This window comes from Paenibacillus sp. MER 180 (genome assembly GCF_023713665.1).
Taxonomy (GTDB): domain Bacteria; phylum Bacillota; class Bacilli; order Paenibacillales; family Paenibacillaceae; genus Paenibacillus_B; species Paenibacillus_B suaedae.
The window spans coordinates 115344-346029 of sequence record NZ_JAMAVT010000004.1 but is presented as its reverse complement, the minus strand read 5'-3'; the positions used below and the strand labels follow the sequence as shown (position 1 = coordinate 346029).

Sequence of the window (230686 nt, the reverse complement as noted above, 5' to 3'; positions counted from 1 at the left end):
GCTTATTGCGCTTCTTCGCATCCCAGAACAAGGCCTCCAACACTTGAAGCACCCGTTCACGGTCTTCATCCTCGATGGGAACGCCATCGAACATAATTTCTGAATCTTCCTCCAGCAACTGGCGGAAATCCTTCTTATCTCTCCATGTGGCCCATTCAGGAATAGAATCAGATGAAGTTAAGGCCAGCGGCATCGAATTATCGATACGGCCTAGCAAGTAATCGCTCGATGTATGCAGCAGATCGGCAAGTCTGCCGATGATATCGCTCGGCGGCGTCGTGCGTCCTGCTTCGTAGTTGGCTACATTGGCGCGTTTCATACCGAGCGCGTGGGCAACATCGTCTTGCGATAAGCCTTGCTTGAGCCGCAGCTCCTTAATACGGGAACCTACAAGTTCTTTGTTCGTTACGGACATGGCTACCACCCTTATTTTACATATGTTCATAAATTCAAGATTGACGTTCATTTTATGAGCATGGTATGCTTGCAGTGTACCACACAGGAACAGGTGTTCGCAATAATTATCGGTGAGTTGTTTAGAATGAACAGCATCATTCTATAATGTTGTTTTACACAACACAAGGCCAAGTTCAGTAGAACAATTCTTTTTTTATTACACGTTATTTTAAATAACTTTATTTCATAATTGTGTTACTACTAATAACTTTCATATGGGGAGCGATGAGGATGTTGGCAACGGTGAATCGGTCGGCTACGCGAAAAATGGTGGAGCAGTATTTATCTATGGCTCGTTTGTACAAAAGAACAGGCATCGTACGAAGAGAGATGAAAATGACGACTTCCTATGAACCGAGATTCCATGGTGCGACGAATCAGGTAGGCAAGCCAGTAGAAGAGATTGCCCTGCACAATGTGGACAAGGAAGCATACATGAAAACGGTACACGACAATGTCATGAAGGCGGTCGTACATCTAGGCGACATGGAGCGCGAACTAATAGAGAACTGTTATCTCAATCCACATGTACAGAAGCCAGATTATCTGCTTTGCTTTGACTTGAATGTAAGTGAGCGCACATTTCGCAGAATCAAAGCACGGGCAATTACCGAGCTGGCCTTTATGCTTGGAATCGAAGTATTCGAAGATTGATGCATGATGTCATTCCAGGATAGCTGAGCATCTCAGAAACAGAATGTCGTGTCTTGCAAGGACGAGGACTATGATGTATTGCATATGAGATCGCAGTGACCTCCCGCTGGCCGGATGCTGGCACACTGGTGGACGGGACAAGGTGCTAAGATGATAGTGTGAGGTTGTGGGCATGGGGGCAGGACAACCTTGCAGGGAGGAAGGGAGAACCGTTTGCGGCGAAGCTGTATAACGGTTTTTTTGTACCGCAGGACAGGAGGTGAAGGCTTGCGAAGCAGCGAGATTCGGCAGGGGGTGATGAGTCGGGTGCGGGAACGTTACCCAGACATCCCGGTGTTGGAGTCAGAAGAACGAACGAATGAGTTAGCGCCCTGCTTGGTCGTGAAACTCGTTCAAGGGGAACGGACTCGTGCAGGCGAAGGCCGTTATCAAGCGCGAGCAGCCATCGAGGTCGAGTATTATCCCGATGCAAAGGCTGCTTCCGTTCATGATGTTGCGGATGCGCTGTATGATGCGCTGGAACTGATTGAAGCAGGCGGCGGCTTATGCAGGGGGACAGGCTGGAAGCATGAGATCGTGGAACGCAAGCTACGGTTCCAAGTGCAGTATGAGTACATGCTGACACGTTCCCGAGAGGAAATGAGCAAGATGAATGCCATGAAGCAGGAGGGACGCATTCGAGATGTCTAATGTAAACAAGCAGGACAAGCGCAATGTGGAACATGCCGAGGCTGCGGGCGAATTCGCTTTTGCGAAGGAGCAGTGGCTCCAAGCAGCATGCTGGAGTGCAGGCGAGCGAGACATGCTGCATGCGCTTCTGGCGAGCAATGAGCAGTACACGAAGGAGCAGATTGATACTCTGCTACACCAATTTCGAATTCAGGAGGTAATGTAATGGCTGGAGGAACATGGTCGACGCAGAACAAGGTAAGACCAGGCGTATATGTGAATGTAGTAAGTGAAGGGAAATCGGTTGGAACCCTGGGTGAGCGTGGGATTGTTACTTTTCCCTTGGCTATGAGCTGGGGCCCATCTAAAAAAGTAATTGAGATTTCTGCTGGTGATAATGTTCGAGATTTACTTGGTTATGATATTACAGCACCAGAACTTCAGCTTGTTAAAGAGGCAATGAAACGAGCCCACAAAATACTTCTCTATCGCTTAAATACTGGTGTTGCCTCGAAGGCTACGGTGGGATCATTAACGGCAACAGCAAGATATAATGGTAGCCGTGGTAACGACATTAAGGTTGTTATCCAAAAAAACATTGATGATGATAAGAAGTTCGATGTCATTACCGTGTTTGCTGGCACACCCGTTTATACGGAAACAGTTCATAAAATCGAAGAGCTCGTAGGCAACGCGTATGTCGGTTTTAGTGGGAATGGAGAGTTGGAAGCGACAGCGGGTCTTCCTCTTACCGGAGGAAGTAATGGGACAGTAACCAATCAAGATCATATGGATTATTTGGAAGCAATTGAGGTTTACGATTTTAATGCCATGGCACTGCCTAATGATGAACAGTCGCTTAAATCTGTTTATACTTCCTTCGTAAAACGGCTTCGAGAAAAGGAAGGTAAAAAAGTACAAATTGTAATGCCTAATTATCCAGCAGCTAATTCCGAAGGCGTGATCAGCGTGAAAAACGGTGTTGTTTTATCGGATGGCACTGTTCTAGATGAAGTAAAAGCAACTGCATGGGTAGCAGCAGCAACCGCGGCAGCTGGTGTGAATGAATCTCTCACCTACACCGCTTATGACGATGCGGTGGATGTAGATAAAAAATATACGAACTCCAAAATAGAAGAAGCACTAAAAAATGGTGAATTGTTGTTCGTTCAAAATAATGGACGAGCTGTAGTGGAACAAGATATCAATACTTTTATTGCATATACACCGGAAAAAGGGCGTCAGTTCGCCAAAAATAGAGTCATTCGAGTGCTAGACGCCATTGGAAATGATATAAAATCGATCTTCGAGAAATCATACATTGGCAAAGTTAACAATAACGATGACGGTAGAAATCTATTTAAAAATGAATGTATTTCCTACTTGAATAGCTTGCAGGGAGCTTCGGCAATCCAAAACTTCGATAGTCAAACGGATGTCGTCATCTTAGTTGGAGACGAAGTAGACGCTATCTATTGTGAACTGCATATCCAGCCAGTGGACTCTGTAGAAAAAATTTATCTAAAAGCAACATTACAATAGGAGGGATTGTTCATGGGTTATTTAAAAGCAAGAGATACAATATCGGGACAAGAGGGTCGTGCATTTGCGACTATTAATGGACGAAACGTAGAAATGTTTTATGTTAAAACACTAGAAGCAAAGATCGAAAAAAATAAAGTTGAAGTAAACTCGCTGGGAAGACGCGGAACACAGCATAAAGCTGCAGGTTGGAAAGGGACTGGCAGCATGACAATATACTACGTAACAACAGAGTTCCGACAATTGATGTATAACTATGTAGCGAACGGAAGAGACACCTATTTTGACATTATGATTACGAATGAAGATCCTACCTCTTCAATTGGCAAACAGACTGTAACTTTAAAAGACGTGAACCTGAACAGTGTCGTCATTGCAAAACTGGATACAGGTAGTCAGGTATTGGAAGAAGAAGTCGAATTTACGTTTGAAGATGTAGTTTTGCAGGATTCATTTAAAGCACCGATTCTTGGTTAGTTGAGGAGGAGAAAAAATGAGTTTCAAAGCTTTTTTACGCGAAAATGTGGCAGTTAGGAAAGAAAAAGAAGTTATTATTTCTGAACGATTCAAAGATGATGCTGGAAAGGCAGTCCCGTGGAAGATTCGAACAATTACAGCAGAAGAGAATGCGGAGTTGCAGCAGCAAGCAACAGTACGAAAAAAAGGGGAAACCGAATTCGATGGAACCCTTTATATTGCAAAGCTTACTGCGGCAAGTGTAGTATTTCCTGATTTAAAATCGGCGGAGCTTCAAAAAAGTTACGGCGTAATGGGAGACGATGTTCTTCTAAAATCAATGCTTACGGCCGGGGAATATTCTAAACTGTCTTCGGTAGTACAAGCACTGAATGGCATGGATGAAGATATTAGTGAATTGATTGAGCAAGTAAAAAACTAATCGATGGCGGCGACCCCATGGCGAATTATTCTTATTATGCACTCCACGAACTAGGAGTAATGCCGTGGGATTTCATGGGGTGGTCTCCACGTAAACAGGCAACGGTAATCGCCATGATCGATATTCGGATTAAAGCGGAAAAGAAGATACGGAAGAATACTTGATAAATCTCCCTGATGTTATGGTACAATTTAACTATAACAATCAGGGGGAGAAAGATGAGAAAATATTTTGTCTTTTCTATAGTTATTCTAGTGCTTATACTTACCGGATGTACAACGAGCATTTATGATGAGCCTTATACAAATGAAATTATCGATAGGATATCTGGCCCTCAATCAGAGGTAACTAGTTCAGATCTCCTGAGCCTCTCAATGGCAGAGGTTTATGAAAGAGAAGGAAGAATGACGATTGCAGGTAAGACAGTAGGGCAGATCATAAAAGAATCAACTCGCATTACCATGGAAAAAATAGAAGAAGGTAAACAAGCTAATGAAGAGAGAGAAAAGCAAGTTGCTCTCAGCAAGGAACGAACAAAAAGAATTAAAATAGAGCTGGTTAAAAAAGAGAATTACCCTTTTAGTGTCCAAAAGGGAATCTATAATGATGTTATTCGAATTGACTATCGAATGACGAATAACTCAGGTAAGCCTATTTCGGCGTTTAAAGCTAGCTTCACTCTTCTTGATGCGTTCGGTGAGTCCATATTTACTTCAGGCATAACCTATGACGAGGGGCTCCAAAAAGGTGAAAAGGTAACCCAAGCATATCAAGTCGAGGTGTCGCCTTTTACTGAGGGGTCAAAGGATTTATGGAGAGCAAGTAAAGTTAAGTTGGTCTATACGATAAAAGAAATCATTTATGCCGATGGCACGAAAGAATAAATGAACCACCCTCATTCGAGGGTGGTTTTTCATTTCATGAAAGAAGGGAGGATGCAAATGAATGGAATAGCAGAAATGAATCAGGTCATTATGGTGGCTGAGCGAGTTTATAAGCAGCTCAATGTGCGCGCGAAAGTAGTAAATACATTGTCATCTGCGCAAGAAAGGTTAATAACGCTTGAGGCTGAAGCGGTAACCACAAGACAAAAATTTTATATGCAACAGAGCAAGGTGAATGCGGAAATTCGCCAGGGGACAAAGAATCAGACCAATTTCAATAATGCGATTAAGCAAGGAGCCGAAGAACAAAAACAATTAATTGATGAAATAAGGAAGCTCAATAAGAATGATTATTGGAAAGTCGGATTAAAAGCGGGGAAGAGGATTTATAGTTCAGCGGTTGGAGATGCGATGTCGTTGAATAAAATGGAGCAGCTCGTTATGGCGAGAGCTGGTTCTCCAGAGTTAGGCAAGTATTATATTCAAGACTGGAAAAAGACTGCGCGAAAAACGGGAACTAATTTCAATGATCAAATGAAGTTAGGAATGTCTTTTATACCGCAGGTTAAAAATCCCCGGCAGGTAAATGATCTAATGAAATTATCCCAGCAGATTGCCGCATTCGACGTAAGTGGAAAAGGCTCTGCTGGAGCAGCAGAGGCAATAAAAAGTCTTATGGGCGGGGATTCATCACCATTATCAAAACAAATGGATATTCCTAAAAGTGTAATTGAGAAAAAATTTGGAATTGTGGATGCTGCGAAATCAGGAGATTTAGACAATTTTATCCAGAAATCTAAAGAAATGCTAGAATACATGTCCATGGGTGAAAAGCAATACAAATTGTTAATGGATACCCCTGCGATGAAAGCGGAAGCGGCTATGAATGGATTCAAGAATTCATTAGCTGAAGCTGGTATGACGGCTATGCAATTGTTGGCTCCCCAGCTAGAAAGACTTAATCAATGGCTTCAATCGACTCAAGGGCAAACCTTTTTTATGAGCTTGGGTTCCACGATTGCGACTGTAACAACTAAATTTATTGAGTTTATTCAATGGCTGAATGAGGGGGGGAGAGCGGTTAATTTCCTCACCCAGCTTATATCGCCTCGATTATTAAGTATTGCATCCATTTTAGGGCTAGTAGCTTTATCAAGTAAAATAATTGTTCCGGTTCTTGGAGCAGCCAGCCAAGGATTGGCGATTCTAAGTGGTTGGATTAATCGAACTTCTGCCAGCACAACTGCTTTAACAGTGAGTCAATCTACTCAAATTATCCAATCCCAAATGTGTGTGGGGAGTGCGATGCAACAAGCCACAGCTACAGGGGTGATGGCCACTGCTACTAATATAGCAAATAGAGCAGTAAATGGATTATCGTGGGCGGTTCGAGGTTTGAGCATAGCGCTTAAGGCTGCTAGTGTAGTTGGTTTAGTAATGGTATTAGCCGACATAGCCGGTATAGCTTTGTCTTCAGGAAATGCATCTATAGATGCTGCCAATATGTGGAATGGGAGCATGCTGGCGATGGATGCAACGACAGTTATGGCCTGTCAAAATATTGAGAAAAATCTTCGTAACATGGCTAAAAGTGCAATAGAGAAAGCGAGAACAGTGAATGCTGCTACGGGAACTGCAAAAATCCCTAATGAAGTGACACTTAACCCTGAAGGCGGCGGAACCGTCGTATATGATGATGTAAAATATATCAAAGATAAAACAGGGAAGTTATGGGAAGAAAGCATTGTTGAAAGGGATGTTCCGCTTACCAGAGATGAAATTGTTTCAAATAATCTTATTCCAAGTTCTGCACCAAAGCTTGAGAATTTTGCAACGGCTTTAAAAGGGCTAAAGTGGAGCTATCTTTGGGACAGCCCTGTAAAAGGAGAAGATTTATTACCATCTACGACAAAAAAGGAAAAAACACTAGTTCGTCATACAAATATAAATCCTGCTGATAAGATGTCTGCTTTAAATCATTTAAATACCAAGTTTGAGGAGGAAAAGAGACAAAAGAAGCTTGATGAACTCTCAAAGAACATTGATAAGATAAATTATGAACCAATAACTCCTACAAAAATGGATAATATAGGAAAAGTTGATTCTGTCGGCAAAATAGAAGAACCAGTTGAAATTGGCAGCGAAGATATTAAAGTCATGCGTGAGCTTGCTGAAATGCGGCATGTTCAAAATTTTGTGACTCTAACGCCAACTGTTCAGGTCACGACGGGAGATATTAACCATTCTACGGATATCAATACGATCATCAATCAAATTGAGAATAAGCTGGAGGAGCAATTTATTGGAGCAGCGCAAGGGGTGTATGGATATTGAAAAAGCTTTATCATGTACTTTCCTATTTTTCCAAACAACAAAAGAAGGATGCGCTGGGATATGGAATTTGGCTTGGATTCAATAATCAGAAAGAGGGATTTCAAATTCCTGTGAATCCACCAAGAATTGAAGTGAATAGTGGGAACGAGAACAAGACTTATGAGATTGCGAAATTTGGAGAAATTGCTGTAATCAAATCACCAAGATTAAGAAAATATAGTTTTGAGAGTGAGTTTCCAACTTCACTTTCTAACCCAAATCATTGGGTGAGCAACTTGATGCTTGAACCAGAGTATTATATCGATACTATTACGAAATGGATGAAAACGCAGCACCCAATTCGATTTGTTTATACTGGAGAGTTTGATATTAATGTAGCCGCCACGGTAGAATCATTTGACTATTGGGAAGAAGTAACGGGGTGTGTCCAGTACAAGCTAAGTTTGAAAGAATATCGCTTTTACTCGGCTAAGAAAGCAACGATTGTTAAAGATCCTAAAAAGCCTGAAACCAATAAAATAGTAAAAAAAGAAAAGCAGCGGCCTGACCAAAAAAAAGCTCCCAAAACGTATAAGTTGAAGAAAGGCGATACTCTATCCTCAGTGGCGAAGTCTCAATTAGGAAATGCTAATCGTTGGCGTGAAATTAAAGAACTTAACCATATTTCTGATGCACAAGTAAAGAAGTTGCAGATTGGTCAAGTATTGAAGCTGCCAGCAAAGTAATGAAGGAGGATAGGTCATGTTACAAATTCTCCTTGAGAACAAGGACGGGTCTATTTGGGATATTTCTGAAATTGTTACGAGTGTAAACTGGAGAACAGTCCGCGTAGGTAAGGCAGGTACATTGACTTTTACAGTGATCCGCGATGGACTTTATCAAGCAAAAGAATTCAAGATAGAGCCTGGATCAGTCGTATCAGTCAAATACAAATCTTCTCCTATGTTTTACGGGTATGTGTTTGAACTGAGGTACGATATGGATGATGCCGTTCAGATTACGGCATATGATCAAATTCGATATCTTGATGCTTCTGATTCTCGGGTTTTTAAGGGCGTTACGGCAGGTCATATCATTAAGCAGATCGCAGCAGATTTCGGACTCAAATCGGGCATGATCGCGGATACAAAGTACAAGCTGCCCAAAACGCTTCATGAATCCAAAAAATTACTCGATATGATTTATGATGTGCTGGAGCAAACGACGATGGCCGGGTACGGTGTATATGTATTTTATGATGATTTTGGTTCATTAACGCTCAAACACATAAAGGACATGACCGTAATGAAAGCAATCGGCGACGAGAGCCTGATGACGGATTTCTCATACGGAATATCGATCGATAAGGATACCTTTAATCAGGTTGTTCTCGTACAAGATAAGAAAGAGCTGAAAAAGAGTGAAGCATACGTTGCTCAAGATTCCAGCAATATTAGTAAATGGGGCTTGCTTAAGTACTATAAGAAGGTTGATGAAGGCTTAAACCCGGCGCAAATTAATCAGATTCTGGATGCTACCATTAAGGCGAAGAATCGCCCGACTCGAACGCTAAGAATTGATGCGATTGGGGATCTAAATGTCCGCTCTGGGTGCTATATTCATATTGAAATACAAGCGGTCGGATTACGGCAATTGATGCTTGTAGATGAATGCACTCACAAATTTGATGGCTCTGACCATACGATGACGCTTGAGTTGAAGGTGATATGATGCGAATGCTAAATATGATTAAGCGTGCAGCAATGGATGCTAACGAAGCTTCTGTTCCCGTAGGGATAACATTTGGGACAGTAGTAAATGACAATCCTCTCGAGGTAACTGTGGATCAACGGTTCATACTCGACGAGGATTTTTTAATTATTCCAGAGAGCTTGACTAAGTATGAGATTGATTTGAAGCATAGTCACACCATAATTGGAGTAGGAGGTACAGCAACCGCATTGGGCGATAAAGTTATCATAAGAACGGGGTTGGAAAAAGGGGATAAGGTGATACTTCTTCGCGTCCAAGGCGGTCAGCAATATCTAGTTTTGGACAAGGTGGTGGGGGCATGATACCGACAGGTTCTAGCTTGCAGGCGGATACATCAGATTTAATTGATAGTGAGATGTCTTCTTTAACGTATCGGATCGATTTCGAGAATGGCCGTATCATTGGGAAAGTAGATGGAACTGAGGCTATACGTCAAGCAATTCAAAAAATACTGTCGACCGAACGATATGAGCATCTCATTTACAGTTTTAATTATGGTTTTGAACAAGAGGGATTAGTAGGCAGTGATGCTTCCTTTGTTCGCTCCGAGTTAAAACGTCGTATTCAGGAGGCTTTGCTCCAAGATGATCGCATAATGTCTTTAGAAAATTTTGACATAACGACAGATGGAGAAGCAGCCACGGTAAGTTTTGTTGTAGTAAGTACTTTTGGTGAAATCTCTATGGAAAGTGAGGTGAGCAGGGATGGGGGATCATTCGTTTGAGACTATATTGGACCGCATGCTATCGCGTGTCTCGGATGAGGTAGATAAACGTGAAGGCAGCATCATATACGATGCGCTTGCTCCTGCAGCTTGGGAAATGGCACAAATGTACATCGACATGGAGATCGAACGGAATTTGCTATTTGCTGATACAGCAACTGGAGAATATTTGACTCGTCGAGCTGCTGAATTCGGAGTGAGTAGAAAACCGTCAACAGCAGCTAAACGAAAAGCAGTGTTCTTTGACGAAGCGACCGTACCATTGGATGTGCCTATAGGTTCACGTTATAGCGGCGGTTCCGTAAATTACATTGTTACTAAAAGACTGGGAGCAGGCATATTTGAAATTAAAGCTGAAACGAATGGAAACATTGGAAATGAGTATTACGGACAGTTGTTGCCAATCGATTATGTAAGCAAACTCGCTCGAGCACAAATCTCAGATATTATTACACCAGGTGAAGATGTAGAGGATGACGAGACCCTTAGAAAACGGTATTTTGCTGCAATGAATGAACAGCCCTTCGGAGGAAATCTATCAGATTATCGTCATAAAATAACCTCTCTTTCAGGCGTTGGCGGCGTGAAAATATTCCCGGTATGGAAAGGCGGGGGCACGGTAAAGTGCACCATCATTTCGAGCAGCTTCGAATCTCCATCTGCTGAACTGGTGAAGGATGTGCAGACGATCATCGACCCAGAGGTGAATCAAGGGAAGGGGATGGGCTTCGCGCCGATCGGCCATACCGTCACCATTAAGGGCGCAGTGTCCGTAAGCATTCATGTATCGACGACGCTTACACTTGAAGCGGGAATATCCGTGTCACAGGTGAAGGCGGATGTTGAAAAAGTGATCGCCGATTACCTGCGGACGCTGCGTATGAGCTGGAAAGAGGAAGACCGAACCGTCGTGCGTGTAAGTCAGCTGGAAGCCCGTATCCTGAATGTAAAGGGTATTGCGGATATTGCAGACACGAAGCTAAACGGCAAGGGAGCCAATGTGGAGCTGGACACGGAAGAGCTGCCGGTCATGGGGGCGGTGACCTTAAATGGCTGAACCGTTACTCAAGCGTTTGCCTGACTTTTACCATGACGTGAAGGAAATGGTTCTGCTTATGGAAACGCAGGATGGAGAGAAGGAGAAACTGCTGGCCGCCATGCAGAGGCTGTTCGACGATCAATTCGTCATGACAGCAAGCGAGGATGCGATTGCTAGGCGCGAGCGGATGCTGAATATTCTCCCGGATCGCGATGCGGAATCGATCGATTTCCGGCGCAGACGGATTATCAACCGCTACACGACGAAGCCGCCGTTTACAATCCGGTATTTGCAGGAGAAGCTGGATTTTTTGCTCGGCAAGGACAAGGCGCGGGCTGTTATAGATGCGGACGCCTTCCTGCTGCGCATCGTTGCCAACATTACGGATGCCGCCGTATTCAAGGAGGTTGGGCACACGGTATACGCAGTGAAGCCTGCCAACTTGGTCTATCAACAGGAGACGGCACTGCTATCCAATGTAGAAGTGAATGAGAACATATATCGCTCGGATTTGAAGCGGACGACAAGGCTTTCGACGACGTGGAAGCTGGGGCGTTCGCCATTTGCCGAGCGTGGGCCGGAGGTGCAGATCAAATGATCGAATCAACGTTGCTGGCAGAACTGGCGACCCATGTCAACACGCGAATTGCCAAGGTTGTGCTGAATAAAAAGTATGAGATTACTGAGTTTACGGTGAAGCAAGTATCGAAGAGTGTCGTCAATCTGGAATATATGATTCCGCTGGGATCTGTGGACAGCGTATCGCTGATTGAGCTTCGGGCTGCTGACGGCACGGTACTGACGTCGAATGACGTCTACATACCGCTCACGTCCGATACGATCATCAAGCAGCCGATTACAGTGAAGGAGGTGGCCTAATGCCATACGAGGCGAAGACTAACTGGAAGTACGACGACACCGTCACGGAAAAGGATCTGAACCGCATCGAGCAAGGCCTGAAGGACGCCCATGTAGCGGAGTATAAGGACATTACGTTGAAGCCAGGTGTGCAAATCGTGGATGTCCCTGAGGATACCCCTTTCCGCATGGGGGAGATTCGCGGGCGGACGTTGATAAATTTGTTAGGTTATGCGGGAGCTTGTGAGAGTGATTCTAACGGTGATGGCTTTCCTGATGGTTGGTATATCGTGAATGGACTTGCCAGTGATATGGCGTTAGTAGAAGGAAATACAGGTAAGGGATTCTTTGCAAAATCAGCCCATGCGAAAGATCGTCGTATATCGGGATTTCCATTCAGAGACTACGGTGCAGAAGGTCATACTCATCTATTGCTAGTGGCAGTAATGAAGCCAGCCAATGGCGGCATATCACTGCAAGTTGTAGAAAAAGACGATACTGAAGAGAAAATAATCACTAACGCTCCGATGTTAACAGATACTACAAAATTTAATCTCGTGCATATGCGCTTTCCAGTAAAGAGTGGCAACTCATACCGAATTGACTTGACGGGTAATGGCCAATGGAATGGCGGTATTATCGACGACGTGCGTCTATACTCAATTACAGAAGCTGAGTATAACGCTATCGGATCGATGACAATCGAACAAGTTGCAGCACGTTATCCATACGTTGATTCGATGACCAACGTAGCGAATCCTTATGCTATCGGTACATCTGGTAATCTACTTCCACCATTTACGCAGTGGAGTCATATTAACACAAAGGGAAAGATCGCTGGTAGGTATGAGTATCACTCTGAAATGGAGCCTGTGGGAATATGGACGCATGTAGATATTGATGTTCTACCAAATACGGACTACACTCTCAGCTTTGAAGGAACTGATGGTATACGTATGAGGATTACAGACGTTGGAGAAGCCGTTACTGTTTTACCTTTAACTGCAAATGGTGGAGGATTTTACAGTGGTAACCTTCAAAAAGTTCGTGTGTTTATCGTTGCTGAAGTTGGAGTAGTTAAAAATCCTATTGTTCTACAGGGAAATCACTCACTTCCTATTCCATTCACACCACAATCACGTTCCATATGGGCAGCCGAATGCCAGCTTGCTGCTAATCCGGTAGACGGGACGAATGCGGACGTCTTGTTCAAGGGTGATGATGGATTGCCATATGTGCAAGAGTCGTGGAAGAAGTCTATCATAACAGGGCTTGAGGCGTGGGAACTCAGCACAAAGTCCTCCGAAATAAAACAAGTGCGTGTTCCAAACTATTTCCCTATTGACGCGGTAAGTAAATCTATAGCTCAAATGTTCGGGGTTAAGTATGACGGTACTCGATTAATCCCTGACTATCACGTAATAACTTCAGATACATTTATTCTCCAACCAGGAACGGGTTATCTTTACGTAGGAATATCCAACAAAGACAGTGGATGGGGTGACAAGTACAATCCGTCAGCAGACGAAATCAAGGCATATTTTATGGGTTGGCGTATGTACGATAAGTCTTTGGGAGCTACTAGCGTTTATAATCGCGCAGACGGATTAAATAAGAGTTGGGCATATAGACATCCTCTCGGAGCAGACGGACTCACCGGAGGAACAGAAACGTTACCAACGACACAAGCACCGATTACAACGACATGGCAGCCATACCGTCTCCAGTATCTTAAAGCGAAGCCAACCGCTGAACCCGCTAGTAAATACGAAACTGGCCTGACGCTCTCAAAAGGCTGGAATATGGTCGAAGTCGGTGGCGGTGTAGTGTTGCGGGAGAAGGCTAATCCTACGTACTATTCGCCCAATGGAAATTACTATATCAACAATACAGCAGTAAGTGGAAGCCTACTAAAGAATAAGGTATTACTCATATCGAGGGTTTACCGTAACAACCAAATTGATAATACTGCAAAGGTCGAAAATGATACTAATGCATATGGCAAGCAGCACGTTAGATTTTTACCGTCAGACTTCGACCCAACCGCAGTCTACCACGTTACATATACGATGCTAGACCCAACGCTAACAGCGACAATCAGCGGTAGCATAGCGGCGAATCTAAGCGGCACGGTAACGGATATGGTCGCGTGGGCAAGCGATGCAGAGCGGCGGTTGAGTGTGGTTGAAACGCAGAAGGCAGAGAAGGACAATGCTGTCGCTTGGATTACCCCAACACTGCTGAACGATTGGAAACCATACAACGATGGTTATGTGAATCCACGTTATTATAAAGATGAGAACGGGGTTGTACATTTAGAGGGGCTAATAAAGGATGGGCTAATAGCACAATCGACAAGTCTGTTTTTGCTTCCTACCGGATATCGTCCAAAGGGAACACTGATTTTTTATGTAATAGGTGTTGAACCTGGAGGTGTACCTCGAGGAGTTCGAATAGATGTGACAGCAGGTGGAAGGGTCATTATTACACAAAACGATAATAATTATACGAATGCCTATCTATCAATTAATAATATTTCGTTTCTAGCAGAACAATAAGAAGGAGGCCATACATTGAAAGAAGCAATTATAACTGACCTGAACGGTCGATACATTGAACCGACGCTCGTTGTGGACTCCGTGACGGGCGTTTTTGATAGAATGGAGCCGGTTCAGAGTGGAGCCAATGATGATGCAGAATCATTAGCTTCACAGCAGAATGACTCTAATTTACCAACAGAACCAAAAACGAAACTAGTTGGCTACACAGTAGCCATTCCACTGCCTGACGGACTCTATGAACCGACCTTTGATGTACATGGCTATCGCAAAGCAAAAGTCGATTACGATCTCGCATACGTCGAATATCTCGGGGCTCTTGCGAAGCATGATCCGGCGAGCGGAAAGCCTGCACCGAAACGTCCTACACCAGTAGACGCATCTTCCTATTGGAGCAACGGTCTGACAAAGGAAGAAATTGAAGCCTTGCAGCCGAAGCCAGTTCCTACTGAACTGGATCAGCTCCGGATTGAAAATGCGAAGCTGCTGCTTCATGTAGCTGAATTGGAAGCGAAGAGTGATAAGCACACAGAAGCTACGAATGAGCTGCAATCTCATAACACAGCGCTTACGCAGGACCATGCAACACTACTATTACAATTAGCCGAAAAAGGAGTGATCTAAGATGGATTGGTATACTACGGTAAAGCGTTACTACGATATGGGGATATATAAGAAAGATTCAAATGATCCGTTATACGTGGGTAAGTTTTGTGAGTTCGGCAAAATTACGCCTGAACAGTTTAAAGAGATTACAGGAGAGGTATATTCCACGTAATATCTACTGCGCAGCCTATTCCTCGCACTCAAATGAAAAGGGCCGACATTTTGTCGACCCTTTCATACTCCTCTTGTAATTCCTATTTCATCGTAAAGGATAACGGGATAACTATTTACAGAGTTATTATTCTGCTCCGACTAACTTCAAAGGTTGCAGGATGTCGAGTAATCCTTCAACTCCCCTTAGTTACCTTATTAACTCTACAACGCCTGCAGCACAAAGTGCAGAACGAACAGCAGTGAAATTCCATAGAACAGCGGTTTCACTTCGCGTCCCTTGCCAACGGCAAGATGGAACAACGCGTAACTAATGAACCCGACTGCAATCCCGTCGACGATGCTGTGCATGAGCGGGATGAACGCGATAATGAAGAACGCGGGAAGACCCTTGTGCATTGCATCGAATTCGATCTTCTTCACGCTTGGCATCATCAAGCCGCCGATAAAGATCAATATCGGAGCTACGGCCTGATCAGGAACCAATGTTAGTACCGGTAATGCAACCAATGTACATGCAAACAGGATTCCTGTCACAATAGATGTGAGTCCCGTGCGACCACCAGCAGAAATGCCCGCAGCCGTTTCAACCGTCGCGACATTCGGGCTTGTGCCGAACAATCCGCATGTAATTACGGAGATCGCATTGGCCTGCAAGGATCGATTGAATCGTTCCGGATTCCCGCTCATTTGCAGGTGTGCATTTACAAGTCCTACATTTTCGAACACAATGACGAGCGTCAGCGAGAAGGTTGCTACAGCAAGCGTGACAGCTGACACGCCTTGAAACGTGAACTGACCGAATACATCACCATATGCAGCCCATGAAAAGGCCCCTCCTGTTGCCGCGCCAGCGTTAGGCACTGCGCCAACTAGATAAGCGAGAGCCGTTCCTGCAATAATGGCGATAAGCAAGTTGCCAGGTACGTTGCGCATGAACAGAATGCATGTAAGCGCCAATGTAGCCAGCGTAACAAGCACTCCAGGATCGGCAAACGACTGCAGTGCAATCATCGTAGATTGATCGGGGACGATTACGCCGCCCTTTTGCAGGCCGATCAGGACGAGCATAAGCCCGATCCCTACAGAAATGGCTTCCTGCAATGATTCTGGAATTGCTGCCCGCAGCTGCCCCGCGAGTGACGTGAAGCTAATTACCGTAAAGCAAACTCCGGACAATACAACGACGCCCAGCGCTTGCTGCCATGTCATGCCCATGCCGTGAACGAGCGTGTAGGTAAACATCGCATTGATGCCCATGCCGGGCACAAGAATAATGGGGGACTTGCCCCATATCCCCATTAACAAGCAGCCAACAGACGAAGCAAGCACAGTTGCGATAATGCCAGCTTCTTGAGGTATGCCTGCATCTGCGAGTATCGAAGAATTGACAATTACAATATAGACGATAGCGAAGAAGGACACGACTCCGGCCAGCAGTTCCTGCCGCCACTGAATTCGTGCAGTTGCAGAAGCGTCATGTAAGGATGGTGCTTCTGTCTTCGATTGTATATGTTTCTTTTGGCGGACCAATCGTATACCTGCTTTCCATCGTAGCCCCTCACCCAACCCTTTGCATAAATAGAGGAAATTCAAAAAGTCTGTATTCGATCACGAAGACCGACACAAAGTAGGTTGTGCTGAAAACCGATCTTTTTGAATATGCACTCATAAAACCTATGTCCCGAATTCATATCCGAGCATAAGTAGCAGTTATTATATCACAGGATCTCTCTAAATAATCAAACGATGTTCACCCATCCTGTATTTTGTACCCTGATCCACCTTGCATCAACCCGCGAAATTACATATAATAAATAACTAATTGATTGTTCATAACTATGATTAACACATGCTTAGATGGAGACAAGTACACAGTACCACTTGCCAGGGAGGCGGCGCCGTAGATTGAGAGCGCTGCTGAAGAAGGGGCTGTCGAAATTCACTCCGGAGCAGGTACCTTGAACAAGCACTTCACACACAGTGAGGCTGCTACAGTAGAGGTTCCCGGATTTGCGGCACGTTATCGCTGCAACAAGTGAGATACGGCTTGGTTTGCAACCTCTAGCAGGAGAGCGTTCCAATCGGATCTAATTAGGGTGGTACCACGGTCTTCTCGTCCCTTGTGACGAGAGGGCCTTTTTTTATTTCGAGTGGAAATGAAGGGGGCTTACACAATGAAGGAGCGTTTACAGGCACTGCGCGCCGAAGCGCTGGAGAAGCTGCAGCAAGTAAAGGATGCAGGTCATCTAAATGATCTGCGTGTTAAATTCCTCGGTAAAAAAGGTGAGCTGACAGAGGTGCTGCGCGGCATGGGCGGCTTGTCGGCAGAGGAGCGTCCGCTCATTGGTCAAGTGGCGAATGAAGTACGCGGAGCCATTGAGACATTCATCGAGGAGAAGCAGGCGGCATTTCTCCGTGAAGAGACGGAGCGTCGTCTTCAGGAAGAGACAATTGACGTAACACTTCCAGGCCGTCCGATGACGGTAGGTGCGGTTCACCCGCTGAACAAGGTTATTGAACAAATCGAAGATATTTTCATCGGCATGGGATATACGGTAGCGGAAGGTCCAGAAGTAGAGCAGGACTACTATAACTTCGAAGCGCTGAACCTGCCGAAGGATCACCCTGCGCGTGATATGCAGGATTCGTTCTACATTACAGAAGATATTCTGATGCGCACGCAAACATCGCCAGTACAAGTACGTACCATGGAAGCGATGAAAGGGAAAGGCCCTGTTAAGGTAATCTGCCCAGGTCGCGTATATCGCCGCGATGATGATGACGCAACACATTCCTTCATGTTCCATCAGATTGAAGGACTTGTCATCGATAAGAACATCCGCATGAGTGACTTGAAGGGAACGCTTCTTCAATTCGCCCAAGAAATGTTCGGTTCGAAAACACAAATTCGCTTGCGTCCAAGCTTCTTCCCATTCACAGAGCCAAGCGTTGAGGTTGACCTGACTTGCATGAAATGCGGCGGCAGCGGCTGCCGTATCTGCAAGCAAACAGGCTGGATTGAGATTCTTGGTGCAGGTATGGTTCATCCGCGCGTACTTGAAATGGGCGGCTACGATCCGAAGGAGTACTCTGGATTCGCATTCGGTATGGGTGTAGAGCGTATTGCGATGTTGAAATATGGCGTAGACGACATTCGCCATTTCTATACGAACGATATGAAATTCGTGCAGCAGTTTGCACGGATGTAATGCAATAAATGAATGCTTAAAAAGTCTCTTTTCAGCACCGAGAAGATTGTAAGAAGCTGAAACGTATGCTTCCGATGCGAGTTTTGCTTCGCAAAACTTGTAAGGAGTAGCGGAGTGTAGGCGGGACTACATGAGCACTTGAAATGTTTCCAAAGGAAACATACATCGAAAGCATACGCTCTTCAAGAGTGAGTGCAAGATTCGATGTCGAGTTACTTCCTGAGTTGCTTCGTGATCAAAAGCGGACTTTTTGAACCACCTTTAAAAGAAGAAAGGAAGAGAGCGAGAAATGAACGTATCCTACCAATGGCTATCGCAATATATCGACTTGACCGGCGTATCCGCTGAAGAAATCGCGGAACGCATGACGCGTGCCGGTATCGAGATCGACTCGGTGGAGAACCGCAATCAAGGACTTGACCACATCGTAGTGGGCTATGTCGTATCGAAGGAGAAGCATCCGGATGCGGATAAGCTGAATGTCTGCCAAGTAGACGTAGGCGCAGAAGAGAAGCTTCAAATCGTGTGCGGCGCGAAAAACGTGGATGCAGGACAAAAGGTTCCTGTCGCAACGATCGGAGCGGTTATGCCAGGCGGCATGAAGATCAAGCGTGCGAAGCTGCGCGGTGTAGAATCGCAAGGCATGATCTGCTCAGCGAAGGAGCTTGGCATGAATGACAAGCTGCTTCCGAAGGAAATGCAGGAAGGCATTCTTGTACTGCCAGCGGAGACAGAACTCGGAACTCCGATTGCAGACGTGCTCGGCCTGAACGATCACGTGCTGGAGCTGGATCTTACACCGAACCGCTCAGACTGCCTGAGCATGTTGGGCGTTGCACATGAAGTGAGTGCATTGCTGGAGCGTCCTGCACACTTGCCAGAGCAGGAAGTGAAGGAAAGTACGGAAGCGGCTTCAGGCAAAGTGAAGATTAGCATTAGCGCTGCAGAAGGCTGCACTCACTATGCAGCACGTTATATCGCGGGTGTAACGATTAAGCCATCTCCATTGTGGCTGCAAAATCGCTTGCTTGCAGCAGGCGTTCGCCCAATTAACAACATCGTGGACGTAACGAACTTCGTCATGTTGGAATACGGACAGCCGCTGCACGCGTTTGACGCGGATAAGCTGAATGGCGGCGGAACGATCGACGTTCGCTTTGCGAATGAAGGCGAAGAACTGGTTACGCTTGACGGCCAAGAACGCAAGCTGGAGCCGCATATGCTGCTCATTACAGACGGCGTGAAGCCAGTTGCACTTGCAGGGGTTATGGGCGGAGAGAATTCGGAAGTATCTTCGGATACGGTGAACATTCTTCTTGAATCCGCGCACTTTGCAGGCAGTGTCGTACGCAAGACATCCCGTCAATTGGGACTGCGTTCGGAAGCGTCTCTTCGCTTCGAGAAAGAAGTGAACCCAGAATCGGTCATCCCAGCATTGAACCGTGCGGCTGAATTGATCCGTACACTTGCGGATGGTGAAGTATATGCAGGTATCGTGGAACAACAAACTGCATCTGCGGAGCGCAAAGTTATCGAACTGACTTTAAATAGAACGAACCGTCTGCTCGGCACGTCGTTGACAGCTGAAGAAGTTTGCAAGATTATGAGCCGTCTTGGTTTCGAGCTTGTTGAGAAATCCGAAGGAATCTTCGACATCACCGTGCCTACTCGTCGTGGCGACATTACGCGCGATGTAGACTTGATCGAGGAAGTTGCACGTATTTTCGGATATGACAACATCCCAGTAACTGCTATTGAAGGAGCAACAACGCCAGGCCATCTGACGAAGGGGCAGCACATTCGCCGTGCGATTCGGCGTGTCCTGACAGACAACGGTGTGAATGAGGTTGTGACATATTCCTTTACGAATCCGGCCGACACTTCGGTGTTCCCTTCCTTCATGGAAGGTGCAGTACCTGTACGTCTGGCTATGCCAATGAGTGAAGAGCGCAGCGTGCTCCGTACGAACCTGGTTCCTGGTCTTATTGATGTAGCGGTGTACAATCGCAACCGCAAGCATGAAGATGTAAGCATCTTCGAACTGGGTACACTCCATCTGACGAAGGAAGAGCAGCTTTCAGCTCAGCCTGAAGAGGTTCTTGTTGCTTCTCTATTGATGACTGGCAAGCGCAGTGCTGCACAATGGAATGTGAAGTCAGAACCGGTTGATTTCTATGATTTGAAAGGGGTACTCGATAGCCTCGTAGCGCACTTCGGCTTGGATGGACGTGTACGCTATGCAGCAGATCGTCCGCAAGGCTTGCACCCGGGACGTTCCGCTTCGCTTTATTTAACAAGCGAGAACGGAGAGCAGTACATCGGCTTCATCGGTCAATTGCACCCTGAGGTACAGCATGCGAAGGATGTAGCTGACACGTATGTTGCTGAGTTCTTGGTGCAGCCGTTGATCGATGCAGCAGACTTCGATATTGAGTATCGCAGCCTTCCGCGCTACCCAGCTGTAGACCGCGATATTGCGGTTGTATTGGATCGCGGTACAGAAGTAGGGCAAGTGGTTGCTCTTGCTAAAGAAACGGCAGGCGAACTTCTTGAATCGGTAAATGTATTCGACGTATACACAGGAGATCATGTTGCGGCAGATAAGAAGAGCGTCGCGATCTCGCTCGTATACCGTCATCCAGAGCATACATTCACGGATGAAGAAATTACAGAGCTGCATGGCAAGGTTGTGACGGCAATCGAAACGAGCTTCAACGCAGAGCTGCGGAAGTAAGGTTGCTCCAGAGCAGACACTCTTATTACGGAGACTGCTTCTATAATAGAAGTTCATTGAAGTTGGGACGGATATTTCCGCTCCCAACTTTTTTTATGGGTTGGAACGAAGTGAACATCCTTTTATATAGAAATAAATGCGATAGATAGAGTTTTGGCAAGACCTATATTTGCAATTGCTTTACTACTACCCCTATAATAGGGAAACCCTGTAATAGAAGGGTATATCAGATCTTTTTCCCCTAAATATTCTATGAAATGAAACTTGACTTTCCTCTATGCGTAGGAGGAGAAGGGCACTAATATATCGAATTACTAATAGAGTTTGCGTATGACATACAAACATGGATTAATTTGTTGCTACATGTAGGCTGTAAGCCCTAGCATGCGGCACGTTAAGGTAAGGAGGACAAAAGAATGACTAGTCCGGATAACAAGCATCGTGTAGCGGTTGAAATATACGGAACACAATATAAATTGGTAGGATCAACAAGTAAAGATTATATGCGCAACGTAGCTGCAATGGTCGATGAGCATATGCGGAGTATTGCAACTGCGAACTCGCGACTGGATACAACGCGAATTGCAGTGTTGTCAGCTGTACATATTGCTGAGCAAGTGCAGAAGGTGAAGGATGAGCAGTTGCAATTAAGCTCATCGTTGAAGGAAATAGAAGCGACGAATCACAGCTTGTCGAGACAGCTTACTCAGGTACAGACGGAGTCGGAGCAGTCACTAGAGAAGCTGCGCAATGAGTCTGCACAGAAGCTGGAGCAGCTTCAGAAGGAACTCAGCAACGAGAAGTCGAAGGCCGAGAAGCAAGCGGCTGATCTTCGTGCTGAGACGGCTAAGTTGAAGGAAGCGAATCAGCAATTGGCCGATAAGCATAAGGCATCGGAAGAGCGTGTGCATAAGCTGACTGAGCAGGTGAAGGAGACAGAGCGACGGATTCAATCGTTGACAGCTCGTGAGAATGAACAGAAGAAGAAGCTGCAGCAAGTAGAAGAACGATTGAAGGCAGTTTTGGAAGAAAAGCAGAAGGCAGAGCAGCTTCATGCCCGCACCCTTAAGCAGAAGCTGGAGGAAACAGAGCGTCTGTGGAGCACGAAGCTGAATGAGCAGAATCAAACCTGGGAGGCGCAGCTACAAGAATCCGAGCAGAGCTGGCAAAAGCGTCTAACGGAATCCGAGCAAAGCTTGCAGGAGCAGTTGACGGAATCCGAGCAAGGGTGGCAGACGAAGTATTCGGAGAACGAACAATTGTGGCAGAGCAAGCTAAGTGATACAGAGCAAGGCTGGCAGAAGCAGTTCGATGAAGCAGAGCAGAGATGGTCCAGCAAGCTCGCGAACAAGGAACAGACCTGGGAAGAAGAGCGGGCTCTCCAGGAGCTGGAATGGACAGAGAAGCTGGACGCCAAGGAACAGCAGTGGCGAGAGCAGCTCGCTGCTGAGAAACAGAGGGCAGAGCAGTTATCTGCAGAATGGGAAGAACAACTTGCTGAACAGACGGCTGCATGGGAAGGGCAGTTGACAGCTCAGGCTACAGAATGGGAAGCGCGCTTGTCGAAGAGAGAAGCAGAGCTCGTTCAAGATCGAGACAAGCAGTTGACGCTGCTCAAGCAGCAGCATGAGGCGAATACCAAGCAGCTGCAGCAGAAGCATGAGCAGGCTGCCGAGCAGATGAAGTCTGCCCAGGACAATCAGCGCAAGCAGGCTGAAGAACGTCATGCTGCCAAAGTCAAAGAGCTGTCCGACCAGCATGCGAAGGAGATCGAGCAAGTTAAGGCGGAACACCGCTCGAATTTGGCGAAGTCGCAAGCGGAGCAGAAGCAGGCGCTGGATGAAGCACAGGCACTGCACCAGAAGGCATTGAATGATGTGAAAGCGAAGTGTGAGAGCGACATAGCTCAACTGCTAGCTGATCAGAAACAAGCGATGGACAACATGCAGGTGCTTCATCAAGAGGCCTTAAATGAAGCGAAGACGAAGTATGAAGAAGAACTCGCTCAACTGGTTGCGAATCAAGAGTTCGCGCTAGGTGAAGCGCAAGCGCAGAACCAGAAGGCATTGGACGAAGCTAAGACCAAATATGAGAGCGACCTTGCCCAATTGCGTACAGAGCTGGCAGATGCCAAGTCTCGACATGATCAAGAGCTGGATCAACTGATCATCGAGCATCTGGAGCAGTTGGAGCAAGCAGAAGCAGATAAGCAATCTTCGATGGCTGCACTTGAGGATAAATGGAAGCAGGAGTTAGCCCAAGCTGAATCTGAACGGAGCAAGGCTGTTCAACAGGTTGAGGCTGTCTACCAAGAGCAACTCCAGCAATCTGAGCAAGAGCGTGAACTTGCACTGAAGCAAGCGACGGAGCTGTATGAGGAGCAGCTGCTAGAACTGCTTACTCAGCATGAGCAACAGCAGCAGGAATTGATTGCTCGGTATGAGCGGCAGCTGGATGAGCTGCGTGCACAATCCGAGCAGCAGCAGCTAGAGCAGGGATCTCTGCATGAGGAGAAGTTGCAGGCAGAACGCTCTCTGTATGAAGAACAGTTGCAAGCGGAGCGTGCTCAGCGTGAAGAGCAGTTGAAAACAGAACGTACTAAGCATGAAGAGCGGCTGGAAGCTGAACGTGCTCAGTATGAAGAGCAATTGGAAGTAGAACGTGCACAGTATGAGGAGCAGCTAGAAGCAGAACGTGCTGAGCATGGGCAGCAGTTGGAGGCAGAACGTGCTCAACATGTAGAGCAGCTGCAAGATGAGCTTGCCCAGTATGAAGAGCAGCTGCAAGAAGAACGTGTTCAGCGCGAGAAGCAACTGCAAGAAGAACGCGCTCAGTATGAGAAGCGGCATGAAGAGCAGCAAGTCCAGCATGAACGGAAATTGCAGGAATTGCGCACCCAATATGAGGGGGATGTGGATGCTTGGAATGCACTGCACGAGGAAGCATCGGCTGTACATGCCAAGGAACTGACGGATCTTGAGCAGTCTCTGCGTGCAGAAGCTGAGCAGAACGTGCAGAAGAAGGATGCGCGCATTCATCAGCTCGAAGGACATTTGGGACGCGCAGAGGAGCTTGATCGAGCGCGTCAGGTGGAGATGGAGCGGCTCATACGCGTGCGAGATCATGTGCAGGCTGAGGCTGCTGAGCTGCAGCAGCAGCTTGAAGCGATCGAACAGAGCAAGGAAGAAGAGCTCGAAGCGCTTCGTGCTCAATTCGAGCGTCAGCTGAATGAGCGACTTGACCAAGAACGAGCGGCTTGGATTCGAGAAGCCGAACAAGCACGAAACGCACTGCAAGAACAATGGGAAGCAGAACGCCATGCTTGGAAAGAGCAGGGTGAACAAGAGCAGGATGCCTTGTACGATCAGCTCGCGGAATATGAAGATAAATGCCGTCAGCTTGAATCTGAGAAGGAAGAGCTGCAAGCAGCTTTCACAAGCATCCAGCAGGCGCAGCATGAAGCTGCTGCCACTATTGCAGAGGCGAGACAGCAGGTGGAGGAAGTTCAGTCCCGTTATGATCAGTTGGAGGAAGAACAGCAGCTATACATTACGGAGCTTGAACAATATGAAGAAGCTAAGTCTCTCTTGAAGCAGCGTGAGCAAGAATGGACACAGCAAGAGCAGCAATGGACAGAGACATCGGCTACGTGGAGTGAAGAGCGTGAGCAGCTGCGGCAACAGCTCGAGAGATTGAAGGCTGAAGTTGAGGAGACGAAGAAGCATACAGAAGAGCAGGCTCGCTCTCATGCTGAGATGGAGGTTATTCAGGAGCAATTCGAGGTTCTCTCCCATCAATTCCGCTTGTCCCAACTGGAGCGGGAGAAAGAACGCAGACAAGCGGATGAGACACAAGGGGCTTATTCGAAGCTTGCAGATGAATATACCAAGCTTACTGATGAGTTCACGAAGCTCAAGGATGAGTATGCGAAGCTGCAGAGCGAATTCAACGAATGGCTGGAAATGATCGAGTAGATATACATGAGGAGCGAACAAAGGAATAGCAAATAAATGATGCAAGATATAGGGAAGCTTATTAACAACGTATGGATGGAAATCGCGGCGGTATTTGCGTCATGGAACGGCTTGGATTATGCCATAGTGGGAGCAGCAATCGCATGCATTGTTCTGGGAGCAGTGCGGGGATTCAAGTCTATCGCGCTCTCCCTCTTCGGCTATATTGTCGCTTTTATCGTCGCGGCTCGGTTTTATGCAGATTTTGTACCATGGGTAAGGAAGAGAGTATTTACAACAGTTAGCAGCGGATCAGGGGCGAAAGATAGCGACGGTACGCTCTTAGCGGCAACATTTATGGATACCGTACACGCTGTGGTGGCCTTTTTGCTTCTGTTCACTTTTGTACTGGCAGGCCTTTGGCTAATCCGGTTCGCCTTGAAGAAATTCACGGATGTACCGCCGGTACGAACCGTCGATCGGGTAACAGGGGCAGTTCTCGGATTGGTGCAATTTGTCTTTTTATGGTGTATGATTTACGTACTATTGCGGGCATGGCCGGCTGGTGTATTTCGCGACTGGGTTGATGCTTCGATATGGGTAAATAGAACGGGGAAGTGGATGCCAGATGTTATGGTTGAAGCTGTAAAATGGGCTCAGTGGCTGTAATGGAATCACTGGTAATGCGTGGCATGCATGAATCATCATATACATGAATGAACAGACCGCCGTCCTCCCAAGCAATAGGCAGGGATCAACGGCGGCCGCTCATTTTTCGACAATAAATTTGGCTGTCATTTCATTGTGTCCCGGACCGCACAGAATTGTGCATGACATGTCATATGTACCGGGTTGTTCCGGAGTGATGACTTGTTTTGGATGAGTTGGATCAAGGGACAAATTCAATGCCTTGATAGCAACTCCGTGATTGCCGACAGCATCTAATACGATGCGGATGGGTTCACCGGATTTGACGCGGTATTCAGACTGATCGAATTTGAAATTCGTTGCCTTAATGATAAGCTCTTTGTCTGTTTTTACTTCGTCATCTTGCTTTTGTCCAGATTGTCCCCCGCATCCGGATACTATGACCGCTGCGAGCAATAGGCATGAGATGAGTGGCCTTAGGCTACCCCGAGTCAACATTCGTATTTCCTCCTCTCCTCGTCCATATAGTGTAACGGAAATTTTATCCTTTTTCCATTGCTTATATGGAGCGAAGAGAAGGAAGCTATACAAGGGGCTCACTCATGGGAATGAGCACAGCAGCCCTGGATGATGAACCGCCGTTATCTGGACTCGTGGCCAGCTTCGAACGGCGTTGCGACTGGAATGAACAAGTCGATCAAACCAATGACAAGCGCTGCAAGAATAGCGCCGAGCACAGTGACGGATACACCGCCAACAAAGAACTGGGCGATGTAGATGACAACCGCACTGGCGATGAAGCCGACGATCCCGCGTCCGAACGGCGTAACTCGTTTTCCAAATATGCCTTCGACAATCCAGCCGAATAAGGCTATGACTAAGGCGAGGATTAAGGCACTCCAGAAACCGCCTACGGTGAACATCGGCACAATCCAGCCCGTAACCATCAATACGATGGCTGCCACAATGAATCGAACCACATGACCGAGAAAACTCATGGACTTTTCCTCCTTACTCGTTTGAAGGGTATAGGTTTGTGCAACAATTATTGTAACCTTATCCGCGATATTCATGAGTGGCATGTTCAGACATTGGATAGCCATTATTTCGGTATACCGCTATAATGAACAGCGAGAGGAGTCGTGACTTGTTTTGGACTCGAAAATTTTAAAAACAATGGATTACCATAAAATACTGCAATCGCTTGCGCGACATGCGGCTACCCCGTTAGGGGAACATGCTTCCTTGTCTCTGCTGCCAAGCACGGATCTAGAGGAAGTGAAACGACGCCTGCAGGCGACGGATGAGGCGATGACGATAGATCGGTTGAAGGGGGGAGCTCCATTCTCCGGTGTTACCGATATACGTCCTGCCGTGAAGCGTGCACGTATTAATGCAATGCTGAGTGCCAATGAATTGTGGGATATTTCAGCGCTTATCTTCGCAGGTCGTCGCGTGAGACGCCATATTGAAAGTGTGCATGAAGATAATCCTGTACCGCTTCTGATGGCGCTGGCGGATTCGCTGAGCTGGCAGAAAGAATTGGAAGAAGAGATTAGACGCTGCATCGATGAGCAGGGTGAGGTGCTGGATCAGGCAAGTGCTGAATTGGCAACGGCACGCCGTGAACTGCGCATCGGGGAGACACGCATCCGTGAGAAGCTGGAGTCCATGATTCGTTCATCCAGCGCGTCCAAGATGCTGCAGGAGCAGCTGATCACAATTCGCAATGATCGATACGTAATCCCGGTGAAGGCAGAGTACCGCGGCCATTACGGCGGGATTGTTCATGATCAATCCAGTTCAGGGGCAACGCTCTTCATTGAGCCTGAGGCGATTGTGACACTTAATAATAAGCTGCGGGAAATTAAGCTCAAGGAAGAGCGTGAGATTGAGCGTATTTTGTCCCGCTTGACCGAGCACGTTGGCTTGCAAGTTGATCTGCTGTTAAGCGATACGGATTGCATTGAACAGTTGGACTTCATCTTCGCGAAGGCTCGTCTAGCGCATGAGATGAAGGCAACGCTGCCGCGCATGAATGATCGCGGGTATATGAAGCTCATTAAGGGCCGCCATCCGCTTATTGATCGGGAACAAGTGGTGCCGATCGATGTGGAGCTTGGCAATGATTATACGACTATTATCGTTACCGGTCCGAACACAGGCGGTAAGACGGTATCCTTGAAAACGATGGGGCTGCTAAGTCTCATGTCCATGTCCGGTTTGTTCATACCTGCACAGGATGGCAGCCAACTATGTGTATACGATGCCATTTACGCTGATATCGGCGATGAGCAGAGCATTGAACAGAGTTTGAGTACGTTCTCCAGCCATCTGACGAACATTATTCGCATATTGGGAGAAATGACTCCGAAGAGCCTCGTGCTGTTGGATGAGCTTGGGGCAGGAACGGATCCTGCAGAAGGATCTGCACTCGCGATCGCGATTCTGGAGCATATTCATCGTCTTGGCTGCAGACTCGTTGCGACGACGCACTATAGTGAACTGAAGGCATATGCATATGAACGCAAGGGCGTCATTAATGCAAGCATGGAATTTGACGTGCAGACATTGCGCCCAACGTATAGACTTCTTGTTGGTGTTCCTGGCCGAAGCAACGCATTTGCGATTGCAGAACGTCTTGGCCTTCCGACTTCCATCATTGAGCACGCTCGTGGCGAAGTGACAGAAGAAGACATGCGCATCGAGACGATGATCGCATCGCTCGAGGAGAACCGTCTTCGCGCAGAAGCAGAGCGTGTGGAAGCAGAGAAGATTCGCAAGGAAACAGAGCTCCTTCGTGCTTCGATTGTTGAAGAGGAAGCGAAGCTTCAGGCGGGGCGGGACAAGCGAATTGAGCGTGCTTCTGAGGAAGCGCGTGAAATTGTTCGGAAGGCGCGTCATGAAGCAGATGATATCATTACAGAACTGAAGCTGCTCGCTCAGGAAGGCGTGAGTGTGAAGGAGCATTTGTTGACCGAGGCTCGCAAGAAGCTCGATGAAGCTGCTCCGGCTAGCAAACTAGCCTCCAAGTCGAAGACTGTGAAGAAGCAAGCACGCAAGATTGAAGCTGGGGATGACGTTATGGTATACAGCTTGAATCAAAAGGGCAGCGTGGTTGAGCTGGCGGGCAACGAAGCTGTTGTTCAGCTGGGTATTATGAAGATGAAGGTTCGAATGGATGATTTGGAGCTTGTCACTTCATCCGCTTCGAAGCAGAGCAGTAAGTCCGTGAAGACAGGCACAAATGTGAAGCGGACACGAGCGGACAATGTACGTTCCGAGCTTGACTTGCGTGGAGCGAATTTAGAAGAGGCAATTATTGAGGTCGATCGCTTCCTTGATGAAGCTCTGCTCGCGAACTTGGGTCAAGTATATATCATTCACGGCAAAGGGACTGGGATTCTGAGAACGGGAATTCAGGAGTTCTTGCGAAGACACAGACATGTGAAGACGTTCCGTCTCGGCAACTACGGTGAAGGCGGTACAGGGATTACGGTTGCTGAACTTTCGTAACAGCGAACGAACCGGGGAGGATGAATGTGGAACGATTTATTGAGCAATGGCTTAGTAACCCATACGTATCCATGTGTGCTTACTTTTCTGTAACCGTACTGGCGCTTGTCGTGTTCTTGTCCATATTTGAATTAGTGACAAGATACAGATGCTGGGAGGAGATCCGCAAAGGCAATATTAGTGTCGCGATGGCTACCTCTGGCAAAATCTTCGGAATTTGCAACATATTCCGCTTCGGGATCGAAGCACGGGATACGTTGTATGCGTCATTGACATGGGCAGCACTCGGATATGTACTGCTATTAATGGCATATTTTTTGTTTGGATTTCTGATGCCGTATTTCAAATTGGACGATGAAATTCAGAAGGATAACCGTGCAGTTGGTTTGCTGTCTATGGTTATCTCCGTATCCATGTCCTACATTATCGGAGCTAGCATTAAGTAGTTTTACGTAGGAACAGCAGGTTCGTTACTATGGCAGCGGAGGTCTTGCATGAAGTATTTATGGGGAACACTGTTTGCATTGGCAGCGATATTTATTATTATTGGAATCGTGTATTGGGCGAATCTGTAATGGATGCTCTATAATAGAGATACCAGCACGAACAAGTGCAGATCATTATGAATTGACATCTAGATAGGGGAGAATGTGCTCTGTAATCGACTTGCAGAGCCTTCTGATAAGAAAGGCAGGTTGAACGGACATGAGTCAGATTTGTCCTTGGTGTGATACGGAAATTGTGTGGGATGAGGTGCTAGGTCCAGAAGAAGAGTGTCCGCATTGCCACAATGAGCTGAATGCTTATCGGACATTGAATGTGGATATTGAGCACGATCCTGATAAGCAGCATGGAGATCATGACGATCATGATCATGAGGAAGAATCCAAGGAGAAGGGCTGGTCCAACTTCGGCTGGACAGAAGATGCTGCCTTGTTCGGCGATGAGAGTTCATTGCAGTACCAAGAAGGCGTGGATAAGGTGCTTCATGGGCAATCTGAAGTGCCGGAATGTCCTCAGTGCAGAGAATATATGTTACTAGCTGGCACAGAGACGATTGGTTCCAATCACTTCGAGCCACATGTATCGGAAGCCTTGAAGGCGCCGGTTGTAACAGCGCCATTCCGCTTGGATGTATATGTGTGCACTTCTTGCTTCCAAGTATCCAAAGTATTGGCTGAGCCGCACCGCGAGCCGCTTATGGAAGTCGTCCGCCGTGCGCAGTCTGAATAAATTATCATAAGACGGCTGCTTTAGGGCAACTTATAAGCTGTAACGAAGAGGGCTATATGCCCGATTAAGCAGGGAGGGGTTCCCTTCGTGACAGCGCGTCTTGACGCTCAATCGCTATTGCTGTTGATCGTTTTTGGTCTCTTTTCGTTGGCGAATGCTCTTTCGGGAGCATTCGTCAATGTTTTTCTATGGAAGGCTGCATCAGATTACAGCTTGATTGGCTGGTTTGCCTTCAGTCAGCAAATATCCAGCGGGTTGACCTTCTACTGTGCAGGCAAGTGGGTGAAGGAAGGCAACAAGATGAATTGCTTGCGGCTTGGCATTGGATTGGCTGGGGCATTTTATGCAGCTGTGCTCTGGCTTGGCAAAGGTGCGGTTGATTACATATGGCTGCTTGGTTTTGTGCTAGGTGCGGCATTCGGTGCCTTTTGGCTGGCCTTCAATGTGGTGTACTTTGAAGTGACGGATCCGGACAACCGGGATTTATTTAATGGTTGGGTTGGGCTTATAGGCTCATGCTGTGGGATGGCCGCGCCGTGGGCATCCGGATATTTGATCTCTAAGCTCGGCGATGGTACGGGCTACCGCATCATTTTTACCCTTTCGTTTGGTGTGTTTATTGGGGCAATCGTATTCAGCTTTTGGCTGCGCAAGCGTCCCCCTGAGGGTCACTATAATTGGACATTGCCATTTACCGCATGGAAGAAGGCTGGCAGTCCTTGGCGGCATGCCTTGCCAGCGCTTGCTGCACAAGGCGCCAAGGATGGGGTCTTTACCTTCCTGATCGGACTTGTGGTCTACATTGCAACGACCAATGAGATGAAGCTGGGCAATTACACCCTGATCACATCTGCTGTAGCATTAGGCAGCTTCTATGTGATAGGCAGAATTATGCGTCCTTCCTTCCGGGTACCGGGCTTGTTCATTGGGACGATTGCAATGGCGCTTGCAGTCATTCCTCTGTTTTTCGGTGTTGCCTATGGAAGCCTGCTCCTATTCGGGATTATCACCTCGCTATTCTCGCCACTGTTTGTGATCCCGATGACAACCGCTACTTTTGACATTATGGGGGTAGATGAGCGTTCAGCAGCCCAACGCGTGGAGCTGACGGTTCTGCGCGAATTTGGTTTGTTGTTCGGGCGAATGGCAGGGGTTGCAGCGTATTTGCTAGTTGTGCAATGGAGAACGACAGAGCCGGTTGTCGTTGCTTTCTTGGCTGTTTTGGGGGCTCTTCCTATTATCAGTGCAGTAAGCATCCGGATATTAGTATCGAATCAGCGAATAGGAAAATAAGAAAGGCCCTGCTGCTCGCATGAGTCATCAGGGCCATTTATATTCCTGTCTTTTTCACGAATAGAGCGTATAGGTTCAACTAAAACGTCCGGGTTCACCGTTATCTCCTCGTGTAGCTGAACAGTTCAGCATCCGGATGGAAGCTGAATTCAATCAAATCTCCAACAATTTGAGACGCAATGGTGCTGTATACAGTGCCATTTCCCCCAAAGGCCTCAATGAAGAAGCATCCTGGACGGTGAGGAGCCTCGCCAAAATAAGGATATCCATCCTGCGTGACACCGAATGTACCCGCCCATGCATTTTCAGCTATGAGCGGAGCCAGCTGTGGGAATAGGGCCTCCACTTCCTTGATAAGCTGTGAGGTTTTGCTTGGGAGCAGCTTATTCCGCTCTTCAGTACTTATATCTCCTTCATCTAATCCGCCCGCCAAAATTCGATTATCTGCCGAGGTACGCAAATATAAATAAGGACGCCTTGTCTCCCAAATGAGGAAGCGTTCATGCCATACATCTAGCAGATTAGGGATAGTTTGCGTTTTTATCGCGAAGGAGCTAGTAATTCTTGTGTTTCGATTCGGCTTCATTTCATTCGTTTCATACCCGAGTGCGAATACGGCATGCTTGGCTGTGGCAACATATCCGCTATTCGTATGCAACTGAACGAGACCACCCTCGTGCCTTACTTGGGTGACCTTGGTCTCCTCATATACTCGCAGCTTATATTTGTTTTTCGCGGTATGTAATAGAGCATGTGTGAAACGGTAAGGATTCACATCAGCATCACCATGAGTGACAATCGCGGCCGGCTTATCGAATCCAAATCGATGACGAATTTGTTGACTGTTCCACCATTCTGTATGGAAGCCATAGCGATGTAAGGTATCGTATTCGACTCGCAGACTTCTTACGTCTTCTTCGCTGCTGGCATAATAGAGGCTGCTGCGAGGGAACATCTCAGAATCCTCATCGAGCTCGGAAGCGATCGTAAGCAGACGTTCTGCTGCCTGCTTGCACAGTGTATAGAAACGAAGTCCCTTTCTCTTACCAAATAAACCGATGCATGAGGTCAGCGAACGATCATTCATGTATTGGAGCAATCCTGTATTGGAGCTCGTACTACCGCCCCCTACCTGCCTCTTCTCCAGCACAACGACATCGAACCCGCGCTTGCACAGCTCATAGGCGCAAAGTGCACCACTAATGCCTGATCCGACTACTAGCACGTCGCAGCAAATCGATTCAGATAATGGGGGATGCACATGCCTAGATGGCAGCGTACTTTTCCATGGAAGCGACCCAAATTGTAGATCCACGCGACATCTCCTTTCGTCGAGATTTCCGGTTACATATTTCCCTAATGTTGGGTTCATAATACATAGAGAACGACAACTTCCAGACAGGATGAAAGGAGTATGCTCAGATGCAATATGCTCAGCATAACCAACAGTCACATCAAGGCAATATGAAGCCGTTATCGGCGAAGGAATTGGAGTACATCGTGGATTCGATCTCCAATGAGGATTTGCTTATTAAGCAGTGTGCGGCAACCGCAGCAATGGCGACAACTCCAGGCGTTCAGCAAGCGCTGACGCACATGATCGGTGTTCATCAGCAGCACATGAATGTATTGCTACATACTCTGCAGCAGCATACACATATGGCGCCAACTAGACCGCAACAATCTCAATAATCGAGGTAATGAAGGAGGAACGACAACATGAATGGTTCACAACAAAATCAATTCATGCAAGAGGAAGACTTGTTGTACACGATCTTGGCTGATTTGAAGCGAACTTCTCGCGAGTATACAACAGGTGTAACAGAAGCGGCTTGTCCGGTAGTTCGGCAGATGTTCACGGACTTGACCCACAGTACGTTAACGATGCAAGGACAGCTGTTCACGCTCATGGAGAAGAACAATATGTATTCCGTCGCATCACCAGCATTGCGCCAAGAGTTGGACAAGCAACTGAAGGACAATCAACAGCTTCAAATGAAATCCAACCAGTTCGTGCAGCAGAAGCTGGGCCAAGCGGGATATGGTCACTATCAGCAGCATGCGCATCAACAACAAGAGCATCATCAAGGCAACTACAATCAGTACATGTAATACACGGAAAGGCTGCTGAGTACTTCAGCGGCCTTTTTACTTGCGGCTGTAGTACGGAGATGACCTACCAACCAGCAAAGCTGCAATTTCGCATGGTCGTGGACCTTCAATTCCATTACGGCAACAGGTATCATAGCAGTAGGAAATGCACTAGGAAATCATGAAATGCGCAGTAAAGCCTGTTGATATTGGCGTGCGCATATGAAAAGGTGTATCATATGTAGCATATTTACACTAAGTCGGCTTGCCACTGCAGGTCGAGGGAGGATCGAATATGAAGGATTTGAGCGATTTTAATATTAGCATACTTAAATTGTTAAAAGAGGACGCGCGTCGTTCCCCGGCGCTCATCGCCACGATGCTTGGTGTTGACGAAGAGAAAGTTCGCACCGCGATTGCCGAGATGGAAGAAGAGCACGTCATTGTTAAATATGCAACGGTAGTGAATTGGAGCAAAGTTGATGATGAGACTGTAACCGCCCTTATTGAAGTGCAAATAACTCCAGAGCGTGGTCGTGGCTTTGAGGGTATTGCAGAGCGAATATACTTATTCCCACAGGTGAAGTCCGTATACTTGATGTCTGGCGCCTATGATTTGCTAGTTGAGGTAGAAGGAAAGAACTTGCGTGAAGTAGCTTCCTTCGTATCCGACAAGCTGTCTCCGATTGAATCGGTATTGTCGACGAAGACACACTTCATCCTGAAGAAGTATAAGCAGGACGGCATTATTTATGAAGAGCGCGAGGATGATCATCGTCTCGTAATTACCCCGTGAAAGGTGAAGTGCTATGATTAAGGAAGAAGAGAAGCAAGCTGGCGTACGCTCCATGAGCGACTATATTAACCCATTGGTACGTGACATTGCGCCATCCGGTATTCGTAAGTTCTTCGACTTGGCTAACGCCAGCAAGGACATCATCACACTCGGTGTCGGGGAACCGGATTTCTGCACGCCTTGGCATGTACGTGAAGCTTGTGTATATTCGTTAGAGCGTGGTCGTACGAAGTACACTTCCAATGCAGGGATGCTGGAGCTGCGTGAAGCGATTGCAGAATATTTGAACAATTCATTCCAAGTAAAATATGAACCGTCAGATGAGGTGCTTGTTACCGTTGGCGGATCGGAAGCCATTGATCTGGCACTGCGGACGCTGGTTGCCCCAGGCGATGAAATCCTTATCCCGGAACCGTGTTATATCTCATATTCGCCGATCGTGTCGATTGGTGGTGGGGTAGCAGTAGGAATTGAGACGGATGCTGCTAATCAGTTCAAGCTGACTGCGGAGGCATTGAAGGCTAAGCTTACACCGAAATCCAAGGTACTGATTTTATGCTATCCGAGTAATCCAACAGGCGGTATTATGACCTATGAGGATTGGCTCCCGATCGCGAAGATTGTTGAAGAACACGATTTAATCGTCATTTCAGACGAGATTTATGCTGAATTGACATATGATCAGAAGCATGTCAGCTTCGCATCCATTCCAGGCATGAAGGACAGAACGGTGCTTGTCAGCGGATTCTCCAAGGCATTTGCCATGACTGGCTGGCGGATGGGGTATGCATGCGGTCATCCAGAGATCATTGCTGCGATGATGAAGATTCATCAATATACGGTCATGTGTGCACCGATAATGGGACAGATTGCCGCCCTTGAAGCATTGCGCAATGGGATGAGCGAGAAGGATCATATGATGGAGTCGTACAATCAGCGCAGACGACTTGTTGTGAACGGATTCCGCGAAATTGGACTGGAATGCCATGAGCCGCAAGGGGCTTTTTATGCATTCCCATCCATTAAGTCAACTGGGCTTACTTCAGAGCAATTTGCCCATCGGTTGTTGTTCGAAGCGAAGGTTGCGGCTGTTCCGGGTGATGTGTTCGGCCTAGGAGGAGAAGGTCATATTCGCTGCTCTTATGCGACATCCGTTGCGCAATTGAATGAAGCTCTTGATCGAATGGGTCGATTCCTCGACAAGATGAAGCAAGAAATGTGATAATTATTCATAATCAACGAAAATGAACTAGTTTTCTTTCTCCCCCTCTGGTATAATATAACATGTCTCGCAGAACTGTCCCATGTTATGGAACAACTGGAGAACTCTAGGATATTCTAGAATCGCCATGAAGGGAGGAAAGGTCGATTGTTTTGTTCGAACTATACCTTGACGTCGTATCCGCATAGTTCAGTGAGAGAAGATAGATCTCATGTAAGATGGTCGGGCAGAACAAGAAACATTTCGTCCAAGCTATTGGCGCTTGAGTATGAAATCCTTGTCCTTCGCAAGCAAATGGAGCAGATGTTCCAAGAGGAGCAGTCCTTTACTGCAGAGACAGTAATCGAGATTAGCAGCATGTTGGACTTGAAGATTAATGAATATATGAAGTCACAATCGATGAAATAGATGGTGCGTGAGGAAGACTCCTATGAGGAGTCTTCTTTTTTTGCCTATGTTGTTTATGATATAGTGAAGGTTGGGATTTATTAAACGGATAATACATTTATATGGGGCAACGTGGAGAGGGGACAGGCTATCATGCGCAATTGGAGATGGATCGGTGTTCTAGCGGTATTGCTTGTGCTTATAAGTGGTTGTGGAGGGCCTAAAGCCGATGCTACGGTATTCATCATGACATCATCGTCATTACCTCCCGAAATGACAAGTGCACTGCAGGATGATCTGAATAAGACTTTTGAGAATAAATTCACAGTTCAAGTCGTCGCTTCACCGTTGTACAGCATCGAGAAGTTGTTTGTGGAATATGCGGCTGGAGAGAATAGTGTAATGGTCATTCCAGAGGAGGACGCGAAGAGAATGGCTCCTCAGGGTGGACACGTAGCTCTCGATAAGTATTTTGATGCCAAAAAATACAACGAAGGCGTGTATGACGGTGCTGTATATGAAGGCAAGGAAGAGCATAAAGGAACTTTCTTATTCTCGTTGTCTGCAGAGAAGCTGCCTGTCTTGAAGAAACATGGCGTTCAGGAAAAGGGGCTGTCTGTTACGATTCCTTCGCGCACACCTGATGAAGCCAGATCAGTTGAGATACTCAAGGCTCTTGCTGAAGAGAAGTAATGTGGCTTGATTCAGACAGACCGTATAGATAGATAAGCAATCATTGGACATCACGGTAAGACATCATAAGTGAAAGGGGGAGCGCTCGTGATCATTGGTGTAACAGGAAGCACCGGGAGCGGGAAAACATCATTTGCAATGCATTATGCTGCAACGTTCGGGCGTGAAGGGTTCTACATGACGACCCGTCTTACGCCGCTTCCGGATGAATTGCCTGCGCCACCCCATTTCACATGGCAGACGATTGATACGGAATGTGCATTGCCAGAAGTTCTGCATCGAATCAATGAGCAATCCAATATGTACCGGGCCGACCGGCGTGTACTTGTCATTGATAGCGTTACCTCGTATTTGCATGGCGCACACGAACGAATTATGGAGGAAATGGACAATAAGCAGGATCTTGCTGAATACGCTGCGCGATTGACAGCTGCGCGGATGGAACTGCAAGAGGCGCTGTTCATCTTTCAGGGCAAGCTGTTCATTATTACGAACGAGCCGCCAGGCTACACGCCGTTCACGAATCCGCTTGAAGTTGAGTATATTGTGCAGCACGCCGCTCTGAATCGCGAGCTTGTAAAGCGGAGTACACAATGGTTCCGGATGACTTCAGGAATTCCAGAGGACATTAGCGCGAAGCGGAAACGAAAGTAAACTAGCAATGTGCACGTGGAGAGGACATTAAGCCCAGGATAGAACGGTAATGAGGGGGCATAGCAAATGAAGTTATATACGCGTACGGGTGATGAAGGAACGACATCGTTGATAGGTGGCCGGGTACCGAAGGATCATTTGCGGGTAGCAGCTTATGGGGAGCTTGATGAGCTGAATTCATTCGTCGGCTGGGCGATTACTTGCTGCCATGGAGATGAAATGAAAGCACTTCGGGAGCAGTTATCCGTGATCCAGCATGAACTGTTCGATTGCGGAGCCGATACCGCTTATGCGGAGCAGAAGCAGGGGAAATTCATTTATAAAATTCGTCCAGAACAGGTGGAACAGCTCGAGAAATGGATGGACGAGCATGAGGCTGCGAATGAACCGATCACAAAGTTCATTTTGCCTGGAGGATCCGAGGCAGCAGCAGCCTTGCATATATGTCGAACTGTGTGTCGAAGAGCGGAGCGTCAGCTCGTTACGCTCTCGCATCAGGAGACCGTACATGTCGAAGTAATGAAATATGTGAATCGATTATCAGACTATTTCTTTGCAGTGGCACGCCGGGCAAATGGTCTTGTTGGCGTTCAGGATCAGGAATATGTGAGAAGTGCTGACGTGTTCAGGAAGAAGGAGCAGCATGATTGAAGAAGAAGAGAAGCAAGAAGCGGACGGCTTGTCTGGGGAGATTGCTGCCGAGCTATCCTATGTAGTGCCTGAGAGTGAAGAAGGGATTCAGCTCCGAACCGTTCTCCGTTCCAGATTGAATTTGTCGAGGCGTTTATTGAAGCGGCTGAAGACATTGGAACAAGCGATAACGGTGAATGGCGGTACAGAATACAATGGCAGAATTCTAACGGTGCGCGACAAGCTTCGTGCGGGTGATCTGATCCGGGTGGAGATTGCTGAGGATCATGTGGATACAATCGAACCAGAGCCAATCCCAATTCAGATTGTGTACGAGGATGAGGATATTCTCGTGCTCAATAAGCAGGCAGGCATAGTGGTCCATCCTACCAAGGGATACCCGAATGGGACACTGGCAAATGGAGTTGTCCATCATTGGCGGATGCGTGGCGAGCGAACCCGATTTCGACCAGCGAATCGACTCGACCAAGAGACCTCTGGGCTGCTTATTGTTGCGAAGCACGGCCACGCTCATCATCAATTATCGGATCAGATGCAGAAGAATGAGGTGTGGAAGCAGTATGAGGCATTTGTATTTGGAATTCCTCGTGAGCAGGAAGGGACGGTACATGCTCCGATCGATAGAGACAAGGAGCAGCCTCATCTTCGTGTCGTGACACCGGATGGATACGATTCCATCACGCATTATCGTGTGCTGGAGTCCTACCATGGACAAGCTGCAAGAGTAAGCTGTCGACTGGAGACGGGACGTACTCATCAAATCCGGGTGCATATGAAGCATATCGGAAGTCCGCTGCTGGGCGATAAGTTCTATGCTGATCCTGAACTGGTGAATACTCCGCTGCTTCAGGCTGCAGTGGAGCCATTAACGCGGCATGCACTTCATGCCTCTGAGCTGCGATTTACACACCCGATGAGTGGGGTTAAGCTTCACTTTAAGGCCGAGCTTCCTCAGGAACTAGTAGAACTGCGTGACCGGCTTGTTGGCTGGAGCGAGTAATAATGAAATGATGTTATGAGAGGAGTTACATGACATATGAACGTTACTGTATATCAATATGCCAAATGCGGCACTTGCCGTAAAGCAGTGCAGTGGCTCAAGGGACAAGGCTATGATGTTGCACTAATCCCGATCGTAGAGGAGCCGCCAAGCAGCGAGGAATTGCGTGCACTAGTTGCCCAAAGCGGATTGGAGTTGAAGAAATTCTTCAATACGTCTGGCGAAGTATACAAGGCGATGCAGCTTAAGGACAAGCTGCCAACGATGAGCGAGCAGGAACAGTTGAATCTGTTGGCATCGAATGGCAAGCTGATCAAGCGTCCTATTGTTACAGATGGATATCGAGCAACTGTCGGCTTCAAGGAAGAGATGTTTGCAGAAGCGTGGGGCACGGCCTCCAAGCATTAAGAAGGATTTGCAACTGTTGATCCTGATAAGCAGCACACAGGTACGATGCTGTTCAGGTCGACAGGTTAACAGGAACAGCGTTAATAGATGTATGCAAGACAAGGAAGATGATGGTTGACATCACGTGAACGAACAAGTAAGATTCCTCATGGAAGTATTTAACTTGCGATGAAAGGGGAGGGTAATGGTGGAAGGCAGTCCGAGTTATTTGCGACAACTGATGTACAATCGTAGAGAGGATGTGTCCTATACAAGCGGCCCTCCCATGTCTTGTTGTGCCCTGAATCGTCTTGCGCCCTGTATGCACGAGAAGGATCAGTAGGCTTATTTGACGTGTGAGGAATCGACTTGCTGGATGTAATCAGGCTCTCTCTTTGCGAGGGGGCTTTTTTTGCGTGTAGATGTTTTTGTAGTAGATGTTGAATTTGAGTAAGTTGAATTTGAGTAAGAAGGTGATCGACATGATATTTTTGACATTGGAAATGATGATGAAGCTCGGTTTGGCGCTATTATTCGGTTTGCTGATTGGGCTTGACAGACAAATTAAGCAAAAACAGCTTGGTTTGAGACCGAGTATGGTCATATGTATTGCCAGCTGCCTGGTTACGATTGTGTCAATTGAGGCATTCGGGAAGTTCGGCGGCACTAACCATCCGAATATGGATCCAATGCGCTTGGCAGCTCAGATCATAAGCGGGGTCGGTTTTATTGGAGCGGGTGTTATCTTGCGAAGAAGCAATGAGGTTATTTCCGGTCTCACTTCTGCAGCATTAATCTGGTCGGCGTCTGCTCTCGGTGTAGCGATTGGGGCTGGATTCTATTTGGAAGCAACTTGCGGTGCGGCGCTGCTGATTACGGCTGTCAACCTCATTCCGGGTTTAATTAAGATGATTGCCCCTGCAAAGTTGAACCGGCATGATGTGGCGTTGAAGATCGTCGTAGAATCGAACCACCGAATGACGGATCTTATTAAGAAGATTCAGCGCAAGGATCGAACGGATGCAGATGAGTTCCATATCCGCCACTTTAAACTCAAGGATCTGGATAAGGATCGCCAGCGAATTGACCTAGTACTATCTGTGCCAAGTAATCAATACTTGACGGAAATCTATTATTACATCAAGAAGATTGAGCATGTTGTGAGCGTAGAGATTGAGCAATTGTAAGTAGAGCTCAAGAAGATGGATTGCTGTCTTATCAAGAAGCGGATTTCTATCTTGATCATATGGAGAAGGAAGAGGCGGAGGACATTAAGCAATTGCTCGCTTACCCAGAAGGTACAGCAGGATCACTTATGACAACGGAGGTCATCCGAATCCGTACGACAGATACAATTGCTGAGATTCTTGATTGGATGCGCCGTTGCTTGACGAATGTGGAGACTATTTATTATTTGTATGTGACCGATGAGTAGGATACGCTGCTCGGCGTTGTGTCGCTACGTGATTTCCTTATCTCTTCGCCCGAACGGTCGGTGAATGAGATAATGAATCCGTATCTCGTTACGATCGAACCAGATGCACCGCAAGCGGATGTCTTGTACATTATTAAGAAGTATGGCCTTCTGGCTGTTCCGGTAGTAACGAAGGACAGTCGGTTAGTCGGGATCGTGACCTTTGATGATGTAATGTCTCATTTGTAGCATAAATAGAAAGAATGAGTATGGGTTCCTTGCTTGGCAGAATCCGTTATCTAGTGATTGTAGGAATTATGATATACTTGACGATAGGCATTGAAGCGAAAGGGGTAATCCATACCGATGGAAGTACAAATGAATGATAATAAGGAGCAGCGCTTACTGCTCGTTGATGGAATGGCGCTCTTATTTCGCGCCTATTTCGCTACTGCGTACGGCGGTTCTATTCGTCGAATGAAGGATGGAACACCAACGAATGCGGTGTATGGCTTTATGAGATATTTCTGGGATGCGGTAGAACGGTTCGAGCCGACGCATATTGCATGCTGCTGGGATCTCGGGAGCAAGACATTTCGCTCAGAACAGTTCACAGCGTACAAAGCAAATCGTCCCGATTGCCCAGAGGATCTGGTACCACAATTTCAACTCATTCGGGATGTAATGGATGGATTCGGCATCCCTAATATATCGGCTGAAGGATTCGAGGCAGATGACTGTATCGGAACCTTGTCGCGCTTATTCCGTGATGATATGCATGTCTATGTCCTGACAGGCGACCACGATATGCTGCAGCTTGTTCATGAACGGACGACTGTGATCATTATGAAGAAGGGGCATGGCAATTATGCAGTCTATTCGCCATTGTCACTCATGGAGGAGCGTCAGCTGACTCCAGAGCAGGTGGTTGATGTGAAGGGGCTTATGGGAGATACTGCGGACAACTATCCAGGCGTGAAAGGGATAGGTGAGAAAACAGCACATAAGCTGATCCAGCAATATCAGAGCATTGAGGGAATATTGGAGAATTTGCCGGAGCTTGCGAAGGGTGTACGGACGAAGATTGAGTCCGACCTTGAGATGCTTCATTTGTCACGACAGCTTGCGCGCATCAACTGCGATGTGCCGGTAGAATGCCAGATGGATGTCTGTGTATTTGCGCCAGAGCGCGAGTCCGTCAGTGCAATTTTTGAGCGTCTGGAAATGAAAAGTATGATATCGTACGTCGGAATGTAACGAACATGGGCGGTAGAATGAAGGGGAGGAGCAGAAGCTCCTCCCTTTTTTGATCATAAGTGCTGTATGAAGGTTGGGTTCGTGAATCCAAGTCATCAGCTTAATCGGTGAAATGCGCCTCGCCTATGACCATGTACAGGAAGCCGCGAAGCTCATCTCCCTCTTCCTCCGACAAGCGATAAAAGGATTCTAAATAGCCTTCTTCCTTGAGATCGTCCTGCCCGAGAATGGCGGTCAGCCCGCTCTGCAAGTCGGTAACGAGCTTCTTGCCGTAAAAACGGCCTGTAGATGTAATCGCCAAATCAAAGCGCCGATAGCTGTGCCCTACAAAGGTGACGAAGCGTGTTGTTGTTGTCTCTGTGCTGTCCGATAGAAAATCAAGATCATGATTGCTCATTGTTAGCCTCCCTTATCTGCTGCTCCAATAAGATGATATTATTATATAGTAGCGTCCAACATTTAGAAATAGAAATACAGGAATTGACACTGGAGAAGAGCATGTTATAATGGTAATAAATTCATAACTAGGACGAGGAAGCACCTCATTGCGATGCGTATATACGTACCGTGATGAGGTGCTTTCTTTTTTTGTCCGATAGAAGTGAATAGAAGGTCGCAGCAATCGGAGAGGTTGTATCATTATCAAGTCTATCGAATAGGGAGGGCATAGTTGATGCAAATTGTATGGATGGCCAGATTAGAGCGAATGGTGCTGGACGATGGGGAGATGGTATCTTCTCGTAAGCGGAAGAGGGGAGTAGATTCTTCTCGTGATACCGCATATGGATTAGTTACGGCTGGACTAGATGAGGGAAAGTGGATCCTACTCTGGGAACCAGATGGACAGCCTGCCGAAGTATGGTTCGAGGGGACGGTATGGGCCGAGATGCGGGCGGCTATGCGGCGTGGCATGGCGCGTTTGCTGCACGCTGGGTACCGTCTGACTATTGGGTTTGTGCCGGAGGCCGATATACACGAGCGCAGAATGAAGGAACGCAATGAATGGGTTGCCTGCTATGCGGATTTATATGCCCGATCCGAGGTATATGAACAGCTTGCGAAGTGGCGTAGGGAGACGGCGAGCAAGCTGCGCCGGGCCCCTTATTGGATAGCAACGAATCGTATGCTTCGTATGGTCAGTGCCTTGCTTCCGCACACCTTGGAAGAACTGAAGCAGCTTCCTGGATTCGGGGAAGCGAAGCTGGCATCCTATGGAGCAGACATCATTTCAATTGCGAAGGGGTTTGAGAGGACATCGACTTTCCCGCTGGATTGGATATCCTCCGTTGTATCCGAAGAGGAGTTCGCGAAGTGGGTCTATTCCGAATGGGAATCGAAGCAGAATCAAGAGCTCTCCAAGCTGACAGACCGCCGTGTATTGCTAGAAGGCTTGCAGCAGCAGTTATCGATTGCGCAATTGATAGAGCTTCTTCAGGTAGATCGGCGTGAACTCATTATGCGCATTGAGACGGTGGAACGTGAAGGCTATAATGTGTGCATGCTGGTTGAATCGGAGCTTCAATCTATGCCGGAAGAGCAGCGGGCAACGATAGAGCTGGCGTTCGATGAACTGGGCGATGAATACTTGAAGCCAATCTATGTGAAGGCATTTGGAGAATCGGCAGTGGACGAATCCTATGCCGAGGTACAAGCGAACTATGAGCGGATTCGATTGCTGCGGCTTCTGCATCGAAGCAGAGCGAGAAGCAGCAGCGTTGCACAAGCAGCAAGCTGACGAATGCCACATATTCGAAGGACGTATGCCCGAGCTCGTTAATGAATTTATTCTGCTGTTTAGGCTAGTTTAGGGGCGTCGTGCTATTTTGTTTGGAAAGCAGCGAAAAACAATTCGCAGTGGTTGGCTTCGTTTTTCGTCATCGGCGAACAAGGTGAGCAAATGGGGATAATCGGGAATACGGTAATGCAAAGAAAACAAAGCGGGGGTGTCCAAGGTCATTATCAAATGACTTTGAACACCCCCCGCTGATTATTAAATCCAGTCTTTCTTGCGGAATAAGTAGAACATAAAGATACCAAGCGCAAGCATGAATCCGATCATATACAAGGAGCCGTACTCCCAGTCCATAATTGGAATATATCCGAAGTTCATGCCGTAGATCCCTGTTATTAAGGTTAGCGGCATGAATATAGTTGTAATGGCTGTGAACACTCTCATAATATCGTTTGCGCGATTCGCGATGCTAAGCTGATAAGATTCACGTAAGTTGCCCATAAGGTCGCGGAACGTTTCGAATGTCTCCGATACTTTGACGGCATTCTCGTAAATATCCTGGAAGTACTTCTGCAGGTCATCGCCGATCAGCCGCAATTCCTTACGATAGAGGACAAGCAGTACCTCTTTTTGAGGGCCAAGACCCTTCTTGAGCCACAGAATCTCACTTCGCAAGCTGATGATTTCATTGAGATGTTCTTTCTTTGTGCTCATAATGAGCTCTTCCTCAAGCTTGTCGATTTTCGCTTCAATTCGATCTCCTACTGTGAAGTAGTTGTCGACAACCAAGTCAATAAGCAGGTAGAGCATAAGGTCAGGCGTGCTAGCTTGCTGCTCCCACAATACAGGCTTCACCATACGCAGCTCGTTAATCTTCTGCTTTGTTACGGTAATAATGAAATGTTTGCCGAGGAAAATGTTCAATGAGCGTAAAAAGATCTCTTCATCGTCAAAGCGAATGCTGTTGAACACGATAAAATAATGACCTTCATAAATTTCGATTTTGGGACGCTGCTCTTCTTCACTCATACAGTCCTCAACTGCCAAATCATGCATGCTGAATAATGGCTGCAGAACGACCAAATCCTCAATGTCAGCATCGATCCAGTAGAAGCCATTCTCTGGCGGTGTTAATGTGACATTGATATCTTCCTCAGTCGTGAAGACGCCCTCGTTGACCAGACGGATTTTCATTGCACTCACTCCTTGACGCTGTCGCCATTGCGACATGCGCATCGTCTAAATGTTACCAGACGACTCGAAACAAGGCTGGGCATGCGCAGTCCGTCGTTCGCGCACGTGATATAAGCCTAGGCACAATTAGTGAACTAGGTTCTCTGCAGAGGCACGAATCCCGACATTGGACTGCGAACTTGCCGCTGCCTGTCGAATCGTATTATTCGGTTGTACGTACGTACTACGGAACGACCTCGGGTCGCCATCCATCCGAACTCACCTCAGCTTGAATAATTGTAGTGACTTTATATATCATGCGCCCAGTGAAGGAATGATTATTGCCTTCATTGAAAAGTTAAGGCCTCGACGCACCTTGTTAAGTATAACGCTCGTACTTCAACCTTTCAAGACAAAATCCATTGGCGGAATTCGTCAATAATGTATCGTATGCGAAGGGGGTGGAATCGTGATTTTTTGTTGTGTTCCCCTCTTGACGAACAGCTTCTCTTTGCCGTACATTATTACCAAGGCCAAATCAAATGAATATTCATATAAGCAATCTTATCAAGAGTAGGTGGAGGGACAAGCCCGATGAAGCCCGGCAACCGGCGATGCGCAGTATGAAGCGCGACGCACGGTGCTAATTCTTGCAGGGACGATGGAAGTCGTTACTGACAGATGAGAGAGGCTCATGAGCATGTATAACATGACCTTTCTCGTAGTCGAGGAAGGTCTTTTTTGTATGTCTCTAGCCATTTGTGCCGTTTCAAGTCAGGCCTGTGAGCGGTTGTGGCCAATGTGATTTCATGTGCCGACACCATCCAATTACCATTTTCGAGGGGGAGAGCGTCAATGCCGATTAAAATTCCGGATCATTTGCCGGCCAAAGAAATTTTGACCCAGGAGAATATCTTCGTCATGGACGAAACGAGAGCCTATCATCAAGATATTCGTCCGCTGCGAATCATCATTCTCAACTTGATGCCGACGAAAGAGACTACGGAAACCCAACTCCTGCGTTTAGTGGGCAACACGCCGCTGCAAGTTGAGGTGACGCTCCTTCATCCAGCAAGCCATACATCCAAAAATACGTCCGCACAGCACTTATCTTCGTTCTACAAAACATTTGAAGATATTGAAGGAGAGCAGTTTGATGGTATGATCATTACGGGTGCTCCTGTCGAACAGATGAAGTTTGAAGATGTAGACTATTGGGATGAGTTGTGCCGCATTATGGAATGGTCTAAGGAGAATGTAACTTCCACGTTCCATATTTGCTGGGCATCACAAGCGGGCCTCTATCATCACTATGGAATTGCGAAATATGCACTGGATCAGAAAATTTTCGGTGTATACGAGCATGTACTAACTAAGGAAAATGTGAATCTGACACGCGGCTTCGACGAGATGTTTCTTGTACCGCAATCCCGTCATACGGAATTTCGGAGAGAGGATGTCGCGAAGATTGCCGAGTTAGAAATATTAGCGGAGTCGGAAGAAGCAGGAGTGTATTTGGTAGCGACACATGATGGGAAGCAAATTTTCGTGACCGGTCATTCGGAATACGATCCCTGTACACTGAAGTGGGAGTATGACCGCGATATTGCAAAGGGGATGGAGATGGACATTCCGATAAATTATTTCCCGAATAACGATCCTTCCCGCAAGCCTTACTCCACTTGGCGTGCGCATGCCAGCCTCCTCTTCTCAAATTGGCTAAACTACTACGTATATCAAGAAACACCTTACGAATTGGGCAAAGCCGTACCGCGCAAGGAAGGGGCTCATCAACTATGATCGAACGCAACGAAGAGAACTACCGCATCGAAAGTCGATTAGCTCAAATTGGATCGGTTCATGAACCAAAAACGGGAGCTATTAATTATCCGATTTACCAAGCAACTGCATTCAGGCATCCGAAGCTTGGACAGAGCACGGGGTTTGATTATATTCGGACGAAGAGCCCGACTCGTACTGTTCTAGAGGAAGCGGCGGCTGCTTTGGAATGTGGGGATGCCGGATTTGCCTGTAGTTCTGGGATGGCTGCATTACAGACATTGTTCGCGATGTTCAGTTCAGGCGATCATCTGATTGTTTCCCTCGATTTGTACGGTGGCACTTATCGTCTGCTGGAACGGATTATGTCTCGTTTCGGCGTGACGGCCTCTTATGTAGATACGAATGATTTTGATGCGCTTGAGTCTGTAAGAACACCGCAGACGAAGGCTGTCTTTATAGAGACGCCTACGAACCCCTTGATGATGATTACGGATATCGAGAAGGTAGCGGCGTGGGCGAAGGTTCATGGAATTCTCACTATCGTTGATAATACGCTGCTAACGCCATTTTTCCAACGCCCGATTGAACTTGGGGCAGATATGGTAGTCCACAGCGCAACGAAGTACTTGGGCGGACATAATGATGTGCTTGCTGGTCTGATCGTAACGAAAGGGAAGCAGTTGTCGGAAGAAATCGCCTTCCTGCATAATTCGATCGGGGCTGTCCTGAGCCCGACTGACTCCTATCAATTGATGCGCGGCATGAAGACACTTGCCCTTCGTATGGAGCGGCACCAGTCCAACGCAACCCGTATTGCCGAGTGGTTGTTAGAGCATCCTGCCATCGACAATGTGTATTATCCTGCACTCGAGCAGCATCCGGGATATGAGATTCAACAGCGCCAATCGTCGGGCAACACAGGCATCTTTTCCTTCCGCTTGAAGAATGCAGCTTATGTAGAGCCGATCCTGCGCCACTTGAAATTGATCGCCTTCGCGGAGAGCTTGGGTGGGGTAGAGTCGCTGATGACTTATCCGGCGGTTCAGACCCATGCGGATATTCCGCAGGAGATTCGGGATCAGATTGGTGTAGACGATCGCTTGCTCAGATTCTCGGTTGGAATTGAACATGTTGATGATTTAATTGCTGATTTGGAGCAAGCGATAGAAGCGGCTAGAGTAGAAGTGGAGGGATAACGGAGATGAGTGAGCAGAATTCGAATCAAGCATCAGACGGTCAGTTAGGCAAGCAATCACGCCGGTTTGCGACGAAGCTGATCCATTTTGGCGGTGAGATCGATGCCGGTACGGGAGCTTCCAGTGTCCCGATTTACCAAGCTACGACATTCCATCATGAGGACATTTACAATCCGCCTCAGTACGATTACTCTCGCTCTGGCAATCCAACACGTGAGGCATTGGAGCAATATATTGCACTGCTCGAGGGCGGAACGAATGGATTTGCCTTCGCATCAGGGATGGCAGCGATCTCTTCGACATTCTTGCTGTTATCGGCAGGAGATCATGTTATCGTAACGGAAGATGTGTATGGTGGAACGTACCGTCTCCTGACCTCCATTTTAAACCGGTTGAACATTGAGTCCACCTTAGTGGATATGACCGACATTGAGCAGGTGAAGGCTGCGCTTCGTCCAAATACGAAGGCTGTCTATATGGAGACACCGTCCAACCCGACGCTCAAAATTACGGATATTGCAGAAGTGACCTCATGGGCCAAGGAAAAGGGTCTGCTCACCATGCTGGATAATACGTTCATGACCCCTTATCATCAACGTCCAATTGAGCTTGGTGTTGATATAGTCTTACATAGTGCAACCAAGTTCTTGGGCGGACACAGTGATGTGCTCGCAGGTCTGGCAGTAACAGCCAACGAGAGTCTTGGACGCCGTGTGAAGCAATTGCAGAATGGCCTTGGCACTGTGCTTGGGGTTCAGGACAGCTGGCTGCTGATGAGAGGCATGAAAACATTGGAAGCTCGGATGAATCAGAGTGAGCAGAGCGCCCGCCGCCTTGCACTGTGGCTGAGTGAACGGTCGGACATTGCTGACGTCTATTACCCTGGTCTAGCTGATCATCCTGGCCGTGAGGTGCATGAGAAGCAATCACTGGGATACGGAGCAGTGGTATCATTCGATGTGGGTTCTGGCGAACGGGCGAAGCAAGTGCTGAACAACGTGACAATCCCGCTTGTGGCAGTCAGCCTTGGCGCTGTTGAGAGCATCTTGTCTTATCCTGCCATGATGTCTCACGCAGCAATGCCGCATGAAGTTCGTCTGCAGCGTGGAATTACGGATGGATTGCTCCGCTTCTCTGTTGGGCTTGAACATGTCGAGGATTTGATTGCAGATTTGGATCAGGCGTTATCCAAATAACCGATTCTATCCAGCACCCTTCTCATGGAAGGGTGCTGTTTTTTATGGGCGATGTATGTTACGATTATTTAGTGAAGCTGCTTCTTGAGCGATACAATGCACAACTAGATGATGAAGCAGCATGTGCAATAATCCGTACAATTTAACCCCGCCGTAAGCGGGGTCTACTTCGCTTTATATACGAGAGTGTAAGGCAACATATGAGAGGGGAAGTGACTGTGACGATGTCACCGATAGACCGCATTTTGGACAAAGCGCTTCGTGGTGAACGATTGAATACAGACGATTGCGTGACCTTGTTCGAATCTGATCAGATCGAGAAAATGGGGGCAGCTGCCGACCAAATTATGAAGAAATGGCATCCAGATCCGATTGCTACATTTGTAATTGGGCGCAATGTCAACTATACAAATATTTGTGATACGTACTGCAGATTCTGTGCCTTCTACCGTGCTCCGGGTTCGAAGGAAGGTTACGTGCTTCCTGATGAAGTCATCTTCCAGAAGATTCAGGAAACGATCGATGTAGACGGAACTGAGATTCTGATGCAGGGCGGAACAAACCCAGAGCTTCCATTCAGCTATTATACGAATCTGCTTCGCGAAATTAAGAAACGGTTCCCAAGTATTACAATGCACTCCTTCTCTCCTGCGGAGATTATGAAGATGAAGGAAGTCTCGAATGGATTATCTCTAGAAGAGGTAATCCGTCAAATTCATGAAGCGGGTCTTGACTCACTGCCGGGCGGCGGCGCTGAAATTTTGGACGACCGTACTCGTCGGAAGATCAGTCGCTTGAAGGGTTCATGGCGTGATTGGATGGACGTCATGCAAACTGCCCATAAGGTCGGCATGAATACAACGGGCACGATGGTTATCGGCTTCGGCGAGCTGCTGGAAGAGCGCGCACTGCACTTGGAGCGTATTCGTACAGCACAAGATGAATGCATGCAGAACGGCCATCCTTCCAAAGGCTTCCTTGCGTTCATTCCATGGACATTCCAACCGGACAACACGAACATGAAGGCAGAGCGCGTATCGCCTGAAGAGTATTTGAAGACACTCGCGATCAGCCGCTTGTTCCTGGATAATATTCCGAACTTCCAAGCTTCATGGGTAACGATGGGGCCGGAAATTGGCAAGAAGACGCTCAGCTTCGGCTGCAATGACTTTGGCAGTACGATGATTGAGGAGAATGTCGTATCGGCTGCTGGCGCTACACATAAAGTAAACATCGGAAGCACGCTGCAGCTTATCCGTGAAGCGGGCAAGATTCCTGCGCAGCGTGATACGAAGTATAATATTTTGCGTGTGTTTGATGATGAACATGCAACGGTTGCCAAAGATTTTGTTATGCAAAATTAGGCGTCAATTGAAAATGAAACAGTACACTTGCTGGACTTTCCGTTTGGAAAAGCCAGCAGGTGTTTTTTTATTTTTGGCGATAATGCCAGAAGGAATGCGAGTGTCCTCTGTTTTCCAGATTCGTCTTCGTATATCTCCATTCATGACCCCATATACTTAAGAAGGAACAGAAAGGAGTGGGCTCATGGAGTTGTTCACGATCTCGTTGCCGCTGCGATCCGAATATGACGCAGTAACGCTGACTGATTTGCTGCAGCAGGAGCTGAGCGATTTACATAAACAGCCGAATGGCGTGGAATTCCAGCAATGGTCTGAAGGGCAGACGGCTTGGATTACATGCCGGGGCATCTTGCCAGGTTTTCAACTGTCTACACAAGGACAAGATGTATGGAATAGAGCGGCCAAGGCAGTTGCTGAATTTATTCTGTCCCAAAAAGAAAGGCTGCTTCTTGCTTCCTTAATTGCAAAGGATTCGAAATACAGTGAAGAGGAACGCCGTAAAATTGAGGAATACTGCCAGCAGCTGCTCAACGGTGGAGATGAAACCGGTTCTAGTGAGTCCAGACGCAGACGCAAAGGGAAACTTACACGTGCACTGCGGCGATATTTAGAAGATCATACTGCCCTTAATGTTGAAGGGTTCATTCAGTTCCGTTTGCGGCACTATTTAACAGAGCTTCGTGAAGTGGTTGACTATGCGATTGATGAATATGTACTTGAACGGCAGTATCAGGAGTTCATTGGTCTATTGAAATACTTCGTGTTCATTCAGGAGACGAAGATCCCTCTTGCGCACTTAATGCACAAGGGCGGTCATGAATTTACGCTCCTGGATGAGGATCTTCAGCCGCTTGAGCCGAAGCATGTGATGAATGGCATGGTTGTGGAGATGATTGATTATGATATGGAGATGGAGGATATGATTGTGAGCACACTCATCAACGTATCCCCGCAAAATATTATCATTCACACGCGCGAGCCAGAATCTCAGGTGATTAAGACGATTCAGCAAATCTTCGAATCGAGGGTGCATGTATGTGTATTGTGCAGTTCTTGTCATGCTGTGCTTGGTGGAGATGGCTGGCCTCACGAGACTCTTGTACATAACAACGTGCAGGACGGTTCAATGCTGCGGCCATAGCATTTCATGATTCGGGAATCGGAGCTTGACCACCCTGCGAAGATCGCATATAATATGCGGTATTGAGTAATCAATAGCATACGATATGCGATGACAAAGACATGAATAACGGACGGAACCGTTCAGAGAGAGGGATCGAGGCTGCAAGTCCCTTCGGCAACGCTGTTTATTTACCACTTTAGAGCTTTGGATGGGAACAACGAGCTTACTCGGTCAGTATCATCCAACGAATCATTCCCGTTACCGAATGCTCAAGGACTGATCTGAGGAAAGCGTGCGACAGAGCATTGCGGCATATGATGCTGTAATTGTAATCGCGTAAGCATCATCAGCAGTTGAATGAGGGTGGAACCACGGGTTACTAATTGTCTATAACACTCGTCCCTTTACAGGGCGGGTGTTTTTTATTTTTTCAGACAAATTCAATAGGCTGTGTTGTGTACGGTGAAGATGGGAAGAACGTGTAATTGTTTGTTTCCTAGCCGGCATAAAGAAGATGGACAGCAGATTGAATGATGCCATATAAACTGGGAGGAATCGCAAATGTCTAACGTAAAAGTAACATTTCCAGACGGTGCTGTTCGTGAATATGAGCAAGGCACTACTATCGAAGATGTAGCGGGCTCGATTAGCAGTGGATTGAAGAAGGCTGCACTAGCGGGGAAGCTGGATGGCAAGGTTGTTGATCTGTATACGCCAATTCAACAAGATGCGAAGATTGAGATTGTAACTGCAGATTCAGAAGACGGGCTTGAAGTGCTTCGCCACAGTTCAGCCCACTTGACAGCGCAAGCAATCAAGCGCTTGTACAAGGACGCAAACGTGAAACTTGGTATCGGTCCCGTTATCGAAGATGGCTACTACTATGATATTGACCTGGATATCTCCTTGACGCCTGAGGATCTGCCGAAGATCGAGAAGGAAATGCAGCGTATCGTGAACGAGAACCTGCCAATTCAACGCCGTGAAGTATCTCGTGAAGAAGCTCTACGCATCTTCACAGAAATCGGTGATGAGTTGAAGCTGGAGCTTATCCGCGATTTGCCTGAAGATTCTGTGATCACTATCTATGACCAAGGTGAATTCTTCGACTTGTGCCGTGGACCTCACGTCCCATCTACAGGCAAGTTGAAGGTATTCAAGCTCTTGAACTTGGCGGGTGCTTACTGGCGCGGCAACTCGGACAACAAGATGCTGCAGCGTATTTATGGAACAGCATTCTCGAAGAAAGCACAGCTTGATGAATATTTGCACTTCTTGGAAGAAGCGAAGAAGCGCGATCACCGTAAATTAGGTAAAGAGCTGAAGATCTTCTCCTTCTCCCAAAAAGTTGGACAAGGCTTGCCGCTCTGGCTGCCAAATGGTGCGACATTGCGCCGTACGATGGAGCGCTACATCGTGGATATCGAAGAGCGCTTGGGATACAGCCACGTGTATACACCGGTACTTGCGAATGTGGAATTGTACAAAACATCCGGCCACTGGGAACACTACCAAGAAGATATGTTCCCAACAATGGTTATGGATAACGAAGAGCTTGTTCTGCGTCCAATGAACTGCCCGCACCATATGATGGTGTACAAGTCTGACATGCGCAGCTATCGTGAATTGCCAATTCGTATCGCCGAGTTGGGAACCATGCACCGCTATGAGATGTCCGGAGCGCTCACGGGCTTGCACCGTGTTCGTGCTATGACATTGAACGATGCGCATATCTTCTGCCGTCCGGATCAGATCAAGGAAGAATTCGCGCGTGTTATTAATTTGATTCGCCGCGTATATGACGATTTCGGAATTAAGGATTATCGCTTCCGCTTGTCTTATCGCGATCCGCAGGATACAGAGAAGTACTTCCCAGACGACCATATGTGGGAAATGTCTCAACGCATGCTGCGTGAGGTTGTTGAAGAATTGGGTCTTCCATTCTACGAAGCAGAAGGTGAAGCTGCATTCTACGGACCGAAGCTGGATGTGCAAATTAAAACAGCGCTTGGCAAGGAAGAGACACTGTCGACTGCACAGCTGGACTTCTTGCTTCCTGAACGCTTCGAGCTGGAATATGTCGGCGATGACGGACAGAAGCATCGTCCTGTCGTTATCCACCGTGGTATCATCAGTACGATGGAGCGCATGACTGCATTCTTGCTGGAGAACTTCGCAGGGGCGCTTCCGCTCTGGCTCTCTCCAGTACAAGCGAAGGTCATTCCAGTATCGCCGAACTACGAAGAGTATGCGAAGGAAGTAACAGAATCTCTGCGTGATGCAGGTATCCGTGCTGAAGCGGATGTGCGCAACGAGAAGCTTGGCTACAAGATTCGCGAGGCACAGCTGGAGAAAACACCATACATGCTCGTCGTCGGTGAGAATGAGAAGAACAATGGTGCTGTATCCGTGCGTAAGCGTGGAGAAGGCGATCTTGGCATGAAGCCGGTAGCAGAAGTGGTTGCGCTGCTGCAAGAGGAAATCCGTACGCGCCATATTGCGCAGGCTGCTCCACAAGAAGATTCACAGAAATAAAGGGCGAGCTAAGAGCACCCTTGTCATAGAGAAGCTCTCGTCTTAGACGGGGGCTTCTTTTTTTTTTTTTTTTGATTCGCGGCATTCATTAATAAAGTTCCTTAAAATCTTACGTGACAATATTGTAAGCTCCGCATAAGGTTAATCGCACGATATCATTTGTATCTTGCTCTATAATTGAATATATCATCATGAGATGAAACACAAACGGAAAGAAGTGATTGGACGAATGAAACTTACAGGAAGACAATTGCTACATACGACAATAGCATGTGCAATGGCATTTACCCTGCTTGCAGCTCCGCTAACATCTGGTGGCACAGCTTATGCACAGGAGGCCGTGGCGGATCAAATCAAGACGATTAGCACAGCAGGAATGCAATCTCAACAACAAGCAACTTCACATATCCAATACGATATCCAAGCGAAGCTGAATACGGACGATATGACCATTACAGGCAAGCAGACGGTGACATACCGCAATACGTCTAAGGATAAGCTTAATGATGTTGTATTCCGTCTGTTCGCAGATGCCAATCGTTCGAAGGATACACAATCGAGCATGTTCGTAAGAGCGAATGAGGAGATTGCGAAGGAATACCCAGATAAGAAATCAGAGGATTTCCTTGGCGGTATTGATATCCTTAGTGTAAAGGATGCTTCGACCGGTGCGACCCTAGCTACCACAAATGAGAAGCAGGCGCTTACGGTTCAATTGGCAAAAGCATTGGGCAAGGATGAGGAAGTGACGTTAGAGCTTGAATATAAAACGAAAATTCCGTTCGGTTCACAGCGCTTGTCCTATTATAAGGACATCATTAATGGGGCGCATTGGTTCCCGGTTATGTCTGTGTACGATGAAGCAGCACATAAGTGGAATAAGACCCCATATAGTAAGACATTCGAAACGGATTACTATGAGGTTGCCGACTATACGGTTGCAATGGATGTTCCAGACAAGCTGCAAATCGCGATGCCTGGACAAATGTCGGAGAAGTCTGGTGAAGCTGGCCGCAAAATCGTAACGACGAAATCGGACAAGACGCGCGAGCTCGTGTTCTTCTCCAGTGAGAAGTTCCATAAGGCCAGCAAAACCAAGAATGGCTTAACGATTGAATATGTATATTACAACGACAACAATGATCCTGCGAAGACGGCAGTTGTCAATAAATATATTGATGAGGCATTTAAAGCGATTGAATTTTTTGGCGATAAATTCGGCAAATACGAGTACCCCGATTTTCGGATCGTGGAATCCCATGTAGAAGGTGTTGCTGTTGAATTTGCACGCCTTATCCAAATGGGGCGGGTAAATCCAAATGCTGTTCCTGAAAAGGATTCTGTCTTTGTCCATGAGATTGCGCATCAGTGGTTCCATTCCATCATCGGCAACGATTCTGAAACCGAGTCGTTCTTGGATGAAGGGTTTGCTGACTTTTCCAAGGTGTATTATTATGATGCCCAGGGCGACAAGATGAATGGATTTGATAGTGCCCGTATTGAAACGTTCTCATTGGATCGGGCTATTAATTCCCCGAATGACAAGGCTGGAGATTCTCCGGATGCGCTGTTCTATAAAAAAGGTCGCCTTGCGATTTATGAATTGTACCGCACGGTTGGGCAAGCGAAGTTCGATGCCTTTATGAAGGAGTATTTCAATCGCTATGCGTATCGCAACGCAACCGTAGCGGGACTGCTCCAAACGATTGAGGATCAGTTTGGCAAGGCTGTGCGCGATCGAATGGATGATAACTTAAACAAGCCTAATTTTGAACTCAAGCCGGAATACCAGATGACAGAAGCTGAAATGGCGGAGTATATGCGGTTGTCGATTTTAGAAATGTATGATGGGATCGATCAGTCCTATCCTAAGTTGCCGAAAGAAACAATGTACAAGGTGCTTAACAAGGCGATGCATGGAGAACCGCTGGCGATCATATACAGCAGTCCTGTAAGCGCAGAAGCGAAAAAGCAGCAAGAGCAATTTTTCGAGAATATTTCCAATGTGTTGAACATGGGCGGCGTTAAGCCTGTGATCTTGAGTGAGAAGCAGGCTGTGAAAAAACAGTTGGAGACTTCTCTGGCAAAGAGCAATGTCATTGTAATCGGCAATCCGAAGTCCAATTCATTTATTCAAGCATTGAAGCCGGCTATTATTGCAAAAGCTGAACAAGCGGGCTTCCCTTGGAAGGAAGTAATGAACACAAAAGGACTGCTAGGTGGCTACGGAATTATGCATCCGTACAATAAGGATCGTCTAGTGGTGCATTATTTCTGGACAGATGATCATATGACGAAGAAATCAGCAGAGCAGTTGTTGACGGGAATTGGTTTTCAGAGCTTGTCGGTTACGAGCAATTTCCAACAGCATATTGTGAAAAAGGTCGACGGCTCTATTTATAAAGATAAGCATGTAGAAAATCCGATCGCCAAGTTTTTTGAATAAGCCGAGTAATCAACAGTAAGGAATAGCATATTGGATAATCAATCCAAGACAAATGAAGCAAGAATGTGAGACTTGGGCTGCAGAATAATTCTGCAGTCTTTTTTTTTTTTTTTTTTTTTATTTTTATTTTTATTTTTTTATTTTTTTTATTTTTATTTTATTTATTTTTTATTTATCACTATCTTCATGAATATTATGTTAGGTTATATTACATTCAATTTGTATAACTTGACGCATTTCATGCATTTTATAACATAACCCATTGATTTGCACAATTTACCTTTATATAATTCCTCTAACAACAAGATTTTGTGTAATAAAATCTAACATATAAATAGCGAGGAGTGTAGAGAAAATGAGGATGAACAGAGACAAGAGCCTTAATCGGAGTAGGAGCAGACGTTTTGCTTCGGCGACTGGTGTGCTTGGTGCTGGATTTGCATGTTTTAGCCTATTTCCGGATGCTGTCAGTGCCGCGGGGGAGGCTTCTGTGCAATCACTGGAATCTGGTCTGAACGCACTGTGGGTAATGCTGTCGGCTATACTGGTGCTGCTTATGCAAGCGGGATTCATCCTGCTGGAAGCAGGGTCTGCACGAATGAAGAACGCAGGTCATATTGCCGCAAAAACGGTCATTACGGTTGGGCTTGGCTCTCTTGTATTTTGGGCAGTCGGCTATGGCTTGATTTTTGGTATGAATGGCAATTCGTTTATTGGTTGGGGTGATTTCTTCTTTACTCCAGCTTCCTCTACAGGGTTACCACCTTCCGTATTTTTTACCTTCCAATTAGCCTTTGCTGCTGTGTCACTCTCGATCGTGTGGGGTGGATTTGCCGAGCGCGCGCGATTGTCCGCTTACATTTGGTTTGCGATTCTGTTCACGGCATTGATTTACCCAGTGGTTGCTCACTGGATATGGGGAGGTGGCTGGCTTGCGATGCATGGGAAGCAGGATTTTGCCGGTTCTACGGTTGTGCATTTAACAGGGGCTATGGCTGCGCTGGCTGCGACATTGCTTTTGAAGCCGCGCATGAACAAATACGATTCAGACGGTTCGTCCAAGAAAATAAAAGGTCATAACCAAGTATATATAACGCTCGGTGTGCTTCTGCTGTGGGTGGGGTGGTTCGGTTTTAATGCAGGAAGTACGTTGTCGATCGGTGATGGATTTTTTGGATATGTCGCCATGAACACACAGCTTGGAGCTGCAGCGGGGGCTGTTGCGGCGCTTGCTATTAGTTGGCTGCGCAGCGGCAAGGCAGATGTGCCTACCCTCTTGAATGGAATGCTGGCGGGCTTGGTTGCGATCACAGCTTCGTGTGCATTCGTGGAGCCTTGGGCGGCCATCGTAATTGGTTTGGCGGCTGGTATTCTAGTGTACTACAGTGCGCTCTGGTTCGATCGTCTGCGAGTTGATGACCCAGTCTCAGCCTTGTCGGTACATGGGGTAGCAGGGGTATGGGGCACGCTGTCCAATGGGATATTAGCCACTTCGGCATTGGCGGAGAAGGTTGGTGTAGGCCAAGGAGGCTGGCTGGATACAGGCAGTCTGCATCAGTTATGGGTGCAAGCCTATGGGATTCTAGCGGCGGGCGGATTTGCATTTGTCTCTTCTTACGTGCTGTTGTATGCAGGGAAACGGTTGTTTGGCTTGCGTGTCAATGCGGAGCAAGAGCGTATCGGCTTGGATTTAAGTGAACATGGCGAGTATGGCTATCCTGAACATTTTGAACATGTTGATCAAGATATGCAAGAATCGCTCAGAACGGAGTCAGATGAGGAAAGCGCTAAGCAGTATTCCGAAGGATTGAATGAAAGAATCTCTTGATCTAAAGGGGACTGAGTGCGAATAAAACTCTGTTGAACGTGGTGAGGAAGCTTAAAGAATCTCCCCTGAAGGGGGCTATCCTTACAACAGGTGTTTGCCCACAAAAAACAGCGACCAGGCTCATTTTGAGAACCCGGTCGCTAATCCTGCTGTGTTCAGCGTTCTTTCTGCTTCTATTTCGTTGCTTTTTCACCTTTGGAAGCATTATTGCGCAAATGTAGATAAACCGTATGTTTTGTGATTTTCAGCGCATTTGCCACAAGAGTGACCGCATCCCTTAGGTTGAATACGCCTCGTTCATGCAGCAGTCCGATAATATGCTTGTTTCGGTTCGCATAAGAGATGTCCGGAGAAGCATCAACCTCTTCAATCGTTCGTTCAATCGTTTCTTGAATCATATCCTCCACGGATGAAGCAAAATGCTCGGACTGCCCCCTTGCTTCCATATCCGGTTGCGGCAGGAAGGTTTGCAGTACATCAGCAAAAGATTCGTCAATATTCATGTTGATGCAAAGCAGGCCGATAATCTTGCCGCTATCACCCCGAATCGCGATCGTGCTGGACTTCATCTGGCGATTATTCTTGCTTCTCGTAAAATAGCTGAGCGACTGCTTTCCATTGGATTGTTCAATTTCTTGCAGCATTTGCAAAGCAATATTGGTGATAGGCGCTCCCAGTTCCCTGCCTGTATGATGCCCATTTGCGATTTTGACAACCGAATGCTGATAATCTTCCAAACTATGAAGAACAATTTCCGAAGCAGGCCCCAAATAATTGGCTAATCCCTCTACTACTGCATCGTAGGATTCCAAAATTAAATGATCTCGCTCTGTAAATCTTGTATTCATTGCATCAAGTCCTTCCCTAGACAACCCGAATTTGACCAGAAGATTTCTTTGTCATTCGAGAAATATTATATTGCTTGATACAACATAATAATGACGCTCTGGACAATCTTATAATCAAAAAAAGTTGATAAAATAAACTAGATTTGATTATATCAACTATTAGTAATGATAAATTACTATTATCATAACGCGAACTTCAACCTCAATCAATCCCTGATTCATTGTATTTTCCAAAATAATCCGTTAGACATTCGATATGAGTTGTATCTTTGTTACGATATTAAATAGGGGGACGTGCCGCGCTGACTAAGATAGTAAAGCGTTTTCCTTTTCCTTTTGTTTCCGTATTTCTTGAATTATTAGTCATAGCAAACTGCTTAATAAAGGTAAATTGCGGCAATTTCCGAAAATATGTATAAAAGAATTGTGTAAATAAAGAAAAGTTGATACAATCAAGTTAAAGTTAATGGACTCAAATATTTTTGAGTTCATTAACTATTAATCATTTATATAGAATGTATTTTCAATCAATCATGTAGCGGTATAAATGCACTTTTAATGTTTTGTAAGCGGTTACTACACTTTGTACCCATGAAGGAGGATCTTCACGTATGGACATCGTAATCGGTACAGCCCTACTATTGCTCGTATTGTCCCTGTTCTCCCTTTTCAGCTTCAAAGCGCCTAACGGCATGAAGGCAATGGGAGCGCTAGCAAATGCGGCAGTTGCCAGTTTTTTGGTAGAAGCATTTCAAAGTTATGTAGGTGGCGATTTGTTCGGCTTCAGTCTTGCCAAGGAGGTTGGGCTCGCATCCGGCAGTATGGGCGGTGTGGCCGCAGCTGCACTGGTAGCGCTTGCAATGGGCGTTTCCCCCGTCTATGCTCTGCTGCTGGGGGCAGCTTGTGCGGGAACAGGATTGCTGCCTGGCTTCATTGCCGGTTATCTCGTATCATTCCTCGTCAAGCTAATCGAGAAGAAAGTCCCGGATGGACTTGATCTCATCGTCTGCATCATCGTTGCTGCACCGCTCGTTAGATTTGTAGCTAACATAGCAACACCAGTAGTCAATGCGACACTGCTTAATATTGGCGGCATCATTACGACGGCAGCTAATGATAATCCAATCGTGATGGGTATCGTGCTTGGTGGAGTCATAACCGTCGTGGCAACCGCACCGCTCAGCTCGATGGCACTTACTGCCATGCTGGGACTTACGGGCTTGCCGATGGCCATCGGAGCCTTGTCCGTCATGGGTTCGTCCTTTATGAACTTTGTCTTTTTCCATCGTATGAAGTTTGGTGACCGCAAAGACACGATTGCGGTGGCGATTGAACCATTAACGCAAGCAGACATCATATCAGCCAATCCGATTCCGGTATATGTAACCAACTTTCTGGGAGGAGCGATGGCTGGGGTCGTCGTGGCTTTGTTCAATCTAACGAATAATGCGACAGGTACGGCAACCCCAATTGCGGGACTCATGGTCATGTACGGCTTCAACGATCCGCTTACGGTAACAATTGCGGCAGCCTTATGCGCCCTTTGCGGCATCACGGCAGGTTTAATCGGCTCACGGATTTTCAAAAACTATAAGATCCGCACGGTAGGTGAGATTCGCGGAACCGTGCCTGCTCCTAAGCCTACAGCCGCAGCGGGCACTGAAGTGGCGTAAACCAGAACAAGATATAACGAAGTTAGTGGCATCAATCATTCATCAATTCTGTGTAAGAGGAGGATTATTATGCCGTTCACATCTGTATTTGATATTATCGGCCCTATCATGATCGGCCCATCCAGCTCACATACGGCAGGAGCCAACCGAATTGGACGCGCAGCCCGCAATCTGTTCGGACGGCTGCCAGAATCCGTCACGGTTACCTTATACGGTTCATTTGCGAAAACGTACAAAGGGCATGGGACAGATATGGCAATCGTAAGCGGAATCCTGGATTTTGACACGTCAGACGAGCGAATTCCGAATGCCCTCAGCATCGCAGAAGAGCAGGGCGTTCGCATTACTTTCGTGACATCAGAGGAGGAGGGCGAACATCCGAATACGGCACGTCTTACGTTGCGGGACAAGCGCGGCGGGATCGAAGTTGTCGGCATTTCAATCGGTGGAGGCAGCATGGAAATCCGCGAAGTCAAACAATTGAATCCAAACCCAGCCGGCAAGACTCCCGCCATGCTGGTTCTGCATGAGGATAAGCAGGGTGCCGTGGCGAATGTAGCCTCGCTGCTTGCGCAGCATCATATTAATATCGGATATATGGAAGTGTCCCGTTCAGGTAAAGGCGAGAGCGCCTTGATGGCCATTGAACTTGACCAAGCGGTTGATGTGACTGTAATCAATCGCATGCATTCGCTCCCTCATATTAAAGAAATATGGCAAGTGCAAACCTACCAGCGCACGAGCGCGGAAGGAGGACAATCATGTTCCATAGCGTAGCCGAGCTTGTCCGGTTGGCCGAAGAAAAGCAATGTAAAATATCCCGCGTGATGCTGGAGAGAGAAGTAGCGCTTCGGCAGCAGACGGAAGAAGAAATCATGCAGGCGATGGATGCCAATCTGACTGTGATGGAGCAGGCCATCGAAAAAGGCCTAAAAGGAGTCCGGTCTCTCTCGGGCTTAACCGGAGGGGATGCCCTCCTCCTTCATCAATATATTGCCAGCGGCAATGCCTTAGCTGGATCTCTCGTTCTTGACGCAGTCAGCAAGGCCATTGCAACCAACGAAGTAAATGCGGCCATGGGCATTATCTGCGCCAATCCGACCGCAGGTTCGGCGGGTGTTGTTCCAGGGGTTTTGTTCGCCGTCAAGGAGAAGCTGAACCCTACGCGGAAGCAAATGCTCGAATTCCTATTTACGGCAGGAGCCTTTGGATTTGTTATTGCGAACAATGCGTTCATCGCGGGAGCGGCTGGCGGCTGCCAAGCGGAGGTTGGGTCCGCAACGGGAATGGCTGCTGCGGCAGTCGTGGAAATGGCAGGCGGAACGCCGCAGCAATCGGCAGAAGCGATGGCGATTGCACTCAAGAATATGCTGGGATTAGTATGCGACCCGGTTGCAGGACTTGTAGAAGTTCCTTGCGTGAAACGTAACGGTGTCGGTGCTTCATCGGCGGTCGTAGCCGCGGATATGGCTTTAGCCGGCATCAAGAGCAGAATACCGGCCGATGAGGTAATTATGGCCATGTATGAAGTTGGACGTTCCATGCCAAGCTCCTTCCGCGAAACTGCCGAAGGCGGTCTGGCCAACACGCCGACTGGCCGCAAGCTGGAACAACTCGTGCTGGGCCAATAACGCGAACGCCAAAGTTCCCCTGGACACTTGTTTGGCTTATATGCCATGAGATGGAGTTCAACGTTACGTTCATGTAAGGCAAAGGCAGGCAATCGCCTGCTTTTTTTCTGTCTTCGCATTTTAGTTCAGTTCCCCTATCATTGCATATCGTCGCTTAAGATTGCTTCCAACTTTCATTCAGAATTTGTTCAGCGCCATCGATTAGGATAGGAAGGAAGTCGTTCGTGTGGGTAAAATTCCCAAACAAACGGCTCAAATTTATTTACGGAAAGGAGAGGGAACGATTTGAGGAGGACACTAAGAAGGGCGCAGGCGTCGATATGGGCGCTGCTGCTCATCTTGAACATAGTGCTCCTGCCTGTTACGGCGCATGCGAACGCAGATGGTAACGACTCACAAGGAATTCAATTGCGATTAAGCAGCAGTAAGGACACTGTGCTCACAGGAGCAACCTTTACCTACACAATTGATTACAGTCTATCCAGCACGACAGAGGACTATTCCGATGCGGAAATTGTGCTTCCCTTGCCTGAGGGCATCGTATTCGAGGAAGTGCAGGGATCTGAACATGTCGTAAGCAAACATGAGAATGTGGGCGGCGTGGATAAGGTAACGTTTACATTCAAAAATCCTACCCCATCCGGCGCGACGGGAAAACTGCAGGTGAAGGCACATTTCCCTAACCACACAACGCCTGACGGGACTGCCGGAACGGCAACGGCAACATTCATCCACCATTCCGGAAGCTTGCAGGTTGAATCGAACCCTGTAACAGTTACAGGGAAGGCATCTGCGGATTGGGTTCTTACGAAGGAGCGAATCGTACCTGTTGAAGGTGTGAAGCCGCAGCCAGGAACGGAAGTCGTCTACGAAATTACGCTGAAGGATAACAAGAATCCGGCAGACAAAGACGGCAATCTCAACATTGACCATGTAGTGATTACCGACGTTCTGCCGCCTGAAGCCGAATTCTCCAAGGCAGCCCCCGCGCCTGATTCCATACAGGGTCAGACACTGGCATGGAAGATTGATGCGAAGGAGCTTAATAAGGAGAAAATAACGGATCGTTCCAAAAGCATACTTGTTACGGTTCTGTATCCTAAAGACAAGGTGATTGATCCGAGCACCGGCAACACAAAAGCGGTGGTGAATACGGCCAAAGCATCTTATGAGCCTCTGGGAGATGCGTCCAAGGAACTGACTGCGAAGGCGGAACACGACTTTATCAAGCAGCCTGGCGGAGGAATATGGATATACAAGCAAATCTGGAGCGGTCAGGAGAAGGAATTGTCGGAAGGCCAGGAAGTCAGCTTTTATATTGGCGGAGTAGGGAATGCTGCCAATGTCCCTCTGGATAAAGCCGTCATGACAGATATGACGCCGAAGGGCATGAAATTGCAGTATATCCGCATTCCAGCCTTTGACGGTGCAGATAAAGATGAGTACGAAATTCAGTACACGTCGAAAAGCACACCTGATGAGAGTGACTGGAAACTCTGGAAGGAATTAAAATTCAAGTCACAACACAAGCTGTTGGCAGCAGATCTGAACGCTGACATTCAAGGCATTCGCCTTGTTTTGGGAGATGTACCCGTTGCGTTCCGTCCGCATGATGTTTTAGAACTTCGTTACCAATTGACCTCTTATGATAGTGTCAAACATGATGATTATAAGTATGGCGATTTCCCTCGACTGACAGAAAAGTACCCGAACGATGACTTTACCTATCTGGACAAAAATAACGGCCTTCCTACGAACGAAGAAGCCAAGCAGCATCCGAAGCAGTGGAAACAAACAATTAACTATGCAAGCATGGAATACAGCTTCAATGGCGAGAAGACCGAGTATTTGACGGGGGTTAAGGTATTGGCGGTGGATAAGCGTCCGCTGCTGGAAGTGGATAAATCGGTTGTGAGTGGAAAAAGTACTTCCCCAGGAGGTACGGTTACTTATAGGATCGTTGTAACCAATGCCAGTCCAATTGATGTTCTGTTTCGCGACCCGGTTGTAACGGATCTGCTGCCGAAAGAATTGGAATATGTGCCGGACAGCTTGAAGCTGGGGCCGCTTAACGGCAAGCAGGTGCCTGCTCCTGCGTTCTCAGAAGCCAAGAAGGATCAGCAAGGGCGTACGCCGATTACATGGGCGTGGGGTACAGAAGGCAGCAACTCCTTGACGCTGCAGAAGGGCGAAGCGCTCACCTTTACCTTCGAAGCGAGAGTGAAGCCGGATACCCCGACGGGCGAAGTTTACAATGAAGTTGAGGTCACATCAGAACGGCACAACTATATTAACGGGTTGACCAACTTCAAGAACCAGCGTTATAAGCAAGAGAACGGCAAGTGGTATGTATACAACGGAGATAAAATTGATGTGAACGGCATCGATAGCTTGATCTCCGAAAAATGGGTTCAAGGGGATTTGGATAACGGGCAATGGTCTAAGTATCCAAATATCGGAAATGTTGCGCCAGGCGGAGAACTTAAGTATAAGATCTCTGTAACGAACCGGGGATCAATTGGCGTCAAAAACCTTTTGATCGTAGATGCCCTTCCGCATATCGGTGATCACGGGGTCATCGACAAATCGTCGCGAGGCAGCAAGTGGACCCCGATTCTGAAGGAGCCGATATCGCCTCCGAACGGTGTAACGGTATATTACAGCGTCGATGAAGAGATATCGATGACAGGCGGCAACTGGGATAAAGAGCCTCCGCAAGATATATCGAAGGTGCGAGCCTTAAAGTTCGAATTCGCTGGTGATGTCATACTGGCTCCTGGCCAATCCAAGGAATTGACATGGACAATGCGTGCGCCTGTTGATACGCCTGCAAGCGATGATCAGATCGCATGGAATTCCTTCGGATACACCGCGACTCCGGTCATTAGCGATAAGGCTATGCTCCCGGCAGAGCCGCTCAAGGTCGGCATTAAGATAAAGGGCGATCCAAAGGGAGAGATTGGGGATTACGTCTGGTACGATGAAAATGGCAATGGGATTCAGGATGAAGCACCGGATCATGGTGTTAACGGCGTTCGCGTCGACTTGCATCGCGAGAGTGACGGCAAGGTAATACAAAGCACTGTAACCGGCAATAATCACGAAGGGCAGCCCGGATACTATCTGTTTACTGGCTTGGATGCGGGCAAATACTACGTTACGTTCCACTTGCCGGAAGGTTATGATGCATTTACGGTGAAAGATGCAATAACGAATCCAGGGAAGAACTCCAAGGCGAATGTGGAAGGCAGAACAGACATCATTACACTGGAGCAGGGCGGCAAAAACCATAACATTGACGCAGGTCTAATTAAGAAGGATATTCCATCTATTCCGGGCAAGGGAGCCATCGGCAAATATGTATGGATCGACACGAACGGCAATGGGATTCAAGATGAGAATGGTACTGGATTAAATGGGGTTGTGGTCGAATTATATAACCACAATAATGAGAAGCTGACTACGACTGTCACTCATTCCGTGTATTACAGCTCGGTGACAAATTCGGTCTATGATCCGACTGTCACGGGATCGGTCTACGATCCTGCCGTGACCGATTACGTGTATCAGTCTGGTTACTACTTATTTAATGATTTGGATCTCAGTACTTATAAGATTCGATTCATTGCCCCAGAGGGGTATTCGTTCACGAAACGGTATCAGGGAGATGATCGCGCACTCGATTCTGATGCGGATCTGAATGGCTGGTCAGACAACATCGTACTTACGGCGGAACGACCACGGGATCTAACGATTGATGCGGGACTTATTGTAAGAACGGTCAATCCAGATCCAGAACCGGGAACGGGCGGATCTACTGATCCTGGAGGTGGCGGTTCTACAAATCCTGGAACGCCTGTAGAGCCAGGCAAACCGGGCGATCAGGAACGGCCGACGATTCCAGGTACAATCGTAGAAACCAAACCTGGGAATCCAGATGGCGATACGAATCCCAAACCAGGCGAAGCGACTGAGCCGGATAGCGATACGAAGCCAGATAAGGGTCAAGGTACTGATAAAGAGCCAGCTGAAGGAACGAATGAGGATGAAGCGGACGGTACCGATTTGGGTGGAAAGCAGGACGTTGATCGGCAGCCGAACCGCCCGATCGTCTTGCCTCAGACTGGTGAGCAATCGCCGATTGAACCAATCATCGGTATGTTCTTGTGCGTCGCTGCTATCATCATGTGGAGATTAAGCAAAAGAGGGGCAGCAGATCGTTAACGAATCAGCCGTCGAGGAGTAAAGCTCCTTGACGGCTTTTGTTTGTGCATTGACGCCAAACATGCGTACAAATTTTCAAAATCATGCGATAAAAAAAGTTGCTTTATATTCAAATTTGAATATAATGAGTTTATGGTCGTGTTATTCAAATTTGAATATAGAGGTGGTAAGGGTGGGTTCTTCTTCTCGTGCTCGCATAACGGTTATTGGTCTTCTGCTCGGGCTGTTGATTGTGTCGCTGGATCAGACGATACTATCGACAGCCGTGCCGACGATTGTTGCGAAGCTTGGCGGCTTCGAACAGTATGTATGGTTGTTCTCGGCTTATCTGATTGCAAGCGTGGCGTGTATGCCGTTGTTCGGCAAGTTATCTGATATGTACGGACGCAAGCGATTCTTTGCGCTCGGGATCATCGTATTCATGGTAGGCTCGGTACTATGTGGAATGGCAGGTTCGATGCAGGAATTAATTTGGTATCGTGCGATTCAAGGTATTGGCGGCGGTGCGCTTATGCCCGTTGTATTTACGATTCTGTTCGATATATTCCCAGAGGGAAAACGAGCTAAGATGACAGGGATGTTCGGGGCAGTATTTGGCCTTTCCAGTGTGTTTGGGCCCATGGCTGGAGCTTTTTTCTCCGACCATCTGCACTGGCGTTGGATTTTCTACGTGAATCTTCCGTTAGGATTGATTGCTTTTCTACTTGTTATGCTTGGCTATCAGGAGACACTCCGCTTCAATAAGAAGCGGATTGATTGGCTGGGAACATTCATGCTGGTTGCTGCAATCTTGTGCTTCATGTTCGGGTTGGAGATGGGGGGCAAGGATTATGCCTGGTCTTCCCTAACGATCATCTCGCTATTTACAGGGGCACTCCTTATGCTTGTTCTATTTATCATTGTTGAGATGAAGGTGGCAGAGCCAGTCGTCCCGCTTGGTTTGTTCAAGAGTAAGCTGTTTACCGCGAGCATGGGGGCAGGGCTGCTAATTGGAATGCTGTTGATGGCAGGAGCGACTTTCATTCCGTTATTCATTCAAGGAGTTGTGGGCGGATCCGCAACGAATGCCAGTACAGTACTGACGCCAATGATGCTGGCACTCGTATGCAGCACCGTTACAGCAGGATTTCTGCTTAGAAAGATCTCGTTTCGCAATATTATGCTCATCTCGGGAACATTGCTGCTGCTGTCTGTTGTGCTTTTATCACAGGTAACGCCTGACACCTCCATGTCTACGATGGTTGTATATATGATTATGATGGGCTTGGGGATAGGTGCCTCCTTCCCCGTTACCTCGATCGCGGCACAGCATAAGGTGGATTATCAGCAGCGGGGCACAGTCAATTCGCTAGTGCGGTTCTTCCAAACACTTGGCAATACGCTCGGAATCAGTATATTAGGGAGTATTCAGACCTCTTATTTACGTGATCGCTTCGGCGATGTGCTGACTGATCCAAGGCTCGTGGAGCAGCTTGGCAATCCGCAGGTACTGCTGCAGGATCAAGTGCGTTCATCCATTCCGAAACCAATTTTGAAACAGTTGACCCGTGTGCTGTCTGATTCCATTGCCCATGTTTATGCGTGGTCCATTCCGATCGCGGTGCTTTCCCTTTTGTTCATTTTGCTTATGGGACGTGTTACAATGATGTCTAAACACTCTCATGGGAGTGCGGCAGCCGCAGAGCAAGGTGGAGAACCTGCGTGATTGCGAATGGCTGTCGTTTCATGAAGGAAGAGGTGGAAGACATGTCGATGAAGCTGGCCATACTTGGTTTGCTTATGGAGCAAGATCGCCATCCTTATGAGATGAGTCAGGCTATGAAAGAACGCGAAATGCATAATTATATGAAAATTCAATACGGGTCGCTGTATTATGCCATTGACCAGTTAAACAAAGGCGAATTTATAGAAAAGGCTGAATTCGTTAGCGGTGGTTCTCGCCCGGATAAGACGATCTATCGCATTACAGAGAAGGGGAAGCAAGAGCTCGAAGAACTGCTCATTGAAGAGATGAAGAAAATGCCGCATTTGAATCATCCCTTTTATGCGGCCCTGTCCTTTGTCAAGTATGCGGATCAGGCAATAGTTATGGAGATTATTCAGAATCGCATTTCTTTCTATGAGCAGGAAGCAGAACGAATGTGGGCCCTGTATGAAGAGCATATTTCATATGCCCCTCGTTCCGTGCTTCATATGCTGTATGGAGGCTATAAATATACAGTAACGGAATTGAATTGGCTGAAAAGCCTTCATGAGGATGCGCTGGCTGGCAAATTAGGCAGTAAAGGCGAACCCTTGCCAGTACAGAAGCTGCATTAATGGAAGTTGTCGAAAGAACGTCTCGGAATGTCGGGGATGTTCTTTTTTTGTTGAATATGAATAAAAGCGAAATGAGCAGGACATCCTTCCCACTAAGGGAGGGGTAACCATATGTTTACAATATCGACTACAAGTTCGGAACGGAAGGGAAACATGACATCGAGATCGGATAAGCGCGCTATCGTATTCACAAGGTTGTCGTTAGGTATTGCAGGAGCGATGCTATGTGTAGCAGCGGGTATGCTTATAGCTCCAATGTCTGTCCAAGCGTGGACGACAGAGACGGGTGCATATCAACAAGGGGCGTTAACACAAGCAACGTTGTCCACCCATGCTTCCTCACAGGTGCAGCAAACGCAGAAATTGACCTGGATCTCGAACGCCACAACTGAAGCACTGCCGCTCGTGTATGTGCAGCCTTTGCCGACAGTAAAGCAGAAGGTGAAGGAAGAGCAGGAACGTCCACATGTTGCGGTTGCAGCGGCCAAATTGACATTCACGGCTGCTGAGCTTGCTCCACAACAGGAGCGCATCATTCGTTCGGTAAAGGTTGTTGCTACTGGCTATACGGCAGGAGCTGAATCAACTGGCAAGGAGCCGGGGCATCCAGAGTACGGGATTACTTATTCCGGTGTTAAAGTGCGTCGAGACTATGTGTCCACGATCGCAGCGGATTTATCCGTATTTCCATTAGGAAGCATCCTCTATATTCCGGGATATGGATATGGGATTGTAACGGATATTGGTGCCAAAATTAAGGGCAAGAAGCTTGATCTATTCTTCCATACAACGAAGCAAGTATACGGACAGTGGGGCAAGAAAGAAGTGGAAGTCAAGCTTATTAAACGCGGTAATGGAAAAGTATCGGAACAAATGCTGGACGATTTGAATGCAGCTGTCTTTAAAAATAAAGGGATTCCGGAGTCCATGCTCTAATTGGGGCTTTGTTTCATGATGAGCGCTAGGGGTGTGCATTCGAATAATCGAGTGCTGCGCTAAGCATAATATCTCCTGTAGGAACGCAAGTTTCTGAATTTGACCCGCCTAAGCGCGGCGATGCAGGAGGTGAATGGAAATGCCGAAGAACAACAAAGCGAACCGCATGCAGCCTGCTAATGCGAAGTACACTTCTGGTGAGTTTGCAGCCCAAAGCAACGCTGCTGACATTGAGTTTGGCCAAGAGGTTGCTCCTACAGCAGGTGCTGTAAAAGGAACAGAAAAAGGCATCGTGCAAAAAGTGCAGGAAGCTGATCAACAACAATAATACAACAAGATGCAGTGGCGAGTTATAGACTCAGCCAGGCATCGTAACGAATGGCTGCCCTTGCTTGGGCAGCCATTTTCATTTCATTGCGGAAGTGAAAAATGCGATAGTAATTCATTTCCAGTTCCTCGGTCTCGAGACTGAGACAAACTTCCTTCCTCCGTCGCTGGTAGATGGACATGATTTCTCTTACAATTACTACATAATGAATGAAATGACTGTAGAGAAATGGAGGGAACCGTATGAATAATAAGCGTGGCAGATGGTCGGGAGGGTTGTTTCTAATCGCGATCGGCGCTTTCTTCATGCTTAACCAACTTGGTTATATTGATATGGATCTTGGGGAATTGATACGCACATTCTGGCCGGTGATCCTTATCTTAACGGGATTTAATGCGCTTATACAGGGGGCGTTCTGGGGGCTTATCCTTCTAGCCATCGGTGGCTACTTCCAGTTATCGAATTTAGGAGTTCTGACGGTGGATATTGGTTCAGCTATGAGGATGCTCGTTCCATTTATCCTCATTATGGTCGGTGTAGGGATGTTGATTCGTCCGCGAAAAAATCGGCATAGAGATAAGTATCGTGATCGTAAGCGTTGGGACGAAGGGTACTGGCATGAACATGGTGGACAACATGATCGACCGTTTAGTGAACCGCGTCCACTAGATGATGACTTTGATCAGTCCTTTAATAAGCATTTTAATAAAGACGGTGTATCCGATGTTCCTCCGCCTCCGGGATATGATGAGACTGGTTCGGCAGTAGGCGGGGATAGCGACAGACGCTATAAAGAACCGTTTGGACGCAATCAAAGCCAATCATCTGATTATGATCCATTTTCGTATAAGGGATCAGTACCACCGCCTCCACCGCCGCCTCCGCCAATGGGCTCAGGATCGAAGTTCGACACGGTGAACAAGTCAGGCTTTATCGGTGATATTCATTTAGGCTCTGATTATTGGGAATTGAAGCCGATGAACATCTCGCATTTCATTGGTGACACGGTAATCGACTTGACGAAGGCGCAAGTGTCGTACGGCGAGACGAAGATCAATGTTTCTTCTTTTATAGGAGATGTGAAAGTATATGTTCCGAATGATATGGATCTTGGTGTAGTGGTAAGTTCAAGCTCCTTCCTTGGCGATGTGAGAGTATTCAATCAGGAGAAGGAAGGGTTCATGAATAATCTGCAAGTGGAGACTCCCTATTATTATGAAGCAGGCAAGAAAGTGAAAATCTCCGTCAGTACCTTCATAGGGGATGTAAAGGTCATGAAAGTGGGGTAGTGCAATCATGGTGTCACGCTGGTTTCGCAGCACGAAGAGTGTCAAGTGGGAGCTGCTTCTCACCTTTGTGATTTCAGGCTGTATTATCATGAGTGTGTTCTGGATTGGCTTCGTCTATGGAGGTTCCTGGTATAGTGGGATGAACTGGTGGCTGTTCGGTATTGTGACGGTCATCATCGTATCGGTCATTATGGGTTATGTCGCAGGCGTGCGCCTTCAGCGCCGCCTGGACGTGCTTCACGATAGTATGATGCAGGTGATGAAGGGCAATTGGTCAGAGCGGATTCCGCTTGGCGATGAAGAGTCATTTGCTCGCTTGTATGAAGACTTCAATACGATGGTAAGCGGGATGGAGCAGAAGCTTCGTATCTTGCAGAAGATGTCCGAGCAGCAAGTGATGGATCGGGAGCGGGAATGCGAAGCTGTTGTATTGGAGGAACGAAGACGTCTAGCAAGAGATTTGCATGATACGGTTAGTCAGCAGTTATTTGCACTTCATATGGCTTCCTCTTCCTTGACGAAGGTCATGGACATGGATATGGATCGGGCGAAGAAGGTGGTTGGCCATCTTGTTGAGATGTCCCATACCGCACAGCGCCAAATGCGCGGCTTAATTGCACAGCTTCGGCCGCTTGAGCTTGACGGCAAGACATTGCAAGAAGCGTTGGGCCGCTGGTTCCCTGACTATTGCCGGCAGAATGGCTTGCAAGGTAAGATTGACATTGAACTAAATTGTGAATTGTCGGAAGCCAAAGAGCATCAGTGCTTCTTAATGATTCAGGAAGCCATGGCCAATGTAGTCAAACACGCGAAGGCGACGAAGGTTACCTTGACTCTGCAGGAGACGCCGAATCAGATTATTCTTGCTGTGGCAGATGATGGCCAAGGGTTCGATCTTCAGAGTGCGTCATTCAAGGCAGGGAGCTATGGACTGACGACGATGCGAGAACGGGTGGATAAGCTTGGCGGTCACATGGATCTCATAAGCCGTCCGGGAGCGGGAACGACGATACGCGTACATATCCCTCGATTTGAAGAAATAGAAGAGCAGTCAAATGACGGAGGTCATTCCAATACAGAAATGTGTGAGTAACGGAGAACGGACGGGAGGCGAATCTGTTGGGGGATAAGACATCGGTATTTCTTGTGGACGATCATGAAATGGTGCGGCTAGGTCTTCAAACTTACTTAATGCTCGATCCGGAGATTGAAGTTATTGGTGAGGCTAGTGGTGGTAGAGAAGCGATTGCTGCCATACAAGCGATGGCTAGTCGGAATGAGCCATTGCCTGATTTAATCCTTATGGACTTGATGATGCCTGACTTGAACGGGGTAGAGACGACAAGAGAGCTTATCGCACAGTTTCCGAATTTGCGAATTGTCATGCTGACCAGCTTCATGGAAGATGAGCAGGTTGTCGAAGCGATTCAGGCGGGGGCAGTCAGTTATGTGCTCAAGACGGTGTCGGCTGAAGAACTGGTATACGCGATTCGTGGCGCGCTGCAGGGCAGACCGGTCATGAGCGGAGAAGTATCACAGGCATTGACCCGTGGACTGCGCAAGCGTGCAGCTCAGCCGGATGACGAGGGACTGACGGAGCGGGAGAAGGAAGTGCTGCTGCTTATTGCTGATGGCAAGACGAACAAGGATATTGCAGATGAGCTCCATATCAGCATCAAGACGGTTAAGACACATGTATCGAACCTACTTATGAAGTGTGAGCTGCAGGATCGTACACAGCTTGCGGTGTTCGCTCATCGTAAAGGGTGGGTTAAAAACGAATAACTACGTCTATCCTGTAAATAGACGTAGTTGTGAGCGTGATGCTTCAGTTGCCTAGATATATGATATTCTAGGTCTAGACACTAACAGATTTGAACTGTGCTGTTTATTGCGTCGACAGGAATTGCAGAACAGGCCGAAGGGCCTGTTTTTTTGTCGAACTTTTGTATTATCATCTTTTATGGTGTTTTATATTGTTTTTAAGCTAGGATTAAGGTTTATCGTCCATTATATAAACATATCATTACGATACTTCATTTGATACGAGTACATTAGGAGGTAGGCAAAATGGACGAACAAAAACGCAATTTATTTCGTGCATCCGACAAGGATTCTCATACATCAGCATCAGACGACAGCGCTGCTCGACAAGAGCGCGATGGCAGCCTGAGTGAGGAACAGGAACTGGGCAAGCAAAATGAACGTTACTATTACGCCTACGGCCCTTATCAATCTGTAAAACAAGAAGAACCTTCGAGAACCACAACATCGACAGATCCAACTGGACGTATGAATGATGTGCAGGTAACGCCGCCAAATCCGGTTAAGCCGCTTCCGTTCTCCAGCGCTACGCAGCAGGGAGGGGCTCAAGCGAGTGGATATATGGCTCCGAATATGCGTGGTGACGGAGGAGGCCAATCTGCTCCACCGCAAGGTGATTGGAACTTCAAGGATTCGAAGCGCAAGAGAGGGACTTCCTTCAAGGCAATATTTGCTTCCTTCATGGCAGGAGCACTCGTCATTACGGCGCTTATGATTACGGCTGACAAGACGAACCTGTTTACAGGAGGAACGGCGCTTGCTGGCGAGGGGGCTGGAAGCAGTGCGGCAGGTGCGAATGCGGTGCAGACCAATGGGCCTGGAACTACGCTGCCGAACGGCTCGAACAGTGTAGCGGATGTATTTAAAAAAGCTAGTCCTGCTGTCGTGAAGATCGAGACATTCGGAACGACAAGAGGGCAAAGCGGTGGTGGCAGCAATCCGTGGATGGATGACCCGTTCTTCCGCCAATTCTTCGGAGACGGCTATGGGAATGACAATTCCCGCCAGGATGTGAAGCCGAAGCTGCAGCCTCTTGGAATCGGTACAGGGTTCATTTTTGATAAAGACGGTTATATATTGACGAATCAGCACGTGATTGAAGGTGCGGAGGCGATTCAGGTACAGGTGGAAGGAAACAAGGAGCCGATTAAGGCAGAGCTGCTTGGACATAGCAAGGACTTGGATTTGGCTGTACTGAAGATTGAAAGCAAAGGCGATCTTCCTACTGTTAGCCTTGGAAATTCTGATGCAACCCAAATCGGAGACTGGCTTGTTGCAATCGGCAACCCGTCTGGATTCGATCATACGGTTACTGTTGGTGTACTTAGTGCACGCGAACGTAAGATCAATGTTGACGATAACGGCAGCGCTCGTGAATACCAACACTTGCTTCAGACAGATGCATCGATCAACCCTGGTAACTCTGGCGGTCCGTTGTTGAACATGCAGGGCGAAGTTATCGGCATGAATGTAGCGGTAAGTCGCCAGGCGCAAGGAATTGGATTCGCGATTCCATCGAATGTGATGAGTAAGGTTGTCGAGGATTTGAAGAATAAACGCGAGATTGCGAAGGAGCCTCTGCCGTTTATCGGTGCAACACTCATTACGATGACAGATGATATTGCAGACCGATTAGGTATGAATCTAATTAAGGGGTCTCTCGTGAGCGAAGTGTTGTTCGGTACCCCTTCTTATGAGGCAGATTTGCGCGCATATGATATCATTACCGGTATGGATGGGACTAAATATACAACCAAGGAAGAGCTAATTGAACAGATTAGCAAGAAGAAGGTTGGCGATACCGTTAAGCTTCAAGTCGTACGCAACGGCAAGTCGATTGATGTAAGTGTGAAGATTGGCGATAAGAACAAATTCACGAAACAATTGCAGCAATAAGGGGAAGGGAGTGCGTCACGACATGAGCAATGGCACTTGAAGGACGCATCCCCCCAAGTATAAAGATAGGAAGCACAGAATGGCTTATGCGATTTCTGGCTTCCTTTTCGCTTTATTGGCAGAATAACAAATGATTTGCATATTTGATGGAAATCGGAAAAAGGGGATGAGTATGATGCGATCAACGATACTGGTAATTGATGATGATGAGAAAATTACCTCCATGCTTCGAAGGGGGTTGGTGTTCGAAGGGTACGAGGTACGTACGGCTTCGAATGGATCGGAAGGGCTGCGGGACATGATGCTGCATGAACCAGACATGGTCATATTGGACGTCATGATGCCCGAAGTTGATGGATGGGAAGTATGCCGCCGCATGCGAGAAGGGGGCAGCAGTGTGCCTGTGCTCATGCTGACGGCTAAGGATGAGGTGCAGGATCGCGTGAAGGGGCTTGATAACGGGGCGGATGATTACTTGGTAAAGCCGTTTGCACTTGAAGAGCTGCTTGCACGTGTCCGTGCCCTGTTGCGGCGTCGCAGTGATAGTGAAGGGGGATCGCATCGGCTAACATTCGAGGATATTGTGCTGGACTTACATACACGTGAAGTACAGCGGGACGGCAAGGCGATCGAGCTTACAGCGAAGGAATTTGAACTGCTCCATCTATTCATGCAGAACCCGAAGCGGGTACTGCCGCGCGATATGATTATGGAGAAGATATGGGGATATGATTACAGCGGTGAATCCAATGTGTTGGAAGTATATATTGCCATGCTTCGTCAGAAGACAGAGGAGCATGGAGGCAAACGCATCATACTAACGATCCGTGGGACGGGCTATGTACTGAGAGGGGACAGTTAGATCGATGTCAATTCGATTGCGGCTTACAGTCTGGTATTCGGCTTTGCTTGCCTTTACCTTATTTTTGTTCGGGATTGCGATTTATACATTTGTCGACTACAACATCTATAAAGATATTAAGACCCGCATTTCCAACCAGATGGATCAATTGTATATCCTCCCCTCTATCGATTGGGAACGTTCCCAGCTGAATTGGGATGTTCAGCAGTCTAATCGGTTAAATAATGAGGAAGTGTTTTTTCAGACGATTAACTTCAGTTCAGGCAAGCTAATTCGTTCTGATAACTTGAAGTCCCTCAATCTGAAGCTGCCTGTTCCGTCGAATCCAAGCCAAATTAAAGCAGGCATACGAAAGGTTGAGGTGCAATCGTTTCAATTTCTCGTGTATGAGAAGCTGCTGAAGCTGGAGAACAATGATACGATCATCGGAGCTGTACAGGTCGCTGCCTTTACCGGACATGAGGCTCGATTTATGCGTGAACTAAGGAGTATTCTCGTTGTTGCGTCCATGGTTACCGTTGTACTGGCGTTCTCACTAGGGCTCTTCTTGGCGCAGAAATCATTACGTCCGATTGAGAACATTATTAAAGCGACAGACCGGGTTCAGAAGGGTGCGGATCTCAGTGTAAGAATTCCGCGTGTCGGGCCGCCGGATGATGAGGTTGGTCAATTGACTGACCGCATTAACAGCATGCTCGGGCGGATGGAAGCCTTCTACAATGAGCTTGACGAGGCATACCGGGCACAGCGCAGATTCGTATCTGATGCATCGCATGAACTGCGCACACCGCTGACTACTATTCGGGGAAATGTTGATCTGCTTGAGAAGATGTGGCTGCAAGAAAGCGGGACACTGGCGTTAACAGAAGTAGACAAGCAGCAAATGTCTATGGAAGCGTTAAGCGACATAGCAGATGAATCGCGTCGAATGAGCAGGCTTATCAATGATATGCTGTCACTGGCTCGCGCGGATGCCGGTTATGTGATGGAGAAGTCGATGATTGAATTGAAGTCGCTCGTGGAGGAAGTTGTGCGAAGAGCGCAATTCTTGCCGCGCAAGGCTGAATGGATTCTAGGAGATATAGCAGCAATCGAACAGAAAGTGGTATACGGCAACAAAGATTATTTGCAGCAGATGCTGTTCATCTTCATCGAGAATGCATTCAAATATACAGATGGCGGGTTTGTGCGTCTGGATGCGATTATTCAGGACGAGCAAATTGGCTTGAAGGTGCAAGATACGGGAATGGGCATGAATCAGAAGGAAGTTCCGTATATCTTTGAGCGATTCTATCGTGCTGACGTATCTCGCGGGGTTACTTCCGGAACGGGACTCGGTCTGTCGATTGCGAAATGGATCATTGATGAGCACCGCGGTTCTGTGGAAGTAGTCACGAAGCCAAATGAGGGGACGACGTTCATTATCTGGCTGCCGCTTGCTTCGGTCGACGAATGCGAGGAAGTTCCGGTATAATGAAGAAGCCGGATGCTTGTGGTGCAGTTTCATTGCAGCTCTTAAAGCGGACGAAGCGATTGGAAGGGAAGCAGGTGTACATGTGGAAGTAATGAAAATAACACCGCGAGGTTATTGCTATGGTGTTGTTGATGCAATGGTCATTGCACAGCAAACTGCACGCAATCTGGATTTGCCGCGGCCTATCTATATATTGGGCATGATTGTGCACAACAGTCATGTAACGAACGCATTCGAGGATGAGGGCATTATTACGCTTGATGGCCCGAACCGGATGGAAATCCTGGATCAAGTAGAGTCGGGGACGATTATCTTCACGGCGCATGGTGTATCGCCAGAGGTTCGCCGCAAGGCACGTGAGAAGGGGCTTACGACTGTCGATGCTACTTGCCCGGATGTAACACGTACGCATGATCTCATTCGCGAGAAGACGGCGGAAGGTTACGAGGTTATTTACATCGGGAAGAAAGGACATCCGGAGCCTGAAGGGGCAATCGGTGTTGCGCCGGACAGCGTTCATTTGATTGAGCGGGAAGAAGAAGTTCAGTCGCTTCAACTGGCGACAGACAAGATTATTATTACGAACCAGACGACGATGAGCCAATGGGACATTAAGCATATTATGAATCGATTGGTTGAGAAATTCCCATCAGCCGAAATCCATAACGAAATTTGCATGGCGACACAGGTTCGTCAGGCGGCAGTGGCGGAGCAAGCGGGAGAATGCGATCTTGTTATCGTTGTCGGCGACCCGCGCAGCAATAACTCGAACCGTCTTGCTCAGGTGTCAGAGGAGATTGCCGGTACGACGGCGTACCGCATTGGAGACTTGTCTGAGCTGGATGTGGAATGGCTGCGAGGCGTTAAGAAGGTTGGGGTAACCTCCGGCGCTTCGACGCCGACGCCAATTACAAAGGAAGTCATTGCGTTCTTGGAACAGTTCGACGAGGCGGATCCAGAGACATGGGAGAAGACGCGGACGGTAAATATGAAGAAGCTGCTTCCTCCTGTTCGAACGAAGTCGAAATCGTGAAGATGAAACAAAGGGACTAGCTGGTACGTAGAAATTAAGAAGAACAGGTTGGGTCAGAGAGGAGCAATCACACATGAAAATATCGATAAAGACAGTAATTGCAACACTCAGCAGTATATGGCTGTGGGGCTCATTGAATCCTGTTGAAGAAGCGGGCTTCGGTCCAAAGTAATGTAACTTCCTATCATAAAGTCTATGTGCAATATGTATAGGCAAATGTGAGTGGCTCCTTCAAAGGAACTTAAATGCTAAGTTCCTTTGGGGGAGTTTTTTTATTTTTTCTATGAAATCATTGGAAGCCTGTCACAAAATGGAACGGTGAGATTGTTATACATATGTGAATACATATTCATAATTGTAAGAAGAAGGAGAATCATCCAATGAAAACAACGATGAAATTAGTAATTGCTACATTAAGCGGCATCCTGATGTTCGGTTCTATGAGCTTCACAGTTCAGGCGGATCCATCCCAGACAGCGAGTGACACTGCGGCTGCCACATCGACTGATCAGGAGCTAACATTAGAAGAACAGAATAAGATATATGAAAAGGAAGTAAGAAGAATAGGGCAAGAGGCTAAAAATCCGGGTGACGTGTATGTTGCTTTTATTAGCAATAAAAAATTGATGTCCGGAATGGAATTTCTCTATATAGTCAATCCGCTTACGTTCAAAACATACGAGGAATATATAAAAAAGGCTGCTACGTATCAAGGGCCAGTATTGCAGAAGCCAACCAACCTGCCGAAGGGATATAAGTTAGCCAAAGCGGAAATCGAGTATCTGAAAAGTAAGGAGTTCGAAGCAGAAGTCAAAAAAGAAGCCGCTATTGAGGGACAAGGAAAATTACTTTATGCGAAGAAATATGATTGGAAGGTACCGGGCGAAATCAAGCTTGAGTTTGTGAATGGGAAGAACACGTTTCTGTTTGAAATGTACACGATCGACCCGAAAACAGCGAAAAAGCAAACAGGCTATGTCTATGAACCTGCTAGCGAAAAGGCAAAATACAATTTCCTGTCTTGGAGGGTGAAAGACAAAGCAATTACGATTCAAACGAATACGGATATGTCCAAAGAAGATCTAATCAAGCTTTCGAAAACGATGGTGCTTGAGAAAAAATAATAAGCAGGGTTTCGTAATCGGACGAAGTATATCGAGTAACCCCCGGGGAAGCTGTGAAGGATTAGCAGTTTTTCAGGGGGTTGTTTTTTGTTTTTCAGGGATGATTTGAAAATGATGTCACGAAAGGCAAGGTGAGAGTTGTTATATAAGATAAGGCGTCAAAAGATTAACTAGAGAGGGGCACTTTGATATGAAAATGACAATGAAACTTGCAATCGCAACGCTAAGCGGCTTCCTATTATTTGGTTCGATGAATCTCGCAGCAGAGGCAGCGTCTTCTCGTTCGATAAGCGATATAACGTTGAAGACGGCAGCGGCTAATCCAAAGACCATGACTGAAGGTGAAAAGCTGGAGAAAGCAGAGGAGGAGAGAATCAAAAAATTGCTCGAAAAAAATCCGGATGATACCTATATCGTATTTGTCAGTAATGAATTGACGAAAGTCAAAGGCAAAGCAGAGGTCTACTTGCTGGGCAACTCCTCTCCAAAGTATGACAAATATGAGGACTATCTAAAGAAAGCATCCAGTTTGAAGGAAGCAACGCTGCAACGACCTGCTAACTTGCCCAAGGGATATGTCTTCTCCGAGGCAGAGATTACAGGTCCATATAGCGTTGATTATGCTGCAGATTTGAAAGCAGAAGCGAAAAAATTAAAAAAACAGATTTACTCTAAAAAGCTGAATTGGACAACTACAAATGAAACCAAATTAGAATTCAAAAATGGAGACGATTTTATCAAAATAAGCAGCCGTAAGCCTGATGCGGTGGATAAGAAAAATTATAGTCAAGAGTATACCTATACAACCGCGGAAAAAATGAAAAAAGATAATCCATATGTAGGCGAGAAATATATAGTAAATTCGTTGGTTTGGATCCAACACGGCAAGCTGCTTTCCGTTCATACGAATCCAAAGAATCCAATGACGAAGGAAGAGATGATCAAGTTGGCGAAAACGATGGTCAAAAAGTAAGAATCGCCATGTTATTGTTGCAAACGTAAGATAGTTCGATATTGAACACCCTCAGGGAAGACGTGGATCAGCATGTCTTACCTGGGGGTATTTTCGCTGCTTAGGTTGAGAGTCATGTCACAAATCAAATGGTTGAAATTGTTATATAAATGGTAGATATTACATGTCAAACAGGAAAGGTGCGATTTTATATGAATACGAAGATGAAAATAGCAATTGCTTCACAATGCAGCATTCTATTGTTCGGATCCATGCACCTCATGTCAGGCACAGCGCCAGATCATGCTATAAGCGGCATCAGCTTGAAGGCGGCAGCAACGAAACCAACGACTGCGAATGAAGGCGAGAAGTTGGAGCAAGCCGAGAAGGCTAAACTTGACAAGCTGTTGGAAAAAAATCCGTGTGATATGTATCTGATATACAGCAGTTTTCAGCCAAAGGGATTTGAGGTTTTTGGTTATGGCAATTTTAATCCGCGCTATGAGAAATACGAGGACTATGAGAAGTTGTTGCGTGTTATGAAAGAGCCGGCTCCGCAGAAGCCTGCTGATCTGTCGAAGAGCTATACGTACGATGGGGTAATTGTTGCTGCGCCTTATACAAATGAGTATGCGGCAGCCCTGCAGGCTGAGGCGAAAAAGCTCGGCAAAAAGGTGTATTCAAAGAAGCTTGAATGGAAGGATACGAATATGATCCAGTTGCGTTTTGTGAACGGCAAAGATTATATTCAGTTCTCTAGTTATCGGATTGAAGAGATGGATAAGAAACAACAAGGATATGTCTATATCGCTGCTTCGGATATGAAAAAGAAAAATCCAAAACTTGATCCTAAATTTATTACTAGCTCATTAAATTGGTATGAACAGGGTAAGGGGTTCTCGATTTCAACCAATGCAGAGAATCCGCTGACGAAGGAAGACTTGATCAAGCTGGCGACAACGATGGTCAAAAAATAGCTTTGACATCACTAAATTCTGGTGAATACATGTTGACATATATAAACTACGGTTGTAGTATATTGATTAACTACATCCGTAGTTTTATTTATTTCAATTGATCGTTGAAAGGAGTGTTGTGGAATGAATGCAGTATCAAAGTAATTTAGTGGCTCTAAGTAGCGTGTTGTTACTAGGTTCAACAGTGGATCAATCCGCACACCATCATTTCCGCTACGGATGCGGAATTGGAAATCATGCACGTCTTATGGACAAATCCGAATTGCCCATTCAGTGAGGTCGTAAAACAGCTGACGGAGCGCATGGCGTCCAAAAAATGGGAGTCTGTAACAAAATGGAACGTAGAGATTGAAATAAATGAGGACATACTCATAATCGCAGAAGAAGGGGAATCAATCCAATGAAAACAACGATGAAATTAGTGATTGCTACATTAAGCGGTATCCTGTTGTTCGGTTCAATGAGCTTCTCAGGTCAGGCGGCTCCATCCCAGACAGCGAGTGACACTGCGGCTACCACATCGACTGATCAGGAGCTTACACTAGAAGAACAGAGTAAATTAGTTAATAAAGAAGTAAGAAAAATAGGTCAAGAGGCTAAAAATCCGGGTGACGTATATGTTGCTTTTTTTAGCAATAAAAAATTGATGTCCGGAATGGAATTCCTTTATATAGTCAATCCGCTTGAGTTCAAAACATACGAAGAATATATAAAAAAGGCTGCTACGTATCAAGGGGCAGTATTGCAGAAGCCGTCCAACCTGCCGAAGGGATATAAGTTAGTCAAAGCGGAAATCGTGCATTCGAAGAGTAAGGAGTTCGAAGCAGAAGTCAAAAAAGAAGCCGCTATTGAGGGACAAGGAAAATTACTTTATGCGAAGAAGTATGATTGGAAGGTACCGGGCGAAATCAAGCTTGAGTATGTGAATGGGAAGAACAAGTTCTTATTGGATATGTACACCATCGACCCGAAAACAGCGAAAAAGCAAACAGGTTATGTCTATGAACCTGCTAGCGAAAAGGTAAAAAAGGAGAGTCCTGAAACCGCTTATAGTTTACTGTCTTGGAGGGTGAAAGACAAATTAATTTCGATTCAAACGAACACGGATATGTCCAAAGAAGATCTAATCAAGCTTTCGAAAACGATGGTACTTGAGAAAAAATAATAAGATAAGCAGGGTTTCGTAATCGGACGAAGTATATCGAGTAATCCCCGGGGAAGCTGTGAAAGGTTAAGCAGTTTTTCTGGGGGTTATTTTTTGTTTTTCAGGGATTATTTGAGAATGATGTTACGAATGGCATGGTGGGAATTGTTATATAAGATGAGGCGTTAAAAAACTAACTAGAGAGGGTCAATTAGAAATGAAAATGACGATGAAAATAGCAATTGCTTCACAATGCAGCATTCTATTGTTCGGATCCCTGCACCTCATGTCAACAGCGTCAGATCATGCTATATACGGCATCAGCTGAAGGCAGCAGCAACGAAACCAATGGCTGCAAATGAAGGCGAGAAGTTGGCGCAAGCGGAGAAGGCCAAACTTGACAAACTGTTAGAGAAAAATCCGTGTGATATGTAGCTGATATACAACAGTTATCAGCTAGAGGGGTTTGAGAAGGAGTATTCACTAAATTCTGGTGAATGCATGTTGACATATATAAACTACAGTTGTAGTATATTAATTAACTACATATGTAGTTATATTTATTTCAAAATGATCGTTGAAAGGAGTGTTGTGGAATAAATGCAGAAACAAGGTAATATAGTGTGGCTCTAAGCAGCGTGTTGTTACGAGTGGATCAATCCGCACACCACCATTTCCGCTGACGGTACAAATTATGAATGCATGCAACATAAACGAGAGCATTTTGAATGTAAAATCTGTTGACACCGATGAAGTAAAAATATAACATGTATTTATAACTACAAATGTAGTCTAATATACGAATGTACTTTGGGGGTTGCATGCATGAATCTGAATCAAATACCACCGATTACGGATGCGGAATTGGAAATCATGCGCGTCTTATGGGCAAATCCGAATTGCCCATCCAGTGAGGTCGTAAAACAGCTGACGGAGCGCATGGGATGGAGTCCGAATACGACACGAACGCTTCTAAATCGCTTGGTGCAGAAGAAAGCGGCGGGGGCGAAACTTGAAGAAGGTTCGAAGCGCACCCAGCTATTTTTTTCGATCATCAGCGAGCAGGAATACTTGCGATCGGAAACTACGTCTTTTATGAAGAAGCTGTACGGCGGGGCATTAAAGCCGATGCTGGCTAATTTCTTAGAGGATAAGACGCTGAATCCACAGGAAATCGAGGATTTAAAGGCTTTATTTGACGGAAATAGCGGCGACGAACCGGAAATGAGAGATTGCAAATGAGTTCGACATTGCATGAATGTTTATTATCGTTTTTTGGCTGGGTGATTCGCGGCTCATTCATGGCAAGCATCCTGGTTTTACTGGTTCTGATGCTGCAACTTCTGTTAAGAAACAAGCTTGAAGTCAGATGGAAGTACCTGCTGTGGATCCCTGTGGCGATTCGATTGCTGCTGCCTTGGGCACCGGAGTCTTCACTTAGCCTATACAATGTTTTTTCATTGGAGACCATAGTTCCAGAAACTAAGCAACAAACTCAAAATACATCAGCTTGGCACAATTTGTGGAGAAGGCCAGGTGAAAAGAGCGAAGCGGCAGCTCAAGCAGAGAATTCTATTGATTCGGAGAAAAGCAACCTCTTAAGAGGGAGTGTAGAAATATCGGATTCGTCTCATGAATCTGGTACTGTATGGAACATACGCTTCTGGTGGAGTGGGTTCAAGCAACTGGGTTTCATCAATATGCTGATGTCGGTTTGGCTTTTGGGTATCCTGCTTTTTGCTGCGAAGACTGTCTTCGACCAACTTCGATTGAAGCGAGCCTTACATGCGGCAAAAAAAATTGAAACGCCTTTTTTAACGACAGTGTTTCGTGAAACGAAGCGGCTAATGGGCGTAAAGCGTGATGTGAACTTTATCGCTAGCGAGCTTATTCCCGGGCCTGCCGTTGTTGGCTATAGCAAGCCAGCGATTCTCATTTCGCCAAGTTTGCTCGTCACACTGCAAGAGGATCAACTTCAATACATATTGGCGCATGAATGTGCCCATATACAGCGGCGGGATGTGGCGGTGAATTGGATGATGCATATCCTACTCATTTTCCATTGGTTTAATCCATTATTGTGGCTTGCCGTACATAAAGCAAGGCAGGATCAGGAGATGGCCTGTGATGCATACGTGCTGGATCGGATGAGTTCACAGGAGCATGTACAGCAAAACCATGCATACGGGCAAACGATTATCCATGTGTTGGAGCATTTTTCGGGAAAACATCATTACCCGGGGGTTGCCAGCCTGTCCTCTACTCATAAACAAATGAAAAGGAGACTTATCATGATCAAACAATTTAACAAAAAATCCTACCGCGTATCTATTCTGGGATTGGCAATGATTCTTATGCTAAGCAGTGTGTCGTTGGTTAATGCAAAGGAAGGAAATGCGGCGAGTGCGCCACAAAAGAGCTCCGTGCAGGAGCAGGATCCACAGATAGCGAGTGACTCTGCGGCTACCACATCGACTGATCAGGAGCTTACACTAGAAGAACAGAATGAAATAGTTGATAAAGAAGTAAGAAAAATAGGTCAAGAGGCTAAAAATCCGGGTGACGTATATGTTGCTTTTTTTAGCAATAAAAAATTGATGTCCGGAATGGAATTCCTCTATATAATCAATCCGCTTGAGTTCAAAACATACGAGGAATATATAAAAAAGGCTGCTACGTATCAAGGGGCAGTATTGCAGAAGCCGTCCAACCTGCCGAAGGGATATAAGTTAGTCAAAGCAGAAATCGAGTATCTGAAAAGTAAGGAGTTCGAAGCAGAAGTAAAAAAAGAAGCCGCCATTGAGGGACAAGGCAAATTGCTTTATGCGAAGAAGTATGATTGGAAGGTACCGGGCAAATTCAAGCTTGAGTATGTGAATGGGAAGAACAAGTTCTTATTGGATATGTACACGATCGACCCGAAAACAGCGAAAAAGCAAACAGGCTATGTCTATGAACCTGCAATCGAAAAGGTAAAAAAGGAGAGTCCTGAAACCGCTTATAGTTTACTGTCTTGGAGGGTGAAAGACAAAGAAATTACTATTCAAACGAACACTGATATGTCGAAAGAAGATCTAATCCAGCTTTCGAAAACGATGGTTCTTGAGAAAAAATAGATAGATAAGAAGGATTTCATGATCGGACGAAACATATAGAGCATCCCCCCCGGAGAAGCTGTGAAGGATTAACAGTTTTTCCGGGGGGGTGTTTTTTGTTTTGGCGCATGAATGTGCCCGTATACAGCGGCGGGATGTGGCGGTGAATTGGATGATGCATATCCTACTCATTTTCCATTGGTTTAATCCATTATTGTGGCTTGCCGTACATAAAGCAAGGCAGGATCAGGAGATGGCCTGTGATGCATACGTGCTGGATCGGACTAGTTCACAGGAGCATGTACAGCAAAACCATGCATACGGGCAAACTGTTGGAGCATTTTTCAGGAAAACAACATTACCTGGGGGTTGCCAGCCTGTCCTCTACTCATAAACAAATGAAAAGGAGACTTATCATGATCAAACAATTTAACAAAAAGTCCTACCGCTTATCTATTCTGGGATTGGCAATGATTCTTACACTAAGCAGTGTGTCGTTGGTTAATGCAAAGGAAGGAAATGCGGCAAGTGCGCTACAAAAGGACTCCGTGCAGAAGCAGGATCCACAGGCTGCTGTGAACAATGAGCCGGGAACTGTCTATCTAGATGACACGTATATCGTATATATGTACACGATCGACCCGAAAACAGCGAAAAAACAAACAGGTTATGTCTATGAACCTGCAATCGAAAAGGTAAAAAAGGAGAGTCCTGAAACCGCCTACAGTTTCCTGTCTTGGAGGGTGAAAGACAAAGAAATTACTATTCAATCGAACACTATGTCCAAAGAAGATCTAATCAAGCTCGCGAAAACGATGGTGAAGAAATAGCTTGTGTCCAAGCCCATGCTATCCGAATAGGATGCGTGGGCTTTTATAAGGTTAAAAACATAAAACAGGTTGACATTATAAAAGTACAATTATAGCATGAGTATAACTACATGCGTGGTCTTGAACGATTGAGTTTGGAGGTTTCATGAATGAATAAAGTACCGCCTATTACGGATGCTGAACTGGAGGTTATGCGCGTATTGTGGGCGCATCCCGATTGTCCTTCCATTGAGGTAGTCAATCAAATGACGGATTTGATGGAGTGGAGCCCGAATACGACTCGGACGCTCCTGAGCCGATTGGTTCAGAAAGAAGCAGCCGGCGCAAAGCTGGAGAAGGGGTCGAAACGAAACTATTTGTACTACCCGCTTATCAGCGAGCAGGAGTACCTGCGCTCCGAAACCAAATCCTTCATGAAAAAGCTGTATGGCGGAGCTTTGAAGCCAATGCTGGCTAACTTTTTGCAGGATAAAAAGCTAAATGCGCAGGAAATCGAGGATTTAAAATCGTTATTTGACGAGAACCGTGATGACGGTGGATCAAAAAAGAGCGATGCGTAAATTCGAATTCATGCGCTACTACAACCCTTGGAGAAGACGGCGATACAGCCAGTCTTATTCTAAGGGATTTTTTTTATTTATTTGATAAAAAGTCGATCCGTGTCACAATTCTCGTTTTTAAGTTGTTTATATAGATGAAAGGAAAAGTTCCATAGTAGAGGTACAGGGGAGAATTGTCTTTATGAAAATGACGTCAAAACTAATCATTGCAGCAATATGCGGGTTGCTAATGTTCAGCCAAATGAACAATGGCGCGGAGGCGGCGCCAGCCAAAAGCACAATTGACTATACCGTGAAAGGCCCTTCAGGAGAGCCGAAGGTCTTTGAAGATGAGTTGGCAAGACTGCACAAGTTGGTTGAGCAAAATCCGGGTGATGCTTATGGCATATTTATCGACAATGAAAAGACGAAAAGCAAGGGGCAGGAAATTATCTTCACCGGATATGTCGCCCCTTCATTTGAAACCTATGAGAATTATTTGAAGAAGGCGACTGATTTAAAAGGAACCGTATTAGTAGAACCTACAAATCTGCCAGAAGGGTATTCCTTAACGAAAGCAGAAATACGGTGCCCATATAGTCCGCAATTTAAGAACGATTTGCGAGCAGAAGCCAAAAAGAAAGGTGCAGCGGTGTTGTCGAAGAAATATGAATGGACGGAAGCGGGGCAAATTGTACTGAAATATATGAACGGTGAGGATACGTTGCTTTTGGAATATATTGCACTTGGTTCGAAAGCATCCCCTGCCCAGAAAGGGTATCATTATCAAACTGCTGAAGAGGCAAGACAAAAGTTGCAGCCAGAATATCGGGATAGCCCGCAGCAAAACACACTTCTATGGACGGAACAAGGCAAGCAATTTCGAATTATGACCAATGAAGGAAATGCATTGACTCAGGAAGACTTAATCAAACTTGCGGAAACGATGGTCAGAAAATAATGTCACAAATGAGGGGGTTGAAGTTGTTCTATATAATAGGTGATTCAAGAATGAAGGAGGAAATGTGGAAATGAGTACATATAAACAATCATTAATGAAGAAGATGGTAGTGGTAACTTGTATGGCAGCTATATTGGGTACAGGAGCAGGAATGACTGTTGTTAATTTGCCTACCGCAAGTGCAGCGGCATCCGGATCGAGTGTGTTACAGGAATGGGGGGACTCAGGGGCAAAGGCAGCCAGCAAAAAAGGCTTGACCACAGTGAAAAATGCGAAGGAAACAAAAGATGGAGTTACATTGATCGTGCCTGAGCTTATGTACGACGGTGCTCGCTTTGTCATGGTGTTGAAGGTCGAAGGCGGAGAGAATCCGCTATATGCTAGTAAGAGCTATCTGATAAACGGACAGCCGCTACAGGTGGACAAGCTATCGATGATGGCAAGTTCGGTTCCTGTGGAAAAAGGAAAAGAGAATAATATGTGCATGATAGAGTTTACAAATGCTGCTGATCCGAAAACGGGAGAGCCTATTCTTCCCAATGAATTTGAGTTGACGATTAATGCGAAATTTGAGGCAGCGGAGATGACTCTTGTCATTCCAGTGAAAAACATCTCCAAACGGGATATAAACATACAGCCAAATGCAAAGAAGAATACGCAGAAATTCAGTTACGAAGTAACGAATCTGCGAATGACCGATGCAACGACAATGCTGCAAATTCATAGCAAGGGAGAAATTCCAAGCAGCAGCACGAAGCGGCCGAATAAGTATCATCAATCCAAAATGTATTACGAAATCGTAGACGATAAAGGCAACGAGTTAGTTCAGTTCAGACTGGGCACGTATGCGAAAAAGCCGGATAAAGAATATAATGAAAAAATCATGTATGCTCCATCTGTTTCTGGGACTAAATTTATTACTGTAAAACCATTTACTCTTTTTGTCGATAAGAACGGGCTGCCTCTTGAGGATAAAAAACGAAACATGATAAAGGACTACCACAAAGCGCTGGAAATGAAGATTCAAGTTACCTCGTAAGCTGTGTAACTAGTATAAATAGGGATGATAAGAAGTCGTGCGTTACGTTCGGCTTCTTTTCTTATTTTTCTGAAAATTATTGCATCAAAAGGGTTGACGATCCGGTAGTTGTTCTGTATAGTTTCTTTAACAGTTAAAAGCATAAAAGCTTATACGCATTAAAGTGCTAAAGTAAGTGTAAAAGTAAAACTACAATAAGAAGTGTCATTGATGAACGCATTTCTGCTTTAAGGGGTTAACTGGCACTGCGCATAGAAAGGGTGTACAATCATGATTGTTATTGTAAATAATGAGACATCTGAAGAACAGATCGCGAATATAGCCAGCATCATTGAAGGGCAAGGCAATCAAGTTCATATATCCCGTGGCACGGCTCATACGGTAATTGGGATAATTGGACATGCGGAGCCGAAGCTGGCAGAACATCTTAGACAAATGAAGGGCGTAGAGAACGTGGTTAAAATTACGAAATCATACAAACTGGCAAGTCGTGACTTCCATCCGGAAGATACGGTAATTGAAATACGCGGCGTGAAAATCGGCGGCGGCAATTTGGTAGTTATGGGAGGGCCGTGTGCGGTTGAATCACCTGCTCAAATCAATGAGATTGCACGGTTGGTGAAGGCAGCAGGCGGACAAGTTCTGCGCGGAGGAGCATTTAAGCCGCGTACGGGACCGTACAGCTTCCAAGGCATAGGCGTGGAAGGGCTAGAGATGATGAAGGAAGCGGGCGAGAAGCACGGACTTCTTACCATTACAGAAGTGATGACGCCTGAATATGTAGATATTTGTGCGGAGCATGCGGATATTTTGCAGGTAGGCACACGGAATATGCAGAACTTCGATCTGCTGCGCAAGCTTGGAGAGTGCGGCAAACCGGTATTGCTCAAGCGCGGCTTCAGCGCAACTTATGACGAATGGCTTAATGCTGCGGAATATATATTGGCAGGCGGCAATCCAAATGTCATGCTGTGTGAGCGCGGTATCCGCACATTCGAGACATATACACGGAATACATTTGATTTGACCGCAATACCGGTTATGAAGCAGCTTAGCCACTTGCCGGTCATTGCCGATCCAAGCCATGCGACAGGACGCCGCGAACTGGTAGAGACGATGTCGAAGGCATCTGTGGCTGCAGGTGCGGACGGTCTTATTATTGAAATGCATACCGATCCAGACAATTCGATGACAGGCGATGGGGTACAGTCCCTCTTCCCGGATCAATTTGCTGGCTTGCTGCGCGAGCTGGAGCAGCTTGCTCCACTGTGCGGCAAAACATTCGAAACGAAGAAGATGGAGCCAACCTTTTTTGATACATGGGAAAAATAAAGGCGACGTAAGGCGTAAAGCGAGAGGTAAGAGGTAGACCTACATCATTGGGTTTGCCTCTTTTTTTATATCCTTTCAAATATAAAACTATATACTTTTAAATCAAAATATATATAATATGCTTAGAAGTGAATTTAAGAAAAGGAAGTTTTAGCATATGACATTAACCATGGGCTTTATCGGGTTTGGGAAGTCAGCCAACCGATATCATTTGCCTTACGTGAATACGCGTAAGCATATAAAAGTAAAAACAATTTATGTCCGGCAAGTTAACGAACAATTAGCGGCTCCATATCGCGAAAAGGGTGTTGCCTTCACCACTGATTTGAATGAACTATTGAACGACAAAGAAATTCAATTGGTAACGATCTGTACGCCAGCACACACGCACTACGAATTGGCGAAACGAGTTATACTTGCAGGGAAATCAGTTATCGTTGAAAAACCATTCTGCGATACCGTTGAACACGCGAAAGAATTATTAGCTTTAGGCCGCGAAAAGGGTGTAGTCGTGATGCCTTACCAAAACCGTCGCTTCGATGGTGATTTCTTAGCTGTGAAGCAGGTCGTTGAACAAGGCTTCCTTGGCGACATTGTGGAAGTTGAATCGCATATTGATTATTTCCGTCCTGGTTCAATCAGCCGCGAAGGTGCGAAAGAAGAAGGTTCATTCTATGGATTGGGTATTCACATGATGGATCGCATGGTTTCGCTATTCGGACGTCCAGATGTGGTGACCTACGATATTCGCAATAATGAAGTGGCAGGTGCGATTGATAACTATTTCGATGTGGATCTTCATTACGGACACCAATTGAAAGTTAAACTGAAAACCAACCATGTCGTAGCAAAAGATTATCCGCGCTTTATCGTTCACGGAACAAATGGCTCATTCATCAAGTACGGTGAAGATCAGCAGGAAAATGATCTGAAAGCAGGCATTATGCCTGAGAGTGCAGGCTTTGGTGAAGATTCACCGATATACTATGGCATTGCAAAATACCGGAACGCGAACGGTGATTGGATTGAAAAACAAATCAAAACTCCGCTTGGCGATTACGGTCGTTTCTATGATGCAGCGTATGAAACCATCGTACAGGGCGCAGCAAAGCTTGTGAAAGACGAAGAAGCGATAACAAGCATGGAAATCTTGGAGAACGGATTTGCAGCACCATCCCCTTCCGTTTATAAGCTTGAAGCATTGCAGTTGAATGAATAGAAGGTGTCTAAGCAGAACATCCAGCACATAGGAGGCGAGGAAATGGCAAGCGGGTCTACGCAAGTAAAATACCTCGCCATTTACCAAAAAATCAAACAGCAGATTTTAGACGGTGAGTATAAAGTCAATGAGAAAATCCCAAGCAGCCCGATCCTTGCTGAAGAATTCGGTGTGTCGGTTCTCACCATCAAAAAGGCGTTGGATCTGTTAGTTCGTGACGGCTACATCATCCGCCGACGGGGCAGTGGAACGGTGGTACAGGATTGGCATCAGCAGGAGAAGGCGCGAATGATTCAGACCTTAACCGGTACGAAAGCTGTATACGGCAGTGAGGTTGAAAGCAAGATCATCGAGTTTGTGATTGTCGGCGCAGATGAAACCATTGCCGGAAAATTGGGGATTGCAGTCGGCGATTTTGTCTATAAAATCATCCGCCTCCGCATCATTCACGGTATTCCAACGATTATGGAGCATACATGGATGCCGATTTCGATCATACCAGGTGTTGAAGCTTCGGTTCTAGAGCAGTCAATTTACTCGCACATACAAAACAAGCTTGGTCTTGAAGTGGGGACATCGATTGTCCGGGTCAAAGGAGTTCGCCCAGATGAAAGGGAAAAGCAGTTTATGGACGTGCAGGATCAGGATTTCCTGATGCGGGTCGAACAGGTAGCCTACCTGACTGACGGACGCACCTTTGAGTACTCTTACGCCGACCATCTGCCAGAAACCTTTGAATTTGAAACTGTCATTACCGCGAAGAATTATAAAGAATCATAGACGTAACAGGATGGAGCGATTTTTTGCCCATCCTGTTTTTATTTATCCTCAATTACCTCAATTAAACGATAACATCAGAATCACTTTTGTAGTTCTGTTGCTTTCGGAAATCTCGAATGCGTTCAGGAATGAAGATTGATCGATGAACCTCCAGGTGTAAAAGTTGATGCTGGTGAAAGCATGAAAAAATACGGATATAAAAGATGATTTCTTAGACGAGTAAGGAATTGAAGCAGCTGAAATTTTTAATGATAAAACTTATCTATATGTGTGATTGTGCAAATAAAATGAATGATAGGTTATGTACCGAAACGTAGTGTGTTGATAAAAATTAGTTCAAACGATCAGGTATTGATGAAGTTAGTCTAAAATATACCGGAATGATCAGGAGTATTTAAGGTGTGTAGGGAATGAAATAAATTTTAATGTTAGATAATCTTACATATAATAAAAAAATACCTTACATGAATATTGACGAAAGAGCATCCAGCTACATATAATAATTTCAACAAATAATACAAAGTGAACATTCGGATGAAAAGAATATGAAATGTTCGGATTGGGGAGGAATCGAGATGTCAGTCAATACCGTGTTGGAGTTAATGAAAGAGAAACAAATTGAGTATGTGGATTTTCGTTTTATCGATCTGTTAGGTCGTGCGCATCATATCAGCTTGCCTGCATCCGAAGTGGATGAGAGCACGTTCGAGAACGGCGTTGCGTTTGACGGTTCCTCGATTACGGGTTTCCGTGGAATTGAAGAATCCGATATGGTCATGATGCCGGATACGGAGAGCAGTTATGTCGATCCATTTACGGCACGTCCGACGCTCATTATTATGTGCAACATCTTCACGCCTGACGGCGAGCGTTATGAGCGTGATCCTCGCAGCATTGCACAGAAGGCGGAAGAGTATTTGGCAACCACAGGAGTAGGCACGGATGCTTACTTTGCGCCAGAATCTGAATTTTTCATCTTCGATGATGTTCGTTATGAGAATACAATGAACAGTTCTTCCTTCTTCGTCGATTCCGAAGAGGCTTCTTGGAACACGAACCGTAAGGAAGAGGGAGGGAACCTGGGCTTCAAGATTCATACAAAAGGCGGATATGTACCCGTAGCGCCGATCGATACACAACAAGACTTGCGCAGTGAGATGTGCAGCCTGCTGCAAGAAGCAGGACTTCGCATTGAACGTCACCACCATGAGGTTGCAACGGCAGGGCAAGGCGAGATCAACTTCCGCTTTGATTCACTGACGCGTACTGCAGATAACCTGATGAAGTATAAATATATTGTGCACAACACGGCACGCCGCTTCGGGAAAGTAGCGACCTTCATGCCGAAGCCGCTGTTCGGTGATAACGGAAGCGGGATGCACGTGCATCAATCGATCTTTAACGGCGATACACCGTTGTTCTATGAAAAGGGCGGCTATGCGAACTTGAGCGAGATGGCATTGCATTATATCGGCGGAATTTTGCACCACGCGCCAGCGCTTATCGCATTGACGAATCCGAGCACGAACTCCTTTAAGCGACTTGTGCCGGGATATGAAGCGCCTGTAAATCTTGTGTTCTCGAAAGGCAATCGTTCTGCGGCTGTACGTATTCCGGTAGCGGCGGTTACACCGAAGGGCTGTCGGATTGAATTCCGTACACCGGATTCTACGGCGAATCCATACCTGGCCTTTGCTGCGATGTTGATGGCAGGTCTCGACGGAATCAAGCGCAAGCTGGATCCTACAGTGCTTGGCTATGGGCCGTATGACCGCAATATTTACGAACTGTCGGATGCGGAGAAGCGTGAGATTCGCAGCGTTCCAGCGACGATGGAAGAATCACTTGATGCGCTTGAAGCTGACTATGAATTCTTGCTTGAAGGCGGCGTATTTACCAAAGCATTTATCGAAAATTATTTGCATATCAAACGCAAGGAAGCCAAATCCGTAGCGATCCGCATCCATCCGCAAGAATATAGCTTGTATTTTGATTGCTAATACCCACATTCATATCGTCATAGCCCTCGTGTCCCTAGCGGATACGGGGGTTTTTGTTTTTGGAACTTACTACGAACAACAGCTTATTTTCTTCATGTTGTCCCTGGCTCCACAATTTTTATTTGACGGCATCGGGCAATTAAAGTTATCATGTTACTGAAATTACTTAAACGTTTAAGTTAACAACAACCAATAGATGGGAGGGGAAGAAAGTGTCTAAACGCTTCTTCATTTCAATGTTGATGGTCTCATTGTGCATCATGATGCTGCTCTCGGCTTGCGGCGTACAGCATGCGACCTCAACATCATCGGAAGCTGGAGGGAAGAATGCATATCAGGGAGAAGGGCAAGCCGGATTGCAGCCGGAGAAGGGAGCCCATTTGCTTGTATGGGAATCGAAGGGGCCTGAACTGGATTTTTTGAAAGCGGTCGCAGAAGATTTCGAACAGGAATATGGGATTGGTGTAAAAGTAGTGGCGGTTCCGTCAATCGACGCTGTCACGAAGCTGACGACAGATGGACCGGCCGGAATCGGAGCCGACGTGTTTTCCGCGCCGCATGATCATTTGGGGAATGCAGTCATGGCAGGGCTCGTGCTGCAAAATGATGTATACGACGAACAAATGAAACATCAAATTATGGATTCCGCCCTAGAGGGTGTCAGCTATGATGGGGTGTTCTATGGTTTTCCAACCGCAATCGATACGTATGCGCTGTACTACAATAAAAAACTGCTGAGTAAAGCTCCTGCCACTTACCAAGAGCTCATTCGGTTCGCTGAAACGTATAACGATCCAAAAAACAAACAGTACGCCTTTATGTGGAATGTAGGTCAGTTATATCAATCTTACTCGTTTCTAGCAGGCTACGGGGGATACATCTTTGGCAATGGAGGGAAGGATGCTGGCGATATCGGCTTGAGCAATGCGGAATCGATTGCAGGAGCCGAGTTCTTTCAATCTTTGAAAAAAATACTGCCTGTCAACAGCAACGATATGAACGACAATATCATTACCGGATTTTTCATGGAAGGGAAAACAGCTGCTATCATAGGAGGGCCTTGGCTCATGACGGACGTGAAGAGCGCGGGCATCGATTTCGGAGTGGCGCCGCTTCCTCTGCTGCCTAATGGAGAACATCCACGAAGCATGTCCGGCATCCGGGCGCTGTATGTGAGTTCCTATACCGAATATCCGGTTGCTGCGAAGCTGTTCGCGAGCTATGCGACTTCTCGCAAAAATCTCGTCAAGCGATATGAAATGACAACACAACTGCCGCCGAGACAAGACATGATGGAGGAGCCGAGCATCAAGGGGAATGCGAACGCACTTGCCTTTCTGGAACAAACGAAGCATTCTGCTCCAATGCCGTCCATCCCAGAAATGGGCAACGTATGGGTACCGGCGGGGGCCGCCCTTGCTGCAATATGGAATGACAATCAACAACCAGGCGAAGTTTTAAAGAAGGCAGTCGAGCAGATCAATACAGCGATTCAGACAAAAAAATAGCTCAATCACATTGTAATCAAAAGCTGACTTTTTGAACTACATCTAAAAAAATCGACGAAGGCGGTCTTCCGAATGGAACTGACAACAGGTGCCCGTCGGCATCGGACGAAAGCGGCTGTATTCTCCGCTGTGTGTATCGGATTAGGCCAGCTGTACAACAAGCAGTATATGAAGGGCTTGCTGTGGATGATCGCGGCACAGTTATTCTTTTGGATCTACTATCCGATTGCTTATCGAGGAATAAGAGGGCTGATAACGTTAGGCGACGCGCCTACGAAGGTGGTTGCCGGACAAGTGTTCAAAGGCGATCATTCTATTTTCATGATGATTGAAGGACTTATTACGTTGGTGCTTATTCTCTTGTTCGCCGGGTGCTATGTCCTGAATATTTATGACGCAAAGAGAAACGGAGCATTGCGGGATGAAGGACACCCTGCTCCGGGGTTCATCGAATCCATCAAGCAGACGAAGCTTCGGCATTTCCCATATCTGCTGCTGCTGCCTTCTATCTGCTTCGTGCTGTTCGTAACGGTAGTGCCGCTCATCTTCAATGTGCTGATTGCCTTCACGAATTATTCGGCTCCGAACCATATTCCCGACCGGAACTTAGTAGATTGGACGGGGCTAAGCTCGTTTTATGATTTATTTACACAAGAAGCGTGGCGCAACACCTTCTTCGGCATTTCGGTGTGGAACGTCATCTGGGCTGCGGCCTCTACGGTGTCCGTCTTTTTTAGTGGGCTTCTGCTAGCATTGATGGTGAACCATCCCAAAGTGAAATTCAAAAAGTTTTGGCGTACGATGTTCATTTTGCCGTGGGCGGTTCCGCAATTTATATCGATTCTGGTATTTAGGGTGCTGCTGAACGGTTCGTTCGGGCCTGTGAACGATATGATCACCAAGCTCGGATTAGAGCCAGTACCTTGGTTGTCTGATCCGACAATGGCCAAGTTTACGATTCTGCTCGTGAACTTGTGGTTCTCCACTCCGTTCCTGATGGCATTGATGTCAGGGGTATTAACGACAATGCCGCGTGATTTGTACGAAGCTGCTGCTGTGGATGGAGCTACTGGAACGCAGAGATTCGTCAAGCTGACGCTTCCGCTCGTGTTAGCGGCGACGGCACCGATTTTAATCATGCAATTTGCTTTTAACTTCAATAACTTCAATTTGATCTACATGCTAACGGACGGCAATCCTACCCAGCCTGATTATTATTACGCGGGCAGCACGGATATTTTAATCTCTTGGATATTCAAGATGACGTTGAATCAAAGCCAGTTCAATATGGCTTCTGCTGTCTCGATCATTATGTTCGTCTTTATCACCGTATTTTCCTTATGGAACTATCGGCGGATGAAGATAACTCAAGAAGAGGATATGGTCTAAATGTCTAAATTTTTGAACAACTTGGTCGTGGCGGGCATTTACGCGGTGTTTGCCGTGCTGCTCCTGACAACGGTATATCCGTTGGTTTGGGTAATCGGAACTTCGCTTAACCCGGGCAATTCCTTAATGGTAAGCCGAATGTTTCCTGATCAGCCCACGCTTGCTCATTATTCGGAACTGATTCGAAATACGGATTTCGTGCTATGGTTTTCGAACACGGTTACGATCGCTCTTGCGAATGCGGCATTGTCAACGACATTGGTGGCAGCGACGGCCTATGCATTTTCACGATTTCGATTCAAAGGGAGAAAGCAAGGGTTAATGACATTGCTCGTTCTTCAAATGTTTCCAGGCTTTCTGTCCATCATGGCGATCTTCGTGCTGCTGATGCAGACGAAGCTGCTTGATACGCATTTGGGTCTCATTCTCATCTATGCGGGCGGTTCTATCTCGATGGGAACTTGGGTCATGAAGGGCCATTTCGACACGATCCCAAAAAGCTTGGAGGAAGCGGCCTATATTGATGGCGCGGGCCACCTGGAGACGATGTTCAAAATCATACTTCCACTGTCATTGCCTGCAATTACGTTTGTTGCATTGAACAGCTTCATTACGCCATTCATGGATTTTATCCTGCCGCAAATCGTGCTCAGATCATCTGAGAAAATGACGCTAGCCCAAGGCTTGTACAACATGGTGGCGAACGAGACGAATTCAAGCTTTACGACCTTCGCTGCTGGCGCCGTTCTTGTAGCGCTGCCGATTACGTTCCTGTACATGTATTTCCAGAAGTATCTCATTCATGGGATGACGGCAGGTGCAGACAAAGGCTGACGACAGGGTACATCCTGAGCAATCTTCGTGATCAAAAGCGACCATAAATTAGTGTTTGAAAGTCGGTTTTCAGCACCGAGAAGGTTGCAAGAACTCAAAGCTTATGCTTCCGAAGTGAGCTTTGCTGCGCAAAGCTTGTAAAGAGCAGCGGAATGTAGGCGAGACTACATGAGCAGCTAAAATGTTTCTGGAAGAAACATACTTCGAAAGAATACGCTCTTCGAGAGTGAATGCAAGATTCGAAGCCGAGTTTACATCCTGAATAATCTTCGTGATCAAAAGCGACAAAAAGGAGTTTGTTATGTTACTGGAAGCGATTTACCACAGACCTGGAAATTCATATTGCTATTCTTACGATAACGACACGATCCATATCCGGCTGCGCGCGAAGAAAGGCGATCTTCGGTCAGTCACAGCTCTGTATGGTGATAAATACGATTGGGACAAGACCGTAAGGGAAGCTGCCATGTTCATCATGGGTAGTGACGAACTGTTCGATTATTGGCATGTGGAGGTAGCTCCTCCGCACAAGCGGCTTCGTTATGCCTTTGAATTAGCTGCGGGCGAGCAGACGATATGGTATACGGAAAAGGGATTCGTTGCCGAAAAGCCAGCTGATCCACTGACGTTTTTCGACTATCCGTTCTTATGGTCAAGCGAGGTGCTACAGCCGCCGGCGTGGGTGAAGGATGCGGTGTTCTATCAGATTTTCCCTGATCGGTTTGCCAACGGGAACCCTGACAATGATCCTGAACAGGTGCGGCCTTGGACAGCCTACGATCCGGGGCAGGATGATTTCTACGGCGGTGATCTCCATGGGGTGTTGGATCGTCTGGATTACATCAGCGAGCTTGGCGTTAACGCCATTTACTTTACCCCGTTGTTCGAGGCAAAGACGAATCATAAATATGACACGACGGATTATTTGAAGGTGGATCCGCAGTTTGGCGACGTGGCCCTGTTGAAGAAACTGGTGAAGGCCTGCCACGACCGGGGGATTCGCGTTATCTTGGATGCGGTATTCAATCATTGCGGCTATTGGTTCGCCCCGTTCCAGGATGTTATGAAGCATGGGGAAGCATCACGCTATCGGGACTGGTTCCATATCGAGCAATTTCCGCTCGTGCGGGAGCCGAGAGCATCTTACCGCTGCTTCGCCTTCGAATCTCACATGCCGAAGCTGAATACGGTCAATCCCGAAGTCAAAGCCTACCTGCTTGAAGTCGCGCAATATTGGATTCAGGAATGCGATATCGATGGCTGGAGATTGGATGTTGCGAATGAGATCGACCATGATTTCTGGCGCGAGTTCCGCAGAACATGCAAAGGATTGAAGCCGGACTTTTATATTTTGGGTGAGATATGGCATGATGCGATGCCTTGGCTGCGCGGCGATCAGTTTGACGCGGTCATGAATTATCCGGCTACGGAGGCTATTCTTGATTTCTTTGCAAAAGGGACAATCGATGCGGAACAGTTCTCTTATCAAGTGAACAGGCTGTTGGCTGACTATCCGAAGCAAGTAGGTGAAGCTACCTTCACGATATTGGGCAGCCATGATACCCCGCGTTTGTTAACCATGGCTCAAGATGAACGCAAAATGAAGCTTGCAGCGCTGTTCCAGTTCACATTCCTGGGTGCGCCATGCATTTATTACGGGGACGAAGTGGGCATGACAGGCGGGCCGGATCCGGATTGCCGGAAGCCCATGGTATGGGAAGAGGATAAGCAGAATGGCGGACTGCTGCGTTTTTATCGGGAACTGATCTCTTTGCGAACCGCCCATCCAGCACTGCGGCAAGGCTCATTCCGATTCGTTTATGCATCTGGAGATCACTTGGTCATCCGAAGACAGCATGCTGACGAGCAAATGTATATTTGCTTCAATAATAGCGAGCAGGCAGGAGCGTTCTCCTTTTCGTTGGAGCTGGATGATTCGTTGTTGTTATCACCTTCGATGCTCGGAGATGGATCATTTACGTTGGAAAATAACAACGTTGCGATTAGCTTGCCTGCGTATGGCTGGATGGTATTGATGACTGAATCAAGATAAATAAAGCTACGACTAGATATGTTCTGCGGGAGACTAGGGCTAAATTGACACCCTATGGGCGGTATGCTTTAATTGGCTTAAACGTTTAAGTCTAAGCCGAGCGAGGTCGAATAAGATGAAGAAGACAACGATAAAAGATATCGCCCAAGCAGCGGGTGTGTCCATTGCTACTGTGTCCTATATATTGAATGACGTTAAGAATCAATCGATTTCGAATGAGACGCGCGTCAAGGTGTTAAAAATCGCGCAGCAGCTCAAATACGTGCCGAACCGAACAGCCCGCTCTTTAAAAGTAAAGAAGTCGGGCTTGATTGGAATTCTGGTATTCAAGGACGATCAACAAAGCTTTGGCTCAGATTTGAAGTATGCCAAAACGATAAGTAAGATCGAACAGCAATGCAGTGCGCTTGGCTATCATGTTATTTATATGCAAATCGACAATACGGAACCGTCATACAAGGTTATTATGGAACGGAATTTGGACGGCGTATTTTTAATCAATGTGGATCAGGAGCGATTTGCGACGATTACGCCTTACTTTGGCTTCGGGATTCCCGTGTTTGTCGTGGACAGTTATATTGAAGACTCGCTTTTTCATAAAATTATGCCTGATGTGGAAGCGGGCTTTCAACGATCCTGCGATTTGTTGAATGAAGTTCCGCAGTTTCTCATCATGGATCGCTATAACAACAACCAATGGTCGGATGTCATCAGGCAGGCATCGGGCTTGCCGGAAGAACGGATTCATGTATATGAACACAGCCAGGGGATGGAGTCCTTTTTGACCAAGTTCGATGGCCAGCCGGGCATCGTACTGAATGAATTTATTGCCAATGAAGCCGCCAAAGTCCATCCCAACTTGATTGCTTGGTGTACGTGCCACTGTCCCGAAATTCTCGGTCAAGATACAGAGAGGGTCACTTTCGACTTGAGTAGATACGATTCATTTGTAGGCGTTATGAACAGCTTTATTGATGATGTGGAGTTTGTGCACGAGGAGAAGTTTTTGAAATTACCAGTCTCCTCGTAGATCAATATATGAGGAGAAATGCGTAGTGGATTCATCACGTCTTATTCAGATTGACGAATTTTATTCGAGCATCTTATCTAATCGAAGAAAAGTATTTATTTACTTGCCTCCGAGCTATTCGGCGAACGAACAGAAGCGGTATCCCGTGCTCTATATGCACGATGGGCAGCATGCCTTTTTCGCGGATCACAAGGGAGACTCCTGGGATGTCCATCTTACGGTTGATCGTCTTGTTGCCGAAGGCAGGATGCAGGAAATCATCGTGGTTGCCATTTCCCATATTGAAGATGCACGGATTGCGGAGTACATGCATGCCAATCCGGACGGGCATAACCTATTCAACACAGCGAATCAAGGCGAGATGTATGAGCAGTTTCTCGTAGAGGAAGTGAAGCCTTATATCGATCGAGAATACCGGACACTTCCAGGCAAGGAGCATACGGCTTTGATGGGGTCATCCGCTGGCGGCTTGGTGTCCTACAATATCGGATTCCGCCAATCGGATACGTTCGGCATGATCGGGGCTTTATGTCCGTTCGTTGTCAGTGTAAATCCGGATACGATGGAGGATCGCTGGCTAAGTCATATCTATTCGGAAAAGAAGGATATCAAGATCTGGATGGATGTCGGTGATGCGGAAGGCTTCACCGTTATGGAGAAGCATGTCCGGCAGGTCGTAGACACGCTCGTTCGTATTGGATATGAGCCGGGGAATGATCTGATGTATTACTATGCCGTCGGTTCCGGACACGCTCAGAAGGATTGGGCCGCAAGGGTTCATGCGCCGCTCCTTTATTTCTTCGGTGATATCGGAACGCCTGTACATGCTGAATTGCATGGTTCCCATGTGGTTGGAATTCTGGGGCCGACGCAAAGGTTCAATGCGGTCGTTCATTACGACAGCGGCTTTGTTATGACGGATTTGAACGCCCGGTATGAAGTGGCCGATCCTCGCATCCTAGAAGTGACCGTGGATGGAACGCTCATTCCGAAGCGGTCGGGCAAGACGCGCGTCATCTATCATCATGATCAGCTCACAGCACATGCAGAGATTACAGTCATTCCGTATCTTTCGGAGACGGCTGCAGTTACGTTGGTTGTAAAGGTGCCCGAAAATACGCCGCCTACCGAAAGGCTGTATGCAGGGATCGAGCTGCCGATAATCGATGCTGGGCAATATGGGGGCACGTTCAAGGTGCCACGGGATATGGCGTTCGAGTTCCGGATTTCACGTGGCTTGGGCAAACATGAAACGGATCGTTACGGTCATGAAGTGCCGTATCGCAAATTTAGAGTAACGGATGGTTTGGAGCTGCATTACGAAGTCGAGAATTGGATTGATCTAGCGACGGAAAGGGTGGAGGAGCGATGAGCACGAAGTACGGATCAAGCATCCTGCGCGTTGAAACATTTCACTCGGAATATCTGAATAACGATAGAGAACTGTTCATTTATGTTCCTCCGAGCTACCAACAAGACCCGAACAAGCGGTATCCAGTCTTATACATGCATGACGGTCAAAATATTTTCCATCCGGCCTTCAACGGCTATTCATGGAATGTGCACGCTGCCGCCGATAAGCTGATTGCCGAACAGCGCATGGAAGAGATCATCATTGTCGGCATTCCGAATATGGGGATGGAGCGGGCAGATGAGTTCACACATGACTTGGAAGGCGTTCGTTATCAGGACGACAAGTTTGCAGTCCAACCGCGAGGCCATCAGTATGAGTGCTTCCTGATTGAAGAGGTCAAGCCTTATGTGGATGCCTTATTCCGCACGCGACCGGAACCGGAGCATACGGCCTTAATGGGCTCTTCAAGAGGTGGGCAGGTGACGTATCATATAGGGCTGCGGCGTCCTGACGTATTCGGCATGCTGGGGATTATCTCGCCTTATTTGTATTGCGTTTATCCCGAAACCTTGGAAGAAGTGCCGTTGTACCATACCTTTACCGCCAAGCAGTCCATTAAGAAAATTTGGATCGATCTCGGCAGCCGTGAAGGGCTGCTGGTCATGGAGAAGCATGTGCGCGAAGCAGCGGAAAAATTGCTTAGCATCGGCTACAAAGCAGATGACGAGCTTGTCTACCTCTATGAGCCCGGTGCGGCGCACGTAGAGAAGGATTGGGCAGCGAGAGTGTCTGCGCCGCTTCTTCACTTCTTCGGCAAGCGTGGAAAGGCTTGCTCGCTTACGCTGCATGGGGATCAAGTGGTTGGGATCGAAGGGCCTCCGTGCCGGCTGAATCCGATTATCGAGTTCGATTCCGGCTTCAAGATGTCAGCACTTCGTGCCGCATACCGTGTAGAGGATGAGCATATCGCGCAGGTTCGAGATGATGGCACGGTTATTCCGCTTCGCCCGGGCGTTACGGAAGTAACGGTGCAATTTGAGGGTTGTTGTGAAGCCTCGATGCCACTGCGAATCGTGGAGGAGCTCAGTACACATGTTGACTTGGAGATCATTGTCCATGTGCCGCCTGGTACGCCGCAGGATCTCAAGCTGTACGCTTGGTTCCCATTGACGTACGATCCGAACACGGATGCATATGCGACACGCCTGCGCATCCCGCTGCATACAGATTGGCTGTTCCAAGTGAGTCGTGCAGACGGAATCGTGGAGGTAGATGGAGCGGGGGCTCGCGTCGAACGCAGCTATAAGGCAGAGCAGGACGAAACCCTAGAGATACATGTTGAGGGATGGAACGGGTAATAAGAACTATCGGATGGAAGCACGATGTGAATGAACGAATAGATAAGTGATATGCGACGAATCGGAAGAAGAAAGAGACGAGAGGAAATGATACAGCATGAAGACATGGAAAACGGGCTTCCTATGTGGCGCTATCTTGTTTACGGGCATCGCATTAAGTACTTCGGCGATAATCGCCAATGCTGAGAAGCATGGACTTGATGGGGAAGGAAAGAAACTGTCGATCGACAAGCCTGTATCGATAGATGATCATCTTCCAGTGCGAGAGCTGTCGGGGGCAATGGGCGATCGAACGGTACAGGTTACGCCGATGGATAAAGATATCCCTAAGAATGCTAATACAGACGCTATCGATCATGGTGGTATGACGAAGGTCGAGAATCGAAATCGTAAGAAAACGGGAGTGAACCATGGCAGCAGTGACAAGAAGCAGGACAAGCTGCCAGTAAGCTATACGGTTAACGAAGTAGAGGTTACGGTTCATTCGATTCGGGTTACGGAAAAGGCTACGGACTTCGAAGTGACGATTACAAACAATTCGGATAAAGACAAGGTTACACTTGATATGCAAAAAGTAATAACGAAAGCGAACATCGGCGTTAAAGGTAGAACAGCAGAAGCGGTCGAGATTTCCTTAGATAATCCGGACTTTTCGAACAAAACGATTCGTCCAAAGAAGGAACTGCATGGCTGGATCCGCAATCAAGGCTTGCAGGATCGAGATATTGTCAATTTGTCGCTTGCATTATCCGTAAAAGGAGCGAAGGAGACAAGAACGTATTCGTTCCTTATTGATTGCACCAAGTTGAAGTTCCGTACCCTATAATCGGTGCCTGATGCTGAAGTGAACAAGGCGTGCGTGAGAAGAAAATTTCTCATTCACGTCTTTTTGCTTATGTTCTTACCATACTCCGTTCGTACAAGCACTAAGCAGGAGAAACACAACCCAATGTTTTTCTTTCTTATCTTATGGTCTGCTGCTTTTGAACCGTGTGAATGCCGACTACGCAGGGTTTCATTAGAGATATAATCGAATACAAAGAAAAAAAGTAGAAAAGAACCGAACCTTTTCGGGTGAACGAGGCAATATAGGTTGTAAGCTTACCAAGGAGGGCCCTTTTTTCAAGAAAGATATCAATATCGAGCACTGGATTGAACGGATGAAGGAAGGTGCTCAGGCTGAGAAAATGTATGAAGCGAAGCATCCTAATGTGGATATTCAAATCAAGGAATACAGCCAAGGGGGGGCTCCAATCAAGAAGGAAGTGCGGAGAAGTATGTGAATACCACTACTACAGAGCTATTGTCCGGTAAAGGGGCCGATTTGATTGACTTGAATGTGAGCGGGTTGCCGATTGGAAAATACGTAGACAAGCAAGTGCTGGTGAACTTGAGTGAAATTATGAGCTGTTCAGGAGATGATAGAGTGGATTCACATGTAGGAATAAGAACCGTTTAGCGGCATGTCTAAGCGGTTTTTTTGCTCTTATATTTGCGATAATGAAAGCGCATGATCTTGAAACGTAAGTTCCCCTATACTACAAGTTGTGTCGAAGAATGGGGGAACGAGTATGAGTAACATGGTGGAAGGATTGTTAACTAACGCAGAGTTTCGCAGGCTCTGGATCGGGCAAACTGCATCCCAGTTTGGGACTCAGGTTGCATTATTAGGAATGCCATTAGTGGCAGCTCTCTATTTAGGCGCCAGTCCCATGCAAATGGGGTTGCTTGGTTTTGCCGAGTATGCGCCATTTATCATTTTCGGTTTGCTCGCTGGTGTATGGATAGACAGATTTCAAAGGCGACCAATTCTTGTTGCCGCTAACTTTTTCAGGGGTGCATTACTGCTCATTGTGCCGCTGACAGCCTTAACCGACTTCCTGAATATGAAAGTTCTATATTTGGTAGCCTTCATAGTGGGTATCTGTACTGTTTTTTTTTGATGTTGCCTATACATCCTTTTTGCCTTCCATTGTGAGCAGGGAGCAGCTTGTTGATGGGAATAGCAAACTAGAGGTAAGTAAATCTACCGCACAAATTGCTGGGCCGGGTTTATCAGGCGGACTGGAACAGTTAATCACCGCTCCTTTTGCAATATTGTTCACATCGGTATCCTTTTTTGTATCCGCTGTGTACATAGCCCGGATTCGCAAGTTGGAGACAGTCGTGACAGATGCGAAAAAACAAAAAAACATGTGGCTGGAAATGAAAGAAGGGCTGCATACGGTTTACACAAGACCGTTGCTGTGGGGAGTGGTGCGCTGCTCAACAGTATTTAACCTTTCCTGGAACGTTATTTTTAGTGTTTATGTTCTATATGCATCGCAAGAACTCAAAATCAGTGCGAGCATTCTTGGCATCATTTATGGAATGCTAGGAGTAGGGTACCTATTTGGCTCTCTTCTTGCCCAAAGGGCTGTAAGTCGTTTTGGAGTAGGTCCAACAATTGTGGGTTCCGCTACGCTCGCAGCAAGTGGCGGTTTGCTTGCTCCATTAGCAGTAGGATCAGAATTAAGTATTGCGTTGATTATGATGCTCTGACAGCTTCTTTTCGGAATGGGTGTCTCCATGTTTAGCATTAGTACCATCAGTTTACGTCAAGTAATTGTTCCCGATGCCCTGCAAGGTCGCGTGAATGCTACTTTTCGATTTATCTCGTGGGGTTCTTTACCGCTTGGTTCGTTAATTGGTGGGATGATAGGCGGGGCAATGGGTTTACGGTTCGCTTTATTGGCGGGTGGCATTGGATTGTTAGCTTCGGCTTGTACATTATTGTTCACCCCATTTTTACACCTACGCGTGAAATCATTTCATGAATTAACACTGGACAAAGATATGTCTATTAAGAGCTAAGGAGTGCCCTAAGAAGTATGAAACGAACAGGTTCGATCGTTCAATGAAACAGCGACAGTCTAGGACTTAATTTTCTTGTCCCAGTCTAATACAATTTTTTCTGCTGACAGATGGGATAATGGCGTTATACCCGAAACCGATTTTTTCACAATGTAGTGTATGAGGGAATGCACTCTTTTGGTTTCGATATGAAGTAATACAAATGTACTGCAGATCGCAAAGAAGCCCGGGGATTTCCACCCTTGGGCTTCCTGCAATTACGGCTCCGAATCGTCAGTAGCCGTAATTCTGTCTTTGCCGATAACATAGCGTAGCCGTATCAAGAAATGAACTTGGCCTAATCACCAAGTAAGGTCGATTTGTTGGTAGCTATTAGAACCGGAATTTGGACTGAAAGAAACAGATGCTGGACCAAATGCTATAGTGACGCTATAACTTCCAAAAATATTACTCTTTGCTTCATTATATGCTCCTACGACACGGTTTATCGCTGTACTATTCTTCTTTTTCATTGTAAGTTTGGAAGTACCTTTGAATTTAAAACCAGGTACTGCAACTTTTGTGCTATTAAATTCCCAGGCTGCCCCATACATGTGATACTGAACTGGTTGTCCATTATTACATGTTGAACTATCCGGAGCTGTCCATTGCCATCCATTGGCAATTGTGTAATCATATGTTTGAGTTGCACACGCATATTTTCCAGACTGAACTTCCCAGCCGTCTGGAACAGCAATCGCGATATTATCCTTGTATATTCCATCAGGAGAAATGGAAGGATTTTTCTTCCATTCAAAACTATTGTAGACATCATCCATGTTAGTTCCGTTATAATTAATTACAAAATGAAGTAATGTCAGAGACAAATCACTAGTAGGAATGTTGTCCAGTGTTTTCATTTGATCGGAACTCACTAATGAATTTGTTTTTTGATCTCTGATGTACTCTTGTGTTGTTGAGTCGGCAAATTTAAGGTCTTCACCTGAATTTGTAACAATGAAGTTTTTGAGATCATAATCCATTCCTTCAAGGATTGTCTGTGGAACTTCCGCTTTAGTTAAGATTGTGTCCAATTCGGTTGCGGTATATGTTGTTTTCTCGGCGAATGTTGTACCCATGTTGATAGTGAATGTAAGAGCCAATACCGTGAGCAGAGAGATCATTTTTTTCACTTGTTATCCTCCTTAAATTACAGATGTAATTTTATTTTAAACTTCAAAAAAATAAATTTTTATATTATCGCCCCCTCAAAATTTTATTTGAATCAATTACACAACCTAATTCAAAACAATTATGAAGTTGATTCATTTGTATAAAATAACTGAAAGGAGAGAACAAACTTGATGAATAAGAAAAAGTCCTTACAGTTGATTTTAACTGGAGCATTAATAGTTGCCGTTTTATTTTTCCTGTTTAGAAATTACAGTTCACCAGCTCACACTACATCTTTTATTGAAATTATTGAAAAAGGAACTAAAACTAACAGTAATGAGCCTTGGGCTATTGTGAAAAACCCATTAGATGCTAAAGCAGAATCATTTAAATTAATTCTTGATACTTTTAATACTCAAAATCTTTTAGTTGTAGGTAAAACTTATCTTGTAACTTATGAACACTTCAAAAATGATAACACTTACAAATTAGTGATAATTGATGAAGTTGATACAAAATAAACCAAGTAATATATTACCAATATACCATTTTTATCTAAATCTCGCAATATTCGAAAGTTTCATAACTTCTTCGAGGGGAATTATAAAAAAAGTACAATCCCCGTTGTTGTGCAGACCAACGGAGATGCTATGAATGTATCTATCATAGTAACAAGCAATATAAGGGCGCACAGACGGCCGCAGCGCATATCTACGATAGCAATAACAAGCATGTAACGACTGTTACACTGGAGAAGACGGGCGGCAACTGAAAACAAGATACATTCGAGCTCTCGGTTACCTCCCATAAAAACTCAGTTACAGGCAAAACCTTTATGTACCGTAAATTCTCTTCGGACTATACAGCGCTAGACGGCAAGTCTCGGGTTGAGATTGAATCTGACCCTGCAAGGGCAACCGGCATATCGGTTTGTAAGACTGTATTCGTATGGATTTACGGAAGTATGTACGATGACGTACAGAATCTCCAGATAAGAAACTAAACAAGGAAAAGTCCCATTTGGGGCTTTTTCTATGAAATTTACGAGATTCCTAGGCAATGCTAGAGAAACGAAAAAACGCCCATTGCTTTGGCGGGCATGGCGCTCTTCGTTCAAATACCATACGGGCGTCACCCATTCTTTGGAGGGATTTTTTACGAGTCTAGCAAAGGCGCAAAAGTCAGGGGCATTAGCGATGAATCTCTTATTTTCCGTAACGAACTCATCCATGTTAAGATACCTATAGATTGGATAGATTCAGAATTAGCCCGGTAATTCCGAATGGACGGTCAAGATGACGCATAGTGTTGTTGATCCGTACTCTAGGAATCCGATGAGTATACAGGTTCGGTAGTTTTATGATCGATAAGGGGGATGCAGAAATGACGGAATGTACGGCTTCATTTCATATGGGAGAAGGATTAGACAATATCCTCGTGCTGGATCGCACGCAGCATCTGGAGGAGCCCGACATTCTGTATCCTTTTGCATTGGACGAGCTGCTGTGCAGACATACAGGCAAGGGAGGGCCCGCTGTATGTCACCTGTGGCGTCATCCGCGGGGCTTCGTGATGGGACTACGTGACAGCAGATTGCCGCATGCGGCAGAGGCGCAGCAATGGCTGGAGTCGCTTGGCTACTCGACGGCTGTCCGCAGCACGGGCGGGGCGGCCGTACCACTCGATTTGGGTGTTGTGAACATTTCCCTGATCTTGCCGAAGGAAGGGATGGGCGACAAATGCTTCCGCTCGGACTATGAGCGCATGTATCAGTTGATCAAGCTTGCACTGCAGAACACGGGCTACACGATCGACAAGGGTGAAATCGATGGCGCATACTGCCCTGGCGATTTTGATCTCAGCATTGGCGGCATCAAGTTTTGCGGCATTGCACAGCGGCGTCAAGCTCATGCCTTTGTCGTGCAGGCATTCGTCATCTGCGAGGGTTCGGGCAAGGAGAGCGCCGAGCTCGTCCGCTCCTTCTATGAGCGTGCTGCGTTGGGTGAGGTGCAACCGGATCATCCTGTTGTGACCGAAGATAAGACAGGCAGTCTGGAAGAACTGGCTTCGCTCGGCAGCACTGTTGGCGGCGGGGCGGCTCACGTATTTATTGAATCTGTCAAGCAAGTGATCCGAGAACGCCAGTCCGAGCGTTGTCTCGAACAAGCGTCCTCAGGATTGTGGCTCCCAGAGCCAGAGCAAGTGCACGAGGTTATCCATACATTGCGTGAACGTTATGGAATCAAAGCGTGAGAGTCTAAGCACTGCTTCTGCCCGTGTATCTGAGTACACATCTGCGGTGTCGAATGTAGTGATCCCAGCTTCCAGCGCAGCATGTACACAAGCCTGGGCTGCATGAACGTCCACTTGGGCGCCGTGAGTTATCCAATTCCCAAAAGCAATCTCGCTCACAGATAATCCGCTTGTACCAAGCTTTCGCGAGTTCACTCTAACCCTTCCTTTTTCAGGTAACGGTTCGAGCATAGCAAGCTTATATTAATTGGTGAAATACTCATTATTTTGCGTATTGATTCGAGAATCCTATTAATACTCCAGATGCTCCTTATCATCGATCCGCTTGCGGAAGACGTAGTAGCTCCAAATTTGATATCCGAGCACGAATGGCAGAATCGTCAGCGAGATATATGTCATCACCTTCAGCGAGTAAGCGCCGGAAGCCGCATTCATAATCGTCAGATTGAACTCAGGGCTGATCGAGCTGACCATCACTCGTGGGAATAAGCCGATGAACATGCTCACGGCCGACAGAATGATAACGGCTCCTGTCATGGCGAACGCCAGTCCATCCCGCTCACGCTTAATGAATGACATGGCCAAGAGCAATGCGCCCCCAGCTAACAGCGGCAGGATAAGCCAACCGCTGCCATGAACCGTATAAATATCAGTGCTGACATACGTCATCATGGCGAACAGCAGCAGGACGACGACAACTGCCGGGCTGACATCGCGAGCTGCCTTCCGTGCCCGATCCCGCAGGTTGCCGGTGGTTCGCAGCGTGATGAAGACGAGCCCGTGCAGAATGCATATCATGACTACGGCCACACCGCCAGCGAGGGAGTAGCCATTTAGCAGGTCAAGCACACTCCCAACCATTTCTTTGTTCCCGTCAATCGGCACACCGCGAATGATATTGGCGAATACGACACCGAATAGGAGAGGAGGCAGCAGACTACCAATGAAAATCGCGACATCCCACGCTTTCCTCCAAGCGCCATAATCCATCTTGCCCCTGAACTCGAACGCGACACCGCGCGCGATAAGCGCCAGCAGCAGCACGACGAATGGGATATAGAAGCCACTGAACATCGTCGCATACCATTCCGGAAAGGCGGCAAACATAGCCCCGCCAGCGGTAATTAACCATACCTCGTTCGCATCCCAATAAGGACCGATTGTGTTGATAATGATGCGGCGCTCATGATCTGTCTTCCCGAGGAACCTGGCGACCATGCCTACGCCGAAATCAAATCCTTCGAGGAAGAAGAAGCCAACGAACAGCACGGCGACGAGTATGAACCATAACTCATTTAGCGATAGCATGCCTTACCTCCTTATCAAATGGATCGTAATTCTTCATATCTTCTTCCTCCGGTTCTTCCATCAGCTCATCTTTACGTATCACCTTGACGAAGAGAACAGCGTCGATAATGGCGAGTACCGCATAAATGGTCGTGAACGCAATGAGCGAGAAGAGAAGTTCTTCCGCCGTAACTGTCGGCGATATGGCGTCCTCTGTACGCATAACTCCGAACACAACCCACGGCTGACGACCCATCTCGGCCATAAGCCATCCCGCCGAATTGGCGAGGAACGGAAAGGCGATCATGCCAACCATCAGCTTCAAGAACCATGGGCGCTGCTCCAGCTTCTTCTTGCGGGATAATATCAGGCCGTAAATGCCGACAAGGCACATGAGCCCTCCTGCGGCAACCATCATGCGGAAGCTCCAGAACGTCATTTTGACCGAAGGAATATAATTTCCTGGTCCATACTTCTGTTCATAGCGAGCTTGAATCTGATTCATCCCTTCCACACTGCCGCTAAGCTTGTTGTACGATAGCAGACTGAGCATATATGGGACTTGGATTTTGAACGAGTTTTCTTTCTTTTCCGTATCGATTGTGGCAAATAACGTGAACGGTGCCGGATCCTCACTCGTATCCCAGAGTGCCTCGGCCGCTGCCATCTTCATCGGCTGAGAAGTGAGCAGATGCTGCGCCTGTGCATGCCCAATGTAGGCAACGATGACGGACGAAATCAAGGCAACGGTAATCGAGACGCGGAACGAACGGCGGAACATGTCCGGATTGTGTCCACGCAGCAGTTTCCAAGCGCTGACGCCTGCCATGAAGAAGGCGCCGGTTGCGAATGCGGCGAACAGCGTATGCGGAAATTGCAGCCACAATTGCGGATTCGTAATGAGTGCGAAGAAGTCGCTCATTTCTGCCCGTCCATTGTTGAATTCATATCCGACAGGCGCATGCATGAACGAGTTGGCGGTCAAGATCCAGAACGCCGACAACACGGTACCGATCGAGACGATCCAGATGCAAGCGAGATGAACGCGCTTCGATAAGCGCTCCCAGCCGAACACCCATAAGCCGATGAAGGTGGATTCCATAAAGAAGGCGAGCAGACCTTCAATGGCAAGCGATGGCCCGAACACATCACCGACGAAGCGGGAATAATTCGACCAGTTCATCCCGAACTGAAACTCTTGCAAAATGCCGGTGACGACGCCAACTGCGAAGTTAATCAGAAATAACTTGCTCCAGAACAAGGCAGCTTGCTTATAAATCTCCTTGCCCTTGACGACATAGAGCGTCTCTAATACGGCGATTAAAAACGCCAGTCCAATCGTCATGGGGACGAAGATGTAGTGGAATAATGTTGTTGATGCGAATTGGATTCGCGCGAGAATGACCTGATCCATAGAGGCCTCCTTGTGATGAAAATGTGATCGTCGTGGAACAAGAAAAAGGTCTGTGAGATTCGAATAATGTGAATGTCTTCACGTTATGTGGTGCTGTGAGTGTGGCACTCGTTAAGATTCAGTCGTTAAGAAAAGCGTTAGGTTATGAGCTTGACGAGGCTGTATGTACATCGCAGCACACATCATTGCACACATCGTACATACTCTTGTCATATGGCACTGGCAGCCAGTCAAGTGAAGTTCTCACGTTCAGCATTATCTTAGAGCAGACTGGAGGGGATGTCGCCATCCATTTCAACAGGGCGGGGTCATCCATGTTCAAGAGACTGACACAGAGTTGACAACGTTTCGATGAAAAGGGTCAGTACGAGATCACGAAGAGCAATGATATACTTAATTATATGTGATAAAAATCACAGACCAAGAAAGCAAGAGGTGTATTTCCATGTGGCAACCGGATCGTTCCAGCAATCAACCACTATATCAGCAGATTGCCGCATATATTGAGCGCAGCATTTATAACGGTGAATTTTCTCCGGGAAGCGTCCTTCCATCGGAACGCAAATTTGCCGAGCAAATACATGTAAATCGAAGCACAATCGTTCAAGCTTATGAAGAGCTGCGTGCTGCAGGCATTATTGAAAGCATGGTCGGTAGTGGTACTCGAGTAAGCAAGTCGAAGTGGGGGGCAGACTCTCAACAAACGCCAGATTGGCATCAATATTTAGATAGCTGCAAGCTAGTCCAGCCTGATCCTGTATACGCCGAATTGATTCGTTCCGCACTGGATTCGGGCAGCAACTGTATAGACTTTGCCAGCGGAGAACTGTCACCCGATTTGTCGCCAAATGAAGAGATGCGGATGCTTTTGAGCGAGCATCTGCTGCATGAGGACATGAGCTATGACGATCCTCAGGGCTATGTGCCGCTGCGGGAGGTTCTGTCCACTTCTTTACATCAATATCGCGGCTTTCGAACGACAGCATCATCGATTCTCGTTACATCAGGGTCTCATCAATCGCTCTATTTAATAACTCGCCGATTGCTTCAGCCTGGGGATGCGATCGCGATAGAGGATCCTTCCTACTATTATTCTCTGCCGATGTTTCACTCGGCGGGCTTGCGCTTGTTTCGCCTGCCTGTAGACGAGAAGGGGGTATGTCCGGAAGGGATATTGTCCTTGTATCGGGAGCACAACATACGGATGATATTCGTGAATCCGAATTATCATAATCCAACGGGCCGTGTGCTTGACCCCTCTAGACGGGAACAATTGCTTGAGATTTGCGGCAGCTTAGGCATTCCCATTGTGGAGGATGATCCGTTCAGTCTGACTTCCTTCACAGGCAGTCCACCGCCAACGTTGAAATCGATTGATACAAACAATACCGTCATTTATATTGGCTCATTATCCAAAATTGTAGCGTCAGGCTTGCGGATCGGATGGATGGTTGCCCCGCAGTCTGTTATCACGCGGCTTGCTGCTGAACGACAGCAAATCGACTTCGGAATGAGTGTGCTGCCGCAGCGGATCGCCGCACGTTTGCTGTCGGAAACTTATTTTGACAGCCATTTGATACGGCTGCGGCAGGAACTCCTCAAGAAACGGAACTTGCTTATAGATGCGCTGCAGCGCGAACTTCCGGGGGAGGTGGCGTACTCCCTTCCACAAGGAGGGCTGCACTTATGGTGCAAAGTGAGAACCCCCGTTCATGATGCAAAATTGCTAGAGGAAAGCATAAAGGGAGGGGTTCTCTATAATCCTGGTACGGTCTACGGTTCAGAACCAGGGTATGTCCGGTTTACGTATGCAAGACCGCATGAGGATGAAATTGGGTTAGGAATAGCGCGGTTCGCTCAAGCGATTCATGCATCACAGCAGCGAGCAAAATGATTCATACCGGAGTAGAAATTCAAAAAAAGAAATGCAATTGGAAAGTTCCTCCTTTCTAGTTGCATTTTTTTGTAATATGATAGAGAGGAAAGGAAAAGAAAGCGTTTGCGAAATTGGGCGCAGATGAGCTTGGAGGGAGGAAGAAGGAGGGACTATGCTATCCGATAACTAGATGAGATGGAGGGAAATAATGAAGAGATCTATGTATTTGAAAGCGGTTTCGATGCTGCTCAGTTTGATGGTTGTTATGACCTCGACGCTTACAGTAGTGCAGCCTAAGGCGTACGCTCAACCAAACGGGCAGGAGAATGTAAAGGTGGAGCATCAAGATGAAGGCCCAGTCCTATCTAAACCAGATAAGGGTGATGGGACTCCGCCGAGCGTTACAGATGTCGTGTATGACAAGGATGGCAATATCCTTCCGAATCCGATTGGAGACTCCAATGAGGAAGCTGCTCGTCTCCTCGCGGATGCTACATTTAGCGGAACGAATCTAGCTCTGCATAAGCCAGCCTTTTCCTCCGGTAATGAAGTAGATTATTTGGGGCCTGAGCTGGCTGTAGACGGAAAAGGGAATACAAGATGGTCTTCGGCGAAGGAAGATGATCAATGGTTCTATGTAGATCTTGGAGAGAAAAAAGCTTTCGATCGTGTCGTAATCCGCTGGCAAACACCGGCCGAAACATACAAGATCCTTGTATCGGATGACGCTCAGAACTGGACGAATGTGAAGGACAACGATGGTTCCATCCAATGTAAGGGCGGTGTGGAGACGGTTGATTTCCCTTCCCTCGAAGCTCGTTATGTGAAGTTCCAAGGTGTAAAGCGTGCTCCTGTCGATGGAGTACTGTATGGCTATTCCTTTTTTGAATTTGAGGTGTATCAATTGAATGACTTGCAATCTGTCATTGACAAGGTGACGGCAGCGCTCACGGTGCAAGCTGGACAGACGAAGCTCGATTGGTCCACTGCAGGAGTGCCGGAAGGCTACAGCGTCAGTGTATTTGGCAGCGACAGGGTTCCTGTCATCGACCGTGATGGCAACATCCGTACACCGCTAGTAGACGCCAAGGTGAATCTGATGATTCAGGTGGAGGATCAGAATAATCCAGACCGGAAGCTGCTGTCAGGAAGTATCCCCGTAATCGTTCCAGGCTTGCATAAGCAGACATCGGATCGTAACCCGGAGCCGGAAGTAATCCCTTCTCTGCGCGAATGGTATGGGGATTCGGGCAATTTCAAGCTAAAGAAATCTTCGCGAATTGTAGTCAATCCAAAGGATGAGTCTTTGCTCCGTAAGGCGGCAGAGCTGACTAGCGCAGATGTATTGGATCTGACGGGATACCAGCTTACGGTAGTCTCTGGAACGCCGAAATCTGGGGATCTGTATCTGTCGATTGATCCGTCATTATCATGGCTTGGCGATGAAGGAAATGTATTCAAGGTAGGGGATTACGTAGCCATTACCTCTTCATCAGCTAAGGGGGCTTTCTTCGGAACAAGAACAGCGCTCCAAATCATTAAGCAGAATAAGGACTTGACGATTCCGCGAGGTGAAGCAAGGGATTATCCGAAGTATGAGAAGCGTGGACTCATGATCGACGTAGCCCGCAAATTCTTCACGGTTGATTTCCTTCGCGATTATGTGAAGCTGTTGTCATGGTACAAGATGAACATGTTCCAAATTCACTTGAATGATGACGTCGGGGAGCCATTCGCAGATGGCACACGTGCAGCTTACCGCTTAGAAAGCACGACGTATCCTGGACTTGCAAGTGCCAGTGGGCATTATACGAAGCAAGAATTCAAGGATTTGCAGCTCATGGGCATGGACTATGGCATTAATATCATCCCTGAAATCGACACACCCGGACATTCTCGCGTATTCACGACCTACAACCCGGCGCTTGGAGACGATTCCCATTTGGATATTTCTAAGCCGGAAACCGTGGAATTCATCAAGAACTTATTCAATGAGTATATAGATGGAAGTGACCCAACATTCGTCGGGCCAGAAGTGCATATTGGCACGGATGAATATTGGGGTCCGGATATCGAGCGCTACCGTTGGTACATGGATACACTTGTGAAGCATATTAACAGCAAAGGCAAGCACCCGCACATGTGGGGAGGCTTGACCCAATATACCGGAACGACGCCGATTAGCAATGACGCAACGATGGACATCTGGTATGAGCCATACGGTGCGCCACAGCAGGCGGTGGATCTCGGCTATGATGTCATCAACTCGCAGAATGTATACATGTACATTGTGCCTACCCTATACGGAAACTACTTGAATTCGCAATTCCTGTACGATGAGTGGGAGCCGAACAAGTGGGAGAACACATCGCTGCCACTTGGCCATCCGCGCGTGAAGGGTGGCATGTTCTCGATGTGGAATGACGTATCTGAAGCGAATGGCTTGTCAATGGACGATGCGCATATCCGATTGCTGCCTGGCATACAGGTCGTAGCAGAGAAGCTGTGGACGGGAACGCGCGATGATAAATCCTTTGCGCAATTTAACAATCGTACAAAGGTGATCGGTGATGCGCCGAATGCGGATCGTTCCCACAAAATAACAGTAAACAATCCAGAAAATCTCGTTATGGAGTACATGTTCGAGAAGAAATTCAAGGATAGCTCAGGCAATGGCTTTGATGGCAAGGCAGTCAATGTGGATATTACAGAAGGGAAATATGAACAGGGCGCGCATTTCAACGGCGGCAAGAGCTACATCGAGACGCCAGTTGATGCGATTGGGTTCGGTTGGACCGCGTCCATGTGGATCAAGCCGGACAAGGATAATCCAGATGACGCTGTCTTGATGGAATCGCCTGTTGGCACTTTGAAGCTGAAGCAGGGCAAGACAGGCAAGCTTGGATTCAGCAAAGAGCATTACGACAGTACTTTCAATTACGTCGTTCCAGAAGACAAGTGGACCCATATCTTGCTGAAGGGCGATGACAAGGGCGTATCACTATTCGTCAATATTGATGAGTATGTGGAACGTTTGGAAATGCAATATCCAAAGATGAATACGCTTGTCTTGCCGACGCTTCGCATTGGAAGCGAGACGAACGCATTTAAGGGTATGTTGGATAATGTGGTCATCTACAACAAAGCAATCGAGCTGCTCAGCACGGAAAATCTGGCTTTGCAGAAGGCTACGGAATCTTCGGAACCAGAGTTTCCTTACTATTCCTCGGATAAGGCTGTAGATGGCAATCCGTCTACTCGTTGGGCCAGCAAGTATGTGGATGATGCTTGGTTCCTTGTAGACTTGGGAGAGGTCAAGGATATCAATAAGGTAATTATCAAGTGGGAAGGCGCCTATGCGGAGAAGTATCAGCTTCTTGTATCTGATGACAAGACGAACTGGAGAAATATTTCCGGTGAAGGCGGAATCATCGAGTCCAAGGGTAAAATGGACATTCTCGAATTTGATACAACGCCAGCACGCTACGTGAAGTTCCAAGGCATCCAGCGGGCAACCGTCTTCGGCAACTCTTTCTACGAGTTTGAGGTATATTCACCAGGGCAAATTCCTGAATACAAGCAGTTGATCGCTACCATGGATGATATGCTGGCGAAGATCGGCAACAAGGGGAAATGGTACAAATTGCTGCTCGAAGTACTGAACCGATACCCATACGATGCCAATCGTCCGATTGATGAGATGAAGACGCTCATGTCGCAGCTTCAACCGAATTAACAGACAGGTGAAAACCTCGCTTCCTTGCTGGAGGCGAGGTTTTTTGGTGCAGCTGAAAAATCAACATCATGCAATCTTCACATTTTTATCCACACTATGGAATGACCCGTGGTTCATTCTCGTGTTATCATAAGGGGAGCAGCTGATATTTTACGTCTAAACCATACAACTAGAACTTTAGTAAGTAGGCTGCGCTGAAATGCTAGGGGGATTATTTCATAAATAATAGACAAAAGGGGAGTGGGACGATTATGGCAGTGAGAAGACGTTGGCTGATTATGGGGAGCATTCTGCTTATGCTCGGAGCCGCAACAGGATGCGGAAGTCCGGAGGCAGAACAGCCAATGCAGGGTGCACAGGAGAAGGAGACGCCTGTTCAGGTGGCAGCCGTGCAGAAGGGGGCGCTGAATCAGACCAATGAGATGATTGGAACAGCGAGTGCAAGCCGATCTGTCGAGGTGATTCCGAAGCTGAGCGGCGAACTGAGCCGAGTGAACGTGAAGAAGGGTGACACCGTCAGCAAAGGCGAGACTCTGGCAAGCGTGAAGGCAGACGATCTCGACATTCAGCTCCGCTTGGAGCAGCTGGGCTTGGAACAAGCGCAGGACCAATATAAAACGCTGCATAATGCACAGGCATCCGAGCTTGAATTGGATCAGGCGAAGCGCAGTATCGAGCAAGCCGAGCTGCGTATTCAGCAAGCGAACAACCGTAAAGCAGACGCGTCTATCAAGGCGCCAATCAGTGGTCAGGTGGTGCGTGTAGCGGCCGAGCAAGGCGAGCTTGCGGCAGGCACTTCGCCGTTGTTCACGATCGTGTCAACCAACCCGATCAAATTCACGGCAAATGTGAGCGCTAATCAGATGCTGCTTCTGCAGAATCGGAAGGAAGTCAAGGTGGAGCTGCCGGATCTCGGCAAAACCATGAATGCGAGCATTACCTTTTTGTCGCCTGTTGCGAACGAATCTGGATTTTATGCACTGGAAACACAGGCTGAGAACAAGAAGGACGAGATTAAGCCAGGCATGACGGCCAAATTCTTGGTTGATCAACAAGTCCTGAAGGATGCTTTGCTCGTGCCGACAGAAGCAATCGTTGAGAAGAATGGCACCTCACATGTATTCGTCATTCGCGATGGACAAGCTGTCGAGGAAGCGGTAGAGGTGCTTGAGGCGCAATCCAAGCTGACGGCGGTGAAGGGAAATCTTCAGCCGAATGATCAGGTTGTTGTCAAAGGACAACTGACTCTGACAAGCGGCAATAAAGTCAAAATTGTCGAGGGGGCACGCTAACGTGAAAGTAATCGACGTCTCCGTTAAGCGTCCTATCGGCGTAATGATGCTCGTGCTGGCGATTCTAGCACTGGGCTTGTTCAGTCTGCGCAGTCTTGCAATCGACCTTTTCCCGAAAATCGATGTGCCGATTGCTGTAGTCGCAACCTCCTATCAAGGAGCGGCTCCAGAGGAAATTGAGAAGCTGATCTCCAGACCGCTGGAGTCTTCTCTGAGCACGATTCAAGGGATTGACACCCTATCGTCTCAGTCACAGGCGAATTCCTCGCTGGTCATGCTGCAATTCAAGACCGGCACGAATATGGACAACGCCCTGATCGATGTCCGGGAGAAGGTCGATCAAGTGAAGGGAATGCTTCCCGATGATGCCAACGATCCGACCGTGCTTCGGTTCGATCCGAATCAGATGCCGATCATTACACTTGGCTTGACGGGCGCATCTCCAGAGAAGCTTCAAGAATATGCGGACAAGACCATCATTCCATCCTTGGAACGAGAACGTGGAGTTGCATCTGTCTCTGTTGCTGGGGGCAAAACACGCGAAATACTCGTTGAGCTGAATCGTGCAAGCCTGTCGCGGTACGGCATTACGCCATCTCAAGTGGTGCAGGCGATCAACGCAGAAAATAAATCTCAGGCAGCGGGCTCTGTACCGAAAGGTGTGCAGGATCTGCAAATCCGGGTGAAGGGCGAATACGGTTCCGTAGATGACATCAAGCAGACTATCATTCATTTGCCGCGTGGGGGACAAATACAAGTTAGTGATGTAGCTGTCGTCAAGGATACGTTCAAGAAGCAAACCTCGCTGACGTTAGTAGATGGCAGCCCTGCCCTCGTTCTGTCGGTACAGAAGCAATCGGATGCGAATACCGTAGCGGTTGCGGATAACATCGACAAGGGACTTAGCAAGATGAAGGACGTATTGCCGCAAGGCATTGAACTGAAGAAAGTGTCCGATACGTCGACCTTCATTCGTCAATCGATCGACAGCGTCATCGGCAATATGATGAGCGGCGGTGCATTAGCTGTCGTGATCCTGCTGCTTTTCTTGCGCAGTGTACGCTCGACCTTCGTTATCGCGCTGTCCATGCCGATTGCGATTATTTCGACGTTTACGCTCATGTATTTCACGGGGCAGACGCTCAATATCATTTCGATGGGCGGGCTTGCGCTCGGCATCGGGATGATGGTCGATAACTCTATCGTTATATTGGAAAATATATTTACCTACAGGCAGCAGGGCATGTCCATGAAGGAGGCGGCCGTGAAGGGGGCATCTGAGCTCGCTTCTGCGGTAATCGCCTCAACAATGACAACCCTCGTCGTGTTCCTGCCGATCGTGTTCATTCAAGGCTTGACTGCCGATATCTTCCGGCCGCTCGCACTGACGGTCTGCTTCTCGCTTATTGCATCGCTTGTTGTGGCGATTACACTCATTCCGATGCTGGCGTCAAAGATCGTATCCGAGAAGAAGATCATGCAGCAGGAGAAGAAGGGCTGGTATATGCGCTTCTTCGGCGGGTTTGTTGCAGGGTATAAAAAGATATTGAAATGGGCGCTCGGACATCGTAAAACGACGGTGTTTGCCACGATTGCTTTACTTGTAGGGAGCTTCTTCCTCGTACCGTTCATTGGCATGGAATTCATGCCTGGCGGGGATCAAGGGCAAATTCAGATCAAGGTTCAGACGCCAAGCGGCACAAGTCTGGAAGAGACGAAGAAGACCGCTGACGAAGTGGCAGCCCTGCTCAAGCCTTATGAGGGCATCATTGAGACGGCCTCGCAATCGATTGGCGGCGGTGGAGGATTCGGCGGAGGCGGAACGAATTCTGCTACGTTCACCGTTCAACTCGTTCGCGCTTCGGAGCGGGATATCAAGACCAAAGAACTGATGCAGAAATTAACGGATGCGACAGGCAATATTGCAGGCGCAGACATTACCGTATCTGCTCAGGAGTCAGGCTTTAGTGCAGGCGCTCCGATTCACATCAAGCTGAATGGCCAGGATCAGAAGGTATTGGAGGAAGTTGCGAATCAAGTGGTGTGGATGATCTCTGACGTACAAGGGGTATACAATGCAGAGTCTTCCGCAGCGGAAGGCAATGCGGAGTTGAACATTACTGTCGATCGCAGCTTGGCCGCTTCCTATGGCATCTCCTATCAGCAAATTTTGAGCGAGATTTCGCTTGCCATGAATGGGCAGATGGCTACCCAATATCGGGAAGACGGCAATGAATATAATGTGAGAGTCATAATGCCGGAGGAAGAACGCAACAGTATCGCTGCATTGAATGCCTTAACGATTCAATCGCAGAATGGCCAGTTAATTCCACTGTCTGCTGTTGCGAAGTTCAATCAGCTCCAAGGGCCTGTCATGATTCAGCGCGAGAATCAGCAGCGTCAAATTAACGTTACGGCTGATATTGCGGGCAGAGACCTGGGCAGCATATCGAAGGACATTGAACAATCGCTAAAGAAAATGAATTTCCCAGATGGGTATTCATACTCCATGGGCGGAGCGAGTGAAGATATGGTGGAAGCATTCGGGGATCTTGGAATTGCACTCGTATTCTCCATCTTCCTCGTCTATGTCGTCATGGCGGTTCAATTCGAATCGCTGCTGTATCCGTTCATTATTATGTTCGCGATGCCGACGACGTTCATTGGGGTTATTGGCGGATTGTTCCTTACGGGCACACCACTGAGCGTAACGGCGATTATCGGGGTCATTATGCTCGCGGGTATCGTTGTCAACAACGCGATTATATTGGTGGATTACATCAATATCCAACGCCGCAGCGGATTGGATCGCCATGAGGCCATTATGCAAGGTGCGCCGAGCCGGATTCGCCCGATCTTCATGACGACGTTAACAACGGTGCTCGGCTTGCTGCCGCTTGCGCTCGGCATCGGGGAAGGCGCGGAAATGCAAGCGCCGTTGGCGGTTGTTGTAATATTCGGTCTGTCCTGTTCGACGATCTTTACGCTGCTGCTGGTACCAGTTATGTACACGTATTTGGATGATTTCTCGAACTGGATGAAGCGCTTGTTCACACGCAAAAATAAAGTGGAAAACGTAAGCGAAGCAACAGTATCTAATTAATTGGAATCCCCTATAGTTTTATGGAAGAAATCTTGGTATATAGCAAAGCTCCTACGAACGAATACAGTCGTTTGTGGGAGCTTTTTCTTTTTGATATACAGCCAACTCCAACCGGTACATAAAAGAATTGACATGTTGAATCGGACAGATTACGCTTGATTTTCCTATTATTCTCATTTCTGGGTTGATAGACATGGCTGTCCTTCTACTAGAATGCTGAAGTAGATAGGGATAATGGAATGAATGTGTAGATGGGAAATAATATCTTGGAAAGGAAAAGGTCCGATGCCTAAACGAATACATGCATTACATGCGAGCTGGCTGTTCCTTGTCTCTTATGTATTAAGCAATATGCTGTCCACTTTTATTTTTCCTGACAAGCAGCCATTGTACGCAAATTTGGGCCTGTTCTTGCTCTATGTCATGTTTGCACAGATTGGCCTGCATGTACTTCCTTCCGTTTTATTTATAAGCAGCAAGCGAATGTCATGGAAGGCTGTATTCAAATTCCGCCACGTATCATTAAGTACGATGCTGCTAAGCCTCCTAATTTACGGAATCAGTCAAGTTCCAATGCTGTTCATCCATCAAGTCACAGAGCTTATTTCAAATGTCCTTGGTCGCTCGTATCAGATGTCCTATTATCCACTAGCTGCTGACTTCACATCGCTGCTCATCCTCATCATGGCTATCGGAGTATTTCCTCCGATATGCGAGGAGTTGCTGTTTAGAGGTGTACTATTGACCGGATATGAGGAAAAGGGAAAATGGTTTGCAGCGGCGATGAGTGCTCTCCTGTTTGCTCTATTTCACGACAATCCGTATCGGCTGCTGGAGCTGTTCTTTTCTGCATGGGTTTCAGCCATAATCGTGCTTCATGCCCGGTCGATCTGGCCGGGAATAGTCATTCACTTGGCCACAAATACAACCTATGTCATTGGTTCCTATATGAAGGGTGGAGACCTCGTTATGGGCGTCACTTCAACCGAAGCCTCCCCGAATTATTGGATAATAGGAGGATGGGGAGCCTTGTCTGTTCCGGCTGTTTATATAGGGTATATGCTGCTGCGAATCATTGCCAAGAAAGAACAGGGCAAGGAGAGTCACAACAGCACCAGTCAAATGGATAGTAGAAAAGGGTATAGCTGGCTAATCCCGATTTTCCTGTCACTTCTCATCTTTGTACTTCAGGTCATGTAACTAAGGCTTTTTAACAATTCCGCATCTATAGCATCGGCCAAATCTCTGCCCACACCGCATCCAAAATATCCTGCAGCCGATCTTCCTGACTATTGATGGCGATCACGGCATCCTTATCGGGCATGACCATACAGAACTGTCCATGCGCGCCATCCGCCCGATAGGCATTGTGGGAGCACATCCAGAATTGATAGCCGTAGCCTTGACACCAGTCACGGCTGCCTTCATTGCCGATCTGCTTGCTCGTTGCAAGCTGAATCCAATCGGCAGGGATCAATTGTACACCGTTCCACATTCCTTGCTGCAGAAGCAGCTGGCCGAAGCGGCTCAGTTCTTCGTTCGTAAGTGCCAGCCCGGCACAGCCCAGCGTTACGCCAAGCGGCGAGGAATCCCATGTCTCTTCTGTAATTCCAAGCGGCACGAACAGCCTTGGACGCAAGTAGTCGTGCACCGTTAGTCCGACGGCTGCCTGTACCATTGCCGAGATCATGAATGTATCTCCGCTGCTGTATGTGAACCGCTCGCCTGGCACTCTATCCAGCGGCAGAGACATGTAATAGCGAACCCAATCCTTTTCCTGCAGCGAAGCTCGTTCCTCTGCCCAGAGAGGGGGAGAGTCATGACCGGAAGACATGCGAAGCAGCTCGCCCAGCTTGATGCCTGCGGGGTGAAGCAGGGGATTGGGCTTCGTGTGCATATGAGCGTACTGCGGGAACACATCTCCTAGCGTTGTATCCAGGGTCAGCTTGCCTTCCTCAATAGCAAGACCCACGGCCATGCACGTGAACGACTTGCTGATCGAATGCTGCAACCGCCGGCTGTCTTCTTTTTGATCCCACTTTCCGAACAACTCCCCGCCCTGACGAACCCGCACAGAGGTGACCTGCAATTGTTCAGCCTTAATCCGATTCACAAATTCGGTCAGGCTTGAGGGTTCTATCATCTCCATTACTCCTTTCTCAATATGAGTATATGAGTGGTATGTTCTATATCCGTTCCAAACCATTTCGCACGCATGACAATTCGAGCATATTCCGTTTCGCCAAAACGCATTGTTGTATATGTCAGGGATGATCGATGTAGAAACGTGATCCAAATCTCTTCATGAAAATCATGAAATCACGCGTCACCAGTGGATAGAAACGTTTCTATTAAGTATGATGAAATCTATACTTCAAGTATGTCATTGGTTCTAGTGATTGTCAATGAGTCTATAGTAATCGCTTTCTTTTTATTTTACATCTCAAAAAATGGGTAATTTCCAATTAAGAGTATTCAAATTTTACCCCTTTGATCGATTGCATCAAAAAAAGCATTGACAGATTCAGGAACATAGATCTATGATTGTGTCGAAACGATTCGAAAGAGTTGCTTACATTACGCAATCATGTGTTTTCAGCGAGTGATTTTCACTTAGTTGCAGACGAAAAGCTGGATTACAGTTAGAGAACGAACAGGTAAAGCACTCGATAATTAGATGATCTAAATAAGTCAGCCCTATAATTTCAAAAATACGAAAATGAAAGGGGTTACATATGGCGCATGTAACGATAGAAACTGGGTCGAACATTTTGCGAATGAACACGAGCATCCACGTGATTTATCCCTTGGAATCACAAATTCCGCCAAGCAGTACGCTCTATTTGCTGCATGGTGCTGGTGATAATGCGAGCACATGGCAGCGGCTGACGACGATTGAGCAATATGCTCAGCGTCACAATTGCACGGTTATTATGCCAGAGGCTAATCGCAGCTATTACACAGACATGGCGTATGGACTCGATTACTTTACATTCATTACCGAAGAGCTTCCCGATTTGTGCAGCAAGCTGCTCCAGTTGAATATCGAGCCAGAGCATACATACGTTGCGGGCTTGTCGATGGGAGGATATGGCGCTTTGAAATGTGCGCTTACCTATCCCGAGCGATACGCCAAGGCAGTATCGTTGTCCGGGGTTACCGATATGCAGCGCCGACTTCGCGATCCCGATATGCCCCAAGGAATGGTGAGAGAGATGCAGGCGGTGTTTGGCATGGATTTACTCGTGAAGCCCGAGCAGGATCTATATGCGCTGGCTGCCAAGAGGATGGAAGCGGAAAGCTTGATGCCGTCCATCCTGTGCTGCTGCGGTTCGGAAGATCCTTTTATCGAAATGAATCGAGCGTTTGCTGCGTACATGAATGCCGCTCCCTCATCCGGGTTCCACTTCCACTATGTTGAAGATTCAGGCACCCATGACTGGGTATTTTGGGAGAAGCATTTGAGGACAGCGTTTGACTTTCTTTTTGACAACAAGAAGCTATCTGAGAGGGGAAATGCAATGTGAAATCTGCAGCCTTGCAGGGGCTAGACGGCAAGCTGAAGAGTCGTTCGAAGCTGGGAGCGCTGTTCAGTGAAATATGGAAGCATCGAATGGTATATACGCTGCTCCTTCCTGGGCTGATCTGGCTACTATTATTTGCGTATTTGCCAATGGGCGGCTTATCGCTTGCCTTCAAGGATTATAAGGCGAACTTGGGCATTTGGGGCAGTCCATGGATCGGGTTTGAAAATTTCAAGTACGTGTTCCGTGATCCCGCCTTCCTCGATGCGCTGTGGCGGACGCTGTACATCAACATCATTAAGCTGGTCATTCAATTCCCATTCCCGATCCTGCTGGCGCTCATGCTGAACGAGCTTCGAATGAAGCGTGCGAAAAAGGTATTTCAAACCGTGCTGACGTTTCCCCATTTCTTGTCATGGATTATCGTGTCAGGGGTTGTCATTAATGTACTGGCCTATGATGGACTTGTGAACAGCGCACTGACGCTGCTTGGATTGCCAACGATTAATTTTCTTGGGTCGGAGAGCACGTTCGTTCCGATGCTGCTGCTTACGGATATCTGGAAATCCGCCGGTTGGGGAGCCATTATCTACTTGGCCGCTATTTCGGGTATCGATCAGGATCAATTCGAATCTGCCCAAATTGATGGGGCATCACGGATGCAGCAGGTGTTTCGCATTACGTTGCCCAACATTATGCCTACCGTCACGGTCATGTTCATTCTGTCCGTAGGCGGACTGATGTCATCGGGCTTTGATCAAATTTTCAACTTGGCAAATGCAGCTACGAAAAATGTGTCCGAGGTGCTGGATGTGTACATTTACCGGATCACCTTCCAATCTTCCACTGACTTCTCGTTCTCAACGGCGGTCAGCTTGTTCCGATCTCTGGTGAATATGATCCTGCTGCTTGCTGCCGATCGAGTAGCGAAAATGCTGGGCGGAGACGGGCTATTCCGATAAGGAGGGATGCAACAATGAGCAAGAAAACGGCAAGGCGGTCTTCGTTCCGCAGAGAAAAGATGACTGCTCTCGACTATATCTTATTTGTCATTCTACTTGGTATTGCACTGTTGATTCTCATTCCATTCTGGAACGTCATTATGATTTCATTCTCGACGCCGAAGGAGTACGCCGACAATCCGTTCATGCTGTTCCCGAAAAATCCAACGCTGGCCCCCTACAAGGCGCTTTTCATGGACGGAAGCATTCTAATGGGATACTGGAACACCTTCAAGCTGCTTATTGTCGGTTTGCCGCTAAGCCTATTCCTGACGAGCAGCATGGCTTATGGACTTAGCAGAAGCAAGTTTCCGGGCAAGCGGACCATCTTTTTCCTTGTGCTGTTCACGATGATCTTCAACGGCGGTATTGTTCCGCTGTACCTGATTATGAAATCCCTGCATTTGACCGGGACATTATGGTCTGTCATTTTTGCTGGCAGCTTCAGCGCCTTCAACATGATATTAATGATGAACTATTTCTACAGTCTTCCGGAATCGCTGATGGAGTCCGCACGCTTGGACGGAGCGGGCGAATGGAGAATTATGTTCTCCGTCGTGCTTCCGCTGGCCGCGCCCATTATGGCAACCATTACGCTGTTCTATGGTGTCGCTTATTGGAACAGCTGGTATGATGCGATGATCTTCCTGCGCAAGGCAGAGCAGCTTCCGCTGCAGAACGTGCTTCGCACCATTATTGTGGAATCGACGACGAACGCATCTAATGCGTCAAGCGTAAATGCTGTCGGCAAGCAAGCTTTTTCAACGGGGATGAAGATGGCTGCGGTGTTCGTCACGATGGTGCCTATCATGTGCTTCTTCCCTCTGCTTCAGAAGCATTTCGCTAAAGGGGTGTTGACAGGGGCTATTAAGACCTGATGATACACATAGATTTTTGTTTTTTTGCATGATGGTATGACGGCAATATTCAGTATGCATGTATGCATCAAAAATCTAAAGAGGTAGCTCAAATAGGTCGCTTTTGATCACGAAGAAAATAAAGTACAGGAAGTGAATCGGCGTCGAATCTTGCATTCACTCTCGAAGTCCGCTGCTCCTTCTTCGAGTTCTTGCAACCTTCTCGGTGCTGAAAAGTGACCTATTGAACTCGATCTTAAAAAGGGGCGACAAAACATGAAAGCAGACAAAAAGCTGTCGGTAAGATCCATTCTTCTCCTCTCGCTATGTCTGGTAATGCTGCTGGCTACGGCATGCTCGAAGGAGGGAGCGCAAGGAGGCAATGAGAAGGATGAAAGCGGAAATTACAAGGACAAACTCAAAATTTCCGTGGCAAGCACCATAAATCTGAAGGACGGACAATTGAACAATGAGTTCCACAAGTTCTGGATGGATAAGTTCAATCTGGAGTGGGATTACAACTTCATTGAATGGGATTCATGGGCGGAGAAGCTGCGGCTGTGGGTCAGCTCCGGCGATCTGCCTGACGTGGCTACATGGAACTATATTCACGGCGACGCGATGAACTATATCGACCAAGGGCTTCTGTACAAGTTCCCGGACGATTGGAAGGAGCGCTGGCCGAACGTGGCTGCTGCTTACAAGCTGACTGGGCTTGGCGAGAAGCTGGAAGGGCTGAAGGGCGGCACTTATCTGCTGCCACGTCCCGTTTACTACGAGAACAAGCCTGCTGAGCCGCTTGTAAACCAAAACGGCGTAATTGTCCTGCGCAAGGACTGGGCACAGGCTGTCGGCTTTGAATTAAAGGATGCCTATACGACAAGTGAATTAATGACGTTTGCCAAGCTGGTGAAGGAGAAGGATCCGGGCAAGGTTGGCGCGAATCTGGTGCCTCTTTCCTTCAATGCAGGAGATGCATTGGTGAACATCATTATGCCGAACAGTGAGCATTCGCGTGTGGAGTCTGCCTTCTATAAAGGAGAGGATGGAAAATATCACTGGGGGGCAGCGGATCCGGAAACGCTTGTCGGCTTGAAGCTGATGCAGCAGGCATACAAGGAAGGACTGTTGAATCCTGAGTTCTATACATGGAAAAACAGCGAGGGAGGCGACAATTTCCGCGTTAAAGGCGCAGCGGCAGTAGCCGGCCTTGGCGGTCTGGCATCCTTTAGACAAGACGTGGATAAGGATATGCTGAAAAACCTGGGCGTGAGCAGCGACGATCTTGTTCATACTGCGATCGTGCTTGGTGATGACGGCAAATATCGCAATCTGGAGCAGGCGAATTTCTGGTCGGCACTTATTTTCTCGCCGAATATCAGCAAAGAGAAGTTTGAACGGGTTATGGACTTATTGGATTATTCGACTAGCAAAGAGGGCCAAATGCTCTTGAACATGGGCTTTGAGGGCAAGGACTGGAAATACGGCGACAACAAGGAGCTGGTAAGCTTGCTGCCGGAAGGGACATCGCTTGAGGATAAATATCCAAGCCGCTTCGAAGGGCTGTATTTGTTGGGAGACGACTTCAGCATCATTAACCCGGCGATTAAGAAGGAATATCGCGACCGCGCCATTCTGCATTATCAGAACAAGGCGAAGCTGGGCAAAGAGGGCGGCAAGCTGGCCGCTTACGACTGGACGGTTCAATTGCACGATTCCAAGGTGAAGAACCAGGCAACATTCGATTACGAGACGGAGTATACGAATCTCATTTTGCAGAGCGGTGATCTGGAATCGAACTGGAAGAAGTGGGTGGAGAGCAAAATGCCGCTCGTGCAGCCGGTTTTGGATGAGCTGAACAATTTGAAATAGGTACGATTTGTTTAAAGATAAACCCGGTATGCCAACTGTGCAAACGGCTTGCTGCTGCCGGGTTCCTTTTCCACAACATTATTCTTCTCAATGAGGAATTTGCACAACCGATGATTCGCGCTGCATCTTGGTGTATGTACAACGGAGTCATATATTGCGCAAGTCCCTGAGGAAGGAGAATCACTAATTTAGGAATGAAAAATGAAAATCCCTTCGAATGATGACAAGTCAATGATCGTTCATACGAGAAATTCGAACCGTGGAGGAACTATTATGGATAATCAACAACTTCAAGCGCTTGTACAACAGATGACATTGGAAGAGAAAATTGCTCAACTGCTGCAGCTTACGGGACATTTTCATGAAGGCTCGGACAGCGACGGGCAGGTAACGGGGCCGATGGAGGAAATGGGCATAACGGAGCAGATGGTTGCGGCCAGCGGCTCTGTGCTTGGCTTGTCCGGGGCGCAGGGGGTAATCGATGTGCAGCAGAATTATATGAAGAAAAGCCGCCTCGGCATTCCGCTTCTGTTCATGGCAGATGTCGTTCATGGTTTCAAGACTATTTTCCCGATTCCGCTCGCGATTGGCTGCTCGTGGAATACGGAGCTCGCAGAACAGAGTGCGGCAATCGCGGCGCGAGAGTCGGCTGTCTCGGGCATTCATGTGACGTTCGCACCAATGGTCGATCTGGTGCGTGATCCGCGCTGGGGAAGAGTGATGGAAACGACGGGCGAGGATCCGCATCTGAACAGCTTATTCGCACGGGCGTTTGTGCGCGGCTATCAGGGCAGCGATATAAAGGGAGATTCGGAGCGGCTGGCCGCATGTGTGAAGCATTTTGCCGCTTATGGGGCACCGGAAGGAGGCCGCGAGTACAACACGGTTGATATGTCGGAGAGAGCCTTGCGCGAATATTACTTGCCTGCGTACAAGGCAGCGCTGGACGAAGGCTGCGAGATGGTCATGTCCTCCTTCAATACCGTCGACGGTATACCAGCAACAGGAAATGAAAAGCTGCTGCGGGGCATTCTGCGTGAGGAATGGGGCTTTGGCGGCATTGTGATATCGGACTGGGCTTCCATACGGGAAATGATTGCTCACGGTGCGGCTGAGGATGATCGCGAGGCAGCACTTCGTGCTATACGGGCGGGCGTGGACATCGAGATGATGACGCCGTGCTATGTACATCATTTGCCGGGACTTATCCGCGAAGGCAAGGTAGATGAGGCGCTTGTCGATGAAGCGGTGCTGCGCATTCTTCGCCTTAAGGACAAGCTGGGCCTGTTCGAGAATCCACTGCGCGGCGCGAATCCGGAACGGGAACGTGAGATTCTTTTCTGCGCGGAGCATCGCAAGGCATCCTACGAGCTGGCAGCTAAATCCTGCGTTCTGCTGAAAAATAACGGCATACTGCCGCTGCAGCCTAATACCAAGGTGGCGCTGATTGGGCCATTCGCCCAGAGTGAGGACATATTAGGCTGGTGGTCCTGCGTCGGTGCGAAGGAGGATGCGGTGAAGCTGGGCGATGCCTTGTTGGAGCGGCTGTCAAGCGGGCAGCTGAGCATCGCGGCTGGATGCGGCATCGAGTGTATGACAGCAGCTCAGTTGAAGGAAGCGCTCAATACGGCTGCTGCCGTGGATGTCATCGTGCTTGCGCTGGGCGAGGAATCCGCGATGAGCGGCGAAGGCGCCTCTCGTACGGATCTCCGTCTGCCGGAAGTGCAGCTTGATCTAGTGAAGCAGTTGAAGACGCTTGGCAAGCCGATGGCTGCTGTCTTGTTCAATGGTCGGCCTCTTGATCTGCACGGCGTCATCGAATCAGCGGATGCTGTATTGGAAGCATGGTTCCCTGGCAGTGAAGGCGGAGCAGCAGTTGCGGACATCCTGCTCGGCAAGGTGAATCCGTCGGGGCGGCTTACGATGTCATTCCCGCAATCGGTTGGGCAGGTGCCGGTTTATTACAATCATTTCAATACAGGACGGCCGCTGAATCCGAGCAAGACGGAGGAACGCTATGTCTCGAAATATATCGACTGCTCGAATGATCCGCTGCTTCCGTTCGGCTATGGATTGTCCTATACATCGTTCACCTATAGCAATTTGGAGCTTTCCAGCAGCGAGATATCAGATAAGGAGAAGCTTGAAATCCGCGTAACCGTTACGAACATAGGAACAAGAGCAGGTGTGGAAACGGTGCAGCTATATATTCGCGACATATCGGGCGAGGTTGTTCGCCCGCTGCGCGAGCTGAAGGATTATAAGCAGATTGAATTAGCACCAGAAGAAAGCAAGGAAATCCTGTTCTATTTAACCGAGGAGCAACTGAGATATCACCATTCCGATCTTCGCTGGGCAAGCGACGAAGGAATGTTCCTAGTGCATGTTGGATCGAACAGCCGCGATACATTGCAAGATTCCTTTCGACTTGTTCGCTGCTGCTGATTTAGATTTAGGAATAAAAGATGAATGACTAAAAGGGCACAGTTCTACTAGAACAACTAGAACTAGATTTATAGATACAATAGACGCCTTGCTATGAGCTGGGATAGGAGGAAGGGCAGACATGACGACAATAGAGAGATCAACGCAGTCGAAGTTTACGATACAAGCCGGCGAATTGCGCTTTACATTTTGGCCGAGCGGTGATTTGCATCAAGCAGTTAGCGGGCAGATCATGCTCAATCAGTTGGTGACGAGTCCGCTTGATGGCTCGCTCAATAACTTATATCTGCGGATTCACGACGATTCAGGTATCCGCTTCTATCCGCTGCTCGGGATTCGCTCACGCAGCGCCGTGCGGGTGGAAGGGAACCAGGCCGTATGGGAAGGGGCCGTCGAGGGAGTAGCGTATACGGTTACCTTTGCACTTCTGAAAGAGGGCATTTGGTTCTGGGATATTGCGGTACGCGGGGAAGGTGTAACCGTCGATATCCTGTATGGCCAAGATCTTGGCGTTGCTTCAGTAGGTGCGGTACGCAGCAACGAGGCGTATCTGTCGCAATATATCGATCATGCTGTCTTCGAGGATGAAGAGATCGGCTGTGTTGTATGCTCACGCCAGAATCAACCGCAAGGTGGATCATTCCCTTATATGCAGCAGGGAGCGCTCAGCCGTGCGATTGGCTACTCGACTGACGGGTTTCAATTTTTCGGATTGTCCTATAAGGAAACCAACATACCAGTGAGTGTGATCAAGCCTTGTCTTTCCAATGAAGTGTATCAGTACGAGTTTGCCTATACTGCGCTGCAATCAGAGCGTGTTATGCTTCATGGAGAAGAGCGGTTTGTATTTTATGGCCTGTACAAAACAGACCATGCGGCCGCAATAACGGAGCTGGAGTATCGGGACGAGGTCCGGCAGGCATGGGAAGCCTACTTGTCCGAGTCAAGTCATATAGCTGCGAACGAAAAAAATGCAGCATCGAATCCGTTAAATCCTGTCCAATTCAATGCCGATATTGCTGAACCCCTGCGGACGCTTTCGATGACAGAAGCAGAAGTACAGGTGATTTTCCCAGAACGAAATCAGGAAGAGCGCATGGATGGCAAGCTGTTGTCCTTCTTCACAGATTCCTACGAGCATGTCGTGCTGAAGGAGAAGGAACTGCTCGTTGAACGTCCGCATGGTCATATCGTAATGAGCGGAACCAACGTGAAGCTTGGCGCGCAGGTCATAACGTCGACTGCTTATATGTACGGCATTTTCAACTCACATGTGGTGGTTGGGAACACAAATTTCAATAAAATGATGAGCAATGCCCGCAACCCGCTGAACGTGCCAAAGACGTCTGGGCAACGCGTCTATATACACTTGAACGGAAAGTATCGGCTGCTCACGATGCCGTCCATGTTCGAGATGGGCTTCAATTACGCGCGCTGGTATTACAAGACTGACGGCGACATGCTAATTGTGACGAATTACACGGCATCGGACGCGCCTGAGATCCGCTTGAACGTCCGCTCTGTGAATGGAACGGCCTATAAGTATATGGTCACCAATCAAGTGACGATGAATGTCAACGAGTTCGAGCTTCCGGTTCACATGAAGCAGGAGGGCGGAACGCTGATCTTCCATGCGAATCGGGAATCGCTGAGCGCTAAGGTGTGCCCGAATCTTGAATATCGCATGTGGGTGGAAGGGGCGTCAGTGACGATCGGTGATGAGACGATGCTGGCAAGCGGCATCCAATCTGGTGACGCTTCACTTGTTGTCATGCAGCTTGATATGAATCAAGAATGGACGTTAACAATTCAGGGATTGCTGGACGGACGAGAGAACGCAGCGAATTCGGAACACTCCCCGGGGACACGTGATATCCAACCCGAAATGGACGCATACCGTGCATTTTTGAAAGGCTTGATGAACGAATTCCATCTATCGTATGGAGCGGGACAATCCGATGAGCTATTCAAGATGAATGCCTTGGCGTGGTGGTACACACATAACATGCTCGTTCATTATGCAGTGCCGCACGGACTAGAACAGTATGGCGGAGCGGCTTGGGGGACGCGTGACGTATGCCAAGGGCCAGTTGAATATTTCATGGCTACTCACAAGTACGAGCAGGTGCGGGATATTGTGAAGATGGTCTATTCCCACCAATATGAGGACGATGGAAACTGGCCGCAATGGTTTATGTTCGATGAGTACTTTACGGTACAGCAGGAGGAGAGCCACGGGGATATTATCGTGTGGCCGCTCAAGGTGCTGGGCGATTATTTGACGGCAACCGGGGATTACAGTATTTTGAAGGAAAAGGTTCCTTATACCATGAAGCAGCGTTTTGACTTTACGGCGGATAAGGCGACCATACTGGAGCATGCCATCAAGGAAATCTCGTATATTCGCAATCATTTCCTACACGATACGCATTTATCATCTTATGGCGATGGAGATTGGGATGATACGCTGCAGCCGGCGAATGCGCAGTTGAAGAAATATATGATCAGCAGTTGGACCGTGGCACTTACGTATCAAGCAATGAAGCAATTCGCTGATGTGCTGCTGGCAGTGAACGAGAAGCTGGCTGAGGAATTGCAAGAGATCGCATCCGGCATTGAACAGGACTATAAGCGCTGCATGCTGCACACGGAGGTTATTCCCGGCTTCATCTATATGGAAGATCCGGCGCATGCCAAGTTGATGCTGCATCCGACAGACACGGATACCGGCATACAATACCGGCTTCTGCCGATGACGCGCAGCATTATTGCCGAACTGGTCGATGAGATGCAGGCTCACATTAATTATCGCTTGATTCAGGATCATCTGTTGTTCCCGGATGGTGTGCGACTTATGAATCGACCGGCTCAATATGCGGGCGGCGTCAGCACTCACTTCAAGCGGGCCGAGCAGGCGTCGAACTTCGGACGCGAGGTAGGACTGCAGTATGTGCATGCGCATATTCGTTATGTTGAAGCGATGGCGAAGCTTGGGTGTGCGAACGATGCTTGGCGCGGATTGGAGACGATTAATCCCGTTGGCATTCGGGAAGTCGTTCCTAATGCGGAGCTGCGCCAAAGCAATGCCTACTTCAGCAGCTCTGACGGGAAGTTTCATTCCCGGTATGAGGCGCAGGCGAATATGGACGCGCTTCGCAGCGGATCGGTGCAGGTGAAGGGCGGATGGAGAATCTACTCCAGCGGTCCGGGAATCTATATGAATCAACTGATTGCGAATGTGCTTGGTATTCGGCAGGCTGGAGGCGATTTGGTCATTGATCCTGTGCTTCCGAACACGATGGATGGTCTGCATTTTGACTACCATTTTGCCGGAAGACAGGTTACCTTCATCTATTATATTGCAGGCGGTGGCGTGAGCCGGGCGGCGATAAATGGGACGAAGGTGAATGCGGAGCGGCTGAATAACCCGTATCGGCAGGGTGGCATACAAATCGCAAGTGCGGATATCGAACGCGAATGGAGAAACGGTGCAAATCGGATTGAAATATGGATGTAAGGAAGGCAAAGGCGATCTTTTCCGGGTCGCCCTTTTCCCTATAATGCTACAATAGGGAAAGGACATCTGAAGAGCGTGAACGGACATCGGCACATCTTAGTATGACAAAGCGGCATCCGTTCGGATGCAACATCATAAGGAAGAAGGATTGGTTATCAAACGGAGGATTGAGGACACGTGGTCAGTATAAAGGATATCGCTAAAAAAGCAGGAGTGTCAATTTCAACGGTATCTTATGCCCTGAATGGCAGCAGCAAGGTGACGGATGAGACAAGCTCAAAAATATTGGCTATTGCCAGAGAATTGAACTATGTACCGAACGCTGCTGCCCGCAATTTGAAAAAAAGAGAAACGAAGATCATCGGCGCCTTTTTAACGGACTTCAAGGGCGAAGTATATGGCGAATTGCTGGACGGCATGAAGAAAGTATGCAATGCGCAGGGCTATGATCTGATCGTATGCAGTGGGAAGCAGTCTCACCGCATGCTGCCGGAACGAATGATCGACGGCGCCGTCATTCTCGATCAGACGTTCACGAGTGAGGAACTGCTTATGTACGCTGATCGCAATCATAAGATTGTGGTGATGGATCGGGAATTGGATCATCCGAACATTAATCAGGTGCTGTTGGATAACAAGGCGGGTGCGACCTTGGCGACGGAATATTTGGTGGAGCAGGGGCACCAGAAGATTTATATCGTGACAGGCCCGCCTGGATCGTATGATTCCGAGCAGCGGATGAAGGCAGTGAAGCTCGTATCGGATCGGGCAGCGAATGTAGAGTGGGTTGAAATCGTCGGCGACTTCAACAAAAGCGGCGGTGAGAAGGCTGCTGAGCAAATCTTGCAGGAGTACAACGGGCCAGCTGCTGTATTCTGCTTGAACGATGAAATGGCGGTTGGGTTGTACAATCGCATATCAGATACAGAGCTCCGTGTTGGCGAGGATATTCATCTGATCGGGTTTGACAATATTGAGCTGACTCGCTATATGCAGCCGCGACTCGCAACCATCGATTATTCCAAGCACAAGTGGGGCTCGCTCGCATGCGAGCAGTTGCTTAAGATGATTGCGGAGGAGAAGGTTGAGCATGAGCGCGTCTACGTTACCCTCGTTAAGGGGGAATCCGTAGGTAAAGCTTAACAATTATGGGTTCAACCATACCTCTTAAGTAATGAGTATCGCTCGATGACTAAGTCAATCTATTGCAAAACATATGGATTGCTCCTTGATGGCGAACCCAAATACTGCTATCATTATCGATAAAATATCGCTAGCAGAAGACGTTCGGATCATTTTATGGGCGCCTACGAACATGCTAGTCATGGAGACAAAGGTGGGAGAAACCGATGGGACAACATCGCGCGTACAATTTTAATGCAGGGCCGGCAGCGCTGCCGCTGGCTGTATTGGAGCGAGCACAAGCCGAATTCGTAGATTTTCAAGAGCAAGGCATGTCCATTATGGAAATGTCGCACCGCGGAGCGGTATATGAACAGGTTCATAATGAAGCGAAACAATTGCTGAAGGAATTGCTGAACATTCCTTCCGGGTACGATGTATTGTTCCTGCAAGGCGGAGCTAGCACACAATTCGCGATGGTGCCGATGAATTTGCTCACTGAAGGCAAAGTAGGCGCATATGTACATACCGGAAGCTGGGCGGAGAAAGCAATTAAAGAAGCCGAGCTGATTGGTGCAACGCGCGTTATTGCTTCGACAGAAGCGGATCGCTTTATGCGCGTTCCGACGCCAGAAGAGGTAGTCGCACCAGAGGATGCGGCCTATGTGCACATCACTTCCAATGAGACAATTGGCGGAACGCAGTACCATGCTTATCCAGACAGTGGTTCTGTACCCCTTATTGGGGATTTGTCCAGTGACATTTTGTGCCGTCCAGTAGATGTATCCAAGTTTGGCATGATCTACGCAGGCGCTCAGAAGAATCTGGGGCCATCTGGAGTAACCGTCGTCATTGCGAAGGAAGAACTAATTGCGAGCAGCCCGAAGACGATTCCGACTATGCTTCGCTACAGTACTCATTATAAAAATAATTCCTTGTACAATACACCACCTTCCTTCTCCATCTACATGGTCAATCTGGTGCTGCAATGGCTGAAGGAGCGCGGCGGGCTTGAGCAGGTTGAACGCGATAACCAAGCTAAGGCAGAACTCTTGTACAGCACGATTGATGCTAGCGGAGAGTTCTATCGCGGCTGTGCGGAGCGCGGAAGCCGCTCCCTCATGAACGTGACCTTCCGCTTGGCGGACGAAGAGCTTGAGAAGGCCTTCATTAAGCAAGCTGGCGAAGCAGGATTCGTAGGTCTGAAAGGACACCGCAGCGTTGGCGGGCTCCGTGCTTCCATCTATAACGCAGTTCCATATGAGAGCTGTGAGGCTCTTGCGCAGTTCATGAAGCAGTTCCAACAGCGCAACGGTTAAAGGGAAAAGTGAAATCATTGTTCTTATAAGTAAAAACGAGTTAGTGGGAAGTGTTTCCCGCTAACTCGTTTTTTTGTTTGCCTGTATAGAGCGTCGATTGTCGTTATAACACTTTTTTGAAATGGTACTCCATTTCCCCGGCTAGAGCTTGAGCGGTATCTCCGGTTTCTCTGAAATCATGAATATAGATTTGTTCAAATGCCCCAAAGTCTACTTGCTTATAAAATTCAAAACACGGGAATCCATCATGGCTGCCCTCAACTTCAACGGCACCATTTTCTGTAACTCGTATGTGTAATAAATAATCAACAGGAGGTGCAAGTGCTAGTAATGGATTACTGGCACTTGCACGCATTTGGAACATGACTTCATTAGAGCCCCAACTAATATGGGAACACAAAATGCCCTCTGTACTGGCTTTGCCGGTTCTTTTATGCTCAGAGCCATCTGGGTGAGTCACTTTTTCGGTTGTGATGCCAGTATTCGAATAGGAGAACACTTCCTTTTTATAAAAATCAACAACAACTTCTTGCTCAACTCTGGAACGCATCGCGTTTACGGCATACGGTGTAAATTCGCGAGTGTCGCCTTCGTATTGAATGATATTTCCCGTATCCAACTCTTGCTTCGGCTCCGTCCAAGACATAGGTATAAAAACACTTGCTCGAATTTTAACAATGTTCGCCATAGCACCCTCCATGGTCATGTAATTGTGTTCGTTCATTCATAATAGCCCAAGGCGTTGATTATGCATAAGCCTTATGCAGTAATTTACATGGAATAATAAAAACCCCGCCTGCTCGGGGAAACAGGCGGGGCTATATCGAAAATGAGGAATAAGTTAGGCCAAGTGACGCTTTGTCGGTTCTGTAAGCTTGTAGCCTACATTGCGAATCGTCATGATATATTCAGGGCTGCGCGCGTTTTTCTCCAGTTTGTCGCGCAGATGGCTAATATGGACATCGACGATGCGTGTATCGCCGAGGAAGTGATAATCCCATACGCCGTGCAGCAGCTGCTGTCGGCTCAATACCTTGCCGCGATGACGGCATAGGAAGACGAGCAGTTCGAACTCTTTCGGAGTTAACTCCACATCCCGGCCTTCCAGCTTCACTTCTCGCTGATCCGCCATGACGTGCAGACTGCCGATTTGGTACACCTGTCCTTCATCTACAAGAGGAAGGGAACGGATGCGGCGCATAACAGCCTGAATGCGGGATATAAGCTCCTGCGGGGAGAAAGGCTTCGTCATATAATCGTCAGCCCCATTATCTAATCCATCAATCTTATCGCCTATTTCATGCATCGCTGTCAGCATAATGACAGGCACCATATTGTTCGCCACGCGCAGCTTGCGGCATACTTCCAATCCATCGCTCTTCGGCAGCATGCGGTCAAGTATGATCAGATCTGGACGGAAAGTGGATAGAACATCAAATACAGCCTCCCCATCATAAACACACAGAACGTCATAGCCGGCCAGCTTCAAATTATATTCAATGAGGGTAGAGATTGAAGGTTCGTCATCAACAACTAAAATTTTGGATTTCAAAATAGTCCCTCCCACAATTCTTTTAGTAAGTAATCGGTTGAACGATTTATTGCATTCGATATCGTGCACCAAATTGTTTACCGATCGAATGCCATATACCAACATTATGAAGGATATTCGTCAGCGGCATATTAAGCAAACGTAAACTGGGTGTAAAAAATAGAGGAACCGATGCTCGGTTCCTCTTCAACATTTCGGATGTATTTCATGTGATCAATGATATTCAATGGATTAATTAATACTCACGTGACGTAGAAAAGCAGCTTAGGCACTAACTTGCTGTTTCGCTTTCTCGTCCTGCTGCTTATGGAAGAACGGCCACCAGTTGGCAGAACCGAACGTCTTGACCATGACGGGTACGAAGAACGGCAGGATGAGGAACGTATACAGGGTAAGTCCGGATAATACGACGGTTGCAATTTGCATCATGGACAGTACGCCTGATGGATAGAAGGAAGCAAATGTTCCTCCTAAGATGATTACGGCAGAAATAATAACCGTCCCCATATTTTTCATCGCGTATAGGATTGCATCCTTCACATCCAGATGCTTATTCTCATTGAAGCGCTCCATCAAGAAGATGCTGTAATCGACGCCAAGTGCCATCAGCATAACGAAGCCGAAGAATGGAGCTGCCCATGTAACGCCGGAGTAATCCAGCATCTTCGTAAAGATCACTTCCGTAATTCCCATCGAAGTGAAGAAGGTAAGCAGCAAGGATGCTACGATATACAGCGGCATAATGATGGATCGGAACAGGACAATCAGGATGAGCAATATGCCGATGATCATGTACGTTACGGTTCTCATATAATCTTCACCAGACATTTGCTTCAAGTCGGCAAACGTGCTCGATACACCGCCAACTGCGATCGTCGCCTTTTCCAAGGAAGTTCCCTTCACACTGCGATCCACAGCTGCCTTCACAGCGTCGATCCGATCGATAGCCGGGGTTCCATATGGATTATCAGCAAAGATGACGTCCAAGGTCATTACACTGCGATCCTCGGATAAGTACATATCGAGCGCCTTGCGGAAGGCGTCATTCGTTAATACTTCATCAGGAACGAACCAGCCGCCAAGCTCTTTATCCGGCGCTGTACTTACATTTTGCAAATATCCCTGAGCAGAGTTGAGCCCATCCGATACTTGCGTCAATCCATCGGCTCCATCCTTCAAGCCGGTCGTCAGCTTGCCAATCTGATCAGATAATTGCGAGAAGCCGTCTCCGATCTGTTTTTGGCCAGCTTGAAGTTTATCAAGTCCTGTTATGATGCCAGGGACTTTGCTAATGATTTGGCCTTGGCCATTGGCTGCCTGCTTCAGACCTGACTCTAGCTGCGAGATGCCTGCAATGAGCTGATCGAACCCTGATGCCAGCGCCTTCTGGCCGGTAGTGGCTTGCTCGTAGCCTTGGTTCGCCTGAGCCATGCCTCCGTTTACTTTCGCTAATGTAGATTGCATCTGTCCAAGAGCGCCGGATAATTGGGCTGCCCCTTGCCCAGCAGCGGTTACGGTACCGCGAATTGTCATATAATCAGCGTCTTTCAACAAATCTGGGAAGCGTTCCTCCAAGCTTGCGAATCGGCCCGTTAACGATTGCAGCGACTTGGTCAATTCGCTGAACTGTGTATTCATTTGGCCAACGCCGCTTGTTATTTCAGTAAGACCTTGCCCAATCTGCTTATAGGTATCGAGCAGCTTCTGATGAGCTTGGGCCAGCTTTTGCGCACTCTCCTTGGCCTGCTTCAGACCTTGCTGCAGTTGGCCGGCACCGGCAGAACCATCGCGAATGCCGGATTCAATGCGACCAAGTCCGTCATTCAGCTGCTTGATTCCGGATTTCAGTTCTTCGGTTCCCGCGGTGAGCTGTGCTGCTCCGCTAGCTGCCTCTTTGAGCTTAGGCTCGTTTTTGCTTAATTCGTTGCTTGCTTCGGACAATCCATCTTTAATTTTGGATAATCCGTCATTTCCCTTGGACAGGCCGCTGTCAAGTGTCTTGACCTGTTCGGTAATTTGGAAGTCTTTGATTTCATCGCCTGCAGGTCGGCTAAGGCTGCGAACGCCCGATACGCCATCTACCTTAATCAGCTCACGGCTCATTTTCTCGGCTACAGCCATATATTCGCCCACCTGAAGCGGGGAAGAGCTCTTGATGACGACCTGGGTCGGCATGGATTCGCCAGGCTCGAAGCTGTCTGCAATAATGTTGAAGGCTTTGACGGAATCGTATTTATCTCCGATTTCCTCCAAGCTGTTAAATGATACTTCACCTTTATAGGATATTAGGAACGGCACGGTGACAGCTGCAACCACGAGCATCGCTGCCAGCGGTCGGCGCAGTGAGAATGAGCCAATGGCACCCCATGAACGGCTTTCTTTATGCTCAATCGATTTCTTCGCTGGCCAGAACAGCTTCTTGCCGAGCACGGCCATGAAGAACGGTACGACCGTTACTAACGCGAGCAGCATAATCGCAATTCCAATGGCAACTGCAACGGCAGAACGATACAAATTGAATTCGGAAAATCCAATCACGGAAAAACCGACAAGTACGGCGATTCCGGAGAAGAGGACTGTTTTGCCGGCAGTACGGTACGTAGCGGCAATCGCATCCCATAGATCGTCGTGCTTAGCGAGCTCTTCCTTATACCGACTGAGGAGCAGGATGCAGTAATCCGTTCCAATTCCGAATAAGACAGCCACCATAAAGATTTGCGTGAACGTCGATAACGGGAATTGGGTGCTTTCGACAAGAAATGCGACAATGGATTGTGAAATGATATAGCTCAGACCGACTGTTAGCAGCGGAATGAAGGCTGCGACGATCGAGCGGAAGACGAAAAATAGGATGGCTAGAATGAATACAACGGTAATCAGTTCCGACTTCTTCAAGCCCTCTTGTGAGCTGACGAGTTGGTCATTTTCAATTAGCTTTTGACCTGTAATGTAGTGCTCAACAGAAGTAGAAACGAGTTCTTTATTGATTTGATCACGAATCTCTACCGGATTCGCTATCTCGGTGCTGACTAATAGGGAGGTGAGTACAGTTTTGTTGTCTTTGGAAATTAATTTAGCCTTTAATTCCGTCTGTCCGTATGGTTCGAGCATGGAGACGATATGAAGGCTGTTTTTGTTTTGATTGAGCTGTTGAATAGCCTGCTGAATGTCTTTGGTGTCCTTATCAGTCATTCCATTTGGACTATGGAAGACCAATGCCATACTCGTTTCATGCACATTGCCTTTCGCATTGGACACTTCATCCATGATGCGGATCGCTTCTGCAGAGGAGTAGCCGTCAGGTACGCCAATCGTACCATGCTCCTTCACAAGCTCAGATAGCGACGGTGCTGCTATGGCAAGAATAACAGCAACCGCAATCCAGGCCGTCATGACGGCCCATCTTGCTTTTAGTATCGTTCTCATGTTTGATTCTTCCCTTCTGTCATCAAGCGGGCGAGCTTCTCGTACGTCCCGATGAAGGATTCAACTTCCGCTTCATTAAAATGAATCAGATAAGAGGAGACAATGTCCTGTACCTGCTTATCCACTTGCTCATAGACCTTCTGCCCTTCCTCGGTTAAGGACAGTTCGATGACGCGACGATCCTCCTCAGCAGGTGTTCGTTCTACATATCCGTGATCGACAAGTCTATTAATAATGGCGGTAATGGAGCTCTTGACGACCATAAATACGGCGGCCAAATCAGTGGAAGTGCACTGCCCACGCTGATGAAGTACGCACATAATCTGGTATTGATCGATGGTAAGATGATTGGGAATTGCTTCTCCGATCTCGTTAAATAAATGCTTCATTACAGTAAATTCCGCAGCGATATACCGTTCGATGAGGGTTTTGGCATCTCGATTCACAACAATAGCTCCCTTATGATTTTAAATAGTTCGATAATCAAATCGTTCAATAGTCGAATCGTTCGATTGTAGAACTATAATAATTCATGCAAAATCCAATGTCAAACCCCCACATCTATGAACATGGTGCAACAAGATCTATTTACTTGCTGTGCACGGAAATCTATAAGCTTGCCATATTGGTGTATAATATAACAATGAAATATGTGAGGTGAACATCAGATGGCTTTCAACATCGTTCTGGTTGAACCAGAAATACCAGCTAACACAGGAAATATTGCGCGTACTTGCGCAGCGACGGGTACTCATCTGCACTTGGTTCGTCCACTCGGGTTCCGAACGGACGATGCGACCTTGAAACGTGCAGGTCTCGATTATTGGTATGCAGTAACGATTCATTACTATGATTCGTTCCAAGAACTTCAGGAGAAATACAAGGACGGCCGCTTCTTCTACTCGACGAAGAAAGCAGACAACTGCTACAGTGACTTCTCGTTCCAGGATGGGGACTTCTTCGTATTCGGCAAGGAGACAAAAGGTCTCCCTGAGGATATTATTCATGCGAATCCAGAGACTTGCATGCGTATGCCAATGACGGATAAGGTTCGGTCACTCAACTTGTCTAATGCAGCGGCAATTGTCGTATATGAAGCACTGCGTCAAGTAGACTTCTTTAATTTGCGGTAATTGCACCTTATTACAAGATTTGAATAAAAACGAATTGAATTGACAAATTTCAGCAGGATTTTGGATCGAGGCATCGAAGTAGTAGGGGCAGTAGTTTCGAGGGTAAACATGAGAGAAGAGAATATTCAAGAGAGGTGGAACTGATGAAACCTGCCGGTGTTGTCCGTAAAGTCGATCAGCTGGGACGTATCGTACTTCCCAAATCACTGAGGAAGCGCTACCAGATGAACGAAGGGGATCCTGTTGAAATTTTGGTTCAAGGAGATCATATTATTTTAGAGCGCTACCGTCCGAAATGCGTATTTTGTGGGTCAATGGATGGGGTAGCAGATTTCAAGGATCGATACATATGCGCACAATGTATGCATGAAATGACTCACTTGGCTCGATAAAGAGAAACAAGAGGCGAAGCATCACACTCGGTGATGCTTCTTTTTAATTTGTGGAGATATAAATAAGCCAAGGGGAGAGGAGATTCTCCGACCTTGGCTGTATGATTATGCTAGTAGTAGTGCTTGAAGGAAATGCAGGGGAATTACATACGCAGTAAGTCAGCATGCACAATGTCATTCGTAACAGGATGACGCTGAATCTCCTTGACGGTTGCTGTAATCGGATCCGCTCCATCGAAGCTGAGTTCCAATTGGCTGCTTTTCGTATCTCTGACCCACATGGAGAACTTCTTCTCATCCAAGTGAAGATTCACGCTCGTCCCCTTGTGCAGCAGGACACAAGGCAGCCGTCCTTCCTTGCGAAGCTGCCGAAGCGCTCCCCGATTCTCACTGTTTCTTGTTACTGCCTGAAAATGCTGCATCATGACAAACCTCTCCTTTTGATATGTTCGTTGATCGCAGCTATGGCTCATGCTTCCCAGCAGGAACGCTAGCTGTCCGATAGATGACCAATATACAGCTTCTTTGCTCGGAGATTTCGCGATTTGGGCGATAACCTGCCGAGTATTTAATCTCAATAACTTGCTCTTCCTGCAGCGTTGCCAAAAACTCATTTGCCTTCTGCTCCGCTGTCACTGAGCCTACGTCTACAAACTCTCTTACCTGGATCATTGCATCAGTCCTTTCCTCACAGTAGACCATTAAATGTAAAATCCTATAAATATGCACGAAGGCATCTCGCCCCAGTGGGGCGAAATGCCTCGTTATTCTTATCGTATCAAGTTAGGTAACGGGTGTCAATCCAACCGGATGTATCCATATTTAGAAATGGAAGCATAAAAAAGAAGCCTTCCGCAATCGGAAAGCTCCTTCTTCTTACAAGCCGCTCGTCTTATCCTCATTGTAGCCAGCTGTTAACATAGCTACGATGAACATTGCGAATACGAGCATAATGATCCCAAAAGTTACGGACATGATATGCACACCCCCAATGGATGCCTTTATTATACCCAAAACATACCAAAATGAAAATATGAAATGCAGGTTGTTCCGTAAGTTGTCATTTGAAGAACAAGAAATGAGTAGGAAGAGATCGCATCTCGCCATCAGATGGTGTGTTGACAACTCGTCCATTGAATACAAGCGTCGATGAGCCTCCACCATCCAGGTTGTATGCATCTCTTACGCCGAGATTCGCCAGCTTGCGCTGCAGTTCCTCCAACGTAGCACCGGAGCTGCCGCCTTCGTTATAGCCGTCTACAACTAAGATGAGCAGCTGATCATCCTTGTAATTGCCGATAACGGTACGGGGCGCCCTCGCGGGTGACGTCTTCCATTTATCAGGGATCGTAAGACTCGCACCATTCTTTAATAGAACAGGGACGAAGGTTGCTCCATATTCAGGCTTAAGCTTGTCCAGCTCTTCCTTCTGATAGAACTGTCCGCCAATCAAGCGGGAATTGATGTCCATGCCGACGAAGGACAGATTCTTGAAGCTTGGTTCGAATGAGGGGACGTATTTGCCATTCACCACGGTCGTTCCAAGTGGATAGCGTTTGCCTCTGCTCTCTGCATAACCGCCAGCGTTAATGCCAGCAATGGCATTATGCCGCTTCACAGCTTGCATCGTCGTCTCCGATCCACCATACTCGTCGCGGCCAAGCGTCATTTGCATTGCCTGCGGATCCTTCAATTTGACCTTCATCGCATATCCACGATAAGTGGGCTGATTGATTGTGTATAATTCCGCGCGCAGCTTCTCGCTGTCGATGCGCTCCTTCGGTGTGCCGAGCCGCGATGATATCCGGCGATCATAGATACGCTCTGGCCGCTTCGCTTGGCTGTTCGCCGATTGAACGATGTCATTCATCGTTGTGGTCGTCCGATTATACAAGGTAGAGATACGTCGTACGGATTCGATTGTATAGACGGCCGTCTCCTTCGCTTGATCCAATTGAGAGGATACTTGAGCCTGCGTCTTATTGAATGCTGCTGGCTCCGCAAGCGGCTTGTTATCGAATTGAAGCGACACGCTCTGCGAAGAGATCAGCATCCAGATCATCATGCCAAGAAAAGGTGCAGTGATCATCATGAATAGCCGATTGACCACTTTTACTTGCAATTTCATAAAAACCGCCTCGCTTGTTATTTCAACAAATCCATCTTCTTCTGCAGCTCCGCAAGCTGCTTCTTCACTTCGTTCAATTGTGTATACAGCTTGTTGCTGTTGTCTGTTTTGTTCGAAGTATTATCCTTTGTAAACGTAAGTAGTTCATTGAACGATTGAACTTTGCTTTGCATGGCATCCATCTTCTTATTTAACTCGCCGAGCTGCTTTTCATAGTCTAATTTGACTTGCTGCAGTTGGGCCTCGGTTTGCACTTGAATTTCCTGAAGCATTGTTTTCTTCATATGAGTGCTGTAGAAGTAGGTAGCCGTTACTCCAATACCGATCATAATGACCCAGAAGAGGAGAAACCATTTGGCGCTAGCTCCGCTCGTCTTCGTTCGGGAGCGACGTGCCGTGTCGCGTTCCGTCTGTGCTGTTGGTTGCAATTGAATCACCTCGAAAGAAGTCGAATGGTAACGTAAAAACATTACCCATTCTAGCATGAATTCTATCATTATTGGGGGCGGAGATGCAAAATTCATACAAATCTTGCATTGAAGTTACAGGAAGCGTTCGTTAGAATAAAGTAAGGTTTATGATGAAAATTGTCGATAAATGATTCTTCTGTCAGGGGTAAAAAAGAGAAATGGAAAAAATAGAAATAAAATCGAAAAATTTGAAAACGATTACAAAAATAGGGTTATTGCTTTTGCTCGTCTTGCAATGTTGGTTCGTATTTGTAACGATTCGGTATCCTTATTTAGGGATCCGTGTGCAAGTAGAGCAGGGGGTATGGACAATCGCTGAATTCTCCAATGAGGCATTCGCGACAAGACAGCAGCTGCAGGTTGGAGATCGGATTGTAAGCATTAACGGCAGCCCGCCAAGTGAACATCCAACCGTCCGACGATGGCACACGCTTGAACAAGCGGAATATTTCGTTATCGATCACTCTGGGCATAGCAGGCTTATCGATATGGCGCATGAACCGCGCCATCCGTATTCCGGAGTACTGCCATTTGCGAGTGAGTTTATCTTCATTGTACTTGCAGGATACATATGGTGGAAGGAACGTTCCAGCTTGTCCATGAGAATGCTGTCCTGCTTGCTGCTTATAATGGTCATCATCTATATGAGCATGGGAGCTACATTCCGGGGAGATATGCTTGGTCAGATTATAATTTGGTGCGCCGTAGCCTTAATACCGATCGTTCTGCTGCACTTCATCGCACAATTTTTCTATGAGAAAGCGGGGATCGCTTACTCACGGCGCGGCATTCACCTGTTCTATGGAATCGTTGGCTTATACTTTGTGTTAAAAACAACGCTTCTTATGACTGATTATGTGTACGACGTGTACCAAATTGACAATATCGTTGCTGATTGGCTCTTTGTGAGCGGGGTGGCCTACAATTTCTATTGGATCGCATCCACTTATTATCACAATCGGTTAAGCTCCCCTCATATCGCATCTGTCATTCGTTATGTGTGGATATGGATGGGGATTGCATTTACACCTATCCTGTTATTGACCTATGTTCCAATGATTTTCCGTCAGGATCCGCTTGTATCGCCGCTGCTGACAGGCTGGTTCACACTGTTGCTGCCATTAAGCTTCGTGTATTTGAATCGGTTCCATAAATTGTCTGACTTTGAGATTGTCATTAAGCGGGTCGTGTCGCTTATTCTTATCGCCATGGTTCCGGGGGCACTCCTTGTTGGATTGAATGCGATCATCTTCGTTGAATCTCATACGATCGTGCAGCATATATTCAGCTTTGGCTTTATCGTTATCTTATTGTCCGTTCTGCTGTACAGCTTCCCATACTTCAATCGGAAGCTTACAACAGCAATTTATCCGAGCAATCAGCGGCTGAAGGAGTCGCTGCAGCTGATTACGGCTCAATTAACTGCACTAGATACGATGCAGGAATGGAGCAAGGCGATCCTCTACTCCCTCATCAAGACCTTGAAGGTTCGGGGGGCAGCACTTGTGATCAAAAACCCGCATAATGATATCGAGCTCTATATTGATGGTGGACTCGATGCAACAGATGTGGAGCGGCGAGTTCGTTCGGGTCAATTCTATTCCGAGTCGGCTTATTGGTTCGAGGTTGAGCGGCATGATGTGTACATTGCGTATTTGGTAGTCGCACATCGTGAAGATGGAACTGAGCTGAACATGGAGGAACAAGAATGGATACGTCAGTTAATCCGCTATATGAATATCGGCATGAAGAAAGTGATGATGATTCATTTGCTGAATACGCAAGTAGAGCGGCTGAAACGGGAAACCGAACGGAAGCCTGTAACCTTGCAATCCTTAACAACAGGGCCGTGGGTGATTGAGAAAATGTTCGGCTCTATGGAGAAGGACAAAGGGAAACTGTCCAACATGCTGCAGCATACGGTTATGCGGCGCTTGCATGATGTTGGCATGCAGCTTGATGCCATTCACGCAAACACGGAAGCGACCGCTGTTCGGGAGCAGCTAGCTCAAGTAGAGAAGCAGTTGACAGACGTGAATATGGAACTGCGGCATACCTGTCTGGGGCTTGATCCGCAGCTTATGCACACGGCGGGCTTCGCTAATGCGGTTCGGCAATATATTGAAGGAGAATGCGGAGAGTGGAGCGAGCGCGTTCATTTCCAAGTGGATCAGGAAGCTGGGATTGATGCACTGTATCCGGCTATGAAGCTGCATGTATTCCGTATGGTGCAGGAGCTTCTGCATAATTCAGCCCAGCATGCTTATGCCAAAAATATTGACCTTCAAGTACGTAAGGATGAAGGGCAAATTGTCATTCTATATGAAGATGATGGAGTTGGTTTTGAAGCAGCAGCTGTGTTCAATGAACGTGCGAAGGTGAAGGGACTGAAGCTCCTCCGTGCCCGTGTTCTTCTGTTGAATGGCAGTATGACGTGGGATGCTTCACCAGGAGAAGGCGTCTGCATTATTATTTCGATTCCATTCCGCATGATGAATGGACTGCTTCGCGGCGGAGAGCCAAGCGCATAGCGTGCAGTTGAGGTTTCATAATTACTGCATATGAAAAAGGAGCGTCTCATCACCAGCTTCGGTGACAGGATGCTCCTTTTTTTGGAATTTTAAAATAGCGGGTTAGATTCCCTGCATAAATCGTGTCTATGTGGAAGAAAACGATGTACAATCGCTCCATGTTCATTCACTAAAGCCGCACGAGAGCTAGTTGTACCTTGAACGATTATTAATATGTATTGAGGTATAGTAGTTACCATCGATAAGACATAGAATAGTAGTAGTACTGCACCCAACAATGAAGGGGCTTTAAACTTTGCGCACAATTTCTATATAATGTATTTATGATGCCGGATGCGCTTACATGTGACAAGATTGTGATGACTGCAAATCATACTCACCATTGCATTAATAAAGCGTTGGGTGTATCATTTTTGGAAATAGGAAGGGATGATACCGTTATGCAATATAATTTTTCTGCTCGCGTTCGCTCTGTAGAGAGCTCGGTAGTGCGCGATATTTTGAAATTAACACAGGGCAAGTCGATAATCTCTTTCGCTGGAGGATTACCGGCAGACGAACTGTTCCCAATTGATGCGATTCGTGAAGCTTCTGAGCGTGTATTCCGTCAAGGCCCGCAAGCCTTGCAATACGGATTGACAGAAGGTGCCGTTGTGCTGCGTGAGAGACTGGCTGCTCGTATGCAAGCCAATCGCGGCATTGAATCGGAAGCAGATGAGATTCTAGTTACATCAGGCTCTCAGCAAGCGATTGACTTGTACGCAAGAGCATTGCTGGATCCAGGTGATGTTGTCCTCGTGGAGAATCCAACTTATCTTGCTTGCCTGCAAGTGCTTGGTTCCTACAGCGCCCGCATCATTCCGGTGGAGAGCGACAGCAACGGTATGGTTCCGGAAGATCTGGCTGCTAAGCTGAAAGAACATAATCCGAAATTTGTATATGTAGTACCAACGTTCAGCAATCCGACAGGACGAGTATGGAGCCTGGAGCGCAGACAAGCGTTGCTGGATCTATGCCGCGAGCATGAAGTTCTCATATTTGAGGATGATCCATACGGAGATTTGAAGTTTACAGATAACAAGGTACCGAATATCGCTTCCCTGGAAGGGAAAACAGAGGAGCGAATTGTAGCCTATACGAGCACGTTCAGTAAGACAGTTGCCCCAGGACTGCGCACAGGCTGGATCGTTGCGGATAAGCAGGTTATTCGCATGATGGCTCGCGCGAAGCAATCTGCGGATCTCCATTCCAGTGTTCTGGATCAATTGATCCTTAGTGAGATGCTCTTACCAGAAGTATTTGATCTGGATGGACATATTCGCAAGCTGTCTTCCGTGTACAAAGAACGAATGGAGACGATGGCCTCCGAATTGCAGCAGGAGATGTGGAAGGACGCGAAGTGGAATACGCCTCAAGGCGGCATGTTCTTCTGGGTAGAGCTTCCTGAAGGCTTGGATGCCCAAGCATTGCTCAAGGTTGCTGTAGAGAAGGGTGTAGCATTCGTTCCGGGCATGTCCTTCTATGCAGGTGAACCAAATCGCAACACAATGCGTCTTAACTATTCGTTTGCGCAGCCGAGTGTCATCCGTACCGGAATGGAGCGCCTGACAGAGGCAGCCTCCGAATTCTTGGGCCGTTACTCTGGTGTGTAAGCAATCGTACGCAAAACGTTCGTAAATGTAGAGATCATGAGAAGCAAGCAGTCCTGTCTGGGCTGCTTGCTTTTTTTTGAAACTGGATGGGGTTGGAAATGGATTGCATTGGACAGGTCTGAGATATATGGCTAACGATCTGTTGCCGCGACAGGGTAAAAAATCCGAAAATGGACTAAGGCGATAATCCTGGCAGCTGCGCAAGAATATTCGCATATTGTGCAATAGCCGCTGTCCCTTCGGAGGTCAATGCATAAATCCCCCGGCTCTGGCGCTCGAACCACCCGTAGTAATTTTTCTGCAAAATGCTGGCCGCATCACCAACTGCAGCTCTGCTGCGAACAACTGCAGCTCGAAGCGGGCCCTCCTGCAGCACATTAGCCACTCGAAGCGCTTTCTCACGATAGGCTGTAACGAGCGGCTGCTTCGTCGTGCCGCCTACGTTATAGTCGCCGCTGCGCGCATGGAATTCACGGACAAGTCTTGCGGCTCTAGTCTTGGACGTTCTGACAGGTTTTGAATTATACACCACTTTTTCCGCTTGCTCTACCCACCCTGGTGGATGACAGATCGCCTCCACAAATGGCGCCTTGCGTTTATAGAAGGTGACGAGCAGAAAGCCTAATCCGAGCCGTTCGCATAATTGTCGAAGTCCGGAAACCGGGTGGCTGCTGCGGGTTGCTTTTTTTTTGGCAACAGCAACGTATACGGTCGACGACAGCTTTAAGCGATCAAGCGCCTGAAGGAGCAGCGTCACGTTGAAGGAAGACTTCAATTCGATAATAATCGGCTCTGCTTCCGGTGCATCTGGGCGGATAGCAACCATATCACAATGGCGCACCTCACCACGAACATGATATCCAATCGCCTCAAAGTACGTCTTAATTGGGGCGTACAGCTCTGTTTCTTTAAGAATGACTCTAGACGAGTCCACTTGCTTCTCTCTCGTCTCCTTCGTCTCCTGTTGTTGCTCCAGCTCTGCTGCGACTGAATCCGAGCGGACAGGCGATGCACTCTGTGAGCGTGCAGATTGCTTCGTTTTTTTGGCTCGAGTAGAAGGGGATGTTGATTTGCCCATACGAACGGTTGCTCCTTTCCCGATGAAAAAGGGGGGACAAATCATGTGATGATTTCTCCGGGCCTCTTTCCTATAACTCTTCGTCCCATTATACCATGCTCATGATCGAACCAAAGGTTGGGCTTATATATGCAGAAAATTTCGTGATATTCACAGGCTTGTTCCGCATAGTTATGTAGTACACTAATTTTTTCTCTAAAGTGAGACAGACGCAAAGCGGCGATGGAGGGCTGTGTTGCAAATCGGGAGCAATGGAGGTTTAAAGGGATGGACATATTCAAACGGATTTCAGAACATCGTGCCGAAAGTGAACAATTGGCCTGGACCGGAACATTTAAACAATATGTCGAGTTGCTGCGTCGTGACCCCGCTCCGGCGATGACGGCACATGCGCGCGTGTATGAGATGATTGCGTCGTATGGTGTGGAAGAGGTTAACGGGCAGACCAGATATAAGTTTTTCGATAAGGAAATATTCGGTCTTGACCGTGCCATTGAGAAGCTGGTGGAAGAATATTTCCACTCTGCTGCGAAGCGGCTTGATGTGCGGAAGCGGATATTGCTATTGATGGGGCCTGTGAGCGGAGGGAAATCAACCCTGGTCACGATGCTGAAGCGGGGCATGGAGCAGTTCTCCCGAACCGAGCGGGGAGCTATATATGCAATCAAGGGCTGCCCTATGCATGAAGAACCGCTGCACCTGATACCGAATGAACTTCGGCCTGAGGTTGAGCGCGAGCTGGGTGTTCGCATTGAGGGAAATCTCTGCCCGTCATGCCAACTGCGATTGAAGACGGAATATGACAACGACATCGAGCAGGTGCTGGTGGAACGAGTGCTTGTATCGGAGGAAAATCGGATTGGGATCGGGACATTCAGTCCATCGGATCCGAAGTCGCAGGATATTGCGGACTTAACGGGAAGCATTGACTTCTCTACGATAACGGAGTTTGGTTCGGAGTCTGATCCGCGCGCGTATCGGTTCGATGGGGAACTGAACAAGGCGAACCGCGGCTTGATGGAATTCCAGGAGATGCTGAAGTGCGATGAGAAGTTCCTGTGGAATCTGCTGTCGCTCACACAGGAGGGGAATTTCAAGGCTGGACGATTTGCGCTGATCTCGGCCGATGAGCTCATCATCGCTCACACCAATGAGGCGGAGTACAAAGGCTTCATCGCGAACAAGAAGAATGAGGCGCTTCAATCCCGTATGATTGTCATGCCGATCCCGTATAACTTGAAGGTGTCGCAGGAAGAGCGCATCTATTCGAAGCTGATCAGTCAGAGCGATATGGGTCATGTTCATATTGCGCCGCATGCGCTCAAGGCAGCTGCCATATTCTCCATCTTGACCCGATTGAAGGAGAGCAAGAAGCAGGGCATGGATTTAGTGAAGAAGATGCGGATGTACGACGGTGAAGAGGTGGAAGGCTATAAGGACAATGATCTGAAGGAAATGCAAAGTGAATTTTCCGAGGAAGGGATGTCAGGCGTAGATCCTCGATATGTTATTAACCGGATATCAAGTGCGCTTATAAAGCAGAATCTTCAATGCATTAACGCATTAGATGTACTGCGTGCCTTGAAGGACGGCTTGGATCAGCATGCTTCGATTACGAAGGAGGAACGGGAACGATATCTCAACTATATCTCGATTGCTCGCAAAGAGTACGACAGCCTTGCGAAGAAGGAAGTGCAGAAGGCATTTGTCTACTCGTTCGAAGAATCTGCGAAGACCTTGTTCGAGAATTATCTAGACAATATTGAGGCATTTTGCAATTGGAAGAAGATACGCGATCCGCTTACGGATGAGGAGCTGGATCCAGATGAGCGGCTTATGCGCTCAATTGAGGAACAAATCGGCGTGTCGGAAAATGCGAAGAAGGCGTTCCGGGAAGAGATCCTCATTCGGCTGTCTTCGTATTCTCGCAAGGGACGCAAATTCGATTACAACAGCCACGACCGATTGCGTGAGGCGGTAGAGAAGAAGCTGTTCTCTGACTTGAAGGATATCGTCAAGATTACGACGTCCACGAAAACGCCAGATGAAACGCAGTTGAAACGCATTAATGAGGTCTCAGCCAGACTGATGGAGGAACATGGGTATTGCCCAGTTTGCGCCAATGAATTGCTTCGCTATGTAGGGAGCTTGCTTAATCGTTAATATAAAGATGGAACGACGGATCATATTTTACATTTCCACCTGCAGCTGCCGCATGCAGGTTTTTTTATGGGAAGATTCATGACCACGAGCTGTCATTAGGATGCGATTGACTTTCACGTATATTCTATCTGCAACTTCTATCTGATTTACCGCTGAAACAGAGAGAAGAAATATCGAATAAAGGCGCAATTTTTTATCATTCGACACGAACAGACAACATTTTTGTTGTACTTTGTAGAATTTTGTTGAGAAATGTTCACAATTTCCCTCTTTCATTTTCCCTATTTTTGCGTAAAAAATAAGTAGAGGGAGTGGAGAGATATGGAAGAGAGAGAAAGTAGAGCAGAATTGCTAGGAAAACGCCGGAGGCATCGCACACGATTAAGGAAGCCAAGCGATGCTCCTGTGGCGAGTGTGTACACGGATTGTTCAGCACCATTCTATGTAACGGAGATTGAGCCGTGGGAACGTGAAGAACGGTGTCAACTGACACCGGATGAATGCATCATGGACGATGAATATTACTATATACACAGCAGATTGACAGTACCGTTCCGCAATGGCAGAGGGCAAGTGAGCTGGGATGTATGGGTTCAAATTAATCCTGAACATGTGCGGCATTCGGCATCCAGCAAGGTGCGCCACGTGAAGGGACGCCTATCATCTGCAATTCCAGGCTACCCGGATACATTGACATTGCCTGTGCAATTGACATTCCAGGGCTCATCGAAGCTGCCAGAGGCGCATCTTGGCGAGGCGGAGCATCCGCTCTATGAGGAGCAGCAGGAAGGTCTATCCTTCCAACGCTGGCTTGAGCTGCGTCCGCTGCATAATCAATATCACCAGCTGTCAGATGCCCGTTAGAGGCACAGCACGTATAATTTTGGCACCTTACCTACAACATTTGAACATCATATCGTGCATTCATACAGCAAGGCACCTTATCTTCTGATAATAAGATGAGGTGCCTTGCTGTCGTATAAGCAATCATGTTGTAGTCGAAGCTTTTATCATTGCGGCTGCTGCTTCCCTAATCCATAGGCGGCAGCAAATCCGAGAATCATCATTAGGATGCTAATGGCAAGTGTACCGATTGAGCCGTTCAGTCCTGGATAAACAACGGCCAGAGAGCCAACGACCATGCCGATAATGATGGCATACATGATTGATGGGAACTTGGCAAGCAAGAAGCGGATGAACTTCGTGCTAACAATGAATCCGACGATTACCCCGGCGCCAATAATGGCAATGAGCGGCAAGTTCAGTGTTGACAAGGCGTGAATTGCGGTCGGATAAGCGCCGAGCAGGAGTAATACGAATGAACCGCTTACGCCAGGCAGAATCATTGCCATGCTTCCGAGCCATCCAGCGAAAAATAAAAATACCCCTGAGGATGCTGTGAGCTCAATAATCGAGTTATGATCGTCTGGTTTGAAAAATGCTGTGCACGCTACGGCAGCGGCTCCAATCAGCAGCAGAATATAGTGGACAGGCTTGAAGTTGCGCGATCCATCTGCTTCTCTCCACAAAAATGGCAATATACCAACAATAAGTCCAAGGAAGAAGAAAAAGGTTGGCTGCGGATGCTCGGCCAATAGCCACTTCATTACTTTACTAAGCAGCAAAATCGCTGAACCGACACCGATGCCTAGCGGGATGAGGAAGCCTAGATGCTTCTTCCACTCCCGGCTGAAGAACCCGCTGATTGAAGCGATCAGTTTCTCATAGAATCTGAGTACAACAGCAATTGTACCCCCACTTACTCCGGGAATCAGGTCACTTGCCCCAATCAGAATCCCGCGAATAATATTTTTCCATTCAAACACGTATCTATCTCCTTTTCTATAGTTACTTTCCACTCCATTGTACATAAAAAGGGCACAGAGTCCAAACGAAGGGGAATTTACACTCGACAACAAAAGTTTACTTGAGTTAATTTAATTACTCAGGTATATTTAATGCATTGCCGGCAAGAAAGGATTGGAAATAGAAATGGGGATGTTGAATATCCCGCTGAGAGAGCGGAAGAAGGCAAAGACAAAAATAGCACTTTACGAAGCTTGCTTGGACATGAGTGTGAAGCAATCCTTTCGTGAGATGAAAGTGGAAGATATATGTGCGCAAGTGGAAGTGTCGAAGGTGACCTTTTTTAAGTGCTTCCCGAAAAAGGAAGATGTGCTTGTCTATTACATGTGCGTGTGGTTGACGAAGCGCTGGCTAGAAATCGACGAACAGGGGCTGCGGGGCTGGGATGCTGCCAAGCATTTATTCGCCTGCATTGTTGAGGATGACCATGCTCGGCCGGGCATCATGCTGCGTCTTGTGGGACTGCTTGCAGAAGAGAAGATGCATCCACTTATGCCGATGTTGACGGATGCTGAGATTCATCTGCTTTTCCCTGGGAAAGAGGAGCGGGCTCGCGAAATTGATCCAAATCTTTATGTGCTCATGCGGCGTATTGCTGAAGAGGCGATCGCCAAAGGAGAAGCCACAGAACGTTATAGTGTCGGACAAATGACGGAAATGCTGTTTACGATTTTTTATGGAGCCTATTTAACGGCCCATCTTATGATGCGCGGAGATGATATTATGGCCTGTTATATGGAGCATTTAGAAGTGCTAGCAAAATAGGGAGGGATAGAGATGGGGATCCATATGGGGCGCTTTGCGGCCAAGATGGAAGGCTCATTCGTTGTCTTTATTATCGGGATGAGAGTGAATCGTTGGCTTGCGGTACGCAAATGGCTGCCAGTTGCACGGGCCATGCCGCGTATGATGAAGGAGCTGTATCAAGACAAGGAGCATGGATTTCTGCATGCCGAATATTTTATTGGGCGAAATGGTCCGATGCTGGTGCAGTACTGGCGCTCCTTCGATGACTTGGAGCGGTATGCCAAAAACGGGTTCCATAAGGAAACATGGCGTAAGTTCCATCAGACCGGCAAGGCTGGTGAGGTTGGCGTTTACCATGAGACGTATCGGATTGAACCTGGCCAGTATGAAGCGGTCTATAACCATATGCCTGCATTCGGACTAGGCAAGGCCGGACAGCTCATTCCTGCAGATGCCTCCTATCATAGTGCCCGTCAGCGTTTGAACCAGTCTAAAGTAGGTGGATGACGTTTATTTCATCGGCTGCTTCAATTTTTCTGTAAAATGCATAATTGTTCCTCTTGTTCATCCATACTAACATCGTGCGCCGTGAATATAAGTGCGGCATACGGATAAGATGCGATCGCATAGGAGGAATAGGCATATGTCGAATGAGTACTTGCACCAGCCAGGTCAACAACAATTTCGGGATTTGGTGCAGCAGGTGAATGAAGGAACGTCCAATCCGGTATCTTATACAAGCAATAGTGCCAGCTATGGAACGGGAATCTCTTCTGGCTATGGTTTGAGCAGCAACTTGGGTGCTGGAAGCTATGGAGCGTTAAACGTTGATGTGACAAGAGGTGCATCTCCTCAACCGTCAGGATACGTACATAGCTATACTTCGCAACAGTCTGAACAACAGGTAGTACCGAACAACTTTCAATCGAGCGGGTATGTAGGCAGCATCACTTCACAGACACACGGTGCACATCAAAATGTAGTACCGAACAGCTTCCAGCCGACAGGCCAAGTGCAAAGCATTACAGCGCAGACGCATGGAGCGCATCAAAATGTAGTGCCGAACAGCTTCCAGCCGACAGGCCAAGTGCAAAGCATTACAGCGCAGACGCATGGAGCGCATCAAAATGTAGTGCCGAACAGCTTCCAGCCGACAGGCCAAGTGCAGAGCATTACGGCACAAACGCATGGAGCGCATCAAAATGTAGTGCCGAACAGCTTCCAGCCGACAGGCCAAGTGCAGAGCATTACGGCACAAACGCATGGAGCGCATCAAAATGTAGTGCCGAACAGCTTCCAGCCAACAGGCCAAGTACAAAGCATTACGGCGCAAACGCATGGAGCGCATCAAAATGTAGTGCCGAACAGCTTCCAGCCAACAGGCCAAGTGCAGAGCATTACAGCGCAAACGCATGGGGCGCATCAAAATGTAGTGCCGAATAGCTTCCAGCCGACAGGCCAAGTACAAAGCATTACGGCGCAAACGCATGGAGCGCATCAAAACGTAGTGCCGAACAGTTTCCAGCCAACAGGCCAAGTGCAGAGCATTACAGCACAAACGCATGGAGCGCACCAAAATGTAGTTCCGAACAGCTTCCAGCCGACAGGCCAAGTGAACAGCATTACGGCACAAACGCATGGAGCGCATCAAAATGTAGTGCCGAACAGCTTCCAGCCGACAGGCCAAGTGAACAGCATTACAGCACAAACGCATGGAGCGCATCAAAATGTAGTGCCGAACAGCTTCCAGCCAACAGGCCAAGTGAACAGCATTACGGCACAAACGCATGGAGCGCATCAAAATGTAGTGCCGAACAGCTTCCAGCCGACAGGTCAAGTGAATAGCATTACAGCTTCCACTCAACAGACCGAAGGCTATGCATCAACAGGTGGTATGGGGTCGTCAAGCATTGTACAAAGCGTGTCAGACCAGTCCTACACCTCATAATATAAGAACAAAGACGGTTCGGATTACAGAACCGTCTTTTTTGATCTGATCTGCCAACTAATATATAACTATTTACATTAGTGCGCTTATTGTTATAATAGTTGTTATGACAAGTTAATAGTTGTTACAACAACTATTTCTGATTTATGCAGATGAAATATTAGGAGGTATTACACAAAATGGTACTGCATTTGGAACGACGGGTAGGTTACATGCTCGGTCAGACACACCGTAAGGTAGCTGCGGAGTTAGGGGCGAGATTCCGGCCTTATGATATGACGATTGAGCAGTGGGGAGTGCTGTTCCGTCTTGTTGAAGAGGAAGGCATTAATCAAAAGGGATTGGCTGAGCGATGCGGGAAAGATCAGCCAACCTTGACACGGATTGTGCAGCACTTGCTGCGCAAGGGGTGGGTAGAGCGCAGAACCTGCGAACAGGATCGGCGCGCATATCGGTTGGCGGTAACTGCTGCCGGGGGCTCTATTGTGGATCAGTTGATTCCCATTGAGCAGGAATATATCGCTCAAGTTATGGCGGGATTCTCAAGCGACGAGGAGCAGCATCTGCTGCAACAACTGCAGCGGATTCAAGATAATTCTGCTGCAGCTGAGAAGGAACGGTTGGCAGCGGCGAGTCAGGGAAGCGGTGCGAACAAGTGAAAGACATGAATGTGGACTATAGAAATAACGATGAGATTCTTGAAGAAAAGCAGCCATTGTGGACGAAGCCATTTGTAGTGTTAGCTGGCTCGAATTTTCTCGTATCACTGAATCTGTTGATGATAACGCCCGCGCTGCCAGCTTATGTGAAGGATGCCTATCAAGCAGACAACATGACCGTGAGCTTTGTCGTCAGTTTGTTCGCTTTGTCGGCTATTGTGACCCGACTATTTGCGGGAAGATTTTTTGATCGGTTCCGAGCGATGAGCATTTTGATTGCTGGTTTGCTCATATATGCCTTGTCGACGGGCGCTTATGCATTTGTACCATCCTTGGCCTTATTCATGCTTGTGCGCATGATTTACGGCGCGGGATTTGGCATTACGAGCACAGCCCTAGGGACATTGGCAACGCGAATTATTCCTCCTCGACGCATGGGGGAAGGAATGGGTTATTACGGCTTGTCCAATAGCTTATCCATGGCAATAGCTCCGATTATTGGTTTGTGGCTGCTGCAAAGCTACGGATATGAGTACTTAATTGGAACGACGTTTGTCCTTATCATTATTATTTTTCCAATGCTGCCCCTATTGCGCAGTGCCAAAGCTCCTGCGAGTCAAGCAACCATTCGGCCGCAAGGCTCATGGATTGATCGGCGGGCATTGCTGCCGTGTACGCTTAATTTTCTTGTCACCATCACGTACGGAGGTATCCTGTCCTTCATTACCATGTTCGGTCAGGAGAGAGGGATCGCGAATGTTAGCCTATTCTTCTTATGTAATGCGATATCCATATTGGTTGTCCGTACATTCGCTGGCAAGCTGTATGACAGCAAGGGACATCTCGCGGTTGTCCCTGCAGGAGGAATAATGTTGGCAGTTTCGCTGGTGGTACTGGCCTACAGCGCATCGACAGGGATGCTGTGTCTTGCCGCTGCTATGTACGGGCTTGGATATGGCAGTCTGCAGCCTGCATTTCAGGCATGGGCTGTGCAGCGTGTACCTGCTGACCAGCATGCCGCAGCAACAGGCATGTTCTACAATTCAATTGACTTGGGTGTGGCTCTTGGTTCGTTGCTGCTCGGTGCAGTAGCATCAGTCACTACTTATAGCAATACGTACCTCGTATCCTCTTTGTCTGCGGTATTGTTGCTGCTCATTTATGCATTTGCTCTTCTTCGAGCGAGAGCTTCTCGGATGAGTGGACGTGATGAAGCAACTGTTTCTGCCACTTAGATGCTGGAATGGAAAGAATAGAACAATGGGTTGTCTTTGTTATGTATGCAAAATATAAGTTAAAAAATAAATTTAACTCATTTACTTGACAAAAGTAAGCTATAACATTTATTATACTTACATAAAGTAAGTCAATGACATTAAATAAGCGTACAATTTTGAGTCAACATCAATAATTTGTCGCTAGCTATGAGCTATCTTGTCAGAACTGAATGTAAGGCAATAACGTTATACAAAATTTATTTATGAGGTGAACATGATGAAAAAAGTACTTGTTATTAATTCAAATCCTAAACCAACTGAAATGTCCTTCGCTCTTCGTCTTGGTGAGCACTACTTGACTGCGCTTCAAGCTGATGCGGATGTACAAATCGAGCGCGTAAATCTGTATGAAGAGAACATTCCATTGATCGACGGTACCGTATTAGATGCTTGGGGTAAAGCTGGCGCTGGTGAAGCATTGTCTGCAGAGCAAACAAGCACACTCGGCCGCATGAATGAAATTTTGGAGCAATTTATTGCAGCAGACGTTGTGGTATTCGTGACACCAATGTGGAACTTGAGCTACCCGCCGCTTCTTAAAGCTTATATCGATAACGTAGTTATTGCCGGCCGTACATTCAAGTACACTGCTGAAGGTCCACAAGGCTTGCTCGGAGGCAAGAAAGTGGTTCATATCGAAGCGCGTGGCGGTATTTACTCCGAAGGTCCAACAGCAGGTCTTCGCTTCGCAGACTCTTACCTGCAAGCGATTATGGGCTTCATCGGCATTAGCGATTACGAGAATATCGTCGTGGAAGGCATGGCTGCAACGCCTGACCGCGCAGAAGAAATTCTTGCTTCCGCGAAGCAACGTGCTGAGCAAAGCGCTAAGAACTTTCTGGCAACTGTAAAATAAGTTAGTTATATCAATCAAACATGAGTGTTCGCACCTGATCATGAGCCGGTTCCTATTGGAGCCGGCTTTTTTTCATTTGTCACCAATTAGGCACTCGCACATATGATGGTAACGAATGAAAGGGGGAGGGAGGTAACAGGCACTGAAGGGCTACTTCTATCAATGGGCTCGTGACGCTGATATTCGTCTAGCTCAACGCGCAATCAATGGCGAGCGCACCTGGCCTGCTTCCTATGCACTGTGGTTCTTTAGGCCGGCGGGAGAGTGCCCAGATACGTTGTTCAATCAACAAAATTCTGGTCGGTATCGAGCGCATTATTTCTTTTCCCCAACTGGGGACGACTGTCCAGCAGTGTACTCGGGGTAACGAGGCTTCATTAAAAAATCAGTCCAGATGAGACTGTAAAGGAGAGAGTGTAGCATGAATTACATGAGTTATGGTTATCCAACTCCGAACCAATCCGGTAATAGTTCGATTTCTCCAATGAGCACGTCAAAAGGCGGATCTTGTTGCGGATCAAAAGCCCCAATCAGTCCAACTCCGACACCATATCCGGCCCAGCAATCGATGCAGAGCATGCCGATGCAGAACATGTCGATGCAGAGCATGCCAATGCAGAGCATGCCAATGCAGAGCATGCCAATGCAGAACATGTCGATGCAGAGCATGCCAATGCAGAACATGTCGATGCAGAGCATGCCGATGCAGAGCATGCCAATGCAGAACATGTCGATGCAGAGCATGCCGATGCAGAGCATGCCAATGCAGAACATGCCGATGCAGCAGCCAATGGCTATGCAGCAGCCGGTTGCAACGCAGCAGGCAGTTACAATGCCTCCTTCGGTCGCCAGCGGTAATGTGATTACGCCTTCCGGCACGGTTCTGACGGGGCTCCCGCAAGAACAATCCTTTATCGAGAACATTTTGCGCTTGAATCTTGGCAAGATCGGTACGTTTTATATGACATATGAGAACAACTCGGAATGGAATGCGAAGATATTCCGCGGTAAAATTGAGGCTGCTGGTCGTGATCATATCATTATCAGCGATCCGAGAACGGGTCAACGCATCATGCTGTTGATGGTTAACTTCGACTATGCGACATTCGATGAGCCGCTTAATTATGAATATCCATTCCGTCAGCCTGAAGAATCTTCTGAAGAACAGTAATTAGGCTATCCGCCAGCAAGCCGCCGCCTCTCCGAGAGGTTAGGGCGGCTCTTTGCTTATATTCACAAAACATCCAACTTCCGTTAAACCTCTGATGAGGAACCAACGTTATAATCCGTGGGAAGGGAGAGAAAGATAAAATAATCTCAGGGAAAGGAGGGAAAATAAAGAATGCATAAAGCTGCTTACAAGATTATGATCTTAACGTCCCGTTTCGGGGAAGGGCATTGGATGGTAACGCAGGCGCTCAAAGGACACATGGAGCGGCTTGGCATGCAGGTTATTGTTGTGGATTTGATGGCTGAGGCGCATCCGATGATGGATGCGATGTTTCGGTTTATATTTATGCAAAGCCAGACGATGTCGCAATACGGGATTCACTATTATGGCTGGAGCTACTATTCAACGCGCCGAATTGAACGTACACATCCACTTGTGCGCACAGGGTTCACACTAGGCAAGGGCAAGCTGAAGCAGCTACTGCTGGAGCATCGGCCTGACGGCATTATTAGTACATTTCCCTATTTCGACGTCTCATCTGTTGTCCGGCAGATGAACAAAGCGATTCCCACATTTACGGTCATCACCGATTACGATCTCCATCATCGCTGGATATTGTCCACCACAGATCACTACTATGTTGCAACTGTCGATTTAGCCGAACAGATGATGAGAGCCGGTATCGCTCCAGATCTAGTGCATGTAAGCGGCATTCCAATCCGTGATCAATTTGACTTGTACCCTCAGCAGCACACGATGCAGTCCTCCATGCAGAATGAAGAGCATGTGGAAGCACTATTCCATAAATATGGATTACATTCAGGGCTTCGAACTACGTTAGTGATGTCGGGTGGGCTTGGAGCGCAGGCAATATCCAATCGATTTCTTCGCCTATTGGAACGAATCTCGAATCACCAGGTTGTTATTGTATGCGGCAGAAATGAACGCTGGGAGATAGAACTCAAGGAGAAGTTCCGTTTGTCGAGCAATGTACATGTATTCGGCTATGTGTCCTCTATTCATGAACTGATGTTATGCGCTAATGCAATGGTTACGAAGGCGGGAGGGGTAACCCTAACGGAAGCGCTTGCTATGCAGGTGCCTCTATTTATTGCGCGCCCGCAACCTGGTCAAGAGCGGGAAAATGCTCGGTATTTCGCAAGGCATGGTGCAGCTGTTGTCGTGCGGCAGGACGTTGAGCTGGCGATGAGACTCTGCGAGGCGTACAATCAGCCAGCCCTGCTTGAATCCATGAAGCGAAGCATGGTGAGTCTGGCGCGTCCGTATGCTGCGCAACGGATCGCAATAGATATTCTGGACGCGATGACAAGCGAAACCTATCCAGCTCAATCCCCCTTGCGCGCCAGCCAGTGCTTGGCTGCAATGGTTAACAATGCTACACATACGAGCAGTGAAGAGACAGCGAATGCTGCCGAGAATTGATATTCATTGTATAAAATCTCAATATGGAGCGGCATTGTGTTCGTCTCGCCTCGTATATGCCCAGATACGACGGATACCGCCCCGAATTCCCCCATTGCCCTCGCATTGCAAATGATTATGCCGTATAACAGTCCCCACTTGATATTTGGCAGCGTCACACGCCAGAACATTCGCCACCCGCTTGCTCCCAAGGTGGCCGCTGCCTCCTCCTCCTGTATTCCTTGCGTCTGCATGAGCGGAATGAGCTCCCTGGCAACGAAGGGGAAGGTGACAAATAACGTAGCTAATACAATGCCTGGAAGAGCAAAGACGATTCGAATATTTTGATTGTCCAGCCATTCTCCAAACCATCCATTTGAGCCAAAAATTAAAATAAATAAAAAGCCTGCAATGACAGGCGAGATTGAGAAGGGGAGATCCATCATAGTAATGAGCCATTGCTTGCCGCGAAATGAAAATTTGGTGATACACCAGGCTGCTGCAATGCCGAAAATTGCATTTAAAGGCACGGCGATTGCTGCAGTGACAAGCGTGAGCCGGATCGCTGCTAAGGCATCTGGGTCAACAAGTGCTGCCAGATAGACATCAGCTCCGCGCTTGAATGCTTGCACGAACACGGCCGCAAGCGGGAGCAGAATGACGAGCGCAATAAAGCCAAGAGCAGCGGCAATAAGCAGGTATCGGACATAGGGGGATTCCGTTGTACATGCGCGAGATTGCGGCGCTGATGGCGGAAGTCCGCCTCCCAGTGATTTGCGCCTAGTATGAGGGGTGAATTTAGGTTGTTCCGTAAGCAATGAGGTATCGGTCATACAGGTGATCTCCTTGTTTTCGCGTTTTCAAGTATTGTTGATGGAGTGAATCGGAGTGCAGTTTCATCCTTCATTGGTTCTAATGGTGCATAACGCGTCTGCCCATTCTCCATTGAATGAAATTGATGATAAACAGCAGGACAAAAGATATAACAAGCAATACAAATGCAATAGCCGTGGCTGCGGCATATTCATATTGCTCCAGCTTAGTCATAATAAGCAATGGTGCAATCTCAGTCTTATATGGCATATTGCCGGAAATAAATACAACGGAACCATATTCGCCAATTCCGCGTGCAAAGGCAAGCGCAAAGCCTGTCAGCAGCGGGGGTATGAGTTCGGGGAAGATGATTCTGGAGAATACCGCCCAACGCTTGGCACCCAAGGTTGCCGCTGCTTCCTCAACTTCCGTGCTCCATTGCTCTAAGATTGGCTGAACGGTTCGCACCACGAAGGGGAAGCCAATAAAGGTCAGCGCGATCATGATGCCAACCTGTGAATAGGCGCTCTGTATGCCAAGCGGATACAACAGCTGTCCAATCCAGCCGTTCTCCGCATAGATGGAGGTCAGAGCAATGCCTGCGACAGCAGTAGGGAGTGCGAATGGCAGATCAATCAAGCCGTCTATCCATCGCTTTCCTGGAAATGAATAACGGACAAGCACCCAAGCGACAATCAGTCCAAAACAGACATTGAGGAGTCCCGCGGCACAAGAGACGATAAAGCTGATCCGATACGCTGCGATGACACGGTCATCCAGCACCGTGCTCCAAAACTCGCCCCAGGTTAATTCAGATGACTTCAAGACGATGGCTGACAGCGGTATGAGTACGAGGAGAGACATATAAATCAGCGTATAGCCTAGTGTGAAACGGAAGCCGGGAAGCACCGAATACGATGCTTTCCTCGGCTTGATGGGAGATCGGTCAAGGTGAGCGGATTGTGTGGTCATGATATCCCGTGCTCCCTTCTACTTTTTATAAATTTGATCAAATAATGCTCCATCAGCGAAGTGCTTCTGATGCGCGGCTTCCCATCCGCCGAAGTCATCCTGAATGGTGAGCAGCTTAAGTTCGGGGAACTGTGCCTTATGTTTGGCCGCAACGGCTTCTAAGCGTGGGCGGTAATAATGCTTTGCTGCAATCTCTTGTCCTTCCTCTGAATACAGATAGGATAAGTAAGCTTCGGCGACTTTGCGGGTTCCTCGCTTATCCACCGTTTTGTCGACGACCGCTACAGGCGGTTCCGCCAATATACTTAGCTTAGGAACGACAATTTCGAATTTATCCTGCCCAAGCTCGTTTGTGGCGAGGAAAGCTTCATTCTCCCAAGAGATGAGCACATCACCGATTCCTCGCTCCACGAAGGTGGTCGTTGCTCCGCGGGCGCCTGAATCGAGTACGGGGACATTGGCATAGAGGGCGGAGAGGAATTGCTTTGCCTTCTCTTCATCTTGTTTGTTCTCAGAGAGGGCGTACCCCCAAGCGGCGAGATAATTCCAGCGGGCGCCTCCGGAAGTTTTGGGGTTCGGTGTGATGACTTGAATACCGGGCTTGATGAGATCGTTCCAATCATGGATTCCCTTAGGGTTGCCCTTGCGCACAAGAAACACGATCGTGGAGTAGTAAGGGGCACTGTTATGCTCAAAGCGTGTCTGCCAGCCCTCTTGAATCAAGCCAGCCTTGCGAATAGCATCAATATCGTACGCAAGGGCTAGGGTAACGACATCGGCCTTCAAGCCGTCGATGACAGCGCGTGCTTGCTTGCCGCTGCCGCCATGTGATTGCTTCACGGTGACGTTCTGTCCGGCCGCTTCTTTCCAGTGTGCGGCGAATGCCTTGTTGAAATCAGCGTATAGCTCACGGGTTGGATCGTAGGAAACGTTCTGTAGTTCCACAGTCTCTTCAGAAGCCGTATTAGGCTTAGCTCCTTCTGCTTCTCCCTGTTTGCCTGAACCTGAATCGCTGCGTCCGCAGGAGGCCATCAAGGCGAGCGTCAACACAGAAAGCAGGATGATGATACGTACAGGTAAACGACGTTGTACTTTCATCGGGATTGTCTCCTTTCTTTCGCGCCTTCCAGCTCGAAGCGGGTGCGTTCTGTCCGCTCCAGCTGTACAATGTGGCCGTCATGGATCGTGATGGTCAGTGATCCATAGTTGAGTCCTTTCAATTGTTCTGCGATTCGCTCCAGCCACTTCGGATGGATGGTATCTAACCCGATTTGCGTTGGTTGACTGCTCATATACATTCCTCCCTTGAACATGAATGCAAAAAAACCGAAGACACCCCTAAACATGCAGTTAGGTATGCGTCTCCGGTGATCCGGTCGACAGAAGTCATGAGTCGTTGTTCATAGTTGATTAATCAATATATTTCCTATAAGATAACTAAGGTATTGGTGTTATGGCAGTATGTTATCAGCAACCGGATAGGAAGTCAATGCCGCTGCCCACTTATTTCCAAAGTTATATTAAGTTCTGGGAAATCGTGAAATGTGCTTGCCCGAAACGCGTTTACAATAGCTTTGTTATGAGGTAGGACAGGATGGTTTGCACCAGACTGCCGTTTACGACTATACTGAAATTGTTGCTACATTTATGAAGGAGGCAATGAACATGCAAATTACGTTGAACAATGGCTTGAGCATGCCGCAGCTAGGTCTTGGGGTATGGCGCGTTGAAGAGGGACAGCAGGTGAAGGATGCAGTGAAGACTGCATTGGAGACGGGCTATCGCTTAATCGATACGGCAGCTATTTATCAGAATGAAGCAGGCGTTGGCGAAGCAATTAAAGAGTCAGGTGTGAAGCGTGAAGATATATTCTTGACGACGAAGGTATGGAATTCCGAGCAAGGATATGATGCTACCCTGAAGGCGTTCGATGAGAGCTTACATAAGTTGGGGACCGACTATCTAGATTTGTATTTGATTCATTGGCCAGTTCCTTCCCGGGATTTGTATGTGGACACATACAAAGCATTGGAGAAGCTCTACGCAGACGGACGCGTGCGTTCGATTGGCGTATCCAACTTCCATATTCCTCACTTGGAGCGTTTGGCGCAGGAATGCAGCGTGAAGCCGGTTGTGAATCAGGTGGAATGCCATCCGCGCTTGGCTCAGAACGAGCTGCGTGAATATTGCCAGCGCCATGATATTTATTTGGAAGCTTGGAGCCCGCTGATGCAGGGTGGAGATATTTTGCAGAATGAAGAGATCGCTGCGATCGCGGCCGCACACGGCAAGACACCAGCTCAAGTGGTTATTCGCTGGCACTTGCAGCATGGCCATGTCGTCATTCCGAAGTCGATTACACCATCGCGCATACGCGAGAACTTCAATGTATTTGATTTCGAGTTGAGCAGTACTGAGCTGAGCAGCATCGATGCACTTAATGAAGATAAGCGAGTTGGTCCGAACCCGGATGAATTCGCAGTTACGTAACCGCAATTATTCGTTCGTTGCAACCCTGATATAGAATGGGAAAGTAAATAGAACACGGTTTGCCCCACCTCGGGACAAACCGTGTTCTATTTGTCTTCGTCCATATTCCAATTGGCAAGCGCTGCGAATGGATTGTCCCGATCCTCATTGCTTGTATCATCTCGATATACAACATTGCTCTCATAGCTCGGATGTTCTTGAACCTCATTGCGAGTCAACTGAATGTGCTCTTGCATCTGTATATATACGAGTGCTGTGTTATAGGCATCATCCAGTGCCCGGTGCTGATTCCCGACGAATGGGACGTCCAGTGCTTCCAGCGCAGCCTTAAGTCCAATCTGCTGATTATGCTCACGTTTCAGGGCAGTAGATACTTGCTTTTGCAAATTGTTATGATTGCGAAGCCAGTGCAGTGGAATCTTCTTCTGGCGGCATTCCTTTAGGAATTGGGATTTATCATCCGGCCCCCAGGAACATAGTGCATAGTCATCCGTGTCAATCCACGCGATGAATTGATCAAGGACATCCTGCAGGGTGGAGGCATGTGTAATATCCTCTTGTGTAATACCGGTAAAATTAACAGTATCATCTGTTAACTTGGGGGAAAGAGTCGGTTTGACGAACGCTTGAAACGTGTCAGCAACGGCGAATGTTCCCTCGTTCTCCGTCACTTTCACCGCCCCAATTTCAATGATTTCGGCAAACGCCCCTTTTTTGCGCTTTACGGTCATTTCCAAATCATAAATAATTGCTAACATGGTGCCGCTCCTATCTTTATTGACAGCGTATGATGCTTATATTGTAACACAAGTTGCGCCGGTCGTTGGAGGAACTACTTGGATTCTGCTGCTGCCCGAATTGAATCTATTCATTGACAGCGTGAAGGAAGCTTACTACAATGGAAGGGCATAAATAGAACGGTATGCACCAAACTCTATTTACAGTGTCGGAAGCTGTGAATAGAGAGGCGAAATTTTGCAAAGGCGTGTGAGTGGCCGCGTTCGGTAGAAGAACGCACAGCTTTGTATTGCCACAGCGCTTGGTTTCGTTCGCCCCCTGCTATAGAACGCAGGGGGCTTTTTTGCGTGTATAAGCGAGAGGAGCTTGACATCAATATGAAATTACTTCAGTATGCTTTGCTTGTATTCCTTGGGGCTTGCAGCTATGGAACTCTGTCTTCCATAATGAAGCTCGGGATCGGAGAAGGGTTTACCGTACCAGAGATTGTAGGCGGACAATATTTCTTTGGGTGGCTGATGCTTGTGGTTATGACACTACTCTTCTCACGACATAAGCTGCGCTGGAAGCAAGCCGCGGTGCTGCTCGCTTGCGGATTGTCTGTGAGCTGCACTTCGATTACGTACGGCCTTGCCGTAGGAGAATTGCCAGCCTCCATAGCCGTTGTATTTCTATTCCAATTTACGTGGATTGGTGTATTGCTGGAAGCGGTTGTTACGCGCACGCGCCCTGAACCGATGAAGATCATTTCGGTTATCATCCTGCTCGTAGGTACTGTCTTCGCGGGCGGTCTCGCTGATCATGGATTGTCCGGATTGAGCTGGAAAGGGGCGGTGTTCGGAATGATTTCCGCAATATCGTTTGCGATATATATTTTTGTGAGTGGGCGTGTTGCAACCGATGTGCCTATTTTGACGAAGAGCTTATCCATGATTACGGGGGCAATGGTTGTTGTATTCCTCATGTTCCCGCCAGCATTCATTATGGATGGCACCTTGGTAGATGGATTGTGGAAGTTCGGATTACCTATGGGGCTGCTGGGCATTATTATCCCAGTCATTTTCTTCGGAATAGGTGTCCCGAAGATTGGTTCTGGATTAGGCACGATTCTAGGAGCGGCTGAGCTGCCAGCGGCGGTAGTGGTGTCCGTCCTCGTTCTCCGGGAACAAGTTACGATGTTGCAGTGGGCAGGAATTATGCTGATCTTAGCAGGCATCTGCCTGCCACAGCTGACTCTGGTGAATCAAAAGAAAACGAGCACGAGAGAGAAGATAGAGCGTGCAGGTGCATAACGTGCAGGTGCATAATTAGAATAATAATGGCATATTGTCGAATGGAGTAGGAAGGGGAATCGGTACAGCTCGTCGAAGTGGGAATAAAGCTACTGAACAACCTGTGGGAAAGGGAGAAATGCGCTATGCATCATGTCGTATATCAGAAACAGAAAGCAGCAGCCCGATTGTTCATTGCATTCATTTGTATTCTATTCTCGGCGGGTCTTTTCGTTCTGGCCGTGCTCGATTTCAAATTGCCGCTCAGCTTGCGAATTGCCTTCGCAGCGGCTGCATGCATTGGATTCGCTTATTGCGGAAGCAATCTCGTCGTATCCGTGCGTGCCTTAACAGCAGGTACTAATATCCTACTGACCTATAATCATGAGACAATATGGAATGAATATGGACTCCGTGCAGCATGGGCAGATGTAGTCGATATTCGTGTCGAGCAAGGACGAGTGGGCATCTTGTTCATCCCGGTATTCCCCAAGTTCGTTGTCGTTCTTAAGGACGGAACGAGCAGGAAGGTTGAGACGTTCCATACATTGACGGATCAGGAGATGAACGAATGGAGGAATCGATTGAAGCGGCATCAGAAGGTCGTTCAAGGCAAGGCAGAGGCCGCGGAGCAATCGATGCCACTCGAAATGAAAGAAATTACACTTACCTAAGATGTACTTGTATTTGGGTATCTGGATTAGAACATATATTCATAATCCCCTTTATATAGAAAGAACAATGAGGCTAGTACGTACCTAATCGGGAAGTACTAGCCTTCTTCTCGTTGCCACAAGGGAATTCATGCTTATCGATCTTACCTAGTTCTCCGTACCCAGCCATAAATCAATGGGCCGCTGTACGGCTGCGTGGAATGGCAGTTCAATCTTGCGCCCTAATCGGGCGGAGGCATATGCTGCGTAGATGATTTCGAGTACGGCCCGCCCGTCCTCGCCTGTTACGCAAGGCTCTAGATTTTGCCGGACACAGGTAATGAAGTGCTTCAATTCCTGTGGATATCCTTGATTGAATGCTTCTTCATAGATGGTGAACGACCACCCTTGGGTGGAGCCTGCCTTCTCCATCGCATAATCATAGCCATGTTTGCTATAGGTCAGAGCAGCGTTGCCTTGAAAGAGGTCCGCATAGCTTACTCCCTTCGTACCGTATACTTCTATGTTGTCTGTCATCCCGCCAGGCTTCGCCCAGCTGTCCTCCGCGATTGCCGTTACACCATTCTCGAACTCTACGATCGTAACCGCATTATCTTCGCCCTTCGTTATCTCGCCATGCAGTACAGTAGACATTGTCGCATATACGCTTTTCACTTTGGCGCCGCCCATCATCCAGCGGAACCATTGCAGCGCATGGCAGCCCAGATCCATGAGCACGCCGCCGCCAGCCTGCTTGATGTCATAGAACCAATCACTGTGCGGACCAGAATGCTTCTCTGCCTGCTTCAGCATATACACATCGCCGACGGCTCCCAGCTCGATCAGCTTGCGTACCCGCTCGAACTTCGGTGCGAAGCAGAGCTCTTCCGCATACATGAGCTTCACTTCTGCGCTGCGGCATGTCTCGATCATCTCGTCGGCCTCTTCCAAGGTAACGCATAGCGGCTTCTCTACGATAACGTGCTTGCCCGCTTGCGCAGCTGCTATACATACGCGGTGATGGAGGAAGTTCGGCAGGCAGATGTCCACAACCTCACAACCGGAATGCGCCAACAGCTCATCCATGTCTGTATACACTTGCGGTATTCCATGCCGTGCAGCGAATGCTTCTCCTTTCTCACGATTGCGGGCATAGACAGCGACTACCTCTGCCTCTGGAACGAATCGGGTAAAGGACTCCATATGAATGTCGGCCACGAAGCCAGCGCCGCAAATGGCTACTTTCGTACGATTCATTACGCTTATCTCTCCTTTCAAATGCCGCATCATGCTGGTGAACAGCATGTGTGGATGGTTTCGATTTGAACAGCAGCAGGAACAACAGTGCCACGACAAGCGCAGCGCCTGCCGGGTACAGCCAGAAGCTCTTCCATTGTGCAAGCGCAGCAGTTCCGCTAGCTGTCACGGTATCGTTGAACAGACTGCCGGCGATAAGTGAGCCGAAGTAGATGCCGATTCCCTGCGTGAACAGGAGCAGCAAGCTTTGTGCCTGCCCCTTTACTTGGCTGTCTGCTTGCTGCTCGGCATAGATGAATCCGGTTACAAAGAAGAAATCATAACAGATTCCATGGAGAGCAATGCCTACGATGATGAGTGATCCAATCTGATCAGGCCCACCGAGGGCGAATAGGACGTAACGAAGTGTCCAAGCAATCATGCCGATCAGGAGCATGATTTTGATGCCTAAGCGGCGGAAGAAGAACGGGATGAGCAGCATAAAAGCGATTTCCGACATCTGGCCGATCGTCATAACGCTGCCTACATTGGCGAACCCAGCAGCCTCTAAGAAGGGAGACGCAAACGAATAATAGGCTGCAAGTGGGATGCAAATAAGCATCGAGCAGATGATGAAAACACAATAGCTTCGCTCCTTAAGCATCTGCAGCGCGTCAAGACAGAGCAGGTCGCGAACAGAGAGAGACTTTCCTCTGGCGGGAGCGGGCGTATTGGGCAGAGTGAAGCTGAATATACCGAGCAAGAGGGATGCAATAGCAGAGATGTAGAAGATGACGGAACTGTCGGAGTAGCCCAGTTGGCCGATAAGGACGCCTGCCACGATCCATCCGATTGTGCCGAACACACGAATCATCGGAAATGTCTTTGCAGCATCCGCAATATGGTGAAAAGCTACATTGTTGCTTAGTGCCAGTGTAGGCATATAACACAGCATATACAGAAAAAGCGTCCACAACAGCGTTGTTCCGCTGCCTGCCTCGACTTGCCTGCCGACCATCCAGAGAAGTGCACTGCCTGCAAGATGAAGGAGGCCCATCACTTTCTCAGAGGCGAAGAAGCGGTCAACTACCATGCCGAGGAAGAAAGGAGCAATAATGGATGCAATCGCTCCAACGGAGTAAGCGGTTCCAATAATGGATGACAAGCCATATTTGCTGAGTGTAAGCCCCGCAGTGGCGTACCAAGCCCCCCATACGAAAAACTGCATGAACATCATGAATGATAATCGTGGAATAACGAGCCTTCGCTGCATCTGCCTCCTCCTCACTTTATTTTACAAGGATGAATGTCTGTGCTGTAACGCTATTATCATTCATATTCAACTGAGTTGTCTACTACGCATACAAGTTGCTGGCGAACTGGTGCACATAGATGGATCATTTTTTGAATTTCCCTAAAAATAGGAAGGTTCAGTCTTCATAGGATTCCAGTATTTGCCGATATATTCAATAAAGATTTGGATATTTATACAATTTTGGAAAGAAGAAAAACAGGCACATCAGATGAAAGATTCCAAGTGAGGGGGAATTGGCGATGAAGCATGCGATAAATCAGCCTAAAATCGACTGGCCCGGGGCTGTATCAGTAGGATCTGAGAAGCAACGGATGCAAGACGAGCAGATGGCGGAACATGCGGCCCGTATGAATGCAGAGGAGCAGTGGCGAGAGGATATGCGCAACGGAGTTCACCATGGCGGCGTCGATCTGAACGGCACGATTGTGGAATTCGAAAAGCAAGACTTTTTCGAGCCTGGCCTGAGCTTTTTATTTCCGAAGGATTTTCTCCTGTGCACGCTAGAGACCGAACAACAGATGGTTTATCAGAATGAGGCTCATGCTCTGAACATCATCTTGCAATATACAGAACGTCCTGAGCAGGCCATCGACTTGAGGCAGATGAAGACGGACATGATTCGCAGCATGGCAAACATGGAGCTTCATACCGAGTGGCTGGAGGACGGAACGGAGGTAAAGACAATGATCTCTTTTCGCTGAACGAGCAGACGCCGGTTCAGGTGATGGAGCTTCTGAAGCAGGGCGGAGAACGGATATTGTTTTCCGGGATTGTCACCGAGATGCGCATCGAACGGACGAGGGATGTATATACGATTCAGGCGGAAGCATGGACAAGCTCCGTCATGTTGGATATTCGCGTCAAGAGCAGGTCTTTTCAAGACGCTTCGATGACATACAGCCAGTTAGTTCGGAAAATGGGCGAGGATTACTCCAATTACGATGTGCAGTACACGACGGATCATAATCCGGGTATCGGACAGTTCGTCCTGCAGTATAAGGAAACGGATTGGGCATTTTTGAAAAGAATGGCCTCTCGCCTCGACACGGTTGTGGTGCCCGCCGAGAAATTCAAGGATATCAAGTATTTTTTCGGACTTCCCGATATCGGGACGGTTAAGAAGCTGGATGATTACCAATATGTCGCCAAGAAGAAGCTGGCGGATTATATGGCTTATCACCATAATATTCGGCCGGATTCCCAAGAGAGCGACTTCATCTCTTATGAGGTAACGACCAGACAACTGATGCATCTGGGTGACGCTGTAGATTTCCAGAGGGCGAGGCTGTATGTCGGGAAAGTCGTCTCGACAATGGACAAGGGAGCTATGACGCACACCTATACGATTACTACCCGCAAAGGTTTGAACCGGGAATTGCCATTCAACGAAGCCATCAGAGGAGCTTCGATAGGAGGAACGGTTCTGGCAATTAACAGAGACAAGGTCAAGGTTAGGCTCGATATCGATAAGAATCAGGATGCTAGTACGGCGCACTGGTTCCCTTACTCTACTGTATTTGCATCTGCGGATGGAAGCGGCTGGTATTGAATGCCGGAGGCAGGGGACAGTGTGCGCGTGACATTCCCAAGCGAGCGGGAGGAGGAGGCATTCGCCATCAGTTCGGTCAATTCCTATGCCGGCGAACCTGCAGGTGCTTCTCCGGGTGGCCAGGGAGCGGGTGCATCGGCATCCAGCGGCGGTTCGCAGGATCGGATGGCCGACCCGAATGTTCGTTACTTCCGCAATTCGGCAGGCATGGAGGTTACGTTAGCGCCAGGTCATGTGCTCATTTCGGCCAATAATGGGCAAGCGACGATTATGCTGGATCAGAGCGGCTCGATCACGATTTCCGGTCAGAAGGAAGTGTCGCTGACGTCCAAGGAGAATGTGACCATGTGGATCCGAGCGGTTATAGCAGCCAGAATGTTGGCTGCGGTGGTGGAGGTAAGAAGGAAGGGCCTTATAAGAAAAAGAGTGGAGCTGTTAAGAAGACAGATGAGCTAGGTGATTTCTACGAAATTATTTTAAAGTATGAGACAAATGTTAAATATGGTGAAAACCATTATGATATGAATCTAAGAGATTTTAATCGAAAGGTACATTATTTACAGAAATTAAGTGACGAAAATCTACTCCGCAAAATGCCTTCTGTAAGAGACTCAGAGATTACTAAACAATATAAAAAAGAGGTCATTCAAAAAATAATTAAATTATATTATGGAAAAGACAAAGAAGGAGCAAGAAGACTTATTGACAAAGTGTCAAAACAGATGGATCCTGACCATAGATGGGAATTACAACTAGATGGCTTGGATCATAAAAGAAACCTCAAGTTAATGGATTGGTTTACGAACAGAAGAATGGGAACCAATATTGCTAACCAATTAAAAGATGTACCTTATGGATCTAGAATTAAAATCCAAATTGAGAGGTGAATCAATATGAAGAATCAACTAAAAGAAAAAATTGAGCTAATGAAAGGAGTTTTGGAGGAGGATCCTCTTTACTTGGTAATCGGTGATATTATGGAGGAAACTGAACCTGTTCTCACGCCAACAAATGATGCTAATCAAGATTATCAAGATTACTTAAATGAATATTCCTCCCTTCGATGTGGAAGTGTTATTCTTTTTGGACGTAAAGAGCTGCAACAATTTCAATTCCCTGTTGCAGATATGCCAGGGCAGTTTGAAGAATGGGTATGTATTGGGAAAATTGATCCTGACCCATTATTTATTAGTAAGAAGAATGGGCAAATATGTTGTTTAGTAGGGGAACCAGGAATGGAAATGAAGATAACTTCATATGGCGCTTTTAATGAATTTTTAGAGAATTTTGTATTTGGCGAGCGTTATGTTGAGGTGGGAGGCAGTGATAAGTGGTATGATTTATTAAAATCATATAAACTCATTTAAGTACTTTTTTATACTGAATTTTCTATTCCTCCCCAATAAAGGTAAGCGCTGTTTTAGAAAGAACAGTGGTCATATTGGGTTTTTTCTTGTATGAAGTAAAATAAGATAAGTCTTTGTAGGTTGTAGGTAAAGTACCATGGAAATTCAAAAAGCTCATTCCAACTTGAATCATGAGTAGGAATGAGCTTTTTGAATAGAGTCGGAATTCTGACAGGTGGAGTATAAGATTTGCCCGATGTTAGTCCTTCTTGAACAGCTATGAGTACGATGCCTCGGCCAGTCAATTTTCCGAGGTGGATGATGAGTTAATTGTTAAAGACAAAAAGTGAGGTGTATTGGCATAACGGCTTCTTTAAAAAAAGATATTTTATTGGAGATTGATGGATTGGGAATAATCATGTTTTCGCCGCATGCTGTATCGTTTATCCAAGAAAATGAAAATTACCTTACTACAAAGTATCTCACTGCAAAACAGGTTTCGGAACATGTTAATTCTGGGACAATTGTAGGTCTAGGCACTGGATCCCCGGGAACCTATATATTGAAAATCAGAAGTGGGTATCCAAATGAAGCGATGCTTGACTCTTCAGATTATGTGCTGAGGCTGGGAATTTATGTAGACGGAGAAGAAGTCTATTTTAGAGATCTCTATGATCTTATGGATTGGACTAATAAATGCCCGAATGACCAATCAATACAATTAGAAAATGGGAATTACCGTATTACGGTTTACAGTGATTTACCGTATTCAGGAATTCGAGGAGATGGCCAAGAGATTTATCTTTACTTCGAAAAATTAGATGTTTTCACTGCAATAAAATATAACGGTGTACCGACATTAGAGTAACAGGCTTCTAAAAAACTATTTAGAGTTTCTTCACAATAACTAACAGTTCAATAGATTATGAAAATAGAGACTAAGGTAGGTCTTCTCTCACCAAGGAAAACTCGACTATTTTCCCTCCTGGAAGACAGAATTGTAGGTATATTGTTATATTTAATCATCTGATCAAATGGTCAAAAGACTCATATGGTGATATATTTAGACAATATAATAGAGGAGGGAAATTGAGGATGAAGATGAAATCAATTGTAGTTCTAGTGCTCTCGGGCCTATTAGCATTTACGATTACAGGATGCAGCGGCAGTAACGAATCTAATCCATCTACTCAGGAACTAGAGAAGAAGATTGCTGCGTTGGAGAAAGAGAACACCGAGCTTAAAGAAAAATTAAAGGTGGACGGGGAAACTGCAAAGGAACAAAGTGAGCCTGCCGACAAAGCGGACAAAGCACCTGAAGCAGCAAACCAAACGATTGAAGTGAACAAAGCGAAAACGATTGATGGCTTTGCTGAGCTGACAATTACGGGCGCTAAATTTGCCAACAAAATTGTACCATCAAAACCAGATAGCTTTTACACTTACTATGAAGTGAAGGATACCGCAAATACATATTTCGACGTTGTCATTAAGGTGAAGAGCTTGCTGACAACCGGCAAGGGATCGAACGAGTTTGTTTCCGTGAAGGTAGTGTATGACGATAAGTATGAATATGATCCGTTCACAACGATTGAGAAAAACGGCGGAAGCGACTTCACGTATACGAATATTACGGAGATTGAACCTTTGAAGACAGGCACATTGCACTATATTGCGGAGGTTCCTGCAGGGGTCGCAAAGGATAAAAAGCCGATTAAGGTCATCATCTCATGCAACGGGGAAGACTATACCTATACATATCGGTAAAACCGTGATCATTTCGTTTACAGCAGTCAATGTTAACCCGTTAGGAGCTCCCAATCCGGCAGGATTAGCATTTGCTGCTGATATCAATAATATTGATTAACAAAGTGCTTCCCCTATAGATCTAACAATCTATAAGGGGCAAGCTCTTATTTATATTCAGAATGAATATCATCATTGGGAGGGAAATAATTTTCATATTGACAATTTGTAAGCGTATACAATAAACTATCTCCAACAAGACTTTGTTAATAATTTTAACTAACTTAGATTGTGGGGGGAGGATGACGGATTGATTGGCAGAGGCCAGACGGGAAACGCAAAATTGGTGAAGCATATTAACCGTGAGGGAATCCTCCATCAATTGCGCGATAATCCTCGGGTTTCGAGAGCCGATTTGGCGAAGTTAACAGAGTTAAGCCGGCCATGCGTCTCAGCGCTCGTCGATGAGATGATTATGGAAGGCTTGATCAGCGAGGTCGGATACGGTGAATCGAAGGGCGGCAGGAAGCCGATTCTTCTGGAATATAACTTTGATGCGTATGGTGTCATTGGCGCAGTATTCGAAGGAAGCACTTTGCAATTGGCGATTGCGAACCTGAAGGGGGAGCTGCTCGTCTCGCGCACGACGAATTTGCCGCATCCTATGGATGGCGAGATGGCAATTCGCAGCATTGAACAGGGATTGGACACCCTTCTCACTGCCAGCGGGTTTCCGAAGGAACGGCTGCTTGGCATGGGTCTGGGACTTCCCGGAATTACGCAGCGCAGTGCAGGAACGGTCAGCTACGCTCCCAGCACAGGTTGGATGGGGCTGCCGGTACAGAAGGAAATTGAAGAAGCACTGGGATTGCCTGTCGTTATCGAGAACGACGTGAATCTGATGACGCTGGGCGAATTTCATAAAGGCATCGGTGTCGGCCACTCCAATCTCGTCTATATGTACGCGGGAACAGGAATCGGCGCAGGCATGATTATAGACGGACAGCTGTATCGGGGAGCCAATGAGGCAAGCGGTGAGATCGGCTATATGATGATTGGCCCAATCGGCAATCAGGTCAAAGGCGAGTATGGGGTGTTCGAGCGCAACTACTCGGTGAGAGCCATCTACGAGAAAGCCATTCGCATTCTCCCATCCATCGGCCCAGACAGAAGCATTATTCAGCAGATTGTTGAGCTGGCCAACCTCGGCAGCGACGAGGCTCAAAGGCTATTCGACGATATATGCCGGCACTGGACTTATGGGATCGCCAATGTCACGAGCGTCATGGATCCGGCGCTGCTCATCCTTAGCGGTGAGATGCTGCATATCGGGGACGAAGGCATTCGCAAAATACAATATTGGCTGAATGAATGGGTTCCATCTGTACCCATCATTAAGATGGCCACACTTGGCGATCAGGCGGGCTTGATAGGAGCCATTCACTGTACATTGGAGGCTTTCCCCTCCACGGCTAAATTTCAAAGGTAAACAATGATTTTTTCTCCAGCATGAATTGCTTCTCAGACAATGACAATTACGGATGTGCCTATATTCGCAACCAGCACAATACCGTCAGGTCAATTCTTCTACGGCGCAGAATCCAACAAGATAGATGCAGCTGCTCACACACACGACAACAATTATGGAGTTCTACTACTCAAGATTGATACTCACACGACAAATTCAACCTACACATCTTTCACATCAAATACAACGAATATACTCAAAATCGTACGACAATCACAATCACACTTACACTCATACCACACTCATCAGATAGTAAAATGTTAATCATTTCACTATAGCAGCACAGAACGATCTCACAGCTAATCATTTCACCATAGCACCACAGAACGAGTCATAGCTAATTTTTATTCACGATATCATCTCAGAACGATATAGAACTGTATGCAATTCCATAGTGGCAAACCGTACATAGCATAACGATTTCCTGCAACACAATGACCAAGTATATACGGATGTTTAGTTGGTCTAAGTAAGGGCTATTGTTCTGAACGTCAGCATAGCTTTGATCCATATAACCAACGAACGGGCAGTTGTTGAAGGACTACTACGTTTTTGCGGGATGCTGCATAGGAACATATCAACTCAGATTCATTTCGTCTATTGAAGATGAATTCATCCGATACAGCGCGAAACACGAATCAAAAATTTATGGTAGGGGGAACGTCATGAAACAGGTAAAGGGGAAAGCAAAAACATGGTTGATGAGCTCTATGCTTGTCCTTGCGATGCTGGCAGTGACTGCTTGTGGAGGCGGCGGTGGGACTGCATCTGAGGGCGGTCAGCAATCCGGGGAGAAGTCATCATCGGGTAAAGAAAAGCTGGTTATCTACACAGCGAGAGACAAGAACGTCGTCGATGAGATTATCCCAAAATTTGAGGCGAAATACCCGAACATGGAAGTCGAAGTGCTCACGATGGGCGCACAGCAAATCTTGGAGCGCGTACGTGGGGAGAAGGCGAATCCACAAGCGGACTTCTGGTGGGGCGGCACACAGTCGTCACTGATGACTGCGGCAGATGAAGACCTGCTGGAAAGCGTGAAGCCAAGCTTCGCGGACAGCATTCCGGCATTGTACAAAGACAGTCAAGACCGCTGGTATGGGGAAATGCTGCTGCCTGAGGTCATTATGTACAATTCTCACGCGCTGAAACAAGAAGATGCACCGAAAGATTGGGACGATCTCCTTGATCCGAAATACAAGGACAAAATCATCATTCGCGGGGTGCTTGCTTCCGGAACGATGAGAACGATCTATTCTTCCATGATTTATAAGCAGGATGCAAGTGATCCAACGAAGGGCTTCGACTGGCTGAAGAAGCTGGATGCCAACACGAAGGAATACGCACAGGATCCGACTAACCTGTATTTGAAGCTGGCTCGTGAGGAAGGCACATTGTCCCTGTGGAACCTGCAGGACATTATGATTCAGAAGGAATTGCAGAAGCAGCCGTTCGACTTCATCTATCCGGCCAGCGGTGCGCCAATCCTAGTTGATGGCGTCGGTGTCGTGAAGGGTGCGAAAAATAAGGAGTCGGCAATGAAGTTCTATGAATTCCTCTTCGATTCTAATTTGCGGGTAGAGCTCGCGGATAAGCTGTTCCAGATTCCAACACGGACAGACATCAGCAAGGATACGCTTCCTGCTTGGCTGAAGGGGTTGGAGCTGAAGCCGCTTGACATTGATTGGACGGTAATGGCGCAGAAGGAAAAAGAGTGGATGCAGCATTGGGATGAGAACATCAAGGGGAAAGGCGCAAAATAATAGGTTCGTTCAGGCGGAGGCTATGCCCTTCGCCTGATTATGATCATTTCAGAGGCAGGAGGGAGCCAGCTTGATAGAGGTAGCACTAGATCATGTTAGCAAGCAATTCGGGAACGTCAAGGGAGTTACCGACGTAAACATCCGGATTCAACCGGGTGAATTCTTCACCTTCCTCGGCCCTAGCGGCTGCGGCAAAACGACGACACTGCGGATGATTGCAGGATTTTATTTTCCAAGCGAAGGCCGAATCGTGTTCGGCGATCAAGATGTCACGACACTCCCGCCGAATAAGCGCAATACCGGCATGGTGTTTCAGAATTATGCTTTATTTCCGCACATGACCGTATTTGAAAATGTCGCATTTGGTTTGCAGGTGCGCAAGGTTCCGAAGTCAGAAATGATAGAGCGCGCCCATCGTGCGCTGAAGCAGGTTCACTTGGATGGGTATGGAAGCCGTAGAATTGACCAATTGTCCGGCGGACAGCAGCAGCGGGTTGCCTTGGCTCGTGCACTCGTGATAGAGCCGAAAATACTGCTTCTCGATGAGCCGTTGTCCAATCTGGATGCGAAGCTTCGCGAGGAGACAAGGATCGAAATTAAGAGACTTCAATTAGAGCTGGGAATTACAACGATATACGTTACCCATGATCAGGCAGAGGCGATGGCGATGTCTGACCGCATTATGGTCATGCAGGGCGGGATTGTACAGCAGGTTGGAAGTCCTGAAGAAATATATAATCGACCCGTTAATCGATTTGTCGCCTCCTTCATTGGCGAGTCGAACCTGTGGGAAGGAACGGTGGAACGAATCGAAGACGGCGAAGCCGTCATTCGCATAGCTCCAGATCTCCGTCTAAGAGGGCTGACAGCGAATGCTTCTGCCGACTGTTCACTGGAAGCAGGCAAGAAGGTATCACTGTCGATTCGTCCTGAATCGATTCGGGAGGCTGGCGGAGAAGAGACGGGGGACAATATCGTTACAGGCAGTGTAGTCATTTCTGAATTTACAGGAGTTAGCGTGAACTATGTGTCGCAGGTGGCGGATCAGCAGTTGAAGGCGATGTTCGTCAATCAAGGGCATCGGGTTCGCGGACGAGGGGAAGCAATCTCCCTGTTCATTCCGAAAGAAAGCATTTACTTCTTAGGATAGAGAGGGGATGAATGATGATAACGAACACACCTAACGCGCCACGGCCATCGAAGCCACGCATGGGCTTGCCCCGACGCTCGGGGCCCATCACGCAATCGCCTTACTTCGTCTATGTGCTCGTAGCGCCGCTTTTTCTCATACTGTTGGCATATGTCGTTTATCCGCTATTTCAAACATTCGTACAAAGTATTCAAGTCGAGGATCAATTCTCGCTTACGAACTACGCGCGATTTTTCAGCTTCGAGCATACATCCAATCTGGAGGCACTGTGGACCAGCATTTATATTTCCGTCTTAAGTGTGATTACGTGTGCAATCGTGGGTGTAGCCATGGCATTTCTGTTGGAACGCTACGAATTTCCCGGCAGGAAGGTGCTTGCTGTCCTCGTTCTCGTTCCAATGGCACTGCCTCCGCTTGTTGGCGTACTGTCGTTCACGTTCTTGTATGGCGAGAGCGGTATCATTCCACGGGCGCTTAAGGAACTGCTTCATCTCGAACAAGTACCCTTTTATTTAAAAGGGATCTGGGGCGTTCTGGTCGTACATACGTTTACGATGTATACCTATTTCTATATGACGGCGTCGTCTGCGATTCGGGGTCTAGATCCTTCGCTTGAAGAAGCAGCCGCAAGTTTAGGAGCAGGCAGATTGTACATCTGGCGGCGAGTAATTCTGCCGATGCTGACTCCAGCGCTTGTGGCCTCGTCACTGCTTGTATTCATGATTGCGATGGCATCATATACGGCTCCGCTTATCTTCGGCATCGAACGGACGATGACGATGCAGATTTATTTGTCGCGTACGAATGGAAATTTGGATATGGCTGCTGCGCAGTCGACGATCTTATCCGTTGTGTCGATTGTATTCTTGCTCGTGATGCGCTGGTATCAAGGGCTGCGCAACTACCAGAACATGAGCAAGGGCATCAGTGTCCATCGCACAGAGGTCAAGAGTGCGGTCGGCAAATATGTTGCAATGATTTTGTCTATTATCGGCGTCATTATTTTGCTGCTTCCCATCTTCGTGCTGGTGTTGATTTCATTGTCAACGAACGGCACTTGGACGACGCAAGTATTGCCGCCTGAATATACATTTGAGCATTATATCAAGCTGTTCACGGACAGCAAAACATGGCGGCCTATTGCAAACAGCTTCCAGATGAGCTTCGTCGCAACAATCGGGAATGTCATCTTCGGCGTGGCAGCTGCTTATGCGATGGTTCGCTTGAAGTTTAAAGGGAAGACGCTGCTTGATGTCTTAATTATGCTCCCATGGGCGCTGCCGGGTACTGTCGTTGCGGTCAACTTGATTGCGGCCTTCAGCGAGCCCAATGTATTCAGCTTCAATCAAGTGCTGATCGGCAGTTTCTGGATTTTACCGCTAGCTTACTTCGTGCGCCACCTGCCGCTCGTGTTCCGTTCTACTTCGGCAACCTTAGTGCAGATGGATGCTTCTGTGGAGGAGGCGGCACGCAATCTAGGCGCATCGTGGTGGTACAGCTTCCGCAGAGTTGTGTTCCCGATGGCATTAAGCGGGATATTGGCGGGTACGCTGCTCGCCTTTGTGCAGGGGATTGGGGAATTCGTATCCTCCATTCTGCTCTTTACTGCCAAGAGCACGCCGCTGTCGGTCGAAATCTTCCAACGGATGTATTCATTCGAATTCGGCACGGCTTGTGCATATGGTGTTCTTCAAATTGCATTGATCATCATCGTACTGTTCGTATCCCGCAAAATAACGGGCGACAACACGGCTATATAATCATTGGTCATTGCGTGGGAACCGCCTAGGGGTTCATCAACCACGTTATGATATACAGCTGGAAAATGGCCATTTCCAGCTGAATAACTATTCCACCATTCGAGGAGGGATTTGATGATCAAAGGTAAGTCGGCCTCAAAGTTCTGTTCCATCGTATTAAGCGTTGTATTGGGAAGCAGTGTACTGCTGTCCACGCAAGCCGAGACCGTATCAGCGGATCGGGGGATTGTTGATTTATGGAAGTCAATCAAGCCGCTGACGACGATCGCAAGTGCGATGAACACGGGAGCTCACCCTGATGATGAGCACAGCGCGACATTGGCGTACCTTTCCCTGGGAAGAGGAGTCAATACGTCAAGCGTGATCGCTGTGAGAGGAGAAGGCGGACAGAACGAGATTGGAAGTGAGCTCGGAGCGGGCCTTGGGGTCATACGAACTCGGGAACTGCAGGAAGCATCCAAGATCACGAATGTGACATTGGGAATGCTCGGCGAGCAGCTTAATGATCCAATCTTCGACTTCGGGTTCTCGAAGAGTGTAGAGGAAACGCTGGAGAAATGGGGGGAATCTGTTGCGTACGAGCGCTTAATTCGCAAAATACGCGAGCTTCGCCCAGATGTCATCATTCCTGCATTCTTGAATGAAAACTCTACACATGGTCATCATCGGACGATTAACGTGCTTACGGTGCGTGCGTTCAAGGACGCAGCGAATCCTGAAGTATATCCTGAGCACCTGAAGCAGGGGCTTCAGCCATGGCAGATCAAGAAGCTGTATTTGCCAGCGAATAACAAGGATTACACCGTGAGAGCGCCAATTGGGGAGTACAACTCCATCTATGGGGCCTCTTACCTGCAGCTTGGGGAAGAGTCGCGCTTCATGCACAAGAGCCAAGGGATGGGAAGAGTGTATGACGAAGGGCCTGCTCAGGGGGACAGCTACTATAAGCTTGACCTGAGCACGGTAAAGACGAAGGAGAAGGAGCAAGACCTCTTCGACGGCATCGCATTCACCTTTGCAGATTTGGCGAAAGAAATTAGTGTGAAGGGCAAGGAAAATAAGATTGCGAAGGATTTGCAAGCTCTGCAGCAGGATGCAGACAGGATTGTAGCGGCTTACCCAAGCTTCGCCAATGTCTTGAAGGAAGTCCACGGCATGAAGGCAGACGTTCAGACTGCACTTGCCGATGTGAAGAAATCCAGCTTGGATGCAGCGGCGAAGGAGGATTTGCTCCATCGCCTTCATGTGAAGGAAGAGCAGTTGAACAAGGCGAGTATGGAAGCGGCATCTGTCGTGGTGAAGGTTAAGCCAGATGCCAACGAACTTGTGGCTGGACAATCGACGAAGGTAACCGTAACGGCATTTAATGGCGGTTCTACGAAATTAGACAACGTGAAGCTTAGCCTGAACGTGCCTGCTGGATGGACAGCGGCGCCTGTGGACGCGACAAGCTTTGGGCAGCTTGGCTATAACGAGACAGCTTCAGCTGTATTCGAGGTCAAGGTTCCGGCAGATGCACCGTTATTCAAGCCATACGAAGCTTCGGTATTCAACGCGAAGGTAGTATATGAAGCATTCCGTACCGTGACGTCCTTGCAGGAGACACCGCAAAATGCAGTGGCGGTACTGCCTCCGTACTCGATGACGCTCAGCCCGAGCGCTACGATTCTGAATACGCTCAAGCCAGGCGAGCCAATCCCGGTGAAAGTAACGGTGAAGAATTATACGCCAGGAGCATCCAAGGCGTCGATTGCACTGCAAGTTCCACAGGGCTGGACAGCCGAGCCTGCTGCAGAGGAGATTAGCTTTGCAGCGAAGGGGGAGACAAAGTCTGTTGCTTTCTCAGTTAAGGCAGCGTCTAACGTAAACCCAGGAAAGTTCACGATTACAGCGGTTGCGAAGAACGGCGATGTACAGAGCATGCACGGGACGCAGGTTATTCAATACCCGCACATCGGGAAGACCTACATCGTGCAGCCGGCAGAGCTTCAGATTCAAGCCTTCGACTTGAAGACACCAGAGAAGTGGAAGGTCGGCTATGTGTCTAGCGGCTTTGATAATATCGATCAATATTTGCGTCAAGTAGGCGTCAACGTGGTCAATTTGGATGCGAAGGAAATTGAGTCGGGAGATCTCTCTCAGTACAACGCAATTGTGCTTGGCATTCGTGCCTATGCGTTCCGTCCAGAATTGATTCCGAGCAACCAGCGTTTATTGAATTATGTGAAGAACGGCGGCAATCTGGTCGTTCAGTATCATAAGCCAGAGGATAAATGGTCGCCAGATCTCGCGCCGTATCCAATTAAGATTGGCTCGCCGCTCATTCAATGGCGGGTAACGGACGAGAATTCCAAAGTCACAACACTTGCACCGGAGCATCCAATGTTCAACGCTCCGAATAAGATTACAGATCAGGATTGGAACAATTGGATTCAAGATCGTTCGGCTTATAACCCTTCGGAGTGGGGCAAGGAGTATACGGAGCTCATTTCCAACGGCGATCCGGGCGAGAAGGAGTTCACAGGCACATTCCTGACTGCGAACTACGGCAAGGGTGTATATACGTACAGTTCACTCGTGTGGTATCGCGAGATTCCGGCATTGGTTCCGGGATCGATCCGCATGTTCGTGAACATGATCAGTCAGCATCAATAATGGCATTACTTAGTCGCAATTGTTCAGTTGGATAGATTCATCTAGATTCATCAAGTGCCTTGCACATCAGAACATCGGTGGGGGGCTCCTTCGGGACGTCTCCCCAATCGATGGAGAAGCGGAGGTATAAGGAGTATATGAATGTAATCGGAGTTCACGGACGGGAGCTAGATCAAGTGATCGGGAATACACAGTTCGCCGTTGTCCCTCTCGGATCAGTCGAATACCATGGCCCACATTCTCCACTCGGGACAGATATCATATTGGCGGAAGGCTTCGCTTGGAGGATTGAACCCTCCCTTCAGCCGCTCGTGTATCCAGCAGTTCCGTTCTCAGCATGCCCGGGGAAGACACAGCATTATCCTGGAACGATCTCGGTTCGTCCTTCCATTTATATCGATTATCTTACCGATGTTGTTCTGGGGATATGCAGGCTTGGAATCCGCAATATTGTCCTGCTGAACGCTCATGATGCCAATATGGGGCCTTCCCGAACCGTTGCTGAATCCGTGACCGGAGCCTACACGGACGCCAGCTTCCTTCTTATTAATTGGTGGCAGATGGCGAGTGTTGAGTTCACGCAGCAGAACAGCTTATTCGGGGGGCAGGCTGGAAGAGGGCATGGCGGGCCTTATGAGATGTCAGCCGTGAAGGCGCTGCGCCCAGACCTGGTATCGGTGCAGGATACGGACTTGGAATTAGATTCGTGCCCTCCTTTATCTTCGCTGCCATATGTACTTGTGGAAGGATCCCCTCTGGGATGGGATGGATATACCGGACATATTCGTCAGACCTCCATGGAAGCGGGGCATTTGATCGTTGAAGAAGCAAGCCGGAATATGAACCAGTTGATTCAAAAATGGCTGGATATGAGAATGAAGTCGAACAAGGAGGCTTACTAAGCTATGGGATATCGTGAGAAATGGATGGAAACGGAAGGGACTACTTTCCCCGGCAAGACCTATACGGAGGTTGTGCTTGAGCCTGCATTTAATGAAGCGAAGACTCATCTGCTCGGCCCGATGATGGCAATCAATAAGGCACATCTAATCATGCTGGAGAAGCAGGAGCTTATTACGCATGAGCAAGCGGAGACCATTGCGCAAGCCATCCGTGCTCTTGACCTTGAAGCGCTTAAGCAAGCAAGCTATACTGGTCAGTTTGAAGATTTGTTCTTTCAGGTGGAGCATCAGCTGCTAGAGCATGCCGGCGACATTGCTGGCAACCTGCACTTGGCCCGGAGCCGCAATGATATGGGGATTGCAATCTATCGAATGGTGCTGCGGGAGAAGCTGATCGCCACGTTGTCTTCGGCACTCCTGCTCAATGAACAGCTGTTGCTGTTCGCGAAGGAGCATCAGGATACGCTCATGATCGGCTATACACATACGCAGCAGGCGCAGCCAACGACACTCGCACATTACTTCATGGCCGTCGTAGATTCACTTAACCGCGATATTCGGCGAATGATTGCGGCCTACAAGAACTGCAATCGGAGCAGCATGGGGGCTGCGGCGCTTACGACATCGGGCTTCGCGGTTAGCAGGGAGCAGATGATGGAGCTGCTCGCATTCGACGAGCTTATCGATAACTCCTATGATGCAATCGGTGGAGCCGACTACTTGGGCGAAGTGGCGACAGCGATCCAGCTTGCGGCGATCAATCTGGGCCGTGTCGTTCAGGATATGCTACTATGGTGCACACAAGAGTTCGGCGCCCTTAAGGTAGCTGCACCTTATGTACAGATTAGCTCTATCATGCCGCAGAAGCGCAATCCCGTGTCGTTCGAGCATATGCGGGCACTATTGTCGAGCTGCGTAGGCAATACGAATACGGTACTGTCGATGATACATAATACGCCGTTCGGAGACATTGTCGATACGGAAGATGATATGCAGCCTTATGCGTGGAGAAGTCTTGCGATTATGGATAAAATGTACCGCTTGTTCGCTGCGGTCATCGGTACAATGGACGTCAACAAGGAGATGCTGCGTGAACGGACGCAGGGCAGCTTCGCAACCGTAACGGAGCTTGCGGATACACTTGTTCGAGTCGATGGCTTATCCTTCCGCAAGGCTCATCATATTGTCAGCGATGTCGTGAAGCATTCCTTGGCGCAAGGGTTGGCGGCCAATGAGATCACACTGTCTATTGTCAATGAGAGCGCCCGTCAACATATTGGTAGGGTTACATCGCTCACAGAGCAGACGCTGCGTGAAGCGCTAGACCCGGTGCATTTCGTCGAGATTCGTTCCTTGCCGGGCGGGCCGAGTCCGAAGGAGATCAGCCGCATGATCGAAGTGCGAATGAAGGATCACAGCGGATTTGCGAGCTGGCTGGGACAAGTGGAAGGCAGCATACAGGCAGCAATGAAGCATCTGGATCAAGTCATAACAGAGTGGAGCGGGTGTTGATGGGAACCTACAGCATTCCTCTGCTTGCGGTTGATGGTGGAGGTACGAAATGTCTCGTTAGGCTGCTCGATAGTGAAGGAACTACTCTTGGGGAGGGAAAGGGAGGAGCTTCGAACTATCAGGGAGTCGGTGTGGATGAAGTTGTACGAGCGCTGTCTCAAGGGATTGAAGCGGCGCTGCGTGACTACTGCCGCAAGCATGAGTGTAGTGCGACTTATGAGGCAATTGCAATCGAATGTGCCGTATTTGCACTTGCTGGATTAGATACGGAGCATGACCGTCATATCATCACGGGCCTTGTACACGAGGTATTGAAGCATCTTCACATCGAGGCAGAACATGTCATTGTGGAAAATGATGGCTATGCTGCCTTGCTCGGAGCGACAGGAGGGCAGCCAGGGTTGTTGGTGATTGCCGGGACAGGCTCCATAATATTCGGAATGAATGCTTACGGACTGACCGCAAGAGCTGGGGGCTGGGGCCATCGGATCGGAGACGAGGGGAGTGGGTACTGGATCGGCAAGGAAGCATTGCGAGCAATCATGAAGGGGTATGATGGCAGAGAAGAACGAACGAGACTCGGGGAATGGATTCTGCTTCATCTTGGATTGAGCAATGAAGAAGAACTGTATAATTGGACGTACGGCGAAGAGTATTCCGTTGATAGGGTAAGTGGACTGGCTGAAGTTGTAACCCGCGCTGCCATTGCCGGCAATCGGGAAGCGTCACGAATTCTCGTAGCGGCAGGTGATGAATTATTTCATGGTGCAGCAGCAGTCATGAACCACTTGTCCTTGGTGGATACTCCGTTTACAATGATTCTACAGGGTGGTGTTCTGCGACATGAGGGACACGTTCGCAATCGCCTTATGCATAAGATAGAAGCATATGCACCGAAGGTATCCTTTCATGAAGCATGCAAGGAGCCTATTGACGGCGTAGCTTCTATGGGTGTTGCCTATTTGCAGAAGAAGATGCTTGCCCGAACATAGGAAGATTTGAACAGCAAGGGGCTGAAGGAACATGAAGAAAAGATGGCTATTCGTTTTCGCCCATCCCGACGATGAGACCTTCGCAGCGGGTGGGACGATTGCCAAGCTTAGCAGTACAGGTCATGAGGTATATTTGGCATGCGCCACATCGGGATGCAAGGGGAAATCCGGCGAATTCCATTTTTCTTCCCGCGAAGAACTTGCCCGGTTTAGAGAACAGGAGATGCGCAGTGCCTGCTCGATTTTGGGTGTAGCCGATATTACGCTGTATCTTTATCCTGACGGCGGACTGCAGGAGATAGAGCCGAGGAAGTTGGCGGAGCGTATCGCTTCGACGATTGTGGAGCTGCGGCCGGACGCAATCGTGACCTTTCCGCCTGATGGAGTCACAGGACATCCCGACCATATCGCGATATCCGCAGCGACGCTTATGGCGGCGGAACTGGCGGAGGCGCATTATCCAGTGGATAAGCAGCCATCGCTCTATTATACGTCAATCCCGCATTATTACGATTACTGCAAGGATTCGGGTCCGAAGGACAAGTGCCCCATTTCAGCACGGATTGATATTAGCGATTATCGCGGGCATAAAGGGAAGGCGCTTCAGGCGTATCGCAGCCAGATTTACTCCGTGAACCGCGCCTATCCAGGCGTTATGGAGGATGATTTTTCCGTCATTTGCAATTATGAATTTTATACGTTAGTTCGCGAGAACGGTCAGCCTAGACAGGAGAAGAAGGCTCTGCCGCTGGATGAGCTGCCGATGCTGGATTTGATTGACTAAAGTCTAGGATCTGTATTGAGCTTGAATCTAATGTGATTGGCGGTATGAGGAATATTCAGGTTGTCGATGATTACATGTAGAGCATGGAACGATAAAAATGGCAAGGAGGTTGCGTGGAGTGACTAGACCTGATGAAAATTGCACCTATTCCTATCAAGATTGGTTGACATGGGAAGGAGCATGGGAACTAATTCATGGTAAAGCATACAATATGACGCCATCTCCAAACTCAACCCATCAGTTTATTGTCGGCGAGCTCTATTATGCGCTTCGCTCCTTTTTCCAAAATCGAAAGTGCTATGTGTTCGTAGCACCGCTTGATGTCATGTTCAGTGAGCATTTGGATTATGATTCTCCGGAGCATGTTGTACAACCGGACATCTCGGTCGTATGTGCGAAGGAACAAGTATCGAAGCAGGGCTGTCACGGTGCTCCGAGCTTACTTGTTGAGGTACTATCTCCTTCGACAGCCTTGAAGGACTTCAATGAGAAGTTCAACTTGTATCAGAAGTATGGTGTTCAGGAATATTGGATTGTCGATCCCGGAAACCGTACCGTTCATGTGAACACCTTGCAGGAAGGTGTGTACTCCATTCGCAGCACGTATACAGAGCAGGATATCGTTCAGTCGATTCTTTTCCGTGAACTTCAGATTCCATTGCATCAACTATTCAGCATATAGATGATCACAATACAAGAAGCTGGTCCCCTTGAATACAGGAGGGCCAGCTTCTTTGACTTAGCGGGATTATTTCAAACCTCTAAATAAACTTCCGTGATACCTTCTTGCCATCGTAGGTGAACAGGACCTGCTTGTCATCGACGGTCGTCTCGACGTGAACCGGCTTGCCCCACAGGGTATATACATAAGGCAGGGTACGTTCGACGTATTTCAAATCCAGCTCCACGGCTTCATATTGGTGTACGAGATAAAGCTCGCCGGAGCGCTGGTAGTCGCCATCCTCAACTGTAATGTAGGGGAAGCCGCCGTTGACGCGTGAATAGACGAGCTGATCACGGATGTTCTCCCACGACTTGTCGGTAATTTTCCACTCCGGCCCCTTTTTCTCAAAGATGTACAGATCCAGCTCCTCGGTCAGCTTCTTCGTCAAATAATTGCGAAGGAATGACTGATCCGATTCCAGTTCACGCACTTCAAATATTTTGGCCCGGCCCTGACCAGATTGACGTCCATACCGCTCTTGCTCTTCCTTCGTTGGCTCATCCCAGCGCTTCTCAATATCCTCGAACAGTTTGATGCCAAGGTAATAAGGGTTCAAGCTATGACGCGATGGCTGTACGACAGAACTGTTCAGCTTTGCATACTCGACTGTTTCTTCGCTAGTAAGATCCAGCTCACGTATAATCCGCTGATGCCAATAGGAAGCCCAGCCCTCGTTCATAATCTTCGTCTCGATCTGCGGCCAGAAATAGAGCATCTCGTCGCGCAGCATGGACATAATATCGCGCTGCCAATCTTCAAGAACAGGCGAGAATTGCTGAATGAACCAGATGATATCCTTCTCCGGCTCCGGTGGGAAGGGGCGATTGGCCATGTCATGCAGGCTGAACTTGGATGACTTGGAGGCTTGGCTTCGTTTGTCTAACTCCCACAAGTCATCATACCGTCCTGGCTCGCTTGGCTGTGCCTCTCGCAGCTCGCGGAGCTTCGCCTCCATATAGCGTTCCTTATCCAGATTGCGCGGCTTGATGACATTTGGATCGATATGCTCCTGAATGCCGAGTACAGCGTCGATGAAGCTCTCGACCGCCTGGGTTCCATACTCCATTTCATATTGATTGACACGTTCAGCCGTGACGGACATGCTGTCTACCATATTGCGGTTCGTGGCTGAGAACCGGGCGTTATTTTTGAAGAAGTCACAGTGGGCAAGCACATGCGCTACGATCAACTTGTTTTGGATAAGTGAATTGCCTTCCAGCAGGAAGGCGTAGCATGGATTGGAATTAATGACGAGCTCGTAGATTTTGCTTAACCCGAAGTCGTATTGCATTTTCATCTTGTGAAAAGTCTTGCCGAAGCTCCAGTGGCTGAAACGTGTGGGCATACCGTATGCTCCAAAGGTATAAATGATGTCGGCCGGGCAGATTTCATATCGCATCGGATAGAAATCGAGCCCGAAGCCTTCGGCGATTTCGGTAATTTCGTCGATGGCATACTCCAGCTCCTGCATGTTATTTGCACTCATGTACGGCTACCTCCCGGCTGTTTTTTGAAAAAGTGCTTCAGCGCCCGGTACACCTCTCCCTTTTCCTTAATGACGTAGTGCATAAAGTTGGGCAGCTGGATATTGCGGTAAGCCGACATTAGGGTGCTGCTGCGGTTGTATTGGTTTACCTCACCGTATCCGAACATGTTGGCCTTCTTTAATATTTGGCCAATAAGCTTCACACAGCGATCGTTATCGCTCGTCAAGTTGTCACCGTCTGAGAAGTGGAACGGATAAATATTGTAGCTGGACGGTGGATAGCGTGTATCGATAATCTCAAGCGCCTTCACATAAGCGGATGAACAGATCGTGCCGCCGCTCTCTCCGCGTGTAAAAAATTCATCCTCGGTTACTTCCTTAGCCTCGGTATGGTGAGCGATGAATACCAGTTCTACCTTCTCGTATTGCTTGCGCAAGAAACGCGTCATCCAGAAGAAGAAGCTGCGCGCACAATATTTCTCGAAGCTGCCCATCGATCCCGAGGTATCCATCATCGCGATAATCACGGCACTTGATTGGGGTTTAATAATTTCCTCCCATGTCTTGTACCGCAGATCGTCAGGACTAATGTGATGAATGCCAGGCTTGCCAGTGAGGGCGTTGCGCCGCAAATTTTCGAGGATCGTCCGCTTTTTGTCAATGTTGGACATGATGCCCTTCTTGCGAATGTCATTGAATCGAATGTCGGTAACCTCGACTTCCTCCTTATCCTTCTGCTGCAAGTTGGGCAGCTCCAATTCATCGAACAGCAGGTTTTCGAGATCTTCGATACTGATCTCCGCTTCAATGATGTCGGCACCGGCTTGATCGCCTGCCTGCTTGCCTTTGGCTTGACCTTGTGAGCTGCTGTCCGTGCCGAGCACATCCCCAACCTGACTGTCTCCGTCTCCTTGACCGACGTGCTTCTTCTTATTGAAGTTATAGACGAATCGGAATTCGTCCAGACTGCGAATAGGGACTTTAATGATTTGTTTGCCATCTGACATAATAATGTTCTCTTCAGTAACGAGATCGGGCAGATTCTGCTTTATCGCTTCACGCACCCTCTGCTGATGGCGTGCTTGATCTTGATAGCCTTTGCGATGGAGCGACCAGTCCTCGCGGGACACAATGAACGTCCGTTCGTTCAATGGCTGACACCTCCTGTTGGACGTATTAACTAATAGTTCGTGTTCAAAAAGGCCGGTTTTCAGCACCGAGAAAGTTGGATGAAGCTAGGGCCTGAGGAGCGGAGCGTACGTTTTGGGTACATGAGCACCGGAAGGTCCGGCTGAATTCAAGATTCGATGCCGAGTCCACTTCATGATTTGCTTCGTGATCAAAAGCGGACTTTTTGAACAACCTCTAATGACCTTTGCTGCTTGTTATGATCACTATATTCACGGGTTGCTGGGATAATGAAACGAGAGATGCACGCGCTCATTGAACTGAGGAAGCAGATTGAAGATCGGCTCATTCATTTAGGTTTGAGGTCTGGCAAGCAGGATGTGATACAATACAAGGTACTTAATTCTTATTTCATGAGTAACTTGAGGAAGTAGAAAGGGAGGTGCATGCAATGACAGCAGGCTCCAAGGAAGACGTAGAAGGACTGAAGGAGATTGGAAGGATTGTAGCATTGGCCATCCAAGAGATGAAGAAGAATGCACGTGCAGGCATGACGACAAAGCAACTGGATGAGATCGGTGGGGAAGTGCTAAAGCGTCATGGTGCTGTATCCGCACCGATGAAGGCTTTTAAATTTCCTGGGCATTCTTGCATCAGTGTGAATACAGAGGTTGCCCATGGGATTCCAGGCAAGAAAGTGCTGCAGCCTGGTGATTTAATTAATGTAGATGTATGCGCGGAAAAGAACGGCTATGTTGCGGATTCGGGACAGTCGTTCCAACTTGCTCCTTACAGCACGGAAATTACGGAACTGTGTCAATACACGCATGATACGATGATGAAGGTCATCTCTTCGTTGAAGCATGGAGTAAAGCTGAACACGATTGGGAAAATGTTCGAGGAAGCTGCTGATCAAGGCGGATATACCGTAATTCAAAACTTGTGCTCTCATGGTGTGGGGAGAGCTGTGCATGAAGAGCCAAGTATTCTGCCGATTTACAATCGACTCGATACAAGAATCCTGAAGGAAGGGATGGTTATTACGATCGAGCCATTCCTGTCCACAGGCGCGGACTATGCGGTGAAGCAGGCAGACGGCTGGACATTAAGCACGCCTGATGGCAGTGTAGCTGCGCAATTCGAGCATACGATTATTATTACGAAGCAAGATCCGATCATTATCACAGTTGCATAGAAGCATCAGAACGATCTAGACTTTCGTCCGGTAAGAGGACGATAGTTCTGGATCGTATTTGTTTTTACTCGTAGAGTAGGTTCTGACTGTGACACAATCCGTGTTTTTCAAGAAGAGGGGGAGCAGGACAAGGAAGGCGTGTTTGACATGAAACCAATAGGTGTCATATAATGAACATTAACATGAAACCAAATGGTTTCGTAATAATGTCGATCTCGTTAGCACATGCTGACAGATATCGAATAGTTGGAGGAATAACATCTATGACGAATCATGCTTCTCAATCATCACTTGATATTCAAAAAACAATTACATTGCAAGCACCGATCCAGAAGGTATGGGATGCGGTAGCTACATCGGAAGGCATTGCAGCCTGGTTCATGCCGAATGATTTCCAGCCTGAGCTTGGCTACGAGTTTCACCTGAACGCGGGCCCCTTCGGAAACTCGCCATGCAAGGTTACAGAACTCGATCCTCCGAACCGCTTGTCATTCCGTTGGGGGAAGGATTGGACATTGACATTTGCCTTGGCTGAAGTTGATGGGAAGACGGAATTTACGCTCATTCACTCTGGATGGGATCCGGAGGGAATTACGGAGTTCGGCGAGACGCATACAGTTGTACGCGAGCGCATGAACAATGGCTGGGACGGATTGGTTCAGAAGCTTCGTTCTATCATCGAGGCGTAAGATGGGGTCATCTGCACCGAAGCATGATGTGTTCCAAGCGATTGCTGATCCTACACGCCGCAAGCTGCTGCAGCTGCTCGCAGATCAGGAACTTCCTGTCACGGTGATTAGCGGACATTTCCCGATGAGCCGGACTGCCGTATCCAAGCATTTGCGTATTCTGGCCGAAGCGGGACTCGTTAAGGATCGGAAAATTGGCAGAGAGGTTAGATACCGGCTGGATCCGGATCCACTGCTGGAATTGAAGAGATGGCTGGCCTATTATGACCGTTATTGGGATAACAAGCTGTCTATGCTCCAGCATTATGTAGAAAGCTCTGGTGATTCAGGTCGCTCTGAAGGTAATGTCGGAATGCAGGAGCGATCAGACAGCAGTGAGGAATAACACGATTGGCTAGATCGCTAATACCGGATATTCCTTACAAGTAATTTCTGCATGAATGAAAGAACATCATCAAACCGCAGTGAACTGCTAAGTAGCGAGCAGGACGCTGTGGTTATTTTTATTGGCACCTAGAAATACACTTTTTCTAACAAAAATTTGAAAATAACCGATATATATGATGTATGACTCTGAGGGGTGGTGTGCACTTATTTTTGTCCCAATGGGAGCGATTCATTTACATGGATCGTTATCTTGTGGATGTGGGTACTGTGCTGGATGTTCTGTTATCAAAGTCATATCCGGCATTCCTGCTTCTCGATATGATTACATCATTAGTTAGATGTAAAAACCTAATGATGAGGTCGATTGAGATGGAAATAAAACAAGGGCAAGGTGAAATGCTGCCATCACCCTCGCGCCGTAAAGAGAACCATAAGCAGGAAGGGCCAAGAATCACACGAGAAAAACGGACTGTTCTGCTCATGCTCCGCATATATTGTCATCATCATCATTCACTGGAGCTGAATCCACATTCCGAGAACCGTTCAGAGCAATACGGATTATGCCCTAGCTGCGCTGAATTGCTTGCCTATGCTTGGAAGCGTCTTACCTATTGCCGCTTCGGAGAGCGCAAGACGACATGTGAACGGTGTGCGGTTCATTGCTATAAGCAAGACAAGCGTGATGCGATCAAATTCGTTATGCGGGAAGTAGGCCCTAAAATGCTGGTTAAGCATCCGATTGTCGCACTCCGCCATGTATGGGATAACCTTCGCGCCCCTGAAGGTGGTAAATAAATCCCCTACCTCAGTATTGCCCTATACGATCATATTTGTTAGTGGAAAAACAGAAATAATTCAGATAATATATAATCGTATCGAATATAGTTAAAAATTGCCGAAATGTGGCTTGAAGGGGCGAACATCATGTTGCGACGCTATACAATTTTAGGAAGTATAAATATGCTGTTATCCGTCGCTCTCGGTGCATTCGGAGCGCATGTCATGAAGGGGTTGTTGACACCTGAGCGGATGGCTACTTTTGAAACAGCTGTTCAATACCATATGGCGCACGCGCTTGGATTGCTTCTTATTGCGTTATTGGCGGATAAACTGGCGGATCAGAAGAAGGTCGCATGGTCAGCTCGATTGATATGGATCGGTATTATTGTGTTCTCTGGAAGCTTGTATCTGCTGTGCTTCACAGGAATTAAAATGTTAGGAGCGATTACACCGTTTGGAGGAGTGGCATTCATCGTTGGTTGGTTGATGCTTGCTCTTGCTGCTCGTCGATGAGTGTTCGTACTGACTCCAACGCTGGAAGGAAGATACTTAGTGAGTGACCGTAAGGTACAGAATGAACGGCAATTGCAGAAGCGGGATCGCTCAATTCGATATGCTTTATATGTAATGGCTGTCTCTTTAATTACGGCAATCGTATGTACAGGGTGGGCTGTGCTGCAGTTGGAGGGATTGGCGCGATTGTGGATGCTGATTCTGCTTACAGCGATGCTTGGATATGCTGCAGCTGCTAAGATTAGATCCTCACACTATGAACGGTTTGGAGTAGCACATAATCCGATTAGCATGATTGAGCCGCCAGCTGTCTCTGTTCAGCCAACATGGAAGTCTTATTACGATCACCTGCCTGTTCCTATGCTGTTTGTCCGTCAAGATGGCAAGGTTGTCGGCATGAACCCAGCGTTCCAAGAGGTAACCGGGTTCGATGGCTCGCTCATCACTATCGGTCAATGGATGGAGGAACAAGCTTGCTCGAAGCTGATTCAGGCCATGGATCAAGTAACAAGCGGGGGCGAGATCGAGCTGGAATTGGTCGGATGCTCGAAGGATGGCTTCCCGCAAGACTGGCTCATTCGAATGACGCAGCTTCCGGGATTGGCTCATTGCCCAGAAGAGGAAGCCATTTTTTCAGTGAGTCTTCGAGACGCGAGTCCAAATCGATATATGGAAGAACGAATTCGCTACATGGCCTATTATGATGATATGACCGGCTTGCCGAATCGTCGAATGTTCATGCAACGGCTGGAAGAAGCGCTAGAGATGGCTGCTCATGCCTCGTTTTCTATTGCGGTGCTGTACATGGATCTTGATCGGTTTAAGCGCATTAACGATACATTTGGTACTGATTTCGGCGATATGCTTCTCATGCAGATTGCCGACCGGCTGCTACGCTCGATGACTGAGAATGATGTCATTGCTCGCATGGAGGGGGATGAATTTATCTGCTTCATGACGAACGCAGGATCAGAGGAGGAAGTGACGGAGCGTGTACGCCAACTGTTGTCGGTGTTCGAGGAGCCGTTCGAATTGAACGATATCCCCGTTCATGTGACGATGAGCATAGGCGTGAAGCTTATTCATGAAGATATGCGCATTCATGATGCAGGTCTGGCCGTTCAGCAGGCGGACTACGCCTTGTCTCGAGTGAAGGAACTGGGGAAGAACGGATATCTATTCTTCGTTCCAGAGATGAATGATCGTCCGCTTGAGCGTATTACACTGGAGCATGATATGCGCAAGGCGCTGACAAGAGGGGAATTCGAGCTCTATTACCAGCCGCAGGTAGATATGTCGACCTACCGAATTGTCGGGATGGAGGCACTTGTGCGCTGGAACCATCCGGAACGAGGCCTCATTCCGCCAGGAGAATTTATCTCCTTGGCTGAAGAGAATGGCTTCATTGTAGCCCTCGGGACATGGATTATGGAAGAAGCCTGCAGACAGAATAAGCAGTGGCAAGATGAAGGCCTTGAACGTATACCGGTATCCGTTAATTTGTCAGTAAGGCAGTTCGAAATGAACAATTTGACAGAGACGGTACAAGAGGTACTGCAGCGAACAGGGCTGGAACCGCAATACCTTGACCTGGAAATTACGGAGAGCATGACGATGGAAGTATCGCGTGCGTCACAGACCTTGCGCAAGTTGAAAGATATGGGCGTAGCGATTAGTATTGATGATTTCGGAACGGGTTACAGCTCACTGCATTATTTGAAGAACTTTCCGATACACCGCCTCAAGATTGATCGCTCCTTTGTGCGTGATTTGCAGCAAGATCCGAATGATGCTGCCATCGTATCGGCAATTATTGCACTCGGGCACAATATGAATATGCAAGTTATTGCAGAAGGTGTAGAGACGAAGGAACAGCTTGTCTTCTTGCAAAATAATCAATGTGACAATATACAGGGCTATTACTTCAGCCCTCCGCTGCCACGCAGTGGGTTCGAATCTCTGTTCCGCAGATATTCGCTGCAATCAGGAAGCGATGAAATGCTTCGTACATAAGTGAATAACAGATATGCAACAGCCGCAATAGGAGTCGACTGATCTGACTTCATTGCGGCTGTTGTTGTTTGTTCATGTGTTATTGAGTTTAGGGCTGCATATCTTCGATCTCATTCAGGTTGAATGCGTACACTTGCTTCTCATCAACATGGTATACGTTCAGCAGCTGATTTGAGGCGTCATAATTGAGGATACGGCAGGGGAGATTCAATGTGATGCCTTTTCCTTTGTTAATGCGCAAACGTAATAAACGATTCTGTTCGATGTAGCTTCGGAGCTGATTCTCGACATCTTGAAGCCTGGCATCATTGGATTGCTGTTGGCTCGGCTTCGTATATTCGGCAGCTGCGGTGCGTGCTGGCTTGTTCATAGTTGCCATTGATTCTGGTGATTGTGCGGCCGCACCCCGCTTGTTATTTGTTCTCGGTGAGGAATTATCCACACGATGATCAGCAGCTGCGGAGCTTGAATGGGCTGCGCGAACTGCCAGCTTGCCAAACGGTGACTGCTTGATATTGCGATGCTGCATGGCTTCGGCAAGCTCCAACAAGGAACCGAGCTCATTACCGGATTGAACGCGTGCGTCCAGTACGTCGGGGTGTTGATGCAGCAATTGCAGCAAAGCTTCTAGCGCAGCCACGTTGGATTCGCCTTGTACAAGGATGTCAACATTGAACTTGAAGACGGATTGTTGAGATGAAGTAGGATAAAGCATTGTCAGTAATTCCTCCAACCTGGACATTTTGCCTAGATAAATACATTATAATACGGTATAAATTCCGACAAATATAGTTCTTTAGAACTAAATATCGTTTTGCGGGCACATACGCGCCAAAAAGACGGCGATTGCATAAGATGATACCATCCTGTAAGTCAGAAGGAGGCATTCAAAGTGATACGGTTAATACCCATGGAAATAGGTGAGAGAACCGTGCTAGGCGTTGAAGTGCTGCTGCCCAAAACGACACTTCTGTCGATCTCAACCGATAAAGGCTATATTATGTGCGGTGCGCTTGATGTAGGGCTGCTCAATACGAAGCTGCATGATCGAGGGATCATCGCAGGACGCGCAGTCGGGGTACGGACACTGGAGCAGTTGCTTGAAGCTCCGCTTGAATCCATCACTAACGAAGCTGAGCGTCTCGGTATTACAGTTGGCATGAAGGGCAGCGATGCTTTGAACCTCATGTTCTAAGGCACTTCTAAAATTCAGCTGTATGATCAATGCGCAGGGGACGCATAATATTGAAGTATTCCGATGTTTTATGTATCAAGCGTCATAGCTGATTTGAAGCAGCTTGCGTTACACTTATGACCTCTAGTCCTTATGGGACGCCGTGTTGCGATGATTCATTTCACGTGGACACGGGTACATATATATAGTAGGCCAGCAGAATAAAGTTGCAAGGAATCGATGAGAAATAGGGTAGAAAAGATTGGCAATCAACATTTGTACAAGAAAGACTTGAAAAATAGTTAATATTAATTTAGAATTATTATTAATAAGAAATTGATATCAATTAGGAGGCGTTTTGATCATGGCAAATAACGAAAAACTTCAATCTCTGTTGAATCAGCAAGTAGCGAACTTGAACGTATTGTATGTGAAACTTCATAACTACCATTGGTATGTAAAAGGTCCTCTGTTCTTCACGCTGCATGAGAAGTTCGAAGAGTTCTATAATGAAATCACAGCGAAAATGGATGATGTTGCGGAACGCTTGCTCACAATTGGGGGCAGACCATATGCTACTGTGAAGCAGTATTTGGAGCATACAACATTGCAAGAAGCGACAGGCAGCGAAACAGCAGAAGAAATGGTGAAGCAGCTTGTTAAAGACTTCAATCAATTGATTGCAGAATGCGGCGAAGCACAAGAAGCAGCGCAAGCTGCTGGGGACGAGCCTACAAATGACTTGTTCATCGGCATTCAATCTGACCTAGAGAAGCATGTATGGATGTTGAATGCATTCCTTGCGTAAGGAATGGCGGATACAAATTTCGATACGTAAATGAAAATCATATAAGCGCATCCTGAAAAGGGTGCGCTTTTTACTGAAATTATATATAAAAATTGATAAAACGATGATGCTCTAGCTAATAGGGCGCTTTTCTATAGAAATAGGGGGCTGTTATGCAAGAGGTATAAAGAGAGAGGACAGGGCGCTGGTTGATTTATACAAATGATTGTTTTAAAATTATATTGAGAATCAATGATAATCATTTTATAATGATTATAATGTGATAAATCTTATAGCGTGGATAAAGATTACTTGTTCTTTCAGTATACATCTTTTCTACAAATCCATCAATCTGGAGGTTACAACACAATGTCAACTCAATTCGTCATTAATGGTTTGAAGGCGACCATTGAAGGTAAAGAGATTCTGAAAGGAATCAACCTTGAAATGAAGGGCGGCGAGGTACATGCTATCATGGGTCCTAACGGAACTGGTAAAAGTACACTTGCTTCTGCTTTGATGGGCCATCCTAAATATGAAGTAACAGAAGGTTCTGCTACATTGAACGGTGAAGATTTGCTTGAGATGGAAGTTGACGAGCGCGCTCGCGCCGGCCTATTCCTTGCTATGCAATATCCAAGCGAGATCGCAGGTGTAACGAACTCCGACTTCTTGCGCAGTGCCATCAATGCACGCCGCGGCGAAGGCAACGAAATCTCCTTGATTAAGTTCATTCGCCAAATGGAAGGCAAAATGAAAGAGCTTGAGATGAACGAAGAGTTCGCTCATCGTTACTTGAACGAAGGCTTCTCCGGCGGGGAGAAGAAGCGTAACGAAATTTTGCAAATGATGATGCTCGATCCGAAAATCGTAGTATTGGATGAAATCGACTCCGGTTTGGATATCGACGCCTTGAAGATCGTTGCAAATGGTGTAAATGCGATGCGTAGCGAAGAACGTGGATTCTTGGTTATTACGCACTATCAACGTTTGCTGAACTATGTGAAGCCTGACTTCGTACACGTTATGATGCAAGGCCGCATCGTGAAATCCGGCGGACCTGAGCTGGCTGAGCGCCTTGAGGCAGAAGGCTACGACTGGGTGAAGGAAGAACTCGGCATTACAGACGAAACAGTTGGACAAGACGAGTAATTCATTCTAGCAAACGATTGACAGGAGGAGCGATAGACCGATGAGCACGAATACGACATTGCCAGTGAGCCGTGAAGCGGTCGCAGCGCTTTCGAGCCGCAAGAGTGAGCCGGCATGGCTTGCTGAATTGCGCTTGCAGGCGTTGGATCAAGCAGCAGGACTGGATTATCCGATATTTGAGAAAACAAAAATTGAACGTTGGGATCTTAGTGCATATGGCGAACATGTAGATGGTCAATTGGCATCTACATTTGCTACTATTCCAGCAGAAGCTCGCAATATTTTGACAGGGGATGAGTCTTCCGAGCAGGTTGACAACGTGCTGGTTCAGCACAATTCCAGTGTTATTTATCGTCAGCTGCAAGCTGAATTGGCAGCGAAGGGTGTTATCTTCACAGACTTGGAGACGGCTGTTCGTGAGCACGAAGACTTGGTGAAGCCTCATTTGATGCAAGCTCTGAAGGCTGATGAGCATCAATTGGCAGCTGTACATGCTGCAGTATGGAATGGCGGCGTATTCTTGTACGTGCCTAAAAATGTAGAAGTGGATATTCCGCTTCAGGCTGTATTCTATACAGACAATGCAAAGGCTACATTTGCACCGCATGTGTTGATCGTGGCGGATGTGAACAGTCGCTTGAACTACGTAGACAACTACGTATCCGGATCTTCTTCTGATGCTTATGTTCATAATGGTGTAGTTGAAGTATTTGTTAAATCCGGTGCGAAGGTAACTTATGCATCTGTCCATCATTTGGATGAGAAGGCTACGGATATCACGATTCGTCGTGCAATTGTTGAAAATGACGGCCGCATTGAGTGGATTGTTGGTGAAATGCACAACGGTAACGCTGCGTCTGAAACGAACTCAATCCTGAAAGGGAACGGTTCTACTTCCGATACAAAAGTAATATGCGTAGGAAATGGCGAGCAAAAGCTGAACATTACGACGAAAGCCGTACACATCGGAAAAAGCTCTGACAGCCAAATGATTACGCGCGCGGTTATGCGCGAATCTGCTTCTTCGATCATTAACGGGATTACGAAGATCGAGAAGGGAGCAACAAAAGCGAACGGTGAGCAAACCGAGCGCGTGCTCATGTTGAGCCCGAAAGCTCGTGGTGACGCCAACCCAATCTTGCTTATCGATGAGGACGATGTAACAGCGGGTCATGCTGCTTCTGCTGGTCAAGTGAACCAGGAGCAAGTACATTACATGATGTCGCGCGGTATTGCTCGTGAAGAGGCGGAGAACCTGATTATCCGCGGCTTCTTGGCGCCAGTTGTAGCTGAGCTGCCAAGCGAGCATCTGCAGCAATTGCTGAAGCGTTACATTGAAAGGAAGCTGGGACAATGATTGGACGCGAGCTTCGTGAGCAATTTCCGATACTAAATCAGGAAATTAATGGTCATCCGTTGGTGTATTTAGACAGTGCGGCAACTTCACAGAAGCCGAGGTCCGTAATTGATGCGATACAAGCGTATTATGAGAAGGACAACTCGAACGTACATCGCGGCGTCCATACGCTCGGTTCCCGGGCGACAGACGCTTACGAAGGTGCGCGGGAGAAAGTTGCCCGGTTCATTAATGCGGCACGCACGGAAGAGATTGTGTTCACACGCGGGACGACATCTGCGCTTAATCTCGTTGCATCGTCCTATGGACGCAGCGTATGCGGTGAAGGCGATGAAATCGTAATTACGCAAATGGAACACCACAGCAATTTCATTCCGTGGCAGCAGGTCGCGAAGGCGACAGGGGCTACTTTGAAATTTATCCCGATGCAGGAAGATGGTACACTCCTGCTGTCTGATGTGGAGCAGACGATTACAGATCGGACGAAAATTGTATCGATTGCTTATGCATCCAATGTCCTCGGAATCGTGAATCCAGTGAAGCAGATCGCGGAGATTGCACATCGTCACGGTGCTGTAATCGTAGTTGACGGCGCACAGAGCACACCGCATATGCGGATTGATGTTCAGGATCTGGATTGCGACTTCTACTCATTGTCAGGGCATAAAATGTGCGGGCCGACCGGAATCGGGGCATTATATGGGAAGATGGCGCTGCTCGAGAAGATGGAACCAATCGAATTCGGCGGTGAAATGATCGACTTCGTCGAGTTGTATGATTCGACATGGAAGGATGTACCTGCACGATTCGAAGCAGGAACACCGATCATTGCGGGTGCTGTTGGACTTGGCGCTGCGATTGATTTCCTGAACGAAGTAGGGCTGGACAATATTCATAAGCATGAAATGCAGCTGGGTGCCTATGCAGTCGAGCGCTTGTCTGAGATTGAGGGAATCTCGATCTACGGTCCTCGCAGCGAACGGATCGGGCTCGTTACATTCAATTTGGATGATGTCCATCCTCATGATGTAGCTACTGTTCTGGATGCGAAGGGGATTGCGGTACGTGCCGGACATCACTGCTGCCAACCACTTATGCGTTGGCTTAAGGTAAGTGCAACGGCGCGCGCAAGTTTCTACTTGTACAACACGGAAGCAGACATTGACCGGTTGGCGGAAGCCTTGCGGGAAACGAAGGAGTATTTCAGCGATGCAATTGGATGATCTGTATCGCCGAGTCATCATGGATCACTACAAGAAGCCGCGCAATCGCGGCACGTTCGAGGATGACACGGTTACGGTTGACTTGAACAACCCGACTTGTGGAGATCGCATATCACTGCAGCTTAAGCTGAACGATGGCATTGTTGAGGATGCCAGATTCACAGGCGAAGGCTGCTCGATTAGCATGTCTAGTGCGTCAATGATGACAGAAGCGGTTAAAGGTAAGACGTTGGAGCAGGCACATGAATTGGCTGAGCGATTCTCTGCCCTGGTAAAAGGCGAGGACGCTGCGTTTGATGAATATGAAGATATCGAGGCTCTGTCCGGCGTGAACAAATTCCCGGCTCGCATCAAGTGTGCGACATTGGCTTGGAACGCGCTGCGCAAAGGGATCGAGAAGCCTGAATAGGCGATAAAGTGCGAGGTTCGCACGAAGGAGGTACAACAACAATGGCGAAGAAAATGCCTGAAATGGAAGAATACAAGTATGGCTTTCGCGATAATCACCAAGCAGTCTTCCAATCCGGTAAAGGGCTGACGCCGGAGATCGTTACCGAGATTTCCCGTATTAAGGGTGAGCCTGACTGGATGCTGGAATTCCGCTTGAAGTCGCTTGAGCAATTTAACAAAATGACAATGCCTCGTTGGGGCGGCGATTTGGATGAGCTGGACTTCAACGACATTCAATACTATGTGCGTCCTTCTGAGAAGCAAGGAAAGACATGGGAAGAAGTTCCGACTGAAATTAAAGAAACATTCGATAAGCTCGGTATTCCGGAAGCGGAACAGAAGTTCCTTGCCGGTGTATCTGCTCAGTATGAATCTGAGGTTGTCTATCACAGCATGCAGAAGGATCTCGAAGAGCAGGGCGTAATCTTTATGGATACGGACACAGCGCTTCGTGAGCATCCGGAGATTTTCCGTGAGCACTTCGCATCTGTTGTTCCTCCAGCGGACAACAAGTTCGCTGCATTGAACAGTGCAGTATGGTCGGGCGGAAGCTTCATCTACGTGCCTAAAGGCGTGAAGTGTGAAATTCCGTTGCAAGCTTACTTCCGTATCAACTCCGAGAACATGGGTCAGTTCGAGCGTACGCTGATTATCGCTGATGAAGACAGCTTCGTGCACTACGTTGAAGGCTGTACAGCGCCTATCTACAGCACGAATTCCCTTCACAGTGCGGTTGTTGAGATTATCGTGAAGAAAAATGCGCGTGTTCGTTATACAACAATCCAAAACTGGGCGCCAAACATCTACAACCTGGTTACAAAGCGTGCCGTTGCGGAAGAAAATGCGAACATGGAGTGGGTTGACGGCAACATCGGCTCCAAGCTGACTATGAAATACCCAGCTGTCATCTTGAAAGGCCGCGGGGCAAAAGGCTCTGTGTTGTCCATTGCGGTAGCAGGTAAAGGCCAGCATCAGGATGCGGGTGCGAAGATGATTCACTTGGCTCCAGATACAACGTCGACAATCATCTCGAAATCCATCTCGAAGCATGGCGGTAAGGTTTCGTATCGCGGCTTGACTTCATTCGGTCGTGATTCTGATGGTGCAAAATCAAACGTAAAATGTGATACGTTGATCTTGGATAACGAGTCTACGTCCGATACGATTCCATACAACGAGATTCGCAACGACAATATCCAATTGGAGCATGAAGCGACAGTATCCAAGGTATCCGAGGATCAGCTCTTCTATCTGATGAGCCGCGGCTTGACTGAGGATGAAGCGACTCAAATGATCGTTATGGGCTTCATCGAGCCGTTCACGAAGGAGCTCCCAATGGAATATGCCGTTGAGATGAATAGATTGATCAAATTCGAAATGGAAGGCTCTATCGGTTAATGACTGCTTCTGCAGTCTGCAAATCGGCCTAACCTTCATAAGATTGAAGTCACATACGTGCTCATTTGTTTGCTGTACATGGTACAGCAGGCAGGAGCACGTATTTTTTTGTGTGCTGATCGGCCTTATTGCGTTTCATTCCTCATTGTCTGTTCCCGTTTTTGCTGTATCCGCATGGTACACCCCAAATATGGCATACTAATCCCTATGCTGATGTTCAACTTGCTTGCAGCGGGTTCGCATCTATGTTATCTCACTACGCAACAGGAGGATTGGAAATGGTGGACCCTATCCAACAGGAGCGAAAGTTGCGGCACATTCGTCGCAAGCACAGATTCCGTATCATGATGTTATTAGGCTGTATGGTAGTATGTCTGCTTGCACCAGCCAATGCACATTCTATGTCCGTAGCATCACAAATCGACACCCATCATGAGAGTGCGCCAGCTCGCAGAGATCGTGCCTATTATGAAGGGCGAGGAGATATCGTCTGGGAAGTGCCGTCTGCCGGCAAGCGGATTGCACTCACATTTGACGATGGTCCTGATCCAACTCGCACTCCGGTTATCTTAGACCTGTTAAAGCAGTATAATGCCAAGGCTACCTTCTTCGTCGTAGGATGGAGAGTAAAGTCGCACCAGGAAATAGTGAAGCGCACAGTTCGTGAGGGACATGAAATTGCGAACCATACGTATCATCATAAATATTTTCGCAAAGGTGTAACGAAGGCCGAGATTGAAGAGGAAATTATGAAGGCGCATCGAGTGATTGAAGAGGTAACAGGTACGCCGCCTCAATTGTTCCGGCCACCTGGCGGGTATTATAATGAGCGGCTTGTAGAAATTGCACGGGAGAAGGGGTACCGCGTTATTTTATGGTCGTGGCATCAGGATACGAAGGATTGGCGTTCGCCAGGAGTAGATCGAATTGTCAATAAGGTGCTTGGACATGCAAGAAACGGTGACATTGTACTGATGCACGACTTAGTAGAAGGAAGCACACAGACCATTCAGGCGCTGAAGAAAATACTGCCCGAATTGAAGCGGCGGGGCTATTCATTTGTCACCGTTTCTGAATTAATGGCATATCGGGTTAAGGCGAAGACTTCCTAAGTTCATTTGTTCAGTCAGGCTAGAAGGGTTCATACCCAGCGAAAGACGCCGTAAGTGTGTTCATCATCAGGCACACAGTAGGTTACATGCACACTTCTTCAATATGAAGATCGCGGCATTGTGTCAAATCAACGAAACGATTATCAATTTGCACGAGCGGCCGGAAAAATTCAGTCTGATGATTCATGATGATTGTTCCGGTTCGCCCGTCGCTTAGGCGTGCCTGCTTATGGATGAAGTTAGGCAGCATATGGCGAATGAAGGTATGAACAATGTGGGGATCAAGTCCGCTGTAGCTCATCGAATCAAGCTCTTTCAGAACCGTAAATAAATCCTGCTTGTCCCGATAAATTCGTGTAGATGTCATGGAGCTATACACATCAGCAACTGCGATGATACGTGCTGTCGGATGGATCTCCTGCTCAGCAGCACCATAAGGGTAACCGCTTCCATCTAAGCGTTCATGATGCTGGAGGGCCGCCATCGCGAGCCAATTGTCGCTATAGGAGGAACGGACGATTTCATAGCCGATCACAGTATGCGACTTCATCTCTTCGAACTCCGAGCTCGTCAGCTGTCCAGGCTTGAGTAGGATCGACTTGTGAATGCGACTCTTGCCGATGTCATGCAGAAATCCTGCCTTGCATATGCGCTCCGCATCCTCTTCTCCGTAATGCATCCACTTGGCCAAATAGTAAGACAGCATGCCGACCTGTACGGAATGCTGGTACGTATAATTATCCTTCGAGTCCAGCAGAAGCAAGAGGGATACAACATCACGCTGCTTCTCCATCTGTTGAATAAGCGGTGTGATGGACGATTGTACAAGCTCATCCTGCAGAAATCCGTGCTGGATAACATCCTGAAAGATGCTCTCCACATTTCGAGTTGCCTCCATGTAGCCTTTCTGCATTTCCTCATGAACGATATGATTTGAACTTGGCGGCACATTGATCTGGGATGGGGATACAGCCTCTTCATCGGTGAGTGGTCTTGCTTCGATGTCTACCATATCCATGTGATGACGAATAAGCAGGGCGATGTCCCTATGCTTCATAACGGTTCCAGCAGACAGAACCAACAGTCCTCTATCATTGAAAATATCCTTCGTGAGAGTGTCCCCTTCGTGAATTTGCGTGACATGAATCCGCACCAAATGTCTCACCCTTCTAGTCATTTTGTACTACATGCATCATTTATCATATCAAAGCCAGTCACAAGATAACAGTAACATTTTCCAGGAAAATGTGAAGAATTGGTGCTGAAATGTTCCCTCTGCTCGTATACAAAGAACAAGATACTTTGTCCGAACGTGAAATGCTCGCAATCATTCAAATCATCATGCTGAGTATTTCTACGTATGGGGGAAATGAGGGGTTTAGCCATGTTCTATGTCATTGTTGCAATTGTACTGGGCATCGTGGAGGGACTGACAGAATTCATACCTGTCTCATCAACAGGTCATATGATATTGACGACGAAGCTGATGGGGATTGAGGAGCAGGCCAACTGGCTCAAGACATTCGAAATTGTCATTCAACTGGGGGCGACCTTAGCCATGACGGTTGTGTATTGGGATCGCATATTGGAGATGCTGGGCTTGCGCAAGCGAACCGTACAGCAAGGACATGTCATCTGTCCTCGTCTGAATCTGCTCCATGTCATTATTGGAATAGCGCCTGCATTAGCGGTGGCCTATGTAGCGAAAGACCATATTAAGCAATTATTTGACAGCACGGAAGCGGTGTTATGGGCGCTTGTAGTCGGCGGTGCATTTATGTGGTTCGCAGAATGGTATGGGTCTCGCAGACAACCCTCGGCGAACACGATCGATGAAATTAATTATAAGCAGGCCTTTTCAATAGGACTCTTTCAGATATTGTCTGTGCTGTGGCCAGGGTTTTCCCGATCAGGCTCTACCATGTCAGGTGGTATGCTGAGCGGTGTCAGCTACCGGGCGTCTGCTGATTTTTCCTTTCTCATTGCGATTCCCATTATGTGTGCGGCGAGCGGCTATGAACTGCTCCAAAATTATAAGATGTTTACACTCGATATTTTCGCTTTTTTTGTACTTGGTTTCTTAGTATCCTTTGTTGTAGCCTATGTGATTGTTGTTGCCTTCCTCAAGCATATTCAGCGGATTAAGCTACGTCACTTTGCGATATATCGCTTTGTTCTCGCAGCATTGTTCTGGTACTTCATGATGTAGCAGAAAGGAATGTACGGTAGTGACTCGCTAGTCTATCGAGAATTTGATATGATTAATTCGATGCATTTTAAGTGAATGTAAATATCATAACTTCAGGGGTTGACTCTGCTTGCGATGGGTACCTATACAAGCGTGCCGGGCTGGCATGCGATTAGCAAAACAAATATATAATGAAGAAGGTCTAGTGCTGCTCAAGGAGCAAGTAGAGCTTAATACCGCGTATATTCAGCGCTTGGAAGCGATGGGAGTATCATACGTATATGTAGAAGATGATCGGACAGAAGGTATTCATGCGCCGGATGTGTTGAGCGATGAGACACGTAGGCTGGCTAATATGACGATTCGCAAGCAATTCAAGCAATTGATTGATGAATCCATGACACGGAAGCGTGCTGCCTCGAATTCTACATTGAATCGCGAGTTTTTCGATGTATTGGATGCCATCATCGGCGATTTGTATGGCAACCATAAGGCGATGGTAATGCTGAATGATATGCAGACAACTGATCATTATTTGTTCCGACATTCCCTTAATGTGTGTGTATATACGACCCTGCTAGGACTTCATCACGGATATCCCCGCAATGAACTGCGGACATTGAGCATGGGGGCGCTCCTTCATGACATTGGCAAGACGCAGATTGATCTCGAAGTATTGAACAAGCCAGGTTCGTTGTCTGATGCTGAATTTGCACATATGAAGCAGCATGCGGTGATAGGGTACCGCATGTTGAAGGATGAGCCGAACATTCCGCTTCTGGCAGCGCACTGTGCTTATCAGCACCATGAGCGGTTGAACGGTTCTGGCTATCCACGCGGCATTAAGTCGCCGGATATTCATGAATATGCGAAGTGGATTGGGATAACGGATTCATATGATGCGATGACAACCCATCGTGTATACCGTAAGGCAATGCTTCCCCATGAAGCACTTGAAATTTTGTATGCCGGATCAGGGACACAATACGAGCAGGGTATGCTGGAATTGTTCAGAGACCGTATGGCTGTCTATCCGATAGGAATGTCCATTCATTTGAATACAGGCGAGACATGCGTTGTTGCCCGCATTCATGCTGAGTGTCCACAACGACCAGTTGTAAGAGTACTGTACGACGCTGATGGCAATCCATTGAAGACCCCTCATGAGATCGATCTATCCAAGAAACTCCACGTTATGATCGTGGGCTATCACGCAGCTGATTAATAGCGCGTAGGCAACACACAAACGAAGCAAGTAAGCTCTGCAATTATTCATTATTATCATCATATTCCCTTTATTCAGTCTACAAGTGAGCAGGGGGTTCTACACGTGAGGGAAACAGCCAGAACAGGTTGGTTGTGGCACTGGGGAACGAGGATGTATCGTTGGCGTCATGGGGTATTGATCATATGGACGCTTCTATTTGCAATGGCTTCGGTATTGGCTATACAAGTGCCTTCCATGCTTAAGGATAATGGGTTTACGCCGACAGGAAGCGAATCTTATGTAGGATATGAGCTGCTGCGCGATGGGCTTGGTCTCTCTTCTACGACGATGGATATTGTCTATGAGAGCAGCGACGGCAGGTCGCTATTGACGAAAGAATCGATACAGCAGATTGAACGTTCCCTTACTGAATTGAAGCAGAATTCATCCGTCGGTGACGTTCAGCTGCGGACTCAGGATAGAACGGGAGTGCGTAGCGATGTAGTTGCTGCACATGTCCGTCTTAATATGGATACGGATGAAGCGCTGGATCGATATACCGATCTGCGTAAGCTTATATCCGACATTCCGTTCGCGAAGGCCTATGTGACTGGTGCGACACCGGTCTTCTATGATATTCAGACTGCGAGCAAGAACGATATTGTGAAGTCGGAACTAATCGGACTTCCAATCGCGCTGCTCGTCTTATTGTTCGTCTTCGGAACATGGCTTGCGGGATTCCTTCCGCTCATTGTCGGGCTGTTCAGTGTGACAACTACGCTCGGGATTATTTATGGAATTGCTCAGCTAACAGATACGTTAAGCAATTTTTTGCCGAATATGGTGTCCATGTTGGGACTAGCTGTTGGCATTGATTATGCGCTCTTCATTGTAAGCAGGTTCCGAGAGGAACTTGCCAAGCAATCTTCTGTTGAGCAGGCTGTCGCCATGACGGCGCAGACCGCGGGCCAGTCAATTTTATTTTCTGGTGTTGCGGTGCTGATCGGCTTAATTGCTATGCTGTTTATTGATTTATCCTTGTTCCGCTCGTTGTGCATTGGTGGAGTTATCGTCGCCATGATGTCAGTTATAGCGGGGAACACGCTCCTTCTGTCACTATTAAGTGTACTCGGCGATAAGGTGAACAAGTTCCCTATCATTCCTGCCCGGTGGAGAAGTGCCGAGAAGACGAGTGGCAGTGAACTATGGAGCCGTATTGCACATGGTGTGATGAAGCATCCCGTAGGGATCGTTCTGCTGCTCACAACTGCATTGGCTTCTTGTGCATGGCCGATAGGCAGTATGAAGATTGGGATACCGGATGCAGAGATGCTGCCGCCGAAGTACGAATCGCGCTACGGTGCAGAATTGATGAGGGAAGCGTATGATGAGCAGGCGTTGAATCCAATTCAAATCGTTGTGGAGACGGACAAGCCCTATTCTTCTATCGAGACGATACAAGCGATTCAGGAGCTGGCATCCCGTATTCAACTTATAGAGGGTGTACAGCGTGTTGACAGCTATGTGGATGCATTAGCTCAGTTGAATATTACAGGAGCTGAAGCGCAGGCAGCGGCATTGTCCCGACCAGAAGTGCGCACACAGATGGAGGCGAAGATGCCGCTTCGTGACAAGATGCTTGTGGTCCAAGTGATTCTGAGGCCTGACATGAAGGGTGATGCTGCGTTCAAGTTAGTGGACGAGCTGCGTCAGATAGATTCAGGTTCGGGATTGAACAGGAAGTATGTAACCGGAGGGCCGGCGGTTCAGCTTGATATCATTGAACGCATCACGACTGCGCTTCCGTATGTGATCGCGTTTATTCTTATTGTGACCTACATCGTGCTCTTCGTCGCATTCCGCTCGGTTCTTCTGCCGCTGAAGGCGGTCATCATGAACATGCTGAGCCTTGGCGCAAGTCTTGGCATTGTCGTCCTTGTCTTCCAGCATGGCTATTTAGCTGATCTATTGCATGTAACGTCTACAGGAATGGTGGTGGCGATGCTTCCTGTCATCATTTTTTGTGTCGTGTTCGGCATATCTATGGATTATGAGGTGTTCTTGCTGTCACGGATTGCGGAAGAGTATGATCGAACGAAGGACAATGAGCACAGCACCGCTCAAGGGCTGATGAAGACAGGCAGTATTATTACAAGTGCTGCTTTCATCTTGATTGTTGTTGTTGGTGCGTTTATTTTCACCGATAACGAGATGATGAAGGCTATCGGGCTTGGGCTTGCAGTATCTGTATTTTTGGATGCTACACTCATACGAGTTCTGCTCGTTCCCGCATTTATGAAGCTGATGGGGCATGCCAATTGGTGGGTCCCGAGCATGTTTCGACGCAAGGAACGGCGAAGTATGCTATAAATAAGTAAGCAATTATTTTCTGCAATAAAGATTGTAAGCAGGCAACTAGAAAGTTAGGTGGAATGAATCATGAATCAATTGCAAGCGGAGAAGGCAGCGAATACGGAGCAAAGAGGAACAGTAGGTCTTAAAACAATTAGTCCAGCCTACGATCCATGGGATCCGATTCGTTCTTTGCAGCAATATGGCCGTCATCTATTGACGAGTGTGGAAATGACTGTGGCCCAGGCATGCAATATGCGCTGCGAGCACTGCGCGGTAGGACACACACTCGTCGCAAATGAGCCTCCCAAGCTGCCGCTTGATCTAATGCTTCAACGTCTTGAAGAGGTTGAGCACTTGGAGACGATAAGCATTACCGGCGGTGAGCCGATGTTCCACGAGAAGACGGTCAAGGAGTATATCGTTCCTCTGTTAAAATACGCACGTGAGCGCGGGGTGCGTTCCCAGATCAACTCGAACTTGACGATGGACATGCGCAGATACGAGATGGTTGCTCCCTATTTGGATGTCATGCATATTTCATTCAACTACACATGTATGGAGGACTTCCATGCAGTCGGCTTCACGCACAGCAGCCATGAAGTCAAATCTGGGGCCGCAGGTCGACTGTATGAGCGCATGATCGAGAATACACGCAAGCTGAGTGAAGCAGGCATGTATATTTCCGCAGAATCGATGGTCAACTATCGGACGCACGACAAGTTAAGCGAAATTCATCAGATCATCGATGAAATGGGATGCAAGCGACATGAGGTTCACCCGATGTACCCGAGCTCCTTCGCGGAGAACTTGCCGGTGCTTCCAATCGAACAATTGCGTACCTCTATTCATCGGTTGCTGGATACTCGCAATAAGGACATGTGGATGTTGTTCGGTACGCTGCCGTTCTTCTCCTGTAATTCGAATGAGGAGGATCAAGCGCTGCTCCGCCGCCTCCATAGGGAACCGATGGTGACTGTGCGCAACGATCCGGATGGCCGCAATCGATTGAATGTCAACTTGTTTAGCGGGGATATCTATGTGACGGACTTTGCAGATATTCCGGCGTTCGGCAGCATCTACTCAGGCAAGCTTGACGATACATTCAATGCTTGGCTGAATGAGCATCCACTCTCCAGAACGGTGGATTGCCATTGTCCGCAAGCATCCTGCTGCGGGCCGAACTTGCTCGTTGCGGATATGTACTATCGAGGTGTTAATTTCAAAGAACGGACAGCTGTGATGTCTTAGTTCATCCATAAGGAAGCGGGTGGGTTCATTGTACCCACCCGCTGCTCTTAACGGGATTGCTGCTCCAAATGATTCGCAATCAGCTTACCATGATGGCGGCCAGACTCTATAAATATCTCATTGGCATCCCGGCCTGATGAGATGACTCCAGCTACATACAATCCAGGGACATTCGTCTCCATCGTATCAGGATCGAATACCGGTTTCTCGCGATCGCTCTGCAGCTCAATTCCGCTAGCAGTCAGCATCGTTCGATCCGGTCTGAATCCGGTCAAGGCGAGGACGAAGTCGCTTTCGATGACATCCGTGCCCCCCTCATTACGCTCAATATGAACCTTATCAGGTTCGATGCCTACAACTCGAGAATGATAGTGCATATCAATGAGTCCCTTCGCGATCATACTCTCGAAAATGGGACGTACCCATGGCTTAATATGAGCAGTTAACTCATCACCGCGGTATACAACTGTCACTTTAGCTCCAACTCGCATAAGTTCAAGTGCAGCATCAACGGCTGAATTGTTGCCACCAATAATAACAACATTCATGCCAGCATAAGGGTGAGCTTCTTGGAAATAGTGCGAGACATGCGGAAGTGTCTCTCCTGGGATCCCAAGCATGTTCGGATGATCAAAATACCCTGTTGCAATGACTACATAACGTGCGCGGTGCGAGATGGATAAGCCGCTGCGTGTCGTAGAATGAACGGTGAACGTGCCGTCCTCTTCTTTGTGAACGTGCCTCACTTCTTCATAAGATCGAATTCGCAGCTCATATCGCTCCGCAACTTTGCGGTAGTAGACAAGTGCTTCATCCCGGTAAGGCTTGTCGTGCGGGCTGGCGAATGGCATGTCGCCGATTTCTAGCATTTCCGGTGTACTGAAAAATTGCAAATGGGTAGGATAACGATATATTGAGTTCACAACACAGTGCTTCTCAATGATGAGCGGATTCATACCGATCCGTTGTAATTCTATAGCAGCGGACAGTCCACATGGACCCGCGCCGATGATGATCGCCTGTTCCAATTGATTCGCCTCCGTATGACTAGTTGGTTGCTGTGTAATCCAGTGCCTAGTATATTCAACATCCTTATCATATCGAACGTGAAAGGAAATGGCTATCCTCATCCTGACATATTGATTACAAAACATTTACAATATTACTAATGATTCGACGATCGATGTTGTGTACAATGATGTATAGTCTGTGCAATGTCAACCATAGAATTGGAGGGGAAGTAATGACTATATTTTCTGACGTATCTCGTACTGCGAGTACTTTGAAGCGCCCGGAGGCGATGATTTTTGATATGGATGGAACGCTGTTCAAGACAGAGACGTTGTTGATTCCGGCGTACCACAGAACATTTGACCAGCTTCGCAATGAGGGACTGTTCGAAGGGCCAACCCCGCCGGAGGAGCGCATCTTAAGCTCACTTGGTATGCTGCTTGCAGATATTTGGGAGCGGGTTATGCCAGAGTCCAGCGAAGAGGCAAGACTGCGCGCGGATGATCTGCTGCTCGAAAATGAGTTGAAGGGCTTGCAGGAGGGTGGAACGGAACTGTACCCGCAAGTGGAGGAAACACTTGCCAAATTGCGAGAAGCTGGTGTAAAGTTGTTTGTGGCAAGTAATGGGTTGGAAGAATATGTGCAAGGTGTTGCTGCTGCGCACGGATTGACCGAGCTATTCACGGAGCTGTACAGTGCTGGAGGACGGCAGACTTCGACGAAGGTGGAGCTTGTCGAGCTTCTGTTGAAGGAGCATGGTATCTCTTCAGCATGGATGATTGGCGATCGCTCTTCGGACGTGGAAGCCGGCAAAGAAAATGGACAAACGGTCATCGGCTGTCAATATGCAGGTTTCGGTGCGGATGAAGAATTGAAGGGTTCGGACGTTCTTATCCATACCTTCGATGAGCTGCTGGAATTGTACGCTTCATCGGAACAATAACAACAATTAACAATTACTGAAGGGAAGACAATAATGAAGAAGTAACGTAAGCATGTACCGTGGTGGGCCAGGCCGCCTCCATTGTTCCTAGTAGTTGGACAAAATGCGTACGCGCGTAACTACTTAAAACATGTGGAGGCTGATTGGAATGAGTAAACCTGAGATGAATGTTGCTATCGTATGTGGACCGGATTGTGATATGGAGACGCAAGCGCTTCGAGCTACCTTGGAGTACTTTGGAGCTCGGGTGTTTATGTATTGGGTAGGAAGACCGAATGACTTTATCGATGTATTATCCGGCAAGGATCTGTTCCCGAATACGGATCTCGTCATTTTGAACTTTCACGGCGACGAGGGTCGCTTCGTGATGCCTGAAATTGGTGACGAGGTATATGAGGAAGGGGAGCCGCACGGTGATTTCGGCAGCGAGGCAGTTCGGCAATTTGCCAAGCTCGATGGCCGGACGGTCGTCTGCAACGGATGTGATCTGGGCAATAAGGAGATGGCTGAGGCATTCTTGGATGGTGGCTGCCAGACTTATATTGGGCCTGATGATTATCCATATGGGAACAGCACGTTGATGTTCGTCACCCGTTTCTGTTATGAACTGATCCAGAACAAACGAAGCGTTCAGCAGGCTTATGATCTCGCTCGTGCCGCGGACGAGGATACGATGATGTATCAACTGTATACGAAGTAAGAGAGGAGATGCCGCACACTTGTGCGGCATCTTTGCTATGTATGTGAACATAAATAGGGTTGACCCAAGTGGTGAGTAGGGGTAAGATGGATGGAAAACTTTAGGGAGGCGGATGAATGATTCGTATGATGAAACCCAAAAGATTGAAGCAAGGCTCGAAACTTGCGGTGATATCTCCATCGAGTGGACTCCCATACTTATTTCCAGAAACCTTCGAGCTCGGGCTGAGCAATCTGCGGGAGATGTTCGGATTTGACATAGTCGAAATGCCGACAGCTAGGATGGAGCCGACTGAATTGTATCGCTATCCTGAGCTGCGAGCACAGGATATCAACCGATGCTTCGGTGATTCAAGCATCGACGGCATCATTTGTTCCATTGGCGGTTATGAATCAATTCGAATATTGCCCTATTTGGATACTGAAATCATCATAAACAATCCAAAGTTCATTATGGGATTTTCCGATGCAACAACGTTCCTCTCGTACTTGAATCAGCTCGGAATGATCACCTTCTACGGCCCATCAATATTGGCGGGAATAGCCCAATTGAAGCATCTGCCTGAAGCGTATTCGGAGCATCTTCGTGATTTCTTCTTCTCGGATCAATTTCCCTACAACTATGTTCCATATCGTCGGTGGACCAATGGATACAAGGATTGGGGCAACCTCGATACGCTTGGAGAGTGCCAGGAGTTTTACCCTAATGGGGATGGATGGAGGTTCTTGCAAGGAAGTTCTGTCCAGCAGGGTGAAGTATGGGGCGGCTGTATTGAAGTACTGGAATTTATGAAATCGACAGCGTACTGGCCTGATCCATCGTTCTGGGACAATAAGATTCTCTGCTTCGAAACTTCTGAGGAGAAGCCTTCACCGATGCATGTAGGCTACATGCTGCGCAACTATGGGATGCAGGGTGTGTATGAGAAGGTGAAGGGAATTATATTCGGTAGAGCCAAGGACTATAGTGAGGAAGAAAATAAACAATTGTACGACATTATCGTCAATATTGTAGAAGGGGAATTCGGTGCCGGAGATCTGCCGATTGTTGTGAACTTCGACTTCGGCCATACGGATCCGAAGCTTATCTTGCCATTAGGCGGAAGAGTGGAGCTTCGCCCTCATACGAATGAGGTAGTGCTTCTCGAAAGCCCATTTCATGACTAGATGCGAACAACCCACATCACCGTATCCATAGGTACGCGCGATGTGGGTTGAGCGCTATTATGTCATTTCTGGTCTTTACCGGATGAGAGTGCTCCTTCAACAATGGAGATAGCCGCATCTCCTTGGCGCTTCCCCTTCTGGCGATATAGCCATGATGCATATTCCATTGGTCGTGCGATTGCATTCCGATAAGTATCTCGATCCCCGATTCGATGGAACACTTCCCGTGCAGGCTTCGGATTTACTTCGAGCAGCCATACATGCCCCTTGCGGTCGATCGCGAGATCCAGTGCCAATTCACATAAGGCCCCATATTTCTCTTCTAGGAACTGTGCGATCTCGAGACTGATCCTCTCTGCGTCATCCTTCACTTCTGCAATTCGATGCTCATCGCCTATCCATCTGCGGAGCAGTTCATCCATCCGAACCGCCTCTCCACCGCCATGCAGGTTGGACGTGATGCTTTTATTTGCTCCAACCCGACCTGCACAGCCTGTCACTTCCCATTTGCCTTCGCCATTTTTTTGCACGAGCATGCGATAATCATGCACGCGTCCGTTTGGCAGCTTCAGCGCAATCCCTTGCTGGACGAGATAACGGTCTCTAGCTCTCCAGGCAGCCAGTTTCCTTGCTAGTTGGCCAATCGTGAGCTTCTGCGGACGAATAATCCGACGCTGATGATCACGCCCTTGTACGAATACGGTGGTGGGATTGAGAGACGAACGCTCGATACGCATAATGCCCCTTCCACCTGTACCGTTTATCGGCTTCAAATAGATTAAGGAATGAGAGCGCAGCATACTCTGCAGATCCAGCATGGACTGATATAAGCGGGTAGTTGGCAAGTGCCCCTTGACCGAAGGGACGGTCGACAGCACCTGGTGAATCGTCCATTTGTTGCGCAGCGGCCGATTTAAGAACAGCAGGTGATTGTACTTGCTGCGGAATCGACGAAGCTGAGTGAAGCGATGGCTGTTTTGGAGACGGCATCGATCAAATATCATATTCGGAAAACGCGTCCATTTCCGTGTCCAGCGCCTCGTTTCTGGATGATAACACATGGCGTGAATGCGTCGGTGTTGGTCATCAACATCCTGTGGGGTGAACACATACACGTCGAGTCCTATTTTTTTGCCGGCAGTGATCATGCGCTGATAGATGAGGCGCTCTTCCAGATGCTTTCGTTCATTCAAGTATAGCGTCAATATACCGAGTGTCGGTTGACTCAAGCCGTATCACCTTCTTCCCGTCCCTTATCCGCCTAATTTGGCAAGATATTGGCAGTATTGAAATATACGCTCGAGCGAACGTTGGCGGATATGAGGCTCATCGAACTTCATCGGTTTGGCATTTGCTTCGAAGAACCAAATGCTTCCGCCAGCATCGACACCTAAATCCATAGACATCTCTCCATGTAGATGCCCGGATGCACGCTCGATCTGTCTTGCGATAATCAGCGAAGCATGTCTTGCACGAGTCATGATGCGCTTAGATTGCTCATTACCGAACACAGAGATTAGGAGCTTCTCCGGGTCGTCTATACTACCGCCGCGAGGCACATGTGTCGTAATGCTCATTGTACCTGCGACACGTGCGCCCACACCTGTGACCTCCCATTGTCCCCGGCCGTTTTTCTGAATCAGGACACGTAGGTCAAAGGGGCGACGATTGCTGGCAGCAAGTGAGATGCCTTGTTGAACAATATAGTCGTGGACGCCGGCTTCCTTACGGATACGGCTCCATAGCTTCGAGATCGTAGCGCATTTATACGATACGCTCTTCTTTTTTTCCTGGATCTTCAGACGGTACTTGAGTGCCTTGGTATGATTCACGCGAAGAGTCATAATCCCTGCGCCTGCTTTGCCGGATTCCGGCTTCAAGAACAAGTAAGGATGTTTATGCAGCATTTTACCTAATGCGGCCGAGGTTTTCAGCCGTCTCGTTGAAGGGATATACTTTTTCGTAATTTTTGATTTTTTCAGCCATTCGAATAAGTGCCATTTATTGAAAAAGTATGGGTTGAACAACTTGATCGAAGGATGTGCGAGCACCTCTTTAATCTTGCTGCGAACCGCTGGAAGACTTTCATCCTCACGAAGGGGGATGCGATTATAGATAACGTGCGGAAGCGGGAACCACTCCTGCTTCCACACATTATTCTCATAGGAATAACCGATGACACGCTTCGCGTGAAGCTTCAAATCCCGAACTGTTAGAAGAAAAACAGTAAACCCCATTTCTCTGCCCTTTTTGATAATATCGGCAAAATTATCTCGGTTGCCGCGGAAGTACTCTCTGTCATCATCCATCGTTAGTATTGCAATGACAGGTGTTTGTGTCGTTTGCTCGTTCCCACTCACGTGATCTCCCCCCTGCGGAATTTGCTTAGGTACAGGCAGTGATCCAAAATATGTTCAATGGAAGCTTGCCCTTCATTCTTAAGGGAAGGGTGCTTGAATATCGAGCGTCCCGGCTTCGCATTTGCCTCGAACATCCAGACCTGCTCATCACGGTCAATCCCAATATCGAAGCCGAGCTCTCCGATCAAATGCGGATGATTGCGCTCAATTGCTTCTGCCAACTGGATGGCGATCTTCCTCGCCTTGTCGAGCACTTCGTCTGAACGTTCTCCGAATGCACGTTGAAGTGCCTGGGAAGGAGTCATGAGTCTGCCGCCATTTTTCACGTGAGTAGTTACACTGCCTTTGCCGGCTTTCTTGGCTCCTACGCCCACCACCGCCCACTTGTTTTCTCCGTTCTTATGCATATGGAAACGGAAATCAATTGGACATCCGTCGATCTCGATCAGGCGAACGCCCTGTTGAATCACATAATTGCGCAGGCTGCGTCCATGTCTCGCTTCGAGCATGCGCATCAGACTGGAGAAGGTGCGGAAGCGAAGGAGTACGTTCTTGCCATTTGAAGTATAACGGGCAAAGAACCCCTTCTTCGGCAAGTAGGTCAGCCGATAGATACCGATGCCAAGACTGCCGCCAGAAGGCTTATAATATGCAAACTGATGTCGTTCCAGCATGGTTCGGATCGTGTCTGATGAAGGATTCATGACGGATTCAGGAACATACTGATTGGCTTCTGATTCATTCTTGAGCAGTGCATATACATCCGATTTATTGAAGAAGCTCCAGTTGAAGAACGGGATTTTTTTGCGTGTGAACCGTTCACGAAGCGTATTGTAAGAACCGGATGTTTCGGCGCGTCTGCTAGGCAAGCGGTTGTATACGACATCAGGCAGCGGGACGGTTCGCCTTATCCAGCCTCCCGAAGGACCAAGAAAATAGCCAAGCACCGTATCGTTATTCCAATTAATGTCGCGGGGAGAGAATGCGAACACGTATGCCTTCTTATTGCCAGTGCGAAGGATCTGCCTAATAAACCCGGTACGGCTGCCGAAGGGGGCTGAAGATGAGCGGGACGTTCCGTCAGACATTATGCCAATGAGAGGGCCGATGTGAATGTCGCCTTCAGTTTCGTTCAATAGAAATACAGATCCAGATTTAGGGACTCGTACGGCTGACCGTAATCCTGCCGTTACATAGAGATGCTTGCCGGGCTTCTGGATCGGTCTGACTGAAGCTGGAATGATCGTCTTTCCGAGCCTGAGCCGTACCGATCTTTTGCCGGCAAGTTTGAGCTGTTTTAATAAGGAGTTGGATACATATAAAATTTTTTCGGAATTTGGCGTCAAATGGACGTTGCATACCGTCAAACTCATGAACTGACCCTCCTAAGGTACCGAACCAACACATGGCGTGCGTACAAGATGGGATTTTCCACTGATTGCAGGGCAGCTTCGTATTCTCCGGTGTGTCTGAATACGGATCTGCCAGGTTTGGAATTGACCTCGAGCAGCCAAGGGCGAGCCTTGCGGTCAATCCCGTAGTCGAGGCCGATCTCGCATATTCGCCCATATTGGGCTTCCAGAAGCGGTGGAATGTATTCGCTGTACGTACTCAGTTGTTCTATAAGCCGATGAACATGATTCGGTTCGAATTGGCTTTCCAAGAATGGTATGACCGAGACGGCTCGACCGCCTCCGTGCAGATTAGATGTGACGCTGTCAGGCTGGCCTACCCTTGCTGCCATACCGGTTAGAACCCAACGGCCGTTTCCGTTTTTTTGCATAAGAACACGGACATCGAACGGCTCTCCTTCTTGGGTAACCAATGATAAATAGGGTTGTATGACAAATCTGCGCTTGCCGACAAATTGTTCGATCCAAGCGAATCCTTCCTGAGGCCGGGAGAAGCTGTGTTGTATGGGATGATTATCGTCGTCCCTTCCACGAAGCTCCAAAGTGACGGGAAGAGCAGCTGATATCGAATCAGTCTTCTCCTTATCGTTGTCGCGGTAGCGTACATGCAGTGTAGACCTTCCATGAGTGCCGCCATGTGGCTTCAGAAATAGGCCGCCATGATAACGATTCAACAGAGCAGCGAGACTGGAGATGCCAGCGAACAACCGAGTGGGAGGCAGTATAGGGGTCAGGGATGAATCCTTGCGCATTGAACGATAGATATCCCATTTTCCTCGTAATCCGATGCCGAGAAGCGTGACATTCGCCAACTGCTTCATACGGATGATGGCAGCTTGTGTTTTACGGTATTGCTGCGGATTGCTGTAGGAGCATCTGTCATAAGCGAGCCGAGGAAGGGGGAATGTACGCCGTTCCCATCCTGACTTCCCATATACAAATGCATGAACGGTGCAGTCACCCCAATGTATCCATAACGGGGAGAACACGATAACACGGATACCGTGCTTACGACCGGCAATGCAAAGTTTGCGGCAGTAGTCCGCTTCCGCGAATGGCAGCGTTCCTGTGCCTTCACATTGCAGAACGCCAAGCGTCAGCGCAGAAGGTTCTGAAATGTTCATTGCTGCCACCTCCTTAGATCCCGGTTAGAAATCGAGAGTAATCCACGATTTTGCGCACAGAGGGCCGTATTTTTCGATCACCTAAAGGTGTGTTGTCGTTCTTGGATGGTTTGGAATTGACCTCGAGGAGCCAGACCTTCCCCGAGTTATCTACAGCAAGATCGATGCCGAGCTCACCGAAATGAGCGGGAATATAAGTGTCTACACCTTGAGCGATGTCAAGTGCAGCTCGCCTCAGCCGTGCACTTACATCATTCTTCACCGACGGAGGAAGGCTCGTGCGGAATATGGCTTCCTTCACGGTACTGAGTGAGCCGCCGCGTGCCAGGTTGGATACAAAGTGCTGATTGCTCGCAATGCGGGCGACAATCGAAGTGATCGTCCATTTGCCGGAAGCGTTCTTCTGGACGAGTGCTCGGAAATCCACCGGACGCCTACTGTGATCGATCAGTGTCAGTCCCTGCTGAATTTGATAGTGGTTCGTCTTCAACTTGCCAGATAGGCTGGAGAAGACCTTAGTAAGACTGCTAAACTGCTGCCTTTTTGTTCCGTTTAAGGTGGAATATAAGGCTTGATAACTGTGATCCGGGAGCCGGGTGATGCGAATAATGCCTTTGCCAAGGCTGCCGCGTGCGGGCTTTAAGAACACAGTGGTATAACGGCTGCACATGCTTTTTAAGGTGGAGAAGGTACGGAGCGAGTAAGACTCCGGCAAATACTTGGATAGCTCTGCATGAGGTCTGAGTGCTTCGAACACTTCTGTTTTATCCAAGAATTTTTCATTGAAGACAACGGACTGATATCGGGATTTTACTTCTTTCATAAAATGCTGTACGCTAGGTTTGTTCTCCAGCTTGCGTGACGTCAATCGGTTGTTGATAATATCCGGTATCGGCATCGTAACTCGTTGCCAGCTACCATTGGTATTGACCCACGCTTTGACATTGTGGAGGTCTTGGATATGATCGGGTGTGAAGAAGCATACCCATGCTCCTTGGAGCTGGCATGCATCGACCAATTCCTTGCAGAAAGAGGTAATAGAACCGAATGGCTTATCCGGCATGCTCGGATAATCACGGCTTACTAATACACCAATAAGCGGTCCAAGGCTCAAGATTTGGCTCGATGTCTTGTAGGCCGCACGCAGTGACTGGCCGTTCGTCAGCCCCATCTTTCGTGCAAGTGAGTGATTCATTCGTAGTCCGTCGAAGCGGGAGACGGATATTACTGTCACGCGCTGCTTGAAGGAACCGAACTTCAGAGTCAGCGGCTGGTTGACAGGAACCTTCCACAGCTTGACATAAGCCTCTCCCAACATGAGCACATCGTCTTGCAAGAGGCTGGAGCTGATCAACTGGAGCGTCACTTTTGATTTAGACATGGAGGTTCTCCTTCCAACAACAACTTGCAGTCATTCATACGATCCCATCTGCATGGGTCGATACAGATAGACCGTATACGTTAATTCATCATATGAGGACATATTTCCCTTGGTGATTGACCTATTGAAGGAAATAAAAAGGGGGAATAGACATGCCGGTATGGCTGTTTATCAGTTTTAGTGTTGTCGTTGCTGCTATCGTAGGTGGGGTTACCAACCATTTTGCGATCAAAATGCTTTTTCATCCGCGCAAAGCCATGTATATTGGCCGCTGGCGCATACCATTTACACCAGGACTTATTCCGAAGCGCAGAGAGGATATTGCCGCTTCTTTCGGTGATGTTGTAGCCGAATATTTAGTTACAAGTGATGGGCTCCGTACGATGCTGAATAGGCCCGATACTCGTGAGAAGGCGACAGAAACGGTTCTGCGCATGACTCAGAATTGGTCGGAAGATGACAGAACGGTCAAAGAGTGGGCGGTCAAGTTGTTTCCGGATAAGGAATGGGATGAGATTCGTGATCAATCTGCGCATCGATTGCAGGAATGGACGGCAAATGGGGTTAAGAAGTGGCTCGAGGGGAAAGGCTGGGATGAGCGCCCTCTGGTTGAATGGCTTCCTGAAGGGTGGGAGCAGTCATCTGCGAAATGGGCAGACAAAGCCGCAGCTGTGATGCTGACATCTTTTGAGAAGGAATTGACCTCGTTGCAGGGACAACTGCTCATGACGAAGCTGGCGAAGGATGTCATTGATCGTGCCTCAGGTTTCTTTGGCGCTATGGCAGCGATATTTGTGGATGAGGATAAGCTCGTAACCAAGATGATGCCTGTGCTCGTCGAACAGCTTCGCTCGCCTAAAGTTCGCGCGACCGTTGCAGGTTTCATTTTATCGAAACTTGGTGAATGGCTACAAGAGACACCTGCTCAGCTTGTTCGATCGTGGGCAGATTTGCCGGAAGAGACGAATTCCCTTGATTTTATTGTGAGCCAAGCCGCTGCGATGATTCAGTGGCCGAAGCGGATCGATCGATTTGGCGAGATTCAGCCAGCGCATCTGGTTGGCAAGTATGAAGCAGTGTGGAGCGGTTATATTCCACGAGCTGTGGAGGCGGCATTTGCGCTCTTGGATCGCAATCTGGACGCTATTGTTCGCGCAGCCCGCTTGCAGGAAGTGGTACGCACTCAGGTGGAGCAATTCCCGATTGAACGTCTGGAGACGATCATTTTAAGTGTGTCGGGCAAGGAGTTCCGAGCAATTACATGGCTGGGGGCTTTGCTTGGGGGCATTATTGGATTGGTGCAGGCTTTTGTTCTATTAGCTGTCGGATAAACGTCATATTTGGATGAGGACAGTAATATGGAACTATGATATGCTGAAGATTGTATTTTTTGCGGGAGGTAATGAATGATGAGCGTATACGACAAAGCGCACGACTTAGCACGTGCATTGCAGTCCTCTGAAGAGGCCAAAGCTGTAGAAGAAGCAATGAAAGCAGTGGATGCGAACCCTGAAGGCAAGCAGATGCTTGATGATTTCCGTGCACGTCAGATGAATATGCAGCAAAAGATGATGACAGGTGAAATGCCAGATCAAGAAGAGATGGAAAAGATGGAGAAATTGTTCCAAGTGATCAGCATGAATGCAGATATTGCGAAGCTGTTCGATGCTGAACGCCGCCTTGCCGTTGTCATTCAAGATGTGAACAAGATCGTCTCCGAATCGCTAGGCCACCTGTATCAATAAGGACAAGAAAGAAGTCATGGGATTCATATAACCGGCATACGCTCTAGTATAGGACAAGAATAGAGATGATGCTTCAGAATCACGGCTCGTCTCAAGTAAGGAGCGTAACGGGATGAAAACGGAACGTCATACGGCTATTGTGAAGCCACGGAATAACTGGAAGCATGTCATATCCATCATTCTGGTTGTAGCGATGCTGATTTATGTATTGCCTACATTGAGCTTCAAGGATGGCTGGACAGCAGCTTCGACGTTCGGCGTTGTATGGATTGCGTTTGCATTGTTGATTGTTGCTGCTCATTTGCACCGCTTGCTGCGGGTGGATGAGGAGACGGAACAGCGTTTGCAGAAGATTAAGCGTGAGAAATATAGACGCCTTGAAGAGCGTATGAAGCGGCAGCCAGCCAGGTTGAAGTAAGCACAATAGCTGAGGAATAGAGTCTCTCCATTAGGAGAGGCTCTATTTTTTTGGTTCTGAACCGCTGATTGCGGTCATAATTCTGACATTGTGGGGCAGGAGAAGCATCGCTGAAGCGTTGGGAACAGCATTGTTTTTTTGAGTTGGCATTTGGAATATTTGTCATGGGAAATGGGTTTCGTTGGGAGAAAATTTAAAAATTGAAATTTGAAAAAGGCTAAGATATAATACTCACATCTGTCAAATTAGAACCGTATTAACAAAATGGTCATTCGGTCAATAAGGAGGTGACAGCGTGCATAGTATTCGTTTTTTCTGGTCGGAATTCGTGGCGAATATCCGTACCAAAGATGTGCTTGTACCCGTTTTGGGTCTGCTCATTATCCCGCTGCTGTATTGCGGCGTATATCTGGTTGCGAATTGGGATCCTTATAGCAATGTCAAGCATATGCCTGTCGCTGTCGTCAACGAGGATCGACCGGTGATGTACGAAGGGAAAGAGATTGCCATCGGCAGAGAGCTGATCGAGAAGCTGCGCGATAATGAGAAGGTAGAGTTTCATTTTGTAAGCAGGCAGGAAGCGGAACGGGGATTAAGCGAGAACAAGTTCTACTTGATGATCCGCATCCCTGAACAAATGTCGCATAATGCAACGACGATCCTTGATCCGCACCCGCAGCCGATGAACCTGATATACACAGAGAACAGCAGTTATAACTTTATTTCGGGACAGATCTCAGATAAAGTAGTGCAGAACATCAAGGCAGAATTGTCGCAAAAGGTAACGGAAACATATGTTGAGCAAATGTTCAATGCGATTGATAAAGTAGCGGATGGATTGAATGCTGCTAGTGAAGGTGCGAGTCAGATTGAGCAAGGCTTAGGCCAGCTAGGTGAGGGGATTGAGAGGTTCCGCGATGAATTGAATGCGGCGGTCGATTCGAAGACCTCTCAGGCTGGAACGATGGTGGAACGTGCCTTGGAGGAGAACAAAGAGAAGCTTGATCAGATGATTCATAAGGAAATCGATGAAGCGATCCGCAGCAATAAACCGAAGATGATGGATAAGATTCAT

206 protein-coding genes, 3 pseudogenes, 1 riboswitch and 1 other annotated feature (2 of these 211 only partly in view) are annotated in these 230686 nt (G+C 47.5%); of the genes and pseudogenes, 169 read left to right on the top strand and 40 right to left on the bottom strand.

The features are described from left to right. Nucleotides 1–415: the 5' portion of a helix-turn-helix domain-containing protein gene (locus M3661_RS08885; RefSeq protein ID WP_251483823.1), read on the bottom strand. It extends 17 nt beyond the left edge of the window; only the first 415 of its 432 coding nucleotides appear in the window; its start codon is at nt 413–415; its stop codon lies beyond the left edge, outside the window. Between the two features lie 272 nt (nt 416–687). On the opposite strand from M3661_RS08885, the gene M3661_RS08880 reads away from it, so the two are divergent. The 18 genes from M3661_RS08880 to M3661_RS08795 all read left to right on the top strand — a co-directional run bounded on the left by M3661_RS08880 (nt 688) and on the right by M3661_RS08795 (nt 15146). Then, nucleotides 688–1110 carry an ArpU family phage packaging/lysis transcriptional regulator gene (locus M3661_RS08880; RefSeq protein ID WP_251483820.1) on the top strand — a complete coding sequence of 141 codons (423 nt, stop codon included), beginning with the start codon at nt 688–690 and terminating at the stop codon, nt 1108–1110. 267 nt (nt 1111–1377) lie between these two features. Continuing rightward, entirely contained in the window at nt 1378–1800 is a 423-nt protein-coding gene (locus M3661_RS08875; RefSeq protein ID WP_251483817.1) for a phage tail terminator family protein, read from the top strand. Continuing rightward, nucleotides 1793–2005, top strand: coding sequence for a hypothetical protein (locus M3661_RS08870; RefSeq protein WP_251483814.1), 213 nt, complete (start codon nt 1793–1795; stop codon nt 2003–2005). The genes M3661_RS08875 and M3661_RS08870 overlap by 8 nt, the downstream gene beginning before the upstream one ends. Next, entirely contained in the window at nt 2005–3321 is a 1317-nt protein-coding gene (locus M3661_RS08865; protein ID WP_251483812.1) for a phage tail sheath family protein, read from the top strand. The genes M3661_RS08870 and M3661_RS08865 overlap by 1 nt, the downstream gene beginning before the upstream one ends. A 12-nt stretch (nt 3322–3333) precedes the next feature. Further along, nucleotides 3334–3798 (top strand): phage tail tube protein, encoded by a 465-nt coding sequence (locus M3661_RS08860; RefSeq protein ID WP_251483810.1) that lies wholly within the window; start codon nt 3334–3336, stop codon nt 3796–3798. Between the two features lie 16 nt (nt 3799–3814). Continuing rightward, the gene (locus M3661_RS08855) at nt 3815–4219 is read left to right on the top strand and encodes a phage tail assembly chaperone (RefSeq protein WP_021254547.1); all 405 of its coding nucleotides are present in this window, start codon (nt 3815–3817) and stop codon (nt 4217–4219) included. Between the two features lie 218 nt (nt 4220–4437). Beyond that, the gene (locus M3661_RS08850; RefSeq protein WP_251483808.1) at nt 4438–5103 is read left to right on the top strand and encodes a hypothetical protein; all 666 of its coding nucleotides are present in this window, start codon (nt 4438–4440) and stop codon (nt 5101–5103) included. Nucleotides 5104–5160: 57 nt separating this feature from the next. Beyond that, entirely contained in the window at nt 5161–7437 is a 2277-nt protein-coding gene (locus M3661_RS08845; RefSeq protein WP_251483806.1) for a hypothetical protein, read from the top strand. After that, the gene (locus tag M3661_RS08840; RefSeq protein ID WP_251483804.1) at nt 7434–8162 is read left to right on the top strand and encodes a LysM peptidoglycan-binding domain-containing protein; all 729 of its coding nucleotides are present in this window, start codon (nt 7434–7436) and stop codon (nt 8160–8162) included. The genes M3661_RS08845 and M3661_RS08840 overlap by 4 nt, the downstream gene beginning before the upstream one ends. A 16-nt stretch (nt 8163–8178) precedes the next feature. After that, nucleotides 8179–9147, top strand: coding sequence for an XkdQ/YqbQ family protein (locus tag M3661_RS08835; protein ID WP_021254551.1), 969 nt, complete (start codon nt 8179–8181; stop codon nt 9145–9147). 5 nt (nt 9148–9152) lie between these two features. Next, the gene (locus tag M3661_RS08830) at nt 9153–9491 is read left to right on the top strand and encodes a DUF2577 domain-containing protein (protein ID WP_251483800.1); all 339 of its coding nucleotides are present in this window, start codon (nt 9153–9155) and stop codon (nt 9489–9491) included. Beyond that, nucleotides 9488–9913 (top strand): DUF2634 domain-containing protein, encoded by a 426-nt coding sequence (locus M3661_RS08825; protein ID WP_251483798.1) that lies wholly within the window; start codon nt 9488–9490, stop codon nt 9911–9913. Before M3661_RS08830 ends, M3661_RS08825 begins: the two co-directional genes overlap by 4 nt. After that, nucleotides 9894–10970: a baseplate J/gp47 family protein gene (locus tag M3661_RS08820; RefSeq protein WP_251483796.1), complete on the top strand. Its 1077-nt coding sequence runs from the start codon at nt 9894–9896 to the stop codon at nt 10968–10970. Before M3661_RS08825 ends, M3661_RS08820 begins: the two co-directional genes overlap by 20 nt. Then, nucleotides 10963–11550, top strand: a complete 588-nt coding sequence (locus tag M3661_RS08815; protein ID WP_251483793.1) for a putative phage tail protein — start codon at nt 10963–10965, stop codon at nt 11548–11550. The genes M3661_RS08820 and M3661_RS08815 overlap by 8 nt, the downstream gene beginning before the upstream one ends. After that, nucleotides 11547–11831: a ketopantoate hydroxymethyltransferase gene (locus M3661_RS08810; RefSeq protein WP_142544007.1), complete on the top strand. Its 285-nt coding sequence runs from the start codon at nt 11547–11549 to the stop codon at nt 11829–11831. The genes M3661_RS08815 and M3661_RS08810 overlap by 4 nt, the downstream gene beginning before the upstream one ends. Beyond that, the gene (locus M3661_RS08805) at nt 11831–14368 is read left to right on the top strand and encodes a hypothetical protein (RefSeq protein ID WP_251483790.1); all 2538 of its coding nucleotides are present in this window, start codon (nt 11831–11833) and stop codon (nt 14366–14368) included. The genes M3661_RS08810 and M3661_RS08805 overlap by 1 nt, the downstream gene beginning before the upstream one ends. A gap of 15 nt (nt 14369–14383) precedes the next feature. After that, complete coding sequence (locus M3661_RS08800; protein ID WP_251483788.1) at nt 14384–14992, top strand: hypothetical protein; 609 nt, start codon at nt 14384–14386, stop codon at nt 14990–14992. 1 nt (nt 14993) lies between these two features. Continuing rightward, nucleotides 14994–15146, top strand: coding sequence for an XkdX family protein (locus tag M3661_RS08795; protein ID WP_251483767.1), 153 nt, complete (start codon nt 14994–14996; stop codon nt 15144–15146). 203 nt (nt 15147–15349) lie between these two features. Here M3661_RS08795 and M3661_RS08790 read toward each other — a convergent pair whose 3' ends face one another. After that, the gene (locus M3661_RS08790) at nt 15350–16678 is read right to left on the bottom strand and encodes an NCS2 family permease (protein WP_397376503.1); all 1329 of its coding nucleotides are present in this window, start codon (nt 16676–16678) and stop codon (nt 15350–15352) included. 315 nt (nt 16679–16993) lie between these two features. After that, nucleotides 16994–17272 (top strand) — a binding site (T-box leader). A gap of 50 nt (nt 17273–17322) precedes the next feature. Between M3661_RS08790 and pheS the strand changes: the two genes are divergently transcribed. The 4 genes from pheS to M3661_RS08770 all read left to right on the top strand — a co-directional run bounded on the left by pheS (nt 17323) and on the right by M3661_RS08770 (nt 25713). Then, a complete protein-coding gene (gene pheS, locus M3661_RS08785; protein ID WP_021254561.1) occupies nt 17323–18357 on the top strand; it encodes a phenylalanine--tRNA ligase subunit alpha in 1035 nt (344 codons plus the stop codon). 289 nt (nt 18358–18646) lie between these two features. Further along, nucleotides 18647–21091, top strand: coding sequence for a phenylalanine--tRNA ligase subunit beta (gene pheT / locus M3661_RS08780; RefSeq protein WP_251483763.1), 2445 nt, complete (start codon nt 18647–18649; stop codon nt 21089–21091). A 416-nt stretch (nt 21092–21507) separates the two neighbouring features. Continuing rightward, on the top strand, nt 21508–25065 hold the full coding sequence (zapA, locus tag M3661_RS08775) for a cell division protein ZapA (protein ID WP_251483761.1): 3558 nt from the start codon (nt 21508–21510) through the stop codon (nt 25063–25065). A 36-nt stretch (nt 25066–25101) separates the two neighbouring features. Then, entirely contained in the window at nt 25102–25713 is a 612-nt protein-coding gene (locus M3661_RS08770) for a CvpA family protein (protein ID WP_251483759.1), read from the top strand. A 99-nt stretch (nt 25714–25812) separates the two neighbouring features. On the opposite strand, the gene M3661_RS08765 is transcribed toward M3661_RS08770, so the two are convergent. Beyond that, nucleotides 25813–26190, bottom strand: a complete 378-nt coding sequence (locus M3661_RS08765; RefSeq protein WP_065292309.1) for a cupredoxin domain-containing protein — start codon at nt 26188–26190, stop codon at nt 25813–25815. 143 nt (nt 26191–26333) lie between these two features. Beyond that, the gene (locus M3661_RS08760; RefSeq protein WP_021254566.1) at nt 26334–26690 is read right to left on the bottom strand and encodes a phage holin family protein; all 357 of its coding nucleotides are present in this window, start codon (nt 26688–26690) and stop codon (nt 26334–26336) included. Between the two features lie 154 nt (nt 26691–26844). On the opposite strand from M3661_RS08760, the gene M3661_RS08755 reads away from it, so the two are divergent. The 4 genes from M3661_RS08755 (at nt 26845) to M3661_RS08740 (ending at nt 31734) form a co-directional block, all read left to right on the top strand. Further along, nucleotides 26845–29208, top strand: coding sequence for an endonuclease MutS2 (locus M3661_RS08755; protein ID WP_251483756.1), 2364 nt, complete (start codon nt 26845–26847; stop codon nt 29206–29208). A gap of 26 nt (nt 29209–29234) precedes the next feature. After that, complete coding sequence (locus tag M3661_RS08750; RefSeq protein WP_021254568.1) at nt 29235–29654, top strand: DUF350 domain-containing protein; 420 nt, start codon at nt 29235–29237, stop codon at nt 29652–29654. 259 nt (nt 29655–29913) lie between these two features. Then, nucleotides 29914–30441 (top strand): hypothetical protein, encoded by a 528-nt coding sequence (locus M3661_RS08745; RefSeq protein WP_251483753.1) that lies wholly within the window; start codon nt 29914–29916, stop codon nt 30439–30441. Nucleotides 30442–30528: 87 nt separating this feature from the next. Next, entirely contained in the window at nt 30529–31734 is a 1206-nt protein-coding gene (locus M3661_RS08740; RefSeq protein WP_251483749.1) for an MFS transporter, read from the top strand. Between the two features lie 100 nt (nt 31735–31834). Here M3661_RS08740 and M3661_RS08735 read toward each other — a convergent pair whose 3' ends face one another. Continuing rightward, nucleotides 31835–33049, bottom strand: a complete 1215-nt coding sequence (locus M3661_RS08735) for an NAD(P)/FAD-dependent oxidoreductase (RefSeq protein WP_251483746.1) — start codon at nt 33047–33049, stop codon at nt 31835–31837. A gap of 107 nt (nt 33050–33156) precedes the next feature. Between M3661_RS08735 and M3661_RS08730 the strand changes: the two genes are divergently transcribed. The 14 genes from M3661_RS08730 to M3661_RS08665 all read left to right on the top strand — a co-directional run bounded on the left by M3661_RS08730 (nt 33157) and on the right by M3661_RS08665 (nt 42286). Further along, nucleotides 33157–33426, top strand: coding sequence for a hypothetical protein (locus M3661_RS08730; protein ID WP_251483744.1), 270 nt, complete (start codon nt 33157–33159; stop codon nt 33424–33426). Between the two features lie 27 nt (nt 33427–33453). Further along, the gene (locus tag M3661_RS08725; protein ID WP_021254573.1) at nt 33454–33846 is read left to right on the top strand and encodes a spore coat protein; all 393 of its coding nucleotides are present in this window, start codon (nt 33454–33456) and stop codon (nt 33844–33846) included. A 274-nt stretch (nt 33847–34120) separates the two neighbouring features. Next, on the top strand, nt 34121–34621 hold the full coding sequence (locus M3661_RS08720) for an Lrp/AsnC family transcriptional regulator (protein WP_021254574.1): 501 nt from the start codon (nt 34121–34123) through the stop codon (nt 34619–34621). 13 nt (nt 34622–34634) lie between these two features. Continuing rightward, nucleotides 34635–35843, top strand: a complete 1209-nt coding sequence (locus M3661_RS08715) for an aminotransferase class I/II-fold pyridoxal phosphate-dependent enzyme (RefSeq protein ID WP_021254575.1) — start codon at nt 34635–34637, stop codon at nt 35841–35843. Between the two features lie 147 nt (nt 35844–35990). After that, the gene (locus tag M3661_RS08710) at nt 35991–36251 is read left to right on the top strand and encodes an aspartyl-phosphate phosphatase Spo0E family protein (RefSeq protein WP_021254576.1); all 261 of its coding nucleotides are present in this window, start codon (nt 35991–35993) and stop codon (nt 36249–36251) included. A 132-nt stretch (nt 36252–36383) separates the two neighbouring features. Further along, nucleotides 36384–36923: a hypothetical protein gene (locus M3661_RS08705; protein WP_065292302.1), complete on the top strand. Its 540-nt coding sequence runs from the start codon at nt 36384–36386 to the stop codon at nt 36921–36923. A gap of 87 nt (nt 36924–37010) precedes the next feature. Then, nucleotides 37011–37577, top strand: coding sequence for a P-loop NTPase family protein (locus tag M3661_RS08700; protein ID WP_065292301.1), 567 nt, complete (start codon nt 37011–37013; stop codon nt 37575–37577). A gap of 66 nt (nt 37578–37643) precedes the next feature. Further along, nucleotides 37644–38228 (top strand): cob(I)yrinic acid a,c-diamide adenosyltransferase, encoded by a 585-nt coding sequence (locus tag M3661_RS08695; RefSeq protein ID WP_065292300.1) that lies wholly within the window; start codon nt 37644–37646, stop codon nt 38226–38228. Continuing rightward, entirely contained in the window at nt 38221–39228 is a 1008-nt protein-coding gene (locus tag M3661_RS08690) for an RluA family pseudouridine synthase (RefSeq protein ID WP_251483742.1), read from the top strand. Before M3661_RS08695 ends, M3661_RS08690 begins: the two co-directional genes overlap by 8 nt. A 36-nt stretch (nt 39229–39264) precedes the next feature. Continuing rightward, entirely contained in the window at nt 39265–39636 is a 372-nt protein-coding gene (locus M3661_RS08685) for an arsenate reductase family protein (protein ID WP_021254581.1), read from the top strand. Between the two features lie 461 nt (nt 39637–40097). After that, nucleotides 40098–40802, top strand: a complete 705-nt coding sequence (locus M3661_RS08680) for an MgtC/SapB family protein (RefSeq protein ID WP_065292314.1) — start codon at nt 40098–40100, stop codon at nt 40800–40802. A gap of 20 nt (nt 40803–40822) precedes the next feature. Next, the gene (locus M3661_RS08675) at nt 40823–41050 is read left to right on the top strand and encodes a magnesium transporter (protein ID WP_065292298.1); all 228 of its coding nucleotides are present in this window, start codon (nt 40823–40825) and stop codon (nt 41048–41050) included. A gap of 72 nt (nt 41051–41122) precedes the next feature. Continuing rightward, complete coding sequence (locus M3661_RS08670; protein ID WP_083189309.1) at nt 41123–41278, top strand: CBS domain-containing protein; 156 nt, start codon at nt 41123–41125, stop codon at nt 41276–41278. A gap of 117 nt (nt 41279–41395) precedes the next feature. Further along, complete coding sequence (locus M3661_RS08665) at nt 41396–42286, top strand: 5'-3' exonuclease (protein ID WP_094183170.1); 891 nt, start codon at nt 41396–41398, stop codon at nt 42284–42286. Nucleotides 42287–42386: 100 nt separating this feature from the next. Here the strand turns inward: M3661_RS08665 and M3661_RS08660 are convergent, their stop codons facing one another. Beyond that, the gene (locus M3661_RS08660; protein WP_065292297.1) at nt 42387–42683 is read right to left on the bottom strand and encodes a DUF3055 domain-containing protein; all 297 of its coding nucleotides are present in this window, start codon (nt 42681–42683) and stop codon (nt 42387–42389) included. Between the two features lie 276 nt (nt 42684–42959). Here M3661_RS08660 and M3661_RS08655 point away from each other — a divergent pair, with 276 nt between their 5' ends. Beyond that, entirely contained in the window at nt 42960–44021 is a 1062-nt protein-coding gene (locus M3661_RS08655; RefSeq protein ID WP_251483740.1) for an HRDC domain-containing protein, read from the top strand. Between the two features lie 255 nt (nt 44022–44276). On the opposite strand, the gene corA is transcribed toward M3661_RS08655, so the two are convergent. Further along, nucleotides 44277–45212 (bottom strand): magnesium/cobalt transporter CorA, encoded by a 936-nt coding sequence (gene corA, locus M3661_RS08650; protein WP_072731410.1) that lies wholly within the window; start codon nt 45210–45212, stop codon nt 44277–44279. Between the two features lie 540 nt (nt 45213–45752). After that, nucleotides 45753–45879: riboswitch (SAM riboswitch) on the top strand. A 167-nt stretch (nt 45880–46046) separates the two neighbouring features. Between corA and metA the strand changes: the two genes are divergently transcribed. From metA to M3661_RS08610, 8 genes are all read left to right on the top strand, one after another. Beyond that, nucleotides 46047–46991, top strand: a complete 945-nt coding sequence (gene metA, locus M3661_RS08645; protein ID WP_021254588.1) for a homoserine O-acetyltransferase MetA — start codon at nt 46047–46049, stop codon at nt 46989–46991. Beyond that, nucleotides 46988–48169: an aminotransferase class I/II-fold pyridoxal phosphate-dependent enzyme gene (locus M3661_RS08640; RefSeq protein WP_251483738.1), complete on the top strand. Its 1182-nt coding sequence runs from the start codon at nt 46988–46990 to the stop codon at nt 48167–48169. Before metA ends, M3661_RS08640 begins: the two co-directional genes overlap by 4 nt. A 5-nt stretch (nt 48170–48174) precedes the next feature. Beyond that, nucleotides 48175–49365, top strand: a complete 1191-nt coding sequence (locus tag M3661_RS08635) for a trans-sulfuration enzyme family protein (protein ID WP_065292293.1) — start codon at nt 48175–48177, stop codon at nt 49363–49365. A 224-nt stretch (nt 49366–49589) separates the two neighbouring features. Next, nucleotides 49590–50729: a cyclic dehypoxanthinyl futalosine synthase gene (gene mqnC / locus M3661_RS08630; protein ID WP_028531863.1), complete on the top strand. Its 1140-nt coding sequence runs from the start codon at nt 49590–49592 to the stop codon at nt 50727–50729. Nucleotides 50730–50913: 184 nt separating this feature from the next. Next, nucleotides 50914–51870, top strand: a complete 957-nt coding sequence (gene ytxC, locus M3661_RS08625; protein WP_021261987.1) for a putative sporulation protein YtxC — start codon at nt 50914–50916, stop codon at nt 51868–51870. A gap of 543 nt (nt 51871–52413) precedes the next feature. Then, complete coding sequence (gene thrS / locus M3661_RS08620) at nt 52414–54387, top strand: threonine--tRNA ligase (protein WP_251483736.1); 1974 nt, start codon at nt 52414–52416, stop codon at nt 54385–54387. A gap of 229 nt (nt 54388–54616) precedes the next feature. Then, nucleotides 54617–56833: a M1 family metallopeptidase gene (locus M3661_RS08615; RefSeq protein WP_251483734.1), complete on the top strand. Its 2217-nt coding sequence runs from the start codon at nt 54617–54619 to the stop codon at nt 56831–56833. Between the two features lie 355 nt (nt 56834–57188). Beyond that, the gene (locus M3661_RS08610; RefSeq protein WP_251483731.1) at nt 57189–58661 is read left to right on the top strand and encodes an ammonium transporter; all 1473 of its coding nucleotides are present in this window, start codon (nt 57189–57191) and stop codon (nt 58659–58661) included. A 173-nt stretch (nt 58662–58834) separates the two neighbouring features. On the opposite strand, the gene M3661_RS08605 is transcribed toward M3661_RS08610, so the two are convergent. Next, nucleotides 58835–59509 (bottom strand): helix-turn-helix transcriptional regulator, encoded by a 675-nt coding sequence (locus M3661_RS08605; protein ID WP_251483729.1) that lies wholly within the window; start codon nt 59507–59509, stop codon nt 58835–58837. 611 nt (nt 59510–60120) lie between these two features. Between M3661_RS08605 and M3661_RS08600 the strand changes: the two genes are divergently transcribed. From M3661_RS08600 to M3661_RS08395, 43 genes and pseudogenes are all read left to right on the top strand, one after another. Then, nucleotides 60121–61182, top strand: coding sequence for a PTS sugar transporter subunit IIC (locus tag M3661_RS08600; protein WP_065292289.1), 1062 nt, complete (start codon nt 60121–60123; stop codon nt 61180–61182). Nucleotides 61183–61251: 69 nt separating this feature from the next. Continuing rightward, a complete protein-coding gene (sdaAB, locus tag M3661_RS08595; protein ID WP_251483727.1) occupies nt 61252–61959 on the top strand; it encodes an L-serine ammonia-lyase, iron-sulfur-dependent subunit beta in 708 nt (235 codons plus the stop codon). Then, nucleotides 61944–62813, top strand: a complete 870-nt coding sequence (sdaAA, locus tag M3661_RS08590) for an L-serine ammonia-lyase, iron-sulfur-dependent, subunit alpha (RefSeq protein WP_065292287.1) — start codon at nt 61944–61946, stop codon at nt 62811–62813. The genes sdaAB and sdaAA overlap by 16 nt, the downstream gene beginning before the upstream one ends. Before the next feature lie 285 nt (nt 62814–63098). Beyond that, the gene (locus M3661_RS08585; RefSeq protein WP_251483725.1) at nt 63099–67037 is read left to right on the top strand and encodes an SdrD B-like domain-containing protein; all 3939 of its coding nucleotides are present in this window, start codon (nt 63099–63101) and stop codon (nt 67035–67037) included. Nucleotides 67038–67209: 172 nt separating this feature from the next. After that, complete coding sequence (locus tag M3661_RS08580; protein WP_251483723.1) at nt 67210–68742, top strand: MDR family MFS transporter; 1533 nt, start codon at nt 67210–67212, stop codon at nt 68740–68742. Continuing rightward, complete coding sequence (locus M3661_RS08575; RefSeq protein WP_251483721.1) at nt 68739–69356, top strand: PadR family transcriptional regulator; 618 nt, start codon at nt 68739–68741, stop codon at nt 69354–69356. The genes M3661_RS08580 and M3661_RS08575 overlap by 4 nt, the downstream gene beginning before the upstream one ends. A gap of 321 nt (nt 69357–69677) precedes the next feature. Continuing rightward, complete coding sequence (locus tag M3661_RS30705; protein WP_397376506.1) at nt 69678–70292, top strand: 3D domain-containing protein; 615 nt, start codon at nt 69678–69680, stop codon at nt 70290–70292. Nucleotides 70293–70431: 139 nt separating this feature from the next. Further along, a complete protein-coding gene (locus M3661_RS08565; RefSeq protein ID WP_021254005.1) occupies nt 70432–70620 on the top strand; it encodes a hypothetical protein in 189 nt (62 codons plus the stop codon). A 242-nt stretch (nt 70621–70862) separates the two neighbouring features. Next, a complete protein-coding gene (gene liaF, locus M3661_RS08560) occupies nt 70863–71909 on the top strand; it encodes a cell wall-active antibiotics response protein LiaF (RefSeq protein ID WP_251483716.1) in 1047 nt (348 codons plus the stop codon). Nucleotides 71910–71916: 7 nt separating this feature from the next. Continuing rightward, the gene (locus tag M3661_RS08555; protein ID WP_065292280.1) at nt 71917–73002 is read left to right on the top strand and encodes a HAMP domain-containing sensor histidine kinase; all 1086 of its coding nucleotides are present in this window, start codon (nt 71917–71919) and stop codon (nt 73000–73002) included. A gap of 26 nt (nt 73003–73028) precedes the next feature. Further along, on the top strand, nt 73029–73694 hold the full coding sequence (locus M3661_RS08550) for a response regulator (protein WP_021254001.1): 666 nt from the start codon (nt 73029–73031) through the stop codon (nt 73692–73694). Nucleotides 73695–73979: 285 nt separating this feature from the next. Further along, nucleotides 73980–75629 carry a S1C family serine protease gene (locus M3661_RS08545; protein ID WP_251483713.1) on the top strand — a complete coding sequence of 550 codons (1650 nt, stop codon included), beginning with the start codon at nt 73980–73982 and terminating at the stop codon, nt 75627–75629. 175 nt (nt 75630–75804) lie between these two features. Next, nucleotides 75805–76491 (top strand): response regulator transcription factor, encoded by a 687-nt coding sequence (locus M3661_RS08540; RefSeq protein WP_021261002.1) that lies wholly within the window; start codon nt 75805–75807, stop codon nt 76489–76491. A gap of 4 nt (nt 76492–76495) precedes the next feature. After that, nucleotides 76496–77965 carry a sensor histidine kinase gene (locus tag M3661_RS08535; protein WP_028531874.1) on the top strand — a complete coding sequence of 490 codons (1470 nt, stop codon included), beginning with the start codon at nt 76496–76498 and terminating at the stop codon, nt 77963–77965. Between the two features lie 82 nt (nt 77966–78047). Continuing rightward, nucleotides 78048–78998 carry a 4-hydroxy-3-methylbut-2-enyl diphosphate reductase gene (locus tag M3661_RS08530; RefSeq protein ID WP_021253997.1) on the top strand — a complete coding sequence of 317 codons (951 nt, stop codon included), beginning with the start codon at nt 78048–78050 and terminating at the stop codon, nt 78996–78998. 380 nt (nt 78999–79378) lie between these two features. Continuing rightward, entirely contained in the window at nt 79379–80122 is a 744-nt protein-coding gene (locus tag M3661_RS08525) for a hypothetical protein (RefSeq protein WP_251483709.1), read from the top strand. Nucleotides 80123–80312: 190 nt separating this feature from the next. Next, a complete protein-coding gene (locus M3661_RS08520) occupies nt 80313–81095 on the top strand; it encodes a hypothetical protein (protein WP_251483706.1) in 783 nt (260 codons plus the stop codon). 191 nt (nt 81096–81286) lie between these two features. Beyond that, nucleotides 81287–82051 carry a hypothetical protein gene (locus M3661_RS08515; RefSeq protein WP_251483703.1) on the top strand — a complete coding sequence of 255 codons (765 nt, stop codon included), beginning with the start codon at nt 81287–81289 and terminating at the stop codon, nt 82049–82051. A gap of 227 nt (nt 82052–82278) precedes the next feature. After that, nucleotides 82279–82455 carry a hypothetical protein gene (locus M3661_RS30700; RefSeq protein ID WP_397376502.1) on the top strand — a complete coding sequence of 59 codons (177 nt, stop codon included), beginning with the start codon at nt 82279–82281 and terminating at the stop codon, nt 82453–82455. After that, nucleotides 82452–83216 (top strand): hypothetical protein, encoded by a 765-nt coding sequence (locus M3661_RS08505; protein ID WP_251483701.1) that lies wholly within the window; start codon nt 82452–82454, stop codon nt 83214–83216. Before M3661_RS30700 ends, M3661_RS08505 begins: the two co-directional genes overlap by 4 nt. 810 nt (nt 83217–84026) lie before the next feature. Next, nucleotides 84027–84437: a BlaI/MecI/CopY family transcriptional regulator gene (locus M3661_RS08500; RefSeq protein WP_251484012.1), complete on the top strand. Its 411-nt coding sequence runs from the start codon at nt 84027–84029 to the stop codon at nt 84435–84437. Next, on the top strand, nt 84434–86311 hold the full coding sequence (locus tag M3661_RS08495) for a M56 family metallopeptidase (RefSeq protein WP_251483699.1): 1878 nt from the start codon (nt 84434–84436) through the stop codon (nt 86309–86311). Before M3661_RS08500 ends, M3661_RS08495 begins: the two co-directional genes overlap by 4 nt. Before the next feature lie 100 nt (nt 86312–86411). Continuing rightward, a complete protein-coding gene (locus M3661_RS08490) occupies nt 86412–86684 on the top strand; it encodes a M56 family metallopeptidase (RefSeq protein WP_251483697.1) in 273 nt (90 codons plus the stop codon). A 22-nt stretch (nt 86685–86706) separates the two neighbouring features. Next, entirely contained in the window at nt 86707–87120 is a 414-nt protein-coding gene (locus M3661_RS08485) for a hypothetical protein (protein ID WP_251483696.1), read from the top strand. A gap of 149 nt (nt 87121–87269) precedes the next feature. After that, complete coding sequence (locus M3661_RS08480; protein ID WP_251483694.1) at nt 87270–87680, top strand: BlaI/MecI/CopY family transcriptional regulator; 411 nt, start codon at nt 87270–87272, stop codon at nt 87678–87680. 181 nt (nt 87681–87861) lie between these two features. After that, nucleotides 87862–88620, top strand: a complete 759-nt coding sequence (locus M3661_RS08475; protein ID WP_251483692.1) for a hypothetical protein — start codon at nt 87862–87864, stop codon at nt 88618–88620. A gap of 70 nt (nt 88621–88690) precedes the next feature. After that, nucleotides 88691–89659, top strand: a complete 969-nt coding sequence (locus M3661_RS08470) for a DUF4179 domain-containing protein (protein ID WP_251483689.1) — start codon at nt 88691–88693, stop codon at nt 89657–89659. A gap of 270 nt (nt 89660–89929) precedes the next feature. Further along, nucleotides 89930–90991, top strand: a complete 1062-nt coding sequence (gene aroF, locus M3661_RS08465) for a 3-deoxy-7-phosphoheptulonate synthase (RefSeq protein WP_251483687.1) — start codon at nt 89930–89932, stop codon at nt 90989–90991. 157 nt (nt 90992–91148) lie between these two features. Further along, nucleotides 91149–92210, top strand: coding sequence for an oxidoreductase (locus M3661_RS08460; RefSeq protein WP_251483685.1), 1062 nt, complete (start codon nt 91149–91151; stop codon nt 92208–92210). Between the two features lie 42 nt (nt 92211–92252). Continuing rightward, complete coding sequence (locus M3661_RS08455) at nt 92253–92990, top strand: GntR family transcriptional regulator (RefSeq protein WP_251483683.1); 738 nt, start codon at nt 92253–92255, stop codon at nt 92988–92990. A gap of 575 nt (nt 92991–93565) precedes the next feature. After that, nucleotides 93566–94990: a type I glutamate--ammonia ligase gene (gene glnA / locus M3661_RS08450; protein ID WP_065294097.1), complete on the top strand. Its 1425-nt coding sequence runs from the start codon at nt 93566–93568 to the stop codon at nt 94988–94990. 212 nt (nt 94991–95202) lie between these two features. Beyond that, nucleotides 95203–96498 (top strand): sugar ABC transporter substrate-binding protein, encoded by a 1296-nt coding sequence (locus M3661_RS08445; RefSeq protein WP_065294096.1) that lies wholly within the window; start codon nt 95203–95205, stop codon nt 96496–96498. Between the two features lie 72 nt (nt 96499–96570). Then, the gene (locus M3661_RS08440; protein ID WP_251483681.1) at nt 96571–97887 is read left to right on the top strand and encodes a sugar ABC transporter permease; all 1317 of its coding nucleotides are present in this window, start codon (nt 96571–96573) and stop codon (nt 97885–97887) included. Beyond that, complete coding sequence (locus M3661_RS08435) at nt 97888–98721, top strand: sugar ABC transporter permease (protein ID WP_251483679.1); 834 nt, start codon at nt 97888–97890, stop codon at nt 98719–98721. A 301-nt stretch (nt 98722–99022) separates the two neighbouring features. After that, entirely contained in the window at nt 99023–100774 is a 1752-nt protein-coding gene (locus M3661_RS08430; protein ID WP_251483677.1) for a glycoside hydrolase family 13 protein, read from the top strand. A gap of 115 nt (nt 100775–100889) precedes the next feature. After that, a complete protein-coding gene (locus M3661_RS08425) occupies nt 100890–101804 on the top strand; it encodes a LacI family DNA-binding transcriptional regulator (protein WP_251483675.1) in 915 nt (304 codons plus the stop codon). A 25-nt stretch (nt 101805–101829) separates the two neighbouring features. Next, nucleotides 101830–103176 (top strand): alpha/beta hydrolase, encoded by a 1347-nt coding sequence (locus tag M3661_RS08420; RefSeq protein WP_251483673.1) that lies wholly within the window; start codon nt 101830–101832, stop codon nt 103174–103176. Next, complete coding sequence (locus M3661_RS08415; protein ID WP_251483669.1) at nt 103173–104516, top strand: alpha/beta hydrolase; 1344 nt, start codon at nt 103173–103175, stop codon at nt 104514–104516. Before M3661_RS08420 ends, M3661_RS08415 begins: the two co-directional genes overlap by 4 nt. Nucleotides 104517–104613: 97 nt before the next feature. Beyond that, nucleotides 104614–105342: a hypothetical protein gene (locus M3661_RS08410; protein WP_065293137.1), complete on the top strand. Its 729-nt coding sequence runs from the start codon at nt 104614–104616 to the stop codon at nt 105340–105342. Nucleotides 105343–105676: 334 nt separating this feature from the next. Beyond that, nucleotides 105677–105799 carry a hypothetical protein gene (locus M3661_RS30215; protein WP_285852902.1) on the top strand — a complete coding sequence of 41 codons (123 nt, stop codon included), beginning with the start codon at nt 105677–105679 and terminating at the stop codon, nt 105797–105799. After that, complete coding sequence (locus M3661_RS08405; protein ID WP_251483667.1) at nt 105796–105975, top strand: hypothetical protein; 180 nt, start codon at nt 105796–105798, stop codon at nt 105973–105975. Before M3661_RS30215 ends, M3661_RS08405 begins: the two co-directional genes overlap by 4 nt. Nucleotides 105976–106087: 112 nt before the next feature. Next, nucleotides 106088–106459, top strand: coding sequence for an MFS transporter (locus M3661_RS08400; RefSeq protein WP_251483664.1), 372 nt, complete (start codon nt 106088–106090; stop codon nt 106457–106459). A gap of 31 nt (nt 106460–106490) precedes the next feature. Next, nucleotides 106491–107369 (top strand): annotated as a pseudogene (locus M3661_RS08395) (MFS transporter). A 341-nt stretch (nt 107370–107710) separates the two neighbouring features. On the opposite strand, the gene M3661_RS08390 reads toward M3661_RS08395, so the two are convergent. Further along, nucleotides 107711–108541 (bottom strand): hypothetical protein, encoded by an 831-nt coding sequence (locus tag M3661_RS08390; protein WP_251483661.1) that lies wholly within the window; start codon nt 108539–108541, stop codon nt 107711–107713. Nucleotides 108542–108712: 171 nt separating this feature from the next. On the opposite strand from M3661_RS08390, the gene M3661_RS08385 reads away from it, so the two are divergent. Together M3661_RS08385 and M3661_RS08380 are read left to right on the top strand one after the other, a co-directional pair. Continuing rightward, nucleotides 108713–109042: a hypothetical protein gene (locus M3661_RS08385; protein WP_028531894.1), complete on the top strand. Its 330-nt coding sequence runs from the start codon at nt 108713–108715 to the stop codon at nt 109040–109042. An 862-nt stretch (nt 109043–109904) separates the two neighbouring features. Continuing rightward, nucleotides 109905–110774 carry a lipoate--protein ligase family protein gene (locus M3661_RS08380; RefSeq protein WP_251483659.1) on the top strand — a complete coding sequence of 290 codons (870 nt, stop codon included), beginning with the start codon at nt 109905–109907 and terminating at the stop codon, nt 110772–110774. Nucleotides 110775–110780: 6 nt separating this feature from the next. On the opposite strand, the pseudogene M3661_RS08375 reads toward M3661_RS08380, so the two are convergent. The 3 genes and pseudogenes from M3661_RS08375 to M3661_RS08365 all read right to left on the bottom strand — a co-directional run. Next, nucleotides 110781–110969 (bottom strand): annotated as a pseudogene (locus M3661_RS08375) (aldo/keto reductase); the annotation flags it as partial. 96 nt (nt 110970–111065) lie between these two features. Then, nucleotides 111066–112082, bottom strand: coding sequence for a cytochrome d ubiquinol oxidase subunit II (cydB, locus tag M3661_RS08370; protein ID WP_251483655.1), 1017 nt, complete (start codon nt 112080–112082; stop codon nt 111066–111068). Continuing rightward, nucleotides 112066–113475 carry a cytochrome ubiquinol oxidase subunit I gene (locus tag M3661_RS08365; protein ID WP_251483651.1) on the bottom strand — a complete coding sequence of 470 codons (1410 nt, stop codon included), beginning with the start codon at nt 113473–113475 and terminating at the stop codon, nt 112066–112068. Before M3661_RS08365 ends, cydB begins: the two co-directional genes overlap by 17 nt. Nucleotides 113476–113920: 445 nt before the next feature. Between M3661_RS08365 and pdxR the strand changes: the two genes are divergently transcribed. From pdxR to M3661_RS08340, 5 genes are all read left to right on the top strand, one after another. Beyond that, nucleotides 113921–115369 (top strand): MocR-like pyridoxine biosynthesis transcription factor PdxR, encoded by a 1449-nt coding sequence (pdxR, locus tag M3661_RS08360; protein ID WP_251483650.1) that lies wholly within the window; start codon nt 113921–113923, stop codon nt 115367–115369. Between the two features lie 190 nt (nt 115370–115559). Further along, complete coding sequence (locus tag M3661_RS08355; RefSeq protein ID WP_251483648.1) at nt 115560–119087, top strand: discoidin domain-containing protein; 3528 nt, start codon at nt 115560–115562, stop codon at nt 119085–119087. A gap of 251 nt (nt 119088–119338) precedes the next feature. Further along, nucleotides 119339–120379, top strand: a complete 1041-nt coding sequence (locus tag M3661_RS08350) for an efflux RND transporter periplasmic adaptor subunit (RefSeq protein WP_251483646.1) — start codon at nt 119339–119341, stop codon at nt 120377–120379. A gap of 1 nt (nt 120380) precedes the next feature. Beyond that, nucleotides 120381–123482, top strand: a complete 3102-nt coding sequence (locus M3661_RS08345) for an efflux RND transporter permease subunit (protein ID WP_251483643.1) — start codon at nt 120381–120383, stop codon at nt 123480–123482. 285 nt (nt 123483–123767) lie between these two features. Next, on the top strand, nt 123768–124682 hold the full coding sequence (locus M3661_RS08340; RefSeq protein WP_251483640.1) for a type II CAAX endopeptidase family protein: 915 nt from the start codon (nt 123768–123770) through the stop codon (nt 124680–124682). A gap of 25 nt (nt 124683–124707) precedes the next feature. Here the strand turns inward: M3661_RS08340 and M3661_RS08335 are convergent, their stop codons facing one another. After that, the gene (locus M3661_RS08335; protein WP_251483637.1) at nt 124708–125625 is read right to left on the bottom strand and encodes a serine hydrolase domain-containing protein; all 918 of its coding nucleotides are present in this window, start codon (nt 125623–125625) and stop codon (nt 124708–124710) included. Nucleotides 125626–126217: 592 nt separating this feature from the next. On the opposite strand from M3661_RS08335, the gene M3661_RS08330 reads away from it, so the two are divergent. The 8 genes from M3661_RS08330 (at nt 126218) to serC (ending at nt 139139) form a co-directional block, all read left to right on the top strand. Continuing rightward, nucleotides 126218–127009 carry an alpha/beta hydrolase gene (locus M3661_RS08330; RefSeq protein ID WP_251483635.1) on the top strand — a complete coding sequence of 264 codons (792 nt, stop codon included), beginning with the start codon at nt 126218–126220 and terminating at the stop codon, nt 127007–127009. Continuing rightward, on the top strand, nt 127006–127968 hold the full coding sequence (locus M3661_RS08325) for an ABC transporter permease (RefSeq protein ID WP_251483625.1): 963 nt from the start codon (nt 127006–127008) through the stop codon (nt 127966–127968). The genes M3661_RS08330 and M3661_RS08325 overlap by 4 nt, the downstream gene beginning before the upstream one ends. A gap of 14 nt (nt 127969–127982) precedes the next feature. Further along, nucleotides 127983–128885 (top strand): carbohydrate ABC transporter permease, encoded by a 903-nt coding sequence (locus M3661_RS08320; protein ID WP_251483624.1) that lies wholly within the window; start codon nt 127983–127985, stop codon nt 128883–128885. Nucleotides 128886–129140: 255 nt separating this feature from the next. Further along, nucleotides 129141–130736, top strand: a complete 1596-nt coding sequence (locus M3661_RS08315; protein ID WP_251483622.1) for an extracellular solute-binding protein — start codon at nt 129141–129143, stop codon at nt 130734–130736. 273 nt (nt 130737–131009) lie between these two features. Further along, nucleotides 131010–133181 carry a beta-glucosidase BglX gene (bglX, locus tag M3661_RS08310; protein ID WP_251483620.1) on the top strand — a complete coding sequence of 724 codons (2172 nt, stop codon included), beginning with the start codon at nt 131010–131012 and terminating at the stop codon, nt 133179–133181. Between the two features lie 121 nt (nt 133182–133302). Then, complete coding sequence (locus tag M3661_RS08305) at nt 133303–136698, top strand: GH36-type glycosyl hydrolase domain-containing protein (RefSeq protein ID WP_251483609.1); 3396 nt, start codon at nt 133303–133305, stop codon at nt 136696–136698. Nucleotides 136699–136875: 177 nt separating this feature from the next. After that, nucleotides 136876–137841, top strand: a complete 966-nt coding sequence (locus M3661_RS08300) for a LacI family DNA-binding transcriptional regulator (RefSeq protein ID WP_065293390.1) — start codon at nt 136876–136878, stop codon at nt 137839–137841. 206 nt (nt 137842–138047) lie between these two features. Next, a complete protein-coding gene (gene serC / locus M3661_RS08295; RefSeq protein ID WP_021252587.1) occupies nt 138048–139139 on the top strand; it encodes a 3-phosphoserine/phosphohydroxythreonine transaminase in 1092 nt (363 codons plus the stop codon). 103 nt (nt 139140–139242) lie between these two features. On the opposite strand, the gene M3661_RS08290 is transcribed toward serC, so the two are convergent. From M3661_RS08290 to M3661_RS08275, 4 genes are all read right to left on the bottom strand, one after another. Next, nucleotides 139243–139827, bottom strand: a complete 585-nt coding sequence (locus M3661_RS08290; protein WP_065293389.1) for a DUF3238 domain-containing protein — start codon at nt 139825–139827, stop codon at nt 139243–139245. 153 nt (nt 139828–139980) lie between these two features. Beyond that, entirely contained in the window at nt 139981–140691 is a 711-nt protein-coding gene (locus M3661_RS08285) for a response regulator transcription factor (RefSeq protein ID WP_021252585.1), read from the bottom strand. A 264-nt stretch (nt 140692–140955) separates the two neighbouring features. Beyond that, nucleotides 140956–144117 carry an MMPL/RND family transporter gene (locus M3661_RS08280; protein ID WP_251483607.1) on the bottom strand — a complete coding sequence of 1054 codons (3162 nt, stop codon included), beginning with the start codon at nt 144115–144117 and terminating at the stop codon, nt 140956–140958. Beyond that, nucleotides 144114–144563: a MarR family winged helix-turn-helix transcriptional regulator gene (locus tag M3661_RS08275; protein ID WP_065293387.1), complete on the bottom strand. Its 450-nt coding sequence runs from the start codon at nt 144561–144563 to the stop codon at nt 144114–144116. Before M3661_RS08275 ends, M3661_RS08280 begins: the two co-directional genes overlap by 4 nt. 222 nt (nt 144564–144785) lie before the next feature. Between M3661_RS08275 and trmL the strand changes: the two genes are divergently transcribed. Further along, entirely contained in the window at nt 144786–145250 is a 465-nt protein-coding gene (gene trmL, locus M3661_RS08270) for a tRNA (uridine(34)/cytosine(34)/5-carboxymethylaminomethyluridine(34)-2'-O)-methyltransferase TrmL (protein ID WP_021252582.1), read from the top strand. A gap of 143 nt (nt 145251–145393) precedes the next feature. After that, complete coding sequence (locus tag M3661_RS08265; protein ID WP_021261526.1) at nt 145394–145642, top strand: AbrB/MazE/SpoVT family DNA-binding domain-containing protein; 249 nt, start codon at nt 145394–145396, stop codon at nt 145640–145642. A 143-nt stretch (nt 145643–145785) separates the two neighbouring features. Here M3661_RS08265 and M3661_RS08260 read toward each other — a convergent pair whose 3' ends face one another. The 4 genes from M3661_RS08260 to M3661_RS08245 form a co-directional block, all read right to left on the bottom strand. Next, nucleotides 145786–146067, bottom strand: coding sequence for a ribosomal 5S rRNA E-loop-binding protein Ctc/L25/TL5 (locus tag M3661_RS08260; RefSeq protein ID WP_021252580.1), 282 nt, complete (start codon nt 146065–146067; stop codon nt 145786–145788). A 37-nt stretch (nt 146068–146104) separates the two neighbouring features. Then, a complete protein-coding gene (locus M3661_RS08255; protein ID WP_021252579.1) occupies nt 146105–146314 on the bottom strand; it encodes a sporulation protein Cse60 in 210 nt (69 codons plus the stop codon). Nucleotides 146315–146702: 388 nt separating this feature from the next. Beyond that, nucleotides 146703–147770, bottom strand: a complete 1068-nt coding sequence (locus M3661_RS08250; RefSeq protein WP_065293386.1) for a phosphodiester glycosidase family protein — start codon at nt 147768–147770, stop codon at nt 146703–146705. 17 nt (nt 147771–147787) lie between these two features. Further along, nucleotides 147788–148198 (bottom strand): hypothetical protein, encoded by a 411-nt coding sequence (locus M3661_RS08245; protein ID WP_021252577.1) that lies wholly within the window; start codon nt 148196–148198, stop codon nt 147788–147790. 200 nt (nt 148199–148398) lie between these two features. On the opposite strand from M3661_RS08245, the gene M3661_RS08240 reads away from it, so the two are divergent. Together M3661_RS08240 and M3661_RS08235 are read left to right on the top strand one after the other, a co-directional pair. Further along, nucleotides 148399–150771 (top strand): sensor histidine kinase, encoded by a 2373-nt coding sequence (locus tag M3661_RS08240; RefSeq protein WP_065293385.1) that lies wholly within the window; start codon nt 148399–148401, stop codon nt 150769–150771. A 440-nt stretch (nt 150772–151211) separates the two neighbouring features. After that, entirely contained in the window at nt 151212–152423 is a 1212-nt protein-coding gene (locus M3661_RS08235; protein ID WP_021252575.1) for an aminotransferase-like domain-containing protein, read from the top strand. Nucleotides 152424–152598: 175 nt separating this feature from the next. Here M3661_RS08235 and M3661_RS08230 read toward each other — a convergent pair whose 3' ends face one another. Beyond that, nucleotides 152599–153501 (bottom strand): DUF2161 family putative PD-(D/E)XK-type phosphodiesterase, encoded by a 903-nt coding sequence (locus tag M3661_RS08230; protein ID WP_251483605.1) that lies wholly within the window; start codon nt 153499–153501, stop codon nt 152599–152601. Nucleotides 153502–153768: 267 nt separating this feature from the next. Here M3661_RS08230 and M3661_RS08225 point away from each other — a divergent pair, with 267 nt between their 5' ends. Together M3661_RS08225 and M3661_RS08220 are read left to right on the top strand one after the other, a co-directional pair. Next, on the top strand, nt 153769–155664 hold the full coding sequence (locus M3661_RS08225; protein WP_065293384.1) for a PrkA family serine protein kinase: 1896 nt from the start codon (nt 153769–153771) through the stop codon (nt 155662–155664). A gap of 321 nt (nt 155665–155985) precedes the next feature. Then, a complete protein-coding gene (locus M3661_RS08220; RefSeq protein ID WP_065293383.1) occupies nt 155986–156528 on the top strand; it encodes a DUF2199 domain-containing protein in 543 nt (180 codons plus the stop codon). Between the two features lie 146 nt (nt 156529–156674). On the opposite strand, the gene M3661_RS08215 is transcribed toward M3661_RS08220, so the two are convergent. Continuing rightward, nucleotides 156675–157535, bottom strand: coding sequence for a DUF368 domain-containing protein (locus M3661_RS08215; protein WP_251483603.1), 861 nt, complete (start codon nt 157533–157535; stop codon nt 156675–156677). A 121-nt stretch (nt 157536–157656) separates the two neighbouring features. Here M3661_RS08215 and M3661_RS08210 point away from each other — a divergent pair, with 121 nt between their 5' ends. The 10 genes and pseudogenes from M3661_RS08210 to M3661_RS08165 all read left to right on the top strand — a co-directional run bounded on the left by M3661_RS08210 (nt 157657) and on the right by M3661_RS08165 (nt 165631). Next, nucleotides 157657–158295 carry a TetR/AcrR family transcriptional regulator gene (locus M3661_RS08210; RefSeq protein ID WP_251483601.1) on the top strand — a complete coding sequence of 213 codons (639 nt, stop codon included), beginning with the start codon at nt 157657–157659 and terminating at the stop codon, nt 158293–158295. 12 nt (nt 158296–158307) lie between these two features. After that, entirely contained in the window at nt 158308–158784 is a 477-nt protein-coding gene (locus M3661_RS08205) for a DUF4188 domain-containing protein (RefSeq protein ID WP_251483583.1), read from the top strand. Between the two features lie 136 nt (nt 158785–158920). After that, the gene (locus M3661_RS08200) at nt 158921–160225 is read left to right on the top strand and encodes a hypothetical protein (protein ID WP_251483561.1); all 1305 of its coding nucleotides are present in this window, start codon (nt 158921–158923) and stop codon (nt 160223–160225) included. Nucleotides 160226–160404: 179 nt separating this feature from the next. Continuing rightward, a complete protein-coding gene (locus M3661_RS08195) occupies nt 160405–160884 on the top strand; it encodes a MarR family winged helix-turn-helix transcriptional regulator (protein WP_251483558.1) in 480 nt (159 codons plus the stop codon). Between the two features lie 5 nt (nt 160885–160889). Further along, a complete protein-coding gene (locus M3661_RS08190; protein ID WP_251484009.1) occupies nt 160890–162119 on the top strand; it encodes an MFS transporter in 1230 nt (409 codons plus the stop codon). A gap of 259 nt (nt 162120–162378) precedes the next feature. Next, nucleotides 162379–163017: an FMN-dependent NADH-azoreductase gene (locus M3661_RS08185; RefSeq protein WP_065294376.1), complete on the top strand. Its 639-nt coding sequence runs from the start codon at nt 162379–162381 to the stop codon at nt 163015–163017. 145 nt (nt 163018–163162) lie between these two features. Beyond that, nucleotides 163163–163384 (top strand): annotated as a pseudogene (locus M3661_RS08180) (cell wall hydrolase); the annotation flags it as partial. 143 nt (nt 163385–163527) lie between these two features. Further along, complete coding sequence (locus tag M3661_RS08175; RefSeq protein WP_251483555.1) at nt 163528–163875, top strand: hypothetical protein; 348 nt, start codon at nt 163528–163530, stop codon at nt 163873–163875. After that, nucleotides 163796–164188, top strand: coding sequence for a spore coat protein GerQ (gene gerQ, locus M3661_RS08170; RefSeq protein ID WP_251483552.1), 393 nt, complete (start codon nt 163796–163798; stop codon nt 164186–164188). The genes M3661_RS08175 and gerQ overlap by 80 nt, the downstream gene beginning before the upstream one ends. 171 nt (nt 164189–164359) lie before the next feature. Then, complete coding sequence (locus M3661_RS08165) at nt 164360–165631, top strand: MGDG synthase family glycosyltransferase (RefSeq protein ID WP_251483549.1); 1272 nt, start codon at nt 164360–164362, stop codon at nt 165629–165631. Here the strand turns inward: M3661_RS08165 and cysW are convergent. From cysW to M3661_RS08145, 4 genes are all read right to left on the bottom strand, one after another. Next, nucleotides 165535–166380, bottom strand: coding sequence for a sulfate ABC transporter permease subunit CysW (gene cysW / locus M3661_RS08160; protein ID WP_397376505.1), 846 nt, complete (start codon nt 166378–166380; stop codon nt 165535–165537). The genes M3661_RS08165 and cysW overlap by 97 nt on opposite strands. A 142-nt stretch (nt 166381–166522) precedes the next feature. Beyond that, nucleotides 166523–167395, bottom strand: a complete 873-nt coding sequence (gene cysT, locus M3661_RS08155; RefSeq protein ID WP_251483532.1) for a sulfate ABC transporter permease subunit CysT — start codon at nt 167393–167395, stop codon at nt 166523–166525. 18 nt (nt 167396–167413) lie between these two features. Then, nucleotides 167414–168493: a sulfate ABC transporter substrate-binding protein gene (locus tag M3661_RS08150; RefSeq protein WP_251483529.1), complete on the bottom strand. Its 1080-nt coding sequence runs from the start codon at nt 168491–168493 to the stop codon at nt 167414–167416. Next, the gene (locus M3661_RS08145; RefSeq protein ID WP_021254199.1) at nt 168490–168687 is read right to left on the bottom strand and encodes a YezD family protein; all 198 of its coding nucleotides are present in this window, start codon (nt 168685–168687) and stop codon (nt 168490–168492) included. Before M3661_RS08145 ends, M3661_RS08150 begins: the two co-directional genes overlap by 4 nt. 373 nt (nt 168688–169060) lie before the next feature. On the opposite strand from M3661_RS08145, the gene M3661_RS08140 reads away from it, so the two are divergent. Continuing rightward, complete coding sequence (locus M3661_RS08140; RefSeq protein ID WP_142544107.1) at nt 169061–169885, top strand: aldo/keto reductase; 825 nt, start codon at nt 169061–169063, stop codon at nt 169883–169885. An 86-nt stretch (nt 169886–169971) separates the two neighbouring features. Here M3661_RS08140 and M3661_RS08135 read toward each other — a convergent pair whose 3' ends face one another. After that, the gene (locus tag M3661_RS08135) at nt 169972–170643 is read right to left on the bottom strand and encodes a 3'-5' exonuclease (RefSeq protein WP_021254197.1); all 672 of its coding nucleotides are present in this window, start codon (nt 170641–170643) and stop codon (nt 169972–169974) included. A 19-nt stretch (nt 170644–170662) separates the two neighbouring features. On the opposite strand from M3661_RS08135, the gene M3661_RS30210 reads away from it, so the two are divergent. The 3 genes from M3661_RS30210 to M3661_RS08125 all read left to right on the top strand — a co-directional run bounded on the left by M3661_RS30210 (nt 170663) and on the right by M3661_RS08125 (nt 172568). Next, entirely contained in the window at nt 170663–170797 is a 135-nt protein-coding gene (locus M3661_RS30210) for a hypothetical protein (RefSeq protein WP_260612273.1), read from the top strand. 203 nt (nt 170798–171000) lie between these two features. Continuing rightward, entirely contained in the window at nt 171001–171915 is a 915-nt protein-coding gene (locus M3661_RS08130) for an EamA family transporter (RefSeq protein ID WP_251484007.1), read from the top strand. A gap of 125 nt (nt 171916–172040) precedes the next feature. Continuing rightward, nucleotides 172041–172568 carry a hypothetical protein gene (locus tag M3661_RS08125; protein WP_251483526.1) on the top strand — a complete coding sequence of 176 codons (528 nt, stop codon included), beginning with the start codon at nt 172041–172043 and terminating at the stop codon, nt 172566–172568. Between the two features lie 147 nt (nt 172569–172715). On the opposite strand, the gene M3661_RS08120 is transcribed toward M3661_RS08125, so the two are convergent. Together M3661_RS08120 and M3661_RS08115 are read right to left on the bottom strand one after the other, a co-directional pair. Then, the gene (locus M3661_RS08120) at nt 172716–173804 is read right to left on the bottom strand and encodes a Gfo/Idh/MocA family protein (protein ID WP_251483523.1); all 1089 of its coding nucleotides are present in this window, start codon (nt 173802–173804) and stop codon (nt 172716–172718) included. Then, the gene (locus M3661_RS08115; RefSeq protein WP_251483520.1) at nt 173686–175056 is read right to left on the bottom strand and encodes an MFS transporter; all 1371 of its coding nucleotides are present in this window, start codon (nt 175054–175056) and stop codon (nt 173686–173688) included. The genes M3661_RS08120 and M3661_RS08115 overlap by 119 nt, the downstream gene beginning before the upstream one ends. 281 nt (nt 175057–175337) lie before the next feature. On the opposite strand from M3661_RS08115, the gene M3661_RS08110 reads away from it, so the two are divergent. From M3661_RS08110 to M3661_RS08030, 17 genes are all read left to right on the top strand, one after another. Continuing rightward, nucleotides 175338–175799 carry a hypothetical protein gene (locus M3661_RS08110; RefSeq protein ID WP_251483517.1) on the top strand — a complete coding sequence of 154 codons (462 nt, stop codon included), beginning with the start codon at nt 175338–175340 and terminating at the stop codon, nt 175797–175799. Next, nucleotides 175751–176647: a contractile injection system protein, VgrG/Pvc8 family gene (locus M3661_RS08105; protein WP_251483514.1), complete on the top strand. Its 897-nt coding sequence runs from the start codon at nt 175751–175753 to the stop codon at nt 176645–176647. Before M3661_RS08110 ends, M3661_RS08105 begins: the two co-directional genes overlap by 49 nt. Continuing rightward, nucleotides 176648–177103, top strand: coding sequence for a hypothetical protein (locus M3661_RS08100; protein ID WP_251483510.1), 456 nt, complete (start codon nt 176648–176650; stop codon nt 177101–177103). After that, a complete protein-coding gene (locus M3661_RS08095) occupies nt 176995–177534 on the top strand; it encodes a hypothetical protein (protein ID WP_251483508.1) in 540 nt (179 codons plus the stop codon). The genes M3661_RS08100 and M3661_RS08095 overlap by 109 nt, the downstream gene beginning before the upstream one ends. A 6-nt stretch (nt 177535–177540) precedes the next feature. Further along, complete coding sequence (locus M3661_RS08090) at nt 177541–178014, top strand: hypothetical protein (RefSeq protein ID WP_251483506.1); 474 nt, start codon at nt 177541–177543, stop codon at nt 178012–178014. Nucleotides 178015–178399: 385 nt separating this feature from the next. Beyond that, complete coding sequence (locus tag M3661_RS08085; protein WP_251483504.1) at nt 178400–178861, top strand: hypothetical protein; 462 nt, start codon at nt 178400–178402, stop codon at nt 178859–178861. A gap of 227 nt (nt 178862–179088) precedes the next feature. Continuing rightward, nucleotides 179089–179760 (top strand): hypothetical protein, encoded by a 672-nt coding sequence (locus M3661_RS08080; RefSeq protein WP_251483501.1) that lies wholly within the window; start codon nt 179089–179091, stop codon nt 179758–179760. Nucleotides 179761–180049: 289 nt separating this feature from the next. Next, on the top strand, nt 180050–181228 hold the full coding sequence (locus M3661_RS08075) for an ROK family transcriptional regulator (RefSeq protein ID WP_072731526.1): 1179 nt from the start codon (nt 180050–180052) through the stop codon (nt 181226–181228). Between the two features lie 704 nt (nt 181229–181932). Continuing rightward, nucleotides 181933–183030, top strand: coding sequence for an extracellular solute-binding protein (locus M3661_RS08070; RefSeq protein WP_028532362.1), 1098 nt, complete (start codon nt 181933–181935; stop codon nt 183028–183030). A 70-nt stretch (nt 183031–183100) separates the two neighbouring features. Further along, the gene (locus M3661_RS08065) at nt 183101–184180 is read left to right on the top strand and encodes an ABC transporter ATP-binding protein (protein ID WP_251483499.1); all 1080 of its coding nucleotides are present in this window, start codon (nt 183101–183103) and stop codon (nt 184178–184180) included. Between the two features lie 59 nt (nt 184181–184239). Next, nucleotides 184240–185940: an ABC transporter permease gene (locus M3661_RS08060; protein ID WP_065293936.1), complete on the top strand. Its 1701-nt coding sequence runs from the start codon at nt 184240–184242 to the stop codon at nt 185938–185940. Between the two features lie 114 nt (nt 185941–186054). Then, the gene (locus M3661_RS08055; protein WP_065293927.1) at nt 186055–188595 is read left to right on the top strand and encodes an NEW3 domain-containing protein; all 2541 of its coding nucleotides are present in this window, start codon (nt 186055–186057) and stop codon (nt 188593–188595) included. 137 nt (nt 188596–188732) lie between these two features. After that, nucleotides 188733–189497, top strand: a complete 765-nt coding sequence (locus tag M3661_RS08050) for a creatininase family protein (RefSeq protein WP_251483497.1) — start codon at nt 188733–188735, stop codon at nt 189495–189497. A gap of 3 nt (nt 189498–189500) precedes the next feature. Further along, nucleotides 189501–191009: an argininosuccinate lyase gene (argH, locus tag M3661_RS08045; RefSeq protein ID WP_065293929.1), complete on the top strand. Its 1509-nt coding sequence runs from the start codon at nt 189501–189503 to the stop codon at nt 191007–191009. Further along, on the top strand, nt 191009–192001 hold the full coding sequence (locus tag M3661_RS08040) for an N-acetylglucosamine kinase (RefSeq protein WP_251483495.1): 993 nt from the start codon (nt 191009–191011) through the stop codon (nt 191999–192001). The genes argH and M3661_RS08040 overlap by 1 nt, the downstream gene beginning before the upstream one ends. A 31-nt stretch (nt 192002–192032) precedes the next feature. Continuing rightward, entirely contained in the window at nt 192033–192785 is a 753-nt protein-coding gene (locus M3661_RS08035) for a PIG-L deacetylase family protein (protein ID WP_065293931.1), read from the top strand. Nucleotides 192786–192882: 97 nt separating this feature from the next. Then, complete coding sequence (locus tag M3661_RS08030; RefSeq protein WP_285852899.1) at nt 192883–193467, top strand: Uma2 family endonuclease; 585 nt, start codon at nt 192883–192885, stop codon at nt 193465–193467. Nucleotides 193468–193546: 79 nt separating this feature from the next. Here M3661_RS08030 and M3661_RS08025 read toward each other — a convergent pair whose 3' ends face one another. Both M3661_RS08025 and yhbH read right to left on the bottom strand, forming a co-directional pair. Beyond that, nucleotides 193547–194995, bottom strand: a complete 1449-nt coding sequence (locus M3661_RS08025; protein ID WP_065293933.1) for a SpoVR family protein — start codon at nt 194993–194995, stop codon at nt 193547–193549. Further along, on the bottom strand, nt 194992–196146 hold the full coding sequence (gene yhbH, locus M3661_RS08020) for a sporulation protein YhbH (RefSeq protein ID WP_065293934.1): 1155 nt from the start codon (nt 196144–196146) through the stop codon (nt 194992–194994). Before yhbH ends, M3661_RS08025 begins: the two co-directional genes overlap by 4 nt. 428 nt (nt 196147–196574) lie before the next feature. Here yhbH and map point away from each other — a divergent pair, with 428 nt between their 5' ends. The 6 genes from map to M3661_RS07990 all read left to right on the top strand — a co-directional run bounded on the left by map (nt 196575) and on the right by M3661_RS07990 (nt 201700). Continuing rightward, a complete protein-coding gene (gene map / locus M3661_RS08015) occupies nt 196575–197318 on the top strand; it encodes a type I methionyl aminopeptidase (protein WP_251483489.1) in 744 nt (247 codons plus the stop codon). Between the two features lie 263 nt (nt 197319–197581). Next, complete coding sequence (locus M3661_RS08010) at nt 197582–198007, top strand: SRPBCC family protein (protein ID WP_021259039.1); 426 nt, start codon at nt 197582–197584, stop codon at nt 198005–198007. Between the two features lies 1 nt (nt 198008). After that, on the top strand, nt 198009–198392 hold the full coding sequence (locus tag M3661_RS08005) for an ArsR/SmtB family transcription factor (protein WP_072731512.1): 384 nt from the start codon (nt 198009–198011) through the stop codon (nt 198390–198392). A gap of 239 nt (nt 198393–198631) precedes the next feature. Next, complete coding sequence (locus M3661_RS08000) at nt 198632–199189, top strand: nitrous oxide-stimulated promoter family protein (RefSeq protein ID WP_251483487.1); 558 nt, start codon at nt 198632–198634, stop codon at nt 199187–199189. 129 nt (nt 199190–199318) lie between these two features. Beyond that, on the top strand, nt 199319–199687 hold the full coding sequence (locus M3661_RS07995) for a DUF423 domain-containing protein (RefSeq protein WP_251483485.1): 369 nt from the start codon (nt 199319–199321) through the stop codon (nt 199685–199687). Between the two features lie 39 nt (nt 199688–199726). Then, nucleotides 199727–201700 (top strand): sensor domain-containing protein, encoded by a 1974-nt coding sequence (locus M3661_RS07990; protein WP_251483483.1) that lies wholly within the window; start codon nt 199727–199729, stop codon nt 201698–201700. An 88-nt stretch (nt 201701–201788) separates the two neighbouring features. Here the strand turns inward: M3661_RS07990 and M3661_RS07985 are convergent, their stop codons facing one another. Beyond that, on the bottom strand, nt 201789–202415 hold the full coding sequence (locus tag M3661_RS07985) for a hypothetical protein (protein ID WP_251483479.1): 627 nt from the start codon (nt 202413–202415) through the stop codon (nt 201789–201791). A gap of 177 nt (nt 202416–202592) precedes the next feature. Between M3661_RS07985 and M3661_RS07980 the strand changes: the two genes are divergently transcribed. From M3661_RS07980 to M3661_RS07945, 8 genes are all read left to right on the top strand, one after another. Beyond that, a complete protein-coding gene (locus M3661_RS07980) occupies nt 202593–202895 on the top strand; it encodes a YunC family protein (protein ID WP_251483477.1) in 303 nt (100 codons plus the stop codon). A gap of 343 nt (nt 202896–203238) precedes the next feature. Beyond that, nucleotides 203239–203682, top strand: a complete 444-nt coding sequence (locus M3661_RS07975) for a Dps family protein (protein ID WP_021259033.1) — start codon at nt 203239–203241, stop codon at nt 203680–203682. Between the two features lie 348 nt (nt 203683–204030). Further along, entirely contained in the window at nt 204031–204813 is a 783-nt protein-coding gene (sufC, locus tag M3661_RS07970) for a Fe-S cluster assembly ATPase SufC (RefSeq protein ID WP_021254151.1), read from the top strand. A 40-nt stretch (nt 204814–204853) separates the two neighbouring features. Next, nucleotides 204854–206170 (top strand): Fe-S cluster assembly protein SufD, encoded by a 1317-nt coding sequence (gene sufD, locus M3661_RS07965; RefSeq protein ID WP_251483475.1) that lies wholly within the window; start codon nt 204854–204856, stop codon nt 206168–206170. Next, entirely contained in the window at nt 206167–207393 is a 1227-nt protein-coding gene (locus M3661_RS07960; RefSeq protein WP_065292099.1) for a cysteine desulfurase, read from the top strand. Before sufD ends, M3661_RS07960 begins: the two co-directional genes overlap by 4 nt. Next, nucleotides 207380–207802 carry a Fe-S cluster assembly sulfur transfer protein SufU gene (gene sufU, locus M3661_RS07955; protein ID WP_065292100.1) on the top strand — a complete coding sequence of 141 codons (423 nt, stop codon included), beginning with the start codon at nt 207380–207382 and terminating at the stop codon, nt 207800–207802. Before M3661_RS07960 ends, sufU begins: the two co-directional genes overlap by 14 nt. A 41-nt stretch (nt 207803–207843) precedes the next feature. Next, a complete protein-coding gene (gene sufB, locus M3661_RS07950) occupies nt 207844–209241 on the top strand; it encodes a Fe-S cluster assembly protein SufB (protein WP_138187094.1) in 1398 nt (465 codons plus the stop codon). Between the two features lie 278 nt (nt 209242–209519). Next, nucleotides 209520–210353 (top strand): polysaccharide deacetylase family protein, encoded by an 834-nt coding sequence (locus tag M3661_RS07945; RefSeq protein WP_251483473.1) that lies wholly within the window; start codon nt 209520–209522, stop codon nt 210351–210353. Nucleotides 210354–210435: 82 nt separating this feature from the next. On the opposite strand, the gene M3661_RS07940 is transcribed toward M3661_RS07945, so the two are convergent. Next, nucleotides 210436–211506, bottom strand: a complete 1071-nt coding sequence (locus tag M3661_RS07940) for an HD-GYP domain-containing protein (protein WP_065292132.1) — start codon at nt 211504–211506, stop codon at nt 210436–210438. Nucleotides 211507–211737: 231 nt separating this feature from the next. Between M3661_RS07940 and M3661_RS07935 the strand changes: the two genes are divergently transcribed. The 4 genes from M3661_RS07935 to yfkAB all read left to right on the top strand — a co-directional run bounded on the left by M3661_RS07935 (nt 211738) and on the right by yfkAB (nt 217351). Further along, nucleotides 211738–212562, top strand: a complete 825-nt coding sequence (locus tag M3661_RS07935; protein WP_065292103.1) for an undecaprenyl-diphosphate phosphatase — start codon at nt 211738–211740, stop codon at nt 212560–212562. Nucleotides 212563–212671: 109 nt separating this feature from the next. Beyond that, complete coding sequence (locus M3661_RS07930) at nt 212672–213766, top strand: HD-GYP domain-containing protein (protein ID WP_251483470.1); 1095 nt, start codon at nt 212672–212674, stop codon at nt 213764–213766. A gap of 105 nt (nt 213767–213871) precedes the next feature. Continuing rightward, complete coding sequence (locus M3661_RS07925; protein WP_251483467.1) at nt 213872–216118, top strand: MMPL family transporter; 2247 nt, start codon at nt 213872–213874, stop codon at nt 216116–216118. Between the two features lie 69 nt (nt 216119–216187). Continuing rightward, a complete protein-coding gene (gene yfkAB, locus M3661_RS07920) occupies nt 216188–217351 on the top strand; it encodes a radical SAM/CxCxxxxC motif protein YfkAB (RefSeq protein ID WP_021252186.1) in 1164 nt (387 codons plus the stop codon). 47 nt (nt 217352–217398) lie between these two features. On the opposite strand, the gene M3661_RS07915 is transcribed toward yfkAB, so the two are convergent. Beyond that, entirely contained in the window at nt 217399–218379 is a 981-nt protein-coding gene (locus M3661_RS07915) for a YpdA family putative bacillithiol disulfide reductase (RefSeq protein ID WP_251483464.1), read from the bottom strand. A 215-nt stretch (nt 218380–218594) separates the two neighbouring features. On the opposite strand from M3661_RS07915, the gene M3661_RS07910 reads away from it, so the two are divergent. The 3 genes from M3661_RS07910 (at nt 218595) to M3661_RS07900 (ending at nt 221171) form a co-directional block, all read left to right on the top strand. Continuing rightward, nucleotides 218595–219305, top strand: coding sequence for an HAD family hydrolase (locus M3661_RS07910; protein WP_251483461.1), 711 nt, complete (start codon nt 218595–218597; stop codon nt 219303–219305). A gap of 148 nt (nt 219306–219453) precedes the next feature. After that, nucleotides 219454–220005, top strand: coding sequence for a delta-aminolevulinic acid dehydratase (locus M3661_RS07905; RefSeq protein WP_251483455.1), 552 nt, complete (start codon nt 219454–219456; stop codon nt 220003–220005). A gap of 116 nt (nt 220006–220121) precedes the next feature. Beyond that, nucleotides 220122–221171, top strand: coding sequence for a S66 family peptidase (locus M3661_RS07900; protein ID WP_251483453.1), 1050 nt, complete (start codon nt 220122–220124; stop codon nt 221169–221171). Nucleotides 221172–221233: 62 nt separating this feature from the next. Here the strand turns inward: M3661_RS07900 and M3661_RS07895 are convergent, their stop codons facing one another. From M3661_RS07895 to M3661_RS07875, 5 genes are read right to left on the bottom strand one after another with little or no spacing between them, the layout of a single operon-like run. Then, complete coding sequence (locus tag M3661_RS07895) at nt 221234–222400, bottom strand: YheC/YheD family endospore coat-associated protein (protein WP_251483451.1); 1167 nt, start codon at nt 222398–222400, stop codon at nt 221234–221236. A 24-nt stretch (nt 222401–222424) separates the two neighbouring features. Then, nucleotides 222425–223531, bottom strand: a complete 1107-nt coding sequence (locus M3661_RS07890) for a YheC/YheD family endospore coat-associated protein (protein WP_251483449.1) — start codon at nt 223529–223531, stop codon at nt 222425–222427. Then, entirely contained in the window at nt 223528–224904 is a 1377-nt protein-coding gene (locus M3661_RS07885) for a YheC/YheD family endospore coat-associated protein (protein WP_251483447.1), read from the bottom strand. Before M3661_RS07885 ends, M3661_RS07890 begins: the two co-directional genes overlap by 4 nt. Beyond that, on the bottom strand, nt 224901–226067 hold the full coding sequence (locus M3661_RS07880; RefSeq protein ID WP_251483444.1) for a YheC/YheD family endospore coat-associated protein: 1167 nt from the start codon (nt 226065–226067) through the stop codon (nt 224901–224903). Before M3661_RS07880 ends, M3661_RS07885 begins: the two co-directional genes overlap by 4 nt. A gap of 13 nt (nt 226068–226080) precedes the next feature. Further along, the gene (locus tag M3661_RS07875) at nt 226081–227448 is read right to left on the bottom strand and encodes a YheC/YheD family endospore coat-associated protein (protein ID WP_251483440.1); all 1368 of its coding nucleotides are present in this window, start codon (nt 227446–227448) and stop codon (nt 226081–226083) included. Between the two features lie 152 nt (nt 227449–227600). Between M3661_RS07875 and M3661_RS07870 the strand changes: the two genes are divergently transcribed. The 4 genes from M3661_RS07870 to M3661_RS07855 form a co-directional block, all read left to right on the top strand. Then, complete coding sequence (locus tag M3661_RS07870; protein WP_251483439.1) at nt 227601–228779, top strand: DUF445 family protein; 1179 nt, start codon at nt 227601–227603, stop codon at nt 228777–228779. A gap of 78 nt (nt 228780–228857) precedes the next feature. Next, on the top strand, nt 228858–229193 hold the full coding sequence (locus tag M3661_RS07865) for a YlbF/YmcA family competence regulator (protein WP_065292135.1): 336 nt from the start codon (nt 228858–228860) through the stop codon (nt 229191–229193). Between the two features lie 112 nt (nt 229194–229305). Beyond that, nucleotides 229306–229611, top strand: a complete 306-nt coding sequence (locus M3661_RS07860; protein WP_065292114.1) for a hypothetical protein — start codon at nt 229306–229308, stop codon at nt 229609–229611. A gap of 295 nt (nt 229612–229906) precedes the next feature. After that, nucleotides 229907–230686, top strand: the 5' portion of a protein-coding gene (locus M3661_RS07855; protein WP_251483436.1) for a YhgE/Pip family protein. The gene runs 1896 nt beyond the window's last position; only the first 780 of its 2676 coding nucleotides appear in the window; its start codon is at nt 229907–229909; its stop codon lies off the right edge, out of view.

Excerpts from the sequence above, each read along its gene's own strand:
- M3661_RS08880 (WP_251483820.1), top strand. The coding sequence starts at position 688 with ATGTTGGCAACGGTGAATCGGTCGGCTACGCGAAAAATGGTGGAGCAG.
- M3661_RS08870 (WP_251483814.1), top strand. The coding sequence starts at position 1,793 with ATGTCTAATGTAAACAAGCAGGACAAGCGCAATGTGGAACATGCCGAG.
- M3661_RS08865 (WP_251483812.1), top strand. The coding sequence starts at position 2,005 with ATGGCTGGAGGAACATGGTCGACGCAGAACAAGGTAAGACCAGGCGTA.
- M3661_RS08860 (WP_251483810.1), top strand. The coding sequence starts at position 3,334 with ATGGGTTATTTAAAAGCAAGAGATACAATATCGGGACAAGAGGGTCGT.
- M3661_RS08855 (WP_021254547.1), top strand. The coding sequence starts at position 3,815 with ATGAGTTTCAAAGCTTTTTTACGCGAAAATGTGGCAGTTAGGAAAGAA.
- M3661_RS08850 (WP_251483808.1), top strand. The coding sequence starts at position 4,438 with ATGAGAAAATATTTTGTCTTTTCTATAGTTATTCTAGTGCTTATACTT.
- M3661_RS08845 (WP_251483806.1), top strand. The coding sequence starts at position 5,161 with ATGAATGGAATAGCAGAAATGAATCAGGTCATTATGGTGGCTGAGCGA.
- M3661_RS08835 (WP_021254551.1), top strand. The coding sequence starts at position 8,179 with ATGTTACAAATTCTCCTTGAGAACAAGGACGGGTCTATTTGGGATATT.
- M3661_RS08830 (WP_251483800.1), top strand. The coding sequence starts at position 9,153 with ATGCTAAATATGATTAAGCGTGCAGCAATGGATGCTAACGAAGCTTCT.
- M3661_RS08825 (WP_251483798.1), top strand. The coding sequence starts at position 9,488 with ATGATACCGACAGGTTCTAGCTTGCAGGCGGATACATCAGATTTAATT.
- M3661_RS08820 (WP_251483796.1), top strand. The coding sequence starts at position 9,894 with ATGGGGGATCATTCGTTTGAGACTATATTGGACCGCATGCTATCGCGT.
- M3661_RS08815 (WP_251483793.1), top strand. The coding sequence starts at position 10,963 with ATGGCTGAACCGTTACTCAAGCGTTTGCCTGACTTTTACCATGACGTG.
- M3661_RS08810 (WP_142544007.1), top strand. The coding sequence starts at position 11,547 with ATGATCGAATCAACGTTGCTGGCAGAACTGGCGACCCATGTCAACACG.
- M3661_RS08805 (WP_251483790.1), top strand. The coding sequence starts at position 11,831 with ATGCCATACGAGGCGAAGACTAACTGGAAGTACGACGACACCGTCACG.
- M3661_RS08795 (WP_251483767.1), top strand. The coding sequence starts at position 14,994 with ATGGATTGGTATACTACGGTAAAGCGTTACTACGATATGGGGATATAT.
- pheS (WP_021254561.1), top strand. The coding sequence starts at position 17,323 with ATGAAGGAGCGTTTACAGGCACTGCGCGCCGAAGCGCTGGAGAAGCTG.
- pheT (WP_251483763.1), top strand. The coding sequence starts at position 18,647 with ATGAACGTATCCTACCAATGGCTATCGCAATATATCGACTTGACCGGC.
- zapA (WP_251483761.1), top strand. The coding sequence starts at position 21,508 with ATGACTAGTCCGGATAACAAGCATCGTGTAGCGGTTGAAATATACGGA.
- M3661_RS08770 (WP_251483759.1), top strand. The coding sequence starts at position 25,102 with ATGATGCAAGATATAGGGAAGCTTATTAACAACGTATGGATGGAAATC.
- M3661_RS08765 (WP_065292309.1), bottom strand. The coding sequence starts at position 26,190 with ATGTTGACTCGGGGTAGCCTAAGGCCACTCATCTCATGCCTATTGCTC.
- M3661_RS08760 (WP_021254566.1), bottom strand. The coding sequence starts at position 26,690 with ATGAGTTTTCTCGGTCATGTGGTTCGATTCATTGTGGCAGCCATCGTA.
- M3661_RS08745 (WP_251483753.1), top strand. The coding sequence starts at position 29,914 with ATGAGTCAGATTTGTCCTTGGTGTGATACGGAAATTGTGTGGGATGAG.
- M3661_RS08730 (WP_251483744.1), top strand. The coding sequence starts at position 33,157 with ATGCAATATGCTCAGCATAACCAACAGTCACATCAAGGCAATATGAAG.
- M3661_RS08725 (WP_021254573.1), top strand. The coding sequence starts at position 33,454 with ATGAATGGTTCACAACAAAATCAATTCATGCAAGAGGAAGACTTGTTG.
- M3661_RS08720 (WP_021254574.1), top strand. The coding sequence starts at position 34,121 with ATGAAGGATTTGAGCGATTTTAATATTAGCATACTTAAATTGTTAAAA.
- M3661_RS08715 (WP_021254575.1), top strand. The coding sequence starts at position 34,635 with ATGATTAAGGAAGAAGAGAAGCAAGCTGGCGTACGCTCCATGAGCGAC.
- M3661_RS08705 (WP_065292302.1), top strand. The coding sequence starts at position 36,384 with ATGCGCAATTGGAGATGGATCGGTGTTCTAGCGGTATTGCTTGTGCTT.
- M3661_RS08695 (WP_065292300.1), top strand. The coding sequence starts at position 37,644 with ATGAAGTTATATACGCGTACGGGTGATGAAGGAACGACATCGTTGATA.
- M3661_RS08690 (WP_251483742.1), top strand. The coding sequence starts at position 38,221 with ATGATTGAAGAAGAAGAGAAGCAAGAAGCGGACGGCTTGTCTGGGGAG.
- M3661_RS08685 (WP_021254581.1), top strand. The coding sequence starts at position 39,265 with ATGAACGTTACTGTATATCAATATGCCAAATGCGGCACTTGCCGTAAA.
- M3661_RS08680 (WP_065292314.1), top strand. The coding sequence starts at position 40,098 with ATGATATTTTTGACATTGGAAATGATGATGAAGCTCGGTTTGGCGCTA.
- M3661_RS08670 (WP_083189309.1), top strand. The coding sequence starts at position 41,123 with ATGAATCCGTATCTCGTTACGATCGAACCAGATGCACCGCAAGCGGAT.
- M3661_RS08665 (WP_094183170.1), top strand. The coding sequence starts at position 41,396 with ATGGAAGTACAAATGAATGATAATAAGGAGCAGCGCTTACTGCTCGTT.
- M3661_RS08660 (WP_065292297.1), bottom strand. The coding sequence starts at position 42,683 with ATGAGCAATCATGATCTTGATTTTCTATCGGACAGCACAGAGACAACA.
- M3661_RS08655 (WP_251483740.1), top strand. The coding sequence starts at position 42,960 with ATGCAAATTGTATGGATGGCCAGATTAGAGCGAATGGTGCTGGACGAT.
- corA (WP_072731410.1), bottom strand. The coding sequence starts at position 45,212 with ATGAAAATCCGTCTGGTCAACGAGGGCGTCTTCACGACTGAGGAAGAT.
- metA (WP_021254588.1), top strand. The coding sequence starts at position 46,047 with ATGCCGATTAAAATTCCGGATCATTTGCCGGCCAAAGAAATTTTGACC.
- M3661_RS08640 (WP_251483738.1), top strand. The coding sequence starts at position 46,988 with ATGATCGAACGCAACGAAGAGAACTACCGCATCGAAAGTCGATTAGCT.
- M3661_RS08635 (WP_065292293.1), top strand. The coding sequence starts at position 48,175 with ATGAGTGAGCAGAATTCGAATCAAGCATCAGACGGTCAGTTAGGCAAG.
- mqnC (WP_028531863.1), top strand. The coding sequence starts at position 49,590 with ATGTCACCGATAGACCGCATTTTGGACAAAGCGCTTCGTGGTGAACGA.
- ytxC (WP_021261987.1), top strand. The coding sequence starts at position 50,914 with ATGGAGTTGTTCACGATCTCGTTGCCGCTGCGATCCGAATATGACGCA.
- thrS (WP_251483736.1), top strand. The coding sequence starts at position 52,414 with ATGTCTAACGTAAAAGTAACATTTCCAGACGGTGCTGTTCGTGAATAT.
- M3661_RS08615 (WP_251483734.1), top strand. The coding sequence starts at position 54,617 with ATGAAACTTACAGGAAGACAATTGCTACATACGACAATAGCATGTGCA.
- M3661_RS08610 (WP_251483731.1), top strand. The coding sequence starts at position 57,189 with ATGAGGATGAACAGAGACAAGAGCCTTAATCGGAGTAGGAGCAGACGT.
- M3661_RS08605 (WP_251483729.1), bottom strand. The coding sequence starts at position 59,509 with ATGAATACAAGATTTACAGAGCGAGATCATTTAATTTTGGAATCCTAC.
- M3661_RS08600 (WP_065292289.1), top strand. The coding sequence starts at position 60,121 with ATGGACATCGTAATCGGTACAGCCCTACTATTGCTCGTATTGTCCCTG.
- sdaAB (WP_251483727.1), top strand. The coding sequence starts at position 61,252 with ATGCCGTTCACATCTGTATTTGATATTATCGGCCCTATCATGATCGGC.
- sdaAA (WP_065292287.1), top strand. The coding sequence starts at position 61,944 with ATGTTCCATAGCGTAGCCGAGCTTGTCCGGTTGGCCGAAGAAAAGCAA.
- M3661_RS08565 (WP_021254005.1), top strand. The coding sequence starts at position 70,432 with ATGCCGAAGAACAACAAAGCGAACCGCATGCAGCCTGCTAATGCGAAG.
- liaF (WP_251483716.1), top strand. The coding sequence starts at position 70,863 with ATGAATAATAAGCGTGGCAGATGGTCGGGAGGGTTGTTTCTAATCGCG.
- M3661_RS08555 (WP_065292280.1), top strand. The coding sequence starts at position 71,917 with ATGGTGTCACGCTGGTTTCGCAGCACGAAGAGTGTCAAGTGGGAGCTG.
- M3661_RS08545 (WP_251483713.1), top strand. The coding sequence starts at position 73,980 with ATGGACGAACAAAAACGCAATTTATTTCGTGCATCCGACAAGGATTCT.
- M3661_RS08540 (WP_021261002.1), top strand. The coding sequence starts at position 75,805 with ATGCGATCAACGATACTGGTAATTGATGATGATGAGAAAATTACCTCC.
- M3661_RS08535 (WP_028531874.1), top strand. The coding sequence starts at position 76,496 with ATGTCAATTCGATTGCGGCTTACAGTCTGGTATTCGGCTTTGCTTGCC.
- M3661_RS08525 (WP_251483709.1), top strand. The coding sequence starts at position 79,379 with ATGAAAACAACGATGAAATTAGTAATTGCTACATTAAGCGGCATCCTG.
- M3661_RS08520 (WP_251483706.1), top strand. The coding sequence starts at position 80,313 with ATGAAAATGACAATGAAACTTGCAATCGCAACGCTAAGCGGCTTCCTA.
- M3661_RS08515 (WP_251483703.1), top strand. The coding sequence starts at position 81,287 with ATGAATACGAAGATGAAAATAGCAATTGCTTCACAATGCAGCATTCTA.
- M3661_RS08505 (WP_251483701.1), top strand. The coding sequence starts at position 82,452 with ATGAAAACAACGATGAAATTAGTGATTGCTACATTAAGCGGTATCCTG.
- M3661_RS08495 (WP_251483699.1), top strand. The coding sequence starts at position 84,434 with ATGAGTTCGACATTGCATGAATGTTTATTATCGTTTTTTGGCTGGGTG.
- M3661_RS08485 (WP_251483696.1), top strand. The coding sequence starts at position 86,707 with ATGATCAAACAATTTAACAAAAAGTCCTACCGCTTATCTATTCTGGGA.
- M3661_RS08480 (WP_251483694.1), top strand. The coding sequence starts at position 87,270 with ATGAATAAAGTACCGCCTATTACGGATGCTGAACTGGAGGTTATGCGC.
- M3661_RS08475 (WP_251483692.1), top strand. The coding sequence starts at position 87,862 with ATGAAAATGACGTCAAAACTAATCATTGCAGCAATATGCGGGTTGCTA.
- M3661_RS08470 (WP_251483689.1), top strand. The coding sequence starts at position 88,691 with ATGAGTACATATAAACAATCATTAATGAAGAAGATGGTAGTGGTAACT.
- aroF (WP_251483687.1), top strand. The coding sequence starts at position 89,930 with ATGATTGTTATTGTAAATAATGAGACATCTGAAGAACAGATCGCGAAT.
- M3661_RS08460 (WP_251483685.1), top strand. The coding sequence starts at position 91,149 with ATGACATTAACCATGGGCTTTATCGGGTTTGGGAAGTCAGCCAACCGA.
- M3661_RS08455 (WP_251483683.1), top strand. The coding sequence starts at position 92,253 with ATGGCAAGCGGGTCTACGCAAGTAAAATACCTCGCCATTTACCAAAAA.
- glnA (WP_065294097.1), top strand. The coding sequence starts at position 93,566 with ATGTCAGTCAATACCGTGTTGGAGTTAATGAAAGAGAAACAAATTGAG.
- M3661_RS08440 (WP_251483681.1), top strand. The coding sequence starts at position 96,571 with ATGGAACTGACAACAGGTGCCCGTCGGCATCGGACGAAAGCGGCTGTA.
- M3661_RS08435 (WP_251483679.1), top strand. The coding sequence starts at position 97,888 with ATGTCTAAATTTTTGAACAACTTGGTCGTGGCGGGCATTTACGCGGTG.
- M3661_RS08430 (WP_251483677.1), top strand. The coding sequence starts at position 99,023 with ATGTTACTGGAAGCGATTTACCACAGACCTGGAAATTCATATTGCTAT.
- M3661_RS08425 (WP_251483675.1), top strand. The coding sequence starts at position 100,890 with ATGAAGAAGACAACGATAAAAGATATCGCCCAAGCAGCGGGTGTGTCC.
- M3661_RS08415 (WP_251483669.1), top strand. The coding sequence starts at position 103,173 with ATGAGCACGAAGTACGGATCAAGCATCCTGCGCGTTGAAACATTTCAC.
- M3661_RS08410 (WP_065293137.1), top strand. The coding sequence starts at position 104,614 with ATGAAGACATGGAAAACGGGCTTCCTATGTGGCGCTATCTTGTTTACG.
- M3661_RS30215 (WP_285852902.1), top strand. The coding sequence starts at position 105,677 with ATGAAGGAAGGTGCTCAGGCTGAGAAAATGTATGAAGCGAAGCATCCT.
- M3661_RS08400 (WP_251483664.1), top strand. The coding sequence starts at position 106,088 with ATGAGTAACATGGTGGAAGGATTGTTAACTAACGCAGAGTTTCGCAGG.
- M3661_RS08385 (WP_028531894.1), top strand. The coding sequence starts at position 108,713 with ATGAATAAGAAAAAGTCCTTACAGTTGATTTTAACTGGAGCATTAATA.
- M3661_RS08380 (WP_251483659.1), top strand. The coding sequence starts at position 109,905 with ATGACGGAATGTACGGCTTCATTTCATATGGGAGAAGGATTAGACAAT.
- cydB (WP_251483655.1), bottom strand. The coding sequence starts at position 112,082 with ATGCTATCGCTAAATGAGTTATGGTTCATACTCGTCGCCGTGCTGTTC.
- M3661_RS08365 (WP_251483651.1), bottom strand. The coding sequence starts at position 113,475 with ATGGATCAGGTCATTCTCGCGCGAATCCAATTCGCATCAACAACATTA.
- pdxR (WP_251483650.1), top strand. The coding sequence starts at position 113,921 with ATGTGGCAACCGGATCGTTCCAGCAATCAACCACTATATCAGCAGATT.
- M3661_RS08355 (WP_251483648.1), top strand. The coding sequence starts at position 115,560 with ATGAAGAGATCTATGTATTTGAAAGCGGTTTCGATGCTGCTCAGTTTG.
- M3661_RS08350 (WP_251483646.1), top strand. The coding sequence starts at position 119,339 with ATGGCAGTGAGAAGACGTTGGCTGATTATGGGGAGCATTCTGCTTATG.
- M3661_RS08340 (WP_251483640.1), top strand. The coding sequence starts at position 123,768 with ATGCCTAAACGAATACATGCATTACATGCGAGCTGGCTGTTCCTTGTC.
- M3661_RS08335 (WP_251483637.1), bottom strand. The coding sequence starts at position 125,625 with ATGATAGAACCCTCAAGCCTGACCGAATTTGTGAATCGGATTAAGGCT.
- M3661_RS08330 (WP_251483635.1), top strand. The coding sequence starts at position 126,218 with ATGGCGCATGTAACGATAGAAACTGGGTCGAACATTTTGCGAATGAAC.
- M3661_RS08320 (WP_251483624.1), top strand. The coding sequence starts at position 127,983 with ATGAGCAAGAAAACGGCAAGGCGGTCTTCGTTCCGCAGAGAAAAGATG.
- M3661_RS08315 (WP_251483622.1), top strand. The coding sequence starts at position 129,141 with ATGAAAGCAGACAAAAAGCTGTCGGTAAGATCCATTCTTCTCCTCTCG.
- bglX (WP_251483620.1), top strand. The coding sequence starts at position 131,010 with ATGGATAATCAACAACTTCAAGCGCTTGTACAACAGATGACATTGGAA.
- M3661_RS08305 (WP_251483609.1), top strand. The coding sequence starts at position 133,303 with ATGACGACAATAGAGAGATCAACGCAGTCGAAGTTTACGATACAAGCC.
- serC (WP_021252587.1), top strand. The coding sequence starts at position 138,048 with ATGGGACAACATCGCGCGTACAATTTTAATGCAGGGCCGGCAGCGCTG.
- M3661_RS08290 (WP_065293389.1), bottom strand. The coding sequence starts at position 139,827 with ATGGCGAACATTGTTAAAATTCGAGCAAGTGTTTTTATACCTATGTCT.
- M3661_RS08280 (WP_251483607.1), bottom strand. The coding sequence starts at position 144,117 with ATGAGAACGATACTAAAAGCAAGATGGGCCGTCATGACGGCCTGGATT.
- trmL (WP_021252582.1), top strand. The coding sequence starts at position 144,786 with ATGGCTTTCAACATCGTTCTGGTTGAACCAGAAATACCAGCTAACACA.
- M3661_RS08265 (WP_021261526.1), top strand. The coding sequence starts at position 145,394 with ATGAAACCTGCCGGTGTTGTCCGTAAAGTCGATCAGCTGGGACGTATC.
- M3661_RS08260 (WP_021252580.1), bottom strand. The coding sequence starts at position 146,067 with ATGATGCAGCATTTTCAGGCAGTAACAAGAAACAGTGAGAATCGGGGA.
- M3661_RS08255 (WP_021252579.1), bottom strand. The coding sequence starts at position 146,314 with ATGATCCAGGTAAGAGAGTTTGTAGACGTAGGCTCAGTGACAGCGGAG.
- M3661_RS08250 (WP_065293386.1), bottom strand. The coding sequence starts at position 147,770 with ATGAAATTGCAAGTAAAAGTGGTCAATCGGCTATTCATGATGATCACT.
- M3661_RS08240 (WP_065293385.1), top strand. The coding sequence starts at position 148,399 with ATGGAAAAAATAGAAATAAAATCGAAAAATTTGAAAACGATTACAAAA.
- M3661_RS08235 (WP_021252575.1), top strand. The coding sequence starts at position 151,212 with ATGCAATATAATTTTTCTGCTCGCGTTCGCTCTGTAGAGAGCTCGGTA.
- M3661_RS08230 (WP_251483605.1), bottom strand. The coding sequence starts at position 153,501 with ATGGGCAAATCAACATCCCCTTCTACTCGAGCCAAAAAAACGAAGCAA.
- M3661_RS08225 (WP_065293384.1), top strand. The coding sequence starts at position 153,769 with ATGGACATATTCAAACGGATTTCAGAACATCGTGCCGAAAGTGAACAA.
- M3661_RS08220 (WP_065293383.1), top strand. The coding sequence starts at position 155,986 with ATGGAAGAGAGAGAAAGTAGAGCAGAATTGCTAGGAAAACGCCGGAGG.
- M3661_RS08215 (WP_251483603.1), bottom strand. The coding sequence starts at position 157,535 with ATGTACAATGGAGTGGAAAGTAACTATAGAAAAGGAGATAGATACGTG.
- M3661_RS08210 (WP_251483601.1), top strand. The coding sequence starts at position 157,657 with ATGGGGATGTTGAATATCCCGCTGAGAGAGCGGAAGAAGGCAAAGACA.
- M3661_RS08205 (WP_251483583.1), top strand. The coding sequence starts at position 158,308 with ATGGGGATCCATATGGGGCGCTTTGCGGCCAAGATGGAAGGCTCATTC.
- M3661_RS08200 (WP_251483561.1), top strand. The coding sequence starts at position 158,921 with ATGTCGAATGAGTACTTGCACCAGCCAGGTCAACAACAATTTCGGGAT.
- M3661_RS08195 (WP_251483558.1), top strand. The coding sequence starts at position 160,405 with ATGGTACTGCATTTGGAACGACGGGTAGGTTACATGCTCGGTCAGACA.
- M3661_RS08190 (WP_251484009.1), top strand. The coding sequence starts at position 160,890 with ATGAATGTGGACTATAGAAATAACGATGAGATTCTTGAAGAAAAGCAG.
- M3661_RS08185 (WP_065294376.1), top strand. The coding sequence starts at position 162,379 with ATGAAAAAAGTACTTGTTATTAATTCAAATCCTAAACCAACTGAAATG.
- gerQ (WP_251483552.1), top strand. The coding sequence starts at position 163,796 with ATGCAGCAGCCAATGGCTATGCAGCAGCCGGTTGCAACGCAGCAGGCA.
- M3661_RS08165 (WP_251483549.1), top strand. The coding sequence starts at position 164,360 with ATGCATAAAGCTGCTTACAAGATTATGATCTTAACGTCCCGTTTCGGG.
- cysT (WP_251483532.1), bottom strand. The coding sequence starts at position 167,395 with ATGACCACACAATCCGCTCACCTTGACCGATCTCCCATCAAGCCGAGG.
- M3661_RS08150 (WP_251483529.1), bottom strand. The coding sequence starts at position 168,493 with ATGAAAGTACAACGTCGTTTACCTGTACGTATCATCATCCTGCTTTCT.
- M3661_RS08145 (WP_021254199.1), bottom strand. The coding sequence starts at position 168,687 with ATGAGCAGTCAACCAACGCAAATCGGGTTAGATACCATCCATCCGAAG.
- M3661_RS08140 (WP_142544107.1), top strand. The coding sequence starts at position 169,061 with ATGCAAATTACGTTGAACAATGGCTTGAGCATGCCGCAGCTAGGTCTT.
- M3661_RS08135 (WP_021254197.1), bottom strand. The coding sequence starts at position 170,643 with ATGTTAGCAATTATTTATGATTTGGAAATGACCGTAAAGCGCAAAAAA.
- M3661_RS08130 (WP_251484007.1), top strand. The coding sequence starts at position 171,001 with ATGAAATTACTTCAGTATGCTTTGCTTGTATTCCTTGGGGCTTGCAGC.
- M3661_RS08125 (WP_251483526.1), top strand. The coding sequence starts at position 172,041 with ATGCATCATGTCGTATATCAGAAACAGAAAGCAGCAGCCCGATTGTTC.
- M3661_RS08120 (WP_251483523.1), bottom strand. The coding sequence starts at position 173,804 with ATGAATCGTACGAAAGTAGCCATTTGCGGCGCTGGCTTCGTGGCCGAC.
- M3661_RS08115 (WP_251483520.1), bottom strand. The coding sequence starts at position 175,056 with ATGCAGCGAAGGCTCGTTATTCCACGATTATCATTCATGATGTTCATG.
- M3661_RS08110 (WP_251483517.1), top strand. The coding sequence starts at position 175,338 with ATGAAGCATGCGATAAATCAGCCTAAAATCGACTGGCCCGGGGCTGTA.
- M3661_RS08100 (WP_251483510.1), top strand. The coding sequence starts at position 176,648 with ATGCCGGAGGCAGGGGACAGTGTGCGCGTGACATTCCCAAGCGAGCGG.
- M3661_RS08090 (WP_251483506.1), top strand. The coding sequence starts at position 177,541 with ATGAAGAATCAACTAAAAGAAAAAATTGAGCTAATGAAAGGAGTTTTG.
- M3661_RS08080 (WP_251483501.1), top strand. The coding sequence starts at position 179,089 with ATGAAGATGAAATCAATTGTAGTTCTAGTGCTCTCGGGCCTATTAGCA.
- M3661_RS08070 (WP_028532362.1), top strand. The coding sequence starts at position 181,933 with ATGAAACAGGTAAAGGGGAAAGCAAAAACATGGTTGATGAGCTCTATG.
- M3661_RS08060 (WP_065293936.1), top strand. The coding sequence starts at position 184,240 with ATGGGCTTGCCCCGACGCTCGGGGCCCATCACGCAATCGCCTTACTTC.
- M3661_RS08055 (WP_065293927.1), top strand. The coding sequence starts at position 186,055 with ATGATCAAAGGTAAGTCGGCCTCAAAGTTCTGTTCCATCGTATTAAGC.
- M3661_RS08050 (WP_251483497.1), top strand. The coding sequence starts at position 188,733 with ATGAATGTAATCGGAGTTCACGGACGGGAGCTAGATCAAGTGATCGGG.
- argH (WP_065293929.1), top strand. The coding sequence starts at position 189,501 with ATGGGATATCGTGAGAAATGGATGGAAACGGAAGGGACTACTTTCCCC.
- M3661_RS08040 (WP_251483495.1), top strand. The coding sequence starts at position 191,009 with ATGGGAACCTACAGCATTCCTCTGCTTGCGGTTGATGGTGGAGGTACG.
- M3661_RS08035 (WP_065293931.1), top strand. The coding sequence starts at position 192,033 with ATGAAGAAAAGATGGCTATTCGTTTTCGCCCATCCCGACGATGAGACC.
- M3661_RS08030 (WP_285852899.1), top strand. The coding sequence starts at position 192,883 with ATGGCAAGGAGGTTGCGTGGAGTGACTAGACCTGATGAAAATTGCACC.
- M3661_RS08025 (WP_065293933.1), bottom strand. The coding sequence starts at position 194,995 with ATGAGTGCAAATAACATGCAGGAGCTGGAGTATGCCATCGACGAAATT.
- map (WP_251483489.1), top strand. The coding sequence starts at position 196,575 with ATGACAGCAGGCTCCAAGGAAGACGTAGAAGGACTGAAGGAGATTGGA.
- M3661_RS08010 (WP_021259039.1), top strand. The coding sequence starts at position 197,582 with ATGACGAATCATGCTTCTCAATCATCACTTGATATTCAAAAAACAATT.
- M3661_RS08005 (WP_072731512.1), top strand. The coding sequence starts at position 198,009 with ATGGGGTCATCTGCACCGAAGCATGATGTGTTCCAAGCGATTGCTGAT.
- M3661_RS08000 (WP_251483487.1), top strand. The coding sequence starts at position 198,632 with ATGGATCGTTATCTTGTGGATGTGGGTACTGTGCTGGATGTTCTGTTA.
- M3661_RS07995 (WP_251483485.1), top strand. The coding sequence starts at position 199,319 with ATGTTGCGACGCTATACAATTTTAGGAAGTATAAATATGCTGTTATCC.
- M3661_RS07985 (WP_251483479.1), bottom strand. The coding sequence starts at position 202,415 with ATGCTTTATCCTACTTCATCTCAACAATCCGTCTTCAAGTTCAATGTT.
- M3661_RS07975 (WP_021259033.1), top strand. The coding sequence starts at position 203,239 with ATGGCAAATAACGAAAAACTTCAATCTCTGTTGAATCAGCAAGTAGCG.
- sufC (WP_021254151.1), top strand. The coding sequence starts at position 204,031 with ATGTCAACTCAATTCGTCATTAATGGTTTGAAGGCGACCATTGAAGGT.
- sufD (WP_251483475.1), top strand. The coding sequence starts at position 204,854 with ATGAGCACGAATACGACATTGCCAGTGAGCCGTGAAGCGGTCGCAGCG.
- M3661_RS07960 (WP_065292099.1), top strand. The coding sequence starts at position 206,167 with ATGATTGGACGCGAGCTTCGTGAGCAATTTCCGATACTAAATCAGGAA.
- sufU (WP_065292100.1), top strand. The coding sequence starts at position 207,380 with ATGCAATTGGATGATCTGTATCGCCGAGTCATCATGGATCACTACAAG.
- sufB (WP_138187094.1), top strand. The coding sequence starts at position 207,844 with ATGGCGAAGAAAATGCCTGAAATGGAAGAATACAAGTATGGCTTTCGC.
- M3661_RS07945 (WP_251483473.1), top strand. The coding sequence starts at position 209,520 with ATGGTGGACCCTATCCAACAGGAGCGAAAGTTGCGGCACATTCGTCGC.
- M3661_RS07935 (WP_065292103.1), top strand. The coding sequence starts at position 211,738 with ATGTTCTATGTCATTGTTGCAATTGTACTGGGCATCGTGGAGGGACTG.
- yfkAB (WP_021252186.1), top strand. The coding sequence starts at position 216,188 with ATGAATCAATTGCAAGCGGAGAAGGCAGCGAATACGGAGCAAAGAGGA.
- M3661_RS07910 (WP_251483461.1), top strand. The coding sequence starts at position 218,595 with ATGACTATATTTTCTGACGTATCTCGTACTGCGAGTACTTTGAAGCGC.
- M3661_RS07905 (WP_251483455.1), top strand. The coding sequence starts at position 219,454 with ATGAGTAAACCTGAGATGAATGTTGCTATCGTATGTGGACCGGATTGT.
- M3661_RS07900 (WP_251483453.1), top strand. The coding sequence starts at position 220,122 with ATGATTCGTATGATGAAACCCAAAAGATTGAAGCAAGGCTCGAAACTT.
- M3661_RS07885 (WP_251483447.1), bottom strand. The coding sequence starts at position 224,904 with ATGAGTTTGACGGTATGCAACGTCCATTTGACGCCAAATTCCGAAAAA.
- M3661_RS07880 (WP_251483444.1), bottom strand. The coding sequence starts at position 226,067 with ATGAACATTTCAGAACCTTCTGCGCTGACGCTTGGCGTTCTGCAATGT.
- M3661_RS07875 (WP_251483440.1), bottom strand. The coding sequence starts at position 227,448 with ATGTCTAAATCAAAAGTGACGCTCCAGTTGATCAGCTCCAGCCTCTTG.
- M3661_RS07870 (WP_251483439.1), top strand. The coding sequence starts at position 227,601 with ATGCCGGTATGGCTGTTTATCAGTTTTAGTGTTGTCGTTGCTGCTATC.
- M3661_RS07865 (WP_065292135.1), top strand. The coding sequence starts at position 228,858 with ATGAGCGTATACGACAAAGCGCACGACTTAGCACGTGCATTGCAGTCC.
- M3661_RS07860 (WP_065292114.1), top strand. The coding sequence starts at position 229,306 with ATGAAAACGGAACGTCATACGGCTATTGTGAAGCCACGGAATAACTGG.